212 protein-coding genes, 3 tRNA genes, 8 pseudogenes and 1 riboswitch (2 of these 224 running past the window's edge) are annotated in these 228031 nt (G+C 60.7%); of the genes and pseudogenes, 113 read left to right on the plus strand and 110 right to left on the minus strand.

Features of this window, described 5'->3' with window-relative positions; genetic code table 11:
- The 7 genes from RAE19_RS05205 to RAE19_RS05235 form a co-directional block, all read left to right on the plus strand.
- Positions 1–28 carry the 3' end of a hypothetical protein gene (locus RAE19_RS05205; RefSeq protein ID WP_313873916.1) on the plus strand. It extends 1298 nt beyond the left edge of the window, so 28 of the gene's 1326 nt are visible here — the last part of the coding sequence; its start codon lies beyond the left edge, outside the window; the stop codon is at positions 26–28.
- A gap of 3 nt (positions 29–31) precedes the next feature.
- Entirely contained in the window at positions 32–367 is a 336-nt protein-coding gene (locus RAE19_RS05210) for a hypothetical protein (RefSeq protein WP_313873917.1), read from the plus strand.
- Positions 368–1588 (plus strand): zonular occludens toxin domain-containing protein, encoded by a 1221-nt coding sequence (locus RAE19_RS05215; RefSeq protein WP_313873918.1) that lies wholly within the window; start codon positions 368–370, stop codon positions 1586–1588.
- 70 nt (positions 1589–1658) lie between these two features.
- Positions 1659–1955: a hypothetical protein gene (locus tag RAE19_RS05220; RefSeq protein WP_313873919.1), complete on the plus strand. Its 297-nt coding sequence runs from the start codon at positions 1659–1661 to the stop codon at positions 1953–1955.
- Positions 1956–2089: 134 nt separating this feature from the next.
- Positions 2090–2713, plus strand: a complete 624-nt coding sequence (locus tag RAE19_RS05225) for a hypothetical protein (protein WP_313873920.1) — start codon at positions 2090–2092, stop codon at positions 2711–2713.
- Between the two features lie 367 nt (positions 2714–3080).
- The gene (locus tag RAE19_RS05230) at positions 3081–3587 is read left to right on the plus strand and encodes a hypothetical protein (protein ID WP_313873921.1); all 507 of its coding nucleotides are present in this window, start codon (positions 3081–3083) and stop codon (positions 3585–3587) included.
- A 279-nt stretch (positions 3588–3866) separates the two neighbouring features.
- A complete protein-coding gene (locus tag RAE19_RS05235) occupies positions 3867–4442 on the plus strand; it encodes a hypothetical protein (RefSeq protein ID WP_313873922.1) in 576 nt (191 codons plus the stop codon).
- Between the two features lie 131 nt (positions 4443–4573).
- On the opposite strand, the gene RAE19_RS05240 is transcribed toward RAE19_RS05235, so the two are convergent.
- Positions 4574–4942, minus strand: coding sequence for a hypothetical protein (locus RAE19_RS05240; protein WP_313873923.1), 369 nt, complete (start codon positions 4940–4942; stop codon positions 4574–4576).
- A gap of 454 nt (positions 4943–5396) precedes the next feature.
- On the opposite strand from RAE19_RS05240, the gene RAE19_RS05245 reads away from it, so the two are divergent.
- Together RAE19_RS05245 and RAE19_RS05250 are read left to right on the plus strand one after the other, a co-directional pair.
- Positions 5397–5972: a recombinase family protein gene (locus RAE19_RS05245; RefSeq protein ID WP_313873924.1), complete on the plus strand. Its 576-nt coding sequence runs from the start codon at positions 5397–5399 to the stop codon at positions 5970–5972.
- 88 nt (positions 5973–6060) lie between these two features.
- Positions 6061–7299, plus strand: coding sequence for an MFS transporter (locus RAE19_RS05250; RefSeq protein ID WP_313873925.1), 1239 nt, complete (start codon positions 6061–6063; stop codon positions 7297–7299).
- Between the two features lie 15 nt (positions 7300–7314).
- On the opposite strand, the gene RAE19_RS05255 is transcribed toward RAE19_RS05250, so the two are convergent.
- The 6 genes from RAE19_RS05255 to RAE19_RS05280 form a co-directional block, all read right to left on the minus strand.
- Positions 7315–8001 carry a CBS domain-containing protein gene (locus RAE19_RS05255; protein ID WP_313873926.1) on the minus strand — a complete coding sequence of 229 codons (687 nt, stop codon included), beginning with the start codon at positions 7999–8001 and terminating at the stop codon, positions 7315–7317.
- Positions 8002–8043: 42 nt separating this feature from the next.
- Positions 8044–9279 carry a radical SAM family heme chaperone HemW gene (hemW, locus tag RAE19_RS05260; protein WP_313873927.1) on the minus strand — a complete coding sequence of 412 codons (1236 nt, stop codon included), beginning with the start codon at positions 9277–9279 and terminating at the stop codon, positions 8044–8046.
- Between the two features lie 5 nt (positions 9280–9284).
- Positions 9285–9890, minus strand: coding sequence for an RdgB/HAM1 family non-canonical purine NTP pyrophosphatase (gene rdgB, locus RAE19_RS05265; RefSeq protein ID WP_313873928.1), 606 nt, complete (start codon positions 9888–9890; stop codon positions 9285–9287).
- Between the two features lie 44 nt (positions 9891–9934).
- Entirely contained in the window at positions 9935–10612 is a 678-nt protein-coding gene (gene rph, locus RAE19_RS05270) for a ribonuclease PH (protein WP_430962565.1), read from the minus strand.
- A gap of 88 nt (positions 10613–10700) precedes the next feature.
- A complete protein-coding gene (locus RAE19_RS05275; RefSeq protein ID WP_313873930.1) occupies positions 10701–11612 on the minus strand; it encodes a PP2C family protein-serine/threonine phosphatase in 912 nt (303 codons plus the stop codon).
- Positions 11609–12622: a serine/threonine protein kinase gene (locus RAE19_RS05280; RefSeq protein WP_313873931.1), complete on the minus strand. Its 1014-nt coding sequence runs from the start codon at positions 12620–12622 to the stop codon at positions 11609–11611. Before RAE19_RS05280 ends, RAE19_RS05275 begins: the two co-directional genes overlap by 4 nt.
- A gap of 79 nt (positions 12623–12701) precedes the next feature.
- On the opposite strand from RAE19_RS05280, the gene RAE19_RS05285 reads away from it, so the two are divergent.
- The 4 genes from RAE19_RS05285 to RAE19_RS05300 all read left to right on the plus strand — a co-directional run bounded on the left by RAE19_RS05285 (position 12702) and on the right by RAE19_RS05300 (position 16854).
- Positions 12702–13619 (plus strand): YicC/YloC family endoribonuclease, encoded by a 918-nt coding sequence (locus RAE19_RS05285; protein ID WP_313873932.1) that lies wholly within the window; start codon positions 12702–12704, stop codon positions 13617–13619.
- Positions 13620–13655: 36 nt separating this feature from the next.
- The gene (gmk, locus tag RAE19_RS05290) at positions 13656–14276 is read left to right on the plus strand and encodes a guanylate kinase (protein ID WP_313873933.1); all 621 of its coding nucleotides are present in this window, start codon (positions 13656–13658) and stop codon (positions 14274–14276) included.
- Positions 14277–14292: 16 nt separating this feature from the next.
- Entirely contained in the window at positions 14293–14496 is a 204-nt protein-coding gene (gene rpoZ, locus RAE19_RS05295) for a DNA-directed RNA polymerase subunit omega (protein ID WP_313873934.1), read from the plus strand.
- A gap of 87 nt (positions 14497–14583) precedes the next feature.
- Positions 14584–16854 carry a RelA/SpoT family protein gene (locus RAE19_RS05300; RefSeq protein ID WP_313873935.1) on the plus strand — a complete coding sequence of 757 codons (2271 nt, stop codon included), beginning with the start codon at positions 14584–14586 and terminating at the stop codon, positions 16852–16854.
- A gap of 32 nt (positions 16855–16886) precedes the next feature.
- On the opposite strand, the gene greB is transcribed toward RAE19_RS05300, so the two are convergent.
- The 7 genes from greB to RAE19_RS05335 all read right to left on the minus strand — a co-directional run bounded on the left by greB (position 16887) and on the right by RAE19_RS05335 (position 24418).
- On the minus strand, positions 16887–17447 hold the full coding sequence (greB, locus tag RAE19_RS05305; RefSeq protein ID WP_313873936.1) for a transcription elongation factor GreB: 561 nt from the start codon (positions 17445–17447) through the stop codon (positions 16887–16889).
- Positions 17448–17516: 69 nt separating this feature from the next.
- Positions 17517–17593, minus strand: a tRNA-Arg gene (locus RAE19_RS05310).
- A gap of 99 nt (positions 17594–17692) precedes the next feature.
- Positions 17693–18568, minus strand: coding sequence for a 3-keto-5-aminohexanoate cleavage protein (locus RAE19_RS05315; RefSeq protein ID WP_430962515.1), 876 nt, complete (start codon positions 18566–18568; stop codon positions 17693–17695).
- Positions 18569–18576: 8 nt separating this feature from the next.
- Positions 18577–20550, minus strand: a complete 1974-nt coding sequence (locus tag RAE19_RS05320) for an acetyl/propionyl/methylcrotonyl-CoA carboxylase subunit alpha (RefSeq protein ID WP_313873937.1) — start codon at positions 20548–20550, stop codon at positions 18577–18579.
- Between the two features lie 139 nt (positions 20551–20689).
- Positions 20690–21556, minus strand: coding sequence for an enoyl-CoA hydratase/isomerase family protein (locus tag RAE19_RS05325; RefSeq protein WP_313873938.1), 867 nt, complete (start codon positions 21554–21556; stop codon positions 20690–20692).
- Positions 21557–21595: 39 nt separating this feature from the next.
- Entirely contained in the window at positions 21596–22750 is a 1155-nt protein-coding gene (locus RAE19_RS05330; RefSeq protein WP_313873939.1) for an acyl-CoA dehydrogenase family protein, read from the minus strand.
- A 45-nt stretch (positions 22751–22795) separates the two neighbouring features.
- Positions 22796–24418, minus strand: a complete 1623-nt coding sequence (locus RAE19_RS05335; RefSeq protein ID WP_313873940.1) for an acyl-CoA carboxylase subunit beta — start codon at positions 24416–24418, stop codon at positions 22796–22798.
- Between the two features lie 157 nt (positions 24419–24575).
- On the opposite strand from RAE19_RS05335, the gene RAE19_RS05340 reads away from it, so the two are divergent.
- Both RAE19_RS05340 and RAE19_RS05345 read left to right on the plus strand, forming a co-directional pair.
- A complete protein-coding gene (locus RAE19_RS05340) occupies positions 24576–24872 on the plus strand; it encodes an SCP2 sterol-binding domain-containing protein (RefSeq protein WP_087494838.1) in 297 nt (98 codons plus the stop codon).
- An 8-nt stretch (positions 24873–24880) separates the two neighbouring features.
- Positions 24881–25357, plus strand: a complete 477-nt coding sequence (locus RAE19_RS05345; RefSeq protein ID WP_313873941.1) for a MerR family transcriptional regulator — start codon at positions 24881–24883, stop codon at positions 25355–25357.
- Between the two features lie 94 nt (positions 25358–25451).
- Here RAE19_RS05345 and RAE19_RS05350 read toward each other — a convergent pair whose 3' ends face one another.
- Positions 25452–25838, minus strand: coding sequence for a translational machinery protein (locus RAE19_RS05350; protein WP_313873942.1), 387 nt, complete (start codon positions 25836–25838; stop codon positions 25452–25454).
- Positions 25839–26037: 199 nt separating this feature from the next.
- On the opposite strand from RAE19_RS05350, the gene RAE19_RS05355 reads away from it, so the two are divergent.
- Entirely contained in the window at positions 26038–26682 is a 645-nt protein-coding gene (locus tag RAE19_RS05355) for an SPOR domain-containing protein (protein WP_313873943.1), read from the plus strand.
- A gap of 83 nt (positions 26683–26765) precedes the next feature.
- Here RAE19_RS05355 and RAE19_RS05360 read toward each other — a convergent pair.
- Together RAE19_RS05360 and RAE19_RS05365 are read right to left on the minus strand one after the other, a co-directional pair.
- Positions 26766–26842: transfer RNA gene (locus RAE19_RS05360), tRNA-Ile, on the minus strand.
- A 64-nt stretch (positions 26843–26906) separates the two neighbouring features.
- Entirely contained in the window at positions 26907–27854 is a 948-nt protein-coding gene (locus RAE19_RS05365; RefSeq protein ID WP_313873944.1) for a NaeI family type II restriction endonuclease, read from the minus strand.
- Positions 27855–28080: 226 nt separating this feature from the next.
- Here RAE19_RS05365 and RAE19_RS05370 point away from each other — a divergent pair, with 226 nt between their 5' ends.
- Positions 28081–29052, plus strand: coding sequence for a DNA cytosine methyltransferase (locus tag RAE19_RS05370; RefSeq protein WP_313873945.1), 972 nt, complete (start codon positions 28081–28083; stop codon positions 29050–29052).
- A gap of 60 nt (positions 29053–29112) precedes the next feature.
- Here the strand turns inward: RAE19_RS05370 and hrcA are convergent, their stop codons facing one another.
- Positions 29113–30117 (minus strand): heat-inducible transcriptional repressor HrcA, encoded by a 1005-nt coding sequence (gene hrcA, locus RAE19_RS05375; RefSeq protein WP_313873946.1) that lies wholly within the window; start codon positions 30115–30117, stop codon positions 29113–29115.
- Between the two features lie 40 nt (positions 30118–30157).
- Here hrcA and RAE19_RS05380 point away from each other — a divergent pair, with 40 nt between their 5' ends.
- The 3 genes and pseudogenes from RAE19_RS05380 to rapZ all read left to right on the plus strand — a co-directional run bounded on the left by RAE19_RS05380 (position 30158) and on the right by rapZ (position 33621).
- The gene (locus RAE19_RS05380; protein ID WP_313873947.1) at positions 30158–31054 is read left to right on the plus strand and encodes an NAD kinase; all 897 of its coding nucleotides are present in this window, start codon (positions 30158–30160) and stop codon (positions 31052–31054) included.
- Between the two features lie 20 nt (positions 31055–31074).
- A pseudogene (gene recN, locus RAE19_RS05385) lies at positions 31075–32725 on the plus strand (DNA repair protein RecN).
- 5 nt (positions 32726–32730) lie between these two features.
- A complete protein-coding gene (gene rapZ / locus RAE19_RS05390) occupies positions 32731–33621 on the plus strand; it encodes an RNase adapter RapZ (RefSeq protein WP_313873948.1) in 891 nt (296 codons plus the stop codon).
- A 10-nt stretch (positions 33622–33631) separates the two neighbouring features.
- Here the strand turns inward: rapZ and mutY are convergent, their stop codons facing one another.
- From mutY to mutM, 3 genes are read right to left on the minus strand one after another with little or no spacing between them, the layout of a single operon-like run.
- Positions 33632–34696, minus strand: coding sequence for an A/G-specific adenine glycosylase (gene mutY / locus RAE19_RS05395; RefSeq protein ID WP_313873949.1), 1065 nt, complete (start codon positions 34694–34696; stop codon positions 33632–33634).
- Positions 34697–34698: 2 nt separating this feature from the next.
- Positions 34699–36660, minus strand: a complete 1962-nt coding sequence (locus RAE19_RS05400) for a dynamin family protein (RefSeq protein WP_313873950.1) — start codon at positions 36658–36660, stop codon at positions 34699–34701.
- Positions 36661–36703: 43 nt separating this feature from the next.
- Positions 36704–37519, minus strand: a complete 816-nt coding sequence (mutM, locus tag RAE19_RS05405; protein ID WP_313873951.1) for a bifunctional DNA-formamidopyrimidine glycosylase/DNA-(apurinic or apyrimidinic site) lyase — start codon at positions 37517–37519, stop codon at positions 36704–36706.
- 39 nt (positions 37520–37558) lie between these two features.
- Between mutM and RAE19_RS05410 the strand changes: the two genes are divergently transcribed.
- The 8 genes from RAE19_RS05410 (at position 37559) to RAE19_RS05445 (ending at position 43766) form a co-directional block, all read left to right on the plus strand.
- On the plus strand, positions 37559–39295 hold the full coding sequence (locus RAE19_RS05410; RefSeq protein ID WP_313873952.1) for a tetratricopeptide repeat protein: 1737 nt from the start codon (positions 37559–37561) through the stop codon (positions 39293–39295).
- Positions 39292–39795, plus strand: a complete 504-nt coding sequence (locus tag RAE19_RS05415) for an outer membrane lipoprotein LolB (RefSeq protein ID WP_313873953.1) — start codon at positions 39292–39294, stop codon at positions 39793–39795. Before RAE19_RS05410 ends, RAE19_RS05415 begins: the two co-directional genes overlap by 4 nt.
- 33 nt (positions 39796–39828) lie before the next feature.
- On the plus strand, positions 39829–40704 hold the full coding sequence (ispE, locus tag RAE19_RS05420) for a 4-(cytidine 5'-diphospho)-2-C-methyl-D-erythritol kinase (protein ID WP_313873954.1): 876 nt from the start codon (positions 39829–39831) through the stop codon (positions 40702–40704).
- Between the two features lie 14 nt (positions 40705–40718).
- Positions 40719–40795, plus strand: a tRNA-Gln gene (locus RAE19_RS05425).
- A 79-nt stretch (positions 40796–40874) separates the two neighbouring features.
- A complete protein-coding gene (locus RAE19_RS05430) occupies positions 40875–41837 on the plus strand; it encodes a ribose-phosphate pyrophosphokinase (RefSeq protein ID WP_313873955.1) in 963 nt (320 codons plus the stop codon).
- A 102-nt stretch (positions 41838–41939) separates the two neighbouring features.
- Complete coding sequence (locus RAE19_RS05435) at positions 41940–42563, plus strand: 50S ribosomal protein L25/general stress protein Ctc (RefSeq protein WP_313873956.1); 624 nt, start codon at positions 41940–41942, stop codon at positions 42561–42563.
- A gap of 99 nt (positions 42564–42662) precedes the next feature.
- On the plus strand, positions 42663–43343 hold the full coding sequence (pth, locus tag RAE19_RS05440) for an aminoacyl-tRNA hydrolase (RefSeq protein ID WP_313873957.1): 681 nt from the start codon (positions 42663–42665) through the stop codon (positions 43341–43343).
- Between the two features lie 24 nt (positions 43344–43367).
- Positions 43368–43766 (plus strand): hypothetical protein, encoded by a 399-nt coding sequence (locus tag RAE19_RS05445; protein WP_313873958.1) that lies wholly within the window; start codon positions 43368–43370, stop codon positions 43764–43766.
- Between the two features lie 30 nt (positions 43767–43796).
- On the opposite strand, the gene RAE19_RS05450 is transcribed toward RAE19_RS05445, so the two are convergent.
- The 6 genes from RAE19_RS05450 to RAE19_RS05475 are packed head-to-tail and all read right to left on the minus strand — an operon-like array spanning position 43797 to position 48568.
- Positions 43797–44060 (minus strand): YfhL family 4Fe-4S dicluster ferredoxin, encoded by a 264-nt coding sequence (locus RAE19_RS05450; protein ID WP_313873959.1) that lies wholly within the window; start codon positions 44058–44060, stop codon positions 43797–43799.
- 32 nt (positions 44061–44092) lie between these two features.
- Complete coding sequence (locus RAE19_RS05455; RefSeq protein ID WP_313876183.1) at positions 44093–44560, minus strand: universal stress protein; 468 nt, start codon at positions 44558–44560, stop codon at positions 44093–44095.
- Positions 44557–45045, minus strand: coding sequence for a pantetheine-phosphate adenylyltransferase (gene coaD, locus RAE19_RS05460; RefSeq protein ID WP_313873960.1), 489 nt, complete (start codon positions 45043–45045; stop codon positions 44557–44559). Before coaD ends, RAE19_RS05455 begins: the two co-directional genes overlap by 4 nt.
- 22 nt (positions 45046–45067) lie before the next feature.
- Entirely contained in the window at positions 45068–45712 is a 645-nt protein-coding gene (gene rsmD / locus RAE19_RS05465; RefSeq protein ID WP_313873961.1) for a 16S rRNA (guanine(966)-N(2))-methyltransferase RsmD, read from the minus strand.
- A gap of 9 nt (positions 45713–45721) precedes the next feature.
- Complete coding sequence (locus tag RAE19_RS05470; protein WP_430962516.1) at positions 45722–47074, minus strand: M16 family metallopeptidase; 1353 nt, start codon at positions 47072–47074, stop codon at positions 45722–45724.
- A gap of 15 nt (positions 47075–47089) precedes the next feature.
- A complete protein-coding gene (locus RAE19_RS05475) occupies positions 47090–48568 on the minus strand; it encodes a M16 family metallopeptidase (RefSeq protein ID WP_313873962.1) in 1479 nt (492 codons plus the stop codon).
- 28 nt (positions 48569–48596) lie between these two features.
- Between RAE19_RS05475 and ftsY the strand changes: the two genes are divergently transcribed.
- From ftsY to RAE19_RS05505, 6 genes are all read left to right on the plus strand, one after another.
- Entirely contained in the window at positions 48597–49865 is a 1269-nt protein-coding gene (gene ftsY, locus RAE19_RS05480) for a signal recognition particle-docking protein FtsY (protein WP_313873963.1), read from the plus strand.
- Positions 49866–49936: 71 nt separating this feature from the next.
- On the plus strand, positions 49937–51136 hold the full coding sequence (locus RAE19_RS05485; RefSeq protein ID WP_313873964.1) for an ABC transporter substrate-binding protein: 1200 nt from the start codon (positions 49937–49939) through the stop codon (positions 51134–51136).
- A 122-nt stretch (positions 51137–51258) separates the two neighbouring features.
- On the plus strand, positions 51259–51879 hold the full coding sequence (locus RAE19_RS05490) for an OmpA family protein (RefSeq protein ID WP_313873965.1): 621 nt from the start codon (positions 51259–51261) through the stop codon (positions 51877–51879).
- A 14-nt stretch (positions 51880–51893) separates the two neighbouring features.
- A complete protein-coding gene (locus RAE19_RS05495) occupies positions 51894–52778 on the plus strand; it encodes a patatin-like phospholipase family protein (RefSeq protein WP_313873966.1) in 885 nt (294 codons plus the stop codon).
- Positions 52779–52904: 126 nt separating this feature from the next.
- Positions 52905–54194 (plus strand): cache domain-containing protein, encoded by a 1290-nt coding sequence (locus RAE19_RS05500; protein WP_313873967.1) that lies wholly within the window; start codon positions 52905–52907, stop codon positions 54192–54194.
- A gap of 41 nt (positions 54195–54235) precedes the next feature.
- Complete coding sequence (locus tag RAE19_RS05505; protein ID WP_313873968.1) at positions 54236–55351, plus strand: SMP-30/gluconolactonase/LRE family protein; 1116 nt, start codon at positions 54236–54238, stop codon at positions 55349–55351.
- 5 nt (positions 55352–55356) lie between these two features.
- Here the strand turns inward: RAE19_RS05505 and RAE19_RS05510 are convergent, their stop codons facing one another.
- The gene (locus RAE19_RS05510; protein ID WP_313873969.1) at positions 55357–56241 is read right to left on the minus strand and encodes a DMT family transporter; all 885 of its coding nucleotides are present in this window, start codon (positions 56239–56241) and stop codon (positions 55357–55359) included.
- 68 nt (positions 56242–56309) lie between these two features.
- Between RAE19_RS05510 and RAE19_RS05515 the strand changes: the two genes are divergently transcribed.
- The 4 genes from RAE19_RS05515 to RAE19_RS05530 all read left to right on the plus strand — a co-directional run bounded on the left by RAE19_RS05515 (position 56310) and on the right by RAE19_RS05530 (position 61631).
- A complete protein-coding gene (locus RAE19_RS05515; RefSeq protein ID WP_313873970.1) occupies positions 56310–56981 on the plus strand; it encodes an alpha/beta hydrolase in 672 nt (223 codons plus the stop codon).
- Positions 56981–58243 carry an Hsp70 family protein gene (locus RAE19_RS05520; RefSeq protein WP_313873971.1) on the plus strand — a complete coding sequence of 421 codons (1263 nt, stop codon included), beginning with the start codon at positions 56981–56983 and terminating at the stop codon, positions 58241–58243. Before RAE19_RS05515 ends, RAE19_RS05520 begins: the two co-directional genes overlap by 1 nt.
- Before the next feature lie 481 nt (positions 58244–58724).
- The gene (locus RAE19_RS05525) at positions 58725–60545 is read left to right on the plus strand and encodes an AAA family ATPase (protein ID WP_313873972.1); all 1821 of its coding nucleotides are present in this window, start codon (positions 58725–58727) and stop codon (positions 60543–60545) included.
- A gap of 12 nt (positions 60546–60557) precedes the next feature.
- A complete protein-coding gene (locus tag RAE19_RS05530) occupies positions 60558–61631 on the plus strand; it encodes a 5-methylcytosine restriction system specificity protein McrC (protein ID WP_313873973.1) in 1074 nt (357 codons plus the stop codon).
- 170 nt (positions 61632–61801) lie between these two features.
- On the opposite strand, the gene RAE19_RS05535 is transcribed toward RAE19_RS05530, so the two are convergent.
- A complete protein-coding gene (locus RAE19_RS05535) occupies positions 61802–62746 on the minus strand; it encodes a LysR family transcriptional regulator (protein WP_313873974.1) in 945 nt (314 codons plus the stop codon).
- 79 nt (positions 62747–62825) lie between these two features.
- Here RAE19_RS05535 and RAE19_RS05540 point away from each other — a divergent pair, with 79 nt between their 5' ends.
- The 3 genes from RAE19_RS05540 (at position 62826) to RAE19_RS05550 (ending at position 65353) form a co-directional block, all read left to right on the plus strand.
- Positions 62826–63248, plus strand: coding sequence for a DoxX family protein (locus RAE19_RS05540; protein ID WP_313873975.1), 423 nt, complete (start codon positions 62826–62828; stop codon positions 63246–63248).
- 96 nt (positions 63249–63344) lie between these two features.
- On the plus strand, positions 63345–64208 hold the full coding sequence (locus RAE19_RS05545; protein ID WP_313873976.1) for a pirin family protein: 864 nt from the start codon (positions 63345–63347) through the stop codon (positions 64206–64208).
- A 26-nt stretch (positions 64209–64234) separates the two neighbouring features.
- On the plus strand, positions 64235–65353 hold the full coding sequence (locus tag RAE19_RS05550; RefSeq protein ID WP_313873977.1) for a patatin-like phospholipase family protein: 1119 nt from the start codon (positions 64235–64237) through the stop codon (positions 65351–65353).
- Between the two features lie 92 nt (positions 65354–65445).
- Here RAE19_RS05550 and katG read toward each other — a convergent pair whose 3' ends face one another.
- Positions 65446–67656: a catalase/peroxidase HPI gene (gene katG / locus RAE19_RS05555; protein WP_313873978.1), complete on the minus strand. Its 2211-nt coding sequence runs from the start codon at positions 67654–67656 to the stop codon at positions 65446–65448.
- Between the two features lie 155 nt (positions 67657–67811).
- Between katG and RAE19_RS05560 the strand changes: the two genes are divergently transcribed.
- Complete coding sequence (locus RAE19_RS05560; RefSeq protein WP_313873979.1) at positions 67812–68744, plus strand: class I SAM-dependent methyltransferase; 933 nt, start codon at positions 67812–67814, stop codon at positions 68742–68744.
- A 22-nt stretch (positions 68745–68766) separates the two neighbouring features.
- Here the strand turns inward: RAE19_RS05560 and RAE19_RS05565 are convergent, their stop codons facing one another.
- Positions 68767–69045 (minus strand): zf-TFIIB domain-containing protein, encoded by a 279-nt coding sequence (locus RAE19_RS05565; protein WP_313873980.1) that lies wholly within the window; start codon positions 69043–69045, stop codon positions 68767–68769.
- 86 nt (positions 69046–69131) lie between these two features.
- Positions 69132–69476, minus strand: a complete 345-nt coding sequence (locus tag RAE19_RS05570) for an HPF/RaiA family ribosome-associated protein (protein ID WP_313873981.1) — start codon at positions 69474–69476, stop codon at positions 69132–69134.
- A gap of 97 nt (positions 69477–69573) precedes the next feature.
- Here RAE19_RS05570 and RAE19_RS05575 point away from each other — a divergent pair, with 97 nt between their 5' ends.
- The 12 genes from RAE19_RS05575 to RAE19_RS05630 all read left to right on the plus strand — a co-directional run bounded on the left by RAE19_RS05575 (position 69574) and on the right by RAE19_RS05630 (position 85213).
- Positions 69574–70458 (plus strand): LysR family transcriptional regulator, encoded by an 885-nt coding sequence (locus tag RAE19_RS05575; protein WP_313873982.1) that lies wholly within the window; start codon positions 69574–69576, stop codon positions 70456–70458.
- 102 nt (positions 70459–70560) lie between these two features.
- Positions 70561–71493 (plus strand): Tim44 domain-containing protein, encoded by a 933-nt coding sequence (locus RAE19_RS05580; protein WP_313873983.1) that lies wholly within the window; start codon positions 70561–70563, stop codon positions 71491–71493.
- Positions 71494–71614: 121 nt separating this feature from the next.
- Positions 71615–73285 carry an ABC transporter permease gene (locus tag RAE19_RS05585; RefSeq protein WP_313873984.1) on the plus strand — a complete coding sequence of 557 codons (1671 nt, stop codon included), beginning with the start codon at positions 71615–71617 and terminating at the stop codon, positions 73283–73285.
- A 4-nt stretch (positions 73286–73289) separates the two neighbouring features.
- Positions 73290–73928 carry an ATP-binding cassette domain-containing protein gene (locus RAE19_RS05590; protein WP_313873985.1) on the plus strand — a complete coding sequence of 213 codons (639 nt, stop codon included), beginning with the start codon at positions 73290–73292 and terminating at the stop codon, positions 73926–73928.
- Between the two features lie 55 nt (positions 73929–73983).
- On the plus strand, positions 73984–74535 hold the full coding sequence (locus tag RAE19_RS05595; RefSeq protein ID WP_313873986.1) for a TlpA family protein disulfide reductase: 552 nt from the start codon (positions 73984–73986) through the stop codon (positions 74533–74535).
- A gap of 6 nt (positions 74536–74541) precedes the next feature.
- On the plus strand, positions 74542–75147 hold the full coding sequence (locus RAE19_RS05600) for a CDP-alcohol phosphatidyltransferase family protein (protein ID WP_313873987.1): 606 nt from the start codon (positions 74542–74544) through the stop codon (positions 75145–75147).
- Positions 75148–75157: 10 nt separating this feature from the next.
- Positions 75158–77341 carry an FAD-dependent oxidoreductase gene (locus RAE19_RS05605; protein WP_313873988.1) on the plus strand — a complete coding sequence of 728 codons (2184 nt, stop codon included), beginning with the start codon at positions 75158–75160 and terminating at the stop codon, positions 77339–77341.
- A 10-nt stretch (positions 77342–77351) separates the two neighbouring features.
- Positions 77352–79679, plus strand: a complete 2328-nt coding sequence (gene selD, locus RAE19_RS05610; protein ID WP_313873989.1) for a selenide, water dikinase SelD — start codon at positions 77352–77354, stop codon at positions 79677–79679.
- Between the two features lie 19 nt (positions 79680–79698).
- Positions 79699–80454, plus strand: a complete 756-nt coding sequence (locus tag RAE19_RS05615; protein WP_313873990.1) for a DUF3047 domain-containing protein — start codon at positions 79699–79701, stop codon at positions 80452–80454.
- A 4-nt stretch (positions 80455–80458) separates the two neighbouring features.
- On the plus strand, positions 80459–81580 hold the full coding sequence (locus tag RAE19_RS05620; protein WP_313873991.1) for an FAD-dependent oxidoreductase: 1122 nt from the start codon (positions 80459–80461) through the stop codon (positions 81578–81580).
- Positions 81581–81650: 70 nt separating this feature from the next.
- On the plus strand, positions 81651–83282 hold the full coding sequence (locus RAE19_RS05625) for a mechanosensitive ion channel family protein (protein ID WP_313873992.1): 1632 nt from the start codon (positions 81651–81653) through the stop codon (positions 83280–83282).
- Positions 83279–85213, plus strand: coding sequence for a YhgE/Pip domain-containing protein (locus RAE19_RS05630; protein ID WP_313873993.1), 1935 nt, complete (start codon positions 83279–83281; stop codon positions 85211–85213). The genes RAE19_RS05625 and RAE19_RS05630 overlap by 4 nt, the downstream gene beginning before the upstream one ends.
- Before the next feature lie 45 nt (positions 85214–85258).
- On the opposite strand, the gene RAE19_RS05635 is transcribed toward RAE19_RS05630, so the two are convergent.
- On the minus strand, positions 85259–85927 hold the full coding sequence (locus RAE19_RS05635; protein WP_313873994.1) for a ProQ/FINO family protein: 669 nt from the start codon (positions 85925–85927) through the stop codon (positions 85259–85261).
- A gap of 251 nt (positions 85928–86178) precedes the next feature.
- Between RAE19_RS05635 and RAE19_RS05640 the strand changes: the two genes are divergently transcribed.
- The 3 genes from RAE19_RS05640 to RAE19_RS05650 all read left to right on the plus strand — a co-directional run bounded on the left by RAE19_RS05640 (position 86179) and on the right by RAE19_RS05650 (position 89474).
- Positions 86179–88017, plus strand: a complete 1839-nt coding sequence (locus tag RAE19_RS05640; protein ID WP_313873995.1) for an alpha/beta hydrolase family protein — start codon at positions 86179–86181, stop codon at positions 88015–88017.
- A gap of 99 nt (positions 88018–88116) precedes the next feature.
- Positions 88117–88530: a hypothetical protein gene (locus RAE19_RS05645; RefSeq protein ID WP_313873996.1), complete on the plus strand. Its 414-nt coding sequence runs from the start codon at positions 88117–88119 to the stop codon at positions 88528–88530.
- Between the two features lie 20 nt (positions 88531–88550).
- The gene (locus RAE19_RS05650) at positions 88551–89474 is read left to right on the plus strand and encodes an alpha/beta fold hydrolase (RefSeq protein WP_313873997.1); all 924 of its coding nucleotides are present in this window, start codon (positions 88551–88553) and stop codon (positions 89472–89474) included.
- On the opposite strand, the gene RAE19_RS05655 is transcribed toward RAE19_RS05650, so the two are convergent.
- Positions 89471–90928, minus strand: coding sequence for a flavin-containing monooxygenase (locus RAE19_RS05655; protein ID WP_313873998.1), 1458 nt, complete (start codon positions 90926–90928; stop codon positions 89471–89473). The genes RAE19_RS05650 and RAE19_RS05655 overlap by 4 nt on opposite strands.
- Before the next feature lie 292 nt (positions 90929–91220).
- On the opposite strand from RAE19_RS05655, the gene groES reads away from it, so the two are divergent.
- Complete coding sequence (gene groES, locus RAE19_RS05660; RefSeq protein WP_296509483.1) at positions 91221–91511, plus strand: co-chaperone GroES; 291 nt, start codon at positions 91221–91223, stop codon at positions 91509–91511.
- An 84-nt stretch (positions 91512–91595) separates the two neighbouring features.
- Positions 91596–93242: a chaperonin GroEL gene (groL, locus tag RAE19_RS05665; protein WP_313873999.1), complete on the plus strand. Its 1647-nt coding sequence runs from the start codon at positions 91596–91598 to the stop codon at positions 93240–93242.
- A 233-nt stretch (positions 93243–93475) separates the two neighbouring features.
- Here groL and RAE19_RS05670 read toward each other — a convergent pair whose 3' ends face one another.
- From RAE19_RS05670 to tal, 5 genes and pseudogenes are all read right to left on the minus strand, one after another.
- On the minus strand, positions 93476–94126 hold the full coding sequence (locus tag RAE19_RS05670; RefSeq protein WP_313874000.1) for an HAD family hydrolase: 651 nt from the start codon (positions 94124–94126) through the stop codon (positions 93476–93478).
- A gap of 104 nt (positions 94127–94230) precedes the next feature.
- Entirely contained in the window at positions 94231–95202 is a 972-nt protein-coding gene (locus tag RAE19_RS05675) for an MBL fold metallo-hydrolase (protein ID WP_313874001.1), read from the minus strand.
- A 133-nt stretch (positions 95203–95335) separates the two neighbouring features.
- Positions 95336–96562, minus strand: coding sequence for a winged helix-turn-helix domain-containing protein (locus RAE19_RS05680; protein WP_313874002.1), 1227 nt, complete (start codon positions 96560–96562; stop codon positions 95336–95338).
- Positions 96563–98132: pseudogene (gene pgi / locus RAE19_RS05685) on the minus strand (glucose-6-phosphate isomerase).
- Positions 98133–98153: 21 nt separating this feature from the next.
- On the minus strand, positions 98154–99101 hold the full coding sequence (gene tal / locus RAE19_RS05690; protein ID WP_313874003.1) for a transaldolase: 948 nt from the start codon (positions 99099–99101) through the stop codon (positions 98154–98156).
- 144 nt (positions 99102–99245) lie between these two features.
- Here tal and zwf point away from each other — a divergent pair, with 144 nt between their 5' ends.
- Positions 99246–100712 carry a glucose-6-phosphate dehydrogenase gene (gene zwf, locus RAE19_RS05695; protein ID WP_313874004.1) on the plus strand — a complete coding sequence of 489 codons (1467 nt, stop codon included), beginning with the start codon at positions 99246–99248 and terminating at the stop codon, positions 100710–100712.
- A 6-nt stretch (positions 100713–100718) separates the two neighbouring features.
- Positions 100719–101567 (plus strand): MurR/RpiR family transcriptional regulator, encoded by an 849-nt coding sequence (locus RAE19_RS05700; protein WP_313874005.1) that lies wholly within the window; start codon positions 100719–100721, stop codon positions 101565–101567.
- Between the two features lie 150 nt (positions 101568–101717).
- Here RAE19_RS05700 and RAE19_RS05705 read toward each other — a convergent pair whose 3' ends face one another.
- Both RAE19_RS05705 and RAE19_RS05710 read right to left on the minus strand, forming a co-directional pair.
- On the minus strand, positions 101718–102713 hold the full coding sequence (locus RAE19_RS05705; RefSeq protein WP_313874006.1) for a porin: 996 nt from the start codon (positions 102711–102713) through the stop codon (positions 101718–101720).
- Between the two features lie 151 nt (positions 102714–102864).
- The gene (locus RAE19_RS05710; protein ID WP_313874007.1) at positions 102865–103839 is read right to left on the minus strand and encodes a porin; all 975 of its coding nucleotides are present in this window, start codon (positions 103837–103839) and stop codon (positions 102865–102867) included.
- A 253-nt stretch (positions 103840–104092) separates the two neighbouring features.
- Between RAE19_RS05710 and coq7 the strand changes: the two genes are divergently transcribed.
- On the plus strand, positions 104093–104710 hold the full coding sequence (gene coq7 / locus RAE19_RS05715) for a 2-polyprenyl-3-methyl-6-methoxy-1,4-benzoquinone monooxygenase (RefSeq protein WP_313874008.1): 618 nt from the start codon (positions 104093–104095) through the stop codon (positions 104708–104710).
- A 9-nt stretch (positions 104711–104719) separates the two neighbouring features.
- On the opposite strand, the pseudogene RAE19_RS05720 reads toward coq7, so the two are convergent.
- The 3 genes and pseudogenes from RAE19_RS05720 to RAE19_RS05730 all read right to left on the minus strand — a co-directional run.
- A pseudogene (locus RAE19_RS05720) lies at positions 104720–105181 on the minus strand (pectate lyase); the annotation flags it as partial.
- A gap of 47 nt (positions 105182–105228) precedes the next feature.
- Entirely contained in the window at positions 105229–106281 is a 1053-nt protein-coding gene (locus RAE19_RS05725) for a pectate lyase (RefSeq protein WP_313874009.1), read from the minus strand.
- Positions 106282–106356: 75 nt separating this feature from the next.
- The gene (locus RAE19_RS05730) at positions 106357–106806 is read right to left on the minus strand and encodes an OsmC family protein (RefSeq protein ID WP_313874010.1); all 450 of its coding nucleotides are present in this window, start codon (positions 106804–106806) and stop codon (positions 106357–106359) included.
- 115 nt (positions 106807–106921) lie between these two features.
- Here RAE19_RS05730 and ilvA point away from each other — a divergent pair, with 115 nt between their 5' ends.
- Positions 106922–108556, plus strand: coding sequence for a threonine ammonia-lyase, biosynthetic (gene ilvA, locus RAE19_RS05735; protein ID WP_313874011.1), 1635 nt, complete (start codon positions 106922–106924; stop codon positions 108554–108556).
- 27 nt (positions 108557–108583) lie between these two features.
- Here ilvA and RAE19_RS05740 read toward each other — a convergent pair whose 3' ends face one another.
- Complete coding sequence (locus RAE19_RS05740) at positions 108584–109051, minus strand: type II secretion system protein N (RefSeq protein ID WP_313874012.1); 468 nt, start codon at positions 109049–109051, stop codon at positions 108584–108586.
- 66 nt (positions 109052–109117) lie between these two features.
- Here RAE19_RS05740 and gspG point away from each other — a divergent pair, with 66 nt between their 5' ends.
- The 10 genes from gspG (at position 109118) to RAE19_RS05790 (ending at position 118080) form a co-directional block, all read left to right on the plus strand.
- Entirely contained in the window at positions 109118–109549 is a 432-nt protein-coding gene (gene gspG, locus RAE19_RS05745) for a type II secretion system major pseudopilin GspG (RefSeq protein ID WP_313874013.1), read from the plus strand.
- Positions 109530–110021, plus strand: a complete 492-nt coding sequence (locus RAE19_RS05750; RefSeq protein ID WP_313874014.1) for a pilus assembly FimT family protein — start codon at positions 109530–109532, stop codon at positions 110019–110021. Before gspG ends, RAE19_RS05750 begins: the two co-directional genes overlap by 20 nt.
- The gene (gene gspI, locus RAE19_RS05755; RefSeq protein WP_313874015.1) at positions 110018–110392 is read left to right on the plus strand and encodes a type II secretion system minor pseudopilin GspI; all 375 of its coding nucleotides are present in this window, start codon (positions 110018–110020) and stop codon (positions 110390–110392) included. The genes RAE19_RS05750 and gspI overlap by 4 nt, the downstream gene beginning before the upstream one ends.
- Entirely contained in the window at positions 110392–111084 is a 693-nt protein-coding gene (locus tag RAE19_RS05760; protein WP_313874016.1) for a PulJ/GspJ family protein, read from the plus strand. The genes gspI and RAE19_RS05760 overlap by 1 nt, the downstream gene beginning before the upstream one ends.
- The gene (gene gspK / locus RAE19_RS05765) at positions 111081–112049 is read left to right on the plus strand and encodes a type II secretion system minor pseudopilin GspK (protein ID WP_313874017.1); all 969 of its coding nucleotides are present in this window, start codon (positions 111081–111083) and stop codon (positions 112047–112049) included. The genes RAE19_RS05760 and gspK overlap by 4 nt, the downstream gene beginning before the upstream one ends.
- Positions 112033–113259 carry a type II secretion system protein GspL gene (gspL, locus tag RAE19_RS05770; RefSeq protein WP_313874018.1) on the plus strand — a complete coding sequence of 409 codons (1227 nt, stop codon included), beginning with the start codon at positions 112033–112035 and terminating at the stop codon, positions 113257–113259. Before gspK ends, gspL begins: the two co-directional genes overlap by 17 nt.
- Positions 113256–113729: a type II secretion system protein GspM gene (gene gspM, locus RAE19_RS05775; RefSeq protein ID WP_313874019.1), complete on the plus strand. Its 474-nt coding sequence runs from the start codon at positions 113256–113258 to the stop codon at positions 113727–113729. The genes gspL and gspM overlap by 4 nt, the downstream gene beginning before the upstream one ends.
- Positions 113730–113733: 4 nt before the next feature.
- Complete coding sequence (gene gspN / locus RAE19_RS05780; RefSeq protein WP_313874020.1) at positions 113734–114573, plus strand: type II secretion system protein N; 840 nt, start codon at positions 113734–113736, stop codon at positions 114571–114573.
- A 78-nt stretch (positions 114574–114651) separates the two neighbouring features.
- Entirely contained in the window at positions 114652–116682 is a 2031-nt protein-coding gene (gene gspD, locus RAE19_RS05785) for a type II secretion system secretin GspD (RefSeq protein WP_430962517.1), read from the plus strand.
- A gap of 9 nt (positions 116683–116691) precedes the next feature.
- The gene (locus RAE19_RS05790) at positions 116692–118080 is read left to right on the plus strand and encodes a GspE/PulE family protein (protein WP_313874021.1); all 1389 of its coding nucleotides are present in this window, start codon (positions 116692–116694) and stop codon (positions 118078–118080) included.
- A 12-nt stretch (positions 118081–118092) separates the two neighbouring features.
- Here RAE19_RS05790 and RAE19_RS05795 read toward each other — a convergent pair.
- Both RAE19_RS05795 and RAE19_RS05800 read right to left on the minus strand, forming a co-directional pair.
- Positions 118093–119081, minus strand: a pseudogene (locus tag RAE19_RS05795) (lipase secretion chaperone).
- Positions 119081–120013, minus strand: coding sequence for a lipase family alpha/beta hydrolase (locus RAE19_RS05800; RefSeq protein WP_313876186.1), 933 nt, complete (start codon positions 120011–120013; stop codon positions 119081–119083). Before RAE19_RS05800 ends, RAE19_RS05795 begins: the two are co-directional and overlap by 1 nt.
- 243 nt (positions 120014–120256) lie before the next feature.
- On the opposite strand from RAE19_RS05800, the gene gspF reads away from it, so the two are divergent.
- From gspF to RAE19_RS05825, 5 genes are all read left to right on the plus strand, one after another.
- Positions 120257–121477 (plus strand): type II secretion system inner membrane protein GspF, encoded by a 1221-nt coding sequence (gspF, locus tag RAE19_RS05805; protein ID WP_313874023.1) that lies wholly within the window; start codon positions 120257–120259, stop codon positions 121475–121477.
- Between the two features lie 30 nt (positions 121478–121507).
- Positions 121508–122314 (plus strand): SPFH domain-containing protein, encoded by an 807-nt coding sequence (locus RAE19_RS05810; protein ID WP_313874024.1) that lies wholly within the window; start codon positions 121508–121510, stop codon positions 122312–122314.
- 9 nt (positions 122315–122323) lie between these two features.
- Complete coding sequence (locus tag RAE19_RS05815; RefSeq protein ID WP_313874025.1) at positions 122324–123217, plus strand: 5'-nucleotidase; 894 nt, start codon at positions 122324–122326, stop codon at positions 123215–123217.
- A 92-nt stretch (positions 123218–123309) separates the two neighbouring features.
- Positions 123310–123558 (plus strand): hypothetical protein, encoded by a 249-nt coding sequence (locus tag RAE19_RS05820; protein ID WP_313874026.1) that lies wholly within the window; start codon positions 123310–123312, stop codon positions 123556–123558.
- A gap of 96 nt (positions 123559–123654) precedes the next feature.
- Positions 123655–125472: an ABC transporter ATP-binding protein/permease gene (locus RAE19_RS05825; protein WP_313874027.1), complete on the plus strand. Its 1818-nt coding sequence runs from the start codon at positions 123655–123657 to the stop codon at positions 125470–125472.
- Here the strand turns inward: RAE19_RS05825 and queC are convergent.
- The 3 genes from queC to RAE19_RS05840 form a co-directional block, all read right to left on the minus strand.
- On the minus strand, positions 125430–126167 hold the full coding sequence (gene queC / locus RAE19_RS05830) for a 7-cyano-7-deazaguanine synthase QueC (protein ID WP_313874028.1): 738 nt from the start codon (positions 126165–126167) through the stop codon (positions 125430–125432). The genes RAE19_RS05825 and queC overlap by 43 nt on opposite strands.
- A gap of 59 nt (positions 126168–126226) precedes the next feature.
- Positions 126227–126724 carry a hypothetical protein gene (locus tag RAE19_RS05835; protein ID WP_313874029.1) on the minus strand — a complete coding sequence of 166 codons (498 nt, stop codon included), beginning with the start codon at positions 126722–126724 and terminating at the stop codon, positions 126227–126229.
- Between the two features lie 357 nt (positions 126725–127081).
- The gene (locus RAE19_RS05840) at positions 127082–128527 is read right to left on the minus strand and encodes a DUF4139 domain-containing protein (RefSeq protein ID WP_313874030.1); all 1446 of its coding nucleotides are present in this window, start codon (positions 128525–128527) and stop codon (positions 127082–127084) included.
- Positions 128528–128646: 119 nt separating this feature from the next.
- Here RAE19_RS05840 and RAE19_RS05845 point away from each other — a divergent pair, with 119 nt between their 5' ends.
- Both RAE19_RS05845 and RAE19_RS05850 read left to right on the plus strand, forming a co-directional pair.
- Complete coding sequence (locus RAE19_RS05845; protein WP_313874031.1) at positions 128647–130344, plus strand: SulP family inorganic anion transporter; 1698 nt, start codon at positions 128647–128649, stop codon at positions 130342–130344.
- A 149-nt stretch (positions 130345–130493) separates the two neighbouring features.
- Positions 130494–130988: a Dps family protein gene (locus tag RAE19_RS05850; RefSeq protein ID WP_313874032.1), complete on the plus strand. Its 495-nt coding sequence runs from the start codon at positions 130494–130496 to the stop codon at positions 130986–130988.
- A gap of 54 nt (positions 130989–131042) precedes the next feature.
- Here the strand turns inward: RAE19_RS05850 and mobB are convergent, their stop codons facing one another.
- Together mobB and glmS are read right to left on the minus strand one after the other, a co-directional pair.
- Positions 131043–131543, minus strand: coding sequence for a molybdopterin-guanine dinucleotide biosynthesis protein B (gene mobB, locus RAE19_RS05855; protein WP_313874033.1), 501 nt, complete (start codon positions 131541–131543; stop codon positions 131043–131045).
- Positions 131544–131549: 6 nt separating this feature from the next.
- The gene (glmS, locus tag RAE19_RS05860; protein ID WP_313874034.1) at positions 131550–133445 is read right to left on the minus strand and encodes a glutamine--fructose-6-phosphate transaminase (isomerizing); all 1896 of its coding nucleotides are present in this window, start codon (positions 133443–133445) and stop codon (positions 131550–131552) included.
- 136 nt (positions 133446–133581) lie between these two features.
- Between glmS and RAE19_RS05865 the strand changes: the two genes are divergently transcribed.
- Entirely contained in the window at positions 133582–134073 is a 492-nt protein-coding gene (locus RAE19_RS05865) for an Lrp/AsnC family transcriptional regulator (protein ID WP_313874035.1), read from the plus strand.
- 86 nt (positions 134074–134159) lie between these two features.
- On the opposite strand, the gene RAE19_RS05870 is transcribed toward RAE19_RS05865, so the two are convergent.
- Positions 134160–134927, minus strand: a complete 768-nt coding sequence (locus RAE19_RS05870) for a sensor histidine kinase (RefSeq protein ID WP_313874036.1) — start codon at positions 134925–134927, stop codon at positions 134160–134162.
- 3 nt (positions 134928–134930) lie between these two features.
- Positions 134931–136382, minus strand: a complete 1452-nt coding sequence (gene glmU / locus RAE19_RS05875) for a bifunctional UDP-N-acetylglucosamine diphosphorylase/glucosamine-1-phosphate N-acetyltransferase GlmU (RefSeq protein WP_313874037.1) — start codon at positions 136380–136382, stop codon at positions 134931–134933.
- Between glmU and RAE19_RS05880 the strand changes: the two genes are divergently transcribed.
- Complete coding sequence (locus tag RAE19_RS05880; RefSeq protein ID WP_313874038.1) at positions 136381–137286, plus strand: DUF6279 family lipoprotein; 906 nt, start codon at positions 136381–136383, stop codon at positions 137284–137286. The two genes, glmU and RAE19_RS05880, sit on opposite strands and share 2 nt — an antisense overlap.
- A gap of 33 nt (positions 137287–137319) precedes the next feature.
- On the opposite strand, the gene RAE19_RS05885 is transcribed toward RAE19_RS05880, so the two are convergent.
- A complete protein-coding gene (locus RAE19_RS05885) occupies positions 137320–137919 on the minus strand; it encodes a 5-formyltetrahydrofolate cyclo-ligase (RefSeq protein WP_313874039.1) in 600 nt (199 codons plus the stop codon).
- Between the two features lie 9 nt (positions 137920–137928).
- Here RAE19_RS05885 and RAE19_RS05890 point away from each other — a divergent pair.
- A pseudogene (locus RAE19_RS05890) lies at positions 137929–139926 on the plus strand (transglycosylase SLT domain-containing protein); the annotation flags it as partial.
- Here RAE19_RS05890 and RAE19_RS05895 read toward each other — a convergent pair.
- Positions 139901–141634 (minus strand): diguanylate cyclase domain-containing protein, encoded by a 1734-nt coding sequence (locus tag RAE19_RS05895; RefSeq protein WP_430962566.1) that lies wholly within the window; start codon positions 141632–141634, stop codon positions 139901–139903. The pseudogene RAE19_RS05890 and the gene RAE19_RS05895 overlap by 26 nt on opposite strands.
- 145 nt (positions 141635–141779) lie before the next feature.
- On the minus strand, positions 141780–142682 hold the full coding sequence (locus tag RAE19_RS05900; protein ID WP_313874041.1) for a transporter substrate-binding domain-containing protein: 903 nt from the start codon (positions 142680–142682) through the stop codon (positions 141780–141782).
- Between the two features lie 128 nt (positions 142683–142810).
- Between RAE19_RS05900 and RAE19_RS05905 the strand changes: the two genes are divergently transcribed.
- The 5 genes from RAE19_RS05905 to RAE19_RS05925 all read left to right on the plus strand — a co-directional run bounded on the left by RAE19_RS05905 (position 142811) and on the right by RAE19_RS05925 (position 147662).
- Entirely contained in the window at positions 142811–143494 is a 684-nt protein-coding gene (locus RAE19_RS05905) for a glutathione S-transferase family protein (RefSeq protein WP_313874042.1), read from the plus strand.
- A 25-nt stretch (positions 143495–143519) separates the two neighbouring features.
- Positions 143520–144821, plus strand: a complete 1302-nt coding sequence (locus RAE19_RS05910) for a multifunctional CCA addition/repair protein (protein ID WP_313874043.1) — start codon at positions 143520–143522, stop codon at positions 144819–144821.
- A 48-nt stretch (positions 144822–144869) separates the two neighbouring features.
- A complete protein-coding gene (locus RAE19_RS05915) occupies positions 144870–145571 on the plus strand; it encodes a response regulator (protein ID WP_313874044.1) in 702 nt (233 codons plus the stop codon).
- Positions 145568–146944, plus strand: a complete 1377-nt coding sequence (locus RAE19_RS05920; RefSeq protein ID WP_313874045.1) for a sensor histidine kinase — start codon at positions 145568–145570, stop codon at positions 146942–146944. Before RAE19_RS05915 ends, RAE19_RS05920 begins: the two co-directional genes overlap by 4 nt.
- Before the next feature lie 160 nt (positions 146945–147104).
- A complete protein-coding gene (locus tag RAE19_RS05925) occupies positions 147105–147662 on the plus strand; it encodes a hypothetical protein (RefSeq protein ID WP_313874046.1) in 558 nt (185 codons plus the stop codon).
- Between the two features lie 278 nt (positions 147663–147940).
- On the opposite strand, the gene RAE19_RS05930 is transcribed toward RAE19_RS05925, so the two are convergent.
- The 11 genes from RAE19_RS05930 to RAE19_RS05980 form a co-directional block, all read right to left on the minus strand.
- Positions 147941–149017 carry an ABC transporter ATP-binding protein gene (locus tag RAE19_RS05930; RefSeq protein WP_313874047.1) on the minus strand — a complete coding sequence of 359 codons (1077 nt, stop codon included), beginning with the start codon at positions 149015–149017 and terminating at the stop codon, positions 147941–147943.
- Positions 149018–149020: 3 nt separating this feature from the next.
- Complete coding sequence (locus RAE19_RS05935; protein WP_313874048.1) at positions 149021–149875, minus strand: carbohydrate ABC transporter permease; 855 nt, start codon at positions 149873–149875, stop codon at positions 149021–149023.
- Between the two features lie 42 nt (positions 149876–149917).
- Positions 149918–150796 carry a carbohydrate ABC transporter permease gene (locus RAE19_RS05940; RefSeq protein WP_296509428.1) on the minus strand — a complete coding sequence of 293 codons (879 nt, stop codon included), beginning with the start codon at positions 150794–150796 and terminating at the stop codon, positions 149918–149920.
- Between the two features lie 5 nt (positions 150797–150801).
- Positions 150802–152064 carry an ABC transporter substrate-binding protein gene (locus RAE19_RS05945; protein ID WP_313874049.1) on the minus strand — a complete coding sequence of 421 codons (1263 nt, stop codon included), beginning with the start codon at positions 152062–152064 and terminating at the stop codon, positions 150802–150804.
- A gap of 100 nt (positions 152065–152164) precedes the next feature.
- The gene (locus RAE19_RS05950) at positions 152165–153415 is read right to left on the minus strand and encodes an ABC transporter substrate-binding protein (protein ID WP_313874050.1); all 1251 of its coding nucleotides are present in this window, start codon (positions 153413–153415) and stop codon (positions 152165–152167) included.
- Between the two features lie 172 nt (positions 153416–153587).
- A complete protein-coding gene (locus tag RAE19_RS05955) occupies positions 153588–154568 on the minus strand; it encodes an ROK family protein (RefSeq protein ID WP_313874051.1) in 981 nt (326 codons plus the stop codon).
- Positions 154569–154612: 44 nt separating this feature from the next.
- Positions 154613–154981: a phosphomannose isomerase type II C-terminal cupin domain gene (locus RAE19_RS05960; protein WP_313874052.1), complete on the minus strand. Its 369-nt coding sequence runs from the start codon at positions 154979–154981 to the stop codon at positions 154613–154615.
- Between the two features lie 80 nt (positions 154982–155061).
- Positions 155062–156129, minus strand: a complete 1068-nt coding sequence (locus tag RAE19_RS05965; protein ID WP_313874053.1) for an ABC transporter ATP-binding protein — start codon at positions 156127–156129, stop codon at positions 155062–155064.
- Entirely contained in the window at positions 156126–157694 is a 1569-nt protein-coding gene (locus RAE19_RS05970; RefSeq protein WP_313874054.1) for an ABC transporter permease, read from the minus strand. The genes RAE19_RS05965 and RAE19_RS05970 overlap by 4 nt, the downstream gene beginning before the upstream one ends.
- Before the next feature lie 8 nt (positions 157695–157702).
- On the minus strand, positions 157703–158731 hold the full coding sequence (locus RAE19_RS05975; protein ID WP_313874055.1) for an iron ABC transporter substrate-binding protein: 1029 nt from the start codon (positions 158729–158731) through the stop codon (positions 157703–157705).
- Between the two features lie 152 nt (positions 158732–158883).
- Positions 158884–160005, minus strand: a complete 1122-nt coding sequence (locus RAE19_RS05980; RefSeq protein ID WP_313874056.1) for a class I SAM-dependent methyltransferase — start codon at positions 160003–160005, stop codon at positions 158884–158886.
- A 75-nt stretch (positions 160006–160080) separates the two neighbouring features.
- Between RAE19_RS05980 and RAE19_RS05985 the strand changes: the two genes are divergently transcribed.
- The 8 genes from RAE19_RS05985 (at position 160081) to RAE19_RS06020 (ending at position 166213) form a co-directional block, all read left to right on the plus strand.
- Positions 160081–160869, plus strand: coding sequence for an SDR family oxidoreductase (locus tag RAE19_RS05985; RefSeq protein ID WP_313874057.1), 789 nt, complete (start codon positions 160081–160083; stop codon positions 160867–160869).
- Positions 160866–161267, plus strand: a complete 402-nt coding sequence (locus RAE19_RS05990; protein WP_313874058.1) for a dihydroneopterin aldolase — start codon at positions 160866–160868, stop codon at positions 161265–161267. Before RAE19_RS05985 ends, RAE19_RS05990 begins: the two co-directional genes overlap by 4 nt.
- A gap of 7 nt (positions 161268–161274) precedes the next feature.
- Positions 161275–161646, plus strand: a complete 372-nt coding sequence (locus RAE19_RS05995) for a dihydroneopterin aldolase (RefSeq protein ID WP_313876187.1) — start codon at positions 161275–161277, stop codon at positions 161644–161646.
- Positions 161647–161689: 43 nt separating this feature from the next.
- Positions 161690–162655: a tRNA 2-thiocytidine(32) synthetase TtcA gene (gene ttcA, locus RAE19_RS06000; protein ID WP_313874059.1), complete on the plus strand. Its 966-nt coding sequence runs from the start codon at positions 161690–161692 to the stop codon at positions 162653–162655.
- Between the two features lie 33 nt (positions 162656–162688).
- Positions 162689–163288: a DUF4136 domain-containing protein gene (locus RAE19_RS06005; RefSeq protein WP_313874060.1), complete on the plus strand. Its 600-nt coding sequence runs from the start codon at positions 162689–162691 to the stop codon at positions 163286–163288.
- Positions 163288–163938: a histidine phosphatase family protein gene (locus RAE19_RS06010; RefSeq protein WP_313874061.1), complete on the plus strand. Its 651-nt coding sequence runs from the start codon at positions 163288–163290 to the stop codon at positions 163936–163938. The genes RAE19_RS06005 and RAE19_RS06010 overlap by 1 nt, the downstream gene beginning before the upstream one ends.
- 19 nt (positions 163939–163957) lie before the next feature.
- Positions 163958–164419 carry a hypothetical protein gene (locus RAE19_RS06015; RefSeq protein WP_313874062.1) on the plus strand — a complete coding sequence of 154 codons (462 nt, stop codon included), beginning with the start codon at positions 163958–163960 and terminating at the stop codon, positions 164417–164419.
- 69 nt (positions 164420–164488) lie between these two features.
- Positions 164489–166213: a lysoplasmalogenase family protein gene (locus RAE19_RS06020; RefSeq protein ID WP_313874063.1), complete on the plus strand. Its 1725-nt coding sequence runs from the start codon at positions 164489–164491 to the stop codon at positions 166211–166213.
- A gap of 9 nt (positions 166214–166222) precedes the next feature.
- Here the strand turns inward: RAE19_RS06020 and RAE19_RS06025 are convergent, their stop codons facing one another.
- A complete protein-coding gene (locus RAE19_RS06025; RefSeq protein ID WP_313874064.1) occupies positions 166223–166948 on the minus strand; it encodes a hypothetical protein in 726 nt (241 codons plus the stop codon).
- Positions 166949–167123: 175 nt separating this feature from the next.
- Positions 167124–168191: a Holliday junction branch migration DNA helicase RuvB gene (gene ruvB, locus RAE19_RS06030; protein WP_138517040.1), complete on the minus strand. Its 1068-nt coding sequence runs from the start codon at positions 168189–168191 to the stop codon at positions 167124–167126.
- Positions 168192–168367: 176 nt separating this feature from the next.
- On the opposite strand from ruvB, the gene RAE19_RS06035 reads away from it, so the two are divergent.
- Entirely contained in the window at positions 168368–169486 is a 1119-nt protein-coding gene (locus RAE19_RS06035) for a carbonic anhydrase (protein WP_313874065.1), read from the plus strand.
- A 66-nt stretch (positions 169487–169552) separates the two neighbouring features.
- On the opposite strand, the gene ruvA is transcribed toward RAE19_RS06035, so the two are convergent.
- Entirely contained in the window at positions 169553–170125 is a 573-nt protein-coding gene (gene ruvA, locus RAE19_RS06040; RefSeq protein ID WP_313874066.1) for a Holliday junction branch migration protein RuvA, read from the minus strand.
- A gap of 130 nt (positions 170126–170255) precedes the next feature.
- Between ruvA and RAE19_RS06045 the strand changes: the two genes are divergently transcribed.
- Both RAE19_RS06045 and ybeY read left to right on the plus strand, forming a co-directional pair.
- Complete coding sequence (locus tag RAE19_RS06045) at positions 170256–171266, plus strand: PhoH family protein (RefSeq protein WP_313874067.1); 1011 nt, start codon at positions 170256–170258, stop codon at positions 171264–171266.
- Between the two features lie 23 nt (positions 171267–171289).
- Complete coding sequence (ybeY, locus tag RAE19_RS06050; protein WP_313874068.1) at positions 171290–171733, plus strand: rRNA maturation RNase YbeY; 444 nt, start codon at positions 171290–171292, stop codon at positions 171731–171733.
- A 149-nt stretch (positions 171734–171882) separates the two neighbouring features.
- Here ybeY and RAE19_RS06055 read toward each other — a convergent pair whose 3' ends face one another.
- The 4 genes from RAE19_RS06055 to tyrS all read right to left on the minus strand — a co-directional run bounded on the left by RAE19_RS06055 (position 171883) and on the right by tyrS (position 175567).
- Complete coding sequence (locus RAE19_RS06055) at positions 171883–172281, minus strand: hypothetical protein (protein WP_313874069.1); 399 nt, start codon at positions 172279–172281, stop codon at positions 171883–171885.
- 266 nt (positions 172282–172547) lie between these two features.
- Entirely contained in the window at positions 172548–173729 is a 1182-nt protein-coding gene (locus RAE19_RS06060) for a hypothetical protein (protein WP_313874070.1), read from the minus strand.
- A 68-nt stretch (positions 173730–173797) separates the two neighbouring features.
- Positions 173798–174262, minus strand: coding sequence for a D-aminoacyl-tRNA deacylase (gene dtd / locus RAE19_RS06065; RefSeq protein WP_313874071.1), 465 nt, complete (start codon positions 174260–174262; stop codon positions 173798–173800).
- Between the two features lie 60 nt (positions 174263–174322).
- Complete coding sequence (tyrS, locus tag RAE19_RS06070; protein ID WP_313874072.1) at positions 174323–175567, minus strand: tyrosine--tRNA ligase; 1245 nt, start codon at positions 175565–175567, stop codon at positions 174323–174325.
- 122 nt (positions 175568–175689) lie between these two features.
- On the opposite strand from tyrS, the gene RAE19_RS06075 reads away from it, so the two are divergent.
- The gene (locus RAE19_RS06075; RefSeq protein WP_313874073.1) at positions 175690–177048 is read left to right on the plus strand and encodes a M23 family metallopeptidase; all 1359 of its coding nucleotides are present in this window, start codon (positions 175690–175692) and stop codon (positions 177046–177048) included.
- A 12-nt stretch (positions 177049–177060) separates the two neighbouring features.
- Complete coding sequence (locus RAE19_RS06080; protein ID WP_313874074.1) at positions 177061–178188, plus strand: anhydro-N-acetylmuramic acid kinase; 1128 nt, start codon at positions 177061–177063, stop codon at positions 178186–178188.
- Positions 178189–178191: 3 nt separating this feature from the next.
- Here RAE19_RS06080 and erpA read toward each other — a convergent pair whose 3' ends face one another.
- The 6 genes from erpA to RAE19_RS06110 all read right to left on the minus strand — a co-directional run bounded on the left by erpA (position 178192) and on the right by RAE19_RS06110 (position 182555).
- On the minus strand, positions 178192–178557 hold the full coding sequence (erpA, locus tag RAE19_RS06085; protein ID WP_313874075.1) for an iron-sulfur cluster insertion protein ErpA: 366 nt from the start codon (positions 178555–178557) through the stop codon (positions 178192–178194).
- 61 nt (positions 178558–178618) lie between these two features.
- Positions 178619–179014 (minus strand): bactofilin family protein, encoded by a 396-nt coding sequence (locus RAE19_RS06090; RefSeq protein ID WP_313874076.1) that lies wholly within the window; start codon positions 179012–179014, stop codon positions 178619–178621.
- Positions 179015–179072: 58 nt separating this feature from the next.
- Entirely contained in the window at positions 179073–179669 is a 597-nt protein-coding gene (locus tag RAE19_RS06095; RefSeq protein ID WP_313874077.1) for a DUF6776 family protein, read from the minus strand.
- A gap of 180 nt (positions 179670–179849) precedes the next feature.
- Positions 179850–180242 carry a 30S ribosomal protein S9 gene (gene rpsI / locus RAE19_RS06100; RefSeq protein ID WP_313874078.1) on the minus strand — a complete coding sequence of 131 codons (393 nt, stop codon included), beginning with the start codon at positions 180240–180242 and terminating at the stop codon, positions 179850–179852.
- 9 nt (positions 180243–180251) lie between these two features.
- On the minus strand, positions 180252–180680 hold the full coding sequence (rplM, locus tag RAE19_RS06105; RefSeq protein ID WP_087495115.1) for a 50S ribosomal protein L13: 429 nt from the start codon (positions 180678–180680) through the stop codon (positions 180252–180254).
- Between the two features lie 204 nt (positions 180681–180884).
- Positions 180885–182555 carry a serine/threonine protein kinase gene (locus RAE19_RS06110; protein WP_313874079.1) on the minus strand — a complete coding sequence of 557 codons (1671 nt, stop codon included), beginning with the start codon at positions 182553–182555 and terminating at the stop codon, positions 180885–180887.
- Positions 182556–182713: 158 nt separating this feature from the next.
- Between RAE19_RS06110 and RAE19_RS06115 the strand changes: the two are divergent.
- Positions 182714–183605, plus strand: a pseudogene (locus tag RAE19_RS06115) (23S rRNA (adenine(2030)-N(6))-methyltransferase RlmJ).
- Between the two features lie 13 nt (positions 183606–183618).
- Here RAE19_RS06115 and metF read toward each other — a convergent pair.
- From metF to RAE19_RS06135, 4 genes are all read right to left on the minus strand, one after another.
- Positions 183619–184464, minus strand: a complete 846-nt coding sequence (metF, locus tag RAE19_RS06120) for a methylenetetrahydrofolate reductase [NAD(P)H] (RefSeq protein ID WP_313874080.1) — start codon at positions 184462–184464, stop codon at positions 183619–183621.
- Between the two features lie 42 nt (positions 184465–184506).
- The gene (locus RAE19_RS06125) at positions 184507–185418 is read right to left on the minus strand and encodes a TlyA family RNA methyltransferase (RefSeq protein ID WP_313874081.1); all 912 of its coding nucleotides are present in this window, start codon (positions 185416–185418) and stop codon (positions 184507–184509) included.
- A gap of 113 nt (positions 185419–185531) precedes the next feature.
- Positions 185532–187049: an adenosylhomocysteinase gene (ahcY, locus tag RAE19_RS06130; RefSeq protein ID WP_313874082.1), complete on the minus strand. Its 1518-nt coding sequence runs from the start codon at positions 187047–187049 to the stop codon at positions 185532–185534.
- 82 nt (positions 187050–187131) lie between these two features.
- A riboswitch (S-adenosyl-L-homocysteine riboswitch) is annotated at positions 187132–187240 on the minus strand.
- A 69-nt stretch (positions 187241–187309) separates the two neighbouring features.
- The gene (locus tag RAE19_RS06135) at positions 187310–188323 is read right to left on the minus strand and encodes a substrate-binding domain-containing protein (RefSeq protein ID WP_313874083.1); all 1014 of its coding nucleotides are present in this window, start codon (positions 188321–188323) and stop codon (positions 187310–187312) included.
- 144 nt (positions 188324–188467) lie between these two features.
- On the opposite strand from RAE19_RS06135, the gene RAE19_RS06140 reads away from it, so the two are divergent.
- Positions 188468–190099: a peptide chain release factor 3 gene (locus tag RAE19_RS06140; RefSeq protein ID WP_313874084.1), complete on the plus strand. Its 1632-nt coding sequence runs from the start codon at positions 188468–188470 to the stop codon at positions 190097–190099.
- Between the two features lie 54 nt (positions 190100–190153).
- Here the strand turns inward: RAE19_RS06140 and RAE19_RS06145 are convergent, their stop codons facing one another.
- The gene (locus RAE19_RS06145; RefSeq protein ID WP_313874085.1) at positions 190154–190909 is read right to left on the minus strand and encodes a hypothetical protein; all 756 of its coding nucleotides are present in this window, start codon (positions 190907–190909) and stop codon (positions 190154–190156) included.
- 222 nt (positions 190910–191131) lie between these two features.
- On the opposite strand from RAE19_RS06145, the gene RAE19_RS06150 reads away from it, so the two are divergent.
- Genes RAE19_RS06150 through RAE19_RS06160 form a run of 3 tightly spaced genes read left to right on the plus strand, consistent with a single transcriptional unit; the run spans position 191132 to position 194350 of the window.
- Entirely contained in the window at positions 191132–192256 is a 1125-nt protein-coding gene (locus RAE19_RS06150) for a helix-turn-helix transcriptional regulator (RefSeq protein WP_313874086.1), read from the plus strand.
- Positions 192257–192300: 44 nt separating this feature from the next.
- Positions 192301–193161, plus strand: a complete 861-nt coding sequence (locus RAE19_RS06155) for an HAD family hydrolase (RefSeq protein ID WP_313874087.1) — start codon at positions 192301–192303, stop codon at positions 193159–193161.
- Positions 193154–194350, plus strand: coding sequence for an MFS transporter (locus tag RAE19_RS06160; RefSeq protein WP_313874088.1), 1197 nt, complete (start codon positions 193154–193156; stop codon positions 194348–194350). Before RAE19_RS06155 ends, RAE19_RS06160 begins: the two co-directional genes overlap by 8 nt.
- A 46-nt stretch (positions 194351–194396) precedes the next feature.
- Here the strand turns inward: RAE19_RS06160 and RAE19_RS06165 are convergent, their stop codons facing one another.
- The 14 genes and pseudogenes from RAE19_RS06165 to RAE19_RS06230 all read right to left on the minus strand — a co-directional run bounded on the left by RAE19_RS06165 (position 194397) and on the right by RAE19_RS06230 (position 211062).
- On the minus strand, positions 194397–195119 hold the full coding sequence (locus tag RAE19_RS06165) for a hypothetical protein (protein ID WP_313874089.1): 723 nt from the start codon (positions 195117–195119) through the stop codon (positions 194397–194399).
- Between the two features lie 47 nt (positions 195120–195166).
- Positions 195167–196206, minus strand: a pseudogene (locus RAE19_RS06170) (histone deacetylase family protein).
- Between the two features lie 72 nt (positions 196207–196278).
- A complete protein-coding gene (locus RAE19_RS06175) occupies positions 196279–196689 on the minus strand; it encodes a PPC domain-containing DNA-binding protein (RefSeq protein WP_313874090.1) in 411 nt (136 codons plus the stop codon).
- Positions 196690–196778: 89 nt separating this feature from the next.
- On the minus strand, positions 196779–198059 hold the full coding sequence (murA, locus tag RAE19_RS06180) for a UDP-N-acetylglucosamine 1-carboxyvinyltransferase (protein WP_313874091.1): 1281 nt from the start codon (positions 198057–198059) through the stop codon (positions 196779–196781).
- Between the two features lie 124 nt (positions 198060–198183).
- The gene (locus RAE19_RS06185) at positions 198184–198537 is read right to left on the minus strand and encodes an alpha/beta fold hydrolase (protein WP_430962567.1); all 354 of its coding nucleotides are present in this window, start codon (positions 198535–198537) and stop codon (positions 198184–198186) included.
- Positions 198420–198863 (minus strand): annotated as a pseudogene (locus RAE19_RS19415) (alpha/beta fold hydrolase); the annotation flags it as partial. The pseudogene RAE19_RS19415 and the gene RAE19_RS06185, both read right to left, overlap by 118 nt.
- A 137-nt stretch (positions 198864–199000) precedes the next feature.
- Entirely contained in the window at positions 199001–200401 is a 1401-nt protein-coding gene (locus tag RAE19_RS06195) for a sensor histidine kinase (protein WP_313874094.1), read from the minus strand.
- Positions 200398–201099 carry a response regulator transcription factor gene (locus RAE19_RS06200; RefSeq protein ID WP_313874095.1) on the minus strand — a complete coding sequence of 234 codons (702 nt, stop codon included), beginning with the start codon at positions 201097–201099 and terminating at the stop codon, positions 200398–200400. Before RAE19_RS06200 ends, RAE19_RS06195 begins: the two co-directional genes overlap by 4 nt.
- Before the next feature lie 5 nt (positions 201100–201104).
- Positions 201105–201413 (minus strand): hypothetical protein, encoded by a 309-nt coding sequence (locus tag RAE19_RS06205; protein ID WP_313874096.1) that lies wholly within the window; start codon positions 201411–201413, stop codon positions 201105–201107.
- A 5-nt stretch (positions 201414–201418) separates the two neighbouring features.
- On the minus strand, positions 201419–201904 hold the full coding sequence (locus tag RAE19_RS06210; protein ID WP_313874097.1) for a Spy/CpxP family protein refolding chaperone: 486 nt from the start codon (positions 201902–201904) through the stop codon (positions 201419–201421).
- Positions 201905–202023: 119 nt separating this feature from the next.
- The gene (gene uvrA, locus RAE19_RS06215) at positions 202024–208383 is read right to left on the minus strand and encodes an excinuclease ABC subunit UvrA (protein ID WP_313874098.1); all 6360 of its coding nucleotides are present in this window, start codon (positions 208381–208383) and stop codon (positions 202024–202026) included.
- Positions 208384–208452: 69 nt separating this feature from the next.
- Complete coding sequence (locus RAE19_RS06220) at positions 208453–208947, minus strand: hypothetical protein (RefSeq protein ID WP_313874099.1); 495 nt, start codon at positions 208945–208947, stop codon at positions 208453–208455.
- A gap of 85 nt (positions 208948–209032) precedes the next feature.
- Complete coding sequence (locus tag RAE19_RS06225) at positions 209033–209206, minus strand: hypothetical protein (protein ID WP_313874100.1); 174 nt, start codon at positions 209204–209206, stop codon at positions 209033–209035.
- Between the two features lie 95 nt (positions 209207–209301).
- Positions 209302–211062: an MFS transporter gene (locus tag RAE19_RS06230; RefSeq protein WP_313874101.1), complete on the minus strand. Its 1761-nt coding sequence runs from the start codon at positions 211060–211062 to the stop codon at positions 209302–209304.
- 329 nt (positions 211063–211391) lie between these two features.
- Between RAE19_RS06230 and RAE19_RS06235 the strand changes: the two genes are divergently transcribed.
- Positions 211392–212654 carry a putative Na+/H+ antiporter gene (locus RAE19_RS06235; RefSeq protein ID WP_313874102.1) on the plus strand — a complete coding sequence of 421 codons (1263 nt, stop codon included), beginning with the start codon at positions 211392–211394 and terminating at the stop codon, positions 212652–212654.
- Positions 212655–212670: 16 nt separating this feature from the next.
- On the opposite strand, the gene RAE19_RS06240 is transcribed toward RAE19_RS06235, so the two are convergent.
- Genes RAE19_RS06240 through RAE19_RS06250 form a run of 3 tightly spaced genes read right to left on the minus strand, consistent with a single transcriptional unit; the run spans position 212671 to position 215005 of the window.
- Entirely contained in the window at positions 212671–213312 is a 642-nt protein-coding gene (locus RAE19_RS06240) for a 2-hydroxychromene-2-carboxylate isomerase (RefSeq protein WP_313874103.1), read from the minus strand.
- A gap of 8 nt (positions 213313–213320) precedes the next feature.
- A complete protein-coding gene (locus tag RAE19_RS06245) occupies positions 213321–214073 on the minus strand; it encodes a YbaK/EbsC family protein (protein WP_313874104.1) in 753 nt (250 codons plus the stop codon).
- Between the two features lie 23 nt (positions 214074–214096).
- The gene (locus tag RAE19_RS06250) at positions 214097–215005 is read right to left on the minus strand and encodes a hydroxymethylglutaryl-CoA lyase (RefSeq protein WP_313874105.1); all 909 of its coding nucleotides are present in this window, start codon (positions 215003–215005) and stop codon (positions 214097–214099) included.
- A 24-nt stretch (positions 215006–215029) separates the two neighbouring features.
- Between RAE19_RS06250 and RAE19_RS06255 the strand changes: the two genes are divergently transcribed.
- The 5 genes from RAE19_RS06255 to RAE19_RS06275 are packed head-to-tail and all read left to right on the plus strand — an operon-like array spanning position 215030 to position 219583.
- Complete coding sequence (locus tag RAE19_RS06255) at positions 215030–215812, plus strand: energy-coupling factor ABC transporter ATP-binding protein (protein ID WP_430962518.1); 783 nt, start codon at positions 215030–215032, stop codon at positions 215810–215812.
- Between the two features lie 3 nt (positions 215813–215815).
- Positions 215816–216409 carry an energy-coupling factor transporter transmembrane protein EcfT gene (locus RAE19_RS06260; RefSeq protein ID WP_313874107.1) on the plus strand — a complete coding sequence of 198 codons (594 nt, stop codon included), beginning with the start codon at positions 215816–215818 and terminating at the stop codon, positions 216407–216409.
- Positions 216410–216438: 29 nt separating this feature from the next.
- A complete protein-coding gene (locus RAE19_RS06265) occupies positions 216439–217005 on the plus strand; it encodes a biotin transporter BioY (RefSeq protein WP_313874108.1) in 567 nt (188 codons plus the stop codon).
- Positions 217005–218438: an AMP-binding protein gene (locus RAE19_RS06270; protein ID WP_313874109.1), complete on the plus strand. Its 1434-nt coding sequence runs from the start codon at positions 217005–217007 to the stop codon at positions 218436–218438. The genes RAE19_RS06265 and RAE19_RS06270 overlap by 1 nt, the downstream gene beginning before the upstream one ends.
- Complete coding sequence (locus RAE19_RS06275) at positions 218417–219583, plus strand: thiolase family protein (RefSeq protein ID WP_313874110.1); 1167 nt, start codon at positions 218417–218419, stop codon at positions 219581–219583. The genes RAE19_RS06270 and RAE19_RS06275 overlap by 22 nt, the downstream gene beginning before the upstream one ends.
- A 37-nt stretch (positions 219584–219620) precedes the next feature.
- Here the strand turns inward: RAE19_RS06275 and RAE19_RS06280 are convergent, their stop codons facing one another.
- From RAE19_RS06280 to RAE19_RS06295, 4 genes are all read right to left on the minus strand, one after another.
- A complete protein-coding gene (locus RAE19_RS06280) occupies positions 219621–220307 on the minus strand; it encodes a nitroreductase (protein WP_313874111.1) in 687 nt (228 codons plus the stop codon).
- 375 nt (positions 220308–220682) lie between these two features.
- Positions 220683–221615, minus strand: a complete 933-nt coding sequence (locus RAE19_RS06285; RefSeq protein WP_313874112.1) for a 2-hydroxyacid dehydrogenase — start codon at positions 221613–221615, stop codon at positions 220683–220685.
- A gap of 35 nt (positions 221616–221650) precedes the next feature.
- Complete coding sequence (locus tag RAE19_RS06290; RefSeq protein WP_313874113.1) at positions 221651–223687, minus strand: acetyl/propionyl/methylcrotonyl-CoA carboxylase subunit alpha; 2037 nt, start codon at positions 223685–223687, stop codon at positions 221651–221653.
- 14 nt (positions 223688–223701) lie between these two features.
- Entirely contained in the window at positions 223702–225324 is a 1623-nt protein-coding gene (locus RAE19_RS06295) for a carboxyl transferase domain-containing protein (protein WP_313874114.1), read from the minus strand.
- Between the two features lie 121 nt (positions 225325–225445).
- Here RAE19_RS06295 and RAE19_RS06300 point away from each other — a divergent pair, with 121 nt between their 5' ends.
- Positions 225446–226564, plus strand: a complete 1119-nt coding sequence (locus RAE19_RS06300) for an AraC family transcriptional regulator (protein ID WP_313874115.1) — start codon at positions 225446–225448, stop codon at positions 226562–226564.
- A gap of 4 nt (positions 226565–226568) precedes the next feature.
- On the opposite strand, the gene RAE19_RS06305 is transcribed toward RAE19_RS06300, so the two are convergent.
- The 3 genes in view from RAE19_RS06305 to RAE19_RS06315 are tightly spaced (at most 19 nt apart) and all read right to left on the minus strand, a layout consistent with a single transcriptional unit that may run on beyond the window.
- The gene (locus RAE19_RS06305) at positions 226569–227222 is read right to left on the minus strand and encodes an HAD family hydrolase (protein ID WP_313874116.1); all 654 of its coding nucleotides are present in this window, start codon (positions 227220–227222) and stop codon (positions 226569–226571) included.
- Positions 227219–227638, minus strand: coding sequence for a YchJ family protein (locus RAE19_RS06310; protein WP_313874117.1), 420 nt, complete (start codon positions 227636–227638; stop codon positions 227219–227221). The genes RAE19_RS06305 and RAE19_RS06310 overlap by 4 nt, the downstream gene beginning before the upstream one ends.
- A gap of 19 nt (positions 227639–227657) precedes the next feature.
- Positions 227658–228031, minus strand: partial view of a rhodanese-like domain-containing protein gene (locus RAE19_RS06315; RefSeq protein WP_313874118.1) — the 3' portion only. 49 nt of this gene lie beyond the right edge of the window; 374 of the gene's 423 nt are visible here — the last part of the coding sequence; its start codon lies off the right edge, out of view; the stop codon is at positions 227658–227660.

Genomic DNA, 228031 nt, shown 5'->3' on the forward strand with positions numbered 1-228031 from the left:
CGCCCGAGCTCTTGTCTTTGGAGGTTAAAAAATGGCAGGTCTAATCGCCGCGATTTATGGCAAAGTCGCCGCCCTCATTGCATGGTTTGGAAACCTCTTTGTCGCCGTGTTTGTGGCCCTCTGGGACATATCCCGCGACCTCTTTGCATGGGTGTTTGAACAGGTGCTAACCGTTGCCGTTTCTGGTGTTAGTGCCGTCGATGTTTCGGGCCTCACAAACAACCTGCAAGGGGCCTTCGTCATCCCTCAAAAAATCCTTGAGGTCGCCTCTGCCATTGGCCTCGGTCAAGCCCTCGCAATCATTGCAACAGCCATAACAATCCGCCTTGGTTTGCAGTTGATTCCGTTCACCCGTCTGGGGTCCTAAATGCTGAATGGACTCCAAGGCATACCGGGCTCTGGCAAGAGCTACGAAGCCACCGTTTATCACGTCCTGGCAGCGCTTAAGCGTGGGCGCAAGGTCATTACAAACCTACCTCTAAACATAGAGCAGTTCTCTGCCATCGACCCTGCTTATGCCGACCTGATAGAAGTTCGTCGCCGCCCTGCAAAGGTCTTGGGCACATGGGACGCAAACAGGGTGGACGACAAGGGCAACGGCCTAGCGTTTGAGGTAATAGAGGGCTACGAAGACAAGCGCCATTCCATAGAGGCCGTAGAGACCACGCACGGCTTCAGAGGTAACCTCTCTGCCCCTGTCGCGGTCTTTGGCAACGTCTGGGACTACTACACCGAATGGAAGCACCCAGAGACCGGCCAAGGCCCCTTATTTGTTGTCGATGAATGCCACGTTCCTATGCCTCGCACGGGTACAAGCGTTTGGGTTATCGAGTGGTACAAGCTGCACCGACATTTCAACGTTGACGTGTTGTTGATGACCCAGAATTTCAGGCACATGAATGGAGACATTGCCGACCTGTTGGCCATGCTCATCAAGGTTCGTAAGGCCGACATTCTGGGCAAGAAAAACGAATACATCAGGCGGGTGCATGGCGGCTTTCGCGGTGCTGTCATCAGCGAAGAGGTCCGACCCTACAAGCCCGAATTTTTCCAGCTCTACAAGAGCCACACGCAAGGCAACAGCGTTAGCGAAAGCAGCGCCGACGATGTGACCCCCGCTATCGTCAAATTCAAGCGTTACACCCGCATTCTTTGGGTGTGCATCCTGCTCGGGGCTGTTTTCGTCGGATATCGCATCTTTGCCCCCAAGTCCAAAACAGTCACAACCGTTACGGTGGAAAAAATTGATACTCCAACTGCTGCCGCTGCTCCAGCTGGTGCCGCTTCTGGTTTGCCGGTTGTTGTCCAGGGCGAAACCTCCACAATCCCCGAACCCTACGAAAACCAGTCAATCCACATGACAGGCCGAATCAAGATGGGCGACAAGGAAACCTACACATTCACCCTCGCCCAAAATGGTCTAGTCGTGAATCACATCACAGATACAGAGCTGCGCAAGGCTGGCTATAAATTCACCGGCACAAGCGATTGCACGGGCTTCATAGAGTGGGACAAGAAGGCTCGCGCCGTCTCCTGCAACTTCCCGTCCCAACAAATGGCTGCTGAAGGTATCCAGAAAAAAGGCTGAGATCTGAGTGCATACAACGTCCTGAATACCAACTCACGGCCGATACAATTCAGAAAAATTGGGAGCGGCCATGCACAAAACGGTTTTAGCCTTTGCATTTCTGTCGATTTTTCAGACAGCATCGGCATCAGACATATTCACTCAAAAGCCCACCATATCTGCCGGTGGCGTTAGCACCGTGCCTCAGACCCAGAGACAAGCGGCGGCGGCTGGTCAAGAAAACTGCGCTGCCTTGGTCCAAGAACGCCGAGCTATCGAACACATAGACCAAAAGCAAATTTGGGTGCCGATTGAGCAGCAGAATGCCAACTATCACCGCATGCGAGCTATCAAGACCGAGATGGGTGCTCGTGGCTGTGGCTACTGATCCGACCTCACGTCCAGCCATCGCGTTCATTTCCAATTACGCTTTTCGCGAGTTTGTTTGCATTCGTCTGAATATCCATCAGATTCTGCATCGCAAATTACTTACATCCCTCAATCACTACCCTGGAAACACTCATGCAGCAGGCAACAATTGATATTTCAAAAGCCGATAGCGGCTCACCATCGTTTTCCCGTCTGGTTGTATCTCTATTGAATTTGGTTGCATACCAACGGTGCAACACCTCTATTGGTTATCCAGGGCTACCGAATGTAAAGGTCGAAATGGAACTCGGCGATACGATGCTTTATGAAACGACTCAGGACGGGATACTAGAAGTTCGACTCACTGCGATTTACGGCTCTGCTGCTAAGTTTACAGTTAGCCAAGTTGCACCTGGGTTTGGTCTGGGAGCTGCTATGACGGCAAGTGATCCCAACAACCTTCCTTTCAGTGAGCACGAACGCACCCAGATTGCGGAGAGTATCGAAGCTACTAAGAGGGAGTTGGTAAATTCGGGACATCACACGACAGAACAGCTTTCACTAATTTTTCAAAGACTGGATGAAACTTATAACGCTTCATCCAAATTGGGAAAAAAGGATTGGCAGAATTATGTCAATAACACACTTACTGCTTTGTGCATCTCAGCAGCCTTTTCTACTGAAGTCAGAGAAGCATTTTTTGTGACTGTCAACTCAGCTTTTTCTTGGTTGTTTACAAATACGGCCGTTCTGCTTCAATACTCGACCTCTCCCTAACGCTCTCGGGCAAAGGTGTCTGCATTCGTGCTTTATCTGCTGGAGAAATTAACGTGTCCTTTACAGCGAATTGATAGACGGTCCTCCGTCTATCGCTTCTTGGGGCTAGAAGCGTCGCTAGCTCTTTGAGCACTTCCCAAAAAAGCGGATTTTCACATGTCGACACGGACGCAATCATCAATAGCACTATCCCTTAAAGCAAAATCTTGCGGATCATTACAGTACTTACATATGCGCAAACGCACATAAATATATTAATAAAAATACTTCTTGTGCCTTCTGCAATTATTTAATTGTAATTTATCTCGAATCAGAGAAAATTTTTTCACATACCTCTCGGCACCCTTAAACTTGCTCAAATATCATTATGGACATAATAAAAACCATTACAGACTGGCCCGTAATTGTTCAGGGCGCGCTTGGCTCAGCTTTGTTTTGGGTCATTCTAGAGACGGGTCAGCGTCTACTGAAGCAAGCAACATCTAGATTTTCAAGTGACCAAATGGCTGCAAATTATTTTGCATTGGCAGCGCATGAGGCTGAAGGAAAATTTGGAGAAAAAGCACGTTTCATGTGTCTGTATGCTGCTCTTCACTACTGCTCGAAAGCCGCAATCGTAATTGTTCTTTCTCTCGTATTGGGGCAGGTATTTGGGATATTCGCGACTGTCGGTTATCTCTTGGCTGTATTTTTCCTTTTTCGAGCTTTAGCGTTTGTTCCCCACACAGCTAGCTGGGGCACAACTGTGCAAAGAGAAAGCAAGTTCAAAGACGTTGTGACAGCCATACGATCAGACAAGAGCACTCCTCCGCGAGATACTAACAAGGTATCTGAGTCAAATCCGCCTGTGCCATCAATTAAGCGGGAAACCTAATTTTGCTCGCTAAATTAAATGAAATAATTGCAATGCAATGTTGTATTTTGAATTTCAGTTTTTTTAATTTCGGGTTTCACGCAGATTAAAATTACTCCAGCTCTACCCTCAATAACTATTTTTATCTTTTTTAATTTGCCTCGGCATTCGCAAATTTGCTTTAGATCCGAGCAATCAGACAGATAGATCCGTTATCTTTTAATGGTGATTTAATTTTAAAATACTTAACACCAACCTACACAGGGAGCATCTGCACCTTATTTATATTATTAATTTTCCATGGAAAATAAGTATATAAAATCGTTAAAATTGGCAGTTAATAACTCTCGGGATTTGGAGCTTTTGCAATCTGACAGAGATCCAGATTTCACCTTAGCTACAATTTCCAAAGAAGTCATATTGGCTATCCTCAATGACTTCGTGCCACACCTCTACAGGCTAGGTCTATCCAGTTCAAGCTTGCTGAACGGAAACTGCATACAAGTCCATGATCAATTGCAGAGCTTTCTCTTACTTCGCGGAATCAGCTCTTATATGACCATTGGAAGTATGCATGGAGGCGATTGGTCCTACTGCCAAACTTCGATAGAAAAGCTCAAAAATGATTTGGTGAGGGCTAGTAGAGATGAAGCGATAAGAGTCCACACGTGGCTGACGCTTGGCGATGCATCAATCATCGACTGGACAGGCGGGGCTTGGCATGACGTTCAGTCTCAGTTGGATCAGCCAGCTGAAAAGTGCCTGACTTATTTCCCCCAAGGGGCACAAGACGCGGACTACTACCACCTTCCGTATCTTTTAGGTCGTGATTTTTTGATCAAAACAAATTGTATATGTCATGTGAGGCGGACTTAGATGCCTTCCATCCGAATGTCATTTCACACATCACAATAGTTTGGAAGTGGGAATCTGTCCATTTAACTTGGATTCATGTGCTTTACAAATTGAGCCCTCCGCATCCACCGTTATGGTCACAGATTCATTTTTTAAAAGTCTCTGAAATATGCATCGTCTTGAACGATGCTTTCCCAGCTCCTCCCACTATCAACAAGCCCTTGAAAAAATGGGGTGAGTTTGTATCCTTCCCAAACATATCCCCTGATCGACAAACGGTTGGTCTTTTCAGCCACCGCCCGCCCTAAAAAGTTCACGCTGATTTGGGCGCTCTTCCATGCCTGGACAAGTTGGCGCGCTTTCCGCGCTAAGTCCTTTGCCCACTGCGGTGTAGTCGGAGCAAAGTTAAAAACACACTCCATCAAACGCATGATGCGCGGGGAATTCTTGAAGCCGTTATGAAACAACTCGCGTTGAAAACGCAGTGCTTCTGGGTGCTTCAAGTAGTTCTTTGCAATCATGGTCTTGGCCTTTCAAGTTACCGGATTCCCTAGATTCCGAGCTGGTCCCCTTTAGGTTTCCAAGCTGCCATCGTTTGGGCTTGTCCGTTACCGTCTTTCCCTGAGTTCGTCGCTGTAACGAAATGGCGCATAGGGTGGGCTTGGATGTGCGGGGAAGCTTTGTAAAGCGAAGCTTTATGAATACCCCGCGCAGCCACGACCAAGCGCAGCGGCCCTATGCAGAGTGGAGTGAAGGCGACTAACTCAGAGAATGCCAGGACAAAGCAAAGACGGTGGCGCGGAATGCGATAGGGATCGTCACCCGAATGGGCCATGACCTTAGGCATGGTTGCGAAGCAATAGAGCCCGGGCCTTTAGGCATCGCCCTGCCTTAAATACTTACGCAAATGATAATCAATACGTTAAAATTTATGCTATTAAAACAATAGCAAAGCGGCCAGAATTCGGGCGATAAATGATTTTTGGATATGCGCGGGTTTCAACCACTGAGCAAGATACAGCCCTACAAATTACCGCCCTGAAGCTTGCTGGGGCAAAAACCATTTATCAGGAAAAAACGTCATCCGTTGGTGCTCGTCCTGAACTTCGGAAAATGCTCGGGTGCCTTACAAAAGACGATTGCGTCATTGTTTACAAGCTCGATCGACTGGCACGAAGCCTAAAGGATTTGCTACAAATTTTGGAACAAGTAGAAACAACCGGTGCGAAGTTTCGAAGCCTTACAGAGCCAATCGACACAGTTACTCCAGCTGGAAAACTCATGCTCAACATCTTGGGGAGCTTTGCTGAATTTGAACGTTCACTCATTCGTGAACGGGCAATGGCAGGGCAAAAAGAAGCAATGAAAGCGGGCAAACATTGCGGACGACCTCGAACCCTTACCGACGAACAAGAAAACGATATAAATCGTTTATACAACCAAGGCTTTTACAGCTTGGCCAACCTCGCTCAGATTTTTAGCTGCTCTCCAAGCGTCATAAAACGCACTGTGTATCGCGTTCAAAAACCTTCGTCCTCTTCTCTCCGTTAAACTTTGGCCTCTGCGGTTGTTGTCCGAAAGCGACAGCTTCCGCCAAACACTTCTTTGGCGCAGTGCTCAGGCGTCACAACGCCGCCACATGACCACCGACGCATCCCTTCCCCCACTCTCGACGCTGTTCAAGCACCAGGCTTTCGTCCGCTATTGGTTTGCCCGGATTGCCGGCATCATGGGCAACCAGATGCTCATGGTGGCGGTGGCTTGGCATATGTATGACCTGACCTCCAGCGCCTGGGACCTCGGGCTCGTGGGGCTGTTTCAGTTTGTGCCAGCACTAGTGATGACGCTGCCCGCCGGGCATGTGGCCGACCGCCTGCACCGTGGCCGTATCTTTGCCGCCTGCATGGCCCTACAGGCTGGCGTGGCGCTCACGCTGCTGAGTGCCACTATGGGGAACTATGCATCCCGCGAACTCATCCTGCTCATCTCCGTCGTGTTGGGCCTAGCCCGCGCCTTCCAGATGCCGGCCCAACAAGCTCTGGTGGCACTGCTGGTGCCCACTAACTTGCTCGGGCGCGCCGTGGCGCTCAGCTCCACCGGCATGGAGATCGCGGTCATCAGTGGGCCGGCGCTGGGTGGGCTGCTCTACGCGCTCGGGCCTACCAATGTGTACATCTGCTGCACCGTGCTGATGCTGCTCGCAACCGGCCTGATTCTGGCCGTGCATTACCGGCACAAACCTTCCAACCTGGCCGCCAGTTGGTCCACCCTGTTTGCCGGCGTGCGCTTTGTGTGGGAACGCAAACTGCTGCTGGGTGCCAGCTCACTAGACTTGTTTGCAGTGTTGCTGGGGGGCGCCACTGCCTTGCTGCCGATTTATGCGCGCGACATCCTGCACACCGGGCCTACGGGCCTGGGCTTTTTGCGGGCGGCTCCTGCGGTAGGCGCGCTCGCCATGTCGCTGGTAATCACCCGCTGGCCCTTGCGCCGGCATGTGGGCAAGCGGCTGCTGAGCGCCGTGGCGGTGTTCGGGCTGGCCACCGTGCTGTTCGGCCTATCCGAATCCTTCTGGTTGTCCCTGTTCGCGCTCACCGTGACCGGTGCGGCGGACTGCATCAGCGTGGTCACCCGCAATACCCTGGTTCAGCTGGAAACACCAGACGAGATGCGCGGGCGCGTGGCCGCAGTCAACTCCATCTTCATCGGCGCCTCCAACCAGTTGGGCGAATTCGAGTCCGGCGCCACGGCTGCCATGTGGGGCCCGGTGGGCTCAGTGGTGGTGGGCGGCATCGGCACCATGCTGGTGGCAGGCTTGTGGTTCAAGCTGTTCCCGGCTTTGGCTCACCGCGATCACATGGAACCCCAAGGCAAGCGGTAAACGGCTACCGAGCGCTCAAGTCCACAAGTCCAGCGGCGGGTCGGCCACCACGGCCCGCAAGATGTCGGAACGGGACACAAAGCCCCGCACCGCGCCCTCCTCATCCACCACCGGCAAACCGGGCAAGCCGGTATCCAGCAGCACGCGCGCAAGCCGGCGGATGTCGGTATCGGCGGCCACGCTGGGCACCGGCGTCCACATCACCTCCTGCACGCTTTGGGCCAGAAAAGCGCGCCATACCAGCGCATGGGCATCGGCCTGGGGCAGATGCTCTGCGCGGGTCAACTCCGCACGGGTGAGCAGCCCCACCAAAACACCCTCTGCAGACACCACGGGGGCCTGCGCGATGCCATGCTGGTTGAGCAGCGCCCAAGCGTCTTCGATGGTGTAGGTGTCCGATACCGTCACCACCTCCAAGCTCATGATGTCGGCCACCCGGGTCAATGGCTGGCGAGTCTGCGCAGGTTTGCGAACCTCGCCATAGGCTGCCAGTGCCGTCCGGTGCGCGATGTCGGTCGCGGGCGCCTCATAGGCAGGAGTGTTCAGCGCATCAGCAAAGCGTCGGGTGTTGTGATCTTGGGCGTCCACGCCCAGCGCTTCGATGCGGCGGGTGCGTGCGGCGCGGCGTATGCCGCTTACTTTGCCCAGTTCTTCGAGCGAGCCCCGGAATATCTGCCCGGCTGTACCGTACACCGAAAACATGGCGTCCCCCTCCATGGCCGGATGGGCCGCGGCGCAGCCTCTTCAGTCCGGATTGGACAGGAAAATTTCCTGCAAGTCACTCAAAAAGTCGAAACCTTTGACCGTGGGGCGCACCCGAGCAAAGTCCCGCTCGATCAGGCCTTTGCGCTCAGCCTCCTCCAGCCCCTTTTGGATGGCGGTAATGGCCAGACCGGTGCGCTCGGTAAAGTCGCGCAGCCCGAAACCATTGCGCAGGCGCAAGGCGTTGAGCATGTATTCAAACGGCAAATCGGCCCGAGCCACTTCTTCGTCTTGCGCCACTGCATGGCCGGCCAGCGCCTGCTCCATGTAGCGGGCCGGGTCCCGAAAGCGCACCTGCCGCACCACCCGGTGGGCAAAGCTGAGCTTGCTGTGCGCGCCGGCACCTATGCCCAGATAGTCGCCAAACTGCCAGTAGTTGACGTTGTGAAAGCAGCGGTGTCCTTGGCGTGCATAGGCAGACACCTCGTACCGGTCCATCCCGGCCGCAGCGGTGGCCTCGGTGATGCGGTCCAACATCGCGTAGGCCGTATCGTCTTCCGGAATCTGCGGCGGGAACTTGGCGAAGTAGGTGTTGGGCTCGATGGTCAGGTGGTAGATCGAGATGTGCGGCGGCTGGAACTGCAGCGCGGTGGCCAGGTCTTGATCGAGCTGCGCCTGCGTCTGCCCCGGCAGGGCGTACATGATGTCAAGGTTGAAGGTGTCGAACGAGGCAGCCGCCTCTTCGACTGCCGCCAGCGCCTGCGCACGGTCATGCACCCGGCCCAGGGCTTTCAGGTGGGTATCGTTAAAGCTTTGCACCCCGATGGACAGCCGCGTCACGCCAGCGCCCCGGAAAGCCTTGAAACGGTCTTTCTCAAAGGTGCCAGGGTTGGCCTCCATGGTGATTTCGCAGTCCGCCTCCAGCCGTAGCCGGGCACGGATGTCGCCCAACAGCCGGTCAATAGACTCGGGCGAAAACAGGCTGGGCGTGCCGCCGCCGATGAAGATGCTGTGGATGTTGCGCCCCCAGATCAGAGGCAGCGCGGCCTCGAGGTCAGCGATTACTGCGTCGATATAGCGCTGCTCTTGCACGCCATCTTTGGCCTGCTCGTGGGAATTGAAGTCGCAATAAGGGCACTTCTTGATGCACCAGGGCAGATGGACATACAAAGACAAAGGCGGCAGCGCACTGAACTGCAAGCTGCCAGGGCGCATGTAGTGCTGGATGTCGCGCTGCACCGCGGCAGCGCCCTCGGCAATGGGCGTGATCGGAATCATGCTGCTCAGGCTCCGAGCCAGTTCGTGCGGATCAATCCAGCCATCGCAGCTGCTGCACGGCCACGGTGGCTGTGGGCGTTTTTGACTTCCACTGGCAGCTGGGCAAAGGTCTGGCCGAACTCGGGGATCCACATCACCGGGTCGAAGCCAAAGCCGTTGCTGCCCACCGGCTCAGGCGCAATCTGCCCGACTACACGGCCCACGGCAATCAGCGGCTCGGGGTCGTCCACACTGCGCACTGCCACCAAGGTGCTCACCAGCGCAGCGCGGCGGTTGGTCACGCCCTTCATTTGCTCCAGCAAGGCGGTGACGTTGTTGTCATCCCCTTTGGCGTAGCCGAACTGGGTGGCGTAGTAGGCCGTATCCACGCCCGGCAATCCGCCAAAGGCGTCCACACACAAACCGGCGTCATCGGCCAGCGCGGGCAAGCCAGTGTGCTGGGCCGCGTTGCGCGCTTTGGCCAGCGCATTTTCAATAAAGGTACGAAACGGCTCGGGCGACTCGGGCACGCCCAGGTCGCCCTGGCGCACCAGCTCACAGCCCAACGGGGCGAACATGGCATTGAGCTCGGCGAGCTTGCCCTGGTTATTGGATGCAAGAACAATCTTCATAAGAAATAGGCCTCTGGCGCCCGCAGAATATGCGCGAGCAGCTATTATTTTGATAGTGCCTGCTGCTGCAACAGCATGAGTTCGCCCACACCTTTTTCAGCCAGCGTCAGCAGTTGGTCCATCTCGGCTCTGGTAAAGGCCACGCCTTCGGCCGTGCCCTGCACTTCTACAAAGTGCCCGGCGCCGGTCATCACCACATTCATGTCGGTGTCGCAGGCCGAATCTTCGGTGTATTCCAGGTCCAACAAGGGCCTACCGTCCACAATGCCGACGCTGATGGCCGCCACGGCCGCAGTGATGGGCGTCTCGGTGATCTTGCCGGCCGCCAGCAAACCATTGACCGCGTCTTGCGCCGCCACAAACGCGCCGGTGATGGCTGCGGTGCGGGTGCCGCCGTCGGCCTGGATCACATCGCAATCGAGCTGGATGGTGCGCTCACCTAGTTTCTTGAGGTCAAACACTGCGCGCAGCGAGCGGCCAATCAGCCGCTGAATCTCTTGGGTGCGGCCGGTTTGCTTGCCGCGGGCGGCCTCGCGGTCGCTGCGGCTGTGGGTGGCGCGGGGCAGCATGCCGTATTCGGCAGTGACCCAACCTTCACCACTGCCCCGCTTGTGCGGTGGCACTTTTTCTTCAACAGACGCAGTGCACAGCACCTTGGTGTTGCCAAACTCAATCAACACCGAGCCCTCAGCGTGCATGGTGTAGTGGCGGGTGATGCGCACCGGGCGCAATGCATCGGCGGCGCGGCTAGCGCTGCGAACCATGGTGTTCATGGAATGATCCTCAAAAATCCGGCAGAGCCGGAACTACTCAAAGCTTGCGGGCTGCGGAGCGGCGAATCGCTTCATTGATCTCGGAAATCGAGCGCTCAATGGCCTCGTCGTCCAGGTCGTCCACCTCGGAGTCCGCCCACGCTGCCTGCACCGTCGAGGCGAATACGCCGTCATGGATGCTGTCGGTCGAAATCGTCCCGCGGGTGGACTCGAAGCTGTCTGGGGTTTCCCACTCCATGGCGATCAGTGTGACGTTGTCACAGTGCGGACCGCCTTGCAGCATGGCCTGCTCCACCAGATCAGGGGCCGACTCCGCCACCGGCTTTTGCGACATGTGGAACACGATATCGTCGTCTTGCAATGGCCCCCAGAGCCCGTCAGAGCACAGCATCATGCGGTCGCCTTGGTGCAAGGGCACCGGTCCGGTCACATCAAACACCGGGCGGGTAGGAGACCCCAAGCAGGTATAGAGCACATTGCGGTTGAAGTTGACCGGCGCCCCGCTGGGCCGCTCCATGTCCCGCTGCTCTGAATACGAGTGGTCACGCGTGCGGGTCAGCAGCTCACCATGGCGCACAAAATACAAACGCGAGTCACCACAGTGCACCCAGTGCGCCGCTCCACCTTGCACCACGGCCGCTACCAGGGTGGTGCGTGGGGTATCGGGCAAATTGCGTTCGGCTGCGTATCGCAGAATTTGGCGGTGCGCCGCAAGAATGGCTTTGTTGAAAAAGTCGCGCACATCCATCAATTCAGGCTGTGCTTCCTTCTGGTACATCGCAGAAATGACCTGCAATGCCATTTGGGATGCGACCTCCCCCTCAGGGTGCCCTCCCATGCCATCGGCCAACAAAAAAATGCCGGAAGACTTGGTGTAGCAGTACCCCATCCGGTCTTCGTTTTTTTCGCGGCCACCTTTACGGCTGATCTGAAACACAGAAAACTTCATTTCGGCCGAGCCCCTTGCGCATCCGAGGCAGCACCCATTACGGTTTTCTTGGTGTCGGCGACGATGGAGTCAAACTGCATGCGCACTTTTTCGGTGACCGTCAGCTTGGTGTAGCGGCGCTCTCCCTCCCGCGACAGCTCTTTTTGCAAAGCAAAAACGGACTGCGGCCGGGACAACGGATCCAGCGCCATACACCACTCGACAACCTCAATCAGGTTGTCGGAGTAGACGCCCCGCAGGCGCGCCAAGGCGGTGGCGATGCGGTCTTTTTCAATACGCTGGGGCGCTTCATTGGGCGGGTAACCCTGCATACAGGCGTAGATACAAGCCCCGATCGCATAAATGTCGGTCCAGGGCCCCATGGAGGCGTCGCGCCGGTACATTTCGGGCGCAGCAAAACCGGGGGTGTACATCGGGCGGATGAAGTTGCCCTCTTTGCTCAGCACTTCACGGGCCGCACCAAAGTCGATCAGCACCGAGCGGTTGTCGTCGGTGATGAAAATATTGGCGGGCTTGATGTCCAGGTGCAGCATCTTGTGCTGGTGCACGATGCGTAAACCGCGCAGGATCTCATCAAACAAAGAGCGGATGGTGGACTCGCGGAATACCTTGCTTTTTTTCTGGTCGCGCGCGGTCACGATGAAATCCTGCAAGGCCGCGCCTTCCAGGTAATTCATGACCATGTAAACGGTCTCGTTTTCGCGGAAGAAGTTCAACACGCTCACCACCGACGGGTGCGAGATCTGCGCCAGTGAGCGCCCTTCTTCAAAAAAACTCTTCAAGCCTAAGCGGTACAGAGACAGCTTTTCCGCTTGCACCTGCGGTAGCAACTCGCCGGGCGCCCGGGAGGCCAGTGACGAGGGCAGATATTCCTTTACCGCGACTTGCTGGCCCTCAGCATCGAGCGCCAGGTACACCAAGCCGAAACCTCCGGCTGCGACTTTGCGGATGATGCGATATCCGCCGATGATGGTGTCCGGGGGAAGAGGCGCTGGCTTGACCTTTGACATAGGTGCAGTGGGATCACTCGTGATGTGGTGTTGAAACGGGTTATTCTCGGGGCCGTTTCCATCGCCGCGAAAGCCCTTGATGCCAGTTTACAGCATGACCGGCTATGCCAGTGCACAGCACAGCACAGCCCATTCCGCCCCTGAGGGTGAAGCCCGCAACCAACCGGTGACCCAGCTGGGCTTGGAGGTGCGCTCCGTCAACAGCCGCTTTCTTGACCTGACTTTCCGACTCCCTGAGGACCTGCGCCAGTTCGAGCCCGCCCTCCGGGAATTACTGGGCAGCAAGCTCAAGCGCGGCAAGGTCGAAGTGCGGGCCTCTGTGGAGACATCCAGCACCAGCAGCATTCCTGAGGCTACGCCCAAGCTGCTGCAAAAGCTCAATGCTGCCCAAGACAACATCCGCGCGTGGCTGCCCAGTGCCAGCCCCTTAAGCGTGGCCGACGTGATCCGCTTGGCAGCGGCAGAGCAAGGCACGAGCCGCGACTGGAGTGCCGACGTGATGCCCCTGGCCGAGAAAGTGCTGAAGGAATTGCTGAGCGCCCGCCAGCGTGAAGGCGCCCGGCTCGCCACCATGCTGTTGGGCCATATTGCCCAATTGCGCAGCCTTGCCGAGCAGGCGGGTCCACTTGTACCCAAGCTGGTAGAGCAACAACGCACCCGCTTCATGGAGCGCTGGAAAGAGGCAATGGCCCTCACCGAAGGCTCCACACTGCCGGAGACTGCCCAAGACCGCGCTTTGACCGAAGCCACAGCCTTTGCGATCCGCATTGACGTGGCCGAAGAGATCACACGCTTGAACTCGCACCTGGACGAGCTGGAGCGGCTGATTAAAAAGGGCGGCGAGATCGGCAAGCGCCTGGATTTCTTGATCCAGGAACTGCATCGCGAGGCCAACACCATGGGTTCCAAATCTGCGGCCCTGGAGCTGACCCATATCTCGGTGGACATGAAGGTTTTGGTCGAGCAAATGCGGGAGCAAGTCCAGAACATAGAATAAGGCGACTTTAGACACCGCATCACGGAGCCTCAGTCGATGGACTACCCCGGAAATCTTTTTGTTGTTGCAGCCCCCAGCGGCGCCGGCAAGTCAAGCCTGTGCAAGGCGTTGCTGGAGCTGGATTCGCGCCTGCAACCCTCTGTTTCCCACACCACCCGCCCACCGCGTGGTCAAGAAAAACACGGCCGCGAGTACTTTTTTGTGTCGCAGCCAGAGTTTGATGCGATGGTGGAAGCCGATGCGTTTGTCGAGTGGGCGCATGTCCACTCCAACCGCTACGGAACGTCCAAAAAAGCGATCGAAGATCGCATGGCCATGGGCGCTGACGTGATTCTTGAGATCGACTTCCAAGGCGCGATCCAGATCAAAAACGTGTTTGCCAATGCGGTTTGCATCTTCATCCTGCCTCCTAGCTGGGAAGAGTTGCGCTCCCGCTTGGAGCGACGCGGCGAAGACTCGGCAGACATCATCGACATGCGCATGAAAAACGCGCAGTTGGAGGTGGCTCAGGTCGCGAAATTCGACTTCGTTATAATCAATGAACTGTTCGACCGTGCGCTTTTCGATCTGAAAACCATTGTCCACTCCCAGCGACTCAAAATATCAGCCCAGCGCCGCGCTCGGGCCGAGACATTTCAAGCGCTGAACATCCTCTAGCTTTCCGGAGAACTCCATGGCCCGCATCACTGTTGAAGACTGCCTCGCGCAGATTCCTAACCGCTTCCAATTGGTTTTGGCTGCGACTTACCGCGCCCGCATGCTGAGCCAAGGCCATACCGCCAAGATCGAAAGCAAGAACAAGCCCGGCGTGACTGCGCTGCGCGAAATTGCTGCTGGCAAAGTCGGCTTGGAAATGCTCAAAAAAGTCCCGCTCTAAGGACTCGCGCACCCCACTAAAAGCACCGCTTGCGGTGCTTTTTTCGTTTGAGCCACACAAGCTGCGCCGCCGCGCTACATTTACAACATGGGCATCACTCTCCAAACACCTCCAAGTACCGCAGCGGGTGGCAAACCGGCCAAGCCCGGCGCCACCATCGCGGCAGTGAATGCCGCTGCTGCCAGCTTTGCCAGCCTGACTGCCAAGCTCGACTACTTGAGCAGCAGCGATGTGGAGCAAGTGCGCTTGGCCTATCGTTTTGCGGATGAAGCCCACCTGGGCCAACTCCGCAACAACGGCGAGCCTTATATTACCCATCCGATCGCCGTGGCGGCTCAGTGTGCGGAGTGGAAGTTGGACGCGCAGGCCTTGATGGCTGCCCTGCTGCACGATGCACTGGAAGATTGTGGGATCACCAAAATCGAGCTGATCGAGAAGTTTGGCTCACCGGTGGCGGAGCTGGTCGACGGCTTAACCAAGCTCGACAAGCTTCAGTTCAACACCCGGGAAGAAAACCAGGCCGAGTCCTTTCGCAAAATGCTGCTGGCCATGGCCCGCGACGTTCGGGTGATTTTGATCAAACTTGCGGACCGGTCGCACAACATGCGCACACTGTCGGACACGCCGCGCAGCAAGTGGATCCGCATTTCGTCTGAAACACTGGACATCTATGCCCCGATTGCCCACCGCCTGGGCTTGAATCAAACCTACCGCGAGTTACAAGACCTCTCTTTTCAGCACATCTGGCCTTGGCGGTACACCGTACTAGCCAAGGCAGTGTCCAAGGCGCGTAGCCGTCGGCGTGACCTGATCCAGAAAGTGCAAAAAGAAGTGGAAGCAGTCTTCGGCGAAGCCAAGATGCCGATCCGTATCGCCGGACGCGAAAAGACACTTTTCTCCATCTACCAGAAGATGGACAAGAAGCACCTGAGTTTCGCCCAAGTGACCGATATTTATGGTTTCAGGGTATTAGTTCCCAACGTAACCGACTGCTACACCGCACTGGGCCTATTGCACCAACTCTACAAACCGGTACCGGGTAAGTTCAAAGACCATATTGCGATCGCCAAGGTCAACGGCTACCAGTCTCTGCACACCACCCTCGTTGGGCCTGCCGGTATCAATATCGAATTTCAGATGCGCACCGAAGCCATGCATGTGGTGGCAGAGTCCGGCGTCGCTGCTCACTGGCTTTACAAGGTCAACAACCCTGAAGACGGCACCGCCGACCGGCTGGGCACCAAGTGGTTGCAGTCGCTGCTCGATATTCAGGATGAAACACGGGACGCTGCGGAGTTCTGGGACCATGTGAAGGTTGATCTGTTCCCGGACGCGGTATATGTATTCACCCCCAAGAGCCAGATCATGGCCCTGCCGCGCGGCGCCACGGTCGTGGACTTTGCTTACGCGATTCACAGCAACATCGGTGACCGCACCGTCGCAGCGCGCATCAATGGCGAACAGGTGCCTTTGCGCACCGAACTCAAGAATGGCGATGTAGTCGAAGTGGTAACCGCCACTGTATCTACACCTAACCCCGCTTGGCTGGGGTTTGTACGCACCGGTCGGGCACGCTCCAAGATTCGCCACCACCTCAAAACCATGGAGCAAACCGAGTCCGAAAGCTTGGGGGCACGCTTGTTGGCGCAGGCTTTGCGCGCCGAAGGGATCGAGAGCTTTCCAGAAGAAACGGGAGCCAACCAGGCACTGTGGGAAAAGCTGCTGCGCTTTACTGGCAACAAAAACAAACACGAGCTGTTGACCGACATCGGGCTGGGCAAACGTATTGCCAATATTGTGGCCAAACGCATGGTCAACTTGCTCAGCGACGCCGGTGAACGGCCTGATGCGCTACTCCTCACCAGGGAGCGGTTCACAGCCCATGAAACCAACACACTCAGCTCCATCACGCTAGATGGAAGCGAAAACGCATCTGTGCAATTTGCGCCATGTTGCCGCCCGGTGCCGGGCGACTCCATCGTGGGCTATCTAGGCCGCGGCGAAGGCCTCGTAGTTCACATGGGTGATTGCGGTGTTGCCCGCAAATTGCTGGCCAAAGACAGCGAACGATTTATTGGCGTCGACTGGTCCGATGAGCCAGTACGCGCCTTCGAAACCGGCCTGCTGGTCACCGTCAATAACGGCAAAGGGGTGCTCGCGAAAGTGGCTGCCGCTCTGGCATCCGCAGAAGCGGACATCATCCACATCGACATGGGCCAGGATGGCGTGCGCGATGTCGCCGACATGCGCTTTCTGGTGGGTGTGCGCGATACCGCGCACCTCGATGTCGTGCTGCGTAACCTGCGGCGCACCCCGTTTGTGTTGCGTGCCCAACGGGCTACCAACGGGACGGGCTGAGCCTCTAGCCTGCAGCGCTTTTCGTCAAGGCCTCAGGTTGGAAGCGGCGCCGGGTATTGCACCCGCAGCACCTCGATGTCGCACACCCGGTCGGGCATAACCAACTTGAGCTCGTCGCCCTCGCGGGCCTTGAGCAGGGTCCGCGCGATGGGCGAAATCCAGCTCACCTCACCGGCTGCACTGTTGGACTCGTCAATCCCTTTGATCGTGATAGTGCGCTCCACATCTTGATCGTCCACATAGGTCACCGTGGCGCCGAAAAAAATCTGCTCGTTGCCGTGGTGCAGTGAGGGGTCTGTGACCTCCGCAATCTCCAGACGCTTGGTCAGAAAACGGATGCGTCGGTCGATTTCGCGCAGGCGCTTTTTGCCATAGAGGTAATCGCCGTTTTCCGAGCGATCGCCATTGCTGGCAGCCCAGTGCACGATTTCCACAATCTTGGGGCGCTCGTTGTCGATCAGGTCGAGCAACTCGTCGCGCAGTGTGGCGAAGCCTTGGGGGGTGATGTAGTTTTTGCCGCCGACCGGCAGCGCAGGCAGTTGCAGCTCATCGTCGTCTGCACCATCGGACTCTTTGGTAAAAGCCTTGCTCATGGATCCGCCTATTTGGGAATCAGAATAAGAAAAAGGTCTGCAACCTTGCGATTGCAGACCTTTACTTTTTGGTGCGGCTGGCAGGAATCGAACCCACGACCCCTTGGTTCGTAGCCAAGTACTCTATCCAGCTGAGCTACAGCCGCTAAGCTTCGTATTCTAGCATGCTTTTTTTCATGCTATCCGGAAATTCCGGAGAAACTTTTTCAAACGTTCTTTTCAGAAGCATTCGGGATGTACGTATTCTAACCTGTTCGCAGACCCAAAATGGCTCTCGCCTCAGAAGGATTTGCAATTGTTCGTCCTGCACGCTGGGCACACGCTGCCAGCGCCTCGATGAGTACACCATTACCGGCAGCGCGTGCACCATCGGGCAAATAGAAAGTGTCTTCCAGACCGGTGCGCAACATGCCTCCCAAATCCGCAGTCTTCTGGTGTACCGGCCATATCTCGCTGCGACCGATCAGCGTCGTTTGCCACACACTATCGGACGCCATGTACCTCGGCAATAGCGACAACAGTTCTGCGTCACACGGCATGCCCGAAGCCACGCCCATCACCAGGTTGTACTCTGCGCGCCCCATATCGGGCTTGAGCATGCCGTTTTTCAAATACATGGTTACCGACCGGACGATGCCCACATCGAAGCACTCGAACTCGGGGTGGGTGCCGCACTCCTGCATCACATCCAAAAACTGCTGCACCTTGGCCACCGGGTTATCGAACACCATGGGCGGCCAGGCCCAGCTGCCGTCTTCCTTGAGCTTGAGGTAATTCAGGCTACCCGCGTTACAGGCGGCAATCTCGGGCTTGACGCGGCGTATGCAGTTGAGCGGTCCGCTGATGTCTTTGCCCACCACGCCGGTGGTCAGGTTGATGATCACGCCGGGGCAGGCCTCGCGGATGGCGTTCACAATGCTTTCGGCTACATCCGGGTCCCAACTGGGCATGTGCCCCAGGCCGTCTTCCTGCATGCGCATGTGGATGTGCATGATGCTGGCGCCGGCATTGAACGCATCGCGAGCCTCCGCCGCCATCTGGGCGGGCGTTACGGGTACGGGGTGCTGCTTGGGGTTGGTCAACACGCCAGTCAAGGCGCAGGTCAATATGGCTTTGTCCATGGGATTCCTCAGTGTGTTTCAGTGGGGGTCACATCCGACCCAGGGCTCAGCTCCACCAGCACCGCGCCAGCTTCCACCTGATCGCCCGTACGGGTGTGTACCGCCTGCACTTGGCCCGCTTGTTCGGCGCAGAGCCACATCTCCATCTTCATGGCCTCCACGCAGACGAGTTGCTGGCCCTCTCTGACCGCGTCGCCCGGCGCCACCAGCACTTGCGTGACCTTGCCGGCCACAGGCGATAGTGCACGGCTGGCATCTTTCAAAGCATTGGCATCGGGGAAGGCCGACACCTCGCTGAACACATGACTGTAGCCTGCGTGCGCCACATGCCATGCACCCGCAGCGAACACGGCGATGGCGGTCTGAGCCACACCGTCCAGCTCCAGACGCAGAACGGCGTCTTGCCAAGCGATGACGCGGGCCTGTGTTGTCACCCCATCCATCGTGAGGATGGTCCGTCCCTGACCATCGCTGCAGATTCGCACAGAGCGCACCTCTTCACCGCACTGCAACTGCACGCTGTAAGCCGCCACACTGTTGGCCCGCCAGCTGCTGCCTTGCTGCTGCGCCAACGCCAAGGTAGCAACTTGCCAGGCCGCCAAAGAAGGCACCGGCGCTTGCAGCAAAGGCTCACCCTCCTCCAGCCACTGGTCGATCAGCGTGGTGGTCATACGCGCTTCGCGGAAGGCGGGGTGATCCACCAAGTCGCTCAGGAAACGACCGTTGTTCTTCAAACCCAGCAAGGGCGCGTTCGCCAAAGCTGCACGCAGGCGGCGAATGGCATCGCTACGGTCACGCCCGTGCACGATGACTTTGGCCACCATCGGGTCATAGAACGGCGAAACCACACTCCCTTGCTGGATGCCATCGTCAATACGTACGCCGGGCTGCAACGCGCGCTCGGGCTGCCAATAGGCCACGGTGCCGGTCTGCGGCGCAAAGCCGGTGTACGGGTCTTCGACATAGAGGCGTGCCTCAATGGCGTGGCCGCTCAGGTGGATGTCTTCCTGCCGCGCAGGTAAGGGCTCGCCTGCAGCTACTTGCAGCTGCCACTCGACCAGGTCGAAACCGGTGATGCATTCGGTGACCGGATGCTCCACCTGCAGGCGCGTATTCATTTCCAGAAAGTAGTGTTTGAGGTGCTCATCGACGATGAACTCAACCGTGCCCGCTCCGCGGTAGCCCACCGCCAGCGCTGCGGCCACTGCATCGCGCCCCATGGCCTCGCGCATGGCGGGGCTGACCACTGGGGACGGCGCTTCTTCAATCACCTTTTGCCGGCGTCGCTGGGCCGTGCAGTCGCGCTCACCCAAGTAGACCGCATTGCCGTGTGCATCCGCAAACACCTGTATCTCGATGTGACGGCCGTTGTCTATCAAGCGTTCCAACATCAGCGTGCCATCGCCGAATGCGCTGATGGCTTCCCGGCGGGCGCCCTCCAGACCGGGCTGCAGTTCGGTGTCGCTGCGCACCAGCCGCATGCCGCGTCCACCGCCACCGGCCACGGCTTTCACCAGTAATGGGTAACCCAACTTGTAAGCTTCTTGCGTGAGTACTGCGTCGCTCTGGTCCGCTCCCAAATAGCCCGGTGCGCAGGGCACGCCCGCTTGCAACATGCGCTGCTTGGCCAAGGCCTTGTCGCCCATGGCGGTGATGGCGTCCGGCGGCGGGCCGATGAACACCACGCCCGCATCGGCACAGGCCTTAGCGAACGCAGCGTTTTCGCTCAAGAAGCCGTAGCCGGGGTGCAAAGCATCCGCGCCGGTTTTGCGCACGGCTTCCAGAATGGCGTCTACCTTGAGGTAGGACTCGGCGGCCGATGAAGGGCCGATGTGCACGGCCTCATCGGCCAAGGCTACGTGGGGTGCGTCGCGGTCGGCATCGCTGTAGACGGCCACGGTTTGGTAGCCTAGTTTGCGGGCTGTGCGGATGACGCGGCATGCAATTTCGCCGCGGTTGGCGATTAGGATTTTGCTAAACATCATGCGTCCTCCTGCTGTGGCGCCTGCGGGGCAATGCGCTTCGCTCCGTGTCCCCCGCCCGCTTTGCGGGCTCCTCCTTGACCTACGCAAAGCGCATTGCCCCACAGGCTTGGAGTCGCGTTGTTGGTTGACCAAAATTTCATGTCATGGCCCATTTGGGTTTGCGCTTTTGTAGGAATGCGGTCATGCCTTCTAGTCCCTCTGCGCTTTGCGCTGAGTGGGCGAAGACGGCTGCGGCTTGCTCCACCAGATCAGCAGCCGGGTTAAAGCGCGCTTGCTGCATCAAGGCTTTGGTGGCGGCCAAGGCGCCGGGGGCGCAGGCCAATATGTCGGAGAGCACGCGGTTCAGTTTCTGTGGCAAGTCGTCAGCACTGCACAGCTCATGGACCAAGCCCAAGCGATGCGCCGCAGCGGCGTCCAAGCGCCCGCCAGTCACGGCCAAGCGTTTGGCTTGCGAATAGCCCAAGCGCTCGACCAGAAACGGCGCGATCTGTGCAGGCACCACGCCCAGCGACGTCTCGGGCAGGCGGAACGAAGCACTGTCGTCCGCCAGCGCCACGTCGGCCACACAGGCTAGGCCGAAGCCGCCGCCCATGACCGTGCCTTCCAGCACTGCCACCACGGCCAGCGGGGTCTGGGCGTAGGCCACGCACAGGCGGCCGAAGGCGGCGTTCACCTCCGCAATCGGGTCGGGCGCGCCAGCCTCGCGCTGCATGGAGCGCATGCGTGCGCCAGCCATGTCTTTGAGGTCCGCACCCGCGCAGAAGTGCCCGCCTGCGCCGCGCAACACCACCACGCGCACCGCGCCTTCGCTACCTGCAGTGGCCTCTGCCGCCTGCAAAGCTTGCTGCAGCTCGGCCACCATTTGCAGGGACATGGCATTGCGCGCCTCGGGGCGGTTCAAGGTGATGTGCAACACCGCGCCCACCTGCTCTGCACGGATATGCCCGTAGCCTGGCGCAGGCGTATTTGCTCCTTTTTCAGGAGCTGCTTTCGCACTATCCATGGGCGCTAGCGGGCTATTTGACTCAGAAACTTGCATAGCTCAGGCGGCTTTGCCGGGCAAGGTGCCTTCGAGCTTGCAGATGATGCCCAGCATGATTTCGTCGGCCCCGCCGCCAATCGAGATGAGGCGGCTATCACGGTAGGCCTGCGAGATCGGGTTATCGGCGGTGAAGCCCATGCCGCCCCAGTACTGCAGGCAGCTGTCGGTCACCTCGCGGCTCAAGCGGCCCGCCTTGAGCTTGGCCATGGATGCCAGCTTGGTCACATCCTTGCCGCCCACGTATTGCTCCACCGCACGGTAGGTGAGCGCGCGCAGGCACTCCACCTCGGTGCGCAGCTCGGCCAGGCGAAAGTGCACCACCTGGTTGTTGAGGATGGGCTGCCCGAAGGTCTGGCGCTGGCGGGTGTAGGCTATGGTGAGGTTGATCAGGTTGTCCAGCGAGCGCAAGCTGCTGGCCGCACCGTAGAGCCGTTCCTCCTGGAACTGCAGCATCTGCAGCATGAAGCCCATGCCCTCTTGGCCAATCAGGTTGCGCTGCGGCACCCGCACATTGTCAAAAAACAGCTGCGCCGTGTCGCTGCTGTGCATGCCGATCTTTTCGATCTTCTGGCGGGTAATGCCCGGCGCGTCCATGGGCACGATGATGAGCGACTTGTTCTTGTGCACTGCACCCTCGCTGGTGTTGGCCAACAGGCAGCACCAGTCGGCCTGCATGCCGTTGGTGATCCACATCTTGGAGCCGTTGATCACGTAGTCGCCGCCGTCTTTGCGGGCTGTGGTCTTGAGGGCTGCCACATCCGAGCCGCCCGTGACCTCGCTCACGCCGATGCAGCCCACCATGTCGCCCGCAATCGCCGGGGCCAGGTACTGGGTGCGCAACTCATCACTGCCAAAGCGGGCCAACGCTGGAGTGCACATGTCGGTCTGCACGCCGATGGCCATGGGCACACCGCCCACATTGCAGTCGCCCAGCGCCTCGGCCATCACCATGGAGTAGCTGAAGTCCAGCCCCATGCCGCCGAACTCGGTGGGGTACTTGATGCCCAGCAGCCCGAGGTCGCCCATTTTCTTGAACAAGGCACGCGCCGGGAACATGCCCGCCTTCTCCCACTCCGCAGTGAAGGGGTTGATTTCGTTGGCCACAAATTTGCGCACCGTATCGGCAATCTGGGTGTGCTCGGAGGTGAATTTCATGGGGTGTCCTCGGGTCGTTGTAATGAGTGAGTCGGGCAACCGCGCTCAGAGGCGGGCCACACCAAAAGTGTTGGCGTTCAGCTTGCGGTCAGCGGCCTCGGCAGCCAGCGCTAGGCACAGGCCCAGAATGCGGCGGGTGTCGCGCGGGTCGATAATTCCGTCGTCCCACAAGCGGGCGGTACCAAAGAGGGCCGCGCTTTCTTTGTCCAGCCGCAGGCACAGCCCATCAGACATGGCTTTGAGCGCCTCGTCATTCGCCTCCATGCCCATACGCTCCACCTTGGCGCGGTTCACGATGTCCATCACCTTGGCGGCCTGCGCGCCACCCATAACTGCCGTGCGCGCCGTGGGCCAGCTGAAGATGAAGTTCGGGTCAAACCCACGCCCGCACATGCCGTAGTTGCCCGCGCCATACGAGCCGCCCAACACCACGGTGAATTTGGGCACGCGCGCATTGGCTACCGCCTGAATCATCTTGCTGCCGTGCTTGATGGCGCCATTGCGCTCGGCCACCGAGCCCACCATGTAGCCAGTGGTGTTCTGCAAAAACAGCAGCGGTGTGCCGCTCTGGTCACACAGCTGGATGAACTGCGCCGCCTTGGTAGAGCCGGCGGGTTGAATCGGCCCGTTATTGCCCAGAATGCCCACCAGCCGCCCCTCGATGCGGGCGTGGCCGCACATCATCTCGGGGGCATAGCCGGCCTTGAATTCCAGAAAGTCCGAGCTATCCACCAGCCGTGCAATCACCTCGCGCACGTCATAGGGCTCGCGCTCGTCGGCAGGGACGATGCCCATCAGCTCCTGCTCGTCAAACAATGGTGCGGCAAAGCCGGCGCCCTGGGCTGGAGCGTTTGGCGCAGTGTCCCAGTTGATCTTGTCCATCAGCTCGCGGGTCAGGGCGATGGCGTGGGCGTCGTCCTCGGTGAGGTACTCACCCAAGCCGGTCACTTGCGCGTGCGTCTCGGCGCCGCCCAGTTCGTCGTCGGTGCAGTCCTCGCCGATGGCGGCTTTCACCAAGGGGGGGCCGGCCAGGTAGATGCTGCTGCGCCCGCGCACCAGCACCACGTAGTCCGACAGGCCGGGCAGATACGCACCGCCCGCCGTGCTGGAGCCATGCACCACCGAGATTTGCGGAATGCCTGCTGCCGACATGCGCGCCTGGTTGGCAAAGCTGCGCCCGCCCTCCACAAAGATTTCCGACTGGTACATCAGGTTGGCGCCGCCACTCTCCACCAGGTAAATCACCGGCAGCTTGTTTTGCAGGGCCACCTCTTGAGCGCGCAGTGCCTTCTTGAGGCCCATGGGTGCGACCGTGCCGCCTTTGACCGCGCTGTCGTTCACCGAGATCAGGCAGCGCTTGCCCGCCACGGTACCGATGCCGATGATGGAGCCACCGCCTAGCACCGCCTTTTTGCCGTCGTCGTCGTGCATGTTGAGGCCGGCCAAGCGGCTCAGCTCCAAGAACGGCGAGTTGCGGTCCAGCAGGCGGGCCACGCGCTCACGCGGCAGCAGCTGGCCACGCTTCTCAAACTTTTCGCGCTTGCTTTCCGACTCGGCAATCACCATGTCCTGCAAGCGCTGCACCTCGGCCAGCAGGCCCTGCATGCGCTGGGCATTGGCGGCAAAGGCATCGGAGCGCGGGTTGATCTTGGAACGCAGGGCAGGCATAGGTCTGGGCTTTCTGAGTTGCTTGACGCATTAGAGGCCAGGGTGACGTTAACGTCAACCAGTTGCCGTATAGGTGTTTTCACTATGCCTTACGTTATGCTCGGCCACTACCATCCGCCACGGTCCATTCGATTTACCCGACACCGGAGAACACAACATGTCCCTCGAATCCGCAACCCAAGCCATCCGCGCCAAAGTGGGCGACGACAGCGGCCTCAACGCCACCCTGAAGTTCGACATGGGCGCTGACGGCGTCATCGTCATCGACGGTGCCAGCACCCCCAACACCGTGAGCAACACCAACACCGATACCGACTGCACCGTCGGCATCACCCTGGACAACCTGCAAGCCATGCTGGACGGCGACCTGGAGCCCGCCACCGGCTTCATGGCCGGCAAGCTCAAGGTCAGCGGCGACATGGGTGTGGCCATGCGCCTGCAACGCGTGATCTGACCCTGCGCATGGCCAAAAACGCCCCTGTGCCCGACGCCCTGACCGACGCGCAAGCGTTTGTCGACTCCCACCGCGACGAGGGCACCACCGAACTCTTCGGCATCACCGAGCTGTGTCGTGAGTTCGGCATCACCCTGCGGGCGCTGCGCTTTTATGAAGACAAGGGCCTGCTCGCCCCCCGCCGGGTGAACGGCGCCCGCGTCTACACCCGGCGCGACCGGGCACGGCTGGCCCTGATCCTGCGGGCCAAGGCCATCGGCTCGCCGCTCTCAGAAATCAAAACCTATCTCGATTTGTATGGCGACCACGGCGAAGGCCGCGCGCAGCAGCTGCAATACGTGATCACCCGCACCGACAACGAGATCACCGAGCTGGAGAAAAAGCGCGCCCAGATTGACGCGACCCTGGCCGAGCTGCGCGTCATCAACGGCAGCTGCCGTGGCCTGCTGGCCGAGCGGCAGCGCAAACCCAAAAGCAAGACTTAGGGCCCTGCCAGGGCAAAATATGTATCAAATCAGGCGCCAGCCCACGTAGGAAATTCGCCTATTGCTCCTAAAACAGGAGCAAATCACCTGCGCTTCAAGTGAGCATTTGGTCTTTGGCCACAAAGTATTTGCGGGCGTAGGCCACTAGCTGGCTGTCGGTGGGGTGGTCAATCGTCTCTACACCCACCACCTTGTTGCCCACCTGCGGGTCGTGGCTGTGCAGGTGCTTGATGAGTTGCAGCTTGGCCTGTGCCGGGCCCACCACCAAGATTTCTTCAGCGCCTTTGAGCGCCTCAGCAATCGCGTGAAAGTATTGCTTGTCCTCAGATGCCTTGCCCGAGCCCACTACGCCGCTCTTGGCGTGCACCTGCGAATGCGGGTGCTTGGGGCGCACGATGGACGCCTCCACATCGTACGGCGCAATGTGCATGACATGCGCCTCCGAATGATCCAACCAGACAACTGCGTGGTAATGCGACATGGTGTTTCTTTCTAAGTGTTGAACAACACCTCCAGCGTAGGCCGCTGGCAGCCGCAGGTATTGCGCTGGGTCAAGCTGCGCACAGACGGTAGAACCATGCTTTACATACAGTACATTTTGAGGATTGCGCCCGCGAGCCTCGTGCATGCAGCGCAGCAGTCACCCGATGACCCCGTTTTAACGAGAAAGCAGCAGCCCCATGTCTTCTGTGCCCCACTTGCCCTTGGCTCCCCACCCTTTGCGCACCGGCCGCACCCTGTTGGCCGCCGGCCTGATGGCCAGCGCGCTCTCCGGCTGCGCCATCTGGCCCAAGGCATTGACTTGGGGCGGTGCAGATACATCCACTCCCACCGCGGCTGCAGAGCCGCTGACACCGCCGCCTGCACCGCCCATGGTGGCCGAAGAAGCCCCCAAAGCGAACGCCAACCCAGTACCCGCTAGTGCGGCTGAAACAGCCACCATCGAACCGCGCCCTGTTTTGGCGTCCACACCCGTCATGGCACCGCCCGAAGCGGAAGCCCCCAAAGCCACCGGGCGCGCCGCAACCAATGGCAAAGCCAACGCCAAAGACACCGCCAAGTCGGCGCCCGCTAAAGCCGGCAGCAGTGAGTTGGTGCCTGGCTTTTATATCAACGTCGGTTTGTTTGCGGTGCCCAGCAACGGCACCAACGCCTTCCGCACCTTGGAGAAGGCCGAGCTGCCCGTGTTCACCGATGTGGTGAAGAGCAAGAAAGGCGCCCTCACCCGCGTGCGCGTCGGCCCTTATATGAACAAGGCACTGGCCGATGCTGCGGCTGAAAAGATCAAAGGGATGAAGCTGGAAGCGATGGTGTTTCAGCGCTGAGGTGCTGGTGCGCTGATTGCATCAGCGCGGAATGAAAAAAGCCTGTGGGTCGTGAGACGCACAGGCTTTTTGCTTTGTTTGAATGGTAGGGCGTGAGTGACTTGAACACTCGACCAAAGGATTATGAGTCCTCTGCTCTAACCAACTGAGCTAACGCCCCAACCGAACCGCAGATTGTAGCCGCGGCGTTTGAGGGCATTAGGCTACAGACCCTCTTTCGATTTCTAGAGAAGCTCCGGCGCAGTTTGCACTGCATCCTCTGCGACAGCTCTGCGCCAATACGCCCCGTCTATCAGGACGCTTCCAACTTCACCGCTTTTTGCTTTCGAAACTCGAACAGACACAAAATGCCCAATCTGTACCAGAGGAAGTCCCAGTCCGTGTGCAATCTGGCGATGGGGTGCCAAGTGCCCCAAAATAATGATTCCCTCTGATCGCAAATGCTGCCTCGCCCCCCCATTACCCCTCACCCTTTTCAGAAAGTCATCCTGTTGTGCGACGGTTGCAACTGTGTTTCGATCCACGATCTTCCCTTGCGCCAATCGAAATAGTTGGTTTACCCGTTTGGTCCCATTTGGTTGGGCAAAAATACTCTTTACTTCATCTAGTGGCATTTGCAGAAGCAGATTTGGAGCTAGTGGTAGGTGTTGAAGCTTTGTAAGTGGGCCTGTCTGTAATAGTCCAGGGTCAGAAAAGAGCCACGTTATCGCCGACTTACCCTCCTTGTTTAAGGTAGCTTTTTTATCTCTGTTGGCGCCAGCGTTCAAAAACCTCGGTTCCGCTCTAATCAGACCCATATTCCAAAGCGCCTTGGCATCATCTGCCCATACGAGCAGACATAACTTCCCTGCCGCTTCAGGGGGGATCATCCACCCACCAAGGTCCTGAGAATACTTGCAATCAACGTCGATGCCTGCTATCTCATAGTCCAAATCCGCACCATCTTTGAATTGAAATTCGCGGTGAAGATTTATTTCAATCAGTGTTCCACAGTGCGTTTTCTCCGTTTTATGAAGCTGATCTAGCCTGTAACGGCCGGTTCTTTGACCGTCGTAAAGTTGGTTAAAGGTTTCTCTTATGACCTTCGCAACTCTTTCACCCTTTGGATCAAGCTCTTTTAGTTGGGCTATGACCGCCGAGAGTTCCTTGTCTGACAATATTGAGTACGCCATGGGATCTCCAATAGGTTTCATTTGGCACACCGCCAAACCAAAACTCATTGTTGCCGACGTCTAATCAGCCAAATCGAAATAGCCCATCGTTGTGCACCTACCCAGCCGCTTTCGATTGCAAAACGCTATGCAGAAAACCCATGTACTGTTAAAATATACAGTCATTCAATCAATAACCTCGAGCATTAGCCAATCGCCGACAAGACAAGCAAACTAAGGTGAACAAATGAACTCAATCGAAATATGCGCAGGTGGCGGTGGACAGGCATTGGGCTTGGAACAGGCTGGTTTTGATCATCTGGACTTGGTGGAGTTTGAGGCGCCTGCATGCGCGACATTGCGACTGAACCGACCCGCTTGGCGAGTTATTGAAGGCGATGTCCGTGACTACAGTGCCAAGAACTTAAAAGGCGTCGAGTTATTAGCGGGTGGCGTCCCATGCCCGCCGTTTTCTCACGCCGGGAAACAACTTGGGGCAGACGATGAACGAGACATGTTCCCAGAGGCCCTTCGCCTCGTGGAGGAAGCCTCTCCACTCGCCGTTATGCTGGAAAACGTACGTGGGTTGCTGGACCCACGTTTTGATGCCTATCGAGCAAATGTTATGTCTACCCTTGAAAAGCTAGGCTACAAGGCTGAATGGAAGCTTCTGCATGCCAGTCACTTTGGGGTACCACAATTGCGTCCACGCTCCATTTTGGTAGCGCTCAAGAATGATTTATTTCCCTTTTATCAATGGCCCTGCGAAATGCAAACGCCTCCAGTAACCGTAGGAGACTCGCTAGTAGATTTGATGGCGAGCAACGGCTGGCAAGGGGCAGAATCTTGGAGAGTGAAAGCGCAAGGCATAGGTCCGACTCTCGTCGGTGGATCCAAAAAGCACGGCGGGCCGGATTTAGGACCTACGAGAGCAAGAAAGGCTTGGGAAGCGCTCGGCGTAGATGGGCGAGGCCTCGCAAATGAGGCACCTCCGGTGGATTTCGACGGACTCCCAAAGTTGACGGTACGCATGGCAGCACGAATCCAGGGTTTCCCTGATTCTTGGCAATTGGCTGGCAAGAAAACCGCCTCGTATAGGCAAATTGGGAATGCCTTTCCACCGCCAGTGGCAAAAGCAGTCGGTGAAAAGATTAAAGAAGCGATCGAAAAAGCGTCCCGCAAGAGAACGCTCAAAAAACGATTAGTAGCGATCGCTTAAAGGCGAGCCTTCTGTAACGCAACAACCTTTGCATCTAAAAGCCCCGAATCTCACAGGGGCCTATTTGTGATGGCTCAGGGCGTTGCTCACCAGCTTGGAGGTGATGTCCACGATCTGGATCATGCGGTCATACGCCATGCGGGTGGGGCCGATCACGCCCAGCGTGCCGACCACTTTGCCGTCCACCTCGTAGGGGCTGCTGACGATGGACAGGTCTTCAAACGGCACCACCTGGCTCTCGCCGCCTATGAAGATGCGCACGCCTTCGGCTTGGCCGGTCACGTCCAGCAGGCGCATGAGCTGGGCTTTTTGCTCAAACAGCTCAAACGCGCGGCGCAGGTGGCCCATGTCGCTCGAAAAGTCTGACACTGACAGCAGGTTGCGCTCGCCGGAGATCACCACTTCGTCTTGCGTCTCTGAAATCACTTCCGAGCTGGCGTTCACCGCCGCCTGCATGAGAGTGGCAATCTCGCCGCGCAGGCTTTCTACCTCGCCTTGCAGGCGCTGGCGCACTTGCTCGATCTCCAGCCCCATATAGCTGCTGTTCAAAAAGTTGGCCGCCTCGGCGAGCTGGCTTTGGGTGTAGTCCACCTCGGTGAAGATGACGCGGTTTTGCACATCGCCATCGGGCGCCACGATGATGACCAGCAGCCGCCGCTCCGAGAGGCGCAAAAACTCAATATGCCGGAAGGCGGATGTGCGGCGCGGCGCAATCACCACCCCCACAAACTGCGACAAGTTGGAGAGCAGATTCGCCGCGTTGCTGATGACTTTTTGCGGCTGGTCGGGCGCCAAGCTGTGCGTAGCCATGTGGCCCTGCTGCACGGTGAGCATGGTGTCCACAAACAGGCGGTAGCCGCGGGCGGTGGGAATGCGCCCTGCCGAGGTGTGGGGGCTGACGATGAGGCCCAGGTCCTCCAGGTCCGACATGACGTTGCGGATGGTGGCGGGCGAGAGGTCGAGGCCGGACTCTTTGGAGAGCGTGCGGCTGCCGACGGGCTGTCCATCGGCGATATAGCGCTCTACGAGCGCCTTCATCAACATCTTGGAACGTTCATCGAGCATGCCGGTCATTTTAGTAACCTATTTAGTGTCTAATTTGCGCATGTTGTCTCTATTTAGGCATGTCGCTCTGATCGGCAAGTACCAAACCACCGGCACCAGCGCTGCGGGGGCCTCGTCCCGCAAATCGCTGGACGAGATTGCCCATTATTTGATGGACCAGGGCTGCGAGGTGGTGATCGAAGCCGACACCGCCGCCAACACGGGCTTAAGCAACTACACCACCATGGATGTGGACGGCATTGGCACCCACTGCGACCTGGCCCTGGTGGTGGGTGGCGACGGCACCATGCTGGGCATAGGCCGCCAGCTGGCGCGCTACCAGGTGCCGCTGATCGGCATCAACTCCGGGCGGCTGGGGTTTATCACCGATATCCGCTTCGAACAGTACAAAACCACACTGGCCCCCATGCTGGCCGGCCACTACGAGGTGGACGACCGCGCCCTGATGCGCGCCCGCGTCATGCGCGACGGCCACTGTGTGTTTGAGGCCGAGGCCATGAACGACGTGGTGGTGAACCGCGGCGCCACCTCGGGCATGGTGGAGCTGCGGGTGGAGGTGGACGGGCACTTTGTGGCCAACCAGCGGGCGGATGGGCTGATCATCGCCTCGCCCACGGGCTCTACCGCCTACGCCATGTCGGCCGGCGGGCCGCTGCTGCACCCCTCGATCGCCGCTTGGGTGATGGTGCCGATTGCGCCGCATACATTGTCAAATAGGCCGATAGCGCTCGCCGACAGTGCGCGGATAGCTATAGAAATAGTAGCAGGGCGCGATGCCAGCGCCAACTTTGACATGCAGAGCCTGGCCAGCCTGATGCACGGCGACCGCATTGAGGTGACCCGCTCGCAGCACAAGGTGCGCTTTTTGCACCCCAAGGGCTGGACTTACTTTGACACCCTGCGCCAGAAAATGCATTGGAATGAAGGGGTGGCGTAAGCACCACCCCTATTGAAAACATGGCACTCAAGCGAATTGTTCTCAAAGACTTTGTGATCGTCAGCGAGCTGGAGCTGGACCTCGAATCCGGCTTTTCGGTGCTGACAGGCGAAACCGGCGCGGGCAAATCCATCCTGATTGACGCGCTGCAACTGGTCACCGGCGCGCGCGCCGACACCGGCGTGATCCGCGAAGGCGCGGCCCGCACCGATGTGAGCGCCGAGTTTGACAACGCACCGGGCCTGCAAGCCGTGCTGGACGACGCCGGTTTCGAAGCTGGCGACACCCTGCTGCTGCGCCGTACGGTAGACACGCAAGGCAAAAGCCGCGCTTGGGTGAATGGCAGCCCCGCCACCGCCCAGCAGCTGCGCACCATCGGCGAGCAGCTGCTGGACATTCATGGCCAGCACGCCTGGCAAAGCCTGACCCGGCCCGAGGCCGTGCGCGGCCTGCTGGATGCGTATGCCAAGGTGGACACCAGCGCCTTGAGCAGCCTCTGGGCCACCTGGCGCCAGACCCAACAAGCCCTCACCCAAGCCCAAGCCGCGCAAGACAGCCTGCAGCGCGAGCGCGAGCGCCTGGCCTGGCAGATTGGCGAGGTGGACAAGCTCAACCCCGGCACCGACGAGTGGCCCGAGCTCAACGCCAGCCACAGCCGCCTGGCCAATGGGCAGGCGCTGATTGACGCGGCCCAAGGCGCCGTCAACCTGCTGGAAGACGACGAAACTAATGCGCTGGCCCCGTTGCACGCCGCGCTGCAACTGCTGCAAGCCCAGTCGCACCTGGAAGCCGAGTTCAAAGATGCCATTGAAGCCCTCAACTCCAGCGTCGCGCAGATAGAAGACACGGTGCACAGCCTGCGCTCTTACGCCCGCCGCGCCGAGCTGGACCCCGAGCGCCTGGCCGAGCTGGACGAACGCATGTCCCTCTGGGTGAGCCTGGCGCGCCGCTACAAGCGTCCGCCCGAAGAGCTGGCTGAGGTGTGGGCGAGCTGGAAAACCGAGCTGGCCCAGCTGGATGCCGCTGCCGACCTGGATGGCCTGCAAGCCAAAGAGCGCAAAGCCCAGGCCGCCTTCATGGCGGAAGCCAAAGCCCTGTCCAAACAACGCGCGAAAGCCGCGCCCCTGCTGGCCCAAAGCATCACCCAAGCCATGCAAGGGCTGGGCATGCAAGGTGGCCGGTTTGAGGTAGCGCTGGAGCCACTGGCCCAACCCCAAGCCAGCGGCCTGGAAGACGTGCAGTTTCTGGCCGCCGGCCATGCCTGGCAGCACACCGCGCCCGGTGGGCAAGGTAGCTTCGGGCGGAGAGTTGTCGCGCATGGCGCTGGCCATTGCGGTGACCACCAGCCGCTTGGGCACGGCCCAGACATTGATTTTTGACGAGGTGGATTCCGGGGTGGGCGGCGCAGTGGCCGAGACCGTCGGCCGCCTCATGCAGCAGCTGGGCAGCGACCGCCAGGTGCTGGCCGTGACCCACCTGCCCCAGGTAGCCGCCTGCGCGCACCACCATTTGGTGGTGTCCAAGCAGCTGCAAGGCAAAGCCACCCTGAGCACCGTGGCCCCCGTGGGCGGCGAGCAGCGCGTGGCCGAAATTGCCCGCATGTTGGGTGGGGAGAAGCTTTCGGGCACTACGCTGGCACACGCGAAAGAAATGTTGCAGTCAGGCCTATAAAAAAAATGAGCTCTCTACATACGTCGATGGAAATTGTGCTGATCACCGGCATGTCGGGTTCCGGCAAATCGGTGGCGCTTCACGCCTTGGAAGACGCAGGCTTTTACTGCGTCGACAACCTGCCGCCCGAGCTGCTGCTGCCCTTTGTGGAGCTGGAACGCCAGCACGACGCACAGCGCATCGCCATTGCGATGGATGTGCGCAGCGCGGTCTCACTGCCTTTGGTGCCCCAGCAGCTGGCTGCGGTGCGGGCGCTGGGCGTGGTGGTTAAGCCTTTGTTTTTGGACTCGACCACCGACACGCTGGTGCGCCGCTACTCTGAGACCCGGCGCAAGCACCCTTTGTCACAGGGCAGCTCCGACCATGGCGAGCGCGATGAACGCCGCGCGCTGGTCGATGCGATTGAGCTGGAGCGCGAGCTGCTGGCCGACCTGCGCGAGCAGGCCCATGTGATTGACTCCAGCATCATTCGCCCCTCGCAGCTGCAGAGCTACGTCAAAGCGCTGATCGCTTCGCCCGGCGGGCAACTCACGCTGGTGTTTGAATCGTTTGCCTTCAAACGGGGCGTGCCCACCGATGCGGACTACGTGTTCGATGTGCGCATGCTGCCCAACCCGCACTACAACCCCGAGCTCAAGCACCTGACCGGGCGGGACCAGCCGGTGATGGATTTCCTGATGGCCGAAGATGCCGTGGCGCTCATGCAGCACCACATTGCCCACTTTCTGGAAAGCTGGCTCGATGCTTTGGCGAGCGACCACCGCAGCTATGTCACCGTGGCCATCGGTTGCACGGGCGGCCAACACCGCTCGGTGTTTTTGGTGGAGCAACTCGCCAAGCGCTTCAGTGGAGAGTGGATCACGCTCAAACGCCACCGCGAGATGGACGCGAGGTAGGCGGTAGGCTCTAGCCTTCCAACAGCTTTCGCACCGGGGCAGGCAGGCCAGCCGCAGCCCATTCGGCAGGCGTGAACCAAGCGCCTTCGCCCAAGTCACTTGCTATTAAATCCATAGCGACATGCGCACACTCCACCTGAGCTGGATGCATAAATAGGTCTTTATGCGTGAGCACATGGGTCACTGCAGGCATAAACCGCAAGTCGCCCGCAAACACGGGCGGTAACGCGGCGCGCAACGCGTCTTCACTCTCAAACAGCGGAAAGCACTGCAAGCCCGCCCACACCCCAGGTGTGGGGCGCTTGCTCAGCCACACCGCGCCATCAGCACGCCGTAACCACAAGAGCCACAGGCTCTGGCTGCTACGCTTGAGCTTGCGGGTGCGCACCGGGTAGCGCTCGGCGTCACCCGCCTTGGCAGCGGCGCATTGGCTATTCACCGGGCAGAGCAAACAGCTGGGCCGCTTGGGGCTGCAAAGCGAGGCGCCCAAATCCATCATGCCCTGTGTATAGCGTGGCATCACACGCGGGCCCTCAGTGGCCACCTCGGCCGCGCTGGGCAGCAAGGCTGTGGCCTGGTCCCACAGAGCGCGCTCATTCTTGGTGGAGGCCAGATCGGCGTCAAACCCCAGCACACGGGTGAGCACCCGCTTCACGTTGGCATCCATGATGGCCACCCGCTCATCAAAACACAGCGAGGCAATTGCCGCAGCGGTGGAGCGGCCTATGCCGGGCAAGGTGACCAGCGTCGCCGCATCGCGCGGGAAGGCACCACCGTGCAGCTCCATGACCAGCTGGGCACAGCGGTGCAAGTTGCGGGCGCGGCTGTAGTAGCCCAGGCCGCTCCAGAGGCCCATGACCTCGTCACTGCTGGCGGCGGCCAGTTCTGCCACCGTGGGGCAGCGGGCCAAAAAGCGGTCGAAATAGCCGATGACGGTGGCCACCTGCGTTTGCTGCAGCATGATTTCTGACAGCCACACCCGGTAGGGGTCTTGGGTGTTTTGCCAAGGCAGGCTGTTGCGGCCATGCTGCGCCTGCCAGCGCACCACGGCGGTGGCAAAACTCGGTGTCGCCATAGTCAGACCAGTTCGACGTCGACTTCGGTCAGCGCGGTGCTGCTCTGGTGCGCCGCTACCAGGTAGGAGGTGAGCTCCATCAGCTTGTCGTCCAGCACGTTCAGGGCGTTGCTCTGCAGGTTGATTTCACCAATACGGTCCTCCAGGCCACCCGCGGCCTGAGAGATGCGGTCAATCGCTTCTATGCGGCGCACAAAATTGCGGCGGCGCTCGCGCAGTTGGGCATCGAGCTGCGCTGCTGACGCTTTGCTCCAGAGCTCGACATCCGCCAAGGCGGTTTCGTGGACCGTGCGCAGCCGCGTGGACAAGGCGCGCACCAAGCGGTCTGCAAACTCCGGCTGGGCGAGGCGGAATGCATTGCCCAAGCCCAAATATTGCAGGTGATTGCGTTCGATCGTGTCCAGATCCACCGTGAATCGGGCCATGTCCGGCTGCGCCGGTGGCTGCAGCGAGAAGCCGTATTCGGCGTTCAGCGCGGTAAAGCTGGCCTCCAGCATCGTCTGGATTTCGGCGCACAAGGCTTGCACCCGCTGCAGGTTGGCACGCAGACGGTCAAAGGTTTCGCTGTAAGCCCGCTTGACGCCCAGCTTGAGGCCCTTTTGCAGCAGCGTGTCACCCAGCCCGGCCATTTCTTTCTTGAGCATGGCCGCGCCCAAGATGTTGAACACCTCGCGCAGCAGGCGCAGGTGCACTGAGCGCACCGCATGAATCTTGGCGCCGCCCTGGTCGAACTCGGCCTGCTCTTGCGAGATGCGGTTGCGCATGTGCTTGATAACGTTGGCGTTTTTGCCCTGCAGGCTCTGCAACTCCATCATCTGCTCTGTCAGGTCGCGCTTGCGGATGTTGATGACGCGGCCGGTTTCAGCCCGCAAATCCGTAATTCCGCCCTTCATGGCGGAAGCCAGAATCTGCTGGCGCTTGCCCATCATGCCGTGGCCGAGCACGTCTTCGAGCACCGGCAGGCAGCTCTGGCGCAACAGCGCATCGTCTTCGGTGACTTTGGCGACCAAGCCCTTCTGGGCCGACACCGCAATCACCCGCTCTTTGGGAATACCCAAAATATCAGCGGTGCTGGTGCGCTGGCGGTCGATCTGGGTCTGTATCTGGGCCGGGGTACTGAGGGCGTCCCACAAAGTGTCAATCTTGTTGAGCACCACCAAGCGCGCTTCGGGGTCGGTGGACTCGGTGATCAGGTGCTCGCGCCAGATAGCCAAGTCCGACTTGGTCACCCCAGTGTCCGCGCCCAACATGAACACGACGGCGTGTGCCTGGGGAATCAGGCTGACGGTCAGCTCCGGCTCAGCGCCGATGGCGTTCAGGCCCGGGGTATCCAAAATCACCAACCCCTGCTTGAGCAGCGGGTGGGCAATATTGATGAGCGCGTGGCGCCAGCGCGGCACTTCGACCATGCCTTGCGCATCCACCACGGGGTTGTCTTCAGGGGCTTGGGCATTCCAGAAGCCGAGGGCGCGGGCCTCTTCTTGTGTCGCCCGAATGGTTTCGGCGACTTTCTCCAAGGCCTTGGCCAGTTGCTGGGGGTTGTTCACATCGAGGTCGATGCGGGTCCACTTCTCGGGCGCCATGCGCCATTCCATCAGCGCCTGGGGTTGCAGGCGGGTCTCGATGGGAAGCAGGCGCAGGCAGGGGGGCACCTCAGCGTCATAGCCCATCTCGGTGGGGCACATGGTGGTGCGGCCTGCGCTAGCCGGCATGATGCGCCGGCCGTAGCCCGCAAAAAACAAGGCGTTGATCATCTCGGATTTGCCGCGCGAGAACTCGGCCACAAAGGCCACCATCACCTTGTCAGAGCGCAGCTGGGTCTCTAGGCGCAACAGGCGCTCTTCGACGCCGGCATCCAGCAACTCGTGGTCTTTCAGCCATTCGGCCAGCAGCTTCAGGCGCAGCGCAAACTCACGCCGCCATGTGCCGTGTTGGTCAAATTGATCGTTGAATGAAGTAGCCACGTAGTCCCCCGAGGAATCGGCCAATATAGCACCCCATCCAGCCCTAGCGCTTCTGGCAAATCATGCAGAAATAGGTAGACCGCTGCCCTTGCCGGATCGCTCGCACCGGTGTCGCACACACACGACAAGGTGCGCCTTCACGGCCGTAGACATTGGCCTCCAGCTGGAAGTAGCCACTCTCGCCATTGGCGTTGGAAAAGTCGCGCAGCGTGCTGCCGCCCTTCTCGACCGCGCGGCTCAGCACATCCTTCACCGCCGCATGGAGCTTGGCAACACGGGGCTTGCTGATGCTGTTGGCCGGGCTCGTGGGGCGGATGCCCGCCAAGAACAAGGCCTCGGAGGCATAAATATTGCCCACCCCCACCACCACCTCGCCTGCCAAGAGCACTTGTTTGATGGGGGCTTTGCGCTGCCGCAGCCCCGCTAGAAAGGAGGCCACATCAAAACCATCACCCAACGGCTCTACGCCCAAGTGGCCCAGCAGCTTTTGCGCAACCGGGTCTGACTCACCCGCCGCAAACACCACCGCGCCGAAGCGGCGGGGGTCGTGCAGGCGCAGGGTGCCGAGATCGGTGACCATGTCAAAGTGGTCGTGCACGCCCGCGGGCGGCAAGTGCCGGTCAAAGACCACCGAACCCGACATGCCCAAGTGCACCAGCAGCAAGCCCTCGCTGAGGTCAATCAACAGATATTTACCCCGACGCCGGACGCAACGCACCCGCATGCCTGCTAGCTGTGCTGGCTCACATTGCAGGGGCCAGCGCAAAGGTTTGCCCATGTGCACTGCCTGAATCGTGGCGCCGGTGATGCGGTCAGCAAAACTCCGGCGGGTGACTTCAACTTCGGGCAATTCAGGCATGGGCGCTCTCAGATACGGGGGTTGGATTATTATGGTCTGATGCACCGCACCCAACGCCTCATCGCTATCGCTTCCATCGTGGCCGGACTCATTCCATTCGGGTCCGCGCAGGCTGTGGCGCCAGCGCCCGTCACAAACTCGGACCTCAACGCCGGGCTGATGTACCAGATCCTGGTGGCAGAAATGAGTGCCTTCAATGGCGATGAGACCAACGCGTTCTCCTTGACCCTAGATGCAGCCCGGCGCGCCAATTCACCGCGACTGTACGAGCGGGCGGTGGAGCTGGCCTTGCGCGCCCGAAGCGCGGACTTTGCGCTGGAGGCCGCGCGCGCTTGGCAGCGGGGGTTCCCCAGCTCAAAAGATGCCAATCGCTACATCTTGCAAATATTGATAGGTACGAACCGCCTGTCTGAACTGACCGAGCCACTCAAACGCGAACTCCAAGGCCTCTCGGGCAAGGACCGGGTAGGCACTATTAATGTGTTGCCACGCTATTTCCAGCGGGTAACCGATAAAACACTGGCCGCAGCGGTGCTCGAACAAGCGCTGGCAGCGGACCTGCCCACCACGCTCTACGGACCCGCGGCATGGAGTGCTGTGGGCGTGATGCGAATCGGCGCCGGCAACCTGCCCGGCGCGCTGGAGGCAGCCCAACGCGGCGCCGCGCTGGACGCCAACGCAGAAGAGCCCGCAGTGCTCGCCCTGAATTTGATGGATGCCAAAGCGCCGGCGGCCGAGGCGATCGTGCGCAAATACCTGGCAGGCAATGCGCTGCCCGAAATCCGCATGGGCTACGGGCGGGCCTTGATAGGTGCGCAGCGGTTTGCCGAGGCACTCACCCAAATGCAGCTGATCAACTCGCAAAAGCCTGATTTTGCAGATGCTTGGCTGGTACGTGGGTCTCTGGAAATCCAGGACAAAGGCCCGGTCGCTGCAGAGAAATCACTTAAGCAGTACCTGAGCCTGCTCCCCGCCGAGCAAGACCCCAATGACGAGACCGAAACCGGACGGGGTGCGGTACAAGCCTATTTATTGCTCGCCCAGATTGCAGAACTGAACGGCAAGCCCGACGAAGCCAATGCACTCCTGCAACGGATCAAAAGCCCCCAAGACGCTCTGCGGGTAACTGTGCGCCGCGCCACGTTGATGGCCCGCCAAGGCAAGCTGGACGAAGCCCGTGCCGCGATCCGCAACGCCCCGGAACGACAAGCCGATGACGCCCGCACCAAGCTGGCCACCGAAATCCAGCTGCTCCGCGACTACAAGCAAATGAGCGAGGCCTACACCCTGCTCACAACCGCGGTGCAGACCTACCCGGATGACAACACCTTCGCCTACGACTTGGCCATGGTCGCAGAAAAACTCGGTCGACCCGAGGAGATGGAAACCCTGCTGCGCAAGCTGATTGCCAAAGCGCCGGACTACCACCACGCGTACAACGCATTGGGCTATTCTTTGGCGGACCGTGGCATACGCCTGCCAGAGGCGCGGCAACTGATTCAAAAGGCGCTGGAGTTCGCACCCGCCGACCCCTTTATCGTCGACAGCCTAGCGTGGGTGGAGTTCCGCAGCGGCAATCTCCCCGAAGCACAGCGCCTCTTGCAGCAGGCCTATGCCAGCCGGCAGGACGCAGAAATAGCGGCCCATTTGGGCGAAGTGCTGTGGGTCTCAGGGCAGCGCGAAGCGGCGACCAAAATCTGGCAGCAGGGCTTGGAACTGCAGAAAGACAACGAAACCCTGCGCGAGACTATCCAGAGGCTGAACCCGTCCTTATGAGCTTGGGAATCCGGACCCGAACGCTACTCACGCTCTGGATTGCTATTTTTTCGATAGCGGGTTGCGCACATAAAACGGGCGCAAACAGCACTTTTCCTGCTGAATCGCAGTGGAGCGGCAGGCTGGCCCTCAAAGTGCAGAGCACGCCACCCCAGGCCTTCAGCGCCGACTTTGAATTGGGTGGCTCGGCCGAAGCAGGCCAACTGGCTTTCTACACCCCCCTCGGCACCACTGCGGCAAAGCTGCAATGGGCGCCCGGCACCGCAACCCTCGCGGCAGAAGGGCAAATCCGCCAATTTGACTCGGTAGAGGCCCTGGTGCAGCAAGCCACAGGCGCCGAACTCCCGGTGCAAGCGCTGTTTGATTGGCTCCGGGGTACGGCTACGCCCGTGCCGGGCTGGTCCGTGGACCTGAGTGCCCTGGAGCAAGGTCGGTTGATGGCCCAGCGTGATGACCCTTCGCTGCCGCGTATTGAGTTGCGAATCATTCTGCAGCCCTGAACGACACGCCCAGCAGCGCAGATAATCGCCGCCATGCAGTCGCTCTACGACATTCCCGCCCCCGCCAAGCTCAACTTGTTCCTTCATATCGTGGGTCGCCGCGAGGATGGATATCACCTGTTGCAGTCCCCCTTTATGTTGATTGATTGGAGTGACACCCTCCACTTCGACCTGCGCAGTGATGGCGGCATCAGCCGCGAGGATCTGAGCTGGGCCTTGCCCGAAGACGATCTCGTACTCCGCGCTGCCCGCGCCCTGCAGCAAGCCACCGGTTGCGCCCTAGGCGCCCACATTGGCATCCACAAATCCATCCCGGCGCAAGCGGGCATGGGCGGAGGGTCTTCGGATGCAGCTTCTACGTTGCTCGCCTTGAATCGCCTGTGGAACTTGAATCTGCCGCTGCCCGCGCTGCTGGCGATCGGCCTGAAACTGGGGGCAGATGTGCCCTTTTTCCTCGGCGGAAAGAACGCATGGGTAGAAGGAATCGGAGAAAAACTGACACCCATCGACATCCCGGTTTCGCCTTGGTTGGTCGTGAAACCCGGGGCCGGTTTAGAAACAAAACGAATTTTTTCTGATCCAAGCTTGAAACGTGATTCAGAGTGCGCTACAATCTATGGCTTCGCTGCACACACTTTCGAAAATGTCTTAAAGACAACAAGAAATGATTTGCAGGCCATAGCCCAGATGCTGTGCCCGGAAATGAACCAAGCCCTTCAGTGGCTGAATTCAAAAGGTCTCAGTGGTCGAATGACTGGTTCAGGAAGCGCAGTTTTTGCGCACTGCACTCAGAGCATCGAAATGGGTGATGCGCCTACTGACTGTCAAGTCAGGTTGTGCAGCAGTTTGGATGTTCACCCACTTCAGGGATGGGCACCCAGCGATGGTTTATCGGTGGGTAGCGTTTAGCTACCAACCCGTGTAGGGGAGTCGCCAAGTTGGTTAAGGCACTGGATTTTGATTCCAGCATGCGAAGGTTCGAATCCTTCTTCCCCTGCCAAATTGCTGTTCGGGCCGGTCCCGATGCAGCATGCGATCTGTGAAAAAATAAACCCACTCTCTTCGCTGGACCTCCCCACATGCAGGCATTCACACCCCCTGATTTCATGGTTTTCACTGGCAATGCCAATCCTGGCATGGCGGAAGACATTTCCAAGCACCTCGGCATTTCCCTCGGTGCAGCCACCGTCGGTCGCTTCTCGGATGGCGAGGTCACGGTAGAGATCAACCAAAACGTTCGCGCCCGCGACGTGTTTGTGGTTCAGAGCACTTGCGCTCCTACCAACGAAAATCTGATGGAACTGCTGATCATGGTCGATGCACTCAAGCGTGCGTCTGCTGAGCGCATCAGTGCCGTGATTCCCTACTTCGGTTATGCACGTCAAGACCGTCGCCCCCGCTCTGCCCGTGTGCCTATCACTGCCAAAGTGGTCGCCAACATGCTGCAGGCTGTGGGCGTAGACCGCGTGCTGACCATGGATTTGCACGCTGACCAAATCCAGGGATTCTTTGATATTCCGGTGGACAACATTTATGCGTCCCCCGTGCTGCTGGGCGATTTGCGCCAGAAAAACTACAGCGATCTGATCGTGGTGTCACCTGACGTGGGTGGCGTGGTGCGTGCCCGTGCGCTGGCCAAGCAGTTGAACTGCGACATGGCCATCATCGACAAGCGTCGCCCCAAGGCAAACGTGTCTGAAGTGATGCACGTGATCGGCGAGATCGAAGGCCGCAACTGCGTGATCATGGACGACATGATCGACACCGCAGGCACTTTGGTCAAAGCCGCTGAAGTATTGAAAGCCCGCGGCGCGAAGAAGGTGTATGCCTATTGCACACACCCCATCTTTTCCGGCCCAGCCATTGAGCGTATCGCTGGTGGCGACGCCCTGGATGAAGTCGTGGTGACCAACACCATTCCTTTGAGCGCTGCCGCCGCGCAGTGCACCAAAATTCGCCAACTCTCCGTGGCTCCGCTGATCGCCGACACGATCCAGCGTATCGCCAAGGGAGATTCGGTCATGAGTTTGTTCACCGAGTAACACTACCCGGTGCAAAAAGCAGATATTGCCGGCGATGTGCCGGCGATGTCTTTTTAAAGTCGGAGTCACACTGGTCGCGGTGGACTCTTTTAGGAGTTGATTATGAAATTTGTCGCTTTTGAGCGCGCTAAGCAGGGCACGGGTGCGAGCCGCCGTCTCCGCGTTACCGGTCGTACACCTGGCATCGTTTACGGTGGCACCGGCGAACCCCTCTTGATCGAGCTGGACCACAACGCTTTGTGGCACGCCATCAAGAAAGAAGCTTTCCACTCCACCATCCTGGACATGGAGTTCAACGGCAAGGAAAGCAAGGTCCTGCTGCGTGACGTGCAAATGCACCCCTACAAGCAATTGGTTCTGCACATCGATTTCCAACGCGTGGAAGCCAACACCAAGCTGAGCATGCGCGTTCCTTTGCACTTCAGCGGCCAGGAAAACTCGCCCGCAGTGAAGACTGACTCTTGCCTGATCAACCACGTGATCACCGAGCTGGAAGTGGCTTGCTTGCCTGCTGACCTGCCTGAGTTCATCGCTGTGGACCTGAGCGGTCTGGTGAAGGGCAAGTCCCTGCACGTGAACGATCTGGCTATGCCCAAGGGAACTGTTGCTGTGACTCACGGCAAGCCAAACCCCGTGGTCGTGTCCGTGGTCGCACCTGTGGAAGAAGTGATTGCACCCGTTGCAGCTCCCGCTGCTGACGCCAAGGGTAAAAAAGGCAAGAAGTAATTAACGCTTTGCGTTGAGGACTTAAGAACGGCCCACCTCGGTGGGCCGTTTGCATTGGGGCGTGCTCTACAGCCCCGGTTGTGGGCCATAATTTTTAGCATGATCAAACTATTTGTCGGACTGGGCAACCCAGGCCCGGAGTACGAAGGCACTCGCCATAACGCCGGCTTCTGGTGGGTTGATGCCCTCGCGCGTGAACTCAAGCTGAATCTCTCGATGGACAAGGGCTACCACGGTCTGGTGGCCCGCACTACCCTGCAAGGCAAGACGGTCTGGTTGCTAGAGCCGCAAACGTTCATGAACCTCTCCGGCAAATCGGTGGGCGCGCTGGCCCGCTTTTTCAAAATAGCGCCCCAAGAAATTCTGGTGGTTCACGACGAGCTGGACGTGGTGCCGGGAGAGGCCAAGCTCAAGTTCGGTGGTAGCCACGCCGGACACAACGGTTTGCGAGACATCCATGCCCAGCTAGGCACCGGTGATTACTGGCGCTTGCGCTTGGGCGTGGGACATCCCGGCGTGAAGTCAGAAGTCGTGCACTGGGTCCTCAAGAAGCCTTCGCTCGACCATCGTATTGCCATCGACCAGAGCATTGACCGTTCGCTCAAAGCACTGCCGCACTTGTTGGCCGGAGACATGGACAAGGCCACGATGCTTATCCACACCAGCAAGCCCCCGCGCCCTAAGCCGCCACGCCCCGCTACCCCACCGGTACCGGCTGCAGATGCGGCGGGCTCACTATCCGCAGTACCAAACACATCCACGGTACAAAGCACCCCCTGAGCCCCTGCCCCACCGGAGACCTGTATGCGCCACGCCATAACCTTTGCTATTGTTTTTGCAGCATTAATCGCAACAGGGACAGCGGCTCAAGCCCAAAAAGTCTACAAGTGTGGCAACACCTACAGTCAGACTCCCTGTGGTGATGGCAAAACGCTGGACACAACGGCGCCGGATGCGAGCACAGACATTGCACGCAAACAAACGGTAGACAAAGAAAACAAGCGCCAATTGGCGGCAGCCAAAGCGCTGGAAAAAGAGCGCCTCGCCACCGAAGCCGAGGTTAGAAAGCGCCACGCTCTGGAGGCCAAAGCCTTGGAGCGAGAGAAAGCCCGTACCGCAAAAGGCTCAGGCAAAGACAGCGCAAAGAAGAAAGAGGGACCGCAGTTCTTCACCGCCAAGCAGGTCCCACCTGCAAAGCCTTAACAGCCGGGGTGACCGCTAGCCTGCTAGCCCTCAGGCAGGCTTGATCGCCGCATCCTGCAAGCGCAGGTACTTTTGCATCAAAGTTTCTTTGCTTTCGGTGAAATCGGGGTTCACCGGAATGCAAGACACGGGGCACACCTGTACGCACTGGGGCTCGTCGAAATGCCCAACGCACTCGGTGCATTTATGCGGATCGATTTCGTAAATCTGCTCACCCAAGTAGATGGCCTCATTCGGGCATTCGGGCTCGCATACATCGCAGTTGATGCATTCGTCGGTAATTAACAGTGCCACAGCAGTTCGCGCTCCATGGCAGGATTATCGCCTCAGGGGCTCAAGCCCTCGTCGTCAGCGGGGAGTTTGACGATCACCACCGCCACGGTGCTGGTCCGCAGCACTTCGTTGGCGACTGATCCGACCAAACCGGACCCGAGTGCCCCGGCACTCTCAGCCCCCATCACCACCAGATCTACGCCGTGCCGCTCACCGACCTCAATAGCCATGTGCGCCGGGTCGCCGATCGCGACTTCGGAAACACACTCCACCCCGGCAGCGCTCAGTAGAGCGCGCGCCAGCTCCAGGCAATGCATGCCGGCATCAGTGCTGACCTGGCTCAACACATCGGCGTCGTGTGCCACCACCAACTCATAAAGATTGGCAGGCTCCTGGACATTGACCAACACCACCTCGACCGGCAGGCCTTGGTCCCGGGCGGCTAGCACCCAGTGAACGGCCTCCATCGACAACTCCGAACCGTCAACAGGACTTTCATGGCAGGCTCCTTGAAGGGTCAGGGTGTCAGGCGGTCCATCAAACGGGCATGAACCACCGGGGCCACGAAGGCGGCAACGTCGCCCTTGAGCGTGGCAATCTCCCGGACCAGCGTACTCGAGATGAATTGAAAACGCGAGTCCGGCGTGAGGAAAACCGTTTCTACATCAGGGGCTAAAGACTTGTTCATGCCGGCGAGTTGCGCCTCGTAATCAAAGTCGGTCACCGAACGCACGCCACGCACCATGGCGCGGGCACCATGGGCGACTGCGAAGTCGCGCACCAGCCCACTGAAGCTCTCTACCTGCACGTTGTCGAGCGGCTGGAAGACTTCGCGCGCCATCTCCAAACGCTCGTCGAGACTGAAAAGCGTCTTCTTGTGGTGGGCAACCGCCACTGCCACGATGACCGTCCCGAAGAGACGCGACGAACGACGGATCAGGTCCTGGTGGCCCAAAGTAATAGGGTCAAAGGTTCCGGGGAAAACAGCAATTGTGGCTTGGGGCATGGCAGGGCCTTCTCAAAGGGGCTTAGGGCGCAACCAGCGCTTGCAACAGGTGGGCATGGACCGCGCCCGCCTTCAGATGCCGGTAGACCCGCAGTCCATACGCGCTCAAGGCCTCATCGGTGTAGGCGGCAGGGGACTCCAGATACACCCAGCCACCGGTGGCCAATGCATGGGCACAGGCACCCAGCGCGGGCTCAAACAAGGGTGCATCAAACGGCGGATCGATAAAAATCACATCCAGACTTGCGGGTGCCGCCTGCCGGATCGCCGCAATGCCGTCACCGCGTTGCACCAGCACCATGCCGGCGTTAAGCTGGGATTGGGTCTTTTTGAGCTGGTCGATCAGGGCGGTGTCCTGCTCGATCAATGTCACTTGCTTGGCGCCGCGCGAAGCGGCTTCAAAACCCAGGGCGCCGGTACCGGCAAAGGCATCCAGACAGCGCAAGCCGGTCATGTCCTGGCCCAGCCAATTGAACACGGTTTCACGGACCCGGTCGGGCGTGGGGCGCAGGCCCGGCTTGTCTGCGACCTTGAGTTTGGTGCGCTTCCAGAGTCCGCCAATGATGCGGATTTCGTGGCTCTGAGCCGCCCGGGGGCGTGGGGGGCGCTTGGCGGCGCCTGCAGCACCGCGGGGAGATGTGGTTTTAGAGGAAGCTTTGGCGTTCATGGAGTGAGCTTACCGCACCGGATCCGGCGCACCCAGCACCACGGTGGACATCCGGTCGGGCTGCAGCACACGGGCCATGGCTGCGCGCACATCTGCTGCTGTGAGCTTGTCGATCTGCTGGGTCCAGGTGTCGAGGTAATCGAGCGGCAGGCGGTTCCAGGCGATGTTGGCCACGTTGTCCAGCAACTTCTTGTTGCTGTCGATCCGCAGCGCAAAGCCGCCCATCAAATTGTCTTTGGCGGCTTGCAGCTCCTTGTCAGACGGGCCCTGCGCAACAAACCGGCTCAGCACTTCCCGCACCAAGGCCAGCGCCTGCTCTGCTTGGTCGGGCCGCGTCTGAAGGCCGACGGTAAAGGCACCAGCGTGCAGACCCGGCGCAAAGAAGCTGTACACGCTGTAGGTCAGGCCTCTTTTTTCGCGCACCTCTTCGGTCAAGCGTGCGGTGAATCCGCCGCCCCCCAGAATGTGGTTGCCCACCGTCAGCGCAAAGAAATCAGGATCGTTGCGCTTGAAGCCTGGTTGCCCCACCAGCACATGGGCCTGGGCAGAGGCAAACGCAATCCGCTGGTCACTGGCGGCCGCCAAGGGCTGCACCTCTGGCACCGGTGGTGGTTTCACACAGCCGGCTTGGGGCAAGCGGGCCAGCAACTTGGTCACCAGTGCGTCGGCCTGTGTCCGGTTGAGTGCACCCACGATGCTGACCTGGACCGCACACGCCCGCAGAACACGGGCATGCAAGTCGCGCATGTGCTGCACGTGGGTGCGGAGCAAGCTCGCCTCGGTCGGTTCATAACCATAGGGGTGGTTGCCATACACCGCGCGGTTCAAAGCGCGGGCTGCCAGTGTGGCGGGCCGGGTGTTGGCCTCCTTGAGGCTGGCGATCAGCTTGGGTCGGTCGCGCAACCACGGCGCCTCCGGAAACGCCGGCTCGCCAATCTGACGCGCAGCCAGCGCAACCGCTTGGTCCAGGATATCGGGATAGGTCAAGGACCGCAGCGCGAAGCTCATGCGGTCGGCGCTCGCGCTGCCACCGAAAGAAGCTCCCAAATCCGCCCACGCCTCGCTGAGTTGGTTTTCATCCAGCGCCGGGCCGGCATGGCTGGCGCGCACACCGTTGGAGGTGCTGGTGGCCATCAGATTCGCCAGACCAGGCTGGTCGGCCGGGTCGCGCCGGCTGCCGGCATCCAGATCAATTTGCACATCCACCATCGGGATGGCCGGGCTCTCGACCAGATACACCCGGGCGCCTTGGGGCTGCGTCCAGTGCTGAATGGGAATGCCCGCCCAAGCAAAGTTTATATAAAAAAGGCCTATAGCGCCCGCAATCATTGCGCGAGCAGCTATCAATTTAGGAGTGTTCATGGTGTCGTGTAGTGCTCAGTGCCGCATGCCAGCCGCCGGCGATCGGGGCTTGCGCGCCATCTCCAAAGGCTGGGGAATCAGGGTGGCAACCGTCAGCGCATCGTCCCCGAAGTAACGTGCAGCAGCGGATTGCACCTGCACCGCACTCACCCCGCGAAGCCGCTCCAGCAGCACCGTGTCGCTGCCCAAGGCAAATCCGTTGATCCAACTCACCCCCAACAAGCGGGCCTGGTTAAACACACTGTCTTGCTTGTAGACCTCACCGGCCACCCAACGGTTTTTCACCCGCAACAGCTCGGCCTCGGTCACCCCCTCCTTGGCCACCAGGGCGATCTGGGCGCGCAAGGCGGCCTCCACCTCTGCCGCGGTCTTGCCCGCCGCAGGCACCCCGTAGAGCGTGAAGAGCTGTGGCCCCCGGGCGGTCAACCCGTAATAGGCGCCGGCGCTGTCGGCCACCGAAGGCTCGGTCAATGTCAAGGCACGCGGGAGCCGCGCACCGTCGTAGCCCGACAACACGGCAGAAAGCACTGTCAAGGCCAAAGCGTCTTCGCTGGGCGCATCCATGGGCACGGTCGCTTGGGCAGGGAGCCCCTCGGGCCGCAGACCCGGCACCTTGAAGGACAGCGCCACATAAGCCTGCTCTGCCGGGGCCTTGAGAGCCAAGCGCCGCAAGCCGGCCTGCTCCGGCTCGGTGCGGGGCTTGCGCAGGGGCACCGCACGCGCAGGCAGGCTGCCGTAGTACTTTTCGGCCAAGGCCCGCACGGCATTCACCTCCACATCCCCGGCCACCACCACGGCGGCGTTGGTGGGGGTGTACCAGCGGCGGTAAAAGTCGCGCGCGTCCTCCGGTTGCAGGCTCTCCAGATCGCTCATCCAGCCCACAATCGGGCGGCGATAGGGGTCTGCCTGGTAGGTCACACCGTCCATCGCCTCGTGCAGGCGCGCATGGGGTTTGTCTTCGGTGCGCAGGCGGCGCTCTTCTTTGACCACCTCCAGCTCCTTGCGGAAGTCTTCATCGGTCCAGGTGCTGTTGGCAAAGCGGTCGGCCTCGAGGCGCATCACATCCTCCAGCCGCTGAGAGGGGATCTGCTGGAAGTATCCGGTGTAGTCTTTGCTGGTAAACGCGTTTTCACGCCCGCCCAATGCCGCTACCTGGCGGGAAAAATCGCCGGCTTTGACCGTAGGTGTGCCTTTGAACATCATGTGCTCCAAGACATGGGCCACCCCACTGCTGCCATCGACCTCGTCCATCGAACCCACCCGCACCCACAGCATGTGGACCGCAGTGGGCGCCCGCCGGTCGGGCTTGACGATCAGGGTCATGCCGTTTTTCAAGGTGAACTGCTGCGCCAGCGGTGCGGTCACAGAAACCGGGGGTTTCGCTTGGCCCAATGCCAGAGGGCTCGCACTGATCAGCGCCAGCGCACATGCCCCTGCAGACCACGAAATGCAGGCGCGCCGCAGAGCGCCCGTCAGGTGAAATGGGTGTTTCATAGAATGCTGTGATTCTAGAAACGCACTCATGTTCAGTTTTTTCAAAAAGAAATTCTTTTCCTCGACGACTCCGGCCCCTGAAGCGGTAGCGCCCGACGCGCCTCTGCCCGCCGAATCCCCATCGCCCGCCGCCCCGGCACTGCCCACGGCCTCTGCCCCGGCCACGCCAGCTGCATCGCCCGCCGCGCTGCCTGACGCAGCCCCGGCAGCGCCTGTACCCGCTGCGGTAACCACTGCAGCAGCCAGCCCCGCGGCGCCCGCCGTTGTTGTTGCAGTGCCCGCGCAGGCTGTGCAAACAGCGCCTGCTTCGCCGCCGCCTTCCTGGGGCACTGGCTCGCTGATTGGCAGCGCCTTGGTGGCGCCGATTGAGATTCCCGAGCCACCGGCTACACCGCCTGAGCGCCAGAAGTGGCTCGACAAGCTCAAAGCCGGTCTGGGCAAAACCGCGAGCAGCATCTCCGGTGTTTTCGTCGGGACCCAGATTGACGAGGCGCTGTACGAAGACCTCGAAGGCGCCCTGCTGATGGCCGATGCGGGCGTCTCCGCCACCGAGCACCTGACGGCGGCCCTGCGCCGCAAAGTCAAAGCGACCGGCGTGACCCACCCGACGGCGCTGAAAAATATTTTGATCGCCGAGCTCACCGAGCTACTGCAACCACTGCAAAAGTCCCTGGTAATCGGCGAGCACACGCCCACCGTGGTGATGGTGGCAGGCGTCAACGGTGCGGGCAAAACCACCAGCATCGGCAAGCTGACCAAGCATTTGGCCGACAGCAACGCCAGCGTTTTGCTGGCAGCTGCAGACACCTTCCGCGCAGCAGCGCGAGAACAGCTCACCGTCTGGGCTGACCGCAATACGGTCGAAATCGTCAGCCAAGAAGGTGGCGACCCCGCTGCCGTGAGCTACGACGCGGTCACCGCCGGCAAAGCGCGCGGCAAAGACGTGGTGCTGGTCGACACCGCGGGCCGATTGCCCACCCAGCTGCACCTGATGGAAGAGCTGAAGAAGATCAAACGCGTGATCGCCAAAGCCGACGGCACTGCCCCGCACGAAGTGCTGCTGGTGATCGATGGCAACACCGGCCAGAACGCGGTGCAGCAGGTCAAAGCGTTCGACGACGCGCTCGGCCTCACCGGCCTGATCGTTACCAAGCTAGACGGCACCGCCAAGGGCGGCGTGCTGGCGGCCATCGCCCGCGAGCGGCCGATTCCGGTGTACTTCATCGGGGTGGGCGAGAAGCTTGATGAACTGGAAACTTTCAACGCCCGGGAATTCGCGCAGGCCTTGCTGGCTTAACCCCTGATACCTGCAGTGTAAGAAAACGGGGTTATTTTTCGACTCATGTTTTTTTAAGGACGCTTCGCACCATGACTCTTCGCATCGCACGTCGCCAACTGATCGCCGGCACTGCTGCCGCACTCGCGGCTCCCGCATTCGCCCAATCCACCGCCGCCTGGTCTGCCATTGAGGCCAAAGCCAAAGGGCAAACGGTGTACTTCAATGCCTGGGGCGGGTCGGAGACCATCAACGCCTATATCCAGTGGGCCGCGGGCGAGGCGCAAAAGCGCTTTGGTGTGACGGTGCAGCACGTCAAAATTGCCGACGCGCCGGACATGATCAAGCGGGTGCGCAACGAAAAAGCCGCTGGCAAAACCAACGGCAGCGTGGACATGGTGTGGATCAACGGTGAAAACTTTTTGACCATGAAGCGCGAGGGCCTGCTCTTCGGGCCTTTTGCTGAGAGCTTGCCCTCGTATGCCAAAGTGGACGTGCAAGGCAAACCCACCACCCGCCTCGACTTTGCCGAGCCCACCGATGGCCTGGAAGCCCCCTGGGGCATGGCTCAGCTGACCTTCATGGTCGACAGCAAGCGCACCCCCAAGCCGCCACAAAACCTGGCCGAGCTGCAAGCTTTTGCCAAAGCCAACCCCGGCCGCGTAACCTACCCGCGCCCGCCCAACTTCCACGGCACCACCTTCTTGAAGCAAGTGCTGATGGACGTGAACACCAATCGCGACACACTCTACAAACCAGTCACCACCGACGCGTTTACCAAAGCCACCGCTCCCCTGTGGGCAGCGCTGGACCAGATGCACCCGCACCTGTGGCGCAGCGGCAAGCAGTTCCCCAACAACGCTGAGGCGATCCGCCAGATGCTGGCCGATGGCGAAGTAGCAATTGCACTCACCTTCAACCCCAACGACGCTGCAAATGAAATCGCGGCCAAGCGCCTTCCTGCGAGCATCACCAGCTATCAATTCAGTAGCGGCACGATCGGCAATACGCACTTCGTTGCGATTCCGGTCAACGCGACTGCCAAAGAAGGCGCGCAGGTATTCGCCAACTTCTTGCTCAGCGCAGAGGCGCAAGCCCGCAAGGCTGATATCGCTGTCTGGGGCGACCCGACGGTGCTCGCGCTCGACAAGCTCAGCGCCAGCGAGCGCGCTGCATTCGCGGCTAAGCCTTTGCCCGGCCAAGTAGAAAAGCCGGCACCTGCTATTCCAGAGCCCCACGGCAGCTGGGTCGATGCGCTGGAAAAGGAATGGACCAAGCGCTACGGGGCATGAGAAATAGTTCGCAGATCGGCGAACTATTTCCAATGTTTGTAAGCAATTGCTAGACAGACCCACGGCTTAGGCGTTTCAATGCGTCTGGGCCAGTTGGCGGCCTTTTATTTGGATCTGTCTGTATGTCTTACCTCTCCCGTTCTACCCACGCCGCGCGTCTGTGCACCACAGTTGCCGCCCTCGCCTTCACCGGCGCATTGCTGAGCGCTTGCCAGCAGGCGCCAGTGGTGCCAGCCACCCCGGTCTACACCGGGCCGACCTTGCCGATTGCCCAGTCGGAGCGTGGTGTTCAGATTTTTCTGCCGAGCTCGGCCTTGTTTGAGTCGGGCAAGTCCAGCCTGAACGTCACAGAGTCCTCCGCCTATTTGCAGCGTGTTGCGGTGTTGATCAACACCAAGACCGACAAAAATGTGATCCTCGAAGGCCACACCGACAACCTTGGCAACGAAGCCCTGAACCAAGAACTCTCGGAAGCCCGTGCCCGTAGCGTGCGCCAAGCCTTGATCGCCCAAGGCATTGATGCCAAGCGCCTGAGCACCGCAGGCTACTCGTTCAACCGCCCTGTGGCCTCCAACGCCAACGACGAAGGCCGCAAACTCAACCGCCGTGTCGAGGTGGTGATTCTGGAAGAAAAAGTGGAAAACATCACCCGTGGAGAAGCGCCCAACGCCTTCGAGAACGCCTGGGACCGCCTCAAAGCCATGATGGACAAGGGCTTGATTCAACCCGTGATGGGCAAGTGATGGGAGCGCCCGGCATGCTGCGTCGCACTTTCGCCCGTCAACTGGCCACCGGTGTGGCGGCAGCCTCCGCCCTCGCCCTCTCAGGCCCCGCCGCCGCGCAGGCCACACCCCGGCGCACCGGCAAGCTCGGGCTTGTGCTGGGTGGCGGGTCCGCGCGCGGGTTTGCGCACATCGGTGTGCTCAAGGCGCTGGAAGAAAGCGGCTACAAGCCCGATGTGGTGGTTGGCACCAGCGCCGGCTCTCTGGTGGGCGCTTTCTATGCGGCGGGCTTCAGCCCCTGGCAAATGGAAGAAGTCGCCCTCAAGGTGCGTGATATCGATGTGGCCGACTTCAACTCGGCCAACAAACGCGGCATGTTCGCAGGCGAGGCGCTGCAAAAGCTGATCAACGAATACGTGCGCAACCAACCAATTGAAAAGCTCAAGCTCACGTTCGGCGCTGTGGCCACCAACTTGAACAACGGTGACGCGGTGCTCTTGCGCTCCGGCGATACCGGCCAGGCGGTGCGGGCGTCGAGCGCGATTCCGGGCGTTTTTGTGCCGGCCGTTGTGGGCGGTGTGGAGCTGGTCGATGGCGGCTTGGTGAGCCCCCTGCCGGTGCGATTTGCGCGCACTTTGGGCGCCAGCCAAGTCATTGCAGTGGACGTGGGCACCAAACCCCAGAACAACGTGGGCCATGGCCTCTACGAAGTGATCTTGCAGTCGTTTGAAATCATGGGCCGCGCACTGACCAATCTGGAGGCCAAAGAAGCCGACGTATTGATCCGGCCAGACACCGCCCGCTTCAGCAGCACCGACTTCGGTGCACGCAAAGACCTGATCCAGGCAGGCTATGTGGCCGGGCGAGCAGCCGTGGCAGAGATGAAAAGCAAGATTCCCCCCAACGCCCGGGGCAACTGAACCGGCTGGCGTGCCACCGTGGCCGCTTAGCACGGCGGTGGCACCCGGCCCTGGCCACGGGGCCACAATAGCGCTATGCCGCCTACTGCCCCACCTTCCTCTGCGCCGGTCGTCAGCGCATCGCACATGCTCCGCACACACCACATCAGTCTTGCGCTGGTGATAGGGGGCGTGACCCTGGCCTTGTTACTCGGGAGTTGGGCGGAATACAACCGCCAGAAAAGGGCCCTCAGCTGGGCACTCAGTGCCCAAGGGGAGCAGCTACAAACCGCCCTCAACGGGCCGCTGGATGCCGCACGCCAGCATGTGGCCGGCATGCGCCAGAGCGCCGAGCGCAACCTGCGTCAAGCCGGTTTTGTGGATGCCAGCCTGGCCGAGCGCCTGGAGCGCCGCAACCTCGCGCCCCTGCGGGATGCGCCTTGGGACCGGATGCCGCAAGACCTGGTCAAAGACATGGGTTCCATCCATGTGAACCCCAGCGCAGGCGGAGATTACCGGCGCGAGCTCAATGCCCCTTTGGGGGCGCTCGGACAGGTTGTTGCCGCCCACAACACCCAATCCCGCTTGGTGTGGAGCTATTTTTACGACGCGCCGCAGCGCTGGCGCTGGGTGTACCCCGCGCAATCGCGCGATGAGGTGTTTGCCGCCACCGGCAAATCCGACATGGGCACCGCGCTCGCCGTGTTCTGGGAGGCACAAGGCGCCCGCCCCGTGGAGGCAGCGGGCCCTACCCGCAACCCGCAAAAGGAACCGGTCTGGACCCTGCCACATACAGACACGCTCAAGGGCATTCCAGTGGTTTCCGTGTTGGCGCCGGTGTACGCCGGCAACGCCTATGTAGGCGTCATGGGAACCGACTTGGCAGTCGACGCGCTCAACGCCGTCATGCAACAACACCCGCTGACGCTGGGCCAAGCCTGGGTGATCGACACCGAAGGCCGCACCTTGGCCGCCAGCGACAGCAAAGCGGCGCTGCCTGCGGGCCCCTACACCACCGAAGCCGGCTGGCTCCGGTTCGCCTTGCGGGGCTCGCCCTTCAGCCTGGTGATTTACCAGCCGGCAGAGGCCATGGCATCGCAAGCACTCAGTAAAACCTGGCCCATGTTGTTGACCGGCCTCCTCGGGCTGCTGGCCACTGCAGGCACTGCGCTGTGGCTGAGCCGGCGCTTTACGCAGCCGGCCTTGCAGTTGGCCGACTATGTCCAGAACGCCGAGGGGCCCAACATCAAGCGCCCACCCAAGGTACCGGCCCTGTGGAAGCCCTGGTTTGTGCGGGCAGGACGCGCCGCCATCGACCGGCGAGACCAGCTGATGCACCACCACCAGCGCAGCAGCCAGCTGGAAAAACGCGTCGCACAGGTCGAGGCTCAGGCCCGCACCAGCGACAGCGCTCACGACAACCACAGCAAAATCTAAATGCATTCGCCCGAGTATTCGGGCTCTCAGGGAAACACGCTTTGAAGAAACTTTTGAACCTCGTTTTGGGGGTCGTGGGCTGCGCCACGCTGTATCTGCTCTTGTGGCCAGTCCCGGTGAGCCCCGTGGCGTGGGATGCGCCCACCGCACCCGGCTATCAAGGCCCCCACGCCGTCAACGACCGGCTGAGCGGTTTAAAAATGATCAACCTGCACGGCGAAGTGGGGCCGGAACACATCCAGTTCGGCCGCGACAGCAAGCTCTACACGACGGTGGCTAGCGGCAACATCTTGCGCATGGAGGCCGACGGCAGCGCGCAGCAGGTGTTTGCCAACACCGGTGGTCGGGTGCTCGGTTTTGACTTTGATGCAGAGGGCAACCTGATTGCGGCGGATGCGTTCAAAGGGCTGCTGTCCATCGCGCCGGACGCCAAAGTGACCGTGCTCACCGACACGGTGAACGGCGACCCGATCCGCTATGCAGATGCGGTGGTAGTCGCTCAAAACGGCAAGATGTATTTCAGCGATGCATCCACCCGCTTTGCACCCAAAGATTGGGGCGGCACCTTCGAGGCAAGCCTGCTCGACATCGTGGAGCAGTCCAGCACCGGTCGCATTCTGGAATACGACCCTGCCACCAAAGCCACCCGCCTGGTCGCGACCGGCTTGAGCTTTGCCAACGGCGTGGCACTGAGCCAGGACGAGCAGTCACTGTTTGTGAACGAAACCGGCAAATACCGGGTCTGGAAGATTGCGGTCAGCGCCCACCAGCTCGACGTGCGCACACTTGACACCCACACCCAAGGCACCACACAAGCCCGGGTGCTGCTGGACAACCTGCCCGGCTACCCTGACAACCTGATGCGCGGCCTAGACGGAAAGATCTGGCTGGGCTTTGCCAAGCCCCGCAACGCCACCATCGACAACTTGTCGGCCATGCCATGGCTGCGCAGCCTCACTCTGCGCTTGCCGCGCGTGCTGTGGCCCATCCCCAAGGCCTACGGCCATGTGATCGCCTTCACCGAAGACGGCAAAGTAGTGGCCGACCTGCAAGACCCGAGCGGCAGTTACCCCGAAACCACGGCGATTACCGAAACCAAAGACCGCCTGTATGTGCAGAGCCTGCACGCCCACGGGCTGGGCTGGCTGCCCAAGTAAAGCGCTTACTGCACCAGCCCGGCCGCCACCGCTGGCGGCTCGCGCTTGGCAGTGACCGCGCTGCCGGCTGCAGCACCCATGATGAACACAATCGCCCACCACTGCTGGGCGCTGAGTTGCTCATGGAGCAACATCAGGCCTAACAAGGCCGCCACCGCCGGCTCCATGCTGGTCATGATGCCGAAGGCCTCTTGCGGCAGGCGCTTGAGGGCCACCATCTCCAGCGAGATAGGTAGGGCGCTTGAGATCGCGGCCACCACCAGCCCGATCCATAAAACGTGTGGATCCAGCAGAGCCGCACCCGCGTGCCAGATGCCAAAGGGCACTACGGTAATGGCGGCCACCGTGAGCCCCAGTGCCACCGAGTGGCCTGCGTGCAAATGGCCCACCCGCTTGCCGAACACGATGTAAGCGCCCCAAAACGCGGCGGCCGCCAAGGCATAGAGCACGCCGGTCACATCCAGCGACTGCACGTTGCCGCCGAACGGCAGCAATAGGCCCAGACCCGCAATCGCCAGCGCCAGCCACACAAAGTCCACCGGCTTGCGCGACGAATAGAGGGCCACCGCCAAAGGCCCCGAAAACTCAATCGCCACCGCAATGCCGAATGGAATGGTGCGCAGCGACATGTAAAACAGCAAGTTCATCAGCCCCAGCGCCACGCCGTAACGCAGCAGTGACATGCGGTCGGCCGGCGCCAGTGCCCAGCGCCAGGGCCGCCAGATCAGCAAGAGCAACAGGGCCGAAAACCCCACGCGCAAGGCGGTGGTGCCCAGGGACCCGACCACGGGAAAGAGCTGTTTGGCGATCGACGTGCCCAGCCCCAAGGCGGTGACAGAACCCAAAACCGCCAACAAAGGCAGCACATGATGAAAGCGGTGTGAAGACATGCCTTGACGATAACCGCTGCAACTCGGGTATAAACCCGTCTCCCAAATTCAATACCAAGGCCCGCGCCATGACTGCCCTGCTCGACTGCATCGAACTCGAATCCGCCCCCAACCCCACGGCCGCCGTCATCTGGATGCACGGGCTGGGCGCTACCAGCGATGACTTTGCAGGCCTGGTGCCCGAGCTGGACTTGGAAGGCTGCCAGCCTATCCGCTTTGTGTTTCCGCAGGCGCCCAGCATCCCGATCACCATCAACGGTGGCTATGTGATGCCCGGCTGGTACGACCTGTATGGCATGGACCTGGTGAGCAAGCAGGATGCGGCGGGCATCCAGCGCTCTGAGGCGGCGATTGCGGCCCTGGTGGATCGCGAAGTGGCCCGTGGCATCGCGGCCGATCACATCGTGTTGGCGGGTTTTAGCCAAGGCTGCGCCATGGCACTGCACACCGCCTTGCGCCTGCCACACAAAATTGCGGGCGTCATGGCCCTGTCCGGCTACCTGCCGCTGGCAGACCGCTTTGCCACCGAGCGCAACGCCGCCAACGCATCTACCCCCATCTTCATGGCCCACGGCACCCAAGACCCGGTGGTGATCTTGAAGCGCGGCGAAGACTCGCGCGATGCACTGGCCGCCCTCGGCCACAAGGTGCAGTGGCACACCTACCCCATGCCGCACAGCGTGCACCCGCGTGAGATTGCTGACATTGCCGCCTTTTTGAAGCAGGTGCTGCCCGCGTGATGGAGACTGTTCGCCCCCTGGTGCTGGGCATTGACTTCGGCACCTCGAATTCCGCCTGTGCACTGATCGACGCGCAAGGCGCCTTGCAGGTCATCCCGCTGGACGGCGCTAAGGCTGAAATGCCCACCGCCCTGTTTTTTGCCAGCGAAACCCACAGCGTGCTCTTTGGAGCCGAGGCCATGCAGGCCTACCTGAATGGCACTGAGGGTCGCTTGCTGCGCTCGCTCAAAAGCCTGATGGGCAGCCGCCTGATGGACGAGTACACCGCCGTGGGCGATAAGAGCATCCGCTTCTTTGACATCGTGGTGCTGTTCTTCAAAGAGCTCAAGCGCCGGTGCGAAGCCCATGTGGGCCAGCCCCTGACCCACGCCATGCTGGGCCGCCCGGTGCACTTTGTAGACGACGATGCCGAGCGCGACCAGTTGGCACAAGAGACGCTGGGCCGCGCCGCGACAGAGGCCGGCTTCACCCACATTGCCTACCAGCTCGAACCCATTGCCGCCGCGCTGGACTACGAGCAGCGCGTAGCCAAAGAGACTACGGCACTGGTAGTGGACATTGGCGGCGGCACCTCCGACTTCACGGTGATCCGCCTCAACCCCGAGCGCAGCGCGCAGGGCGACCGCACCGCAGACATTTTGGCCACCACAGGCGTGCACATCGGCGGCACCGACTTTGACCGCTTGCTGGACCTGACCACCGTCATGCCCCACTTGGGCTACAAGCACGTAGGCACCGGCGGGCGCATTGTGCCCAGCAGCGTATTTTTTGACCTGAGCACTTGGCACCTGATTCACCAGGCCTACACCCGCAAGTCCATGCACTTTGCGAAGGAGCTGTGGACCGACTACACCGACCAGGCCCTGCACCGCCGCCTGATGGATGCGCTGGAAGAGCAGCACGGCCACCGCATGCTGGCTAGCGTGGAAGCCGCCAAGATTGCCTGCTCCATCAGCGGTGATGGCGCGGTGGTCAACCTCGACTTTCTGGACCGCAGCCTGGCCCCCACGGTGGACGCGGCGAACATGGAATCCGCCCTGCACGCCTCGCTGGCGCAAGTGGTGCAGTGCGCCCAGGACTGCGTGGCCGCTGCCGGCCTGCAGGCCGTGGACGCGGTGTACCTGACCGGTGGTTCTTCCGCACTGCGCACCCTGATCGCAGCGCTTCGCGCTGCCATGCCCGAAGCAACGCTGGTGGAAGGCAACCGCTTTGGTGGCGTAGCCGCCGGGCTGGCGTGGGCGGGTGCGGTTCACCCGTATTGAGGCACAGCCACCTCAGTGCGAATTTGCTATATTTTTAATAGCTACTCGCGGCTTATTTATCTGGGCTAGAGGTACTTTTCACTCTAAATTGAGTGGTAAGCCTAGCGCTCTTATCAGCCCCGTCTTGTGGGCGGCGTCCGCCTCGGCCCGACGAAAGACGACGATCAGGTCAACGTGGTCAGTGGATGGGTACCAAGTAGAGGGCTTTCAGTGGGTGGCGTATGGCCGGGTTAGACGATGTGCAGCCTTTTACGAGCATCCGCTGTTTCGCAACCTTTTGGCAACAGCGCCATTGGTGCACATCGGCACATTCAGGGCGCCTCTTATTCCTGTTGCAGATTTACCAATAACTGTCGAGGTCCCTTGCACATCGGCTGCGCCACGGCCGACGTCCGAAATAGAAGCGATCTGGGTTTCGCCCTAGCGAGCTTTGAAAAATATACTCTTGAACCATAGTAATAACTCCAAGGGAGGGCCCTCTATGTCCTTATTCCACGACAAGATTGATGGTGTGCCGCAGTTTGTGAGCTACTTCCCAGCTGTACACCGAGCAATGCAGCACTTTGGGGGGCAAGCAGTGCCCAAGCAGGTATATGCCTTTATTGCAGAGCACGAAGGGCTTACTGCGGAGGACATAGCCCACAAGAACAAAAACGGTGGTCCCACTTTTGAGAACCGTGCAGCATGGGCGCGGTTTTACATGACCAAAGCGGGCTGGATGTATGCCCCGAAGCATGGTATCTGGGCGCTATCAGAGGACGGCGTTAAAGCTAAAGAGCTATCGCTTGAACATGCTGTTGCCATGTTTAAAAGCGTAGCTACAAAGCTCAAAGGTCATGAGGAAGACGTCAGCGTACCTGAGGACGTTGAGCCTGAAACCGCGCAGTACTGGTTTGTCGGCGCAGCATGGGATAACAACGATCAGATGTCCCGTTTCCTAAGCGAAGGGATTTGGCAAAACGGCCATGAGCACAAGTTTTCCGACCTCGTACGCGGCATGAAGCCAGGTGACCGCATCGCGATCAAATCCAGTTTTGTGCGCAAGCACAACCTCCCATTTGATAACAAAGGTGTGCGAATCAGTGGCATGAAAATTAAGGCTACGGGCGTTATCACGCGCAATCACGGCGATGGCAGGACTGTGGATGTGGCCTGGCAAGTACCCGTGGAACAACCCCGAGAGTGGTATTTTTACACCTACCGGACGACGGTAAGCCGCGCCCGCGTAGAGGATGAAGGGCTAGCCTGTAAATTGGTGGCGTTTGTTTTTGACGGAGCAGCGCAAGACTACGACTTTTTCATGTCGTACCCCTATTGGCGCGATCGATTTGTAAGTCCCGATGCGGATGCACTGTCACAAGAAAACTCTGAAAGCAGCGAAGACTTGTTAGATGAAGAAGAGCAAACCTCCGTGGCTGCTGTGTATGACATAGGTGACATCGTGACGGAAGGGTGCTTCATGCAAGAAGCCGCACTGCACAGCATTTTGGGGCTATGGCGCGCCAAGAAAAACCTGATTTTGCAAGGCCCGCCAGGTACAGGCAAAACCTGGCTGGCAAAGCGGCTGGCCAAAGCTTTGATTGGCCTTAAGACGGTGCCTGATGAGCAGTTACGCGTCGTGCAATTTCACCCTGCGCTCTCGTATGAAGACTTTGTCCGTGGCTACCGCCCCGGCGGGGATGGACGATTGACTCTCACAGATGGTGTGTTCCTGCAGGTGGTACAGGCAGCCATTGCCCAGCCCGACATGGAGCATGTTTTAGTGATTGAAGAAATCAACCGTGGGAACCCCGCGCAGGTGCTCGGTGAGATGTTGACTCTGCTAGAGAGCAGCAAGCGTTCCCGCGCCGATGCAATTGAACTGGCGTATTCCAAGGCACGTGGCGAGAAGGTGTATGTGCCCGAGAACCTGTATGTAATTGGGACTATGAATGTGGCTGACCGCTCGCTAGCACTGGTTGATTTGGCTCTACGTCGGCGTTTTGCGTTTGTGAACTTGGTGCCGAATTTAAATGAAGCTTGGCAGCAGTGGTGTGGGAGCAAGGGGTTGAATGCAACAGCAATTGACCACATTCAGTCCCGCATGCAAAGTTTGAATGAAGAAATCGCAGCTGACCGCGCGTTAGGGCCACAGTTCCAAATCGGCCATTCTTATGTAACCCCGCATGAACACGTGCACGATTCGCAAAAATGGTTTTCAGACATAGTGAGATCAGAAATTAGCTCCTTACTGCACGAATACTGGTTTGATACGCCACAGCGTGCGGATGAAGCCATCGCTCAATTACTCAAGCTTGGATAGAGGCACGTGGGAATGGCCACACCCATACCTCTGCGCAATATTTGGCTGCTTTTTCTGTATGCGGCCGATTTGGTGCAATTTAAAGACAGCACTCAGGTAGAAGCTGAATCGGCCAGAAATCTGCCAGAACTGCTAGCGCGACTCCTTACTCAGGTAGTGCGGCAGCGATTGCGCAGCAACCTAAGCAGAGGTTATCAACCGAGGCATGCCGTGCTGTCGCGTGTGCGTGGTCGCATAGATGTATTGGCAACTGCATCCGGACAGTTGCTGGAACAAGGGCGTGTAGCTTGCAAATTTGAAGAACATACGCTGGACACCCCGCGTAACCAGTTGGTCCGTGCTGCACTAGAAAATCTAGCGATCAGGCTTGAACTGCCTGAGTTGGTACATGAATGCAAAGCGCTATCTCACCTAATGGCAAGCATGGGGGTTGGTAGCCAAAGGCCTTCTCGCTCCCAGTTAGCAACAGACCAAGTCAACCGCAATGAGACTACCGACTTGTTGATGTTGAGCCTAGCCAAGATGGTGTTTGAGGCTTTTATCCCCACTGAGGAAAATGGCCAAACAAATGCGGTTTTGGCGGATGCTGATGTGCATTTGGTACGCCGTTTGTTTGAAAAAGCAGTCGCCAATGCATTACGTATCCAGCTCCAGCCCGTTGGTTGGCAGGTCTTGCGCGGCCGCAAGCTTAGGTGGCCTGTGCAAGCGATATCAGAAGGACTTGATGCTCACTTGCCGGGTATGCAGACGGATATAGAACTACTGCACCATGCCCGGAAGCACAAGTTGGTGATTGACACCAAGTTCACCAACATCTTTACCTCAACGCAGTTCAAAGAACAGGTACTGCGCAGTGGGTACCTTTATCAGCTCTACGCGTACTTGCGCACACAGGAAGATGCAACCTTAATGCGGGGTTGGCGCAGCGAAGGGATTTTGTTACATCCCCAGTGCGGCGAAACCCTTAATGCTTATATGAGCGTGCAAGGCCATTGCATGAGATTTATGACGATTGACTTGATGAGTTCCGCTGAGGTGTTCGAGCAGCAACTTTTGAGTTTGGGTGAATCGATCGAGCATACGTAAAGGTTCTTCCGCTACAAGCAAAAGCCATCACGCCTAAAGTGATTGACTGTTGCTTAGTAAGAATTTGCCGCGCAAACCGAAGCGCCGGCTCAAACTGCTACGATTTTCATAGCTACCCGCACAGCCTACACCTGAGCTTTCTGCCGATTTCATTCAAAAACCGCCCCACCTCACGCATCCCCCAGTGCCGCCTGCAGCATCTCAATAAACACCCGCGTCTTGGGTGGCATGAGCTTGCGACCGGGGAAGACGGCTGAGACAGGCATTTGCGGAAAACACCACTCGGGCAACACCCGCACCAGCGCGTGGCGGCGCAGATCGGCTTGGGTGAATACATCGGGCACTGCGCCTATGCCGGTGCCGGCCAGCACCAGGCGCAACAGCAGGTCCGGCGCGTTGGCCGCAAAGCGGCCGGGGGGTAGCGCAGTCCATGCCTGCTCGCCATTCACCAAGCGCCAGGGCAGGGGCTCCCCGTTGCCGCCCAGCAAGCGCACCGCCTGGTGCTGCAGCAGGTCTTGCGGTGTCTGCGGTGTGCCGTGTTCGGCCAGGTATTGGGGCGAGGCATACAACCCGGTGGACATGAGGCTCAGGCGCCGCGCAGCCAGCAGGCTGTCGTCCGGCAAGGCGCCGATGCGCACCGCCACGTCAAAACCTTCACCCAGCAGGTCTACCCGGCGGGCCGATAGGTCCAGCTCCAGCGAGATGCCGGGGTACATGGCCACAAACGCACCCAGCATGTCGGCCAAGAGCAAGTGGGCAATGTCTGCCGGCATGGACACCCGCAGCCGCCCGGTGGGCGTGGCCTGGCGGCGCTCGCTCAGGGCGGCTACAGCCTCTACCTCCAGCACCACCTGCTTAGCGTGCTCGAGCAGTTGCTGGCCGAACTCGGTCAGTGTTTGGCGGCGGGTGGTGCGCAGCAGCAGGCGCTCGCCCAAGCGCTGCTCGAGGGCTGCGAGCCGGCGCGACACGCTGGACTTGGGCAGCCCCACCTTGTCGGCCGCACGGCTGAAACTGCCCAGCTCCGCCACGCGGGCAAAGATGAGCAGGTCGTTAGGGTCGATGGCGGCAGTCTGGAGTGCGCTTGATTGTTCCATGGTGACAACAATCATATCCATTTCAAGGGATTTTCAGGCTGATTGATGAGGAATACAGTTCACCCATCGCAAACAACTTCCCCCTTGAAAGGAAATCACCATGTCCTCTAGCAACACCACCACTACCGCCCAAAACGCACTCAACCTCGCAGGCCGCGTGCTGTTGGCTGCCCTGTTTTTGCCAGCTGGCATCAGCAAGCTCACCGGCTTTGAAGGCACCGTGGGTTACATCGCTTCCGTCGGTTTGCCACTGCCCGCCGTCGGCGCTGTGCTGGCACTGTTGGTTGAAATCGTCGGCAGCGTGGCGCTGATCGCCGGCTTCGGCACCCGCATCGCTGCACTGGTGTTGGCCCTGTTCACGCTGGTGGCCAGCTTCTTCTTCCACGCTTTCTGGGCTGTGCCGGCTGACCAGGCCTTCATGGTGCAACTGCTGTTCTTCAAGAATGTGGCAGTGGTCGGTGGCTTGTTGGCCTTGGCTGCTAACGGCGCCGGTGGCTGGAGCCTCGACGCTCGCCGCGAATAAGACCCGGTACAGCTCGGCGCGGCACGCCGCACACAGCCCTTCAACCACGGGCCGCCTTTGCGGCCTGTCTGTCTGTTCAACCTCAAGGAGATCACCATGACAGTTCAACAATCACGCACCATTGAGCGCCTGGTGGCAGGGCAAGCCACCTCGGACGGCGCAGGCGTCAAGCTCACCCGGGTACTGACCCAGAACCTGCAACACCGCTTGGACCCCTTTTTGATGCTGGATGCCTTCGGCAGCGACAACCCGGATGACTATATTGCCGGCTTCCCCGAGCATCCGCACCGCGGGTTTGAGACTGTGTCGTACATGCTGAACGGCCGCATGCGCCACCGCGACAGCGCGGGCCACGAAGGCCTCGTCACAGACGGTGGCGTGCAGTGGATGACTGCGGCGCGCGGCGTGATCCACTCCGAAATCCCGCAGCAAACCGAAGGCCGCATGGAGGGCTTTCAGCTCTGGCTGAACCTGCACAGCAGCGAAAAGATGGGCGCCCCCTGGTACCGTGACATCCAGGCGACCGACTTGCCCAAAGTCACTACCGACCAAGGCGTGCAACTGACCGTGATTGCAGGCGAAAGCCATGGCACCGAAGGTGCTGTGCAGCGCGAGAAAACCCAACCGCTGTACCTGGATGTGCACATGCCTGCCGGCAGCACCTTCAGCCAACCGCTACCCGCCACACACAACGCGTTCATTTATGTGTACCGCGGTGACGTGCAGGTGGGCGACAAGGCGGTGCCCGCCCAGCGCATGGCCATTTTCCGCAACGATGTGGCTAGCGATGGAGTAACCATCACCGCCAGCGCAGACACCAAGTTCCTGTTGATTGCCGGCAAGCCGTTGAAGGAGCCCATCGTGCAATACGGGCCCTTCGTGATGAACTCTCAACAAGAGATTTATCAGGCACTAAGCGATTTCAGGGATGGGGTCTTGGGCGAGCCGTCAGCTGCCTGAATGCCGCCTTGCCCTAAGCTCGGGGCATGACCGACCCCAAAACCCTCACCGCCACGCGCCCCATGGTCAACCTCGCCCTGCAGGGCGGGGGCTCGCACGGGGCATTCACTTGGGGGGTGCTGGACGCCCTGCTCGAAGACGGCCGGCTGGACTTTGAGGGCATCAGCGGCACCAGTGCCGGCGCCATGAATGCGGTGGCGCTGGCCCACGGCTTTGCGCAGGCCGAGGGTAAATCGCGCAAGGTGGCCAGAGACAGCGCCCAACAGTCGTTGGCAGATTTTTGGGAAGGTGTGGTCAGCATGGGCGCGCTCAGCAGCTCGCTGGCAGGCGCCCACAAGGTGCCGTTTGACTTGCTGTTCGGCGGGCTCTCGGCCCTCACCGGCTCGGCATCTCCCAGCCAGATCCTTTCTGACGCGGTCACCAGCTTCTGGACGCAAGCGGTATCGCCCTACCAAAGCAACCCGCTGGACATCAACCCGCTGCGCGACTTTTTGGAACGCCAAATGGACTTTGAGCGCCTGGCTGCCTACCAAGCACTCAAAGTGTTTGTAGTTGCGACCAAGGTGCGCACCGGCAAGGCCGAGATTTTTTCGGGCAAGCGGCTAACGGCCGATGCAGTGATGGCCTCCGCCTGCCTGCCCACGGTGTTCCAAGCAGTGGAGATTGAAGGCGAGCACTACTGGGATGGTGGCTACGCCGGCAACCCCGCCATTCACCCGCTGATTTACGAATGCACAAGCCCGGACGTGATGCTGGTGCAGATCAACCCCATCGAACGCCACAAGCTGCCCACCACGGCGGCCGGCATTCTGGACCGACTCAACGAAATTACCTTCAACTCAGCGCTGATTGCCGAGATGCGCGCCATCGACTTTGTGAAGCGCCTGCTGGCCGAGGGCAAGCTGGACCCTGCGCGCTACAAGAATGTGCTGATGCACCGCATCGATGGCGGCAGCATTCTGGAGGGCTACCCGGCCTCCACCAAGTCCGACACCGACGCCAAGCTCATTCACACCCTGCGGGACTTGGGCCGCGCCTCTGCCAAAGAGTGGCTTAAAAAACATGTGGCCTCCATCGGGGTGGAATGCAGCATCAACATCGCCGCCGACTACCTGGACGACCTGCGGGTGCCTACCGCGGACTGAAGCAAAAAACCCCGCTGCATCACCGGTACACCGGCAGCACAGCGGGGCTGTAAGCCGCCACCCGGGGGCAGCGGCAATCACCAACCGTTAGCTCACACGAGGTCGAAGCGGTCCAGGTTCATCACCTTGGTCCATGCGGCCACAAAGTCACGCACAAACATGGCTTGCGCGTCATTGGTGGCATACACCTCGGCCAACGCACGCAGTTGCGAGTTGGAGCCGAACACCAGGTCCACCACAGTGCCGGTCCACTTCAGGGCACCGGTGCTGCGGTCACGACCTTCGAGCACGCCCGCCTCTGCTGCCTTGCTCCACTTGGTGCGCATGTCGAGCAGGTTCACAAAGAAGTCATTGCTCAAGGTTTCAGGACGGGTGGTGAACACACCGTGCTGCGCTCGGCCCACGTTGGCATTCAGGGCACGCAGGCCACCGACCAGCACTGTCATTTCGGGTGCGCTCAGGGTCAGCAACTGCGCCTTGTCGAGCAGCAACTCGGCGGCCACGCCTTCGAGGCCTTGGTGTGCGTAGTTGCGGAAGCCATCAGCCACCGGCTCCAACACCTGGTAGGACTCCACATCGGTTTGCTCTTGCGAGGCATCCATGCGGCCGGGGGCAAAAGGCACGGTGACAGCTTGGCCCGCCTTTTGAGCGGCAGCTTCCACTGCAGCGCCACCGGCCAACACGATCAAATCCGCCAGAGAGATCTTCTTGCCATCGGTTTGCGCGGCGTTGAAGGCTTGCTGAATCGCCTCTAACTTGGCCAGCACCTTGGCCAGCTGCGCAGGCTGGTTGGCCGCCCAGTCTTTGGCCGGGGCCAAGCGGATGCGTGCACCATTGGCACCGCCGCGCTTGTCGCTGCCGCGGAAGGTGGAGGCAGACGCCCATGCAGTGCTCACCAGCTCAGAAATGCTCAGGCCAGAAGCCAGCACTTGGGCTTTGAGGGCAGCCACATCGGCAGCATCCACCAAGGCATGGTCCACGCCGGGGATAAGGTCCTGCCAGCTCAGCACCTCGGAGGGCACCAACTTGCCCAAGTAGCGAACACGGGGGCCCATGTCGCGGTGGGTGAGCTTGAACCAGGCGCGGGCAAACGCGTCGGCAAACTCGGCGGGGTTCTGGTGGAAGCGGCGCGAGATTTTCTCGTACGCCGGGTCCATGCGCAGCGACATGTCGGCCGTGGTCATCATGGGCGGGTGCTTCTTGGATGCATCGTGCGCATCCGGAATCATGTGTTCCGGCTTCACGTTCTGGGCGACCCACTGGTGCGCGCCTGCGGGGCTCTTGGTCAGAGCCCACTCGTAGCCGAACAGCATGTCAAAGTAGCCGTTGTCCCAAGTCGTGGGGTTGGGCTTCCAGGCGCCTTCAATGCCGCTGGTGGTGGTATCCACACCTTTGCCGCTGCCCAACTTGTTGATCCAGCCGAAGCCCTGCTCTTCAATGCCAGCCGCTTCCGGCTCGGGGCCCACCAGGGTGGGGTCGCCAGCGCCGTGCGCTTTGCCGAAGGTGTGGCCGCCGGCTACCAGGGCTACGGTTTCTTCGTCGTTCATGGCCATGCGGGCAAAGGTTTCGCGCACATCGCGGCCGCTGGCCACGGGGTCGGGCTTGCCGTCCGGACCTTCGGGGTTCACGTAAATCAGGCCCATTTGCACAGCGGCCAGCGGGCTCTCGAGCTTGCGGTCACCGCTGTAGCGGCTGTTTTCTTTGTCGCTGGTGGCGAGCCACGCTTTTTCGGCACCCCAGTAAATGTCTTGCTCGGGTTCCCAAATGTCTTCACGGCCACCGGCGAAACCAAAGGTCTTGAAGCCCATGGATTCGAGTGCCACGTTGCCGGCAAGAATCATCAAATCCGCCCAAGAGAGCTTGCGGCCGTATTTTTGCTTAATGGGCCACAGCAGGCGGCGGGCTTTGTCGAGGTTGCCGTTGTCGGGCCAGCTGTTGAGCGGGGCGAAGCGTTGGCTGCCGGAGCCGGCGCCGCCACGGCCGTCCGCCGTGCGGTAGGTGCCGGCCGAGTGCCAGGCCATGCGCACCATCAGGCCACCGTAGTGGCCCCAATCGGCGGGCCACCAGTCTTGCGAGTCGGTCATCAGCGCGGTCAGGTCTTGCACCACGGCGTCGAGATCGAGCGTTTTGAATTCTTCGGCGTAGTTGAAATCTTCGCCCATCGGATTGGAGGCCGGGGCATGCTGGTGCAGGATGCCCAACTTGAGCTGGTTGGGCCACCAATCAGCATTCGACGGCGCGGCTGCGCGGGCATTGGTGCTGCGCGCTGCGTGGGGGAAAGGGCATTTGGCTTCTGTAGTCATGCAAGTCTCCTGTGAGGGTGGTGAAATCGATCTGGTTTGCAGTTTAGTTTTTACCTATCAACCTTGCCAATTGGATTGCCCAATAGCACCGATAGTGATTTTTATAAGCCACACACTGCATACACTCCCCGCATCCTCTACTGAATAAACGCCCCTTGCAAGCTCTGCTCTCTACCATCGCCACGATGGAACTCCCCTCCGATGCCTGCCGCCTGTTTCATGGCCGGGGCGGCCTGTTCCCCGGCAGCGAATCCTGGTCGCTGGACTGGTACCCACCGGTGCTAGTCGCCACCAGCTTTGCGGTTGCGAGTGAGGCTGAGCTCGCGGCGCTGGGCGATGCATTGACAGCGCGCTGGGCCCAGATCGGCGACGGGCAGCCTCTGAATTGGGTATTTCAATGCCGTGCTGACGGCCACGCCGACACCCGCTTAATGGCCGGCGCAGTGCCTGAGCCCCATGTGGTCACCGAAGCGGGCAGCCGCTACAAAGTGCAGTTGTTAAAGGGCCAGAACCACGGCCTGTTTCTGGACATGGCAGAGGGCCGGCGCTGGGTGCGCGACTATGTGGCCCGCCACCCGAAAACTTTTGCCTTCCGGGTGCTCAACCTGTTTGCCTATACCTGCTCGTTTTCGGTGGTGGCCTTGCAGGCCGGTGCCCGGCATGTGGTGAATGTGGACATGAGCCAGGGCGCACTCGCAACCGGCCAACACAACCACAGGCTCAATGGCATAGAGAGTGGGGTCAGCTTTTTGGGGCATGACATCTTCAAAACCTGGGGCAAGATCACTCGCAGCGGCCCTTATGACCTCGTCGTGCTGGACCCGCCCAGCTACCAGAAAGGCAGCTTTGTGGCCACCAAAGACTATGGGCGGCTTGTGCGCCGCCTGCCCGAGTTGTTGGCGCCCGGCGGTCATGCCTTGGTGTGCCTGAACGCACCGGAGCTGGACACCGACTTCCTGAAAAACCATGTGCGGGAGCAAGCCCCCACCTTGGAATTTGTGCAACGCCTGGCCAACCCGGCTGCATTTGCCGATATTGCGCCAGAGCGGGCCCTCAAGGTATTGGTCTACCGCATGCCGGAGGGCTGAAACCGCTCAGGGGGCCAAGGCGCTAGTCAAAGATCTCGTGCAACCACGATTTCTTGCGGCTCTGCGGGTAGCGCTTGTGCTCGTGAAAGTCAGAGTCTTCAAAATCGCGATGCCGCGGCGCCGACGGAGGGCGTTCCGCCGGCATGGTCTGCACTGGGGCGGAGCCGGAGGCTTTGTCCAGCAGCTTGTCGAGTTCGCCGCGATCCAGCCAGATGCCACGACAGGTCGGGCAATAGTCAATCTCGACGCCTTGCCGCTCGGTCATCACCAGGGTGCTGCTGGGGCAATGGGGGCATTTCATAGGGAACTCTTTGCTTCAAAAATTCGAGGTTTCGGGCTGCGACAGGACCCAGCCGATCCATACCCGTGTTAAAAAATCTTCGCCCATCAATTCGCTTCGCGGATTGGTTTGGCCAGTCGTGTGCGGGCAGGCTTTCTCTGGCGGTCCATAGTTCGCGTCAGGGCGCGCACCAGGCGCTCCAAACCGTCATCCAGTGCGGTGCGCCAATCGCTCGCCAGCGAAGAAATCACCAGCACCCCCGACTTCTCGGTTTTCACCTCCAACAAGCAATGCTTGTCTACGCCGCCCTTAGGGCCATTGATGTCGGTGAACATGACTTTGGTCCGCGGCACCGTGGCACCTAGCCTGCGCAAGACAAACCGCACCCGCTCCAGGGCCTCTTGGCGCAAAGTGCTGCCAGTTGCATGTCGCGATTCAAAAATGACTTGCACAAAAAACTCCTTGCTGTGAATGAGCCTCCACCTTAAGCACGAGAACATTCTGCAAAAAGCAGATAATTTCTGATCTACATTCCTGTAAATACAGAATATGAGCACGAGCTTTAACTACAAGCACCTGTACTACTTTTGGGTGGTGGCCAAGGAGGGCGGCATGTCACGGGCGGCCGACAAGCTCGACATGGCAGTACAAACCGTGAGCGCGCAGGTCCGCGAACTGGAGCGCTCGCTGGGTTATGCCCTGCTCAAACCCGCCGGCCGCGGCTTGGTGCTCACAGATGCGGGACAGACCGCTTTGCAACTGGCCGACCAGATATTCCAGATCGGTGAGAACCTGCCCGAGCGGGTGCGCGAATCAGCCAGCGCCCCGTCTATGCGGCTGGCTGTGGGCATATCAGACGGCTTGCCCAAGCTGGTAGCGCGCCGCCTGTTGCAACCGGTCATCAGCGAGCCGACCCTGCGCTTGATTTGCCACGAAGGCGAGCTTGACGAGTTGTTGGGGGACTTGGCCTTGCACCGGCTCGATGTGGTGTTCTCAGACCGCCCAGCTCCGGCCAACCCCAACATCAAGCTTTATAGCCACGCCATGGGGCAGTCGCCCATGGCGTGGTACGGCACCCCCGCATTGGTGGACGGTGCAGCGAGCCACTTCCCCCAGTGCCTTGCCAGCACCCCGGTGCTGCTACCCACAGCCCACACCGCCGTGCGGGCCCGCCTGGACCACTGGTTTGAGCAACAGGGCGTTCGCCCGCGCATCGTGGGCGAGTTTGAGGACAGTGCGCTGCTCAATACCTTCGGGGCCAGCGGCATGGGCATTTTTCCGGCAGCCGAATGGGCTGAGCAAGACTTGCTTGCCAACTATGGCGTCGAACGATTGGCTCCCTGCGAAGGCGTGACCGAACATTTCTTTGCGGTGGGCACCGAAAAGAAAGTCCAGCACCCCTTGGTGCAGCGGGTGCTGGATGGCATCGCCTGAACCTTCAGTTTTTTACGGAACGTTATTCTTAAATACACTGGTTTTTAATTGGTCTTTTCGCACGTAATCTCCGCCTGTCATTCATTTTTTCAGGAGATCGACATGAAAAGACTTCTTTCCGTTCTCGCGGTAGTGTTCACGATGGGCATTGCCAGCGTTTCCATGGACGCCGAAGCGGCCAAGCGATTGGGCGGCGGCAAGTCCATGGGCACCCAGCGTCAAGCCACCCAGGACAAAGCGCCATCAGCCCCTACCGCCCAAAACGCGGCACCGGCCGCAGGCGCAGGTGCTGCCGCAGCTTCCAAGCCCTCTTGGATGGGGCCAGTCGCAGGTATCGCAGCGGGCTTGGGTATCGCCGCGCTGGCATCGCACTTCGGTTTCGGTGATGAGCTCGCCTCCATGATGACCATGGCCTTGATCGCATTCGCCATCATGGCAGTGGTGGGCTTCTTCCTGCGTAAGCGGGCCATGGCTCGCCAAGGTGGCGCGGCAGGTGCAGGCGGCTTGATGCCGGCTGGCGCCTCTGCAGGCCAAGGCGGTGCAGTAATGCCCCAACAGGCCTACAAAATGGCGACACCAGCAGCATCCGGCATGGGCGGTTCGTCCTCCGGCTCGCTGATCGGTGCTGACATTGGCGGCCAGCCCGCTGCAACGTCTGCCATCCCCGCTGACTTTGACCGTGCCGGCTTTGAGCGCAACGCGAAAGTGAACTTCATCCGTTTGCAAGCGGCTTATGACGCAGGCAACCTGGACGACATCCGTGAGTTCACCACGCCAGAGATGTTTGCAGAAATCAAGCTCGACTTTGCCGAACGCGAAGCATCTGCCCAGCCCGGTGAAGTGGTTCGCATCGACACCACCGTGCTCGAAGTGGCAGAAGAAGCGCAGCGCTATGTGGTGAGCGTCAAGTTCACCGGCTTTATCCGCTACGGCGCAGGTTCCGACGACGAAACATTCGACGAAATTTGGCACCTCACCAAGTCCCGCCAAGGCAATGGCGGATGGGTGTTGGCTGGTATTCAACAAGCCAGCTAAACCCTGCAAGGCGGGCCACACCGGCCTGCCTTGCCCCCCGAGCCCGGTTTGCACCAGCAAGCCGGGCTTTTTTTCGCGTGCGGCCTCCGCCAGCCACCAAGGCTTTGATTAGGATGCAGCCATGCCCGTCGCACGCCTTTTGCGCCTCTTTGTTCCTCTTGCACTGCTGTTACTCGTGGCCGGCCCCTTGCTGTGGGCGGTAGGCAGCACCGTGCCTTTTGGCATGCAAGCGCCGGCGTGGGCCGCCCTGTTGCAGCACCCACAAACCTGGCCCGCCTTGGGCATGACGATATGGACCGGCTTGAGTGCCACCCTGCTGGCAACCGGCATCACTGCGTGCATTCTGGCGCGCTGGTTGGCAGCCAACAGCACCGCACAGGGACTGGATAAATGGACGCGGTGGATGTCGCCCTTACTCTCGGTACCCCATGCGGCGTTTGCGATTGGCATGGTGGCCCTGCTCGCACCGGGCGGGTGGTTGTTGCGGCTCATATCGCCCTGGCCCAGCGGGCTGGAGTCTCCGCCCGCCTGGGCCACGACCCAAGACCCCTGGGGCCTGGGCCTGATCGCGGTGCTGGTGTTGAAAGAAGTGCCTTTTTTACTCTGGGCCGCGTTGGCCTATGTGCAGCAGCCGGGTGTGCAAGCGCAGTTGCGCCAGTCCTTGCGCTTGGCGGCTACTTGGGGTTACAGCGATGCGCAGGCCTGGTGGCGCATCGGCTGGCCGCAGCTGGTGCGCCACCTCACAGCCCCCCTGCTGGCAGTGCTGGCTTACAGCCTGACGGTGGTCGATATGGCGCTGGTGATCGGGCCGACAGCGCCCCCCACCCTCTCGGTGCTCGCCTGGCAATGGCTGCAAGATGCGGACCCTGATATCAATGCCCAGGGCGCAAGCGCCGCCTGGCTGCTGGCGGCAGTGCTGCTGGGGTGCGCCGGCGCGCTGGTGGCTTGGAGAGCCTGGCCCCTGTGGCGCCAGCGTCAGGTGCGCGGCGTCACGCTTGCGCAGCACGCCATCACATTACGTAAGCCCGATGCCGTAAGCGCCCCTTTGGTAGCGCTCTTGGGCGTTTATGCAGCGGTGCTGGCCGCCCTCGCAGCGGGCAGCGTCTCGGGGCCCTGGCCTTTTCCGGCCCTTTTGCCGGAGGTCTGGACCCTCCATGCCTGGGAGGGCGTACTGCGCAGCAGCCGCACGGTATGGATCACCCTGGGTTTGGGACTGCTAAGTGCGGCCACCGCACTGGCCTTGGTGGTGGCTTGGTTGGAGTGGGCTCCACTTGACTGGCAGCGGCGGATGCGCCCGGTCTGGATGCTGCCTTTGGTGCTGCCCGCAGTGCTCTGGGTGGTGGGTCTGCACCGCCTCAGCCTGGCCTGGGGGCTTGATGGGCAAGCTGCCGGCCTCTGGCTGGCGCACACCTTGAGTACCTTGCCGTATGTGCTGATTGCGCTGCAAGGCCCTTACGGAGGTGTAGATCCACGCTTCCAGCAGGTGAGTACAGCCCTCGGGCGCAGCCGGGCAGCATTCTTGTGGCAGGTGAAATGGCCGCTTTTGCGCAGCGCGCTGGCAGCGGCGCTGGCGGTCGGCTTTGCGGTGAGCGTGGCGCAGTACCTGCCGACCTTGTATGTCGGGGCCGGGCGGTTTCAGACGGTCACTACCGAGGCGGTCACCTTGGCCTCCGGCGGGCAGCGCGCGTTGACCGCTGCGTTCGCCTGGCTGCAATGGCTGTTGCCGATGTTGATGTTCGGCCTGGCCGCCTGGTGGGGACGGCCCCGCCGCTGGCCTGCGGCGGCACAATAAACCCATGAGTCTGGATATCCATATCACCCAACTGGCCAGCCCTGCTGGCGACTTGCTGCGGAGTCTGCACATTCATGTGCCTGACGGCAAGGTGCACACCCTCATGGGGCCCAGCGGCTGCGGCAAAAGCAGCGTGCTGGCTGCCGTGTGCGGCACGCTGGATCACGGCATGCTGTGGGACGGCCGCGTGACGCTCCATGACCAGCGCATCGAGTCTCTGCCGGTGCAGGCGCGCCGGGTGGGGCTCTTGTTTCAGGACGACCTGCTGTTTGCCCACATGACCGTGCGCGAAAACCTGTTGTTCGCCGTACCCGCTGGCGAGCGCCAAGCGCGCGAGCGGGCGGTGGAAGCAGCATTGGACGATGTGGAAATGCGAGAGTTTTTGCACGCCAACCCCGCCCGACTCTCCGGCGGGCAACGGGCGCGCGTGGCCTTGGCCCGGGCATTGCTGGCCCAGCCCCGCTGTCTACTGCTAGACGAGCCCTTCTCCAAACTCGATGCCGCCCTGCGCGAACGCATGCGCGCCCTGGTGTTCGGGCTGGTGGCGCAGCGGGCCATTCCGGCGCTGCTGGTAACCCACGATCTGGCCGATGTCGCCGACCCCCAACACCTCACCCGCTTGGACACAGCCGGCGCGGTGTAAGGAAATGCGCGCACCGGCGACTAACCACCTGCCCGCTTCACCGTAGACTCGCCACATGCCCCACACCTTCACCGCCCCTTGGCTCCGCCTTGCCCTGACAGGCCTTCTGGCATTCGCCTGCAGCCTGGGCATGGCCTTCAACGCGGCAGCGCAATCCACAACACCCGCCGCCGCGGGATCGACGGCCATAGCGAATGGCAACCGGCTGCAGTTGCCGGCGGTCTATGCCAATGGGCAGCGCTTCAGCACCCAAGCGCTGGACGGCACTGTCACAGTGGCCTTTTTCTGGAACACCGACTGCGCCGTTTGCCGCGACAGCCTGCCCGAACTGCGCGCCAACCTGAATGGCTGGAAAAACAAGCCCTTCAGCCTTCTGCTGGTCAATCTGGACCGCAAAGCCAGCGATTGGCAAACCTACGAAAAGCTGGTGGGCCAGACCCAGATGAACGCCAAAGGTCTGCTGTCGGTGCGCATGGAAGAAGAGCTCCCCGCCGGCACCCGTTTGCCGCTGACCTTGCTGATCGATAGCAAGGGCCGGGTATTGCAACGGTTTGAAGGTCGCCTGGCCCCTGAGGTGTGGGACGGCGTCGCCGACCTGCTGCCCTGAGCCGCCATGCTGGACCGTTTTGCCACGCCCTTGCTGCGCACGCCCCTGCAGGCCATGGCACGCCTGCTGGTGCGCGCCGGCGTGGGTGCGAATGCCGTCACGCTGGCAGGATTTGGCGTCGGCCTTGTTGCTGCAATTTTGATAGCTAATGGCGCATATGCAGCGGGCGCTATCGCCCTTTTAACCTCCAGACTGCTGGACGGACTGGATGGTGCGGTGGCCCGCGAAACCCAGCCGACGGATGCGGGCGGTTTTCTCGATATCTCGCTGGACTTTTTGTTTTACGCCAGCATTCCGCTGGCCTTTGCGGTGGCCGAGCCCACCACCAACGCCCTGCCCGCAGCCGCCTTGCTGGCCGCCTTCATTGGCACCGGCAGCAGCTTCCTGGCGTTTGCAACACTGGCCGCCAAGCGCGGCATGGACAACCTCGCCTACCCCGACAAATCGTTTTACTTTTTGGGTGGCCTGACCGAAGCCACCGAAACACTGGCCTTTTTTGTGGCCATGTGCCTGTGGCCTGCGCACTTTGCGACCTTGGCCTACCTGTTCGCCGCGCTGTGTGCGGTGACCACAGCCACCCGCATCTGGTGGGGTTGGCGCACTTTTTCTTGAAAGAAGCCCTATGAAGGCATCCAAACTCCTGGTGCTGGCCCTGATCGGGCTGGCGATTGCCAGCTTCGTCGTGTTGGACTTGGGTCGCTACCTGAGTCTGGACGCTCTGCGCCAGAGCCAGGCCTCGCTGGCAAGCGCTTACGCAGAGAACCCTTGGTCTCTGCGTGCCGGTTTTTTTGCGGTCTATGTAGCGGTGGCCTCGTTGTCGCTGCCGGGGGCGGCCATTCTCACGCTGGCAGGAGGCGGGGTGTTCGGCTTGGGATGGGGCTTGTTGCTTGTGTCGTTTGCCTCAAGCGTTGGGGCTACGGTGTCTTTTCTGGCTGCGCGCTTCGTGCTGCGCGACGCGGTACAAGCCCGCTTCGGAAGCCGGCTGACCGAGATCAACCAGGGCATTGCCCGGGACGGTGCGCTCTACCTGTTCAGCCTGCGGTTGATTCCGGTTGTGCCCTTTTTTGTGATCAACCTGCTGATGGGCTTGACCACCCTGCGCACACTCACCTTTTACTGGGTGAGCCAACTCGGCATGCTGGCAGGCACTGCTGTTTATGTGAATGCCGGCACCCGGCTGGCAGAACTGCAGTCGCTCAAGGATGTCGCAAGCCCCGAGGTGCTGGGCGCGTTTGTACTGCTCGGCCTATTTCCACTGATCGCCAAGGCCCTCATGAACCTGGTGCAAAAACGCAAGGTTTACGCCCGCTGGAAAGCGGTGCGTCCCCAAACTTTTGACCGCAACCTCATCGTCATCGGCGGGGGCGCGGGTGGGCTGGTGTCGGCCTACATTGCGGCGGCGGTCAAAGCTAAGGTCACTCTGGTGGAGGCCCACAAAATGGGCGGCGACTGCCTGAACTACGGCTGCGTGCCAAGCAAAGCACTGATCAAAAGCGCCAAACTGGCCCATCAGATGCAGCACGCAGACCGCTATGGTTTACATAGCACCCCGCGCACATCTGACGAGCGCAAGAGCCTCTTTTCGTTCAAAAAAGTGATGGAGCGCATCCACGAGGTGATTGCCGCCATTGAGCCGCACGACAGCGTGGAGCGCTACACCGGCCTGGGTGTGGAAGTGCTGCAGGGCTACGCCAAGATCATCAACCCGTGGACGGTAGAGATCGCGCTTAACGACGGCGGCACACAGACCCTGACCACCCGCAATATCGTGATTGCGGCAGGCGCCCGCCCCTTCGTCCCGCCCCTGCCAGGTCTGGACGATGTGGGCTATGTGACCAGCGACACGCTGTGGGACGAGTTCGCCAAGCTGGACGAGGTACCCAAGCGCCTGGTGGTGTTGGGCGGCGGGCCGATTGGCTGTGAGCTGGCACAAAGCTTTGCACGCCTCGGCTCTGCCGTGACCCAAGTGGAAATGGCGCCGCGCATCATGGCGCGGGAAGATGCGGAAGTGTCGGAACTTGCCGCGAACTCCCTGCGCGCAGATGGTGTGGACCTGCTGACCAGCCACAAGGCCCTGCGCTGCGAGATGGTGGATGGCGAAAAGGTGTTGGTGGTGGAACACGCTGGCGTCGAAAAGCGGATTGCTTTTGACCAACTGCTGTGCGCCGTGGGCCGTACTGCGCGCCTCAGCGGCTACGGTTTGGAAGAGCTGGGCATCCCGACCCACAAGACGGTGCAAACCAACGAGTACCTGCAAACCATCTACCCCAACATCTTTGCGGCGGGTGATGTGGCCGGCCCCTACCAGTTCACCCACGTAGCCGCGCACCAAGCTTGGTATGCGGCGGTGAATGCGCTGTTCGGCGACTTCAAGAAGTTCAAAGCCGACTACTCGGTCATCCCCTGGGCCACCTTCATTGACCCTGAGGTAGCGCGCGTAGGCTTGAACGAGCAGGACGCCAAGGAGCAAGGCATTGCCTACGAAGTAACAAAATACGGCATCGACGACCTGGACCGCGCGATTGCGGACAGCGAGGCGCACGGCTTTGTGAAAGTGCTGACCGTGCCGGGCAAAGACAAGATTCTGGGCGTGACCATTGTCGGCACCCATGCAGGCGACCTGCTGGCAGAGTACGTGCTGGCCATGAAACACGGGCTGGGCCTCAACAAGATTCTGGGCACCATCCACACCTACCCCACACTGGCCGAGGCCAACAAATACGCCGCAGGAGAGTGGAAGCGCGCGCACCAGCCCCACAAGCTGCTGGAGTGGGTGCGCAAATTCCACGACTGGAAGCGAAGCTGAATTGAGGTCTATGCAAGTACCCGCCACACCCATCGTTAGAGACATCGTGTTGGTGGGTGGCGGCCACAGCCATGTGGTGGCGCTGCGCTATTTCGCCATGCACCCGCTGCCTGGCGTGCGCATCACCCTGATTTGCACCGATGCGCACACGCCCTACTCCGGCATGTTGCCCGGCTATGTGGCGGGGCACTACAGCTATGACGATGTGCATATCGACCTGTGCCGCCTGTGCGCCGCTACCGGCGCCCGTTTCATCCAGGCCGAAGTGATGGGTCTGGACCGTGAGGCGCGCACCGTCCAGCTGCGCGGCCGGCCCGACATCGATTACGACGTGGTCTCCATCAACACCGGCTCGACGCCGCAGATGCGCGCACTGGGCGCCACTGAATACGCAGTGCCCGTCAAACCCATTACCGGCTTCAACCAGCGCTGGTTGCAATTGCTCGACAAAGTGGCGCAGACCACACGGCCGCTGTCGATTGCCATCGTGGGCGGGGGTGCGGGTGGTGTGGAACTGTGCCTCGCCATGCAGTACCGGCTGCGGGCTGAAGCCGACGCAGCCGGGCGCGCGGCGATGGCGCCGCAGTTCAGCCTGTTCACGTCTGGCGGCCTGCTGCCCACCCACAACGCGGGAGTGCAAGCCCGCTTTGCCAAAGTGCTTGCCGAGCGCGGCGTGCAGGTGCATTTGCAAACGCCAGTGGCGGAAGTGCAAGCGGGCCGTTTGCGCAGTGCGCAAGGCGAGTGGTTTGACGCCGATGAAGTGCTCTGGGTCACCCAAGCCGGCGGCGGCGCTTGGCTGCAAAGCACCGGCTTGGCCCTGACAGACAACCGCTGCATTCGATTGCACGACACCTTGCAAAGCATCACCGACCCGCGCGTGTTTGCCGCGGGTGATGTAGCCGCTATGGAAAATTTTTCGCTGGAGAAAGCCGGTGTGTTCGCGGTGCGCATGGGCATGCCGCTGGCCATCAACCTGCAGCGTGCGGTCCAGGGCTTGCCCCTGCACCCCTACCGCCCGCAGCGCCACTGGCTGGCGCTGATCAGCACCGGTGACAAATTTGCCGTGGCGTCGCGCGGCGCACTTGGCTTTGGCGGTGCCTGGGTCTGGCGCTGGAAGGACTGGATAGACCGCCGCTTTATGCAGCGCTTCAGCGTGCAAGGCGTGGAGGGGCTCGCGGGCATGACTTCAGCCGCGACATCCGCCAACGCATCCGTTCAGCTAAGCGCTGATGAAGCCCAGCAAGCGCAAGCCGCAGTCGCCATGCGCTGCGGCGGCTGCGGCGCCAAAGTGGGGGCCAGCGTGCTCTCCCGCGCGCTGCAAAACCTGTGGGTGCAACCCAACCCCGATATATTGCTGGGCCTGGACAGCCCGGATGATGCCGCCGTGGTGCGCGTGCCGCCCAGCAAAGCGCTGGTACACAGCGTGGACTTTTTCCGCGCGTTTGTAGACGACCCCTATGTGTTCGGCCGCATTGCCGCCAACCACGCGCTGGGCGACTTGTTTGCCATGGGCGCGCAGCCGCACACTGCGACCGCTATTGCCACCGTCCCCCCCGGCGTGGACCGGCAGGTGGAAGCTACCCTGCGCCAGATGATGCAAGGTGCCGTTGACGTGCTCAATCCGGTAGGATGCACCCTGATCGGCGGGCACAGCGGTGAAGGCGCCGAGCTCGCACTGGGCTTTGCAGTCAACGGTCTGGTAGATGTGAACGACCAAGGGCAGATGACGGGCGTGCTGCGCAAAAGTGGCATGCAGCCCGGCGATGTGCTGCTGCTCACCAAACCATTAGGCACCGGCGCCTTGTTTGCCGCCCACGGGCGCGCGGCCGCGAAAGGCCGCTGGGTGCAAGCCGCGCTGCAGAGCATGGCGCAGAGCAACCAAGCCGCCGCGCAAACTCTGCGCACCTTTGGCGCCACCGCCTGCACCGACCTGACCGGCTTCGGGCTCATAGGCCACACGGTAGAGATGGCCCGCCCCAGCGGCGTGCAGGTGGTGCTAAATGCTGATGCCCTGCCCCTGCTGGACGGCGCGCTGGAGTGTGTGCAACAGGGCCTGCTGAGCTCCCTTCACAGCGCCAATGCACGCCAACAGCATGTGGTGCAAAACGCCGCACAGGCCATGGGCCACCCGCTGTGGCCGCTGCTGGTGGACCCGCAAACCGCTGGCGGCCTGCTGGCCAGCGTGCCCGCCAACCAGGCAACAGCGTGCCTTGCCGCCCTGCGTGCGCAAGGCTACGCTGCGGCCTGTGCTGTCGGCCATGTGCGTACGCTGGCTGCTGGCGCAGCCCCGGTTCATATCCATATCCGCCCGGAGGAAGTCGATGCGAAACACTCCTAAAAAGATAGCAGCATGCGCAATGAAAACGTGGGCTTCTGCCGCATTTTGCCTATACACAGCCTGTGCGAGCTTGACAGGAGCCAACGCACAAACCCAGCCCACCGACACAGGTGGTCTGCTGCAAAGTTGGGCGGATTCGGCAGATGGCACGCCCCCCAGCCCCTGGCGGGTCGTAGGCCTGCCTGGTGGCAAGGTTCCCCTGCTGGCACCGGACATCACCACCTTGGACGGCCAAAAAGTGCTACGCCTGCGCAGCGACAAAAGCTATGGCGCGCTGAGCCATGCGGTTCCCGCGGGTAGCGAAGGCCGTTTTTTGCAATGGCAGTGGCGGCTGGACCAACCCCTAGCCCAGGCCGACCTGCGCAGCAAAACCGGAGACGATGCCGCACTCAAGGTGTGTGCGCTGTTTGATTTGCCGCTGGAGAAAATCCCTTTTGTCGAGCGCAACCTGCTGCGCCTAGCCCGCCGGGTCAGCGCAGAAGCCTTGCCCGGAGCCACCCTGTGCTACGTGTGGGACAACCAGTTACCCGCAGGCACCACCCTCAACAACGCGTACACCGCCAGGGTACGGCTGCGGGTGTTGAATGGCAACAGCGATGCGCTCGGCCGTTGGGTCTCTCACAAGCGGGATCTGCAGGCTGATTTTCTGGCCGCCTTCGGCAACGAGACAGACACCGTCCCGCCCTTGCTTGCCATCGTGACCGGCGCGGATGCCGACAACACCGGCGGCACCAGCCTCGGTTTTGTGAACCGCCTGCAGCTCATGAAACAATAGCCGCATGAACGCACCCGCAGTGCAGCGCCCAGACCCAGCAGACACTCCCCTATCGCCCGAAGCGCATAGCAATCAACCACGGCAGTTGGTGCTGCTGGGTGCTGGTATGGCGCACCTGCAACTCTTGCACACGCTGGCTCGCAAGCCCTTGCCCGAGGTACAGGTAACGCTAGTGGCCGCCGAGACCCACGTAGTTCACCCCGCCATGGGGCCGGGCCTGGTTGCCGGCGACTACCAGCAAGAAGACTGCACCATCCCGTTAGAGCCTTTGGTGAAGCGTGCGGGCATCCGCTGGCTGCAACAGCAACCCGTGTCACTGGATGCCGGACAGCAAACGCTGACACTCTGCGACGGCAGCGCTCAACACTACGAGTGGCTTTCGATCAATGCTGCCCCTGCGCACCACAACGAGCAGTTGGAACAAACCATACCCGGGGCGGGAAAATTCGGCCTTTGCGTCTACCCGCTGGAAACCTGGGCCCAACGCTGGCAAGGGGTGTCCGAATTGGCGGCGAAAAAAGCCTTGCGCGTAGCGGTCATCGGCGATCACCCGGTTGCGCTGGAATGGGCGCTGGCGGTGCAACAGCGCCTACCGTCCTGCGTCGTCACCGTATTGATGCTGCCGGCTCCAGCCGGTCCCCCGCTCGCCACCGCGGGCACCACCCGGTTGCTGCAACAACTCAAGGTACAGCGCATCACGGTATTGCACGATACGGCGCTCCAGATCGATGCCAGCGCGGTGCACCTTGGATGCGGCGCGCAGCTAACGTGCGATGTACCGCTGCTGGCCTTGCAGCAACTGCCACACGCTTGGCTGGCCAGTAGTGGACTTGCGCTGAATGCTGATGGCCAAGCGGCCGCCGATGGCTACTTGCGCAGCAGCAGCCATCCGCAGGTGTGGGTCGCCAACGGCGATTCGGCGTACCTGCTGCGCCATCTACAAGCCGTGGCGCGCGGCGCGCGCTTACCCGCCACCGCCCGGCAGCCGGAGGCAGGCTTTCAGCTGTTGTTTGGGGGTTCACAACAGGCTGTTATGGCTTGGGGACGGTACAGCTCGAAAGGGCGTGCCTGGCACTGGCTCAAGGATGGGTGGGACCGGCGGCAATTGCGCCGCTACACCATGTAAAGGAAAGCCGGCCCCACCAAAGGAAGGGCTGGTATGGGTATAGTGGGTCTGACTTAGATCGCTGCTACCCATGAAAATTTTGTTGTTACTGTGGCTCTCGCTGTCCCTGTTGTCGGGCAATGCCCTGGCACAAGTTGCCGGGCCTTCAGGGCCTGCGGTACAGCAGCCCACCAGCCCCGATGCCGCGCTGACGTTTTACAACCGCAACCTGATCACGTTTCGCGGGGAGATGGCGGGCATCTCGGCCGAAGACAGAGCCCAGCGCGCGCACACCCGCTTGCAAGCCCAACTGGCACAAGCCGGCCCCCACTTGGTGAGCCAGAAGCCGGACACCATGGGCATCCTGATCCAGATAGATGGCGCCACCACCTTTGTGGTGACGCCGGCTGAAGTCGACATCAGTGCGCGCGACACTCTAGAAGCCACCGCCCTCAGAGCCCAGCGCGCCTTGGAGGCAGCCATTGCCCAGAGCCGCGAAAGCAGAGACCTCGATGCTTTAGCACGCGCATTCGCCTGGGTAGCCGGCGCTACTGCAGTGGCCATTGCGCTATGGGCCGCGCTCAAGCGCCTGCACATTGCCGCCGGAAAACGGCTGCTGCAGCTGTCCGCCGAGCACGCCGCCCGCTTGCAGCTGGGCGGCATCAGCCTGCTCAACCGGAATCGCGCCGTGGGCACCGTGCGCACTGGCATGACCGTGCTGCTGCGCCTGTTGCAAGCGCTGATTGCGTATGAGTGGCTAAGCTTTGTGCTGCAACGTTTTCCTTTCACCCGAGCGTGGGGCGAGGCCCTGAACGGCTACTTGCTGGGGTTTGCCGGCAAAGCAGGAAATGCGGTGATTCAAGCCATACCGGGCTTGTTCACGGCGGGGGTTATTTTTTATTTGGCGCGCCTGCTCACCCGCGGACTGGATCGTTTTTTTGACCGGGTCCTGGAAGACGAGCACACCCTGCCTTGGCTGGACGCCGATGTGGCGGTGCCGACCCGCCGCATCAGCAAGGTGCTGGTCTGGCTGTTTGCCTTGGCCATGGCCTACCCTTATCTGCCGGGTGCGGGCACTGAAGCCTTCAAAGGCCTCTCCGTGCTGGTCGGGCTGATGATTTCACTGGGCGCGTCTAACCTGGTCGGGCAAGCGGCCAGTGGCTTGATATTGACCTATGGCCGCGTCTACCGAAAAGGCGAGTACGTGCGGATCGCGGACCAAGAAGGCACCGTGACCGATATCGGCATGTTTGCAACCCGTATCCGGACCGGGCTGGGTGAAGAGCTCACGATTTCCAACAGCAGCGTGCTCGCCAGCACCACCAAAAACTACTCGCGGACCGTGAATGGCCCGGGCTACGTGGTGGACACCACCGTCACCATCGGCTACGACACGCCGTGGCGCCAGGTGCACGCCATGCTGATTGACGCGGCGCTGCGCACAGAAGGAATTCAAGCGCACCCGGCGCCCCAGGTGTTCCAGACCGAGCTGTCCGATTGGTACCCGGTGTACCGCTTGGTATGCCAGGCCATCCCCGAGGAGCCCCGCCCGCGGGCGGAGGTGTTGAGTGCGTTGCACGCCAACATCCAGGATGTATTCAATACTTTCGGGGTACAGATCATGTCGCCTCAGTACATTGCCGACCCTGCGGTAGCCAAAACCGTACCACCGGCCCAATGGGCGCCTGCTCCGGCCCGCCCTTACACACCCGAGCAGCCATGAGAAATTTTGCAAGCCAAGTGCGCTACGTGGCGCGACATGAAATGCTGTTGCTGCTGCGTTACCCCAAAATGCTGCTCGCCGTGGTGGTGGTGGCAGTGCTGCCATCGGTGTATGCCGCGATCTACCTCACCAGTGTGTGGGACCCCGGGTCCCACAGCCAGGCACTGAAGGTTGCGGTGGTGAACCTGGACGAGGGTGTGCACTATCAGGACCGTGTGTTCAACGTGGGTGCGCAAGTGGTCTACAAGCTCGGGCGGAGTGCGCGCTTCGGCTATGTGAATTACGACGACTCCGAACAAGCGCGGCAGGATGTCCGCATGGGCCGGGCGGCATTCGCGCTCATCATCCCGAAAGATTTCAGCTCCAACGCGGTACCCGGTGCACAACTGGGGGGCGGCAAGCTGGTGGTGTATGCCTCCGAGGGCAATAACTTCCAAACGGCCGCCATCGCCAAACAGTTTGCCAACGAACTGGGCCATGAGGTCAACGAAAGCCTGAACGAGCGCCGGTGGTCCATGGTGCTCACCAACGCCGCAGGCTCACAGCGCAGTGTGGAAGAGTTGCGCGCGGGGGTAGATGCGCTGCGCACCGGTGCGGCAGATCTCCAGGCCGGGGCCAATCAGGCGGCCACCGCCGGGCGTGCACTGTCTAACGGCTCGGTCAAGCTCAATGCCGGCGTCAATCAGGCCACCGATGGTTTCAAGCAACTCGGCAACGGACTGCGAACCCTGGACTCCAAACGCCCACCCAACTCCGAGCTGAACCGGCTTAAAGCCGGAGCCGAGGCGCTGGCCAGTGGCCACACCGACCTTAGCAAGGGCATGGACGAATTGCAGGGCGGCAGCCACAAGCTGCTGGAAGGTGCCATGGGCTTCAAGACAGAAGCCGATGACAGCCTGTTGCTACCGACGCGTGTCAAGGACGGCGTGGGCCAACTGGCAGGCGGGCTCAATCAATTGGACGATGGCATCCGCACAGCCGCTGATGCGCAGAAAAAACTGGCAGATGGCGCCACACGTTTGAGTGCCGGTGTGGGCACGCTGACAACCGGCATGCGCACCATGACCGGCGCCATCCGCCAAGCGGTGACCAAGCTCCCGGAAGACAGCCAGCTCGACGAACTGGCGAACGGCAGCGCACAGCTCAGCCATGGAGCGGGAGACTTGTCGGAGGGCCTGCAAAAACTGAAGGCTGGAAGCCAAGCCCTGTCCTCGGGCTTGGTGCTGCTGGCTAACTCGTTACCCGCCTCGATCGATACCCCCGAAGGCAGCCCGGAAGGACTGGCCAACTCGGTCAAGCCGATCATGGAGATCGATGCCGTGGTGGGCAACAGTGGCAGTGGTTTTGCGCCCAACGTGATCCCCGCCGCCCTGTGGCTGGGTGCAGGAGTAGCGGCGTTTTTGATTCATATCCGGGTGTTGCCTCGGCATGCGAAAAAATTCTCGCCGCCAGCGAAATTCATAGGCAAGGTCAGCGTGCCCATCCTCGTGGTGGCGCTGCAGGCGGCGCTGTTGGGTGCAACCGTGACTTGGGGTCTGCATGTACCGGTGCACAACATCGCGGCTTTTGCAACCTGCCTCGGGGTCGCGAGCATGTCGTTTTTGATGATCGTGCTGTTTTTGTCGCGCACCATGGGCGACGCCGGCAAGGTGTTTGCCATGGTGTTTCTGGCGGTCCAGTTATCCGCCTCGGGCGGCGTGCTACCCGTGGAGCTGAGTGGCGGGCTGTATGAAATCATCAGCCCCTGGATGCCCATGACCTGGACGGTTCAGGCCATCAAAGCGGCCATGTTCGGCGCCTATGGCGGCGCGTGGACCACCCCGATGACATGGGTAGGTTTGGCGGGCATTGCCACCTTGCTGCTCGCTTGCTGGATAGGGCGCTGGCGCTACCTGCACCCTGCGCAAATGCGGCCCACGGTGGGGCTCTGAGCCGGGCCCCGCTGCGGGGCCCTGGTGAATGATCAGGGCGGTGACTCAGGCCGTCACTTTGGCACCAGGGCGCCGCAACAAACGGGCGACTGCGCGCGGATCCAGACCGTACATATCGGCAAACGCTTCGACGCTTGCCCCACTTGCATTGAATGCAGCCAACAAGGCCTCCGCCTTGGCAGCACGCACTTCGGCTTCAACGAGCGCTTCGTCGAGTACCGCATTGGACGCTTCGTCACGCCCGCTGAGTAACTCGCGATAGGCTTGGGGCGTAAGGCCTGAGGCCTCCCACGCGGAGACCACCCGCTGTACCAGCTTAGGACGCAAGTCTTCCTGGGTGCGGGACTGGCGACGGCGGAACACCTCCAGCAAGGCGTGGTACACGTGCTCAGGCGCCATCGGCTCTACCGGCTGGCCTTGCAGGTCGTGACGCTGCTCGCCGGACGCGACTGCAGTCAAGTAGCGCAGCGACCGCGCATGCATGGACAGCGCTGCCTTGAGGCTGACAGGTTCAAATTCGGCGGGGTGCTTGTCGAGCAACTCCTGAAAAATACCCCGCTTCATGGGCCTGAAGACGGCACCGAACAAGTGGGGATACAGGGCAGCCATCTTGTCGAGCACCGGCAATACATCAGATTTGGCGGGGCGCTGCTTGGAGGCTGCTGGTGTTTCGGCAGCGGGCGCTTCCGTTGGCTGGGGCAAGGATTCGGTCATGGCAATAGTCGGAAAATCGTGCAAAAAAGTCCTCGATCATGCCGTATCGGGCAAAGCCTATAACAACTCACGCGAAATTGAGGAGTCTGCAGCCCTCACACAGCTTCGGGGAGCAGCATTGCAAGGTCTCGGCGCATCCCTTGAATGGCGTCAAATTCACCCATTCGGGGGATGCGGCAGAAAGGCGTTGGCACTAGACTGCGCCAGTTTTTCTTGCCCGGCTTTAAGGCCTGCCCTTTCCCTCACCCGATATGCCCACTCACATCCTCAAGCTGCACACCTTTGCTCTGTCTACTATTGCCGTCGCAATGCTCACCGCCTGTGGAGGCGGCGGCGGCGGGAGCGGCGGAGGAAGTGCTAAGACAGGCTTTCTATCAGGCACGGTCATTGATGGATATATCGAAGGCGCAAAGGTCTGCTTGGATGTCAATTCGAACGGAGCTTGCGATACGGGTGAGCCCACTGCGACCACTGACAGTGGTGGCAAATACAAGCTGGACACCGGAAGCATCAGTACCAGCGGCCTGACGGTCATTGCAGAAATTCCCGATACCGCCAAAGACTCTGATGACAACGGCTTGACCCTGCTTGCAGCCGGTAAGTCTGCCTACACCATGGCAGCACCGGCGACAGAGTCTTCCGTCGTCACGCCCATCACCACATTGATTGTTGGCAAAGTCAAAACAGACAACCTGTCAGCCGCCACCGCCAAGGGCCGTGTGCTGGAAGAGCTGGGCTTGGCCTCCGACACCAACCCGTATGAAGACCATGTGGCGGCCGGGAACTCCATCGTTCAGGGCACAGCACGCCAATTGGCTGCGCAGTTACAACAGGCACAGAAAAACCTGCCGGCAGGCACCACGCCGCAAGAGCGGTTGGCGAAGCTTCAAGAGGCAGTCAAAGCGATGCAAGACGCTGCGGGATCCGTTGCCCTCAAGTCTCAAGATGCCGATCCCCTGAACTTGCCGCTAACGCTATCCACCGTTGCGACGGGGAGTTTGTTTGCCTACAAGATGCCTAGCGCTATGGGAAAACAGATCAACGCAACCGCCATGCTGTTCACCCCCAAATCAGTGCCGCCGCCAGGTGGCTGGCCCTTGGTCGTGTTTGGTCACGGGACCGTAGGGGTTGCACAGAGCTGTGCCCCCAGCGTGACCATGAAGGCCACTGGAAATTGGGAATATGCAAGTGTGGTGGCTTCGCTGCTGTCGCAGGGCATGGTGGTAGTCGCTCCTGACTACGAAGGCATGGGCAGCTCTGCAATGGGCGTTGAGGCTGGGCATCCATACCTCGACTTGGGCAGTGCCGGGCGATCCATGGCATTGGCTGCAGTTGGCGCCAAGAAATTGATGACGACACAACTCTCCGGAGCGTGGGCGACTATGGGCCACTCACAGGGCGGGCATGCGGCCTTGGCCGGCGCCCAGTTTGCCGGACTCGCCAAAAAACAGGAGCCCAGCCTGAATTACAAAGGCGCAATTGCGATTGCACCGGCATCCAATCTGCAGATGTCTCTCAACACCATGTGGTCGGGTATTCAAGCCAGCTCGTTAAACCCTGCGAGCTACGCGACGGGATACAACGCAGTGGAGATTAGCAACTTCTATGCAGCGTATGTAGTCAAAGGAACCCAAAGTACGCCCGCTCCACTGACACCTAGCGATGTATTCGGAGCCCGGATGCTGGCTGTCTACAACGCGAAAGTCGGCACTGAGTGTTTCAGTAGCTTCAGCTCATCTGTTTCAACGAGTGTGGGTCAATACGCGGTCACCAATGGCGCGACTCCTGCCGGGTACACAGGTTTCATCAACGCTGCGATCAACGCGACGAATGTCACCCGAGTGCTCAATAGCAATGAGCCCGGCCAAATGAAGCTGCCAGGGAACACCTTGATCGTGCAAGGGTCTGCAGACACCACCGTCTTGCCTTCCAGCACCCGTGCCTTGCTAGCCACTATGCAGTCGAAGGGCTCGCAAGTCACGTTGAGCTACCACGATAGCGTTGCAGCGACCCACGGCGGCGTGCTCGCGGTTCCTGCCGCCCAAGCAGCGGTTACCAATCATCTGAACAGCATGTTTACCGCCCACTAGTGGGCCTTAGTGCTCCCGGCCAGCCCACCCCTTGGCATGGGTCGTGGGCCTGCCTTTGGCAGGCATTCAGTTAAAGTGCGGGCCCACAAGGAACACAACATGCTGCTCACAGATATCAGCGCCGAACACATCTTCACGACCACCAAAGGTGGCCCTCGTGTGACGATTTTGGTGCATCCCTTTACGAACACACAAAGAGACTCTCTCGGCAAGTTTGAGATCGTTCGCAACATCCGCGAGCCCGGGGCCAAAGAAGTGAAACGCTCCACTTTCGTGTCGTTCCAGCAATTGGCGGAGCTGTACGCAAAAGGAGTGCTCGATGAATTCGGCTTTTCCGTGCGCATGTGTGCCGCTGATGGCAAACACCCCAATACGACACCGACCAAGAAGCTGCTCCCGAGCTGCATCAAACCAGGCTCACCATTTGACGTGGCGGTGCAAGGCGTGGATGTCTCCCTACCCGCGAACCGCGAATTGAGAACTGCCTTGCTGCGGACCAGTGTCAAGGTTTGATGCCGTTTGAGGGTCTGCACATGACACTTCTCTTTACGCTGCTGCTGATCGCCACATGTCTGTGGGTGTTTGCTGAATGGAAGCCTGACATTGCGTCTCGCTGGGGATTGGGGTTGGAGCGCAAGCGCAGCGGACTGGTGCTGAAGTCGCAAGCGATTGCGGGCTTTGAAATCCCCTACCTGGAAGGTGGGCAGGGCGAGGTGCTTGTGCTCGTGCACGGTTTCGGGGGCGACAAAGACAATTTCACGCGCATGGCGCGGTTTTTAACACCGCACTTTCGGGTGATACAGCCCGACCTACCCGGCTTTGGCGATGCAACACGCGACCCCGCAGCGCGGTACCGCATGTCCGATCAAGTGGAGCGCTTGCATGCGTTCCTCCAAGCCTTGGGCGTGCAACAAGTAATTCTCGGTGGCAACTCCATGGGCGGCTTCATCGCGTGCGAATATGCGGCTCGCTTTCCCGAGCAGGTCAAAGCGCTCTGGTTGCTGGATGCTGCTGGCACGGCCGCTGCCCACGACTCACCTATGCTGCGGCACTACCTCGCCACTGGCGACTCTCCCCTCCTGCTGCGCAGCCAAGCCGACGTGGCCAAGTTGATCCGCGCCACCATGGCGCGTCCTCCCTACTTCCCCGGCTTCTTGAAGCGCACTTTGGGTGCGCGCGCGATAGTGGACTACCCCTTGCATTGCGCGATCTTCAAAGACCTCAGCCAACATTCGCCCATGCTCGAAACCCAACACACGACCTGGCCAACCCCGGCGCTGATCGTGTGGGGGACGGAAGATGCCATCTTGAACCCGGCAGCTGCCCGGACCCAGGAGCAGCTGTTTCCGCGCCACAAGACTATCGTGATGCAGGGCATCGGGCACTTGCCCATGCTGGAAGCGCCCGCCCAGACCGCCCAAGACTTCCTGGAGTTTGCGCGCACGCTATCGGTTTAACCCCGCCGCACGAACTCCAACGCGCCATCGTCAATCGACTCGTTCAGCAGCAAGGTTTTGTCGACTTCGTAGGCATGGGTCACGCGCCATGGACCGCTGCGGCCTTGGCGTGGCAGTTCGCTCACATCCCGCAGGATATAGCCCGAGGTCAGTGAACTCATCACATTGCCCTCGCCCAGTTGTCCGGCGGGAGCGCGGGGCGTTGCACGTGCAATGCCCTTGCTATCCATGTAATTGAGCAGCCGGCACACGTAGCGCGAAGCGATGTCTGCCTTGAGCGTCCACGAGGCATTGGTGTAACCAAAAATGAAGGCCATGTTGGGCAGGTCTTGCATCAGCACCGCGCGGTAGCTCAGCAGCTGGTGGGTCGCCACCGGTGCGCCGTCCAGGGTGATGTCCATGCCACCGAAGGTCTTGAGGCGTATGCCGGTTGCAGTCACCACAATGTCCGCGTCCAGCGTCTCACCTGACTTGAGCAAAATGCCATGCTCGGTAAACGTGGCTATTTCGTCGGTGACGATAGTCGCCTTGCCCGACTTGATGGCCTTGAACAGGTCGCCATCGGGCACCACACACATGCGCTGGTCCCACGGGTTATAGCTGGGTGTGAAGTGGCGCATGTCCACGGTGTCCCCCAGCATTTTCTGAATAGGGCGCAACATGAACTTTCGCATGGCTTGGGGCCAGCGCTTGGCACCCTTGTAGAGCGCACGCTGCAAAGCGATATAGGCACTACGCAAGGTCCCATAAATCCAGCGCGCAGGCAGGAAACGCCCCAGCAGTGCAATCGCCTTTTCAAGTGTGGGTGCGATGAAGTAGTAGGTGGGTGTGCGCTGCAACATGGTGACATGCGCAGCTTGAGCCACCATGGCCGGAACAATCGTGACCGCCGTGGCGCCACTGCCGATCACCACGACCCGCTTGCCCCGGTAGTCCAGGTTTTCGGGCCAGAACTGCGGATGAATCGTCTGCCCTTCAAAGCGATCGAGGCCGGGGAACACCGGGAGGTGCCCTTGGTCGTAGTCGTAATAGCCGGTGCAACTCACAAAGAAATTGCAGGTGTAGGCGCTGGTTTCACCGGTGGCCTCCTGCAGGGCCGTGATCGTCCAGAGGTTCTGATCGCTGGACCAATCCGCCTTGAGGATTTTCAGGCCGAAGCGGATGTGGCGGTCCACGCCATATTCCTCAGCAGTCTCCTTGACGTACTCGCGCACCAGTCGACCTTCGGACAGCACCTTGGGCGACATCCAGGGCCGAAAGCCATAGGCGAAAGAAAACATGTCGGAATCGGAGCGCACCCCGGGGTAGCGAAACAAATCCCAGGTGCCACCAATAGCGCTCCGCCGCTCGAGAATGGCGTATCGCTTGCCCGGCGATTCTTTCTGCAAATGACACGCCATGCCGATGCCTGAAATACCTGCGCCAACGATCAGCACATCAAAATGTTCGCTCATAGAACTCCCTGCTGAAAACCAGACTCCATGCGTCCCCCGCTGGGCCATCCGCCCCCAAAACTAGTGTAAGTCGTGGCCTTTAAAGCGGTTGCCGTTTGCTGTGACCTGCGGAAAGTGCCATACCGACGTAACCCCCTCGCAAGCGGGGGGACTCTTGAAATCAGGTCAAAAGCCCTTATGATTAGCACTCGTCGGACTTGAGTGCTAACAGCACCAGCCGCGTTAGTTCTCGGGAGCTGGCCTAAGTGGGCGGCCCCTGGTGTTTCTTGTTTCCATATCTAGGAGATTTCTCATGAACCTGCGTCCTTTGGCAGATCGCGTGATTGTTAAGCGCGTCGAAACCGAAACCAAGACTGCTTCCGGCATCTACATCCCTGACAACGCAGCTGAGAAGCCTGACCAAGGTGAAGTGTTGGCTGTCGGTCCCGGCAAGACCAACGACAAGGGCGAAACCAAGGCCCTGACCGTGAAGGTCGGCGACCGCGTGTTGTTCGGCAAGTACTCCGGCCAGACCGTCAAGGTCAATGGCGATGAGCTGCTGGTCATGAAAGAAGACGACCTGTTCGCAGTCGTCGAGAAGTAATTCACCGCGCTATCAAATAAATAGCTAGTTGCGCATGTTTCATGTGGGCTAGCGGCATATTTCACTTAAATTTGGAGTCATAACATGGCAGCAAAAGACGTAATTTTCGGCGGCGAAGCCCGCGCTCGCATGGTTGAAGGCGTGAACATTTTGGCTAACGCGGTCAAAGTGACTTTGGGCCCTAAGGGTCGCAACGTGGTTCTGGAGCGCTCTTTCGGCGCCCCCACCGTGACCAAGGACGGTGTGTCCGTGGCCAAGGAAATCGAACTCAAAGACAAGCTGCAAAACATGGGCGCGCAGATGGTCAAGGAAGTCGCTTCCAAGACTTCTGACAACGCAGGCGACGGTACTACTACCGCTACCGTGTTGGCTCAAGCCATCGTTCGCGAAGGCATGAAGTACGTGGCCGCCGGCATGAACCCGATGGACCTGAAGCGCGGTATCGACAAGGCAGTGACTGCTCTGATCGAAGAGCTGAAGAAGGCTTCCAAGCCCACCACCACTTCCAAGGAAATCGCCCAAGTGGGTTCCATTTCCGCCAACTCTGACGCATCCATTGGCGACATCATCGCCAACGCGATGGACAAAGTGGGCAAAGAAGGCGTGATCACTGTGGAAGACGGCAAGTCCCTGCAGAACGAACTCGACGTCGTCGAAGGCATGCAGTTCGACCGCGGCTACCTGTCCCCTTACTTCATCAACAACCCAGAAAAGCAAGCTGCTTTGCTGGACAACCCGTTTGTTCTGTTGTTCGACAAGAAGATCAGCAACATCCGTGACTTGTTGCCTACTCTGGAACAAGTCGCCAAGGCTGGCCGTCCTTTGTTGATCATTGCTGAAGATGTCGATGGCGAAGCCCTGGCAACTTTGGTGGTGAACACCATCCGCGGCATCCTGAAGGTTGTGGCTGTGAAGGCTCCTGGTTTCGGTGACCGTCGCAAGGCTATGTTGGAAGACATCGCCATCCTGACCGGCGGCAAGGTGATCGCTGAAGAAGTGGGCCTGACCCTGGAAAAAGTGACTTTGGCCGACCTCGGTTCCGCCAAGCGCGTCGAAGTGGGCAAGGAAAACACCATCATCATCGACGGTGCTGGCGCTGCTGCTGACATCGAAGCCCGCGTGAAGCAAGTCCGCGTGCAGATCGAAGAAGCCACTTCCGACTACGACCGTGAAAAGCTGCAAGAGCGCGTGGCCAAGTTGGCTGGCGGTGTTGCCGTGATCAAGGTGGGTGCTGCTACCGAAGTCGAAATGAAGGAAAAGAAGGCCCGCGTCGAAGACGCCCTGCACGCTACCCGCGCTGCTGTGGAAGAAGGCATTGTGGCTGGTGGTGGCGTGGCTCTGCTGCGTGCCAAGCAAGCTGCTGGCGAAATCAAGGGTGACAACGCTGACCAAGACGCCGGTATCAAGCTGGTGTTGAAGGCTATCGAAGCACCTTTGCGCGAGATCGTGTTCAATGCCGGTGGCGAAGCCTCTGTGGTGGTGAACGCTGTGTTGGGTGGCAAGGGCAACTACGGCTTCAACGCTGCCAACGACACCTACGGCGACATGATCGAAATGGGTATTCTGGACCCCACCAAGGTGACACGTACTGCTCTGCAGAACGCAGCTTCCGTGGCCTCCTTGATGTTGACGACCGAGTGCATGGTGTCTGAAGCTCCGAAGGAAGAAGCTGCTGGCGGCGGTATGCCTGATATGGGTGGTATGGGCGGCATGGGCGGCATGGGCATGTAATTGCTCCTGCTCTCCTTGCCTGAGGGCTGATCGCCGCGTTGCTTGGGCTTGCCGTACCGCAGGTACTGTCAGCGCCCAAGCGCCTTGCGCTAAGCCCTCATGCTTCGTCGATGTGGCGTTATTGCTCTCGACTGCGAACCCAATAAAAAGCCCCGCTCGGTTTTGCCTTGCGGGGCTTTTTTACGTCTCTCTTGCTATGCTTTTGATAGCTACTTGCGCACTTTCTATGAGCGCTATAGGCTAATTTCGCTTAAACCCAGGGCTTGCAACTCTTGCACTGCCTGTTGCGCGGTGTGGAAGTGGATGCCGTGCCAGCCTTCGGCCTGCGCGGCCTGGATGTTGGGGAGCAGGTCGTCCAGAAAGACCGTCTTGGCGGGCTCGAGGGCGTAGCGCTTTTGCAGGCATTGGTAGATGGCGGGCTCGGGTTTGATGAGCAGTTCGTCGCCCGAGAAAATGCCGCCGTCAAAGTCTTGCAGAAATGCGTTCACGCGCTCCAGCGTACGGGCATACGGCACGGGCATGTTGGAGAGGTAGTAGAGCTTCAAGGGCTCGCCTCCACGGGCTGCACGTTGCGCGCTCAAGGCCACCAAACTCTTGAACAAGGCTACCGACTCCGGCATGGGGGTCAGCCGCTCGCCAATGCTCTCGACCAGCGTGCCGAGCACCGTAGCATCCAAACCCGCGCGATTAGCCACTTGGGCCACCACGTCCGCCATGGCGATCGTGCCCCGGTCAAAGGCTTGCCACTCGTGATGGCCGAATACCTCATGCGCCAGGTGCCCAGCCTCGGCACGGGTCGCGGCGCGCTGGGGAAAGCACTCCATCATCAAATCCACCGGGCGCCAGGTAAACAGCACAGCGCCAAAGTCAAACACCACATTCATAGCTTGAAGGTTCCAAATAAAGAAGCCCCGCCAGCATAGCGCTGACGGGGCCGGATACGACTCTGAAGAGCCGCTATTGCAGCAATCTACGGTCGATCAGACTATCAAGCGACTGGCTTGAATTCAAAACCATTGCCCAGCTTCTCGACGCGGCCAAACGCCGGGAACGGGAAGTGGAAGCCACCCGCCATGACCTTGTCGTTCACGATCATGTCAAACACCTTGCGGCGGGCCACGCGGGCCTCTTCGGCATTCATGTCGAACTGCACCGCCCAATCAGGGTTGCGCGCAAACAGCTGGGGCACGTTGGTGATGTCGGCCACGTAGGCGAACTTTTCACCCTTGCTCTCCACCATAAACAGTGTGTGACCGGGGGTATGACCATAGGCCGCCACGCTCTTGATGCCGGGCACAATTTCGGTGCCGGCTTCAAACTTCACCATCTGGCTGTCGTTCAGGCCACCCAACATGCGGCGCACGGTCTGGAAGGCGCCCTTCATGGCGTCAGGTGCTGCGGCCATGCGGGCGTCGTCCATCCAGAACGCATGCTCGACGGACGGGACCATGATCTTGGCATTGGGGTACACCAATTGGCCCGCCTTGTTGCGCACACCCAAAATGTGGTCGCCGTGAAAGTGGCTCAGGATCACGGTGTCAATGTCTTCCACCTTGTAGCCCGCAGCATTCAAATTGGCCACCAAGCGGCCGGTGGTGGGGCCGCCGTTGTCCGAGAAACCGGTGTCAAGCAGCACTTTGCGGTTGCCAGCAATGACCAGGAAGGCGGTGTACGGCACATCCAGGTATTCGGTGGGCAGGTTTTGCGATTTCAGCAGCTCTTGCACTTCGCCCAAGGGGGCATTGCGCACAAACTCAGCGGCCAAGGGGCGGCGGGTGACACCGTCGTTCAGGGCGATGACTTCAAAGTCACCCAGCTTTTGCTTGCGAAAGCCCACCTGCACCACACTGGGTGCGCCGAAGTTGGGGGCCGATTGGGCGCCCAAGGGCAAAAAGGATCCGGCTGCATAAGCCGCCACTGCCGCACCGCCACCGACAAAGAAATCGCGCCGAGTCACCATAAAAGCCTCCTGGGTATGAATAAAGACCAGATAGTCTCAATTCCCACTCATCAGTGCACGCGCGCAACGCTATGCCCGCCCCGATGCAAGGGTTATCGCCGGCAGGCCGCGCCCCACTGGCTGAAAACCGGCGTCAAGCGCGCTTGAGTGCTCGCCGCAAAGCGGCAGCCAACTTGGCAGGTTGTGTCTTGCCTATGCGCACCTGCGGGGTACCGTGCCATGCGGCACAGCGGTGGATGGCAGCAGCAACTTCTTGCACCTGCTGTTCAGTCCACACACAACCCGGCTGGGCGTGGAGTGACTTCACTTCAAACACGCCCCCTGCCCGGTGCGCTTTGGCATCCAGCCGGCCTATGAGCTCGCCGCGGCACAAAATCGGCAATACAAAGTAGCCGTGCACGCGCTGCGCCTCGGGGGTGTAGCACTCCAGCTTGTAGTCAAAATCAAAAAAGGTGGAGGCCCGCTCGCGGTCCCACACCACAGGGTCAAACGGCGACAAGAGTGCGGTGTGGCAGGCCACCAAGTCGCCTGCCAGCGCCTGTTGCAGCAGGCCGGTATGGTCGGTGTGCACATAGCCGGCCGCAGCCCACCCCTCAACAGCCACTCGCTGGATGCGCCCTGCACGCACCAGCGCCTCCAAGTGCGCATCCTGCAGGCGCGGCTTGGTCCGGAAGTAATCGTTGATCCACCGCGCTTGGGTCACCCCCAGTGCAGTCACAGCCTTCTCTACCCATACGGCTGCGAGCGCGTCTGGCGGCAATGCGGGTGCAGGCTGGCGCAATACAGGTGCCACCCGCTCGCTCAGGTCGTAGACGCGGTGAAAGTGGTCACGGCGCGCGATCATCAGCTCGCCGAGAGCAAACAAGGCCTCCAGCCAACGCTTTTCGTCTTTCCAGCCCCACCAAGCGCCGCCCTTGCCTTCAAGCCGCACAAAGTCAGACGACTTCACCGGCCCCTGCGTGCGGATCTGCTCCAGCAAGGCATCCAGCTGCGGGCGCTGGGCCGCAGCGAGTTTCTGGGCATGGGCGATGCCCCAATGCGTGCGCCCCTCGCGGTTGTAGGCGCGGTGCAAGTGCAAATCATCAGCGGGGGCAAAGCAGGCCTCGTGGGCCCAGGTTTCAAACAAGGCGCCGTTGGCCAACGCGTCTTCCAGCCATGCCGGCGGGTAGTCGCCCAAGCGGGCATGCAACACCAGATACGGGCTGCGCGCCACCACATGGATGGTGTCAATCTGCAGCAAGCCCATGCGCTGCACACAGGCCGCTACATCGCCTTCTTGTGCGGGGCGTGCAAGCGGCTGCAACAGGCCCTGCGCTGCCAAGTGCAGCGCGCGGGCTTGAGGCAGGCTGAGCGTCTGCAATCAGCTGCGCAGACGCGCCAGCAAACCAGCGGTGGAACCATCAAGGCCCGTGGCGTCACCGGTATGAAGACGGGGCTCAATGTCTTTGGCCAGCACTTTGCCGAGCTCGACGCCCCACTGGTCAAAGCTGTTGATCCCCCAGAGGCTGCCACTGACAAACACGCGGTGCTCTTGCAGCGCGATCAGCGCCCCCAGCGAGGCGGGCGTCAAGTCGTCCAGTAGCAAGAAGGTGCTGGGGCGGTTGCCGGTGAAATGCTTGTGACCACCGGCATCGTCTTTGCCTTGCATCAGGGCTTGGGCCTGCGCCAGCACATTGGCCAGCAACATCGGGTGGTGGCCTTTCAGGTGGTGGCGCGCCTTTTTGACGGCCACAAACTCCACCGGCACGACCTCGGTGCCTTGGTGCAGCATCTGAAAGTAGGCGTGTTGACCATTGGTGCCGGGTTCGCCCCACAGCACCGGGCAGGTATCGAACGGCAAGGCTTCGCCACTGGCGTCCACCCGTTTGCCATTGCTCTCCATCTCCAACTGCTGCAAATAGGCCGGCAGGCGGCGCAAGGCGCTGTGGTACGGCGCAATGCTGCGGCTGCTAAAGCCGTGGAAGTTGCGGTACCAGACGTCCAGCAACCCCAACCGCACCGGCAGGTTTTGCTCCAAGGGCGCGGTGCGGAAGTGCTCGTCCATGGCATGGGCACCTGCCAGCAGCTCGCGAAAGCCTTGCGCGCCGATGGCGATGGCAATCGGCAGGCCGATGGCCGACCACATGGAGTACCGCCCACCCACCCAGTCCCAAAAACCGAAGGTAGTGGTGATGCCAAAGGCATTTGCCGCCGCCACGTTGGTGGTGAGTGCCGCGAAATGGCGGGCAATATTAGTGCCGCCCTGCTCGAGAAACCAGGCCTTCGCGGAGGCCGCGTTGGTCATGGTCTCGATCGTGGTGAACGTCTTGCTGGCGATCAGGAAGACGGTGTTTTCGGGCTTCAAGTGGGGCAGCTTGGCGGCCAACTCGTGACCATCCACATTGCTCACAAAATGCAGGCGTTTGCCGCTGGTGGCAAAAGCATCCAGCGCCAACACCGCCATTTGCGGGCCGAGGTCAGATCCGCCGATGCCGATGTTCACCACATCGGTGATGGCCGTATCTGCGCGCACCTGCTCGGCGTAGGCCAGCATCGCGTCCAGCGTAGCGTGCACCTTAGCTTGCTCACCCGCTATGAATTCAGGAGCGGCTCCCGCATACCCCACCTGCGCTGAGGGCGGATTTCGCAACAAAACGTGCCACACCTCGCGCTGCTCGGTGTTGTTGATTTTCTGGCCGGCTGAACATGGCATCGCGGTGCTCGGGCAGACCGCTTTGGCGGGCCAGATCCATGAGCAGTGCTTCGGTACTGGCGTCGATACGGTTTTTGGACAGGTCCGCAAACACATAAGGCGCCTCTTGGCTTAAACGGGTGAAGCGCTGGGCGTCGGCCTCAAAGGCTTGGCGCACATCCAGCGCCTGGCCGGTCGCTGCATACGCAGCCTGCAATTGGGCCCAAGCGGGCGTGCGGTCACAACGGGTACGTGCCATGTTCGCGAATCCTTGGTGCGCTTAAGCGGCCAGCAACAGCTGTTCGAGCTTGACGGCGTCCACGCAGAACGCACGGATGCCCTCTGCCAACTTTTCGGTGGCCATGGCGTCATTGTTCAGGGCGAGGCGGAAGTTGGCTTCGTCGTAGCTGACGTGCTCGATATCGGCGGTCTTGGCGGCATCGGCATTCAGGTGCTGGGTCACAGGCGCCTCGGACGCTGCCATCTGGGCCAACAAATCGGGGCTGATGGTGAGCAAATCGCAACCGGCCAAGGCGGTGATCTGACCCACGTTGCGGAAACTGGCGCCCATGACTTCGGTGGCGATACCGAACTTTTTGTAGTAAGCGTAGATTTGGGCCACGGACTTGACGCCGGGGTCATTCAACTCCGCGTTGTCAGCCTCAACCCAGGCTGCGCCGGCGTTCTTTTTGTACCAGTCGTAGATACGGCCGACAAACGGGGAAATCAGCTGCACCTTGGCCTCGCCGCAAGCCACGGCTTGGCAGAACGCGAACAACAGGGTCAAGTTGGTGTGGATGCCTTTGCGCTCCAACTGCTCGGCGGCCTTGATGCCTTCCCAGGTCGACGCAACCTTGATCAGAATGCGGTCAGAGTGAATGCCCTGCGCTTGGTACAGCTCGATCAGGCGCTCGCCACGGGCCACCGTTGCCGCAGTGTCAAAGCTCAGGCGCGCGTCAACTTCGGTAGACACACGGCCGGGAATGATGGAGAGAATTTCACAACCAAAACGCACCAGCAAACGGTCCACGATCTCGTCCATGGCACGGCCGCGGAACTGGCTGACGGTGTCTTTCACCAAGGGGGCGTAGTCCGCCTTTTGCACGGCTTTCAAAATCAGCGACGGGTTGGTGGTCGCGTCCTGGGGCTTGAACGCGTCCAGTTGTTTGAAATCGCCAGTGTCGGCTACGACGGTGGTGAATTGTTTGAGGGCGTCGAGTTGGTTCATGGGATGCAGACGGCAGAGCCGCAGGTTAAAAAAACTTAGGGTAAACGCGCAGAAAGTTGCAGTTTCTCGCCTTGAATTATCAATGAAACAAAGTTACATTACAACGTCAGCTTTTATGTAACTACTAAACGTACCACTTGTCTTATGAGCTTTGATTTAGTCATGTTCGGCGGCACCGGCGATTTGGCCTGGCGCAAACTCATGCCCGCATTGTTTCAGGCGTTCCGCCACGGCACCTTGCCGGAGGGTGGACGCATTATCGGTGTTGGCCGTGATGACCTGAGCCATGACCAATACCGGGCGCTCATTCAATCGCGCTTCGAAAAGGTAGAACTGGCCAAGCGCCCGAGCGCCGAGGAATTTGCGCGGTTTGCTGCAATCCTCGAATTCGTTCGCATGGACCTGTCCAAATCCGAAGACTATGCGCGCCTTGCCGAAACCCTGAACAACCGCAACGCCGACAGCGTGGTGATGTATGTCGCCACCGCCCCCAGCTTGTTCACCAATGTGTGTGAACAGTTGGCCGCCAGCGGATTGAACACACCCAAAACCCGCGTGGTGCTGGAGAAGCCGCTGGGGCATGACCTGGCATCCAACCGCGCGATCAACGCCACGGTGCGCCGCTTCTTTGCCGAAGAACAGGTCTACCGCATCGACCACTACTTGGGCAAGCCCTCGGTGCAAAACCTATTTGCGATGCGCTTTGGCAATGCACTGTTCGAGCCACTTTGGCGCCGCGAGCATATTGCCAACATCCAGATCACCATCGCCGAAGATTTGGGCGTCGAGAGCCGTGGCGCGTTTTACGAGACCACAGGCGCACTGCGCGACATGGTGCAAAACCACGCGCTGCAACTGCTGTGTGCCATTGCCATGGAGCCGCCCATCAACGCGGGCGCCGACGCCATTCGCGACGAGAAACTTAAGGTCTTGCGCTCCCTCAAGCCCTGGACTGCTGAAACCCTCAAACAAGACGTAGTGCGCGGGCAGTACTCCGCTGGCACTAGCGGCGGCGTGAAGGTGCCGGGCTACCGCGAAGAGACCGGCGTAAGCCCACAAAGCAACACCGAAACGTTTGTAGCCCTGCGCACCGAAATCGCCAATTGGCGTTGGGCGGGTGTGCCCTTCTACATCCGTACCGGCAAGCGCTTGTCGGGGCGCGACGCCCGCATTGTGATCAACTTCCGTCCCACTCCGCACGCCATCTTCAACTCCAACGAGGGCGTGGGCAACCGCTTGGTGATCAACCTGCAACCCAAAGACGGTTTGGAATTGCACTTGCTGGCCCAGGGTCAGGAAAATCGGCAATCACGTAGCAGTGCGTCACAAACACTGGCACCGGTGCAGCTTGACTTGGATTTCGACAAGCGCTTTGGCTCGGAGCGCGTGGGGGCCTACGAACGCCTGCTGCTTGACGTGATCGACGGTCGCCTGAACCTCTTTGTGCGCAGCGATGAGCAAGAAGAGGCTTGGCGCTGGGTTGAGCCCATGCTGGAGCACTGGACCGCAGACACCACAGGCCCACGTTTGTATGCGGCCGGCACTTGGGGGCCCAGTGCATCCAGCGCCATGATTGCTCGTGACGGCTTCTGCTGGAGCGAAGAAAGCTAAAAGACTATGTTGGACCGCATCAAAGCCTCACTGCCCTCGTTGGCACCTGCCGAACAGCGGGTGGGCAAGCTCTGCCTCGCTGACCCCCGCGCTTTTGCCAAGCTGCCTGTCAGCGAACTGGCGGACCGTGCCCACGTCAGCAAACCCACGGTAGTGCGTTTTTGCCGCAGTGTGGGCTACGACGGGCTGTCCGACTTCAAACTCAAGCTCGCAGGCACCGTGAACGAGGGCGTGCCCTTCATTCACCGCAGCGTGGATGCCGACGACAAGACCAGCGACGTCATGGTGAAGGTCATTGACAACACCGTGGCCGCCTTTTTGCGCTACCGCAACGACGCTTCGACCATGGCGATCGAAAAAGCCGTGTTAGCGCTGGTCGACGCCTATAACGCCGGCCGGCAGATTCAGTTCTTCGGGGTCGGTAATTCGGGGATCGTCGCCCAGGATGCCCAACACAAGTTCTTTCGTTTGGGCATCAATACCACCGCCTACAGCGATGGACACATGCAAGTCATGAGCGCGTCGATCTTGGGCGCCGGTGATTGTGTGGTGGTCATCAGCAACTCGGGCCGAACCCGTGACCTGATGGATGCCTGCGACATTGCCCGCAAGAACGGAGCCACTACGATCGTCATCACCGCCAGCGGTTCTCCATTAGCGAGTGCCGGCCACATCCACCTGAGTGCAGACCACCCCGAAGGCTTCGATCGCTACAGCCCCATGGTCTCGCGGCTTTTACACCTGATGATTATTGATATCTTGGCCACTTGCGTCGCCCTGCGCATCGGCGGTGGAAAGCTCCAACCTTTGCTCAGCGAGATGAAGCACAACTTGCGGAACAAGCGCTACGCTTGAACACCGGCCGACTAGGCAACGAGCTCGACTATTTCATCCAGCGAAGATCATAAAAAAAGGGGGATGTGCTTCGCACATCCCCCTTTTTTAGGTGCCCAAGAAGCCGTCAGGGCCGTAACCCTGACTGACTTATAAGACGACAGCGTCTGGTTAGAACGCCTTCATCAAACGGATACGGTACTCGTTACCGTTAACAGCGGTGTTGTTGTAGGTGCCGTAGCTTGCGTTCAATGTTGTCAACTTGCTCAGCTTGTAGTCAACGCCAACTGCAGTAGCAGTCAAAGCGTCAACAGAAGCGTTGAAGTATGTTGCGTCAGCAGTCACTGCGGAACGGTTGGAGTGGATCAAACCAACGGTAGCGGCAGAGCTCACAGGAGCAGCCAAGCTTACGGTGAACTTGTTAGGCGCGTTGTGGTTAGATGTTTCCACACCAGCACCAACCTTGACAGCACCAAAGTCGTAGCTACCAGTCAGACGTGTTGTTGTCAGACCGTCGTGGAATTTAGCTGCAGTAAATGCTGCGCCAGTGACAGCTACTTGAGCTTGACGAACTTCCAAACCGAGGGCCAAGGGGCCTGCAGCGTAGTCAGCGGCCAATGTGTAGAAGGTGGCATTGTTAGATGCAGCTGCACCGGATCCAGCACCAGCACCAACTTCGTTGTAGCTGGCAGACACAGTCACAGGACCGAGAGGCACAGCAACACCAGCGGTGTCAACGTTCACGCAGCTGTCGTCCAAGCTGAACTTGCCAGCGGCCAAAGGAGTGGAAGTGCCATCATGGCCGGTGGCCAAGGACACGGGAGCGCCAGCGACGTTGTCAATACGGCTGCACTTTTCAATGCTGCCAAATGTGTAAGCAGCAGCGCGTGTGCTCAGAACCAAGGATGCGTCACGTGCTGTGATGCCAGTGTCGCGGCCGCGGGAAACAAAAGCAGAGCTCGCAGTGATTTTGGAACCGCCACCCAGATCTTCGGTAGCTGCGAAGTTCAGATCACCGTCGGTCATTTGCATGCCGTGGTTAGCAGCGCCGCCTGCAGCGGTTGCGTTCTTTTGGTAGCTGAAACCCAGTTTACCAGTCAAAGAAACTTGAGCAGAGACTGCACCGGATGCAGCCAAAACGGCGATAGCGATCAGAGTTTTATTCATATCAAACCTTTAAAAGTGAATAGTTAATTAAAGCCTAATTTGCTTGCTTTGTATAACAAAGTTAAACCAATTAGCTCAAAAACAACATAGTCCAGAACAAATGTTCTGGACCATTTTTTAATCTAAAAAGCGAGATAACTCGCCAAAAAGATTAGAAGGACTTCATCAAACGAATGCGGAATTCGTTGTCTTGGTTAGTGCTAGAGCTGTAAGTGCTGTAGCTTGCGTTCACGTTCGCTGTTTTGCTCAACATGTAGGTTGCGCCAACAGCAGTACCGGACATACTGTCACGCACAGCCAGAGCCGCACCGCCAGTTGTTGTGAATGCTGTAGTCTTCTGTGCTTCCTTCATGCTGTGCACCAGACCAACAGAGAAAGAACCAGACAAAGGAACGTTCAAGCTGAAGTTTGCTTCAGTGGGCTTGTCATGGTTGTGAACTTGCACGCCAGCGCCGATCACAGCAACGCCCAAGTCGTACGAACCAAACACGCGGGTACGTGTCAAGCCGTCCAACTGCGTACCAGCAATAGAAGCCGCGGCGTAAGATGTGAAGTCGATAGCAGCCTTCAAAGGACCAGCAGCATAAGCCGCACGGACTGCGTTAGCTTGGACGTTGCCCGCGCCACCACCAGCTGTACCAATGGAGTCAGAGTACGCCACAGACAACAGCACAGGGCCAACTGGCAGAGCATAAGAAACGAAATCAACGTTTGCAGGGGCTTGGATCAAACCAGAACCGTCAGACTTGCCGTTATCGTGGCCAGTTGCCAAAGACACAGGAGCGCCGGCTGTATTCAAAATAGTGTTGGGAGATTCAATGGAGCCCATGGAGATGGCACCCACAGAAGTCACCAATGTCAAAGATGCGTCACGTGCATCGATGCCTGTGTCGCGACCGCGAGATTTGAACGCAGAAGCTGCAGTAATTTTGCTACCGCCACCCAGATCTTCGACAGCTGTGAAGTTCAGATCACCATCAGCCATTTGCATGCCGTGGTTAGCCGCACCACCGCCAACAACCGCATTTTTTTGGTAGCTGAAACCCAGCTTACCGGACACGGTAACTTGAGCAAAAGAAGCGCCGGAAGCGGCCAGTACGGCCAAAGCGATCAAAGTCTTTTTCATTCGAAATACTCCAAGGTTAAACATAGAGCTCCGGACCGATTGTTCGGAGCTCCGGGCCAACCTCCTTGTTCAGGAAGTTGAAGCTATTGCACCAGACCGATTCGGCTTTGGCAAAGAAAAGCGATAAAAAGGACGGATTCCACCGAATCACCGTTGTGGGCTCGCAACAAGGGCTTTTACCCTTGTCAAGGGCTTTTTTCTATATTCCCGATAGACTGGAACCTCGCTTTGACGCGAAAACTCGAGCATTTGTATGGATTCCCTTTTAAACGCCGCCGATACCGCCCTGCGCACTCTGTTCGCTACCCCACACGCGTCCCAAGCGTCTCCTGCCGCGCCTGACCCTAAAGCAGAGTTGAGCGATGCCGACAGAAAGAAGTCTGCGGGTCTGATGCGGGTGAATCATGTGGGGGAAGTCTGCGCGCAGGCTCTTTACACCGCACAAGCGCTGACAACCCCTAACAAAGGCTTGCGTGAGCATTTCACCAAGGCCTGCATTGAAGAGACTGATCATTTAGCGTGGACCGCGCAGCGCTTGGATGCCTTGGGTTCACGTCCGTCCTTGTTAAATCCCCTCTGGTACGCAGGCGCCTTCGGTTTGGGGCTTCTGGCGGGGCGTATGGGCGACAAATGGAGTCTGGGCTTTGTCGTTGAAACGGAGCGACAAGTCGGCGCCCACCTTGAGGGCCATCTGTCGACGCTACCGGAGGGCGACCATGAATCCAGAGCCATCGTGGCGCAAATGCAGCGGGATGAGTTGCGCCATGCGGATGACGCAACCGCTGCCGGGGCTGCGGAGCTGCCCCGCCCAGTGAAAGAACTCATGCGCGCCGCCGCCAAAGTCATGACCACGGTGGCAGAACGCATTTGATCAGTGGCTCTAGCGGGCAGCCACCTTGTTACGGGCCAACCATGCCGGGTACTCTTTGGTGAGTAGTTCGGTTGCAGCGCTGGTGCACCAGTTGTACTTCACCCGACGCTCGTAACTCACATCGGCATACGCCGCTTTCTTGACACCGTCTCGAGATGTGAACAGTGAACGCCCTGAATCGGGGTCATAAAACCGCGCCCAGAGGGGCGGTGCGCTAGCGTCTGCCACCACTCGGCGGTCAAAACCGAACTCCAGCGTCTTGTCATTCACCTGGACTAGCTTAATGCCTGAGACTTTGGCCGCATCAAACCATGCCATGCCACTTTGGATAGCGTCCACCGCCTCAGAAGACGGCTGCGGCAATGACATCAAAAAGCGAAACACATTGACGCTCTCATCCCCACTGATAGAGGGCAACTCAAAGGCGCGCGCCATGGCGGGCTTCAGGGACACCTCGTCGTACTGGGCAGCCCACCCCGTTTTTTGCCATCAATCCGGATTTGGCTGGCCAGAATCAACTATAGACCTTTGTTATAGGCCTCACGGGCTTTCGCTACGCGTGCGGCATCCACAAACGCCATCTCCGACTTTCTCTCGGCCACATCCCGCAAAATTTCCAACACGTTGGCGATCGCGTCATCATTGAACGTGATGCGCGCCTTGTAGCCTTGTGGTTGTGGCCAGAATTGTTGCCAGCCGCCACTCGGGTGCTGCGCCACTAATAGATAGTCCAAGCCCCGTAAAAATGACTCTTTGTGGCTGGACTTGCCGACGGCCGCATGCACTTTAGCCAAAGCAACCAGCTGTTTGGTCGTGGAATCGTTGTCGATCGTGGATTTGCTGCGAAACCCGGTCAGAGCCTCTTTGTTCAATGGCGTCAAAAGACTGACCGTCTTTTCCAGCTTGGGCCACCCACCATCCGGATTTTGGTAGCCCACAATGACATCGGCCATGCGGACGCCATCTTCAGATCTGTAGAACCCCGCCTTTTGGGACAGCAGGGTCTCTTCCGTCACCGGACCACCCCGCGCAAAGTCAGCCAGTTTGACGCCCGCGGGCAGGACAAAGGCACCGGTAAGCCGCTGGCGGGTTTTGTCCCACTTCACGAAGGCGCCCATGGCTTCCCACACGGAGCTCACGGGCACCCAGGCACTTCCATTGCGCTCTTCCACTGCAGCCTCGAGGACTACAGGCGCCCCATTGACGGTGGCATTACGTTGCCCGACGGACGCCAGCAAAGTCTTGTCTCCAAGGGTCAGCTGGACCCGCCCCTCAGTCACCGAGTAGCGGTATTGCCCACCCAGATACGGGACGATGTCGCCCAAGGGCGCCATCACCAGCGTGCCATTGCGCAACTCCGGCCGGGTATACAAGCCCTCTTCCAGCTCTTGATAAGCGCCATCCACAGAAAAGTTAGGTTCGCCCATGATCAGGGCGACTGTCTTAAGTAGCTGCGGGGACCGCGCCGGAACAGCAGATGCCCCTGTGGGCATGACCGAGCTGCATGCCGTCAGGCTCGCTACGCCGATGAGCGCAGACGCTGTAGAAACTACGCAAAAACTTCCGGACATATCTCGGATCTCGCGACAAGTCGTCAGACGACTATTGAGAAAATCCGATTACCTAGCGCTTTTACGCAAAAGTCATCAGGCCTCTATAAGGTCAAACCCTGTAGTGATCTCTGCTGTTTTGGCCAGCATGATGCTGGCTGAGCAGTACTTGTCGTGGCTCATGGCAATGGCGCGCTCCACCGCGCTGGCAGGGATTCCCTTGCCGGTCACGGTGAATTGCATGTGGATTTTGGTGAACACCTTAGGGTCTGTTTCGGCGCGCTCGGCGGTCAGCTTCACGGTGCAGCCCTGCACATCGTGGCGGCCGCGCTTAAGAATGAGCACCACGTCATAGGCGGTGCAACCACCGGTACCTGCCAGCACGGTTTCCAAGGGGCGTGGCGCCAAGTTCTGGCCGCCGTTTTCGGGCTTGGCCGCATCGGGGGCACCATCCATCATCAATGTGTGACCGCTACCGGTCTCGGCCACAAAGCCCATGCCTGAGCGGGTATTGAGGCCGCCGGTCCAACTTACGGTGCATTCCATGGTGTGTTTCCTGTCTAAGCCCCGCGCGGAGCTGTTCTCTACATCGTTACAATGCCATGAATCGCTCCGCGCGGAGCGCCATGACTGCCTATCTCACCCACCGGAGTGTAGCCCTGTGAGCACCAAGACCCCGTCCTCAGCCCTGAAAACCCCTGCCCTGCTCACCCCAGCCGACTACCTGAAGAAGATACTCACTGCCCGTGTGTACGACGTGGCGGTAGAGACGGCACTGGAGCCTGCCCGCGCGCTAAGCCGACGGCTGCACAACACGGTGCTATTCAAGCGCGAAGACCAGCAGCCCGTGCGCAGCTTCAAGCTGCGTGGCGCCTACAACAAGATGGCCCAAATGCCTGCCGAGCAGATTGCAAAGGGGGTGATTTGCGCCTCCGCCGGTAACCACGCTCAGGGCGTGGCCTTGTCGGCCAGCCGCATGGGTGTGCGCGCGATCATCGTGATGCCGACCACCACGCCCCAGCTCAAGGTTGATGCCGTGCGCGGCTTCGGCGGTGAAGTGGTGCTGTTTGGCGAAAGCTATTCCGATGCCTACGACCATGCACGGGCCCTGCAAAAGAAAGAGGGGCTGACCTTTGTGCACCCCTTTGACGACCCGGATGTGATTGCCGGCCAGGGCACGGTGGCCATGGAAATCATGCGCCAAGTCCAGACCCTGGGTGCCGACAAAGCCGCCAAGTCGGGCCACAAAACCGGCAGCAAAACCGGCCCGGGTATTGATGCGGTGTTTGTCGCCATCGGCGGCGGCGGCCTGATCTCGGGGGTGGCGAACTACATCAAGGCGGTGGCACCCGGCGTCAAAGTTATCGGGGTGCAGATGAACGACTCCAACGCCATGATCCAGTCGGTGGATGCGCACGAGCGCGTGACGCTCCCCGACGTGGGCCTGTTCTCCGATGGCACCGCGGTAAAGCTGGTCGGCGAAGAAACCTTCCGCATCGCCCACGACTTGGTGGATGGCTATGTGACCGTGGACACCGACGCCGTGTGCGCTGCCATCAAAGACATCTTTGTGGACACCCGCAGCATCGTCGAGCCGGCAGGCGCACTGGCAGTCGCGGCTATCAAACAATATGTAGCCACCCACAAAACCAAGGGTGAGACATATGCCGCCATCTTGTGCGGCGCCAACATGAATTTCGACCGCCTGCGCTTTGTGGCCGAGCGGGCCGAAGTGGGTGAAGAGCGGGAAGCCCTGTTCGCCGTCACTATCCCTGAAGAGCGCGGCAGCTTCAAGCGCTTTTGCGAGCTGATTGGCGAGCTACCCGGCGGCACACGCAATGTGACCGAATTCAACTACCGCATCAGCGACGCGGCCAAGGCCCATGTGTTTGTGGGCCTCACTACCCAGAGCAAGGGCGAATCCACCAAGGTGGCCAAGAACTTTGAGAAAAACGGATTCAAGACCCTGGACTTGACGCACGACGAACTGGCCAAAGAGCACATCCGTCACATGGTGGGCGGCATCTCTAGTTTGGCGCAAGACGAGCGCTTGCTGCGTTTTGTATTCCCCGAGCGGCCGGGCGCGCTGATGAAGTTCCTGAGCCTGATGCGCCCGGGCTGGAACATCAGCCTCTTTCACTACCGCAACCAAGGCGCCGACTACGGCCGTATCCTGGTTGGGCTACAGGTGCCAAAGGCCGACGACAAGGCGTTTGAAAAATTCTTACAAACCCTGAACTACCCGTACGTGGAAGAAACCCACAACCCGGTGTACCGGATGTTTCTTCAAAAATGATAGCTACCCGCACATACGGGATGCGGGCTAGGGCGCTTTTTTGGCAGTAGCGGGCAGCGCCAGCGGGGGCAAGCTCAACTCCAGCTCAGCCCCTTGACGCCCGATCGTCACTGTGCGGCCGGACACACGGGTCAGTTGCCAGCCGCTGGCCAATTCAGCCCCGAGTGCAAATGGCTTGGCAGGTTTGTTGTCAATCGCGATCAAGGCCGCGCCCGCACGATCGCCACCCAGCACCCCTTGCAGCACAAACCGCGATGCCTCTGCCGCAGGGGCCGCCACCACTGCAGGCTGGGCCGCACCCTCGGGTGCAGCGCCCAAACCACGCGCAACAGCACTCACGTCCAAAGCCTGCTCTGCGGGCTCCGCTACCCCGGCCATTGCCTGTTGTGCGGGCAAGCGCCAATGCAAGCCCCAATAGACAGCGCTCAATGCTGCCAAAGTGGACAACAACAAAGCCGCCATACGAGGAGGCCACACAGAAGCGGGATAAGGCATAGGCGCATTATGATTGACCGAGACGCCTACCGACACCCCCTCCACCTTGCTGACCAGAAGTTCCTTATGAGCCTACACATCCGTTTGTACCGCGCAGCACAACGCGGCTTTACCTTGATCGAGCTGATGGTCGTGCTGGTCATCATTGGCGTGCTTGCAGCCTTGATTGTTCCGAACGTGCTGGACCGCGCCGATGACGCCCGGGTCACCGCCGCCAAAACCGACATTGCCAACCTCACCCAGGCGCTCAAGCTCTACAAACTCGACAACCAGCGCTTTCCTTCTGCCGAGCAGGGCCTGCAGGCACTGGTTACTAAGCCCACTGTCGGTGTCATTCCGGCCAACTGGCGCCCGTACATTGACAAACTGCCGATGGATCCCTGGAACCGGGCCTACCTCTATATCAACCCCGGCCTGAAGGGCGAGGTCGATGTGATGTCCTTCGGCGCGGATGGCCAAGCCGGCGGCGATGGCAAAGATGCCGACATCAACAACTAGTCTCGCATCCAGTCCTGCAAGACCACGCACCCGGTCGCGTGGCTTTACGTTGTTGGAGTTGATGATTGTGGTGGCCATCACCGGAATGGCCTCCGCTGCAGTCGCATTCGCCCTGCGGGACAGCACCCAGACCCAGCTCGACCGTGAGGCTCAGCGCCTGGTCGCACTTCTCGAAGCGGCACGGGCCGAATCCCGCGCCACCGGAGTCAGCTTGCAGTGGCGGGCCACGCCCGGCGGTTTCGAGTTCACCGATGGCATCAAACCCCGGCCCCAGCGCTGGGACCCCACCACCCTGCAGGCCCGCAGTGAAACACCGGTTGTCCTGGGCCCCGAGCCTGTCATAGGCCCGCAAACCATTCGCCTGAGCAACAGCGACGCTGCAGGGCCCAGCCGGTGGGTGACCACCGATGGCCTTCGGGCCTTTGAGGTGCGCAACGCGGCGCCCGCAGGACCAACGGGGGCCGCACCATGATGTGGCACCGCCGGCGGCATGGCACACAAGGTTTTACCCTGATAGAGGTGTTGGTTGCGCTGGCCATTGTGGCTGTCACGCTCATCGCAGGGCTGCGCGCCAGCGCCACCATGACCCGGAGTACCGAGCGCCAGAGCAGCCGGGTGCTGGCCCAGCTCTGTGCTGAAAATGCGCTGGTGCAATACCGCCTGAGCGGTCAGCTCCCGGATGTGAGCGACAGCACCCAAGAGTGCGCGCAAGCGGGCCAATCTTTCGAATTGCGGCTCCTGGTGCAGTCCACACCCAACCCGAACTTTCGCCGGGTCGAAGCGCGGGTAGCCAAAGACGGCGCCCCCCTGCTCCAGCTCAGCACCGTGTTGGGGCGCTACTGATGCAACACCAATACCGCAGCACCGGAAGCGCTGGCTTCACCCTGATCGAACTCCTGGTAGCGCTCGCCGTCATGGCGCTCATGACCACCATGGGGTGGCAAGCCCTCGCGGGCATGCAAAGTGCCATGGAGGGCAACCGCAGCCACAACGATGCGGTACTCACCACCGAGGCGGGCCTGAACCAGTGGACCGCCGATCTCGACGCCATGCAAGAGATCCCCCAAACCCGCAGCCTTGACTGGGACGGCCGGGCCCTGCGCCTGACCCGCCGCAGCGCCCAACAAGGCGATGGCGCTTATGTGGTGGCCTGGACACGGGCAGAACGCGCAGAGCGGGCCGTTTGGCTGCGTTGGCAGTCAGGCCCTGTCAGCACCCGCGAAAGCTGGCAGGCTGCCTGGGGCGCAGCGGCTGCATGGGCCCAAGGCGCACAAGCGAGCACCGTCAATGCACTTGCGGGCAACGCCAGCAGCATCCGCCCGGCAGAGGTCAGCATCACCGCCCTGTCTGCATGGCAACTGTTTTACTACCGCGGAGGCGCCTGGAGCAACCCCCTCTCCAGCGCCGGTGCACAGAACGCTGCAGCCCTGCCCGACGGGATACGCCTTGTCTTGACGCTGGACGCTCCCCACCCCTTGGCCGGCACGATCGTGCGGGATTGGGCCCGCCCAACCCTTTTAGGAGCCACTCCGTGAAAGTCCAGCGCGGCGCGGCCATCCTGACGGCCTTGTTACTCATGGCGCTGGTTGCCACGCTCAGCACCGCAGCGCTCTGGCAACAAGCGCGCGCCTATGACCTCGAAGCGGCAGAGCGGGCCCGTGTGCAAGCAAATTGGGTGCTGCAGGGCACCACCGATTGGGCGCGCCTGATTCTGCGGGAAGACGCCCGCTCCGGCACGGTTGACCATCTGGGCGAACCCTGGGCCATCACCCTGCAAGAGGCCCGGCTCAACACGTTCTTGGCCAACGGTTCCGCTAACGCAGAAGACTTACCCACCGACGTTCTGCAAAACGCCTACCTCTCCGGCAATATCAACGACTTGCAGGCACGCCTGAACGTCACCAACCTGATGCTGGACCAGCAGGTCCACGAGCCGACACGCAACGCGTTTATCCGGCTGTTTGACCTGCTCAAGCTCCCGCCGGCCGAATTGCAGCTGTTGATCAACAATTTGCAAGCCGGCCTGGAGCCCCCAAAAGCCGGCCAGGAAAGGGCCTCGAGCCCCGGCAACACCCCCTTGCTGCCGCGCAACCTCGACCAACTGGCATGGCTGGGCGTCTCGCAGCGCAGTCTGGCCCAATTGCGGCCTTATGTCGTGGTCCTCCCGGACCGCAGCACGGTCAATATCAACACGGCGACGGCGCTGGTGCTCCAAGCCATCATTCCCGGAATGGACGGGGCCAGCGCCCAACGCTTCATCGACAGCCGGGCAAAAAGCCCGCTGCGGAGCATGGGCGATGCGCCTGCCGCATCGGGCTTGCCGCAATCGGCCTTCCAAGACAACTTGGTCAGTGTGAATTCACGATTCTTTGAGGTCCGCGCCCGCCTGCGGATCGGCACGCTCACGACCCAGGAGCGCACCGCCGTGCTGCGCGAAGGTTTGCAGGTGAAATCTCTTTGGAAAGAACGCGAGGCACCGCAAGATGCCTCCGTACAATGAAGCCGATATGCGTCAGCACCTCGTCATGCCTCCCCCACCTCATGCAACGCAGGCTGCATGGGACTGGGTCCGCAGCGACAGCCCGCACAGCAACCAGCGTTTGCCTACCGTGCCCGCTGTCGGCTCTGGTGCTGACACCACGGTTTTGGTCGTGCCCGCAGCGGCCCTGTCCTGGCACCGCATCACGCTGCCGCCGGGGCTGCTAGGCCGCGAGGGTCAGGCCCGCCAACCGGCCAAACTCAAATCGGTACTCGAAGGCCTGCTGGAAGACCAGCTCTTGGATGATCCGGCGCAGTTGCATTTTGCGCTGCAGGCCACCAGTGCCGAGACCGGCCCCTGGTGGGTGGCGGTATGCCAGCGTCACTGGCTCAACGAACAAATTCAACAGCTGCGCCAAGCCGGGCACACCTTGCACAGCATCGTCCCCGAGTGGGGGCCGGGCTCCTCCGATACCCCGCCGGCACTCTGGCTCACAGGAGAAGTCGAGACGGCAGAGTGGACATGGGCCGATAGCGCAGGCGTACACCGCCGCAGCGCAGCACAAGCCCCGGCCGCATTTCTCGCGCCTGCCCAGCTAGCCAGCGCGGCTTTGTTTGCCGAGCCGGCGTGCGCTGAACTTGCAGAATCACAAACCCACCGGGAGGTCACGGTGCAACACCGTGCAGACCGCTTGCGCGCCGCCGCCAACGGCCCCTGGAGTCTTGCGCAAGGCGAATTTGCCAACCGCCATGCCTTGTTGCAGCGAGTGGCTGAAACGGCAGCCGCGCTGTGGCAAGCACCGGCCTGGCGGCCAGCCCGTTGGGCTCTGGGTGTACTCGCTGCGGTGCAGCTGGTAGGCCTGAACCTACAGGCGTGGCAAGCCCGCCAAGCGCTGACCGAGCAGCGCAGTGCGATCCAGAGTGTGCTGATCAGTACCTTTCCGGCCACTACGGTAGTTGTCGATGCACCTTTACAAATGCAGCGCGCGGTAGAAGCACTGGGCCAGGCCGGCGGGCAGACACGGGCGCGCGACATGGAGCGACTTTTAGAGGCTTTTGGCACGATAGCCCAAGCAGATGCTTCGCCATCTGCTATCGAATACGTAGCAGGCGAGTTACGGATAACGCCTCCTGCCGGAAATACCGAGCCTCCGGCATCGTTGCGTGACGGCCTGCAAAACAAAGGCTTGCGCCTTCGGACTGAGGGCACCACCTGGGTGCTGAGCCCATGAACACCCAAACCCTGCGCACCTGGTGGAACCAGCGTCCCCCCCGCGAGCAAACAATGCTCTCGGCAGCCGTGGTTTTGATACTGGCCGCCCTGACGTGGACCATCGCCATTGCCCCGGCGTGGCGCACTGTCAAGGCCTACCCAGCACAACGGGCTACGCTGGATGCCCAACTCCAACAAATGCAAACGCTGCAGGCGCAAGCCACCGCGCTGCAAAGTCGCCCGGCCCTGGCGCCTCAAGCGGCTCAAGCCGGGCTACAAGCCGCAGTGACAGGCCTAGGGCCCCGCGCCAGCCTGCTGATACTCAACCAACAAGCCACCGTCACCTTCAAAGGCGTGGAGGCGGAAACCCTGGCCCGCTGGCTGGCAGTGGTGCGGGTGGAGGCCCGCATGCTGCCGACCCAGGCGCAATGGCGTCGTGACGGTCGCTTGTGGAGTGGCACGGTGACCTTCACCCTGCCGGGCGGCTGATGTGATGGCTGCCCGACCCGACATCCTGCGACGCTCCCAAGGGCAGCTGGACACAGGCGCCAAGCGCGGCCCGTGGAGCTGGGCCGTGATAGGGGTTTTGCTGGGCGTGTTGGCAGGTGCCTTGGCATTTGCGCCGGCGCGCTGGCTGGCTGCCGGCTTGGTCTGGACAGACGCACCCCTGCGCTTGCACAACCCGACCGGCACCGTATGGAATGGCAGTGCCCAAGTGCTCCTGCGCAGTGGTGCCGAGGGCAGCAAGGCTTTGCCCGGTGACCTGCGCTGGACCCTGCGCCCTGCCTGGAACGACGGCGGCCCGGGTGTACGCGCCGAGTGGCGGGCAGACTGTTGCCTCAGCGCGCCCTGGATTTGGCATGTGAATGGCAGCCTCCAGTCTGTGCAGCTGCGCGCGGATGATTTGCTACCGGCACAAGGCTTGCGCATCCCTGCAGGTCTGCTGACGGGGCTCGGCACCCCTTGGAACACGCTGCAACCCCAAGGGCAATTGACGTTGGCAACCAATGGCCTAACGGTCCGGTTGAACGCCAGAGGCACCCAACTCGGCGGCGAGCTCGCGCTGGACGCCCTGAACATGAGCACCAGCCTGTCGACCTTGCGCCCGGTGGGCAGCTACCGGGTAACTTTGCGTGGCGGCGAGCAAACCGCCATGACACTCTCGACCCTCGAGGGAGCACTGCAGCTCAGCGGGACCGGAAAAATAGGGCCCCAAGGGCTGGTATTTACCGGAGAAGCCCGCGCCGCGGAGGGCCGTGAGGACACACTCTCCAATTTGCTGAATATCATTGGACAGCGCCAAGGCGCGCGGTCTCTGATTCAACTGGGTTAAGGAATGTCCACTCCTCTTTATCGACGCTTGTGCAGCACACACATTGCTATTCAATTAATAGCAACCGGGACAATCGGCATGGGCGCTATGGCCCCATTTGGCTCTCAGGCTTGGGCACAGACCAGCAATGCCGCGCCCACCGTCAAGCGGGGCGAGCCGATCACGCTGAACTTCAGCAACGCAGAAATTGAGGCGGTCGCCCGCACCATGGCCATCATGACCGGGCGCAACGTGGTGGTGGACCCGCGAGTCAAAGGCACGATGACCTTGGTCTCTGACAGCCCCATGTCGCCCGCCCGCGCCTACAACCACTTTCTGGCGGTGCTTCGAAGCATGGGCTATGCAGTGGTGCAGTCAGATGGCTTGGACAAAGTGGTCCCCGAGGCCGATGCCAAGCTGATCGGCGGCGGCGTTTCCGTTAACGAGAACGGCGCCCCCAACACGCCGGGCAACCAGTTGGTGACCCAGATCATCAAACTCCAGTTTGAAAACGCCAACAACCTGGTGGCAGTGCTGCGCCCGCTGATTAATCCCAACAACCCGATCAACGTGAACCCGGCGACGAATTCGCTGGTCATCACTGACTACGCCGACAACCTGCGCCGCCTGGCGCGGATTGTGGCGGCACTGGATGTGCCGAACGCCACCGACGTAGAAATCATCCCGCTGAAGAATGCCAGCGCCACCGACCTCGCTCCGCTGGTGCTGCGGCTGATGGAAAGCACCGCAGCCAGCCCGGCAGGGGGAACTGAGGCGGGCTTCAAGACCACGGTGGTGGCCGAACCGCGCAGCAACGCGCTGATTGTGCGGGCCGCCAACCAGGCACGCCTGGCACTGGCGATCAACCTGATCGACAAGCTCGATCAACCGGTGGCCAGCGTCAATGGTGCTGCAGGCAACATTTACGTGGTGTACCTGAAAAATGCCAATGCCACGCAGCTAGCAACCACCCTGCGCGCCGCGATGGGCGCTGGCTCGGGCGGCAGTGCGCCGGCGGCCACCGGCGCAGCGCCCACCGCAGGCGCGGGCGCCTCCACTTTGGGCGCAGCGCAAGCGCCCAGCACGGGCGGCCAAATCCAGGCGGACCCGACGACCAACTCGCTCATCATCACCGCCAGCGAGCCGCAGTACCGGCAGTTGCGCGCGGTGATCGACAAGCTGGATGCGCGCCGCGCCCAGGTGTTCGTGGAAAGCCTGATTGCCGAGGTGAGCGCGGACAAGGCCGCAGAGTTCGGCATCCAGTGGCAAGGCGCGCTGGGCAATGCCGGCGATAGTTCTATCGGTCTGCTGGGTACCAATTTCGGGGCTGCAGGTAACAACATCATCAGCTTAGCGACACAAGGGACTTCGGGCACCGTCGCTCCTGGCAAGGGCCTGAACGTGGGCGTAGCCAGTAAAACCAATGGCATCTATGTGCTGGGTTTTCTAGCCCGCTTCCTGGAGGCAACCGGCAGTGGCAATGTGCTTTCCACGCCGAACCTGCTCACCCTGGACAATGAAGAAGCCAAAATCGTGATCGGCCAGAACGTGCCGTTTGTGACCGGGCAGTTCACCAACACCGGCGCCAGCACCGGCAGCGTCAATCCGTTTCAAACCATTGAGCGTAAAGACGTTGGTCTGACCCTGAAGGTCAAGCCGCAGATCAGTGAAAACGGCACCGTCAAGCTGACCATCTTTCAGGAGGTGTCTAGCGTGTTGGCCTCCACCGTCAACGCGGCCAATGGCCCGACCACCAACAAGCGGACGATTGAATCCAATGTCTTGGTCGAAGACGGCGCGGTCGTGGTGCTCGGCGGTTTGCTGCAGGACGAATACGCAGGCAGCCAGGAACGGGTGCCCGGCTTGGCCGATGTGCCCTTCTTTGGCAACCTGTTCAAAAGCGAGGCACGCAGCCGCAAAAAAACCAACCTGATGGTGTTTTTGCGGCCGATGGTGGTGCGCGACGCCACAGCAACACAAGCCCTGTCCAACGAGCGCTACGAGCAAATGCGCGGAACCCAGCAATCCGGCCAGCCGGAGCCTAGCTCCACCCTGCCGATCAATGAAGCGCCGGTGCTCCCGAATCTGCAGCTCAAGCCCGGCAACCTTCTATTGGCCCCAACGCAATAGGGCTTGTACATGCGCTACCCGCTCCCCTATGCCTTTGCGCGCAGCCAGCAGTTGCTGCTGGAGGACGATAACGACCGCCTGTACCTTTGGGTTCACACGGACACAGCTGCCTCTGCCATTTCTGAGGTGATGCGCAAGCACCGCATCGACCACCTACAAACCCAAGACGCGGCGGAATTGGCCCAGCGCATCAGCATGGCGTATGCACAAGGCGAGTCGAGCGCCGCCACGGTAATGAACGAGGTGCAGGGTGAGGCTGATTTGACGCGGATGATGCAAGAGCTGCCCGCAGTCGAGGATCTTTTGGAAACAGCGGACGACGCCCCCATCATCCGCATGCTCAATGCATTGCTCACCCAAGCCGCACGCGATGGGGCCAGTGACATCCATATCGAGCCGTTTGAGCGCAACTCATCAGTCCGCTTCCGGGTCGATGGGTCCCTGCGCGAGGTGGTGCAAGCTCACCGCGCCTTGCATGCGGCGCTGATTTCGCGGCTCAAGATCATGGCCGATCTGGACATCTCTGAAAAGCGCTTGCCGCAAGACGGGCGCATTTCGCTGCGCATCGGCACCCGCGCCGTCGATGTGCGGGTCAGCACCTTGCCCAGCGCCCACGGCGAACGGGCTGTACTGCGCTTGCTCGACAAGAGCCAGGACCAGCGCAGCCTGGAGGCGGTGGGCATGCAGGGCGATGTGTTGCGGCGCTTTGAAGGCCTGATTGCCCAGCCCCACGGCATCATTCTGGTGACAGGCCCCACCGGTTCGGGCAAATCGACCACCTTGTACGCCTCGCTCGGGCGGCTGGATGCTGCCCGCCAAAACATCATGACGGTGGAAGACCCGATCGAGTACGAGCTGCCGGGCGTCGGCCAGACGCAGGTCAACCCCAAGATCGACCTCACGTTTGCCAAGGCCCTGCGGGCGATATTGCGACAAGACCCGGATGTGATCATGATCGGCGAAATCCGGGATTTCGAGACCGCCCAAATCGCTATCCAGGCCTCCCTGACCGGTCACTTGGTGCTGGCCACGCTGCACACCAACGATTCGGCCAGTGCGGTCACCCGCTTGATCGACATGGGAGTGGAGCCCTTTTTGCTCAGCTCTTCGCTGCGCGGCGTACTGGCCCAGCGTTTGGTGCGCAAAACCTGCAAGACCTGCGCGGGCAAAGGCTGCGAAGCCTGCGGCCATACCGGCTACCTCGGGCGCACCGGTGTTTTCGAATTGCTGGTGGCCGATGACACCATTGCCGAGTTGATCCACCACAACGCCTCAGAAGCTGACATCCGCACCTCAGCCACCCGACAAGGCATGGTGCCGCTGCGCGAAGACGGTGAGCGACTGGTCAGCAGTGGCCTGACCAGCCGCGAAGAACTATTGCGCGTAGTCCGGGACTGACAAAAACCACGCTCAGGGCTCGTAGGCCGCCAGCCGTTTGCGCTCAGTCTCGGTGAATCGGGCTTGTTGCAGCGCGGTCACGGCTGCTGCTTGCTCAGTGTCCGCAAGCGCACTTGCACCCTGCAAGAGCCGGCTTCGCTCAGCCAGGTAGCTGGCAATTCGCTGCTGCCAGGCCCGCTCTTCTTGGTCCAGTTCGGCAAAGCGGCCCGCTGCTGCACTGTCAAAGGCTTTGGCACGGGCGCGGTAGACCTCATCCTCCCCTGCACCGGCCGCGCGCAAAGCGGCCACCTGCGCTTCCAGCTTGATGACTGCGCGTGGCGCCTCCCGGTCTTCGCGCAGGCTGGGGGAAGCTGCTTGTCCAGCGCGGCCAAGCGAGCCTGCTTGTCTTGCGGGGAAAGCTGTGCATCGTTCACGATATCGAGCCGGGCGAGTGCATCGAGGTCATGCAGATCCTCGGCGCCGAACATCGCTTGAGCCTCCTCCGCGCTGAAGAAACGGGCGCGCACCACGCGCATGGCTTCAAACCGCTCGCGGAGCACCGCGTTGCCCGGGGGCGTTTTGGCGAATTGCTGCTCTACCACCACCAGCGCCTTTTTGAACGACAGGTACCGCTCCAACAAGCGCTCGGCTTGGGGCAGTTGCACAGGCTTCAGGTTTTGGGCCAGCACGGTGCGGATTTGCGCCCCGATCTCTTCCACACTGAGTTCGCCCACGGTGCTCAGGTAGTAATCAAACAGACGCTTGAGTTCTGCGTAAGGCAAAACGGTGCAGCCCGCTTCCCGGCACTGCGTGGGCAAAGCGTGGAGCCCCATGGTTTGCACCGCGTGCAAGCCATCGGGTGCGGTACCCTGCAGCGAGCGGGCAGGGCCGGTGGCTATCGCACCGGAACTCGCGTTGTGGTCGCCGGTTGGCGAGTCGCCCCAGAGCCACATATCGGCACCCCACCCACCCAGCAGGGCCAAGCCTGCCAAGCCAGCGAGGGCCTTGCTGCGCAGTCGCATTACAAACCGGCGTTGCGCAGGCGGTTAGCCTGTTGCCGGAACAAGGTGACCGGGTTGGTTTCAAAAATATTGGTCAAGCCTACCGTCTGATTGACCTCATCGAGGTGGTTGAAGGCGTAATCATCACGAATCACACGACCCAGACGCGACGAGCAGCTGCTCACCAAGCCATCGTTTTTCGCGCCTGCAAACGCCAGCGAGGTCAATGCCAAAGCGGGGTCCACCACATCGAGCACGTTGCTATACGGTTTGGCGCCACTCCAAGAGTAATAGGCAACCCCGTTGACGCTGTAAGCGCCCTCGCCGCAAGCGGTGGTCGGCACACCTTGGGGGTGCTTGGCATTGAACTTCAGGGTACCGGCGGTGCTGAGGGACTGCGCTGCTGCCAGCGAGTTTTGGGTGTTGCCGCTGCCACCGGACAAGAAGTTGATGATGCTGGCCAAGCCATTCGTCACCGACACCAACGCCGTATTCTGAAGACTGCCTGCAGGCGCCACGCCCAACAACACGTCTGCCACGGCAGAGCCCTTGTTAACGCCACCGATGCTCGTGACCGATGCCACCAGATCCGGCCTCACCGATGCAACGTAACGTGCAGTGGGGCCGCCATGGCTGTGGCCCATCAGGTTGACCTTGCCTGCGCCGGTAGCGGCCAGAATTTGCCGCACTTGCGTGAGCAATTGCTCGCCCCGCACTTCGGTGCTATTGGCGGCAGAGACCTGCACCACAAACACCCGGGCACCGTCTGCGCGCAAGGCGGACGGAATGCCATAAAAGTACTCCACAGGGCCAATGTTGTCAAAGCCGAACAGGCCGTGAATCAACACGATGGGGTACTTGGTTTGGGTGTACCCGGCCGCTTGCGCAGACGCCGGCAGCAGGCCGATAGCCAGCGTACACGCGGCCAGCCAGCCCATTACGATTCGCTTCATCTTCATAGTTGTCTCCTCGGGACCTCTGAGGGTCGATGGGGTTGAAGGGATGCCAGTTGGGAACGTAAACCGTTGCGACCTCTCGGGTAGGGGCGCTGTCGCGGGTGATGGCCGGCCTGCTGTTTGTGTCGTCAGGCAATCATCAAAATAGCACGGTCGTGCTTTTATTGGAGTATGCGGTGGACGCACGTTTTTGTCATGGTGGAAAACCCGTGCAACCCGGCGCCCCGCTACTATTGCGCCATGCCTGCCTATTCCTACCAAGCCCTTGATGCCGACGGAAAATCCCGTTCGGGCGTGTTGGAGGCCGACACGGCCAAATCCGCACGCAGCCTATTGCGCTCGCAACAGTTAGTTCCCCTTCAGGTTCAGGCGCTCAGCGTGGACAGCAGCGCGCAGGGCACCTCGCGCCGCGCCTGGGGTTCACGCGCGTTCAATAACGCGCAGCGCACCGTCTGGACACGGCAGCTGGCCGGGCTGGTGGCAGCGGGCCTGCCCTTAGAGCGTGCCTTGAGTTCTCTGGCCGAAGAAGCCGAAACGCCAGCCCAGCGCGATGTGGTGGCCACCATCCGCTCAGAGGTCAATGGCGGCAAACCGCTGGGCACCGCACTGGCGCAGCACCCGCGGGAGTTTTCAGACATTTATGTGGCGGTCGTGAGCGCCGGCGAGCAAAGCGGCCAGCTCGGGCTGGTGCTAGAGCGGCTGGCAGATGACCAGGAAGAGCAACAAAACCTGTCTTCCAAATTATTGGGTGCAGCACTGTACCCTGCCATCGTGAGCCTGGTAGCTCTGGCCATTGTGCTGTTTCTGTTGGCCTATGTGGTCCCACAGATCGCCAACGTGTTCGCAGGCTCCAAGCAGGCGCTCCCGCTGCTCACCCGAATCATGCTGGCGATCAGCGATGCCATACGGTCGTATGGCCTGCTCGTGCTTTTTGCTATTGTTTTAGGAGCTATTGGCGCACGTATTGCTTGGGCTGGTGCCGCTTTTCGCTCTAAAGCGGATGCTGCATGGCTGCGCCTGCCGGTACTGGGCCGCATGTCCCGCAGTTACAACGCCGCGCGCTTTGCCAGCACCCTGGCCATGCTGGCCGCCGCGGGCGTGCCCATTCTCAAAGCCTTGCAGGCCGCCGCCGAAACGCTGAGCAACCACGCGATGCGCGACGATGCTCTGGAGGCCCTGACCCTGGTGCGCGAGGGCGCCCCGCTCGCCAGCGCCTTGGCGCGCAACCAGCGCTTTCCGGCACTGCTCAGCATGTTCGCCCGGCTCGGGGAACAAACCGGCCGCCTGCCCCATATGCTGGACCGCGCAGCCCTGCAGTTGCGCACCGAGGTGCAACGCCGCGCCCTGCAACTCGCCACGCTGCTGGAGCCCTTGCTGATCGTGGCCATGGGCCTGGTGGTGATGCTGATCGTGCTGGCGGTGCTCATGCCTATCATCCAGCTCAACCAACTCGTCAAATAAAACACAGAAAACCCAGGAGGCTTAGTTCACATGCGACCCCTTTCCCTGCCACTGCTGCTCGTTGTCAGCACGCTCACCCTGAGCCTCAGCGCCTGCACCCGGATCGAAACCGGCGAAGTGGGCCTGCGCGTTAATTTCGATAAAACCGTGGACCCGACTGAACGCCTGCCCGGCTCGTTCAACCAGACCGTGGTCGGCGAAATACTCACCTTCAAAATCCAGGATGTGGCGGTGGGCGTCGACAACATGACGCCGCTGGCCTCTGACAACTCCACCGTCAAAGACTTCGATATGACAGTGGTTTACAACGTCAACCCCTCGGCGGTGTCCGAGCTGTGGACCACCAAGAACCGCACCTTCCACGGCATCTCGGAAAAGGGGGGCGACATCCTGCTGATGCAGAACTACGTGGCCTTGAGTGCGCGTAACGCCGCCTATAAGGTCGCACGCGGCTACGAGTCGCTCAAGATGGCGGACAACCGGCCGCTGATGGAGCAGCAGATCCGCGAAAGCATCATCAAAACCCTGACCGAAGAAAAGCTGGGCGACAAGATTGCCGTCTCCCAAGTGCAGGTGCGCGCCATCACCCCGGCTGACGTAATTGTGCAAAGCGCCAACGAACTGGTGCGCGCTCAAAACGAGCTCAAAACCAAAGAGGTGGAAGTGCAAACCGCCAAGAAAGAAGCGGAGCGCATCGCCGCCCTGAATGCCAATGCCGGCGCCATCGGCTACATGAATGCCATGGCCAACCTCAAGATCGCCGAAGGCGTGGCGAACGGCAAAGTACAAACCATTGTGGTGCCCTACGACTTCAAGGGCATCGTGAATGCGAAATAAGGATTTCTCATGGGATTGACCCTCGACGGCAAGCTGGTGGTGGCCATTTCCAGCCGGGCCTTGTTTGACTTTGAAGAAGAAAACCAAGTTTTCGAACAAAACGACGACCACGCCTACATGCAGCTACAGCGCCAGCGGCTGGACGTGCCGGCCAAGCCCGGTGTAGCGTTCTCATTGGTCAAGAAGCTGCTGGCGTTCAATGAGCCGGACTCGCAGCGGGTGGAAGTGGTCATCTTGTCGCGCAACGACCCGGTCTCGGGCATGCGGGTGTTTCGCTCTGCCCAGCACTACGGGCTTGCAATCCAGCGTGGCAATTTCACACGCGGTGAGGCGCCTTGGCGATACCTCAAGCCCTTGCACGCCAACCTGTTTTTGAGCACCCACTTGAGCGATGTGCGCGCTGCCCTTGCAGCAGGCGTGCCGGCCGCGCAGGTCTACCCGCACAGCGCACACGCCAGCGCCGACCACCCCAGTGAAGTGCGCATTGCCTTCGACGGCGACGCCGTACTCTTCAGTGACGAGGCCGAACAGGTTTACCAAAGCGGCGGCCTGACCGCCTTTCAAAAACACGAGATGGACAAGGTGGCCCAGCCGCTGCCGGACGGCCCCTTCAAGCCCCTGCTGGTCGCATTGCACCGCCTGCAGCAAGCGCGTATTCCGCACATCCGTATCCGTACGGCACTGGTTACCGCCCGCAGCGCACCGGCCCATGAGCGCGCGATTCTGACCCTGATGAACTGGAACATCGATGTCGACCAAGCCATGTTCCTCGGCGGGCTGGACAAAGGCGAGTTCCTGCGCGAGTTTGAGCCGGACTTTTTCTTTGACGACCAAACCGGCCACATCGAATCCGCCGCCCGCCATGTCCCTAGCGGACATGTCGCCAGCGGCGTGCGCAACTAGCCGTATTCGACAGATGTAAACGCGAGAACCGGTTTGGTAAAGCAATGTAAAACCGGCTGACAGCCACGGCAGGCCGGTCTATCCTGAGGGCCATGTCGTACTCATCCACCGGCCTGACCTCCCGCACGCGCAAGCCGCTTACCGGCGAAGGTTCGGACAAACCGGGCGAAGCCCATTTGTCTGCCAATGCGCAAGCGTGGCGCAGGTGGGCGCTTGTGGGCTACCGACGAAATCGGGAGTCAGTGCACACAGGCCGCGCTGAAACGGCCGACACCGAGCGCCAGGACGACGAGTCCGGCCGCTCTGACGACGGACACCACAGCGGCTTTCAAGGGCTTTAGCCGCGGCACACGGGACTTCGCGGCTAATATGCCCCGTGGTCTCACGGCAACGCCCCGCGCGGTGCCGGCCTTGTTCCCTCAACCGAGATTTTTTGCATGGCACTTGTGGCATCTGTGTCCGCCAAATGGGCGGCGTTCCGGGCATTTATCCAGCGCGCCGTGGCTCTGTCCACGCCCTACTTTTCGTCTGAGGACAAATGGAAGGCCCGCGGCATGTTGGCAGCCATCGTGGCCCTCAACCTGGCCTTGGTCTACATGGCAGTGGTGTTTAACGACTGGAACCGCTTGTTTTACGACTCGCTCCAAGAGAAGAATGCGGCCGTGTTCTGGAAGCAACTCGGGCGATTCACCTACCTGGCTTTCGGCTTTATCGTGATCGCGGTCTACAAGTTCTACCTGACCCAATTGCTCGAAATGCGCTGGCGCGCCTGGATGACCGACCACTACCTGCACAAGTGGATGTCGCATCAGGCCTTTTACCAAATGGAACTGGCCCGCTTTGCACCCGCCGCACACGGCGCCCACACCGACAACCCGGACCAACGGATTCAGGAAGACATCAACCAATTCACCAGCTACACCATCTCGCTCAGCATGGGGCTATTGAACTCTGTCGTCACCCTGGCCAGCTTTGTGGGCATTTTGTGGTCGCTTTCCGGTGCGTTTGCCTTCACGCTGGGGGGGCAGGATTACTCGATTCCCGGCTTCATGGTGTGGATGGCGGTGCTGTACTGCGCGGTGGGCAGCGTGATCACCCACTACATCGGGCGCAAGCAGATCCCGCTCAATTTCGAGCAACAGCGGGTGGAGGCAGATTTCCGCCACCACATGGTCCGGGCGCGCGAGTACAGCGAATCGATTGCGCTGGACCGTGGGGAGCGCGTCGTGCGGGAGCAAATGGCAGAGCGTTTCAGCCGGGTGCTCAGCAACAACCTGGCGCTGATCAAGGCCCAAAAAGGGCTGATCTGGTTCACCAGCTTTTTCGGCCAGGCCGCGGTGGTGTTCCCGTTTGTGGTGGCGGCCCCGCGCTTCTTCAGTGGCGCCATTCAGCTGGGCCAGCTGACACAGATTTCAGGAGCCTTCGGTCAGGTGCAGGGCGCCTTGAGCTGGTTTGTCGACACCTACAGCAGCCTCGCCAGCTGGCGCGCCACCACCGATCGCCTCACAAGCTTTGAAGAGTCTTTTAAGGCAATAGCCCGCACAGAGCGTGCGCAAGCCGCTATCAATAAAGTAGCAAATGCTCCTCAACTGGACACCAGCCCCTTGCGTATTTCTTTGCCGGGCGGCACCACGCTGCTGGAGCACACGCGCCTGCACGCGCAGCCGGGCGACCGCATTCTGCTCCAAGGCCCGTCGGGCAGCGGCAAGTCCACCCTGTTCCGCACCCTGGCAGGCATCTGGCCTTACTCGGAAGGGGCGGTGGCACTGCCGGCGGACAGCATGTTTCTGCCGCAACGCGCCTATTTCCCCAACGGCACGCTGCGGGACGCCCTCGCCTATCCGGCCTTGGCGCCGCAATACCCCGACGCAGCACTGCAACAGGCACTGCGCGATGCCTTGCTACCCCATCTGGCGGATTCATTAGATGTCGTAGACGCCTGGAGCCAGAAGCTATCCGGCGGCGAGCAACAGCGCTTGGCCATCGCCCGTGTTTTGCTCAAAAAACCCCAATGGCTATTTGCAGACGAAGCCACCAGCGCCCTCGACGAAGCAGCCGAGGCGGTCCTCTACCAACGCATGTGTGATCTGGTGGCCGAAAAAGGCGGCGCTCTGGTATCCATTGCCCACCGCCCGGGTGTTGCCGCCTTCCATAATCAACGCTGGATATTGGAGCCCAACCCGCAAGCCACAGAAGCGGCCAGCCCCGGCACTCAGGCGGCTGCGCGCTTCACTTTGTCTGTGAAGCCGGCATAGCCTTTGGCCCGCAACTCACACGCCGGGCAGGTACCGCAGCCATAGCCCCACGCTTGGCGGTGGGTGCGGTCACCCAGATAGCAGGTGTGGGTGTGCTCGACCACCAAGTCCACCAAGGCGTTGCCGCCTCCGGGCTCGCCCGAGCGCTCGCCCAGCGCATGGGCCAGCTCCCAGGTTTGGGCCTTGTCGATCCACATCAGCGGGGTCTCAATCAGAAAGCGCTGGTCCATGCCCAGCGACAAGGCCAGCTGGAGCGCCTTCATGGTGTCGTCCCGACAGTCGGGGTAGCCCGAAAAATCAGTCTCGCAAACGCCGGTCACGATCACTTGCAGTCCACGGCGGTAGGCCAGTGCGGCAGCGAGGGTCATGAAAAGCAGGTTGCGCCCGGGCACAAAGGTGTTGGGCAGCCCGTTGGCCTCCATCTTGAATGCGGTGTCGCGGGTCAGCGAGGTCTCGCTCACCTCACCCAGCACCGCCAGATCCAGCAAATGGTCTTCGCCCAGTTTGGTGGCCCACTGCGGAAAGCGCGCTTTTATCTCACGCAACACATTCAAGCGCGCAGTCAATTCCACGTTGTGGCGTTGGCGATAGTCGAAAGCGATGGTTTCCACGCGCTCGTAGCGCTCAAGGGCATAAGCCAGGCAAGTAGTGGAGTCCTGACCGCCGGAAAAAAGGACAAGTGCGGATGTATGCATGTCCGAGATGTTAGACCACCCCAAGGTGGCCGGGCCAACTCCACCGGAGTGGAGTCAGCTCACATGCTTTCTGTTTTCTTGATTTTGCTGGGGGTGTAGACCAGCGCCTGTTTGGCCAGTTGTCCAGGCGCATCGGCTGGCGACACCGGCTGTGGCGTGGTGAGCTGATTCTTGACCTGCTCGATCTGCACCGCGCTTGCGCTTGCAGTCCACATGGTTTTGAGATGGTCCATCAGCACCTGTGAAATCGGCTTGGGAGGAGGATCCTCCACCTTTTCCTTCGCGGGCCGTTGAATCGTCCAGTCTTTCTCCACCACCGCGTCACTGCCCTTCTTCATCGGGTCGGCCACACTCTCGTAGGGCGCATCTCCGCTGTTTTGGGGCTTCAGTGCGGGGTTCACCTTGTCGATCACATCCGGACTGGACTCGATCGACTTGGTAACACCGGCAGGCGGGTTGACCGGAGCAACTGGGAGAACCCTATTTGCCCCAGACGACACCGCATCTACGCCGGCGGGGCGCATATTCGGGGTTCGCTCAATGGTTGGCAGTTGCATTTTGGGTAGACCTTGCGGCCCCTCCGGTGGCTTTTAGGAGTTGACGTACTGTTCTTAACGGCAGATTTAGGGGGTTATTTAGGCCTTTTTCTAAAATTTTTAGAAAAACTTCCGACCATGCCTATTCACACTCCATTTGCACCACATTGGTGCAAAGGCGCCCGGCGTTGCACCAGGCAAAGAGCAATCCACAAGTCTGGCGGGACGACCCATGGACCTTGTGGTTGGTACTGACCACTTGCGCAACCCAACGCCCATTTAGTCTTGGCGCCCGGTGGAGGTACGGCCACTCGGATGGTTCTGCAACCGTCACAGCTTGCGAGCGGAGGGGCCTTAACCCGGAGCCCCCCGCGACACTCAATACCGGACCAAGGTGCGGTAGGTCAAAACTGTTTTGCCTTCCGCTGGAACTGTCACCTTCCAGACAGCCATATTCGCCGAAACCTTGGTGTGGGGCTGACTGGCCGCCAGCATTTGCCAATCCCCGGGGATCGGCTCTTGCACCGTCACTGTTACCGGTTCTTTTTTTGCGTTACGCAGAACGATTTCATAGGCACTCTCGGCAACGAATCCAAATTTGGAGGTGTTGGAAAGCCGCTTGAAATCTGTTTGCTTCTTGTCCGCCGACACGTCGAAAGCGTTGCCAAGCTTCAGCCGGACCTTCTCATTTTTTGCGGTGTGATCCAGCCGGTCTTCGCCAATGAATTGGGCATTGCCGCTTTTGTCTTTTTTATAGACCCGCGCCACGCCTTTGGGCAGAGGCACACCCAAGCGGGAAGCCTCCTTGTTGTCGAACTCCAAAAACGCCGCCACCTTCAGCTTGGTGCCCAGGTCCCCCGAGAGCCCTTGGTAGTAATAGTCCGCCCCCTGCAACACCAGCTCGCGGCGTGCCGGAACGCCGGCTGCAGACAACAAGGCAACTTGCTTGGTTTGACTCTCCGCAATCGTGGTGGGGCGCTCGAGGGTGTAGAGGTGGTATTCGAAGAGCGACTCTTCAACCACATCGCTCTCAGCTTTGGCCATGGCGGTAGCCGCCATCAGCTGCGGGCGTCCGCGTGTAGCCATTTCGGGGGCCACTTGGTTTACGTCGCCTGCGACCAATTGCAAGCGGGCGTTGCGATAGGTCGCCCCGCTGGTGTTGGTCAGGGTGACCCAGCCGGATACATCCAGCGCATCTTCTGCAGCATTGAGCTCTACCACGTAATCGGCTTTCCACGACAAGCCGCCTGTGAGATAGCTCAGCTCCACATCCTGCTGGGCCGGTCCAGTGTTCTGTAGGTTCATGACCAGCGTGGGGCGATCCCGCAAATTAGGTGGCACGTCATCAAACACCAAGCGACCGGGCACGCCGGTTTCGATGCGTTGACCGATCTGCAGCACGACGCCGGTGTTGGCCGACAGAACGGTCGCGGTCTCTACCGTTTCAGCACCTGTGGTCGGATGGGTGCGCACCACTTTGACCTGCTTGCCCACATACTTTTCGAGCATTTTTTGGGGCGTGAGGAGGTCGAAGTCAAAGTTTTGCTCCTGAACGCGCAGGGCGCCCGGGGAAGACAAGCTGCGCATCAGCGCAGTCTCAGCGCGCATACGGGCACTGACATCGCGGAACGCCAGCGCCGATGCGCCCGCCTTGAGCGGCACCTTGCGCACATCTTTGACCAAGGCGAGGTTGTCGTTGTAGATCGTTACCGCCACTTCTTGCTGGTCGGCGAGAGTGCTTCGTTGCTCCTGCGCTTGAGCAAGCCCAGCAGAAAGAGTGACCACAAGCAAGGCGGCAGCCGCCAGGGGAAAAGGAGCACGCATAAAAACCCTCAAATAAATGTGAAGCACTCAACGCACAACGCCACACATCCAGTGCAGGCTGACGCATTTGCATTGTGTTACCAAAAGAGACAGCACCGCCCCACCGGTTAGCATCCGGCATGCCTTTGACACCACACTGGATTCGCCACTACCCGAGGCAGCACCTGCGAGACGATTTGATAGCGGGTGTGTTGCTCACCGTTCTGGTCATTCCCCAGAGCTTGGCCTATGCCCTGCTGGCTGGCCTGCCACCACAGGCCGGGCTGTATGCGAGCATATTGCCGGCCATCGCTTACGCCTGGTTCGGCAGTAGCATGGTGCAGGCGGTAGGGCCGGTAGCCATTACTGCCATCATGACGGCCAGTGTGCTGGGCCCCTTGGCCCCCGTTGGGAGCGCGCTCTACCTTCAGCTGGCCGTGTGGCTGAGCCTGGGCTCTGGCGTACTGATCACGTTGTGCGGGCTGGCTCGCTTGGGTTTTTTATCCCAACTGTTGAGCAAGCCTGTGGTTAGTGGGTTTATCACGGGCTCTGCACTGCTCATCATTTTGAGCCAGCTGCGATTCATCGGCGGAATAGATGCCCGGGGAAATACAAGCTGGCAGCTCTTGCATAGCCTTTGGGCTTGGCTGCCCGACATCCATGCTCCAACCCTCCTGCTGGGAGCAGGTGCCGTTGTTGCATTGGCCTTGGCGCGCACAGGTCTGAAGCGCTGGCCTATGTGGCAACGCTTGTTTCCATTGTTGTTGATACTGGTCTGCCCTTGGGTAGTGCAAGGGCTGGCCCTGGACCCGGGCGAGCGTATTGCGGTCGTGGGGCCTGTGTCTCTGGAGTGGGCATCTTTCGACTTTTCGATGCCCCACCCGTCCGTATTCAGCGCTTTGGTTGGCCCGACGTTTCTGATCGCCTTTATCGGCATGGTACAAGGCATCACCATGGCACAAGCATTGGCCACGCAACGGCGGGAGCGCATCGATGCCAACCAGGAACTGCTCGGGCTGGGGGCTGCGAATATCGCGGCAACCTTCAGTGGCGGTATGCCGGTCGGGGGCGGCCTGAGCCGCTCGGCGATCAACGTGGCGTCGGGGGCACAGACGCCCTTGGCGGGCATTGTCTCCGGCATCAGCATGCTGGCTGTTTTACTGCTGGGCACAGACTGGTTGAACCACGTTCCATTGGCGATTCTGGCGGCCAACATCATCATTGCGGCCTGGGGAATGATCGACCTCTCCGCTTTGCGCCAGGCATGGGCTTATGACCGAGCGGATGCTATTGCATGGCTGGGGACCGCATCGGGAGTGCTGGCTCTGGGGCTTGAAACCGGGATTGCCGTGGGTATTGGCTTGTCGCTGGCGACCCTTTTGTGGCGCACTAGCTCTCCCCATATCGCAGTCATCGGCCGCTTGCCCGGCACACAATCGTTCCGGAATGTGAACCGATACGCCACCGAAACACTGCCCCGGACACTGATGTTGCGGATCGACGAGAGTCTGTTTTTCGGCAATTTGCAAGCGGTGGAAGAACGCCTCGGACTGGAACTCGCCCAGGCGCCAGACACCCAAGATGTGGTGTGGGTCATGACCGCGGTGAACCGGGTAGACACCTCTGCCATGGCGGCACTGCTCAACTTGAACCGGGACCTCAAGGATCGCGGCATCCGCATGCATTTTGCAGAGGTGAAAGGCCCGGTACAAGACCGTTTGGTGCACACGCCCCTTTGGACGGAGCTCTCCGGTGAACTCTTTCACTCGGTGCCCGATGCGTTCGCAGCCCTCCAAGCCTCGCGGCAAGAGCCACACGACGCCGCATTGTCGATCTAACCGCAGCCTTTGAGTGGCACCACGGGTTTTGGTGCAGTCTTGCACCGTCCTGCTGTGAGCGCGCTAGACTGAGACACTGCCCCCGGGGCGGATCACCCTTGTTCACCGCGCACTGTCGTGCGAGGACCTGTTTTTTAGGAGCGCTAGTTATGGCTAAAAATGTGGCACCCAAGATGTCGATCGACATCGGTATCAGCGAACGCGAGCGAAAGAAAATTGCCGAAGGCTTGTCAGGTCTTTTGGCAGACAGCTACACCTTGTACCTGATGACGCACAACTTTCACTGGAACGTGACAGGCCCCCAGTTCAACAGCTTGCACACCATGTTCATGGCGCAGTACACCGAGCAGTGGACCGCACTGGATCTGATTGCCGAGCGCATCCGCGCATTGGGTTTTCCAGCGCCGGGCACCTACAAAGAGTTCACCAAGCTTGCCAGTATCAAAGAGGTCGAGGGCGTGCCCAAAGCCAACGAAATGATTCACCACCTGCTGGCCGCGCAAGAAGCCACTGCGCGCACTGCCCGCAAGCTGTTTCCCGTGGTGGACGCCGCCAATGACCAGCCCACCGCAGATGTCTTGACCCAGCGTATTGACGTCCACGAAAAAACAGCCTGGATGCTGCGCAGCCTCATCACCGAGTAAGCCCCCTCACGCCCGCCGGGCGCCGCAAGCGACCTGCTGCGGCAGTGGGTGCTATCAGCGCAACGCTATCGCTTGCTTCAACACAAAGTCGGCGATAGCGCTTGCGTTTTTCAGGTCAAGTACAGGCACTGTGCACTCTGGGACCGGGCCGTCGCTCGCAATGCCCACGATGCCCGGCCAGTGTGGCCACAACGTGCTTTTCCCCTCACTGGCCCGCCAGACTTCCAGCTTGGGAAAGTCTCCTTCCTTGAAGCCTTCCACCAGCACCAGGTCACAGTCCTGCAATCGCGTCAGCAAATAGTCCAGCGATGGCTCCGGCTCACCGCGCAGCTCATGCATCAGCGCCCAGCGGGTGCGGCCGAGCAGCAGCACTTCGGTACAACCCGCCTCCCTCAGGCGGAAAGAGTCCTTGCCGGGTCGGTCAATTTCGATGTCTTTGTGGCTGTGCTTGATCAACGACACCCGCAACCCACGCTGTTTGATTTCCGGAATCAGGAGCTCGAGTAGCGTGGTCTTTCCCATGCCGGAGTAGCCGGCGATTCCGAAAATGCGCATGGAGGGTTACTCGACGGTCACGCTCTTGGCGAGGTTGCGCGGCTTGTCGACGTCCGTGCCCTTGGCCAAGGCGGTGTGATACGACAACAATTGCAAGGGAACCACGTGCAGCAACGGTGAAAGCTCGCCGTAATGCTCCGGCATGCGGATGACGTGCAAGCCTTCGCCGCTCTCAATTTTGGTATCGGCATCGGCCAGCACGTAAAGCACACCACCGCGGGCACGTACCTCATGCATATTGCTCTTGAGCTTTTCAAGCAAGGCGTCATTCGGCGCCACAGTTACGACAGGCATGTCACTGGTCACCAAGGCCAAAGGCCCGTGCTTGAGTTCGCCCGCCGCATAGGCTTCTGCGTGGATGTAGGTGATTTCTTTGAGCTTGAGCGCACCTTCGAGGGCAATCGGGTAATGCAGACCACGACCCAAAAAGAGGGCGTTTTCTTTTTTGGCAAAGTCATCGGCCCACGCAATGATCTGGGGCTCCAGAGCCAACACCGCCTGGAGCGCTGCCGGCAGATGGCGCATGGCTTTCAAATGGCGGGCCTCATCCGCATCGCTCAAACGGCCTTTGGCCTGGGCCAGGCACAAGGTCAGCAAAAACAGACCTGCCAACTGGGTGGTAAAGGCCTTGGTCGATGCCACGCCGATTTCCACACCCGCCCGCGTGACATACGCCAGGCTGCATTCGCGCACCATGGCGCTAGTGGCCACATTGCAAATGGTGAGCGTGTGCTGCATGCCCAGGCTTTGTGCATGGCGCAAGGCTGCCAGCGTGTCTGCGGTTTCGCCACTCTGGGTGATGGTGACTACCAGGGTCTTGGGGTTGGGAACCGAGTCCCGGTAACGGTATTCACTGGCAACTTCCACATTGCATGGGATTTTGGCAATGCTCTCGATCCAATATTTGGCGGCGCAGCCGCTGTAATAGCTGGTGCCGCACGCCAATATCAACACATTGTCGATCTGCTGGAACACCCGGGCCGCATTGGCACCGGGTTGGTGGTTGCCCTGTTGGTCAAACAACTCCGGCACGATGCCTTCCACGCCTTCCAGCGTATCGGCAATGGCGCGTGGCTGCTCGAAAATTTCTTTTTGCATGTAATGACGGTAAGGGCCCAGTTCGGCCGCGCCGCTGTGGGCCACCACGGTTTTGACCGGGCGCTGTGCAGGTGCAACCGCCTTGTGCGCTTTGTCGAACAACCAGTACTTGCCAAGCTGCAAGTCGACCACATCCCCCTCTTCTAGGTAGACGATCTGATCAGTCACACCGGCCAAGGCCATTGCGTCACTCGCCAGAAAGTGCTCTTGTCCGTCTTTGCCCACGCCCAAAATCAGGGGCGAGCCCGCCCGGGCACCAATCAAACGCTGCGGCTCATCTTTGCAAAACACGGCAATCGCATACGCACCGTGCAACTGCAAAACAGCGGCCTTGACAGCCTCAAACAAATCACCGTCGTAGAGGCTATCGACCAGGTGGGCAATCACCTCGGTATCGGTCTGGCTATGAAACACATAACCCTTGGCCTTGAGCGCGGCACGGAGTTCATCGTGGTTTTCAATGATGCCGTTGTGCACCAGCGCGATACGGCCGGGCTTGCTCTCGGCATCTGCACCGGTTCCGTGGCTGAAGTGGGGGTGGGCGTTGTGCACCACAGGGGCACCGTGGGTGGCCCAGCGGGTGTGTGCAATGCCCAAATGTCCCTGTACATCACCTGCAGCCACCTGCTCCATCAGCTCAGACACCCGTGCCGTGCTGCGCGCGCGGCGCAGGCCACTCTGCGCCCCCAGCCCGTACACCGCAACACCGCAGGAGTCGTAACCCCGGTACTCCAGGCGCTCCAGGCCCTGAACCAAAACAGGAACAATATTCCGGGTAGAAACCGCGCCGACGATGCCGCACATAGAAAACCTCCAAAACAAACAATGGAGCGAATGGTAGAGTTTTGATAAGAAATTGCCGATTGAAATTCAAAGTTTTTTTGACTTTAAATTTCACCAATACGAGACAATATATTTTTATTTCAAAAAATGTCGCTCAATGAAAGAAATAGAACTTGATGCCATCGATCTGCAGTTGCTGGATCAACTGCAAAAAGACGCATCCCTGAGCAATCAGGCTTTGGCCGACCGGGTTCACACCTCGGCGCCGACCTGCTTGCGCCGAGTCAAACGCCTGCGTGACAGCGGCTTGATTGAAAAGCAAGTGGCCGTGCTGAACCCGCAAACCCTGGCTGCCCACACGGGCTACGGGCTCACGGCAATCGTGGAAGTCTCGTTAGACCGGCAAGATACCGGCGCACTCGAAGCGTTTGAGAAGAGAGTGGCGCTAGAGGTCGCGGTGCAGCAGTGCTACCGGGTGTCCCCGGGCCCTGACTTCTGCCTTGTGGTCCACACCTGGGACATGCCGACTTACCAGGCCCTCACCCAACGCTTGTTCACCACCGATGCCAATGTGCGCAACGTGAAAGCCTTCTTCAGCGTACACCGCAGCAAATTTGGTGCGGAGCTGCCTATGCATGCGCCCCGCTAAGCCGTGAGTTGACCTCACGGGCTCTGACCGCCGTAGACCCTTACGCCGGACTGGACAAAGTGAAGACTTGGTAAGCCAAGCCCGGCTCAGACCGGGCTTTCTTTTGCGCCTTGAAACCGGATCTCGGCGACCGCTCCGCACGGTGCTATTGCGGTCAAACTCACCCTTGCACCCACCTTGTGCAACAGCCTTTGTGCAGTCAGCAGCCCTACCCCCAAACCGGGAAACTGCTTGGCGGTGTGCAGGCGCCCGAACACCTTGAAAAGCTTGTCGTGCATGGCAGGGTTGAAACCCGCACCGTTATCCGCCACCCGGCACACCAGGTCGCCGCTCGGCTCCAGATCCACCGTGACCTGAACCTGTGGTTGTGGCGTACGCGCTGCAAATTTGAAAGCATTGCCCAGCACCTGCAACACAGCTTGGCGCAACAGCTGGGGATCAGTGGACAGCACTACACCCGCCGGAACGCTACAGGTCACCGATACTTGCCGTGCCGGGTCCGTCGCCTGCACCTCTGCCCACGCATCTCTCAGGACCGGCTCCAACGCGACATCCGACCATTGCACCGGTAACCCATCGATACGCGACAAGCCTGTCAGCGCATCCAGCAGCTCGCCCATGTGCCGGGCCGATGCAGAGATCGTGCGCAAAAAATCAGCGCTCTCGCCTTGCAGTTGCGAACCGGCCTCTTCTTCCAGCAACTGCGCAAACGACACCAAGTGCCGCAGAGGCGCGCGCAAATCGTGAGATACCGCGTAGGTAAATTCTTGCAAGCTCGCACGGCTGGCGGCCAGCTCCGCTTGGAGAGCGTCAACCCGCTGCTGCAGATCTTGGTGGGAAAGCGGCTCCGCCATGCGTCACGCTTTCGGCTTTTTGACCGGGCGGCTCCAGTTGGCAATACTGACCTGCTTGCCACGGGCCACGCTCAATGCGCCGGCTTCGGTGCTCTTGGTGATGGTGGAGCCACCACCCACGGTGCCACCGGCCCCGATAGTGACCGGGGCGACCAACACACAGTTGCTGCCGATGTGCACATCGGCCTCAATCACCGTGCGGTGTTTGTTCGCACCGTCGTAGTTGGCGGTGATGCTGCCGGCACCGTAGTTCACCCGCTCACCCACCGTAGCATCGCCCAAATAGGCGAGGTGATTGGCTTTGGCTCCGGCCGCCATGGTGGAGTTTTTCACCTCCACAAAGTTGCCAATGTGCACCTCTGGCCCCAGCTGGGCGCCGGGGCGCAAGCGAGCAAACGGCCCGATGAGTGCACCCGCACCCACACTCACGCCCTGTTTCTCGCCATCGATATGGGTGAAAGGGTGAATCACGGCACCCGCTTCGATCACGGCATTCGCGATCACGCAATTCGCGCCGATCGAGACCCCCTCCCCCAAACTCACCTGCCCCGAAAACACGCAATTCACATCGATGCTGACATCGTGGGCGCAGAGTAAATCGCCCCGCACATCAATGCGGGCGGGGTCCGCCAGGCGCACGCCTTCTTCCATTAACCGGTGCGCTTGCTGCAGTTGGTAGGCCCGCTCCAGCTCTGCCAGTTGTACCGGGCTGTTGACGCCGGCGACCTGCACCGCATCGGTGATTTTGTGCCCGACCACTCCGACACCATCCGCCACCGCAAACTTCACGACATCGGTCAGGTAATACTCTTGCTGGGCGTTGCGGTTATCAAGGCGCGCCAGCCAGGCCTTCAGCCGCGCAGCAGGCACCGCCATGATTCCGCTGTAAATCTCGGTAATGGCGCGCTGCGCTTCGCTGGCGTCTTTGTGCTCCACGATGGCCTGCACCGCGCCACCGGCGTCGCGCACGATACGCCCATAACCGGCCGGGTTGCTTTGCTCCAGCGTCAACAAGGCCAGCTTGTCGCCGCCACTGGCCTGGATCAGGTGAAATAGCGTGTCGGACTGAGTCAAGGGCACATCACCGGACAAGACCACCACCACACCGTCATCCGGCAGCACCGGCGCAGCCTGCTGGACCGCATGCCCTGTGCCGAGTTGAGGCTCCTGCCGCACAAAATTCAAAGAAAAACCGGCGCTAGCCCCCGAAAAACCTGCGCACGCTGCTTCAACTTCGATAGCACCATGCCCGGTGATCACCACCACATGGCGCGCCTGCAAATCGGCAGCCGTGTCGACCACATGTTGCAACAGCGGCCGACCGGCCAAGCGCTGCAAGACTTTGGGAATTTTGCTACGCATGCGCGTGCCTTTGCCCGCCGCCATAATGACCACATCCACCGGTGCAGTAGACGATTCGACGTTTGCAAGAGGGGAACTAGAAGTTAAAGCCATGCCTTTATTGAAACTTGGAAAGTTAGCGCGCCTCTGGCGCAATGCCCGGCGCTGGTTCGCCATTATCGGGCTGCTGAGTGTCGCGGCGACTTTGACTGGCTGTGGAGCAGTCCGTTTGGCCTATAACAATGCGCCGGATTTGTCCTACTGGTGGCTAGATGGCTACCTAGACCTGGACAGCCCGCAAAGCCTCAAGCTACGTAGCGATCTGCAAGCGCTGCAAACTTGGCATCGAAAAGAAGAGCTCCCGCAGATCGCGGACATGCTCAAGAACCTGCAGGCGGCGGCCCCCAGCAACGTGACGGGTGAGCAGGTGTGCCAGCTCTCTCGCTATCTGGAAACACGATTCCAAACCGTGTTGGACCGCACCACGCCCACCGCACTGGCGATTGCACCGACGCTGACCCTTGCGCAACTCGATCACCTTGCCCGTGCGTGGGACAAACGCAACCAAGAATGGCGGGAAGAGTGGATGGACGGCACCCCGCAAGACCGCCTGAACCGCCGGATGAAATCTGCACTCGATCGCACCGAGAGTTTTTACGGCCGCCTGAGCGACACCCAGAAACAAGCGCTACGCGCCCAGTTGGATGCGTCCGCCTTCGACGCTGCCACGCAATACAAAGAAACCATGCGCCGCCAAAAGGACATTTTGCAGACCTTGCGTGCACTGAAGGCCACACCCTCGACCGAACTGCAACAGCAAGCCGAGGTTCGGGCGCTGCTGCTGCGCAGCACCCAATCACCTGACCCGGCGTTTCAGCAATACACCGAGCGGATCCGGAGCAACTTTTGTGAATCTGCCGCCGAGCTCCACAACGGCACCAGCCCGGCACAACGCCAAAAACTCCAGCAAACGCTGCAAGCCTACGAGGCGGATGTGCGCGTGCTCATGCAACGCTGATCCGCACGCCGCCGGGCCTCCCGGCCCACGGCATCAAACTGGCCAGACGACGCCGTGGTCGTTCAGGATGGCATCCAGGGGCATGTCATGGGGCTCTGGCTCGAAGTCATCGACAAAACCTGTGCCAAACCCCAAGCCAACGGTAAAGGGGCGCGGGCTCAAGCTCGCCAGCATGCGGTCATAAAAGCCACCGCCATAGCCCAAACGGTAGCCACCAGGCCCGTAGCCGACACAAGGCACAAACAGCAGGGTGGGCACAATCAACTCGGTGTCTTTGGGCTTGGGAATGCCATAAGCATCCTCTTCCATCGGGCAGCCGGGGTACCACGCATGAAAGGTCATGGTTTTGTGCTCCCGGTTCACCACCGGCAAGCCGATGCGGCGCGGCTGGGGTTGGTCAATCAGCTCACCATCCTCTTTCCAGCGGTGCAAAGCGGGCAAGGGGTCGAACTCGCCCTTGATGGGCCAGTAAGCGCCAATGACCGCATCCGGCCGGCCCACCAGCCAAATGCGCATCACGCGCTGCAATAAATCAGCGCGCTGTAGGCGATCCGGCATGGCCAGACGTTGATCCAATAGCGCCTTGCGAAGGGCTTTCTTTTGTGCAGCTTTGCTGTCGTCCGAGTTGTCCATAATCCCCACATGCAGTTTTCAGCCATTCTGACATCACTCGCCCTTTGCGGCGCCCTGATGTCCACCACTACCCCCTCAGCATACGCCCAAGGGCGCGACCTTAGCCGCCTCGACGAGACTATTCTGGACCTGTCACAAGCCTATAAAAACCGCGACCGCAAACGCCTTGCCGCAGCGCTCCCGGGAATGCGCGGCCACATCCTCGAGCCTTGGACAGCCTATTGGGACATGTCCGCCCGGCTGGACGATGCCAGCAAGTCAGAAATCCAGGATTTCCTGAACCGCTACAACGGCACCTACCAGGAAGACCGCTTGCGCGCGGAGTGGCTGCTGCAGCTAGGCCGTGCCCGCGATTGGGACACCTTCAGCCGCGAATACCCGCTCTACCGCATGAACGACGACCGGTCCGTGCGCTGCTATGCCCTCTGGGCGGACTACAGCACCCGGGGAGCCGACGTGACTGCCGCCCTGGAGTCGGTGTGGTGGGGCCTGAAAGAGGCTGACGACGCCTGCGGCAGCCTAGCGACCCAGCTGGTCAAAGACAAAAAAATCAGCTCTCACAGCGTCTGGGTCCGGGCGCGCCTCGGTATGGAAAACGACCGCCTGCGCGTCGCAACCCAAGCCGCCGGAGCGTTGGATACGGACTATGTCAAAACCATCAACACCATCTACAACACCCCGGCCAAATACCTGAATGACAAGGTCACTGCGCTGCGGCCGCAAACCCGGGAATTTGTGTCATTGGCCATCATCCGCTTGGCCTATCAAGACCCACAAGAAGCGGCAGAGGAAGTCGACAAGCTCCGCTGGAAGGCGCAGCTCACCCAAGAAGAGCGCAGCTGGATCTGGGGTGTGATCGGCAAACGGGCGGCGCAAAAGCTCTCGGACAACGCCGCGAACTACTTCGCCAAAGGCCAACTCAGCCAGATGCATGAAGACCACCTCGCGTGGGCTGCCCGTGCCGCTCTGCGCGCCGGGCGCTGGAACCAGGTGGCAGACGCCATCACCGCCATGCCCGAGTCCTTGCGCAACGACTCGACCTGGGTCTATTGGCGCGCCCGTGCGCTGGCCCGCCGCAGCAATGTGGAATCCGCAAAGATGGAAAGCCAAGCGCTGTTGGAGTCGATTGCCGGCACCAAGGGCTTTTACGAAATGCTGGCCCTGGAAGAACTAGGCCAGAAAATCGTGACGCCGCCCAAGCCAGCCCCGCTCACCGCGGAAGAAAAAGACCAGGCCAAAAAGAACCCCGGCTTGGCGCGTGCGCTGCACGCCATCAACATCGGCTTGCGAAGCGATGGGGTGCGGGAGTGGAACTACACCACCAACCTGCACAACCGCGGCGGGCTGGATGACCGCTCCTTGCTTGCGGCTGCAGACCTGGCCTGCAAGGCCGAAGTCTGGGACCGCTGCATCAACACCAGCGAACGCACTAAAGGCATGGTCGACGTGGACCAGCGCTACCCCATGCCCCACAAGTCGGCGGTAGTGGCGCGCACACAGCTGATCGGGCTCGATCCGGCCTATGTGTATGGGCTGATCCGCCAAGAAAGCCGCTTTATCATCGATGCCAAGTCGGTGGTAGGCGCGGCTGGCCTGATGCAAGTCATGCCTGCAACTGCCAAATGGACGGCCAAAAAAATCGGGCTCAACGACTTCCAAGCCCACCAGATCACCGAGCGGGACACCAACATCGCCATCGGCACCGGCTACCTCAAGCTGGTGCTGGACAGCTTTAACGGCTCCATGCCCATGGCAGCCGCCGCCTACAACGCGGGCCCCGGACGGCCGCGTATTTGGCGCGGTCAAACCGGTGGTCCCACTTGGGAAGCCGCTATCTGGGCCGAAAACGTGCCGTTTACAGAGACCCGCGACTATGTGAAAAAAGTATTGGCCAACACCACGCTCTATTCCGCGCTGATCACCGGGCAACCACAGTCGCTGAAAGCGCGGCTGGGTGTGGTGGGCCCGCGCGATGCGAGCACTACAGAGGGTGGCCTCGACCTGCCTTCACCGGCCGGCGGTAAAACGCGCAGCGGTTGCGGCCGCTGCGCTTGGCCTCGTACATCGCCTGATCGGCATGGAGCAACAAGGTTTGCGGGTCTGTGCCATCCCCCGGGTAAACGGCCACGCCAAGACTCGCAGCTACCTGAACCACAGGCCCATCGGGCCCCGGGCCCAAATGGCAGGGCTCTGCAAACGTCGCCATGATTTTGGCCACTAAGGTCGAGAGCTCGCCGCTGTGAGACAGGCCACCGAGCAGCATCACGAATTCGTCGCCCCCGAGGCGGGACACGGTATCTTCCGCCCGCAACACGCCCTGTAACCTGCGGGCCACGGCTTGGAGCAGGGCGTCGCCGGCGTCGTGGCCATACACGTCGTTGACATCTTTGAAATGGTCGAGGTCCAGAAAGCCGACCGCAAACAGGCCGTTGTGGCGGTCGTGGTGGGCACACAGCATTTTCAAGCGATCGTGCAACAACACACGGTTGGGCAGGCCGGTCAGGGCATCGTGCTCGGCGAAGTGGCTGCGGGCCTGCAAGCGCTTTTTCTCGGTCACATCCTGCAGCACTGCAAGGCTGCGCTCGGGCCTGCCATCTGCATCGAACTCCCACACTGCCGACAGCAAGACATCACGCACCGCGCCGTCCCGGGTAAGAAACTGGTATTCCACGTTGTTACAGCGGCCGTCGTGCAATGCCTGCGGAATCACCACATCGCGCGCATAGCGGGCAGACCCGGATGTCATGAAATCCGCAATGTGCCGCCCCAGCACCTCTGCCTCTTGGTAGCCCAGCGTGTCGAGCCACAGCTGGTTGACCTGCACAATGCACCCGCTGCCATCGATCGAATGCAACATGGCCGGCGTCGCGCGGTAAAGGCTCAGTGCGCGGGCCTCGCGGTCCGCCAAGGCCTGGGTCATGCGGCGCTGCCCTTCGGACATCACTGCCAAAAACAAACCCGGCAACAGGGTAGCCAATACCGAGATGTAGTACACCGCATCGCCCCACCAGATGGACGATGGGGGTGGCAGCAAAACGCCCACCCGTATCAAGGCGGCCATGGCCAGCGCGATCAGGCCATTCACCACCAGGCTGTTGAGCAACGTGCTGCGCACCGCTACCCACACCATAGGCGCCAACATCACCACAAAGGGTTTGGGCAAACTGGTGGCCGACCACAACACCACAGACAGGCTGATCAGCGCCATCCCCACATGAACCGGCTGAAACCAACCGCGGGCCGCACTGCGCACACCCCGGGTCGCCAGCAGCAACACCAGCGGCAGCATCGCCACCGAGCCAATGGTGCCGCCCACCAACCAGTTCAGGGCCATATTCGACCAATCGCCCCGCAAGGCCAACACACCCGCCAGCCCGCCCAGCGGTGCAGACGCCATGGCGGGCAACAGCGCTCCGCGCAGCAAGACTTGCGCTTGAACCGTAGGGCTCTCGCCGGCCTGCTCCAGCGCAGGCAAGCGCTCCAGCCACAGGGCGGCGAGCGCCATGCCCAACAAGTAGCCCGGTACATCTGCAAAAGCCACCCAAGCCGTATGCAAGCCACCGGCCTGACTGACGGCCACATTTGGCGACACCAGCGTAAAGCCGCCATGCGCCGCCCACAGGACCAGCGCCACCAGCACCAGAAAGGCCGGCCACTGCCGTTTGGGCAAGCGCATCAGGGCGACAGCACCAAAAGCATTGGCAAACCACACCATCACCTGGCCCGGCCGCGGGTCTGAGATCGCCAGCGACACACACGCCACCGCGCCCACGAGCAAAGCCCACTCCCACAGCCACCCGGGGGTGCGGTCACGCGGGGCCAACAGGCTGGATGAAACGGCGTTGTCCGCCCGAAGCGCGTCAGTCTGCACGGGGGTGCCTGTCTTTCAAAAGGGGTTTGCGTGCGCGCCAAACCAGCATGAGCAGCACCCCAAGGAACGTCAACCCCAACGCCGCGCGACGCAACCAGAGATGGAGCGGGTCTTCGTAGGTGAGGGTGTCCACATCGATCCAGCGGCGCAGCAGCGCCTGGCGGGTGGCGGGCGAAATGTCCTGGAGGGCGGTGTTAAGGGCACTGCCCAAAGCCGTCAGCTCTTTGCGGTAGGCAAAGCTCAGTGCATATTCGAAGGGCAATGTCTCGCCGACTTGCACCCCGCGCACGCCGCTGTGGCGCTTGGCATCGCTGATGCTGGCTACATCCGCCACCACGCCATCGACCTCGCCGCGCATCAAGAGCTGAAAGCCACTCATGTCATCGCTGACAGCCACCCAGCGGATTTGCGGGTAGTGGGTGCGCACAAAGGTCTCCACCGCATAGCCCTTACCCACCGCCACCGAACGGCCTGCAAGATCCGCCAAAACGGGAGCCGCCGGCCCCTGTTTCACCACCAAAACGGCAGGCACTTTGACGTAGGGCTCGGTAAACGCCAAGAACTCGGCCCGCTCGGGGGTGGGGCGCAGTGAAGAGATCAAGTCCACCTCCCCGCGGCGGGCCGCATCGAGAATGTTGGCTAGGTTATCCGGGGGCAACATCTGCAACTCGCCGCCCAGGCGCGGCCGCAAGATCTCGAGCACATCCACCGACAAGCCTTGCACATGCCCCGCAGGGCCGGCACTCACAAATGGGGGGTAGTCTTTCTCCGGCGCAAAGCGGATCGTATGGGCGGCCACAGCACTCGAGAACAAGCCTGCACACACAGCCACACACCACCACAGGCCGTTACGCCAATGACGCCGGTCAGGGCGAACTGCTTGGTACGACATGGGTATTTCCCTCCCGGTGTTGGCAAAACTTGGAAGTCTGCGCTTGTGCATTCAGTATAGGGCGGCCCCCTCTGAGTCGCCAACCCCTTTAGGCCCGACTATCATGCGAATTTGACCAAGGATTGCGCATGATCAAGCTCTACATCGGCAACAAAAACTACTCCTCGTGGTCCATGCGCCCTTGGGTACTCTTGAAGCAGGCGGGTATCGATTTTGAAGAGGTCATGGTGCGGTTTGACTCGTTCGAGAGCCAATCCCAATTCAAAACCACGCTCGCTCCGCTCTCCCCCACCGGCAAAGTGCCGCTGCTGGTCGATGGCGACTTGGCGGTGTGGGACACCCTGGCAATTGCCGAATACGTAGCAGAGAGCTTTCCCAACCTGCAGCTCTGGCCTGCTGACAAGTCCGCCCGTGCTCGGGCCCGCAGTGTGTGCGCTGAAATGCACTCCGGCTTTACCGGCCTGCGCAGCAACTGCCCCATGAACATCGAAGCCACCCTGCTCGAAACCGGCGCCCTCATCTGGCGCGACAAGCCCGCAGTGCGCGCCGACGTAGCCCGCATCAGCGCCATGTGGACCGAGCTGCTGGCCCAGTACGGCGGCCCCATGTTGTTTGGCCAGTTCTCGGTGACAGATGCGTATTTCGCCCCGGTGTGCGCCCGCCTCAAAACCTATGGCCTGCCGGTCAGCCCGGTGGTGGGTGCCTATGTGTCCCGCGTGCTGGCCCTGCCCGGTGTGCAGGACTGGATCACCGGCGCGCTGGCAGAGAAAGACTTTCTGGACTTTGAAGAACCCTACCGCCTGCAACGCTGAACCACGTCTAAAGCCCCTGCCTTTTATGACAGCCCCCTCACCCGACTCCACCCGCAATACTGGCACCTTTTTGGTGGGCGGCGCTGTGCGCGACGCGCTGTTGGGTCTGGAGGTCAAAGACCGCGACTGGGTGGTGGTGGGCAGCAGCCCGCAGCAGATGCTAGACGCAGGCTTTATTGCAGTGGGCAAAGACTTCCCGGTGTTTTTGCACCCCCGCACCCAAGAGGAATATGCGCTGGCCCGCACCGAGCGCAAAACCGGGCCCGGCTACCGCGGGTTTGCGGTGCACGCCGCGCCCGATGTGACCCTGGACGAAGACCTGGCAAGGCGCGACCTTACTATCAATTCCATAGCAGCTCGCGCAGACAATACGTGCGCCAATGGCACTTTTGATGCCAAAGACCTGATAGACCCCTTCGGCGGCCAGGCCGACCTGCAAATGCGTGTGCTGCGCCATGTGACCCCCGCCTTCCGCGAAGACCCGGTTCGCATCCTGCGCGTAGCCCGCTTTGCGGCGCGGTTCACCGAGTTCACCGTGGCGCCCGAAACCACCGCCTTGATGCAAACCATGGTGGAAGACGGCGAGGTGGACCACCTGGTGCCCGAGCGCGTGTGGCAAGAGATTGCCAAGGGCCTGATGGAGGCCCGCCCTTCGCGCATGTTTGAGGTGCTGCGCAGTTGCGGCGCCCTGAAGCGCCTGCTGCCTGAGCTGGACCGGCTCTGGGGCGTGCCCCAAAGCCCCGAGCACCACCCCGAGGTGGACACCGGCATCCACGTCATGCTGGTGCTGGACCGCGCTGCCCAACTGGATGCGCCGCTGCCGGTGCGCTTTGCCTGCCTGGGCCACGACCTCGGCAAAGGCACCACGCCCGCCGACGTGCTGCCCCGCCACATTGGCCATGAAGAGCGCAGCGCCCGCCTGCTCAGAACGGTGTGCCAGCGCCTGCGGGTGCCCAACGACTGCGCCGAGCTGGCCGACGTGGTGGCCCGCGAGCACGGCAACATCCACCGCAGCGGCTCGCTCAACGCTGCTGCCCTGCTGCGCCTCTTGGAGCGCTGCGACGCCATCCGCAAACCCGTGCGCTTTCGCGCCGCCTTGCTGGCCTGCCAGTGCGATGCCCAAGGCCGCCTCGGCCTGCAAGATGCGCCCTACCCCCAAGCCCAACGGCTGGGGCAGGCACTGGACCTGGCTCTGGCAGTTGCTACAGATTCCATAGCTGCTCGCGCAATAGCGGCGGGCGCTACCGGCCCAAAGATTGGTCAATTCATCCAAACCGCCCGCGCCGAGGCGATTGCCGTAGGGCTAGAGGCTGCCACGGCCACCTGAGGGTTGCACCGCAGCAAAGCGTGCCACCTGCCTTGGTATGCTTGGGGAATGGCCCATTTACTGATTGTTGAAGACGACGAATTGCTGCGCGACGGCCTGTGCGCGCAACTGGTGCACGCCGGCCACAGCGTGAGCAGCGCCAGCGACGGCGCCCAAGCCCAAAGCCTGCTGGAGTCCACCCGTTTTGACGGCGTGGTGCTCGACCTGGGCTTGCCAGTGGTAGACGGCATTACCGTGCTGATCTGGATACGCCAGCGCCTGGCTGCGCTGCCGGTGCTGATCCTCACCGCGCGCGATGGTGTGGAAGACCGGGTGCAAGGCCTGAACGCTGGCGCTGACGACTACCTCACCAAACCCTTTGAAATGGCAGAGCTGCTCGCCCGCCTGCAAGCCATGCTGCGCCGCTCGCGGCTGCCCGCCTTTGGCGGTTCGCTCGAAGTGCAGAGCAGCACCAGTAAAAACCTGCGCCTCGACCCGGTGCTGCCTTTGGGCTGGCTGGGCGAAGAAGCCATGGAGCTCACCCACCGCGAATGGTCTTTGCTCTCGCTGCTGGTGAACAACATGGGCCAGGTGGTCGGCCGGGAAGACGTGCTGGCCGTGTGGCAAACCGCGCCGCAAGAAGGCGGCGCTGCCGGCTCCAATGCGCTGGAGGTTTATGTGCACCGCCTGCGCCGCAAGCTCAACGACAGCGGCCTGAGCATCCGCAACGTGCGCGGCTTGGGCTACATGCTGGAATCGGACACTCCGTGAGCCGCCCGGCTCGCTTCTCGCTCAAGCGGCAGCTGCTGATCTGGCTGCTGCTGCCGCAGCTGGTGCTGTGGCTCATGGGCGGCGCGCTGGCATTCCGGGTGGCGCTGGCCTATGCCGAAAAGACGATTGACCAGTCGCTCACCCAATCGGTGCGCTCGCTGGCGCGGCAGGTCAAGCCCATGGGCTCGGGTTTGTTGATCGACTTTCCGCGCGCAGCGCGCGACATCATTGAGCAGGACCCGGACGACCGCGTGGCCTATATGGTGTCATCGCCACCCGGCAGTTTTCTGCTGGGCAACACCAAAATCCCCGGCCAAACACCCGACCTGTACTCCCCCGCCAACGAACCCGTTTTGTACGAGGTGGTGATGGACGGCAAACCCATGCGGGTGGCCTCGATAGACCTGAGCTTTGGCGACGGCTTTACCGACCAGCGCATGCGGGTGCAGGTGGCCAAGAGCCTGGTGGCGCAGCAACGCATTGCCCGCGAGCTGGTGCGCGATGTGCTCTTTCCGCTATTGATTTTGGGCGCCGTGCTGAGCGTGCTGGTGTACGAAGGCATACGCCGCGGCCTGGCTCCGCTGGAGCGGCTGGAGGCGCAACTGGCCAACCGCAACATGGCGTCGCTCTCGCCCATCGAGATGACACAAGCGCCGGAGGAAGTGCACTCACTAGCCAACACCCTGAACCAACTGCTCACCACCCTGCGCCGCAGCCTAAGCCAGGAAAAGCGCTTTTTGAACGACGCCGCCCACCAACTGCGCACCCCGCTTGCGGGCCTGATCAGCCAGACCGAACTGGCCATGCAAGAAAAAGACCCCGAGGCCTTGCAACAACGCCTGACCAAAGTGCACACCGGCGCCCAGCGCAGCGCCCACCTGGTGCACCAGCTGCTGTCATTGGCCCGCACTGAGGCCGAGGTGAGCCTGGTGCCGGTGGATGCTGCGTCACTCGCGCGCGAGGTGGCCCGTGAATGGACCCGCCGCGCCTTGGCCGCTGGCGTGGACCTAGGCTTTGAAGGCGAAGACAGCGTCATGGTGCCCGCCGACAAGCTGCTGCTACGCGAAGTGCTGAGCAATCTGATCGACAACGCCCTGCGCTACGCAGGCAAAGGCGCAGTAGTCACCCTGCGCACCACAGTGCACAACGGCTACTGCTGGCTGGACGTGGAAGACACCGGCCCCGGCCTCTCGACCGAGCACCTGGAGCGCGTGTTTGAACGCTTCTGGCGCGCCAGCGAACTGCCCGGCGGCTGCGGCTTGGGCCTTTCCATCGTGGCGGAAATTGCGCGGCGGCATAACGGCACGGCGACAGCGCAGACGACGTTGCCGCATGGATTGACGATTCGGTTGGAGTTGCCGTTGCAAGGGTGATGGTGGTCAGCTTTGCTGCGATAGGAGTCGTTCAACGAATTCCCCTATATGGTGGATGTGCAAGATTTGAACCAAGAGTCAAAATCGGTTTAACCCGCAAAAGCCGACGTTGTCCAGTGCACAGTTAGCTTGGTGCCTCACACGACGGAACCTTCAATGCGTGACGTTTTACAAAGGAGTTAGCCAAGTGATTGGTCTGTTGTTCTTCGGTGCCATCGCCTTATGGGGTTTGATTGCTCTCACACTTGGCACCAAGGTGCCCAAGTGGCTGGGAATCCAGCGCTTTCGCACGCTGTGGGCTGTGGTGATAGTACCGATAGTGTTCTTTGCGCCAGTGGCGGATGAAATCATTGCTTGGCCGGAGATGCAGGCGTTGTGCAAAAGTATTGAGACGGTTGAATATGACCGTCAAACCGCCACAGGCGCGACCGTGAGCAAATATCCCCGAATCCTTGCCAAGGAAACGAAAACTCTATTCCCCAATATTCAAGTTCTCGTTCAACAAGGCGCGTATGTTGCCCCGGTTACTGAAACGCCGGTTATTAGGTGGACTTGGATTGAACCGCATGCTGGCTTTTTGAATTTTCCGGCAGGTTCTTCGGGAGGTTCCATGCCGTTACTTTTAAGTGACTGCGGCTTTACTCCGCGTAATCGTGCGCTCAGTAAAATCGTAGAACCGCTAGGGCTAGTAAAAGTCGACGACCAGCCTATCAAGTAAAGGTGACCGCCCTCGGTGTCAGCTGTACCCTAGGACAAACTCGGCATTTGGGTGTCCGCTTTGGAGTGTCAGAAAAATCGGCTTCCAGCCCTTTCCTGCAATCACTTTGAACGACCGCTTTCGAGCGCAGGTAATGTCTCTTAACAGTCTTTTCCGGCCTTTCCGCTTTACGTCTGTTTCCCTACCTGGGCAATGTCTTCTAACAGCCTTTTACTGACATAAAAAAAACCGGGCTGCCCCATCAGGGCAGTCCGGTTTTTTGTTACTGGCTTGAAGACTTACACGTCCAAACGCACACCCGTCGCAGTGCTAAACCAGTTGGTGTTCGCAGGGTTCACGCGCAGGCCGACTTGGTCGCCGGCTTTCCACGAAGCGCTCGGTGCAGTGCGCACAGTCACTTCGCCGGCAGCGGTTTTCACCACCACATAAGTGTCAGCGCCTGTGGGCTCCACCACGGCCACTTCGCCGCGCCAAGCGGCATCGCCAGTGATCAGCTCAATGTGCTCGGGGCGCACGCCCAAGGTGGCGTCGCCAGTGGCGGGGGTTGCCAGCTCCAAGGTGCTGCCGTTGAAAGTAAAGCGGCCTTGCGCACCGGGCACTTCTACATGGCCCTTGATCAGGTTCATGGTGGGCGAGCCAATGAAGGTGGCCACGTAGGTGTTGGACGGGCGGTTGTAGATGTCGTCGGGTGTGCCGATTTGTTGCAGGATGCCGTCCTTCATGACCGCGATGCGGCTGCCCAGGGTCATGGCTTCGATCTGGTCGTGTGTCACGTACACGCTGGTGATGCCGGACACCTGGTGCAGGCGCTTGATTTCGGCGCGCATTTCCACGCGGAGCTTGGCGTCCAGGTTGGAGAGCGGCTCGTCAAACAAGAAGAGCTGGGGGTCACGTGCCAAGGCGCGGCCCATGGCCACACGCTGGCGCTGGCCACCAGACAGCTGGGCGGGGCGGCGGTCCAGCAAGTGTTCGATTTGCAGCATGGCGGCCACTTCGGCAATGCGCTTTTTACGCTGCTCTACGGGCACCTTGCGCATTTCCAGCGCGAAGCCGATGTTGTCAGCCACGCTCATGGTGGGGTACAGCGCGTAGCTCTGGAACACCATGGCGATATCGCGCTGTGCAGGGGCTACGCCCACTACGTTTTTGCCAGCAATGCGCAGTTCGCCTTCAGATGGCTCTTCGAGGCCCGCAATGATGTTGAGCAAGGTGGACTTGCCGCAACCGGAAGGGCCGACCAGGATCAGGAACTCGCCGGGGGCGACGTCGATTTCGATCTTTTTCAGGACTTCAACGGCTTTGTCGCCCTTGCCGAAAACTTTGCGGATGCCTGCGATTTGGAGAGAAGCTGCCATTTTTTATCCTTTCACCGCGCCAGCGGTGAGACCTTTCACGAAGTATTGACCTGCCAGTACATAGACCAACATGGTGGGGAGACCTGCAATCACGGCCGCAGCCATGTCGACGTTGTAGCTTTTGACACTGCTGGAGGTGTTGGCCATGTTGTTCAGGCCGACGGTGATGGGCTTGCTGTCTGCGCCGCTGAAGGCCACGCCGAACAGGAAGTCGTTCCAGATGTTGGTGAATTGCCAGATGAGCGTCACCATCAGAATCGGGGTGGACATGGGCACCACGATGCGGAAGAAGATGCGCCAGAAACCAGCACCGTCAATGCGCGCAGCGTTCACCAGCTCTTTAGGGATAGCGGTGTAGTAGTTGCGGAAGAACAGCGTAGTACCAGCCAAACCGGCAATGCAGTGCACCAGGATCAAGCCACCCAGCGAGCTGGACAGGCCCAGAAAACCGAGCACCTGGCTCATAGGCAACAGCACCACCTGGAAGGGCATGAACACGCCAAACAACATGAAGCCGAACAGCACTTCGCTGCCTTTGAACTTCCACATGCTCAGCACGTAGCCGTTGATAGCGCCCCACGCGGTGGAGATCAGCACCGCAGGCACGGCCATGATGATGGAGTTGGTGAAGAAGGGTTGCAAACCGCGGCAGTCCACACCGGTACAGGCGGTGGACCAAGCGGCAGACCAGGCGTCAAAGTTGAGCGAGGTGGGCAGGCTCAGCAAGTTGCCGGAGCGGATTTGCTCGGCGTCCTTGAACGAGGTGGCCAACATCACGTACAGCGGCGCCAAAAAGAAGAAGGCGGCCAGCAGCAGCGTGGCGTAGATCAGGATGCGGGGTAGGTTTTTGGTCAGCATAAGGTGCGATCGTGGAGGACGGTCGTAAGTAACGGTCGTGGATTAACGGTCGTGGGGTTTGGTGCGCAATTCGCTGTACAGGTAGGGCACCACAAGGGCGGCCACAAACACCAGCATCATGGTGGCGCTGGCGGCGCCCAGGCCGATCTGGCCGCGGGTGAAGCTCATCACGTACATGAAGGTCGCAGGCACGTCAGACGCGTAGCCGGGTCCGCCGGAGGTAAGCGCCATGACCAAGTCAAAGCTCTTGATAGACAAGTGCGACAACACCAATACGGTGGAGAACACCACGGGGCGCAGGATGGGCAGAATGATGCGCCAGTAGATGCGGGGCAGCGAGGCGCCGTCGATCTGGGCCGCTTTGATGATGCTGTCGTCAATGCCGCGCAGGCCAGCCAACGACAAAGCCATGGCAAAACCGGCGGACTGCCAGATACCGGCAATCACCACGCAGTAAATAGCGGTGTCAGACTGCACCAGCCAGTCGAAGCTGAAGCTGGTCCAGCCAAAGTCGTGCATCAGTTTTTCAAGGCCGAGGCTGGGGTTCAAAATCCATTTCCAGGCGGTGCCGGTCACGATGAACGACAAGGCCATGGGGTACAGGTAAATGGTGCGCAACACGCCTTCGGCGCGGATTTTCTGGTCCAGGAAAATCGCCAGGCCCATGCCGAGGGCCATGGAGCCGCCCACGTACAACACGCTGAAGATGCCCAGGTTTTTCAAGGCCACATACCAGCGGTCCATTTCCCAGAGGCGCACGTACTGCTCCAAGCCCACGAACTCGTCGTAGTTGGGCAGCATGCGCGAGCCGGTGACCGACAGGATGCCGTTCCAGATCATGAATCCGTAAATGAAGGCGAAGCCGAGCACAAAGCCCGGGGCAATCACCAGCTTGGGGAGGATGTTTTCGATGGTTTTCATAAGTCTTACTTTTGCTTTGGCGCGCTGACTGCGACCATTTTGGCGACGGCCTCGCTCACGCTCAGCTTGTCGTTATTCCAGAACTCGCTCACTGCAGCGCGCATGGACGCTTGCTGAGAGGACGGCAATGCCATGCCATGCGCCACGGACGGCACCAGTGAGCCCGAAGCGGACGTGGCTACAAAGTCTTTGCTGGAGGTCTTGGCGCAGTCGTCAAACTTTTCCATGTTCATGCCCATGCGCACCGGGATTGAGCCCTTGCGAAGGTTGAACTTTTCCTGGAACTCTTTGCCCATCAACAAATAGGCCAGGTAGCCCTGTGCCTTTTGGGCCTCCCAGCCTTTGAGCTGGAACATGGCAAAAGAGTCGACGTTGAAGGTGTAGGCATTGGCCGTGCCGGGCGCGGCCGAGCAAGTGAACTCTTTGCCCGGTGTCTGGCCTGCGGCCAGGAACTCGCCTTTGGCCCAGTCGCCCATGAATTGGAAACCGGCTTTGCCGTTGATCACCAGCTCGGTGGTGACGTTCCAATCGCGGCCGCCGGAGGCGGTATCGGTGTACGCCTTGAGGCGGCGGAAGGTTTCCAGCGCCTTTTTCATGTCATCGCTGTTGATCGCAGCGCGGTCGAGTTTGACCAGTGCCTTGTCGTAAAGGCTTGCACCGCCCACACCCAGCACCACGGACTCGAACACCGTGAAGTCTTGCCAGTCTTGGCCACCGTGGGCCAGAGGGATCAGGCCTGCGGCCTTAATTTTGTCAGCGGCAGCAAAAAACTCATCATAGGTTTTGGGCAACGCGGCAACGCCTGCTTTTTTGAGCACGGCGGAGTTGGCCCACAACCAATTCACCCGGTGCACATTGACCGGGACGGCCACATAGCGGCCTTTGTATTTCATTTGGTCAGCAACGACCTTGGGGAGGGTTTCGTCCCACTTCTCAAAAGACGCCATCGCGTCCAGGTTGCTCAAGACGCCGAGCTCAGCCCATTCCTGAATGGCAGGGCCCTTGATATTGGCAGCTGCAGGCGCATTGCCCGCCAGCACACGCTGCTTGAGCACGGCCATGGCATTCTGGCCACCACCACCGGTCACGGTGAAGTCGCGCCAGGTGTGGCCACGTTTTCCCATCATGTCTTTGAGCTCAACCACCGACTTGGCTTCACCACCAGAGGTCCAGTAGTGCAGCACCTCGACTTCGCCCGCGAACACGCTTGCGCCTGCGCACAAAGCACATGCAGCAGCAAACCGGCGCGCGAATGCAGAAAGAGCCATGGGAATAGACCTGAAGAACACGAGATTTGAAATAGCCCCACCCCTGCGGGAGGGATAGGGCTATAGAAGGTGAACGGCGCCTGCTGGCGCCGGCCAGGGCTTACTTGGTAGCAGCGGCCTTGGCGATGTTCTTCACGCCGTCAGCAACGGAGATCTTGTCGTCGTTCCAGAACTGGGACACGGCGTCCTTGATCGCGCCTTCAGCAGCTGGCTTGATAGCCATGCCGTGGGCCACGGAAGGAACCAAACCACCGGATTTGGCGGTGTCCACGAAATCCTTGGCGGATGTCTTGGCGCAATCGTCAAACTTGTCCATCTTCATGTTCAAACGGACAGGGATAGAACCCTTGTTCAAGTTGAACACTTCTTGGAACTCGGTGCCCATGATGGAAGCAGCCAGATCAGCCTGTGCCTTTTGAGCGCCAGCGTCTTTGAGCTTGTACATGGCGAACGAGTCCACGTTGAAGGTGTATGCGTTAGCGGTGCCTGGAGCAGCAGCGCAGACGTAGTCCTTGCCGGGAACCTTGCCAGCAGCGGAGAACTCGCCCTTGGCCCAGTCACCCATGAACTGGAATGCGGCCTTCTCTTGGATCACCATGGCAGTAGCCAGGTTCCAGTCGCGGCCAGGAGCGGCTGCGTCGGTGTAACCCTTGACCTTGCGGAATGTTTCCAGGACCTTGGTCATGGTGGCGCTGGTCAAAGCTTTTTCGTCGAGCTTGATCAAAGCGTCGTTGTAGAACTTGACACCGCCCACGCCCAGAGCCACAGACTCAAAGGTGGTGAAGTCTTGCCAGTTCTGGCCACCGTGTGCCACGGGGATCAGGCCAGCCTTCTTGACTTTTTCAGCAGCAGCAAAGAACTCGTCCCATGTCTTGGGAGTGGAGGTCACGCCGGCTTTTTTCAGCACAGCGGAGTTAGCCCACATCCAGTTCACGCGGTGCACGTTCACGGGAGCAGCAACGTAGTTGCCTTTGTACTTCATGACGTCAGCCACCACCTTGGGCAGCAGGTCGTCCCACTTTTCGGCCTTGGCAGTTGCGTCGAGATTAGCCAACACGCCTTCAGATGCCCACTCCTGGATGGCTGGACCCTTGATCTGGGCAGCTGCAGGTGGGTTACCGCTCACGACACGGCTCTTGAGCACGGTCGCTGCGTTGTCACCACCACCGCCGGCCACTGCGAAGTCTTTCCATGTGTGGCCCTTGCCTTGCATGATCTTCTTCAGTTCAGCCACAGACTTGGCTTCGCCGCCGGATGTCCAGTAGTGCAGGACTTCCACTTCGCCAGCCACAGCGGCCGAACCAGCAACCACGAGTGCCACTGCGGTGGCGAGTTTAGAAAGCTTCAACATCTTGTCTCCAAATAAAGTTTGTCTGTCCGGCCCTATGTGCTCTGGGCCGAAAGCAACGTTGAATTCAATTGGACACCATGCCCACTTGAATTAATTAATTTTTAATTAATTTTTAACGCCAAACTACTAGGAGTTTCCCTAACCCGCTCAAAATCGGCGGGCAGAAGCGGTTTTAGCCAAGCACAAGGGCCAGTGCGGCATAGTCGCCCACTTTTTCGCCCAGGCCCGCCGGCACGATTTCGACGCCATCGGTGAGCGCCGGCAACTTGCCCTTGAGGGCCGCTTGCAGCTTGGGCAACAAGAACTCGCGGTTGTGCCAGAAGACGCTGCCGCCGATGCTGATGCGCTGCAGATCGAGTGTGGCCACCATGTTGTAGAGGGTGCGGCCCATCACATCGCATAAGTCGTCCACAATAGCCAGAGCGCCCGCCTCACCTGCGCGAGCCGCTACAAAAAGCGTAGCAGCATCGGTGTAGCCCTGCGCACCGAAACGACGCGGAATCGCGTTACCGGCAACCAGCCCTTCTACATCGCCCACGTTGCCGCAGCCGCAGAGCGCGTCTTGGTTGGTGCTGACAAAGGTGTGGCCTGCGTGGCCCGCATTGCCGTTTTTGCCGCGCAGGATGTGGCCATCCACACACAAGCCCATGCCGATGCCGGTGCTCCAGGTCACGTAGGCGCAGTTGGCCACGCCCTGCAATGCGCCCCAGCGGCGCTCGGCCTCGAGTGCACCCACGCCATCGTTTTCGACGCGGACATTGGGGAAAGCGGCTTTGAGTGGCGCCTCCAGCAGCGCGGTAACCCAGTCATTGGGAAGGCCGCGGGCCTTGCCGGCCAAGCCGCCACAGATGTTGGGGCCTGCCAGCTCGACCATGCCGCCATTGATCACAAAAGGGCCGCAGGTAGCAACGCCCACGGCGGTAATGTCTGCCACCGCCACACCCGCCAGGGCGCAGCTTTCACCCACCATGCGAATGATCTGGCGTGCCAGTGCGTCGTTAGAGCCTTCTTTGGCGGTGGGCTCAGAGACTTTGCCACGCACACCTGCCGCGTCGGCAATATTGACTGCCACTTTGGTGCCGCCGATGTCTACACAGGCAACCGGCTTGCTGCCGGGGGCAATGTTCAATTCAATGTCGTGGGTCAAAGCCATGCTGCACTCGCTCTCAAATCTTGAAAAAACAGGGGGTCGGAAGGTCAATCGCGGCCGTAGTCGTCCTGCAGGCGAACGATATCGTCTTCGCCCAGGTAACTGCCGAACTGTACTTCCACAATTTCTACCGGGCCGTTGGTCAGGTTCGCCAAGCGGTGCACCTGCCCGATCGCGATGTCGCAATACTCCCCCGGCTGCAGGTCAAACTGGCGGTCATCCAGTGTCACCCGTGCGGTGCCTGTGGTCACCACCCAGTGCTCCGCGCGCTGGTGGTGCTTTTGCAAACTGAGCTGCTGGCCGGGGTGTACCCCGATGCGCTTGATCTTGTTGCCCGGCACCTCCGAGATGGTTTCATACCAGCCCCAGGGGCGCTCGGTGCGCTCAATCGTCTCAGTTCGCAAGGTAGTCTGCATGATTAAACAATCCTTAAAACGGCGCGCAGATACTACCCCGCATCCCCCCTGTGGGGTTACTGGCTTGTTACTGCGCGTTTTCAGGATGCGGGAAATACATGGGCAGTGCCGCGTGCGGACACCGCTACCCGGGCACCGACCAACGGGGCATCGAGGCCCGCGCTGTGCACATGCACCAGGGTGCCGCCGGCATCTTCGTCCAGCTGCACCGACAGCTCACACACCGCGCCACAAAAATCCGACTCGACCACAGTGCCCGCACACACGGCGCCGGATCCGGCAGATGGCGGTGTGCTAATTAAGGGGGTGACGTTGAGCTGCTCGGGGCGCAACAATATTTGCCCCTGTCCGTGGCGCAAGGTGTCGCCGGTGGGAAGGCGGCCCAGCGCACACTCGGCCCACCCTTGTGACAAGCGCGCATTCAGCACCACAGCCTCGCCCAAAAAGCTGGCGGTGACCGGGTCTTTCGGCCGGAGGTACACCTCCAGCGGAGCGCCCACTTGTGCGAGCTGGCCAGCCCGCATCACGGCCACTTGGTCAGCAAATGACAGCGCCTCGGCCTGGTCGTGGGTCACCAGAATGGTGGTGATGCCTGCCGCTTGCAGCAGCTGCGCCACTGCCTTTCGGGTGGACGCGCGCAAGCCGGTGTCCAAGGCTGAAAAGGGCTCGTCCAGTAGCATCAGCTTAGGCCGCTGCGCCAGCGCTCTGGCGAGTGCAACGCGTTGCTGCTGACCGCCCGATAGCTCATGCGGGCGGCGCTGCAGCATCGCGCGGTCCAGCGACACCATATCCATCAGCTCGTCAATGCGCGCTTGGCGATCCGGCGCTGATTTGTCGAGCCCGAAGCCCACGTTGTCCGCCACGCTCAGGTGCGGAAACAGCGCCCCGTCTTGTGGCACATAGCCAATACCACGGCGGTGCGCAGGCACGATGGCTGAGCCATCGGCCAGCACCTCGCCTTGCAACACGACCCGGCCAGCGTCTGGCGCCTCGAAGCCGGCAATGATGCGCAACAAACTGGTTTTCCCGGAGCCAGAGGGCCCCACGATGGCAGTGCGGCTGCCCCGGGGCACGCTCAGTTGTATGCCTTTGAGCGCGGCGACCGCGCCATACGATTTGTGCACGCCGTGCAGTTCAAGAGTAGTCATCGTCCAGCAACAAGTCGGGATTGGATATACAGCAACCAGGTAAGGGGCAGCGACAAGAGCACCATCAGGAGGGCATAAGGTGCCGCGCCCGCGTAGTCGATCTCGGAGCTATGGGCCCAAAAGGCGGTTGCCAATGTTTGTGTGCCATTGGGCGCGAGCAGCAGTGTCGCGGTCAGTTCGGTCGTGATGGCCAAAAACACCATGGCATAGCCGGAAGCCGCACCCGGAGCTGCCAGCCGCATGGTGATTTGCCACATGGCCTGCAGCGGTGAGCGGCCCAGGCTGCGAGCCGCCTGCTCCAGCTCCTTGGGCGCCTGGGCAATGCCGGCACGCAGGCTGACCAGCGCACGGGGCAGAAACATCAGGGCATAGGCCAGCATGACCGTGAACACCGTTTGGTACAAAGGCCGCGCCACCCGCACAGTGATGGTGACCAGCGCCAGCGCCACCACAATGCCCGGCAGAGCACCGGCCAAGTAGTTGGCGCCCTCCACCCAGCGTTGTAATTTGCCGGGCGCGCGGATCGACAGCCACGCCATGGGAACAGCCGCCACGGTGGTCAGGGCCGCGCCCAGTCCTGCCAGCAACAAGGTTTGCCACACGGCGGGGAGTAGTTCGGGCAGATTCCACACCGCAGCGCCACCGGCCCACAGCCAACGGCTCAAAGTCACCATGGGCACCCCCAGGGACAGCAGCGCCGTCACTACGGGCAAGAGCAGGCATAGCAGCGACCAGCGCCCGAGCGCTTGCACCGGTACCTGACGGGCGGAACCCGAGCCGACCCGCGCATAGCGCTCGCGGCCACGGGTGCCGGCCTCCAGGCCCAACAGCCCGAAGCAGCAAATCACCAGCACGCCGGCCAGCATGTTGGCGGCGGGGCCGTTGTAGGTGCTTTGAAACTGGTCCACGATGGCGGTGGTGAAGGTGTCAAACCGGATGGTGACAAACAAGCCATATTCGGCCAGCAAGTGCAGACCGACCAGCAAAGCCCCGCCCCAGATCGCCAGGCGCATCTGTGGCAACACCACACGCACAAACACCGCCCACGGGCTCAGGCCCAAAGACGCGGCAGCATCCTCCATGGCCGGGTCCAAGCGGCGCAAGGCGGCCGCAATCGGCAAATACACAAACGGAAAATACGCCGCCACTGAAATCAAAACCGCCGCCCACAGGCCATGCATGCCGGGGGCTACGCTGATCCATGCATAGCTGTGCACAAAGGCTGGCACAGCCAAAGGTGCGGCAGCAACCCAGGACCACCAGCGTGCGCCGGGCAGGTCGGATCGCTCGGTCAACCAGGCCAAGGCCAGCGATAGCACGATGCACACAGGCACCGTCAACACCACCAGCGCCGTGGTGTTGAGCAACAGCTCACCGACACGGGGCCGGAAGACCAGCGCTGCCACCACGTCCCAGCCACTTTGAACGCCGACCCAGACGACAAAAGCCAAAGGCAGCAACGCCAATGCCGACACCAGCAAAGCCGCGCCTGCTACCCACGACAAACGCCCCCGGCGCACCATGCGAGCCGGGGGCGCATTCACATGCACCGCAAGAGTGGTCACAACAAGGCTTACAGCAGACCAGCTTGTGTCATCAGGTCGGACACCTTCCGGCTATTGAGCTTGGCCGGCTCCACTTTGGGGGCTTGCAAGTCAGCCAGCGGCACGAGGCTGCGATGCGAAGCCGCACCTTGGCCCACCGCGTATTCATACGAAGAGCCGGTCCGCAAAATCTCTTGGCCGCCTTTGCCGGTGATCCACTTCACGAAAGCCTGGGCCTCGGCTTTGTGCTTGCTGGAGGCCAACACGCCGCCACCGGAAATGCTGACAAAAGCGCCCGGATCTTCGTTGCGGAAGTAGTGCAAGCCCACTTTTTCGCTGTTCTCGCCGGTCTTGGCCATGTCGCCGTAGTAGTAATAGTGGTAGATCACCGCACCATCCACCTGACCCGCATTCACCGCCTTCATGGCAATGCTGTTGCCCTTGAACGGAACCACGTTCTCTTTCATGCTCTTGAGCCAGGCCAAGGTGGCAGCCTCTCCCTTGAGCTCCAACATGGCACTCACAATGGCCTGAAAGTCCGCACCGGCCTGAGCGGCAGCCCAACGACCTTTCCACTCGGGCTTGGCGAGATCCATGATGGATTTGGGCAACTGGTCTTTGCTGAATTTGGTTTTGCGGTACGCAAACACGGTGCTGCGTGCGGCAATACCAACCCAGCGGCCATGAGCTGTGCGGAAGTTGGGTGCCACCTGGTTGATGGTCGCGGGGTCGAGCGGCGCAAACAAACCTGCGCCATCTACCAACGTCATGGCGGGGGAGTTTTCTGTCAAAAACACATCGGCAGGGGACGAGCCTCCCTCTTGCACCAACTGGTTGCCCAGCTCGGTGTCACCGCCTTGGCGCAAGGTCACCTTGATACCGGTTTCTTTGGTAAAGGCCTCGACCCATGCCTGTGTCAGGCTGGCGTGCTGGGCGTTGTACACCACGATGCCCTCGGCAGAAGGCGTAACGGATTGCGCTTGCACCCATGCAGCGCTGCCCATGGCTGCGCCCAAGACGGCGAGCCGGAAAAAGGAGGTCAAAAATGTGCGTTTCATGAAGCGGGCTTTTGAATCTGTGGCGACCGCAATAAACAGACGCCGTCACGAATAAAAATAATTCGCATTTAGATTGTAGCCTCAGCGATCCGGGTTTGTACTGACGCAGGTCAAACCCATGCACTGCTATCGCCGTGGCCCGGCGAGTCAGATCAAAGCCGGTGGGTACGGTCGCCACGGGCGAAGCCTAGCAAGGGCGTGTCCACCCCCCGCCCGATGGCAATCACCTTGAAAAGCTCGCCCATTTCGTGCTCCATGAGCAACTTGCTGGCCGCCACACGGGCCGCCAAATCCTGAGACTGCATGGCCTCAACCATGCCGCAGTTGATCAAGAAGTGCGCTTGGTTGGTGTAGCCCAACACGTCCATGCCGGCGTCTTGCGCGGCCACTGCGGTACCGGTGAAGTTGACATGCGCAGTAATGTCTTTCAGGCCTACACGGTCCAGCGGATTGGCGTCGGCCTGGTGGGCCTGGTGGCACATCACGGTGCCGCCGGACCGCTGTACATGGTAGTACTCACTCTCCGGAAAACCATAGTCCAGCAACAAAGCAGCGCCCAGCTGCAAGCGGTCTGCCAGGGTGCGCACAAACGCGTCGCCCTGGGCGTGGATCTCGGTCAGGTAGTCGTGCTCGCCATCCACCTCCAGTGGGGGGCGCAAATCGGTCAAGCGATCTGCCCAGACGAGGTCGCCACCAGAAAGCGTCACACCGCGCTCGTGCCACACACCGGCCACCCGCACCAGAAGCTGAACCGGCATCGCATCCAGCACCTCGTTGCCCACCACCACTCCTCGCATGGTGGCCGGCAGTTCGCTCACCCATTGCACCTTGTCGGCGTGCCGGGCTAAGCGCTCACGTTGGCGGGCTTTGAGGGAGTCTGAGAGATCCACAATCGTGTACCGGCGCACCCGGTCGCCCAGTGCATCAAGCAACTGCCCTGCCAGCGCACCGGTGCCGGCGCCAAACTCCCACACCTCGTCCGTCCCGGTGGCCTCCAGCACTTGGGCGACTTGGCGGGCCAGTGCCTGACCGAACAGCGGGCTGATTTCAGGGGCCGTGACAAAGTCACTACCCGCGCCCTGCACGCCCTCTGCGGTGCTCACACCTTGGGGCATTTGGCCGAACTTGGTCGAGCCATTGGTGTAGTAGCCCAGCCCCGGCGCATACAAAGCCATGGCCATGAATGTGTCAAATCCCAGCCATCCACCGGCTTTCTCGATGGCATCCGCGATAATTCGGGTCAGGTTGGCCGGAATGTTTTCCGTCGTGGACATAGATGTTCGTTTTATGTTGCGTAAAGCCACGGATTATCTTTCCCCCTCGCCCCACTCCCATTTCAGGAATCATTTGTGTTGAAGCGCGTACTCGTTACCGGCGGAGCCCACCGTTTGGGCGCCTTGATTTGCACCCGCTTTGCGGCTGCGGGTTGGGAGGTCTGGTGCCATTACCAACGCAGTGCGCATGCCGCACTCGCGCTGTGCGCACAGCTGCGGGCACAAGGGCATGAGGCACATGCGATCCACGCCAACCTGGCCGACGAGACCAGTCGCCGCGATTTGATTGCCGAGATTGCCGTCAAATCAGGCCCCCTGCACTGTCTGGTCAACAACGCCAGCAGTTTCGAGCCCGATGCTGGCGACGCCATCGACACCGAGGGCGCACGCCAACAACTCGAAGTGAACCTGATGGCGCCCCTGTCGCTCTCACGCTGGATGGCCAACAGCCTCGACCCTGACGCATTGGCGGGCGGACACAGTGTGATTCACGTGTTGGACCAAAAAGTGTTCAACCTGAACCCGGATTATTTTTCATACACCGTCAGCAAACTCGCACTCGAACGGGCGGTTGCCCTGCAGGCACAGGCGCTCGCACCTGCGGTACGGGTGTGCGGTGTGGCCCCGGGTCTGATGTTTTTGAGCGGCCCGCAAACACAAGAAAACTTCGACAAAGCCGCCCGGGTGAATTTGCTGCGCGAGCCGATTGACCCCGGCCAAGTGGCCGCCACCTGCTTGTTTCTGGCGGAAAACCCTTGTATCACCGGCACCACCTTGTGCGTGGACAACGGCCAGCACTTGGTGCCGCTGGCCCGCGACGTGATGTTTGCGGTGGATGCCCAACCCGAGAAAACATGCCCATGAGCCACGATCCGTTCGTCACCCTGGCGCTGGAATGCCGCCGCCTTTTTTTAAAGGACCATGTAGTGCAGGTGCGCATCGGCGCGCACGACTTTGAAAAAGGGGTCACCCAGCGGCTGATTTTCAATGTGGAGCTGTTTGTGCCATTTGAGGGCAGCACCCCCACCTCCGACAGCCTCTCCGAGGTGGTGGACTACGACTTTGTGCGCCAGCTGATTGCCAGCCGTGTGGCGCGCGGCCATGTCGAGCTGCAAGAAACCTTGTGCGATGAGCTGGTGCAGCAGATGCTGGCGCACCCGCAAGTGCGCGCCGTGCGCCTATCGACCCAAAAACCTGACGTATACCCCGACTGTGCGGGGGTAGGCGTTGAAGTATTCCGAATGAAAGGCGCCAATGCGTGATGAGAGCATGAAGGCCGGCACCGGTCACCAAACCCTGACCCTCACGGGCCTGCGCTTTGACGCCAACTTGGGCATTCTGGAATCAGAAAAGCTCGCGCCCCAACCCATTCAGGTAGACGCTGAGTTAAGCCTGGGCACCCAGCCGCTATTGCCGCATGACGATGACATCAACCATGTGCTGGACTACCGCAAGGTGAGGCAGATCATCATCACGGAGTGCACTGCCGAGCATGTGAACCTGCTGGAAACGCTGATCGGCAAACTGGCCCACCGGCTGATGCAATTGCCCGGCGTGCTGGGCGTGCGGGTCAAGATCGCGAAACTGGAAATTTTTGAAGACTGTGAAGTTGCCATCCGCATGGAAACCGGGCAGTGGTAAGCCACCCCGCCACGCGAACACTGCAACAAGGAAAGAGAACACTATGAACGCCACATGGGTTGAAGAAGACACCATCGCCGACGCGGAAGCCGCAGAAGCCACCGCCAACCGCAACAAAGAACTCAAGATCGAGCGCGAAACCCACAAGCTCGAGAAGCGCCTGTGCCGCCAGGTGGGCCAAGCCATCATCGACTTCAACATGATCGAAGAAGGCGACCGCGTCATGGTCTGCATGTCCGGCGGCAAAGACAGCTACGGCATGCTCGATATCCTGCTCAAGATGCAGCAGCGCGCACCGATCAACTTCGAGATCGTGGCGGTCAACCTCGACCAGAAGCAGCCCGGCTTTCCTGAACACATCCTGCCCGAGTACCTGGCTAAGCTGGGAGTGGAATTCCACATCGAGACGCAGGACACCTACTCCATCGTCAAACGCAACATCCCCGAAGGCAAGACCATGTGCAGCCTGTGCAGCCGTCTGCGCCGGGGCATTTTGTACAACGTGGCACGCAAGCTCAAGTGCAACAAACTCGCGCTGGGCCACCACCGCGACGACATGTTGCAGACCTTTTTCCTGAACATGTTCTTCGGTGGCAAGCTCAAGGGTATGCCGCCCAAGCTCACCAGCGACAACGGCGAATTCGTAGTGATCCGCCCGCTGGCTTATGTGGCCGAGAAAGACCTGATCCGCTGGGCGGCGCACCGCGAGTTCCCGATCATCCCTTGCTCGCTGTGCGGCAGCCAGACCAACCTGCAACGGGTGCAGATCGGCAACATGCTGCGCGACTGGGAAAAGCAATACCCCGGCCGTGCCGAGACCATGTTCACCGCGCTGCAAAACGTGGTTCCTTCGCACCTGATGGACCACACCAAGCACGACTTCAAAAATATCCGCCCCACCGGCATTGCGGACGAGAATGGCGACAAGGCCTTTGACGCTGAAGACCTGCCCGCTCCAACCCTGCCCGGCTTGTCGGGCTTGCCCGGAATGCAAGTGGTCAGCCTGTAAGACACGGCCACAAGCCCCATTGGGAGACTGCTGATGCTTTCGAACCTCCGAACCTGGCGCCTACTGGCCCTCGTGGTCTTGGCAACTGCACTCACAGGCTGCTCTTTGCCGCGCATGATCGACAGCGATGTGCAGAGCTTTGCCGGCGCCAGCGCACCCGTCAGCCCGGCTGACTTCCGGTTTGAGCGCCTGCCCTCCCAACAAAACAGCAGCGCCCAAGACACCGTAGAAAACCTGACCCAGGAAGCCCTGGAGCGGGTGGGCGTGATGCGCAATGACGCCTCGGGCCGCTACTTGGTGATGGTCGGGCTGGGGGTGGACAACATCCGCAACCCGCACTACCGGCCGCCACGTTCGCGGTTCATCCGGGGCGCAGATGGACGGCTCTACGAAGACCGGCCCCTCACGCCTGACATCGAGGTGCCTTGGTATCGCCATCGGGTGCACTTGACCCTGCGCGACAGCACGACCAGCCAGGTAGCCTATGAGACCACGGCCGTTTTTGACGGCCCGTGGCGCGATACCCTGAACCTGCTGCCCCCCATGCTGGAAGCCGCGCTCAAAGACTACCCCATGCCGGTGCAGCGCAAAGTCGTGGTGGAGTTACCGGCCGCGAACAAAGAGAACCCTTAATGCCGGTCACCCGCATCATCGCCGTGCGCCACGGTGAAACCGCCTGGAATGTGGACACCCGCATCCAAGGCCAGCTCGACATAGGCCTGAACGACCGTGGCCTGTGGCAAGCCGAGCGCGTGGGCAAGGCATTGGCTGAGGAATCCATCGACCGGATCTACAGCAGCGACCTGCAGCGCGCCCACACCACGGCCCAAGCCATTGCCCGACACGCAGCCAACCCGACAGCGCACGAGGTGCAACTGCACACCGGCTTGCGCGAGCGGAGCTTTGGCACCTTCGAGGGCGAGACTTGGGCGGACATTGCTGAAAAATGGCCCGATGAGTCCCGCCGCTGGAAGCAACGAGACCCCCACTTTGCCCCGCCCGGCGGCGAAACTCCGACCCAGTTGCTGGCCCGCGTGCAGGCCACCGTGGATGACATCGCGGCGCGCCACCCAGGCGAACACATCGTGCTGGTCGCCCATGGCGGCGTGATGGATATGCTCTACCGCCTTGCCACCCGGCAAGAGCTGCATGCCCCGCGCACCTGGCACTTGGGCAACGCGGCCATCAACCGGCTGCTGTGGACACCCGACGGACTGAACCTGGTCGGCTGGGGCGATGCACGCCACCTGGAAGACGACGTGCTGGACGAAACCACCGCCTGACGCTCCAGTAAAACCCGCCATGCTCCATTACGCGCTGCACGCAGGCTCCGTCCCGTGGCAAGACCAGTTGCTATACGCCGGCATCATCATCGCGGTCATCGCCGCGGTGTTTTTCGGCCTGTGGTGGCGCAAGCGCGCAGCACGCCCCCGCCAAGGCGACTTTGCAGCGCTGGTCCAGCAAGGCAATGTGGCCGAAGCCATAGCCGCGCAAGCCCAGAGCCCCTTAGCCGATGCAGCCGATGCCTGGCAGGAAACGCGCCACACCATGGACAACGTCAAGTCCGGCGTGGAGCGCTTTCTCGCGCTGATGTTTGCGCTGCTCTCCGGACTGCTGTGCGTGATCAGCGTGACAGCGGTGATCGGCTATGTGTGGGATTTTCCGGCGGTGGATTGGGCCCTTTTGGCCTTTTATGCGGCGCTGGGCGGTGTCACCGCTTGGTTCACCCGGGTGCAGTGGCGCGACTTCCGCGGACAAAAATAGACGTCCGCCCCCAGCGCGGCCTAGGGTTCCCCCGATCAGCACCAAGCGCTTGCTCGGCAAAAATGCCGCATGAGCAAAATCATCGTTTTCGCCACCCCGGTTTTTTTCCTCCTCATCGCTCTGGAGTTCGCGTGGAGCCGGCGTGCCAACGCCCGCGTTCCGGGCAGCCGGGCCTATCGCCTCAATGACGCGATCAACAGCATCAGCCTCGGCATCCTGAGCCAGGTGGCAGGGGTGCTGAGCAAGGTGCTCACGGTGGGCATCTATGCCGCGGTGTTCAATGCGGTTGCCTTGTACCCCGACCTCGCTTTCTGGAGCACCTGGTACGGCGTGGTGCTAGCGTTGGTGTTTTACGATTTTTGCTACTACTGGCTGCACCGCGCCGGCCATGTGGTGGCGCTGTTTTGGGCGGCCCATGTGGTGCACCACCAGAGCCAGCACTACAACCTCTCGACCGCACTGCGCCAGACCAGCAGCGGGGCATTGTTCGGCTGGGTGTTTTACCTGCCCATGGCCATAGCCGGGGTGCCACCGCTGATTTTCGGCATCGTGGCGCTCATCGACCTGCTTTATCAGTTCTGGGTGCACACCGAGCAGGTGGGAAAGCTGGGCTGGTTTGACCGGGTGTTCTGCTCGCCCAGCAACCACCGGGTGCACCACGCGGTGAACGACCCGTACATCGACAAAAACTACGGCGGCATCCTGATGGTGTGGGACCGTATGTTTGGCACCTTCCGGGAGGAAGATGAACCTTGCGTTTACGGCACCCGCGGTGCGCTCAATAGCTGGGACCCGGTGTGGGCCAATGCCGAGGTGTACTGGGGTCTGGCCAAAGATAGCTGGACCACCCGCCGCTGGGTCGACAAGCTGCGCATCTGGTTCATGCCACCGGGCTGGCAACCGGCAGACCTGGCCGCGGCCCACCCAAAACCCGCATTCCGCTTGGAACAGGTGCAGACGTTTAACCCGCCCTTAAGCACCCGCCAGCAGTGGTTCGCCAGTCTGCAGTTTTTGGGCTTACTGGGTGCTGTGGCGGCATTTTTGTGGGTGGCGGACAGCCTGAGCTTTATCGATGCTGCGCTCTATGCGGCGGGCCTGTTTGCCTCGGTTTGGGCGGTAGGCCGATTCATGCAACATGGCCTGAACACGCTGGAAGTGTTAGCCGTAGAAGCTGCGGCTTGGGCCAGCCTGAGTGCAATAGACCTGCTACCCGGCCACCTGCTGGCCAAACCACTGGTCATGACAATTGCTATTATTTTTGTAGCTACTCGTGCTTATTCTATGAGCGCTAGTGATCAAAAACACTTCAAATCGACTGTCTTGCTGCTTGCGGCGTTGGTATTTTCGCTGGCGGGTGATGTATTCCTGATGCTGCCCGGCGACTATTTCATCCCCGGGCTGGCGGCGTTTCTGGTGGCGCACGCCTTCTACATCGCCCTGTTCCGGCAGGATGCGCCGTGGTTTGCCAACCGCAGGGCGTTGCAAGGAGTGCTGGCAGTTGGCGCCGGGGTGTATGCCGTGCTGTGGAGCCACTTGCCTGATGCAGGCTTGCAGGTGGCCGTGGCAGCCTATATCGCCGTGATCTGTTTGATGACCTCACAGGCCTTGGGCCGGGCAAGCACATTGGGCGATGCAGCCGCTGATCGCGTGGCGCTGGGCGCCTGCATTTTCATGGCGAGCGACGCGCTAATCGCGATCAACAAATTCCTGATGCCGGTACCCTTGGCCTCGTTCTGGATTTTGGTGACTTACTTTGCAGCCCAGCTGCTCATCACCCGCAACAGCAAAGCCTGACGCAGTCGCTCAGCAGTGCGGCCGGCCGTAGTTTTGCATGCAAAGGTTGCGAATACGCTGTTGGTCAATCGCCAAGTTTCTTTGGGCATCCTGCTGCGCTTGGTACTTGGCATTTCTCTCGGCCGACTCTTTACGCTGGGCCTCTGATCGCTCGAGATAGGCCCGTTGATTCTGCTGCGACATGGCCAGAGAGTTTTGGTACTCAGCGTTCCTGGAGGAAACCAGGCTTTCACGGCGAAGTTTTTCTTCGCTGGCTTTGGCATCGGCATTCATTTTGGCCACCATCGCTTCGCGTTTGGCGACCTCAGCCAGTTTTGGCTGGGCTTCTTGTTCTTCGAGCTTGCGCCGTTCGAGCTCCATCATCGCGAGCTCACGCTTGCGCTCTTGGTTCTTGTTTTGCAGGTAAAAACCCGCTGAAAACAACACCGCGACCAACAAAGCACCGATCATGATCGGGCGCTGGTACCACGGGGTCTCTGGGACCTCCGCCACGTAGCGCATCGATAGGCTGGGTGTGGTCGAACTTGCCTGCAACTTCCGGTCATGGGCGGCCCGCATCTCCGGGTTCAAAAGGATCTTGGCAGCATCGCGAATCGACTGGAGCCGCTCCATGTCTTCGGGGTGATCGACCAGATGTTCTTTGGTGAACCTGGCTTGAGCCACTGTCAGCGCTTGCCGGATTTCCTCTGGATTCGCATCGCCGGGCAGGCCCAGCGTCAAATAGGCAGACTTCATTCTCTTCACTCCCTGTGGTCACCACGAACACCTAGGCTGCAGGTGAGCGATTGGCGCGGTTCTTTTCGTTCTCTGCCAAATATTTTACAAATCTTTACCGAGCGATCTGCCCTCGCGGAGCGCCTGACGAAAGAGAAGTCTGAATCACCCAGCGCCTTTGCAAAGCACCGGTGGATTAGTCGCCCAACAAGTCCACCACCGGCCCCGCAGGCGCGGTGACTCCGAGGTGGCGGTAGGCGGCCAGCGTGGCAATGCGGCCGCGCGGGGTGCGCTGCAAGTAACCCTGCTGGATCAGGTAGGGCTCGATGACGTCTTCAATGGTTTCGCGCTCTTCGCCAATGCTGGCGGCAATGTTGTCCAGCCCCACAGGGCCGCCGTCGAAGCGGTGAATCACCGCCTCCAGCAGCTTGCGGTCCATCAAGTCAAAACCTTGCGGGTCTACATCCAGCATGGCCAGCGCACGGTTGGCAATATCCAGGGTGATCTTACCGTCGCCCTTGACCTCGGCAAAGTCGCGCACGCGGCGCAGCAAGCGGTTGGCGATACGCGGCGTGCCGCGGGAGCGGCGGGCGATCTCGAAACCACCATCTTCGTCCATCGGCACACCCAAGAGGCCCGCACTGCGCTTGACGATGCGGGCCAGCTCTTCATTCGTATAAAACTCCAGCCGCGCCACGATGCCGAAGCGGTCGCGCAGCGGGTTGGTCAGCATGCCGGCACGGGTGGTAGCGCCCACCAGCGTGAAGGGCTGCAAATCGAGCTTGATGGAGCGGGCCGCCGGGCCTTCGCCGATCATGATGTCAATCTTGTAGTCCTCCAGCGCGGGGTACAAGATTTCTTCCACCACCGCAGAGAGGCGGTGAATTTCGTCGATGAAAAGAACGTCGTTCTTTTCCAGGTTGGTCAGCAGCGCGGCCAGGTCCTTGGGCTTTTCGAGCACCGGGCCGGAGGTCTGGCGTAGGTTCACGCCCAGCTCGTGGGCAATGATGTGGCTCAGAGTGGTTTTGCCCAAACCGGGCGGGCCGAACAGCAGCACGTGGTCCAGCGCCTCGTCGCGTTTTTTGGCAGCGCCGATAAAAATTTCCAGCTGCTCGCGCACCTTGGCCTGGCCCACATACTCGTCGAGCAGCTTGGGGCGCAGGGCGCGTTCGATGGCCTCTTCGCTGTTAGACACAGGCGCGGCCGACACTACGCGGGGCGCAGGCGGCGGGGGAACAGCAAAATCGTCGGTCTGAATGCTCACAGCAGCGGCCTATCCAAGCAAAAAAAACAAGATACCCAAACGGGGTGCCCACTATAGCGCGCGGCATGCCGGACTTAAGAGAACCGGACCGACTGCCGATACCCATCACAACACCACTGTGTCAGATGAGGCAAGGCGCAACCGCCAGCTCCTGTCAGTGTTTGAAAGGCCCACCCTTGATACCCCGCCCCCCCGAACGCTACCGACCACGCTTGCGACCAATGCGCTTGGTCGCACTCCTGGCAGCTGGCCTGTGCCTGGCGCCGGTGTGGGCCAACGATGCGAAGCCTGCCAAAAAGCCCGTGGTGGGTGAGATATCGGCCACTAGCGCCTCCAACCCCAAAGAGGTCGGCGACCAGCTGCGTGAAGCCTTGGGCAAAGACGTGATGGGCAAAAAGAAACTGCTGATCAACGTCTCCAAAGTGCCCGGAGCCGGCGGCTCGCCCTCCGGCCCGCCGCGCAACAAAGCGCCCAGCAAAAGCAGCGACGCCAGCGGCTCAGGCGGCCAAAACAGCCGCCAGTACATCGAGGCGCGCGCCGCGGCAATGGCGGGTACCAGCATTGGGCCAGCCTTGCCGGTGCTCGCTGCGCCTGCTGGCATGCCGGCTGCGCCGCCCATTTGGTCTTACGAGGGGGATAGCGGCCCGCAAGCTTGGGGGCAACTCCGCCCCGACTACCAGCTGTGTGCCAACGGCCAGCGCCAATCGCCCATCAACATTGAAGAGGGCAGCACTTTGCAGGGGCCGGCAGAACCCATCGAGTTCAGCGACCTTCCCAGCCAAGGCGTCGTCATCAACACCGGGCGCACCATCCGGGTCGATGTCGACGGGGTGAACTCGATGTTTGTGCGCGGCTCGCGCTATCGCTTGGTCCATGTGGACTTCCACAGCCCGTCCGAGATGGCGATCAACTACCGGCGCTTCTCGATGGTGGCCCACTTGCACCACCAGAATGAGCAGGGCCAGCTTGCCATCGTCGCGGTCTCTTTGGACCCCGGCGAACCCAACCCCTTGATTGAAAAAGTGTGGACCTACATGCCACTCGATGTAGGCGACCGTGTGGAAATGCCCAGGTCGACCTTGAATCTGAGCGAGCTGCTCCCGTCGGACACCCGGTATTTTCAGTACATGGGCTCACTGACGACACCGCCTTGCACTGAAGGGGTGCTGTGGCTCGTTTTAAAGCAGCCGGCAGCCCTCAGCGCGCAGCAACTGCGCCTATTCACCCAGCTCTATCCGCAAAATGCACGCCCCGTGCAGCGAACAAATGGCCGGCCTGTGCGTGAAGCGCAATAAGGTTGCGCGAAGCGCTTTGCTATTAAAAATATAGCTGCAAGCGCAATCAAAACCTGCGCTAGAAGCCTATTTGGCCAAAGACTTCAGCGCCAGCTTGATACCGTCGCTGACACCCACATCCTTGGGCAGGGCCTTGAGTGCGGCTGCCGCTTCTTTGTCGCTGTAACCCAAGGCCAGCAACGCCTGCAGGATGTCAGACTGCGCATCGCCCACGGCGCCCAAGGGCGCTCCAAGGTCTGCACCCAACTTGCCCTTGAGCTCCAACAGCAAGCGCTCGGCTGTCTTTTTGCCGATGCCCGGTACCTTGATCAGGCGACCGGCCTCTTGCAAGGTTACCGCCTGTGCCAAGTCGCCCACGTCCATGCCCGACAGCACCGACAAGGCCGTACGCGGCCCCACGCCGGAGATCTTGATCAATTCGCGGAAGGCCTCGCGCTCGGTGTTGGTGGCAAAACCGTAGAGGATTTGCGCATCTTCGCGCACCACAAAGTGGGTGAGCAGCGTGACCTTGTGGCCGTCGGCCGGCAGGTTGTAGAAGGTGCTCATGGGCACCTGCACCTCGTAGCCCACGCCGCCGCAGTCGATGATGACTTGCGGTGGATTTTTGTCGCTGACGATGCCTGTGAGTTTGCCGATCATGGTGCGGAGTCCGGGGTTCTGGGGTGGTGGATGGCCAGCGAGGCCACGGTTCGGATCAAATTGGGGACAATGCAGGGGTAGCGCTCGTGTGGCGCCCCTTCGCAGTCCCCTGCTTTGCCGGATTATCAGCTTGATTCTCAAACACATCTTCACCCCGCTGAACAACACGCGTCTCTCGCACCTGTGCGGCCCGACCGACGAACACCTGCGCACCATCGAGCGCGAGCTGGAGGTCAAAATTGCCCACCGGCATGAGCAGTTCAAGGTGGAAGGCGCCAAGGTCAAAGCCCAGCGCGCCATGGAGATGCTGCAGGCCTTGTACGAGATTCCGGCCAGGCCGATTGCCGCCTCCACCGTGCAGCTCATGCTCAGCGGCGATGGCGAGTTGGGTGCTGAAGGACCGACTTTATCCACCCGCCGTGCGGACCTCAAACCCCGCAGCCAGAACCAGGCGCTGTACCTGGACAACATTGCCGAGTTCGACATCACATTCGGCATCGGCCCTGCTGGTACCGGCAAGACCTATCTCGCCGTGGCTGCTGCGGTGGATGCGCTGCAGCGCAGCTCGGTGCAGCGCATTGTGCTGACCCGCCCCGCGGTGGAAGCCGGAGAGCGCCTGGGCTTTCTGCCCGGCGACCTGAACCAGAAGGTGGACCCCTATCTGCGCCCCCTGTACGACGCGCTCTACGACCTGATGGGCTACGACCAGGTGCACAAGGCCTTTGAGCGCCAGCAGCTGGAAATTGCACCTCTCGCTTTCATGCGCGGGCGTACGCTGAACAACGCGTTTGTCATCCTTGACGAGGCACAAAACACCACGCCCGAACAGATGAAGATGTTTTTGACACGCGTGGGCTTCGGCACCAAGACGGTGATCACCGGCGACCTGACCCAAATCGATTTGCCCAAGGCACAGATGAGTGGGCTGGTGGAAGCCGAGCGCGTGTTGCGCCGCACGCCGGGCATTGCCATCACCCGCCTTACCAGCTCCGACATCGTGCGCCACCCGCTGGTCGCCCGCATCGTGGATGCCTACGAGGCCGCACGGCTGGAAGACCTGCCACCGATAGCTATTCCAGACCCAGAGCCCGAACTCCCCCGCGTGGGCCTGCCCAAGACCCGCAGCCCACGTCGCGGCTAAACTTTTTTTCGATGACGAAACCCATGCTCCCAGAACTCAGCCTCTCCCTGCAATTCGGCAAGATCCAAGACGCAGAGAAACATCGCGACGCACTCAAGCGCCACAAAGTCATCCGCTGGATCCGCAACACCCTGGAGGTGGACGGCGAGATCACCGTGCGTATCGTGGACGCCGAAGAAGGCCAAACGCTGAACCGCGAATACCGCCAGAAGGACTACGCCACCAACGTACTGACCTTCGACTACACCCAGGAGCCCGTCACGGCCGACCTTGTGTTGTGCGCGCCGGTGATTGCCAAAGAAGCCAAAGAGCAAAAGAAAACGCTGGAAGCCCACTACGCCCACATGATCGTCCACGGCACCCTGCACGCGCAGGGCTGGGACCACGAACTGGACGAGGACGCGGAAGTGATGGAGCTGCGCGAGAGTGAAATCATGGCGCGGTTGGGGTTTAAGAACCCCTACTGAGCCCTGTTGGTGGTGCGCTCCGGAGCGGCTGCCTCGGGCGCTTTGCTCCGTGTCCCCCGCGCTTCGCGCTCCTCCTTGACCTGCGCAAAACGCCCAAGGCAGCTACTCCTGCGGGTTATTCCTTGCGAGCGATAACCTGCGCTCCTCAATTAATCGGCGTAACGCGCACCTGTGAACTGAGCGCGCTTGCGCATGCGGCTGATCAGCAGCAAGCCCACAGCAGCCAGCACCACCAGCCCCACCATGCCGAAAGCCCAGATCACCCACAAGATCGGGGCTACCCAATCCAGCATGGGCGTGATCCACGGCATGACAGCGGCGAGCATTTCAACGGACCACACGATGGTTGCGCGCACCGCCTCGGCCGTGCCTGCGTCTGTCCAGAGTGCAATCCATGGGGGCAGCGGCCATTGGGCGATGGTCTGAAGCCCACCCTGCAAGTCCACACCTTGGCCAGCCACCCAATGGGCCAAGGCCGCCGAGAGGCCGATAAAGCCGGTCCACAACAGGGCGAGGAAGACTGTTCCGATAGCGAGTGCGATTTTCATGCGCAAATTATCAGGACCGCGCGTGAATTCGCCGCGACATGCCGCAGCATGAGCCCTCGCTTGCAGGGGCCTTCAATAGGAGGCGACGGTCCTGACTCTTGAATCTTTTCAGTCTCTAGCGCCCATGGAATATGCGCGAGCAGCTATCAAATCAGTAGCACCTAGACAGTAGGTGCCACCCGCATGGGAATCGTCACTGGCCCGTCGTTGAGCAGCTCCACCTGACGCGCAGGTATCTTTGTTGTCAACCGACGCACCGGTGCAATTCATCGACCATCGCATTTCGGTGTGTATAGCTGCGTGTCGGCCCAATTAAGGTTATCCACCGCCTTCGAAATATGGGTAACCAAAGTCTCCGCCGACCACTTCGGTTGTAGCGCATCCAAGTACAAGCAATGAATCAGATTTCGCGCCTCACGGAACTCTCTTCCGCCCCACTGTGGGGTCATCGGCTTTTTGCCCCACCAAGGAAAGTACGCGCGCTCAAAACTGTCGTACTCAATCCAAAACTCTGATCTGGCCTTGGGCGACAGCCGAGCCACTTTCTTTTGGTAGGTTGATATCCCTTCCACAGTCCTCCAACGATGGTCAGCCATCCTCTTGAAAAAAGCATCGTCGTACTCGCCATCCTTTTTCCCACTGGTCATGATCAGCCGCGCTGCGACTGCAAATGCATTGTGCTTTTCTTGCTTGCTGCCAATGCGAATTGACGACCAGTGGAGCGCCTGCTCATCAAATTGTTCGCTGTAAAAGGCAATCGCTTTTCTATCGAAGTTTCGATCAAAGAAATGAATAGCCTTGTCATTGACGACCCAGACTCCTTGGAGATGCGGGTCCGCAGCCATGTGGCCAGATGATTGCCCTACCAAGTTTTTGCTAATCCTCGCTACCCGTCTTTGAGAGGCCACATCAAAAATCAAAATCCCCACACCAGGTCCCTCCGCGTATTCACCCGGGTTACTCGTTCCGAACCAAAGTTTGCCGTCGAGATAGGTAGGTTCACTGAGCGCCATGCAATTCGGAATGCCGGTATCCACCGCCTTGCGATTGATCCGAAGTGCATGGGATTCTTGAAGCCCCTCTGCGCAATAGCCGGGCCGAACTGCTACCCGGCTATTGCCAATTTGCCAAACACGGAATTCAAAGCCACTACGTGCCCCACCCGTATCCTCGGCTAGCTCTTCAAGCTCACTTTTAAACGGGACAGCGTCCCACTCTTTCGACGAGATCGCTTCACTTTGAGGAGAACCAGCAAACAGCGACTCCTTGTTTACCCGTATGAGTTCATAGGTGTCAGACTTCAAATACAGATGCTGACCATCGACCCGAAGCTCCGAGACCATACCCCCGGCTGGGGAAGCACGTGGGGTGTGGATGGAAGAAATCTCAATGGACTCCGCGAGAAAGGCGACTCCCCAAAGCACTAGCCCGACAAAAATTTTGTTCATGCACAGTCCTTATGCTTAGTGCAAGTTGGGGCGTCCCACGAAACCACTGAATAGATGATCAGTGGCACTTACACAGCAGGCGCCACCCGCATCGGAATCGTCACCGGCCCGTCATTGACCAGTTCCACCTGCATGTCCGCCGCGAATATGCCGGTCTGCACGATCGGGTGCACTGTGCGGGCCTGGGCCACAAAGTAGTCGTACAAACGCCGCCCCTCATCGGGCGCAGCAGCCGCTTTGAAGCTAGGCCGGTTGCCGCCCGAGGTGTCTGCGGCCAGGGTGAATTGGCTCACGATGAGCAGGCCGCCGTGCTGGCCTGCGCCGTCCAAGTCTTGCACGCTGCGGTTCATCTTGCCGTCTGCATCACTGAAGATGCGCAGCTTGAGCAGCTTGGCCAGCAGCTTGTCGCCCTGGGCCTCGGTATCACCCTGCTCTGCGCACACCAGCACCAGCAAACCCTGGCCAATCTCGCCCACCGTTTGACCTGCCACACGAACACGGGCGCGGCTGACGCGCTGAATGACTGAAATCATAGTTTTTTGGGTTTCCAGCCGCCGTGGTGCCTACGCGAGCAGCTACAAAAAATATAGCAATCAGGCCAGGGTCACGCGGGCAAACTTGCGCTTGCCCACTTGCAGCACGTAGGTGCCCGCGCCGAGCTTCAAGCCCTTGTCGCTCACCACATTGCTGTCCACCCGCACACCGCCACCGTCAATCAGGCGGTTGCCTTCACCGCTGGAGGCGGCCAGGTTCGCAGACTTCAGCAGTGCGGCAATGCCCACCGCTGCGCCACCTTCGCCCAAGGGCAAGGTGATTTCGTCGATCTGGTCGGGGATGCCGCCCTTGCTGCGGTTCATAAAGTCCTGCTCTGCCGCGTCGGCCGCAGCAGCACTATGGAAGCGCGCCGTGATTTCTTTGGCCAGCGCCACCTTGGCATCTTTGGGGTTGCGGCCGGCTTCGACTTCGGCCTTGAGCGCGGCAATCTCTGCCTCGCTCTTGAAGCTCAGCAGCGTGTACCACTTCCACATCAGCACGTCGGAGATGGACAACACCTTGGCGAACATGGTGTTGGGCTCTTCGGAAATGCCGATGTAGTTGTTCTTGCTCTTGGACATCTTCTCCACGCCGTCCAGCCCTTCGAGCAGCGGCATGGTCAAGATGCACTGGGGCTCTTGGCCGTATTCGGCCTGCAGGGTGCGGCCCATGAGCAGGTTGAACTTCTGGTCGGTGCCACCCAGCTCCAAGTCGCTCACCAGCGCCACGGAGTCGTAGCCCTGCATCAGCGGGTAGAGGAATTCGTGCACCGCAATCGGGGTGCCTGCATGGAAGCGGTCGTGGAAGTCGTTGCGCTCCATCATGCGGGCCACGGTGTAGCGGCTGGCCAACTGGATCATGCCGCGCGCGCCCAGCGGGTCGCTCCATTCACTGTTGTAGCGAATCTCTGTTTTGGCGGGGTCCAGCACCAGGCTGGCCTGACGGTAGTAGGTCTCGGCGTTCACCTTGATCTGCTCGGCCGTCAGCGGCGGACGCGTGCTGTTGCGGCCGGACGGGTCGCCAATCATGCTGGTGAAGTCACCGATCAAAAAGATGACCGTGTGGCCCAGATCTTGCAGCTGGCGCATCTTGTTGAGCACCACGGTGTGGCCGATGTGGATGTCAGGCGCTGTAGGGTCCAGCCCCAGCTTGATGCGCAGCGGTTTGCCGGTGGCTTCCGACTTGGCGAGCTTTTTCACCCATTCGTCTTGCGGGAGCAGTTCTTCCACACCGCGCAGGGTGACCGCAAGGGCCTCGCGCACACGATCGCTTACAACTAATTGGGGGCTTAAGGCTTGATTCATAAGGGTTTTTCTTGTGGCCGAAACAGGCGCGGCGGCTATACTGCCGGCTCCTTTGCGCAACGCTTTCGTTGCCAGCGGCTGGATTTTAGTCGGGCCGCATCCCCCACACCGGAGTCTTTGATTTGAAGCATGGACTGAACCAGGCTGTTGAGTTGTGCGTGGCGCGTGCCACGGCCTTCATCCAGCTGTATCCCAAACAAATTACAGCCGCCATTGCTGCCCTGTTGATCGGCGGCACGGGCGCCACCTTCGCGGTCGCCACATTGGCACCTGATGCCTCCGATTTGCCGGTGCGCACCGTGGTCGAAGTGGTGCAAAGTGAATCGCTTGCAGCTTTTGGTAACGACATCAGCGATCAGGCTATGCGCTTGTATCGTTCTGAGACCACCCGCTCAAGTGACACTGCAGACACCCTGCTCAAGCGCTTGGGTGTGGTCGATCCGCAAGCCGCTGCATTTTTGCGCGCTGACAGCCAAAGCCAGTCTGCACTACTGGGCCGCGGTGGCCGCAACGTCACTGCCGAAGTCAACGCGCAACAAGGCCTGGAAAAGCTCAGCGCACGCTGGAGCCCGAACGACGACGGCACCTTCAAGCGCCTAACCATTGAAAAGACCGCTGGCGGCTTCCGAGCCCGTACAGAAACACTGCCCCTGGTGGCCAACACACGGCTCGCCAGCGGCGTCATTAACAGCTCCTTGTTTGCGGCGACCGACGACGCCCGCTTGCCTGACTCGGTGGCCACGCAAGTCGCTGAAATTTTTGCCGGTGACATCGACTTTCACCGGGCCCTGCGCAAGGGCGACCGCTTTTCCGTGATTTACGAAACCCTGGAAGGCGATGGCGAACCGCTGCGCGCAGGCCGGGTGCTGAGTGCCGAGTTTGTGAACGCAGGTAAGCCTTTCCAAGCCATGTGGTTCAAGGACCCCGTGGCAGCAGGCAAAGGCGCGTATTACACCTTGGGCGGCGAGAGCTTGCGCCGCGCTTTCTTGGCATCGCCCTTGGAGTTCTCGCGGGTCACCAGCGGCTTCAAAATGCGTTTCCACCCCATTTTGCAAACTTGGCGCGCGCACTTGGGTGTGGACTACGCCGCTGCAACGGGCACCCCGGTGCGGACTGTGGGCGATGGCGTGGTTGATTTTGCAGGTGTGCAAGGTGGCTTTGGCAATGTGGTGATGGTCAAACACCGCAACAACCAAACTACGGTGTATGCGCACCTGAGCCGTATCAACGTCAAGAAGGGCCAAACAGTGAGCCAAGGCCAGAACATCGGCGCGGTGGGTGCTACAGGCTGGGCTACAGGCCCGCACTTGCACTTTGAGTTCCGCGTCAATGGCGCCCACCAAGACCCACTGTCGATTGCACGCCAGAGCGAGTCCATCCCGGTATCGCCTGCTGCGAAGCCGGTCTTTGAGCAAGCCGCAGCGCAGGTGCGCAGCCAGCTCGCCAGCGCAGCGCAGATGCTGCCCGGCTCGGCTGAGTAAGCGCCTGCCCCTGTGTCGGAGTTATTCATCGGCCTGATGTCCGGCACGTCTTTGGACGGAGTGGATGGCGTTTTGGTGGATTTCGGGGGCGATGCCCCCAAGGTGCTGGCGCATGAGACTCTTGGCTTCCCCGACACATTGCGCGCAGATTTTCTGGCGCTGAACACCAGCGGTCCGGATGAAATTCACCGTGGTGCGCTCGCGGCCAATGGCCTCGCCCACCTCTATGCCAAGGTAGTTGACAGCCTGCTACACAGCACCGGACTGACGGCCAATGCAGTGCACGCCATCGGAGCGCACGGGCAGACGGTAAGACACCGCCCCGGCGAGTTTGACGGCGTGGGCTATACCACCCAGCTCAATCAGCCCGCACTTTTGGCAGAACTCTGTGGCATCAACGTAGTGGCGGATTTCCGTAGCCGTGACGTCGCCGCGGGCGGGCAAGGGGCCCCGCTGGTGCCACCGTTTCACCAGGCCTTTTTCAGCCCACGCGGCGAGCGATTGGCAGTGCTGAACATCGGCGGCATCTCCAATTTCACCCTGTTAAATGCCACTCCAGAGGCACCAGTGCTGGGCTTTGACTGTGGCCCAGGCAACGCGCTGATGGACGCGTGGTGCCATCGCCATACAGGGCAGCACTTTGACGCGGATGGCGCGTGGGCCGCATCGGGCACCGTGCTGCCAGAACTATTGAATCGGCTGTTGCAGGAGCCCTTCCTGCAAAAGAAGCCCCCCAAGAGTACCGGGCGCGATCTTTTCAACATCGCTTGGCTGGAGGGCCATTTGATTGCGTGGCGCGCCACGGGCGAGGACTCCACCCCCGCCGATATTCAAGCAACCCTGACGGAGTTCACAGCGCGCACCTGTGTTGATGCGTTAGAGCGCAATATGGCGGCGTGCCCTGTGGTCGCTGTGTGTGGCGGCGGGGCCTATAACGGCTCTCTCATGCGACGTTTGCAAGCGCTGTTGCCGGGATGCAAGGTGCAGAGCTCCGCGTCTCTCGGCCTGCCGCCACTGCAAGTGGAAGCGACAGCTTTCGCCTGGCTGGCGCGGCAAACCTCACTTCACCGACCATCCAGTTTGCCAAAAGTAACGGGCGCCCAAGGCGCCCGCATACTCGGTGCAATCTATCCGGCCTGAAGGTCAGGTCGAGAAAGACGAACCGCAGCCACAGGTGGTCGTGGCATTGGGGTTCTTGATGACGAACTGCGCGCCCTGCAAATCTTCTTTGTAGTCGATTTCTGCTCCTACCAAGTACTGGTAGCTCATGGCATCGATCAACAAGGACACGCCGTTTTTGGTCATGGTGGTGTCGTCTTCGTTCGTGATTTCGTCGAACGTGAATCCGTACTGGAAGCCGGAGCAACCGCCACCTTGCACAAACACGCGCAATTTCAAGTCAGGATTGCCTTCTTCGGCGATCAGGTCAGCCACTTTTGCCGCGGCGCTGTCGGTGAACAGGATCGGGGAAGGCATGTCAGTTTGGATGTTTTCAGCAACGGCGCTCATGGCGACTCCATTCAGATACGAGAATAAGACAAATAGTACAGGAATCCGCTCGGGAATTCTCTCACTGGTTATTTGCCGCTAGTTTCAATGTGGGTTTTTCTTCGCCAAGCAACATCGGACGCAGCTGGCCAGCGATCAAGGCGCCCTGGTGCATTTCCAAGGCTGCATATTCAATGTCACCCTCGATCCGGGCCTTGGGTTGCAGTTCCAACATGCGACGCGCATGGATGGGGCCTTTCACCGCGCCGTTGATGATGATGTGATCGGCCGTGATCGAACCGGTAATGCTCGCAGAGTCCGAGATCACGAGGATGCTCATGGCCGCCTCAGCAGCATGCACATTGCCAACGACAGTGCCATCAACCCGCAGGCCATCCGAAAAAGTCAGATTCCCTTGGATCTCAGTTCCGTCCGCGATCAGACTCTTGATGGGTGGCTGCTTATTTTTATTGAACATGGCATAGCTTTCGAAGACTTAAAGCTTGAGCGTCTGCGTTGCTCGAACCACAGACCCATCAAGAACACGCGCTGACACGCTTTTCACCACAGCCTGGGGGGAGCGGAAACTCTCCTTCCAGGCGCCCGTATTGCTTGACCTTGAGGGCGATAGCCCCTTCGGGTAGCGAAGCCGTCCAGGGCTTGCCGTTTGCCGTCCCCACCAGCGTTATTTCCAAACGACCTACAAACTCTTGGCTGTTCCGGCCGGCCTGCATGACCAACGCTTGCCATTTTAAGGTGCCCGGAGCGGTGAGCTCCGCTTGAAGACCCCGTATCGCAATGCCCTCAACCCCGCCCGCAGGAATCAGTTTCTCGAAAAACCCCAGATCGTCGCGCAAGGCCCGGTTGTCGGCCTCGAGTTGTTTCACTTGCGAGATGAGCTTTTCTTGAGACGCCTTTTCAGCGGTTACCAAGGTGTCCGCCGTATTGGCGACTGATTGCGCCTGATCTCGCTCCGCTTTCAGGGTCAACATTTCGGCTTGTAACGCAGCGGCTGTTGCGCGAAGCTGCACCAATTCATCTTTGGACCCCTTTTCGAGACCGGCAATATCCTTGCCAAACTCAAATGCCCATAGCCCGATGGCCGCGCAAAAACCCAACACAATCGCGAGCAAAGCCCAGCGGAAAGGCCACGGCATGGCGCTGCGCACGGCCATCCGGGGAGCGCTGATGGTGAGGCGGCGTCGAAGGAGTCGAAATCTCATGAGGGGCGAAGTCTAGCAGTCCACAGAAAAACAGCCGCCAGAGCTTGCACTCGGGCGGCTGTCGATGTGCAACCAGGGGTTGCAGCGTGATTAACGCTTGGAGAACTGCTTACGACGACGAGCGCCGTGGAAGCCGACCTTCTTACGTTCCACTTCACGCGCGTCACGAGTTACGAAGCCGGCTTGGCTCAGTGCGGGCTTGAGGCTCGCGTCGTAATCGATCAATGCACGTGTGATGCCGTGACGGGTAGCACCCGCTTGGCCGGACTCACCGCCGCCAGCGACGTTGACCATGATGTCAAACGTTTCAGCGTGGTTAGTCAGCATCAGGGGTTGCTTGCAAATCATGATGGAGGTTTGACGACCGAAGAAGTTTTCGATGTCTTTACCGTTCACAGTGATCTTGCCAGTGCCTTTTTTCAGGAAAACGCGGGCGACGCTGGATTTGCGACGGCCTGTTCCATTGTTCCATTCACCAATCATGAGAGCTCCTTACAGTTCCAACACTTTGGGTTGCTGGGCAGTGTGGGGATGCTCAGCACCACCGTACACCTTGAGCTTCTTGATCATGGCGTAGCCCAGGGGACCCTTGGGCAGCATGCCCTTGACGGCTTTTTCCAAAGCGCGACCGGGATGCTTGGACTGCATGTCACGGAAGTTAGTGGCTGTGATACCGCCGGGGTAACCGGAGTGGCGGTAGTACACCTTGTCCAGGGACTTGGTGCCAGTCACTTTGAGTTGGGCTGCGTTGATAACGACGATGAAATCACCGGTATCGACGTGAGGCGTGTAAATGGCCTTGTGTTTGCCGCGCAAACGGAGAGCAACTTCGCTGGCTACTCGTCCGAGGACCTTATCGGTCGCGTCAACCACAAACCACTCGTGCACGACCTCAGCGGGTTTTGCGCTGAATGTAGACATGAGTTTTCTCTTTAAAAAGAAGGTTTGGGAGGGCTCTTTTCCACGGTCGGCGTTCCTCTGTTGGGAATCTCTTAGGTGGGGAGTACGCTGTGCACTGCCGTGAGACGGTACCCAGAGTTGCTTCGCCGCGGAGCCGCAAAAAGCGCTGCGAAGCCCTCGATTATACAAAGCCCCCGCAAAAATCGCAAATCCATCCTCACGGGATCAGTTGCGGGACTTGTTCTGCTCTTCCCAATGCTTGCGATCTGCCACGCAAACGGCCAAGTTGTAAAACTCGGGCTTCTGGCATTCCCGGTAGACACACATGGTTCGCGAAAAGATCGATGCAGTCGCGCAGATGGCGGTGGGATCTTTCGCAGGAGAATCGCCCGCGGACAATGTTTCGGCACCACCCTGCCCAGTGGCGGCACCAGTTGGCGGTGGGCTCGACGGCTTCTCGGCCACTGCAGGTGACGTCGCAGCCCCCCCAGACTGTTTGGGAGCAGCGTTCGGCTTGGTGCGACCATTGGCAACCGTTCCACTCGCGGGTTTCGCAGGCGCAAGCGGCACAGCGGCAGGGTTTTGCGATGGCTGAACTTGTGATGGAGGTACAACCGGCGCAGCCTCTGTCACCAGAGGGCTTGGGGGCACGATGCTTTCCACCGGCGGTGTTGCCGCTGTGATTGGAGGTGTCGGCCGCATGGACCACACGAGGGCGCCAACAAGTACCACGCCCCCTGCAATCCAGAGCCAGGGCGACTTTGCGCGCGCCTTTCCTTGGGGGGCCTCAGCGCGGCGCTTTTTAGCCGGCGACTCTCCCTTGGGAGGCACCTTCACTGTTTTGGATTGATCGAACGTAGCAGGCTGAAACACCGTATCCGGAAAATGCGGGGCCGGCTGCGTCGTGAGCAACTCCGTGGTGACCGGCTGCGGATCATTACCGGTCTCGACCAAAGTCACCGAATCGCCCAGAAATTTTCGCCAGTCGAATCGCGCGAGATCGGGAGGCGACTTCATGCCGATTTCTTGAGTAAAGGCCTCCACACTTGCAGTTCGGTCACCAGGCTCAATCGCCAGCGCGTGCGAGATGGCGCGGACAAAGCCGTCAGAGTATTTCTGGTTGAAATGTGTCTCGGCCGTCTGGGCCACCTGCGAAAAAGCCGGCAAGCGGTCGCGCACTGCGCGGAACGTGGCCGGTAGAGGCGGCTCATTGCAGATGCAGCCGTGCATCACGGCCGCTACCGCATAGAGATCGGTCCACGGCCCCTCTTGCATGTCCCGGGCGTCGGCGTATTGCTCGATCGGCGCGTAATTCACCTTGAGGATGGCCGTGTGCTTTTGGCTGGTATCGAGAATGGCGCGTCGAGCAGCTCCCAAATCCAGCAGGACCGGAGGGCCGATGTTCTGCAGAAAAATGTTGTCGGGCGACACATCCCGGTGCAGCGTGCTGTTGTCGTGCAATACCTTGAGGCCAGCCAATACCGACCACAACACCGACTGCAGCCACTCCTGGGGCGGGGGGCCGCTCATCCTGCGACGGGCCTCCTTGAGGGTAATGCCCTCGTACAAGGGCATCGCCATATAGGCGGTATTGTTGGCTTCCCAGAAGCGATACACCTTCACCAAAGACGGGTGGTCAAAGCGGGCCAACAAGCGCGCCTCGGCAATAAAAGAACGCAAACCCGACTCAAAAGCCGCCGCGTCTGCCACCGACTTCACCGTGAGAGAGGACAGGTTGTCACGCCCTACCAGGCTGGTGGGCATGTACTCTTTGATCGCGACCGCACGGTGCAATGAATGGTCATAACCCCGGTAGACCATGCCAAAACCACCCACGCCCAGCAAGCCCTTGATCTCAAACTCGGCGAGACGGGTACCGTTTGCAAGGGCGTCCATATGCCCGGCCCCAGTGACCCGGACTGAAGCAGGCGGAGTGTGAATGTCAACCATGGCGTGAGATGAACTCTGTATTTTTTATGCCCGCAAAGGCCCTGTCAGGGCCCCTTTCCAAACTCGATGCACATGGCAACGCGGGTCGGTGGGTATCATAGGGGATGTTTAGTTATCGACACGCCTTCCACGCCGGCAACCACGCCGACGTGTTGAAACACACCACTTTGCTGGCAGTTTTGCGCCACATGACGCAAAAAGAGACCGCGCTCAACGTCTTTGACACCCATGCGGGAGCCGGGCTGTACAAACTCGATGGCGACTTTGCCAAGACCAGCGAAGAAGCCGCCGAGGGCTTCCTGAAACTGGTGGCCAGCAAGCCCGAGACGCCGTTTGCACCCGCATTGCAGGACTACATCGACATGGTGGCGAGCTTTAATTCCGGTAACACCTGGTCGGTTTACCCCGGCTCGCCGTTCATTATCCAAAGCCTGCTCAGCGGCCGCGACAAGCTCAAGATGTTTGAGTTGCACCCGACGGATACCAAAACGCTGATTGCCAACGTCGCCCAGCTCGAAGCCGGCCAGGCAAGTCACGGTGTTGCGCGAAGACGGGTTTGAGGGTCTCAAGAAATTTTTGCCCCCACCCTCGCGTCGTGCTTTGGTGCTGTGCGATCCGAGCTATGAGGTCAAAAACGACTACATGCGGGTGACGAGCATGGTGGCAGATTCCATGCTGCGTTTTGCGACCGGAACCTATGCGGTGTGGTACCCCATCATTCCGCGGCCAGAGGCCCATGACCTGCCGAAGAAACTCAAAACCATGGCCAACAAGGCCGGCAAATCATGGCTGCACGCGACGCTCACCGTCAAGTCGAGCAAGCTGACGACCGACGAGCAAGGCGAAGTAGTCCGCCCCGGATTGCCCGCAAGCGGCATGTTTTTGATCAACCCACCGCACACACTCAAGGCAGCTCTCAAGGACGCGCTGCCCCAAATGGTGAAGTTGCTCGGGCAGGACGCCAATGCGACGTCCACCCTCGACTCCGGCGGCTAAGTCGACAGTTACCTTAGGCGCTTAGGCCGAGGTTTTGACACAAAGCCAGAGTCGGGGCACTCTGGTTCATGGTGTAGAAATGGATGGAGGGTGCACCGCCTGCGCGGAGTTGCTCGCACAAATCGGTCACCACCTCCAAGCCAAACGCCTTGATGGATGCCACGTCATCCCCGTAGCTCTGCAGGCGCAAGCGAATCCAACGCGGAATTTCGGCGCCACAGGCATCCGAGAAACGCATCAGCTGGGTCGAGCTGGTAATCGGCATGATGCCCGGCACCACGGGCACCGTGACGCCCAAAGCATCCACCTCTTCCAGAAACCGGAAATAGGCATCAGAGTTGTAAAAATACTGGGTGATCGCGGAATTGGCACCTGCTTTGACCTTGGCAGCAAATGCCTGAAGGTCGCTGGCCGGTGATTTGGCCTGCGGATGCACTTCGGGGTAGGCCGCCACTTCAATGTGGAAATCGTCGCCGGTTTCGGCTCGGATAAAGGCCACCAAATCACTGGCGTATTGAAACTCACCGCCTGCGCCATAGCCGCTCGGCAAGTCGCCGCGCAAAGCGACCAGGCGCTTAACACCCATGGCCTTCAAGGTTGCCAATTGCACCCTCACAGTGGCTTTGGTCGCACCCACGCACGAAAAGTGGGAAGCCGCGCTCACCCCTTCCGACAAGATGTCGCGCACGGTGTTGAACGTTCCCTCTTGGGTCGAACCGCCCGCACCAAAAGTCACTGAGCAAAAATCGGGGGCCAAGCTGTACAGCTGTTGGCGCACCACGCGCAGCTTTTCGGCACCCTCAGGGGTTTTGGGCGGAAAGAATTCCAGACTCAGTGGAATCCGATGGCTTGTAAACATAGTGTTCTCCGTCTCAGCCCCCGCCTATTGCAGAGGCCGGATTCAACCCGCCTTGCGGGCGCAAATAAAGAATTCGCGGTTTCCGTCTCCGCCTTCGATGGCGGAGTCAAACCAATGGGTCACGGTGAGCCCGAGGTTGGCACAGGTCTCGCGCAAGCGCTGCTCCACGATCGGGTACATCTCGGGATCTTTGACGATCCCACCCTTGCCCACTTGACCGGGCTGCAGCTCGAACTGGGGTTTGACCAGCGTAAGCAACATGCCACCCTCTTTGAGCAACTCCACCGCAGCAGGCAACACCAGGGTCTGCGAAATAAAGGACAGATCAGCCACGAGCAAATCAAAGGGTGGAGCAAAATCAGGTGGCAGCTCTACCGGTTCTGGCTCGGCAGCCTCTGGCGCTGGAGCCGCGTCTTCGTCGTCGAAGTCGTCTTCATCGCCCCAGTCATCCACGCCGTTTGATTCTTCATCAAATTGGCCGCCTGCGCCGGTGCTATCTGCGTAAGCAGCTACCAAATCCATAGCAGACAGCGTGCGCGCGTTGACAGACTCGACACATAAAACGCGCGGGTCGCTGCGCAGCGAGGGATGCAACTGGGCGCTGCCCACATCCACACCCACGACCGATTGCGCACCGGCTTGCAGCAAGCAATCGGTGAAGCCACCGGTGCTTTGCCCCACATCCAAACAACGCAGTCCGGTAACAGACAGGCCGACTTGCTTCAGGGCCGCCTCGAGCTTGAGGCCACCGCGGGACACATAACGCGCTTCGGAATCATCGAGCAAACGGATCTTGGCGCCCTCGGGCACTTCATCGCCATTTTTGGCCACACGTTTCCAGACTTCACCCGAAAGCTCCATCTTCAGCCACTCCACGCCATCCGCAATCAGGCGCTGGGCCTGCGAGCGGGTGCTGGCCAGCCCACGCTGCACCAAAAGTTGATCAATTCGCATCGTTATCCAAAGTTATCAGCCCCTCAAAGCAAGAGACACCGCGGGACCGGCTTCGCCGGACCGCAGGTGTCGCCCCTCGAGGGGGAGGCGCCAAAGGCGCCTCGGGGGTGCTATTAGTAGCGGTAGGTGTCTTTCTTGTACGGACCGGCTTTGCTCACGCCGATGTACGACGCTTGCTCTTCTGTCAGTTCGGTCAACATGGCGCCGACTTTCTTCAGGTGCAAGCGTGCCACTTTTTCGTCCAGGTGCTTGGGCAAGACATAGACCTTGCCGGCCTTGTATTCCTTCGGCTTGGTGAACAGCTCGATCTGGGCGATCGTCTGGTTCGCAAAGCTGGAGGACATCACAAAGCTGGGGTGGCCAGTGCCGCAGCCCAGGTTCACCAAGCGGCCCTTGGCCAACAAGATGATGCGCTTGGAAGCCTTCTTGCCCTTGGCAGGGAAGATCACGTGGTCCACCTGGGGTTTGATCTCTTCCCACTTGCACTTGGACAGGGACGCCACGTCGATTTCGTTGTCAAAGTGACCGATGTTGCAGACGATGGCCTGATCCTTCATCGCATCCATGTGAGCGTACGTGATCACGTTCTTGTTGCCGGTGGTGGTCACGAAAATGTCGGCCTTGTCGGCAGCGTATTCCATGGTCACGACCTTGTAGCCTTCCATGGCGGCTTGCAGGGCATTGATCGGGTCGATTTCTGTCACCCACACTTGGGCGGACAAAGCACGCAGCGCCTGGGCAGAGCCCTTGCCCACGTCACCGTAGCCAGCGACCACAGCCACCTTGCCGGCGATCATTACGTCAGTCGCGCGTTTGATGCCGTCGACCAGGGATTCGCGGCAACCGTACAGGTTGTCGAACTTGCTCTTGGTCACCGAATCGTTCACGTTGATGGCCCGCAGGGCCAGAGTGCCCTTGGCGGACATTTCTTCCAGACGCATCACACCGGTGGTGGTTTCTTCGGTCACGCCGATGATGTTCTTCAGGCGGCGGCTGTACCAGGTGGGGTCCACCTTCAGCTTGGCCTTGATGGCGTTGAACAGACAGACTTCTTCTTCGCTACCGGGCTTGGCCAAAACCTTGATGTCTTTCTCGGCGCGGGCGCCCAGGTGCATCAACAAGGTGGCATCGCCGCCGTCGTCCAGAATCATGTTGGGGCCTTCAGCCGCAGTGCCCTTCTTGCCACCGAATTCAAAAATGCGGTGGGTGAAGTCCCAGTACTCGTCCAAAGTCTCGCCCTTGTGCGCGAACACGGGGGTGCCCTTGGCCACCAACGCTGCGGCTGCGTGGTCTTGGGTAGAGAAGATGTTGCACGAGGCCCAACGCACATCTGCGCCCAAGGCTTGCAGGGTTTCGACCAGCACGCCGGTTTGGATGGTCATGTGCAGGGATCCGGTGATACGCGCGCCCTTCAGAGGCTGGGCCTTGGCGAACTCTTCACGGATGGCCATCAGGCCGGGCATTTCGGTCTCGGCGATGGTCAGCTCTTTGCGGCCCCAATCGGCCAGGCTCAGGTCGGCGATCTTGAAGTCTTCTGCCTTCACGGGGGCAGCGACGGCTTTGGCGGGTTTAACCGTCTTTACCGCTTTGGGGGTCTTGGCGTTCTTAACCAGTTTCAATACAGCGCTCATGGTGTGCTCCAAACGTTGATTTGCATAGCCACTGGCGCACTCGGGAAGGGGATTTGACAAGCAACTCACCGCACGCGTTTCCAGTGGGTGAGCGCCGTTGTGAAGGCACGGTGCTGATTGCACCGTGTGTTCCGAGCCTCACTCGCGGTACCTACATGGGTACATGGCGGGCTGCAACGCTCCTCGGAATGTGCGCATTTTAACCATGCGCCGATGCCGCACCGCGCCGCTGGGGCAATGCCCCGACAAGTCAAGTGCACTCAATCGGCCGGGCCGCTACTGCTCCCCACTTGCAAAGCGGGTTGGCGGAGCAGCTGGTAAGGGCCGCTTTCGGGGTCGCGCAGCACTTGCATCACCATCTCGGCCAAAGCGATGCCGGTAGTTTGCGGTGTGGGCTGCGTCACGGTAGTCACGTTCAGCCCGGTCAGCAAGGTGTCTTGTGGAATGTCGCCATGCACCACCACCGAGATGTCTTGCCCGACGCGCAGCCCCGCATCCATCAGCCCCCGGATCAGGCCGACGCCGCCCAGGTTGTTGTCCACCAGCACGGCCGTGGGCCGGGGCGACAAGGCCAAGACCTGCGCTACCGCATTCAACCCGCTACGCCGGTCGTTCACACCCCCGATGCAATAGCCGGGCGGGCACTCCACACCGGCTGCCTGCAGGGTGCTGACATAGCCCCGGTGCCGCTGAAAAGCAAAGTTCAGCTCCAGCGGCGCATGCACATACGCAATGCGGGTGTGGCCCAAGGCCAGCAAATGCTCCACGGCCAGTTTGCTGCCCAGGTCATTGTCGAAGTCCAGCCACGAGTAGTGCGCGCACTCTGCGGTGCGGCCGTAGCCGACAAAGGGGTAGTTGTTCTCCAGCAAAAAGTCTACGCGCGGGTCGTGCACACGGGTGTTGGGAACAATGACCGCATCCACCCGCCCGCCTTTGAACAAGCGCTCGTAAATTTCCAGCTCGGTTTCGTTTTTGGCCACCGCCAGCAACAAGTCCTGGTGCTCGCGCTCCAGGCGCTCGCCCAAGCCGTCGGCCATGTCCAGAAACTGCGGATTACCCAGGTTTTCGACCGCTGCGGAATACACAATGCCAATCGCATCGGTGTTACCGCGTACCAGCCGGCGCGCACCCGCGTCGGGGCGGTAGCCCATGGCGTCTGCCATCTCTTTCACACGGGTGCGGGTGAGTGCATTGACGTCGGTGTACCCGTTCAAGGCCCTGCTAACCGTAGAGGTGGACAGCCCTAGTGCCTGGGCCAACTGCTTGATGCTCACGCTTGTCTCCGCGAATGCTGTGTTTGTTGTGGGGCGAGTTTAAAGCCGACCCCGCGCGCGGCTGGCGGGGCACCTCTGTAAAATACGCCCTCTTTCCCCGCGGCCCGCCTGTGATGCGCGGCCCACCCGACCCTGGATCCCCCTGTGACCTACGCACCCGAGACCAAGCGCCGCCGCACTTTTGCGATCATTTCCCACCCGGACGCCGGTAAAACCACGCTCACCGAAAAGCTCTTGCTGTTCTCGGGCGCGATCCAGATCGCCGGCTCGGTGAAAGCCCGCAAAGCCAGCCGACACGCCACCTCCGACTGGATGGAAATTGAAAAGCAACGTGGCATCTCGGTGGCCTCGTCGGTCATGCAGATGTCGTACCGCGACCACGTGGTCAACCTGCTCGACACCCCCGGCCACAAAGACTTCTCGGAAGACACCTACCGCGTGCTCACTGCTGTGGATTCGGCGCTGATGGTGATTGACGCAGCCAACGGTGTGGAAGCCCAGACCCGCCGCCTGATCGAAGTGTGCCGCCAGCGCGATACGCCCATCATCACCTTTGTGAACAAGATGGACCGTGAAGTGCGCGAGCCCTTGGACATCCTGGACGAAATCGAGCGCGAACTGGGCATGCCCTGCGTGCCCATGACCTGGCCTGTGGGCCAAGGCAAGCTGTTCGGCGGCATCATCAACCTGCGCACCCAGGCCATGACCGTGTTTGAGTCTGGCAGCGAGCGCCGCCCGCAAGACTTCGACACCATGCCCCTGAGCGACCCTGCCGCGCTGCAAGCCCGCTTCGGCCACGAGTGGGACACGGCGGTGGAGAGCATGGAGCTTGCCACCGGCGCATCCCCCGAGTGGGACCACGAAGCCTTTTTGGCCGGCAAGCAAACGCCGGTGTTCTTCGGCTCCGGGGTGAACAACTTCGGTGTGATGGAAGTGCTGGACGCGCTGGTCGACCTGGCACCCGCACCACAGAAACGCATCAGCACCACGCTAGTGAACCGCCAGCCGGTAGTCAAAGAAATCCAGCCTGAAGACAGCGCTTTCAGCGGCGTGGTCTTCAAGGTGCAGGCCAATATGGATGCCAACCACCGCGACCGCATCGCCTTCGTGCGCATGGCCAGCGGCAAGTACACGCCGGGCATGAAGCTGAAAGTCATGCGCACCGCCAAAGAGCTGCGCCCCACTAGCGTGGTGACCTTCATGAGCCAGCGCCGTGAAGCGGTGGAAGAAGCGTATGCCGGCGATATCGTGGGCTTTACCACCCACGGCGGCGTGCAACTGGGCGACACCATCACCGATGGCAGCGTCAACCTCATGTACACCGGCCTGCCTTTCTTTGCGCCCGAAATGTTCATGACCGTGGTGCTCAAAAACCCCTTGCGCACCAAGCAGCTGCAGCAGGGCCTGGCCCAGCTGGGCGAGGAAGGCGCCATCCAGGTGTTCAAGCCCGAAATGGGCGGCAACATGCTGCTGGGCGCGGTGGGCCAACTGCAGTTTGAAGTGGTGCAGCACCGCCTCAAGGGCGAGTACGACGCCGACATCCGCCTGGAAAGCAGCCAGTACACCGGTGCGCGTTGGATCACTGCCGACACGCCCAAAGAACTGCAGGAGTTTGTGAACGCCTACCCCATGCGCATGGCCAAGGACGCAGCAGACACGCTTGCCTACCTGTGCACCAGCCCCTACGACGTGCGCTTGGCGCAGGAGCGATTTCCGAAGATCCACTTCCACCCGCTGCGCGAGCATGCAGGCTTGGCGCTGCAGACGGCAGGTTGATCGAACAGAAAAAAGCCCGCAATAGCGGGCTTTTTTTCTGGCTAATTGGTTAAGTTAAGGGGTTTGCAAGCCCAGGATCACGTAATTTGCCGTGGGGTTGACCTGCTGCACTTTGGTCACCGTGAAGTAGCGGCTGTTTTGGCCGATGGTGTATTTGTAAGCGCGGGTTTTGTAGTTACCTCCACCAGGTCCGGTAAATCCGTCAGCAGAGAAAAATTGTGCGATTTCAGCAGCGGTAAGCGTACGCGTACCAGCTGGGTCTACGCGCGTGTAGGTCCCGTCTGTATTGGCCTGCATCGTGGTGGTTGAACCTGCGCAATCAAAGTCGGTAAACGACAGACCACGCATCACCGCAGCATCAGAAACTGCAGTCAAGTTTGCAGAGATAAAGATGCGAGTCCCTTGTTGAAAAGGCACCTTCCCGGTGTCTGAAGTACTTTGTGGCGTTTCGCCTGCAGAGCAGTACACGATCACATTGCCGTTTGCCTTTTCGCGCCCGCTTTGTGCTGAAAAGGTGGGCGAATTTGTGCCTGCACCGGTCACCGTAAATGCCGGCGAACTGAAAGTCATCACGTTGTTGGGTGACGTGCCGGTGATGACCACATTTTGAACAGTGCTCGTGCCTGCATTCGTGAAAGCCAAAGTAGGCAAAGTACCAATAACGTCGCCGCCAGTGGGAGTACTAGCAGTGGCTGCAGGTGTTGCTTCAGTGACAGCAGGAACCGTTGCCGTCACTGTGGACGTATTTGTAGAGTCATTTCCGCTGCTGCTACCGCCACCGCCGCATGCAGCTAGTGAGGTGATCAGCAAGGCAGTCGCGCTGAGGCGGAGGGGAGACGCAAGGTTTTTCATATAGCGGGGCATTGAAAAGGTGTGACAGATTTCGCATAGAGCACGGGTTGCGCTATGTCAATTTATTTTCAAAACACGCTGGGGTTTACGCATCATCCAAATGGATGATTTATTGCAAAAAGCCTAAAACCGCTCAAATCGAAATAGACTAAATAAAAAATCACAAATTAAGGGGCGGAAGTGGGAGACCTGAATTGCGTAGACACCTTCAATCACATCGTCGGGACCTTGTATGACGCGGTCCTGTACAAGGAACCGAACCATTTTTCGAATGCGCTCAAAGATTTTGAGCGAACGATTGAATCTGACAGCTGCCACCTTTTCGCGCTCGACAGAATCGGCCGGGACATCTTCACGGTGAACACCCATAGCGAGGATGTGGATCAACAAATTCAGGGGTATTACGAACATTTCCGCCATATGGACCCTAGGCTGGAAAAAACGTTGAACCACGTTGGCGAGGCCTACCGTTGCACTGACTTTTTCAGCGCCTCTTTCATGAACCGCAATGAGTTTTTCCAGGACTACCTGGTACCGATGGGGCGTGTATTCACCGCTGGCGGCATGATCTCTAAAACAGAGGACTGCAGCAACGTCATCGTTTTCAACAGGTACAAGGGCCGTAAAGATTTCAATCTCGGCGAATTGAGCGCCATCCGACGATTGTTTCCTCACCTGCGACGCGCACTGCACCTGGCTATGCAGCAGGAGGTGACCTCTCTGGCACACAACACCCAGGCAGAGCTACTGCAACAACAATCTGTCGGAGTCATAGGACTGGGAAAGCACCAGCAAGTGCTGTTTGCAAACCCCTTCGCCAGAGCACTACTGGGGTCGCTGCGCAACTTGGGATGGCGCGGCCAAGCCCTGCGGGACCACAGCCCCCTTGCGCTGATGGGTCGCCGAGCCCACCAAGAGCGCAAACCACAAGTAATTCGAGTGCCATCAGACAAAGGTGTTTTGGTGATAACGGCATGGGCTAGTCCCCGGCAAGAAACTTCCCACTGGTTACCGTCTGTCAGTGCTGCGTCTGATCAACATTTGCATACCTGCTTGATGGTCCAACTCCTGCGTCCCGGGCACCGGCTTACCCCTGCATTGCTGCAGCAGTTGTACGGCTACACCTCTGCCGAAGCTCGGCTTGCCAAAGAGCTGGCGCAAGGAACAACGGTTGAAGACTACGCCAACAGCTTTCATGTGAGCGTAGCTACTGTTCGCACCCAGTTGCGTCAAGTTTTAGCAAAATCAGGACATGCTCGACAGCAAGACCTGATTGCCCACCTTGCAGCGCTGCACACCCCCTAAGACGGGACCACACAGTCCGCAGCGGGCGTTTACGATGGCGGGCTATGCATCTTTTGAGTCAATGGCCTTTAGAGGCCCGCCGCCGCATCACCGGCATCTTTACCGACATCGACGACACCCTCACCCACGACGGCCTTATCGCCCCCGAGGCGCTTCAGGCGCTGGGGGATCTGAAAGCGACCGGGCTCACGGTGATCCCGATCACCGGGCGGCCCATCGGCTGGTGCGAGCCCTTCATGGCAGGCACCAACGGCCCGGCCTGGCCAGTAGATGCCATGGTGGCGGAGAACGGGGCCGTCGCGTTTGTGCCCGGCGCTGCCAACGCGGTTACAAGCCAAATCAACCTCCAGCCCACGTCATATATGCGTGAGGCGCTATCAAAACGATATCAACAAAGTATTGAAGTGCGCACCGCTAACCGGCTGCGTATGGACGCGATTGCCGCCCAAGTCTGCGCCGAAGTGCCGGGCGTGGAGCTCAGCCGCGACAGCGCGGGCCGCGAAACCGACCTCGCGTTCGACTACGCTGAATTCGCCCATCACTCCCCCGAAACCGTGCAACGCGTGCTGGCCCTGCTGCAAAGCCACGGCATGCAAACCACGGTGAGCAGCATCCACATCCACGGCTGCTTCGGGGACTTCAACAAATGGACCGGCGCCTGCTGGATCATCCGCGAGCTGTTGGGCCGCGACCTGAGCGCCGAGCTGGACCAGTGGGTGTTTGTGGGCGACTCGGGCAACGACCAGGCCATGTTTGAGCACTTCACGCACAGCGCGGGCGTGGCCAACATTGCGCGCTTTGTGCCGCAGCTCAGCCACCTGCCCACCTATGTGACCCCTTCCGCCCGCGGCGCAGGCTTTGCCGAAGTTGCGCAGGCCATCTTGGCGGCGAAACGCCATGACTAAGGCGCTCGACCCACGCCACCACGCGCCCAAGGGCTCGGGCACCGGGCTGCTGGCGGTATTCGGCTCCACGCTGTTTCAGCTCTCGGGCGTTTTCATGCTGTCGCCGCTGATGCTGGTGATGCTCAAAGAGCGCGAGGTATCCACCACCCTGGCGGGCTTATTTGCCGCCACGACCTGGCTGGGCATCTTCATCGTCACCCCGTTTGCATCGGCCATCACCCAGCGCTGGGGGCGGCGGCGCGCGATGTGGTTTGCCTCGGGGGTACCGCTGGCAGCGGCCATCGGGTTCATGGCGACCGACCACCTGGGCCTGTGGTTTGCCTTGGAGCTGTTGGCCGGTATCGCCGGGGGCATGCGCTGGGTGCTGGCAGAAGCTTTTATTGCTGAGTTCTCGCCGCCCGAGCGGCTGGGCCGCACCATGGGCATGTACGCCACCATGGTCGGGCTGACATTTGTGATCGGCCCCACCTTGCTCGCCTGGACCGGTAGCAGCGGTCACGCGGCGCTGGGCCTGGTGATTACGCTGCTCACCATCGGCCTGCTATGGACGGCCCTGATTCCCCCGATTGCACCCCCTGCCGAGCCCGACACCGCCCATGCTGGCCCGCGCGGCCTGTGGCTGGCGGTGCAGCAGCACCCGATCTTGATGCTGGCAGGCTTTATCGGCGGCTTTTTTGAGTTGGGCTTGGCCTCCATCCTGCCGCTCTACGGCCTCACGCTGGGCATGGGTGCCAGCGCCGCGGCGCTGATGATTTCAGTGAGCGGAGCCGGCAGCACGCTGGTTGCCATCCCGGTGGGCATGGTGGCTGACCGCTTTGCCAACCCGGTGCAAGGCCGCCGCACACTCATGGTGGCCGTGGCGGCCATGGCGCTCGTGTGCGCGGCTGCCCTGCTGGCGGTGGTGCGCCTTCCGTGGATCGTGTGGCCGGTTGTGTTTTTGCTCGGCGCAGCTGGCAGCGCGCTCTACACCTTGTGCATGACCGATATCGGCGCCCGTGAAAAAGGCAACCAGCTGGTCAACAGCACTGCCGTGCTGGTGCTCAACTACACCTTGGGTGGTTTGGTGGCGTCGGGCATCAGCGGTGCGCTCATTGAGCGCTCCGCCACCGTCACCTTCCCTCTCGTGTTGATGCTGGTGGCAGGCCTCGGGCTAGGCACGCTGCTCAAAGAGCACCGCCGCCAAACCTGAACGGGCGCCACCCACGCGCTGGTTTCTTGACCCGGCTTTTAGCCGCCTAGTTTTTGGCGGCTTTCTTTTTGGTCGGAGCCGATTTGGCTTTGGATGCGGGCTTGGCCGATTTCTTCACGACTTTTTTGCCGGTCGCCTTGGCCTTGCCTTTGGCTGACGGTTTGGCCTTGGCGCCCGATTTGGCTTTGGTCTTGGCGTTCGCCTTGGCTTTGGCTGATGGTTCCGCAGCCCGCTTGACCACGACCGCCTTGCCCGCCGGGGGCAGCAGGTCTTCGGTAGTAAGGCCATAACGTCCGGCCATGGTGGCCCACGCGGTGCCTTGGGCCTTTTGGGGCAACACACCATCCATCATCTGCTCACCTTGTGGGGTGAGCAGCGCGCCGCCGTGCAAGGCCGCTTGCAATTGCGATGCGTTGGGGGCGGTTACGCCTTGCTGGGCCAGTGCCCCTTGCGCCAGCTTAAGGGCCAGGCGCACCTCGCCATAGCCCAAGGGTCCGGTCGCAGGCTCGAGGCTGGCAGCGCCTGCGGTAGCCGTGGGGCGGCCGCTACGCAGGGTGGTGACCACCTGGTCTGCATCGTGGGGGTTGCCGATCCAGCTGCCGAACTCGGCAATCAGGCGTTCGGTGGAGGCCGCGTTATCGAGGGTGGCAGTCACCCCTTGGGCCTGCACCCATGCGGGTGCCGCGACGGCACAGGCCATAGCCATCACCGTGGCGCGCAGGCCGCGCTGCAGCCACACGGGGCTGCACAGTTGAAAAATGTTGCTCATAAATGCAAGCTTAGCCGCTCGAAGGCGGGGTTTTCGGGGGGCAAATGTTACGGGCTGGTAAAGCCTTGAAGCACATTCACCGCATTCACGCCGACCGCGTCCACCGCATAGCCGCCCTCGAACACAAACACCGTCGGCAAACCTGCCCGCGCCAAGCGCTCGCCCAAGCGTAGATAGTCTTGGGTGGTGAGCTTGAAGCCCGAAATCGGGTCGCCTTCAAACGTATCCATACCCAGCGACACCACCAGCGCGTCCGCGCCGAACTTGGCGATGCCTGCCAACGCTGTCTCCAGTGCCTGGGCCCAAGTGGCGTAGTCGGTGCCGCGCGGCAGCGGCAGGTTCAGGTTGGCGCCCAAGCCTGCGCCGGTGCCGGTTTCATCCGCATGGCCCAGATAGAACGGGTACTCGGTGCGCGGGTCGCCGTGGATGCTTGCGAAGTACACATCGGGCCGGTCGTAAAAAATGGCTTGGGTGCCGTTGCCGTGGTGATAGTCCACATCGAGCACCGCCACCTTTTGCATACCCGCATTGCGCAAATGCTGTGCAGCCAGCGCTGCGTTGTTCAGGAAACAGTAGCCACCAAAAAAGTCGGCCCCTGCGTGGTGGCCGGGCGGGCGGCTCAAGGCAAAGGCAGCGCGGTCGCCAGCCAACACCGATTGTGCCGCGCTCAGGGCGCAGTGTGCACCCTCTTTGGCGGCCACCCAAGTGCCGCTGGTAAACGGCGTGCCTGCGTCGTACGAATACAAGCCCACTTTGGCCGCGAAGTTGTCCGGCTCAATATCAGTGCGGAAGGTGCGCGCGGGCCAGGTGGACGGAAGAATGTCTTTGTCCGCATTCGCCGCGTCCAGCGCCACCCACTGGTCCCAAGCGGTGGCTAGAAAGCGCAGGTAGCGCGGGCTGTGGATGGCGGTAAGCGCTGCCTCGTCAAAGGCCTGCGGCTCCAGCACCGCGCCCAGCTGGCGGCGCTGCAGCTCTGCCAGCACATGGTCGGCACGGGCCGGACCTCAAAGCACGGCACCAGCGCGCCACGGAACATTTCGACCTTCCCTTGGTGTTGGGCGTGGAGGTGGTTGTAAAAGGTTTTCATGGTGGTTTATGAACAAAATTGATCACTAGTGCACGTGGAATATGCGCAAGCAGCTATCAAATAAATAGCGAATTAGCTCTGGGGGCGAATCACCAGCTCATCGTATCCGGTGAGCGAGTCCGGCTCCCGGGTGAACTGCCAGTCGGGCAGCAGGGCCAGCAGCACCTCTGCGGTGGTGAGTACGATGCAGCCCGGTGCCACATGCCCGCCGAGAACCTGCCCCGTGGCGGTGGAAATGGCCATGTGCATGTGCGAGCCCGTCTTGTTGCCATCAGCGGCGACGGTGCCCGAGAGGGTGAGGATCTCCATGCTCTCCGTCAACCGCGTGGGCTGCGCCGCGCCCGCCAAGCGGATGCCCGCCGTAGACAGGCTGCCGATGCCGGACAACACAAACGCTGCGCGGCAGTTTTGGGCTTGGACCTCGGCTTCCAGTGCGGCGCGCAGGTCTTGGCCGGGGGTGAGGCGAACAGGAAATGGCTTCATCAAATCCCTCTCAAATCAGCCGCTAGCTCTTATGGAACATGCGCGAGCAGCTCTTTATTTGATAGCAAGCACGCTTTCGCGTGCTGTCGTCAGTACGGCTTGGGGGTGATGCGTGCGCCCAGGGCGAGCAGCTTTTCGTCCAGCTTTTCGTAGCCGCGCTGGATCATGTTGGCGTTCTGCACCGTGGACTTGCCGCTGGCGCACAGGGCGGCGCCCAAGAGGGCCATGCCGGCGCGGATGTCGGGGCTTGGCAAGGTGGTGCCACGCAGGCGGCTCTTGCCGCTGATGACCACGCGGTGCGGGTCGCACACCACGGCGGCGGCGCCCATGCCGATGAGCTTGTCCACAAAGTACAAGCGCGACTCAAACATCTTCTCGAAGAACAGCACATTGCCTTCCACCTGCGTGGCGAGCGTGATCATGCAGCTCATCTGGTCGGTGGCGAACTGGGGCCAGGGGCCGTCGCCGATGACGGGCATGGCGCCGTCAAAGTCGCGGGTGACCTGCATGCGCTGGTTGCCTGACAGGAAGATGTGTTTGTCGTGCAAGTCGATCTTGACGCCCAGGGTCTCAAACACGCGGTGGCACATGCCGTAGGCGTGCTTGTCGGTGCCCTCGACCGTGATTTCGCCACCGGTGGCAGCGGCCAGCGCCAGGTAGGACGCGGCCTCGATGTGGTCGTGGCACACGGTGTAGGTGGTGCCGTGCAGCGACTCCACGCCTTCCACGCTGAGCTGGTTGGTGCCGATGCCGCTGATCTTGGCGCCCATGGCGTTGAGCAGGTGGGCCAGGTCTTGCACGTGCGGCTCGCAGGCCGCGTTGCGGATAAGGGTGTGGCCGCGGCTCACTGCGGCGGCCATGAGGATGTGCTCGGTGCCGGTGACGGATGGCTCGTCAAAAAACAGCTCAGCGCCAGTCAGCGGGCCGGGCATGGTGAAGTCGTAGACGCCATTGATGCTGACCTTGGCACCCAGCTTTTGCAGGCCGTAGAAGTGCGTGTCCAAGCGGCGGCGGCCGATGACGTCGCCCCCCGGGGGGAACAGGCGCGCAGAGCCGGTGCGGTGCAAGAGGCCGGCCACACACAAGATGGAGGTGCGCACCTTGTTGCACAGGGCCTGGCCGATTTCGCTGGTGCGCACGCTGGCCACATGGATGCTGACACGCTCGCCGCTGCGTTCGACCTTGCCGCCGATTTCGACGATCACGTCCAGCATATGGCGCACGTCGATGATATCGGGCACGTTGTCGAGGATGACTTCCTGGTCCGTAAGGATGCAGGCCGCAATCATGGGCAGGATGGCGTTTTTGTTGCCGGAAGCGCGAATGGTGCCTCGCAGGGGCACGCCGCCTTCAATTTCAAATGTCGACATGGTGAGATTCAGTGTTGGGAGACCGGGGTTTTCCGGCCAAGGGGGAGATTGTTACCGCTCCGGGCCCGATTCTTGTAACTTTGTGCTGTAACGGTTACAGGAACCGCGACGAAGTTGGCACTTTTCAGGCGGCCAGCCAGCGGGCGAAGGCGGCGTTGACGGCGTCCGGCTGCTCCATCGTGCTCATGTGGCCGCAGTCTTCCAGCACCACCAACTCGGCGTGCACGTCGTGCATGGCGTCCACCATGGCCTGGTGCTGCTCGGGCGGGCTCCAGGCGTCTTGCCGGCCAGTGAGCACCAGCGTCGGGCAGGTGATGCCGGCCAGCACCGGCGCGGCGTCGGGCCGGGTGAGCAGCGCGTTGATTTGCGCTGCAAACTGGGCCGGGCTGCTGCGCTCCAGCATGGCCAGTACTTGCTCGAACACCGGGCCGCCCACCACGGAGGGGTGCACCATGGGGCGCGCCCACATGGCGCCCATGGCCCGCATGCCGGCGCGTTGCGCGTGCGACAGCAGGGCCATGCGGCCGGCTTTTCTTTGGCGCCAGCTTCGCCTTCAGCCAGGGGGTGCACGCCGGTGTCCAGCAAGGCCAGGCGTTCTACCCGCTCGGAGGCCAGGCGCATCACCTCCAGGGCCACACGCCCGCCCATGCTGTGGCCAGCCAGAGCAAAGGTGGCGGGGGCGGCAGCCAGCACCTGCTGCGCCATGGCGGTGAGCGAGTCGGTCAGGCCCCAGTCAATCACCACGCAATGGTGGGTGGCCGACAAGGCCTGCACCTGAGGTGCCCAGACAGCGGCGTCGCACATCAAGCCGGGGAGCAATACGAGGGTTTTGGTAGTCAAATCAGGCTCCAGCGCCCGCAGAATCTGCGCGAGCAGCTATCAAAAACATAGTGGATTTTTTAAGACACCGGGATGAAGCGTTGCCCGCCCGGCGCTGAGACTCACACTGTAGCGGCTGGCAGGGCGATTTCAATCGCCAGCCCCGGCTGGGCATTGCGCACCGCAAAGCTGCCCCCATGCGCCTGCGCCACCAGGCGACACAGGTACAGGCCCAGCCCCACGCCACCGCCTTCGCGGGTGCGGGCCGCATCGGGCCGGAAGAAGGGTTGGCCCAGGTTGGGGAGCTGGCTTTCTTCCACACCGGTGCCGAAGTCGCGCACGGCGATCGACAACTGCCCTTCCGTCCATTGCACGGTGATTTGCGGCGCTGCGGATGCGCCCGCGCTATGGCGCAAGGCGTTGTCCAGCAGGTTGCGCACCAGCAGGCGGATGCGGGTTGGGTCAAACTGCAAGGGGGGCAGGGCCGGGGGTACATGCATGTCAATGACGGGGCCGGCTTGCTCGTCTGCGGTGGCGTGGGCGGTTTGCAGCTCACAGACTACGTCTTCCACCAATGTGCACACATCTACCGCCTCGCGGTGCAGGGCAACGTGCGGGCTGGCCAGGCGCTCGCTTTCCAGCAAGTCGGTCACCAGGTCGCGCATGAGGGCCAGATCGCGCAAGAGCGCATCGCGGCCGGGCTGCACATCGGCCGTTTCGGGCAGCAGCTCGGTGTTCAGCCGGGCGCGGGTGAGGGGGCTGCGCAGCTCGTGGCTGATGGCCAGCAGCAAGGTGCGCTTGGCCTCCAACATTTGGTGGATGTCGGCGCCCATGGTGTTGATGGTGGCGGCGAGTTCACCCAGCTCGTCGGGGTGGTGGGCGCGGCGCACCGGAATGGTTTGGGCAAAGTCTCCGGCCCCGAAGCGCTGTGCCCCGGCACGGATATCGTCCAGCGGGCGCAGCATGCGGCGCACCCGCCGGTAGGCCAGCGCAGTTAGGAGCAACAGCACCGCCAAGGTAGCCCAACCGATGTAGCGTGGCCGGTCGTGCCAAGCCTGCACGCTCAGGCCGAAGCGAATGCGGTGGCCATCGGCGGTGGTGCGCTCAAAGAAGCGCATTTCTTCAGGCGGTTGGCCATTGCGGGCCTCGGTGCGGGAATACAAGTCCTCAACGTGGCTGCGCCAATTCACTTGCGGCCCGCTGATGCGCAGGGTGAGCGGCAGGCGCTCCGTCAGGGCTTGGGCCCGCTCAACGCTGGGCGGACTCCCCAGCCCGGCGGACAGGGTGTCGATGTAATCGGCCACCAGGGGCTTGGCGGCATCGCGCCAGCCCATGCTGAGGGCTGCTTGCATGCCGAACATAAACGTGAAGGCCATGGCCAGCGCCAGCATCACAAACAGGGCCATCAGCCGGAAACGCAGCGAATGCGCCAGCAAATGTTTGGCGCTGCGCTGCACACGGATGCAATCCCGGATGCCGGGCCAGCCTTTGCAGGCGCGCAACAGCGCTTGCCCTGCGCTCATGCAGCCGCGCTCCGGGGTGCCAAAGCCAATGTGTAGCCGGCGTTGCGCAGGGTTTTGATGCAGTCCAGCGGCTCCAGCTTTTTGCGCAGGCGGCTGACCACAATGTCCACCGCGCGGGTGTAGAGCTCGGCCTCATGGCCGCGCAGCTGGTTCAGGATGTCGTCACGGCTGAACACCTTGCCCGGCGCACGGGCCAGCAAGAGCAGCAAATCGAACTCGGTGCCGGTGAGGTCAATGGCCTCGCCTTGGCGCTGCACGGTGCGGGTGTCCACATCAATGCGCAGCTCCTGAAAGCACAGCTGGTTGGGGTCGGCCGCAGCGGCTTTGGGCGCTGCAGGTGCGCGGCGGCGCAACACGGTTTGCACCCGGGCTACCAGCTCACGAGGCTCAAACGGTTTGGGCACATAGTCGTCTGCGCCCAGCTCCAGGCCCACCACCCGGTCCATCACCTCGCCGCGCGCGGTGAGCATGATGATGGGCACGTCGTTGTCTTTGCGGATAGCACGGCACAGCGCAAAACCATCCATCTCGGGCAGCATCACATCCAGAATGGCCGCATCGATCCCGCCCTGCGCCAAACGTGCCAGCCCATCGCTGGGGCGCAGGCAGTGCTCCAGCGCCATGTCGAAGCGCGCAAAGTAGGCGGCTAGGGGGCCGCCGAGCTGGGTGTCGTCATCGATGAGCAGAATGCGGTGCATAGGCGTCAGTGGGTTGCGGGCCTATTGTCACCGCCGGACAGCAAGCTGCGGTGGCGCAGGATCAGGCTGCGCAGACGGTCGCGCTCGGCATCGGCCAAGCGGTCAAACAGGTCGGCCGCCCTTTGCACATCGTGCAGCACCTGGGGCACGTACCCCGGGCGGCGCTCCAGCAGACGCAGGGCGTGCTCCCGGTCGAAGCGCGGGCCCCACACCAGGGCCATGACTTCGGCGTAGGGCTCAGCGTAGCCCTCCAGCACCACAGCCCCGTAGGCGCGCAACGGTGCGGCAATTGCGTTCAGGGTGACCGGCGCCATGACACTCAACCCCGGCTGAACCAGTGGCCGCGACCATCCATGTACTCACGCACCTTTTGTTGCTGGGCGGAGTTCAGACTGTTGTAGAAGTTGGCCATTGCGGCGATGACTTCGGGGCTCTTGGTCTGGATGGCTGCGGTCTTTTCGTTGATCAGGGTCTGGGCGCGGACAGCGTCAAACTTGTCGCCGGCCACCAGAGCCTTCATCTCCGCACGCGGGTCTTTGGTCTGGCCGATCAGGGCGGCACGCTGCTCGAACATCTTGTCGCCTACTACCGCCAACAGCTTTTTCTGCTCAGCGTTAAGGTCGAGTTTGCTGGCAACCTTATCAACCATCTTGTCGCGCTTGGCAGCATATTGCTCAGCGCTCATGCTGGTGCTGTAGTCATGTGAACGGTGGCCGCACGCGGCAAGCCCACTGACTAGCACCAGGGCGGTCACGGCACCTATGAGCGTGCGCTTGGCATGGTGGTGTAAAAAGAAATTGGTCATCACGGTCTTTCTGAACCCTGGCGGGTAGTTGGAATATGACCGTGATGGTGCCGTCGAAGCCCTGACACAGGGTGTCAAGGGGGTTGCGGTTTGTTTCGGTTTATTTCAGCGGTGAGTCTTCACCTCGCCAGCACCGCCTCCAGTGCTTTGCCGGTGTGCGTGCCCAGCTTGACCACGTCTTCCGGCGTGGTGGCGGCCACCACGCGGCCTCCGCCATTGCCGCCTTCAGGGCCGAGGTCCAGCACCCAGTCGGCTTCGGCGATCACATCGAGGTCGTGCTCAATCACCACCACGCTGTGGCCGCCATTGACCAGGCGGTGCAATACATGGATAAGCTTTTCCACGTCGGCCATGTGCAGGCCTACGGTGGGCTCGTCCAGCACGTAGAGCGTGTGCGGAACTTTGTTGCCGCGCTTGCCTACGTCGTCACGCACCTTGGCCAGTTCGGTCACCAGCTTGATGCGCTGTGCCTCGCCACCACTCAGGGTCGGTGAGGGCTGACCCAGCGTGAGGTAACCCAAGCCCACGTCTTTGAGCAGCTGTAGCGGGTGAGCGATGACGGGCATGGCCGCGAAGAAATCGACCGCTTCATCGACTTCCATTTGCAGCACATCGCCGATGTTTTTGCCGCGCCAAGTGACGGCCAGCGTCTCGGGGTTGAAGCGCGCGCCCTTGCAGGTTTCGCACACCACTTTCACATTCGGCAAGAAGCTCATGCCGATGGTGCGCATGCCCTGCCCTTCGCAGCTCGGGCAACGGCCTTCGCCGGTGTTAAAGCTGAAACGGTTGGACGCATAGCCACGCGCCTTGGCCTCCAGCGTGTCGGCGAAGAGTTTACGGATGGTGTCCCAAAAGCCGATATAGGTGGCGGGGCAGGAGCGCGGTGTTTTGCCGATGGGCGTTTGGTCCACTTCGAGCACGCGGTCTATGGATTCATAGCCGGTCACGCCTTCGCAGCCGAGCCAGTCGATTTTTTCACCGGCCTCCAAGGCATCGCGACCGGCTTTGGTGCTGCGCTTTTGCACGGCGGTTTGCACGTTGGCCAGCAACACGTCCCGCGCCAGGGTGGATTTGCCAGAGCCGCTGACGCCGGTGATGGCAACCAAGCGTTTGAGCGGCACATGGGCGGTAACGCTCTGCAGGTTGTGCATGGTGGCGTTGGTTACCGTGAGCCAGTCGATTTTTGGCTTGTACGCTGGGGTGTCTGCTGAGCTCGCCACGGGCAGCCCGGCAACGGGCTCCTCATGCATTTGCTGCGCAACTGCCAAATCGTCACCCGCTGCCGGGCTACCCGCGGCTGCGACAGACATTTTTGCGGTTCTGCGGTCGGCTAATGCGGCGTATTCGGCGGCTACCTTGGTGCGTTCAGCGAGTTCGGTGTTCGCGGCAGCGCTGTCGAGGATGCGCGCCGCTTCGACCGCTGCTTTCTGCGCTTTGGCACTGAGCTTCTTCGCAGGTTTACCAGCGGCGGAGACGCTTGCGCCGGAAGCCGATTTCGAGCTCGCAGCGCGAGCGTATGAGGCGCCCGGCGTAAGCGCCTCGGCCGCGTCGAGCACCAATGTCTCCGCATGGCTAACCATTCCCCGACGCAAAGCCAAGGGATGCTTCATGGCGTGGAGTAGATAACGCCCCGTCTGCGACTCAGGTGCGTTCTGCACATCGGCAATCGAGCCCTGCGCCACCAGCCGCCCTCCGCGTTTGCCTGCGCTCGGCCCAATGTCGATGATGTGGTCCGCATGGCGGATGGTGTCTTCGTCATGTTCCACCACCACCAGCGTGTTGCCCTTGTCGCTTAACGACTGCAAGGCGCCCAGCAGAATTTTGTTGTCGCGGGCATGCAAACCAATGGTCGGCTCGTCCAGCACGTAACAAACCCCTTGCAGGTTGCTGCCCAGCTGGGCCGCCAGGCGGATACGCTGCGCTTCGCCGCCACTGAGCGTAGGCGCGCCGCGGTCGAGCGTGAGGTAACCCAAACCCACCTCCTCCAAAAACTCGAGGCGGCTGCGGATCTCGGGCACCAGGTCACGGGCGATGTCCCCCTCGCGGGTCGTCATGCCGCCGGCCACCTGCAGGGTCTGCACCCACGCGCGCACGTCGGTCACCGAGAGGCGTGCAATGTCGGTGATGCCCACACCCGCAAACTTGACGTTGCGCGCCGTGGCATTCAGGCGCGTGCCGTTGCAAGTGGAGCAGGCTTTGTCGTGCAAGTCTTCAATGTCGGCTTCGGCAAAGGTCTGCTCACGGCCTTTGTTGTCGTCGTCTTTCACCGAATCATCAAACACCTTGCGCTGCTCTTTGGTGAGTGCCACGCCCGTGCCCACGCAGTCGGGGCACCAGCCGTGTTTGCTGTTGTACGAGAACAGACGCGGGTCCAGCTCGGCATACGATGTCGCGCACACCGGGCAAGCGCGCTTGGTCGAGAACACCTGCACCTTGCCCACACCAGCCGCAGACTCGCCAGCTGCCATCACCTCGCGCAGGCTGCCAATATCGCTCAACACGTAGACCAAGCCCTTGCCGTGGGTGAGTGCGTCGGCCAGCGCAGTGCGTAGCGCGGACTCGTTAGCAGGCGTCACATCCAGGCTGGCTACTGGCAACTCGATGTTGTGCTCCTTGAAACGGTCAATCCGCGGGAAGCCACTGGTAGGCAGGAAATTGCCGTCCACCCGCAGGTGCGTGAAGCCCTTGGGCCGCGCCCAATCAGCTAGCTCGGTGTACACGCCCTTGCGCCCTTGCACCAGTGGTGCCAACAGGCCGATGTGCTGACCGCGGTAGTTCTTGAGCAACTGGGCCGCAATGCTGTCTGCGGACTGTGGCTCCACCGCTGCGCCGTCTTTGAAGCAATGCTGGGTGCCCAGCTTCACGTACAACAAGCGCAAGAAGTGCCACACCTCCGTAGTGGTACCCACCGTGGACTTGCGCCCGCCGCGCGAGAGGCGCTGCTCGATGGCCACTGTGGGCGGAATGCCATACACCGCATCCACCTCGGGGCGACCTGCGGGTTGCACGATGGAGCGTGCATAGGCATTCAAAGATTCGAGGTAACGCCGCTGCCCCTCGTTGAACAGAATGTCGAACGCCAGCGTCGATTTGCCGGAACCGGACACGCCGGTGACCACACTGAACTTGCCGCGCGGAATATCTACTGACAGCGACTTGAGGTTGTGTTCCTTGGCGTTGACGATACGGATGGAGTTCGACGTGTCAGCGAGCAGCGCCTCGGAGGTGGATGGGCTTGCGCCCGGGGCCGATTTGCTAATCGCAAAGCGAGTAGATGAGGCCTTGGGCGCAAGCCCATCGACCGAAGCAACAGAGGTAAACGTAGCCGACGACTCCGCCACCTCATGAATCACACCCATAGCCGCCGCATACTCCCTAAGCGCCTTGCCGGTGTGCGAAGTGGCATGCAACAACAAGTCTTCGGGCGTACCGTATGCCACGACCTGCCCGCCCGCATCGCCCCCCTCGGGCCCCAGATCGATCAGCCAGTCGGACGCGCGAATCACATCCAGGTTGTGCTCAATCACCACCAGCGAATGGCCGGCGTCCAGCAGCTTGCGCAAGGCGCGCATCAGCTTGGCGATGTCTTCAAAGTGCAGACCGGTGGTCGGCTCGTCCAGCATGAAGAGCGAGCCCTTGCGCGCGAGGAACTGCCTGCTGGAGCTAGCGCTCTTGGCCGCCTCAGCCAAAAAACCCGCAAGCTTGAGGCGCTGCGCCTCTCCACCCGACAGCGTAGGCACCGGTTGGCCCAGCTTCACATATTCCAACCCCACATCCACAATGGGTTGCAGCACGCGAATGACTTCGCGGTCCGCGCTAAACAAGTCCGCCGCTTCGCTCACGGTGAGCCCAAGCACATCGGCCACATTGACGTTGCGGCCCTTGCGCTCAATCGTCACTTCCAGAATTTCGGGGCGGTAGCGCTTGCCGTCGCAGTCCGGGCAACGCAAATACACGTCGCTCAGGAACTGCATTTCCACGTGCTCAAAGCCCGAGCCGCCGCAGGTGGGGCAGCGGCCATCGCCGCTGTTGAAGCTGAACTTGGCGGCGGTATAGCTGCGCTCCTTGGACAAGGCGGCGCCCGCAAACAACTCTCGAATCGCGTCCCACGCCCCCACATAGCTCACCGGGTTGGAACGCGCCGTTTTACCAATGGGCGACTGGTCCACAAACACCATGTCGCTGAGCTGCTCAGCACCCAGCAGGCTGGTGTGGGCGCCCGGTGTTTCGGTGGCTTTGCCAAAGTGGCGCAACAAGGCGGGAGCCAGCACATCCTGAATCAGCGTGGACTTGCCGGAACCGGAGACCCCGGTGACGCACACGAGGCGCTGCAGCGGAATCTCCACCGACACATTTTTGAGGTTGTGCTCGGTGACACCTTCCAGGATCAGGCGCGGGTGGTTGGGCGCGACCATGCGCTTGAAGCCCATGCCCACCTGCTTGCGGCCGCCCAGGTAAGCGCCGGTCATGGTGTCTGCGCCCTTCAGCGCTTCGGTTGTGCCGTCAAACACGATCTGGCCGCCCCTCTCGCCGGGGCCGGGGCCCATGTCGATCATGCGGTCGGCCGCCAGCATCACCGCCGGGTCATGCTCCACCACCACCAGCGTGTTGCCCGCATCGCGCAAGCGCTGCATGGCCACGATGATGCGGTTCATATCGCGCGGGTGCAGGCCGATGCTGGGCTCGTCCAACACGAACAGGGTGTTGACCAACGAGGTGCCCAGCGCGGTGGTGAGGTTGATGCGCTGCACCTCGCCACCACTCAGTGTGCGGCTCTGGCGGTCCAGCGTGAGGTAGCCAATGCCCACGTCGCACAGGTATTTGAGGCGGGTGCCGACCTCTTCGAACAGGAGCTTGAGGGTTTTGTGCTCGGCCTCAGACGCGGTTGGGACAGTTTTCTCCGGCAACGCCGCAGGCAGGGAAGCGCCAGGCTCCTCATGCATTTGCTGCGCAACTGCCAAATCGTCACCCGGCACTTCCCTGCCTTCGTCTTGGCGAGTGGGGACAATCCCCCCGAAGATGCCTAAATCGGATTGCAACGCATCAAAAAACCGCTTGAGCCGGTCCAGCGGCATAAGCATGAAATCGTGCAATGACAAGCCGGGCAAAGCCTCGAGCTGCTCGCGGGACCATTTCACACCCTTGGGCATGAAGCGCTTGGCCGGGTCCAGCGCCATATCGGCCTGCTCTTTGGTGCCAATGCGCCAGAGTAGGCTCTCCGTCTTTAGGCGCGAGCCATTGCAGGTCGGGCAGGTGGTGTAGCTGCGGTATTTGGACAAGAGCACGCGGATGTGCATCTTGTAGGCCTTGGTCTCCAGGTATTCAAAGAACCGGTCCACACCGAACCAATGCTGGTTCCACTTGCCGTTCCAGTTGGGCGAGCCCTTGAGCACCCAGTTTTTTTGCTCTTGCGTCAACTTGTACCAAGGCGTGTCGCGCGGGATGCCGCTGGCCTCGGCGTGGCGCATCAGGTCGTCCTGGCACTCTTGCCATGCGGGCGTTTGCATCGGTTTGACCGCACCAGCACGCAGGGTGAGTTTGTCGTTAGGGATGACCAAGCCATAGTCCACCCCGACCACGCGCCCGAAGCCGCGGCAGGCATCGCAGGCGCCCACCGCCGAGTTGAAGCTGAACATCGACGCAATCGGGTCGGTGTAGCGAATATCGCTCTGCGGGCAGTGCAGACCGGTAGAGAAGCGCCAGATTTCAGGCGCTGCATTTGCTATGGTTTCAGGAGCTGCTTGCGCAATATCTGCCTGGGCTACAGCCTCTTTCAATACATAAGCATTCAAGCGCCCGCTGCCGCGCTTCAAAGAAGTCTCAATGGCTTCCAGCACCCGCGCTTTTTCCACCCCATCGATGCGGAAGCGGTCAGCCACCACATCCAGCACTTTGCGCACGCCGTTGACGGTCGACACCTCGCGCTCCGCCTGCACCCGCGTGAAGCCGCTGGCACTCAGCCACTGGGTTACTTCGTCAGGGGTGGCGTTGCCCGGTAGCTCTACAGGAAAGGTCAATACCAGGCGCGGGTTGCCCTCGGCAGCAGCGCGCTGCAGTAGCGTGGTGTAAATCGTCTCGGGGGTGTCGTGCTGGACCGGCAGCGCAGTGTCTTTGTCAAACAGGCTGCCCGCACGGGAAAACAAGAGCTTGAGGTGGTCGTTGAGCTCCGTCATCGTGCCCACAGTCGACCGGCTCGAGCGCACCGGGTTGGTCTGGTCAATCGCAATTGCAGGGGGCACGCCCTCCACCTTGTCGACCGCCGGCTTGTCCATGCGGTCCAAAAACTGGCGCGCATACGCGCTGAAAGTTTCCACGTAGCGGCGCTGGCCCTCGGCGTACAGCGTGTCGAACACCAGGCTGGATTTCCCCGACCCACTGGGCCCGGTGACCACGGTCAGTTCACCCGTGCGGATGTCCAGATCGAGGTTCTTGAGATTGTGCTGTCGCGCTCCGCGAATGCGGATGGTGCCCTGGGTCATGATGAATGCTCTCTAGGTGGGGAGAGACATTCTAGGGAGCTTTCCCCGCCCGACGGGGGGCCTGTGGCTTTACCCTTTCAGGGCACGCTCCAGCTCGCGGCAGGCCTTTACACCCGCGGCGTTCTGAATCTTGGGCAGCAGGGCCAACAAGTCATCAAAACCGGCCGCTGATTCGACCGACAGGTTGAGCATGAACCCCCGCAGGCCCAGACTGGCAGTGATCTGCGTGGCGATGGGTTTGGCATCGCTGTAGCGCTCTTGCGGGGTCCGGTTACTCACGGGCACGACCGCCAGGGCCGCGTCTTCTGCCTGCTCTATCAACGGGGCAGAAGCAACCACCGGCAAAGCCGTTGCTGGCGCCGCCTGAGTAGGCGCCAAAAAGCCTTGCGCCACCATGTAATCAATATCACCAGCCACCAGGCCCATGCCTGCAGTGGCCTGCAAGACTTGATCAGCCGTTTTTTGACCATCAAACAGAATGAAAGCAGATCGCTGCCGCGCAGAAAAAAGCGGCGACCTTTCTTTAAAAGCGGCTTGTCCAACGTCTGTTTTTGTGAATTTCATAGATTGGAATTCTAGGACTCCGCCTTTGAATTCCCATAGAAAAAGGGGCCCGCAGGCCCCCTCGTTTTCCCTAGCCAGGCGAAATTTACTTCGCTTCGCTTGCGGCAGGTGCTGCCGCAGAGGCCGCAGGTGCGGGAGCCTCGGAGTGCATCGCGTCTGCACCGTGCTTCTCGCCACCCATGTCGATGTCACCGCCGGTGCTGATCATGTACAGCCCTAGACCGGCAAACAATGCAAAACCTACCGCTAATTTCCACATACCATTTCTTTCAAAAAAAAAGCCCTCCGGAGCGGAGAGCTTGGAAATTGCCCCGGCTTCTCCCGCCGGGGCGCTCACTCACTACTTGAAGCCGATCAGTCGTCTGCGTAAATATCGACGTCTTTGGTTTCTTTCACAAACAACAAGCCAATGACGAAGGTCGCAGAGGCGATGATGATTGGATACCACAAACCGTTGTACATGTTACCGGTCTGGGCCACGATCGCAAAGGCGGTCGTAGGCATCAGGCCACCGAACCAGCCGTTACCGATGTGGTAGGGCAAGCTCATGGAGGTGTAACGGATACGGGTCGGGAACATTTCCACCAACATCGCGGCAATGGGGCCGTACACCATGGTGACCAAAATCACCAGGTAGGTAAGGATCATCACGACCTTGACCTTGTCGAACTTGGCCATGTCAGCCTTGGCGGGGTAGCCAGCGGCCTTCAAAGCAGCAGCCAGGTTGGTGCTCAACAGAGTAGCACCAGCTGTCTTTTCGTTGCTCAGGTCAGCGACCGACTTCTTGGCAGCAGCCACCGCTTTTTCATCCGCTGGGCTAGCAGCAGACAACTCAGCCAGTTTGGCTTCGGCTTTGGCCTTGGCGGCAGCGATGTCTTCAGCGCTGTACTTGACGTTCACCACAGTCTCACCCACCTTGATGATGGCAGGTGTACCGGCGGGAGCCACTACGTTTTCATACGACACAGAGGCGCTGGCCAAACGTTGCTTGGCGATGTCGCAAGTCGTTGTGAACTTCTTGGTACCAGTGGGGTTGAACTGGAAAGAACATTCCGCAGGGTCAGCAGTCACTGTCACTTGCGCATTGGCTTGTGCCTTGGCGAGGTCAGGGTTGGCCGCTTCGGTCAACATCTTGAACACGGGGAAGTACGACAGAGCACCCAACAAGCAACCGGCCAGGATGATCTTCTTACGGCCGATCTTGTCAGACAAGGAACCGAACACGATGAAGAACGGGGTCGCAATGATCAGAGAGATCGCCACCATGATGTTGGCAGTCGGGCCGTCCACCTTCAGCGCTTGTGTCAAGAAGAACAGCGCATAGAACTGGCCTGTGTACCAGACCACGGCCTGACCCATGACCAAGCCGATCAGGGCCAAGATCACGATCTTCAGGTTTTTCCACTGGCCGAACGATTCAGAGAGCGGGGCCTTGGAGGTCTTGCCTTCAGACTTCATTTTCTGGAAGGCAGGTGACTCGTTCATGCTCAAACGGATGTAAACCGAAATACCGAGCATGATCACGGACACCAGGAACGGAACGCGCCAGCCCCAGTCTGCAAAGGCTTCTTCGCCGATGGCAGTGCGGGTGCCCAAGATCACCATCAACGACAGGAACAAGCCCAGAGTCGCAGTGGTTTGGATCCAAGCGGTGTATTCACCACGCTTGCCGTGGGGTGCGTGCTCAGCAACGTAAGTTGCTGCGCCACCGTACTCACCACCCAAGGCCAAACCTTGCAGCAAGCGCAAGATGATCAGGATGACGGGAGCGGCTACACCGATGGCGGCGTAGTTAGGCAGCAAGCCCACGATGAAGGTGGACAAGCCCATGATCAGGATGGTCACCAGGAAGGTGTACTTGCGGCCGATCATGTCGCCCAAACGGCCGAATACCAGCGCGCCGAAAGGACGCACGATAAAGCCGGCGGCAAACGCCAACAGCGCAAAGATGAAAGCGGAGCCTTCGTCCAGTCCGCTGAAGAACTGTTTGGCAATGATGGCTGCCAAAGAACCGTACAGGTAAAAGTCGTACCACTCGAAAACGGTACCGAGCGACGAAGCGAAGATAACTTTCTTCTCTTCTGCCGACATCGGACGTGCGGCTGCGTTTGCCATGTTTGTCTCCAATCGTTATGTCCAGCCCCCGACATGAAGGCTTGGTCGTATTCTTGGAGTGCCCACTGACCCTGCTCTGACGCGAAACCAACGCAGGCTTGCGCCAAACTGACGCCCCTCTGACAGAATAGGGTTAAACCCTGCGGGGGCTTTTCACATCACGGCATATTGACCGGCTTCAAGGGTATACCCGCGAGGTGCTTGCTGACGAAATTACAGCCCGTGAAGTGTTCAGCGAGCCTTCAGGCTCCGCAAGCAGGCCCGTGCCTACAATTCCGACGCCCCGAACCATAAAGAGACCCACAAGGGCTCGACAGGAGACACAAACCATGAACCCGACAACCATGCAAGCCGTGGCCGCAGGCCTGTTTGCGCTGGCATTGATCCACACTTTTTCGACCAAGTTTTTTGAACACTTGGCCCACACACGCCCAGCCCATGCCGGGGTGTGGCATTTGTTGGCGGAGGTGGAAATTGTGTTTGGCGTGTGGGCGATGATTTTCATGACCCTGATGGGCATCATGGAAGGCTTTGCTGCGGCGATGCAGTACCTCGACAGCCGCAACTTCACCGAACCCCTTTTTGTATTTGCCATCATGGTGGTGGCCGCCAGCAAACCGGTGTTGCAAGTGTCCTCGGCCGCGGTGCAGGCCATTGTGCGGATTCTCCCGATGAACCGGACCATGGCGTTTTTCTTCACCGCACTGGGCATCGTGCCGTTGCTGGGCTCCTTCATCACAGAGCCTGCGGCCATGACCCTGGCAGCGCTCTTGATGAAAGACACCGTCTTTGCCAAAGCCTCTCGGCGCCTGCAGTACGCTGCACTCGGGGTGCTGTTTGTCAACATCTCCATCGGCGGCACCCTGACCCACTTTGCCGCCCCGCCGGTACTGATGGTCGCGGCCAAATGGAACCTGGACATCGTGTACATGCTCACCCACGTGGGTTGGAAAGCAGCCATCGCGGTGTTTATCAACGCGGGGGTCCTCACCTTCCTGTATGCCAAAGAGCTCAAGACCATGCCCTACTCCACCCAGTCCCCCTACACAGGGGTACCGGGATGGATGGTGAGCTTGCACCTGGCATTCCTGGTGGCGATTGTGATTTTTGCCCACCACCCTGCGGCCTTCATTGCCGTGTTTTTGCTGTTCATGGGCGTGGTGGCGGCGTACCCGGCATACCAGCAAGAGCGCCTGATTTTGCGTGAGGGCTTGCTGGTGGCCTTCTTCCTCGGGGGCCTGGTCGTCCTGGGTGGCATGCAGCAATGGTGGCTGCAACCCCTGCTACTGAGCATGAACGAGACAACGGTGTATTTCGGCGCGACGGCCCTGACAGCCATCACCGACAACGCGGCACTGACCTATCTCGGCTCACTCGTCGAGGGGCTGACCCCGGAATTCAAATACGCGTTGCTCACCGGCGCGGTCACCGGCGGTGGCTTGACCATCATTGCCAACGCGCCCAACCCTGCAGGGGCCTCGATATTGAAATCCACCTTCAACGAAGGTGCCATTTCGCCCCTGGGCTTGCTGATGGGGGCGCTGCCCCCGACGATCGTGGCGATTTTGTGCTTCCGCCTGTTCCCGTACTGAAACAGGCCGAGCCGCACTACCCCCGCAAGGGGATGGCAGACGGGATGGCATTTACGCCATCCCAGGCTGCCGATGTGAACCAGCTATCACCCTCGAGGTAAGCGCGCAGCATCGGCAGGGCGTCCAGCCCCCAGAACACCCGTCCGTCCACCTCAAAACTCGGCACACCAAAAACCCGCGCGGCAATCGCGTCGTCACTGTGCTGTTTGAGTTGGACTTTCACACTGTCGTCCGCAGGCGCGCGGGCGGGGGCCAAGGCCTCGGTCAGCGCCTGCAAGCGTGCAGGATCTGCCGCATCTGCACCGCCCTGCCAAACGTGTTTGAACAAGGTTTCGCACACATACCGGTTGGGCAAACCGTCATGCCCGGTGGCGATCGCCAAACGCAGCAGGCCCAAGGGGTTGAACGGGTGCAGAGCCGGAAAGTCGAGCGCCACACCCTGCTGCCGGGCCAGCCACTGCACATGCCGGTAAATCCACTCGCGCTTGGGCGGCACTTCGGCAGGTCCTAAAACGGCGTTGTGTTTCAGCAAGCCACCCAAAAACACCGGCTTGTAGTGCACGCTGTAGCTGAGCCCCATCAAGGCGCGCGGCAATTCCTCAAACGCCAAATAGGCGAAAGGCGAAATGAAGTCCAGGTAAAACGTGATTTGCTTCATGGGGAGCCTCAGGCAAAGGCGGTCGGGTGGGTTTGCTGCAGGCGCTCGGTGATCTGCACCCACATGGCTTTTTTGGCGGCATCGTCGCTGCGGCCCCATTCACGGATGTCTTCAATCGTCCGGAAACACCCTTCACACAAACCGCTGCCCGTGTCCATGCGACACACATTCACACAAGGGCTTGGAATGTTTTCGGCCATAGCGCTCACCGATAGTGCGCGAGCAGCTAGCATTTTGATAGCATTTTCACGCGCCAGGGTATCAAGCACATTTTCTTCTTCCGGCGCTTCCACCACATCGGCCACGGGCGCGCCGGTCAGCGCCACCAGATCTTGCGGCTGCAACTGAAACACCCCGTGCGGGTGCCCCGCTGCCGCCCACACCTGCTCGAAGCGGAACAGCTCACGGTCAATCAGGGTGACGCCCGGCATGGCGTGCGCCACAGGACTCACGCCGCCGATCGAAAAGCCTGTGCGCTCTTTGACGAAGGCCGCGTTGGCGCGCGCCAGCGGGCCCACCAAAGCGGCTACCTTGGCCTCATCGACCCGGCGATCGCCGGAAGTCACCACCAAAACAGCGGCATCGTCTTCCACCCGCTTGAAGATGATGCTCTTGGCAATTTGCCCCACGGCAACGCCCAAGGCATCGGCCGCCTGCTGCGCGGTGCGGGCCGCACCATCGAGCATGACCGGTCCATGGGGGTGGTTCTTGTCTTGCAATGCAGCCGCTACGCGCTGCACGCCTTCGGGTAATTCAGTCAATTCAGCTCCACACATATAGTTGTTCAGCCCAGGCGCTTGGCCAGCAGGGCGTTGGCGGCGCGCGAATGCGGTTTGCGCCCCAAAAAGTCGCTGATGAACTGGCCCGCGTCAATCAGCTTGTCCAGGTCGATACCGGTTTCAATGCCCATGCCATGCAGCATGTACACCACGTCTTCGGTGGCCACATTGCCGGTCGCACCCTTGGCATAAGGGCAGCCCCCCAGGCCGGCGACCGAGGTGTCAAAGTGCCAGATACCCATCTCCAAGGTCGCCAAGGTATTGGCCAATGCCATGCCATAGGTGTCGTGGAAATGGCCGGACACCTCGTCCACGCTGTAGTACTGCAAGGTGGCATCCAGGGCGCGCTGCACTTTGAGCGGGGTACCCACACCGATGGTGTCAGCCACGCCCACGTGCTCGACCCCAATGTCGCGCATCAGCCGGGCGACCAGGGCTACCCGCTCCGGAGCAATGTCGCCCTCATAAGGGCAGCCCACCGCACACGAAATCGCGCCGCGCACCGCAATGCCTGCCGCTTTAGCGGCCTGCGCCACGGGGCGGAAGCGCTCGATGCTCTCCTCGATCGAACAGTTGATGTTCTTTTGGCTGAACGCCTCGCTGGCAGCACCAAAAACCACGATCTCATCCGGGCGGCTAGCGACTGCAGCTTCATAGCCCTTCATATTGGGCGTGAGCACTGAATAGCGCACACCGGCCTGGCGCTGCACGCCCGCCATGACCTCCGCGTTGTCGCCCATTTGTGGCACCCACTTCGGGGACACAAAGCTGGTGACCTCAATCTCTTTCAGCCCGGCCGCCTGCAGGCGGTGCACCAATTCGACCTTGATGGCCGCCGGTACCGGTTGCTTTTCGTTTTGCAGGCCGTCACGCGGGCCTACATCAATGATCTTGACGCGGGAAGGTGTGTTCATAGCTCGTATTAAACCGCGAACCGCATGGCCCTCTGCGGGTGCATTGGTATATTCACGGGCTCCCCCGAACCACCCCACCAGACTCCCAAGGCGCTCCTTTTGCTAAGCATCACCCAAGCCGGCCTGAAACGGGGCAACACCCTGGTTTTTGACGACCTGACCCTGAACCTGCACGAACCACGCATCGGCCTTATCGGCGACAACGGTGCAGGTAAAAGCAGCTTGTTCCGCTTGGCCTGCGGCTTGGAAGCCCCGTACACCGGCAGCGTCTCGGTGCAAGGGCTGCCGGCCTACCGCATCAATGCGCAGCGCCCCAACCTGGTGGGCATGATGTTTCAGAACCCGGACGACCAGATTGTTTTCCCCACCGTCCAGGAAGAACTCGCGCTGGGCTTGACAGCCACCGGCTTGCCCCGGCGCGAAGCCATCGCCCAAGCCCGCGCTTTTTTAGCGACACGCGGCTTGCCGGACTGGCCCGAGCGCGCCATCAGCAGCCTCAGCCAGGGGCAGCGGCAGCATGTGTGCTGGCTGGCCATGCTGCTGACCCAGCCTGCGCTGATCTTGCTGGACGAGCCTTTTGCCAGCCTGGACCTGCCCAGCCAGGCCTTGCTGCACAGCGATCTGGCCCGGGTCGGGCAACAAGTCATCGTGTCCACCCATGTGCTGGAACACCTGCAAGACTTTGACCGGGTGATCTGGCTCGAGCAAGGCCGGGTCCGGGCAGACGGCCACCCGGTAACGGTGTGCGCCGACTACCGGGCCGATGTCGCCGCGCGCATTGCGGCCCGCACCGCCAAGGTCACCTAAGCCATGGGTAGCCTGTACAGCGAACACCGCACCTGGCTGCACGCGGTGCCCGCCGGCTGGAAACTGGGGCTGCTGGTACTGCTCAGTAGCGGGGTGTTCTGGCTGAGTACACCTGTCGCCCTCAGTGTGGCGTGTGCCGCATCGGTCGCCCTGTTTGTGTCGCTCGGCGCTGCCATGCGCCCCGCCGGACGGCTGCTCAAAGCCTTGGGGATTGCGGCTGTGCTGGTGCTGCTGTTTCACGCCGTTTTGCAACAGCCGCTGGTGGGCTTGGTAAGTGTGCTGCGCATGGTGGCCGCCTCTTTGCTCAGTATTGCGCTCACGCTCACCACCCGCAGCGGCGACTTGCAGGCCGTGCTGGAGCGCCTGCTCACGCCCCTGGCGCCTCTGGGCGTGCGGGCGGACCGCTTTGCCTTGCAGCTCGCGCTGATGCTGCGGTTTGTGGAACATTTCTTCGTGGTGTGGAAGCGACTGGACGACGCTTACCGCCTGCGCACCGGCAAGGGCGGGGGCATCAAGCTGCTGGCGCCACTGACCATCCAGATGCTGCAAACCGCGCGCCGCGTGGCCGATACACTCGACGTCCGGCTGGGTGAGTAGCCCGGCACTTTTTGTGAGACCCCTACAGAATGCAACGCAACCAATCATTCGCCCTCGTCGCCCTCTTTGCCGCCCTGATGGCGGTCCTGGGCCTGATCCCGAAAATTGATCTCCCGCTGGGCGTTCCCATTACTTTGCAAACCCTGGGCGTGATGTTGGCGGGCTGCTTGCTCGGCCCCCGTCGGGCCTTTCAGGCGCTCTTGTTGTTCATGGTGGCGGTGGCTATCGGCCTGCCCTTGTTGTCGGGTGGACGGGGTGGCTTCGGTGTCTTCATGACACCGGCGGCCGGCTACCTGGTGGCATGGCCCATCGGTGCCTTCGTGACCGGTTTGGTCATGCACACCCTGCCCTCGGGCTCGCCCCGCCAGATCGCACTGAGCGCCTTTGTGGCGTCGGCATTGGGCGGCTTGTTGGTGATCCACGCCAGTGGCGTGGTCGGGCTGATGGGCATTGCCGGCATGAGCCTGACCCAGGCCCTGATCGGCACCAGCGCCTTTGTGCCGGGTGATCTGATCAAGTGCGTCCTGACCGCCGTGGTGTGCCACACCGTGGCACGCGGCCTGCCCGACTGGCAATTCGGCAAACGCAATACCTGATGTCCACCACCGCCCCGGAGCTGGTGCACAGCCGGCTGGCCCGCTGGGCCACTGAGCGGGGTGAACACCCGGCCATCCGCAGCGAGGCGGGTGATATCAGTTTTGCGGAGTTCGCAGCCCGGGTCGATGCCCACGCGGCAGCCCTGCGCACTGCAGGCGCACCGGCCACGGTGCTGCAAGACGCCAGCCTTACCTTGTTAGAGCGCCTGGTGGCTTTCATGGGCACGGTCGCCAGTGGTCGCTGCGCCGCGGTGAGCGACCCCGCGTGGCCCCCCGCTGTGTTGCAGGCGGTGCGCGAGCGCTTGCCTGTCACACCGCACGACAACAGCGCACCCACCCCTTGGAGCCCTTTCTACACCGGCTTTACTTCCGGCAGCACCGGCCTACCCAAAGGATTCCGGCGCCACCACCAGTCATGGACCGAGAGTTTTGACGTCTGCCTGCGCACCTTCGGCCCGGCAGCGGGCGGCTGCATTCTGGCGCCGGGGCGCGACTCCCATTCGCTGTTTTTGTTCGGCATGCTGCTCGGGCTGTGGACCGGTGGCGGTGTGGTGGTGCAAGAGCAGTTTTCTGCCGCCGCCGCACTGGCAACCTTGCGCTCGGGGCAGACACCGTGCCTTGTGGCCGTGCCCAGCCAGTTGCTTCTGATGCTGGAGTGGGCACAGCACCGCCAGCTTTCGCCGGTGCCTGACGTTCAGCTGATTTTGATCAGTGGCGCGCGCTGGCCACGCGGGCACACACCGGCACTGCAAGCCCTGTTTCCGCAGGTCCGGATTATTGAGTTTTATGGGGCCTCGGAAACCAGTTTTATTGCCTGGACCGAATCCCACGCCGACCTACCCGACAACCTGGTGGGCCAGCCTTTTGACACGGTCGAACTAGAAGTGCGCGGTGCCACTCCAGACAGCCCAGACGGATTGATTTACGTGCGCAGCCCGATGCTGTTCATGGATTATGTGGCCACCGACGCCGATCACACCGCCGCTCTGCGCGATGGCGATTGGGTGTGTGTGCGCGACCTTGGCCACGTTGACCCCCAGGGCCGACTCCGGGTGGCAGGCCGCGAGAGCCGCATGCTGGTCACCATGGCCAAAAAGCTGTTCCCCGAAGAGCTGGAGACGGTGCTCGAATCGCACCCCGCCATCGCCCGCGCCTCGGTGCATGGCCTGCCGGACGCACAGCGGGGCGCCCAAGTGGTCGCCATCGTGCAATTTGCAGCACCTACAGCAGGCATGGCGCACCCCAGCCTGCAAGAAGTGCAGGCCTGGTGCCGGGCGCGGCTGGAAGCTTTCAAGGTCCCCCGCCGCTTGTGGGCGCACACCGAATGGGCCTTTACCGCGAGCGGCAAGACCGACCACCTCGCACTCGGGCGCTTGTTGGAAACGGCGCCTCACCACCCTGACGGCTCACCATGTCTGACCACCATCCTCTGATCGCTGGGTGGGCGCGCAGCGGCGTCGTGCCGCACGGCGGGGCGTTCCGGGCGCTCGCCGCCCATGACATCGGCGCCCCTGTGCTGCAAGCGCTGCTGCAGCGCGCAGGCTTGTCGGCAGCCGATGTGGATGCGGTCATCCTTGGCAACGCCTTGGGTGCAGGCGGTAACCCCGCTCGCATGGTGGCGCTGGCAGCCGGCCTGCCGGACCGTTGTGCGGCGCTCACTATCGACACCCAGTGCTGCGCTGGACTGGATGCGATCGCTCTTGCCGCCGGAATGCTGGCCAGCGGACAGGCTGAGGTCGTGGTGGCAGGTGGGGTCGAGGCATGGAGCCGCGCCCCGATCCGGCAACACCGCCCGCTTGATCCGGGCGAGACTCCGATAGCCTATGAACGCCCCGCGTTTGCCCCGGACCCGGCCCGTGACCCCGATCTGCTGCAGGCTGCTGCGGACTATGCCGAGGCCCACCGCATCGCCCGCAGCACCCAAGATAGCTACGCGGTGCAGAGCCACGCCCGCGCAGTGCACCACCAGGCGGCCTTGGCCGCAGAGATTGTTCCGGTCGCCGGCTTGACCCACGACGCCTACCCTCGCCTAGTCAGCGCCCGTGCGGCACAGCGCCTGCCGGTGCAAGCGCGTGGCACAGGCGGCCTTGCGGAACCCGACTGTGCGGTGAGCACCCTCGCAATTTCCACCCGTGCCGATGGCGCTGCCATGGTGCTCTTAATGACGGCGGCGGCAGCCGCCCGTTTGCGGGTGACACCACCCGCGGAGTGGAGCGCCTCTGCCTCCGTGGGCCTGGACCCAGCCATGCCTTTGCTGGCCGCAGAAGCGGCCACCCGAAAAGCGCTGCAGCGCGGTGGACTGGCGCAGGCACAGGACTGCGCGGTGGTGGAGCTGCATGATGCGTTTGCGGTGCAAGGCCTGGCCTATTGCAGCGCACTGGGCTTGGAGCCGGACGCCATCAACTGCTTGGGCGGTGGCATTGCAAGAGGGCACCCCATCGGCGCATCCGGCGCCATCGCCATGGTGCGGGTGCTGGCTGATTTGGAGCGCCTCGGGCAAGCAGGCGCCCACGGGCTGGCATCAGTGGCTGGCGCCGGCGGCATCGGGGCCGCCGCTCTGGTGCAGTGGCGGGGCTAAGCCCGGCTACCTGAACCAGCAGCATCCGCCAAACGCTCTAGCCGACTGCCTTGAAATAGCTGTCCAACTCCGCACGCGCGGTACGGGTGCTGTTGACTGCTTGGGCAGGGTCGGCATAGCCCAGGGCCACACCGCACACCACTTGGCTCTCCGCACCCAGCCCCAAGTGGCTGCGCACCAGGGTGGGATAGGAGGCCAGTGCCCCGATGGCGCAACTGGCAAGGCCGCGGGATTGGGCTGCCAGCAACAAGCCGTAGAGCGCCATGCCCAAGTCCATAAAGCAGCCACTGCCCATGCCCCGCTCGATGGTGACTACCAGCGCCACTGGCGCATCAAAGAAGCGGAAGTTGCGCTCAAACTGCTGGTCGCGCCCGGCCCGGTCCTCGCGGGCAATGCCCATGCTGTCGTACAGCGCACGGGCCGCGGCCACCTGCCGGCGGCGCAAATGGCCAGGCATAGGGTCAGGAAAGTAGCTGTAGTCCTCGGCCTCGGCTTGGCCTTCGCGATAGGCAGCCGACATGGCTTGCGACAAGGCCTCGCGCACCGCACCGCGCACCTGGACGAAGCTGCCCGGCTGCAAGTTGGCACCGCTAGGGGCCAAGCGCGCGCTCACTAGCAGCTCATGCAACAAGGCGTCTGGCACCGGCTGGTCGGTAAAGCCGCGCACGGAGGTGCGTGCCTGCGCCAGGGTGGAAAACGGATCAGCGCTCACGCGGCAGCTCATATCGACTTCCATTAATCTCATAAGAGATAGCGAGATCCTCACAGAACTCCACCTTGATCGACTGCCCCACACTATCTCGCATAGCGCGCAATCCAGGTTCTCTAGCCCAGCACTGATTGGCGGTCTTTCCATTGCAGCTGTGAGTAATTCGTCTCCAGCTCTTGTCGGACTGGACAAAAAAATCAGTCATCGAAGCTCGCAATGTGCCAATCAGAAATACACGCTGACCTCCACTTGAAAGACATGCTTCTCTCTCCCTCGGGTCGTTGTGTATGGTCATCATTGGAATGAGGAACACAAGAAATAATGGAACAGTTACCAGTATCGGACCTGCCCACTCATGCCAACGAGGCGCTGGCTTGGACTGAAACGACATCAATATCCCCGCCCAGCATCCACCAGCCCCGCCACCGTCTGCCCGCTCTGCAAGGCGGCAATCTTGCGGGCGATCTGGGCGATGCTCTCGGAGCGCAGGGTGCGCGCCGAGGTGTGCGGAGTCACGGTAATTTTGGGATGGTTCCAAAAGGCATGCCCCTGCGGCAAGGGCTCCACCCGGAACACATCGAGCGTGGCACCGGCAAGGTGGCCACTGTCGATGGCGGCGAGCAAATCAGCATCCACCACATGGGCGCCGCGTGCCACGTTGATCACATAACCGCCGGGGCGGATATGGCCCAGCGTGCGGGCATTGAGAATGCTGTCGGTCTCCGAGGTCAGGGGCAGCAGGCACACCACGATGCGGCTGGCTGCCAGAAAGTCCTGCAGCTGCGCCTCTCCATGAAAGCACTGCACGCCGTCCAGCGCCTTGGGTGAACGGCTCCAGCCATTCACCGGAAAATCGAACTGCGCCACGGCCTTGGCCACCCGCTCGCCCAACACCCCCAGCCCCAGGATGCCGACGGGATAGTCGATACGGCTTCGCGGCTTGCGGAACGACCATTTGCCGTTGGCCATATCGGCCTCGTAGCCTTCAAACTCACGGAAGTGGCGGATCACCGCGTGGCACACGTATTCCGCCATTTGCACCGACATGCCAGCGTCGTCCAAGCGGATCACCGGCACGCCGGCTGGCAGCTTGAGCTTCATCAGGGCATCGACACCGGCACCGGTGTTGAAGATGGCTTTCAAGCTCGGTTGCTCGTCCAGCATTTGCTGCGGGGGCTTCCAGACCACTGCATAGTCTGCCGCCGGCGCACCCGGCTGCCAGAGGGTGACCTCGGCGCTGGGCACGGCGGCTTGCAGCCCGGGAATCCAGCTGGCCTCGTCAAAGTCGGCCGAGTAATAGGTAATGCGCACAGGTGTTGTCATGCCCGCATTTTCACCGCAGTGCGGGCTACCTTCGCTCAGGCAGGTACCACCATGCGCAGCAATTCGCTGCCCTCGGTCACCTGGTCGCCCGGCGCAAACAAGAGCTCGCCTACCGTGCCATCGGCCGGCGCGGCAATCGTGTGCTCCATCTTCATGGCCTCCATGACGGCGAGGGCCTGCCCCTTTTTGACGACATCGCCCGCCTTCACCGCAAACGACACCACTTTGCCGGGCATGGGCGCGGTCAGGCGGCCGCCTTCAGACTGGGCGTCGCCAGCATGGGCCAGCGCATCAATCGCTATGATTTGTGTAGCACCTCGCGCAGTGAATACCTGGGCTACAACCCCATTTGCATACACACTCACCAGGCTTCGCTGCTCACCGACGCGCACATCCAGTGCACGGCCTTGTGCCGACCACTGCAGCGGATACGTCTGCCCGCCCACCGTCAACTCCAGCGTGCCACCGCGCACTGAGCGCAACAGGGCGGTGTGGGGCTCGCCGGCGTATTCAAGGGCAAAGCTGCGCACTTGGGCACCGTGCGATTTCCAGCCATCGCGCTGCGCCCAGGGATCCTGCCAGCCATGGGCATCGGGTTGCGCGGCTTGGCGTTCTCCCGTCTGCAACGTGTGGGCAATCAAGGCCGCCGCGGCCATGGGCAAGCCCACTTTGTCTTGGTGGAACAAGGCGCCTGCTTCGCGCGGAATCAGCGCCGTATCCAGTTGGGCCGCTGCAAACGAGGCACTGGTGGTCACATGCCGCAAGAACTGCACATTGGTCGCCAGCCCCACGATATGGGTCTGCGCCAAGGCTGCGTCCAGCCGGGCCAGCGCCTCCTCGCGGGTGGCGCCATGCACGATCAGCTTGGCGACCATGGAGTCGTAAAACGGGCTGATGGCATCGCCCTCGCGCACGCCGGAATCCACCCGCACGCCGCGCTCTGCGCGCACAAAGGTCACATGGGGCGGCAAGCCGTACACCTGCAAGCTGCCGGTGGCCGGCAAGAAGTTGTTGTCGGGGTTCTCGGCGCAAATTCGGGCTTCGATGGCATGGCCATGGATCTGCAACTCGTCCTGGCGCAAAGGCAGCGGCTCGCCACTGGCCACACGTAACTGCCACTCCACCAGGTCCAACCCGGTGATGGCTTCTGTCACCGGATGCTCCACCTGCAGGCGGGTGTTCATCTCCATGAAGTAGAACTTCATGGCCTCCGGGTGCTCGTAGCCGCCGGGCTGCTCCACGATGAACTCCACCGTACCGGCACCCACATAGTTCACGGCGCGGGCGGCCTCCACGGCGGCCTGGCCCATCTGGGCGCGTAATGCGGGCGTCATCCCGGGCGCAGGGGCCTCTTCCAGCACCTTCTGGTGGCGGCGCTGCACCGAGCAGTCGCGCTCGAACAGGTACACATAGTTGCCGTGGGTGTCGCCAAACACCTGAATCTCGATATGGCGCGGGCGCTGCACGTATTTTTCAATCAGCACTGCGTCATCGCCAAAGCTGTTGATGGCCTCGCGCTTGCACGATGCCAGCGCATCGGCAAAGTCTTCTGCCTTGTCGACCGCGCGCATGCCCTTGCCACCACCGCCTGCGCTGGCCTTGATGAGCACCGGGTAGCCAATGCGGTCTGCCTCGCGCTGCAAGAGCGCAGCGTCCTGGTCCTTGCCGTGATAGCCGGGCACCAGCGGCACACCGGCCTTTTCCATCAGCTGCTTGGATTCGGCTTTCAGGCCCATGGCCTGAATGGCGCTGGCCGGAGGCCCGATGAACACCAAGCCGGCGGCGGCACAGGCGTTGGCGAACTCTTCGTTTTCACTCAGGAAACCGTAGCCGGGGTGAATGGCTTGGGCGCCGGTGGCCTTGGCGGCCTCGATGATTTTTTCCCAGCGCAAATAGCTGTCTTTGGGCGCACTGCCCCCGATATACACCGCTTCGTCGCATGCCGCGACATGTTTGGCGTGTGCATCGGCATCAGAATAGACCGCTACTGTTTTGATAGCTAACCGCGCAGCAGTGGCGGCCACCCGGCAGGCAATTTCGCCACGATTGGCAATGAGGATTTTGGTGAACATAAACTTTCCTTGCCTTACATGCGGAACACGCCGAACTGGGTGTCGGGTATGGGTGCGTTCAACGACGCGCTAAGCCCCAGTGCCAGCACGCGGCGGGTATCGGCGGGGTCGATGATGCCGTCGTCCCACAAGCGGGCGGTGGCGAAATAGGGGTGGCCCTGCTCTTCATATTGCTGGCGGATCGGGGCTTTGAAGGCTTCTTCTTCGTCCGCGCTCCAGCTGCCGCCCTTGCCTTCAATACCGTCCCGCTTGACGGTGGCCAACACGCTGGCCGCCTGCTCGCCGCCCATGACCGAGATGCGCGCGTTGGGCCACATCCACAAAAAGCGGGGACTGTAGGCGCGACCGCACATGCCGTAATTGCCGGCGCCAAAGCTGCCACCGATAATGATGGTGAATTTGGGCACCGCTGCTGTGGCTACCGCTGTCACCATCTTGGCGCCGTTGCGGGCAATGCCCTCGTTCTCGTATTTGCGGCCCACCATGAAACCGGTGATGTTCTGCAAAAACACCAGGGGGATCTTGCGCTGGCAGCACAACTCAATGAAGTGCGCGCCCTTGAGCGCGGACTCGCTGAACAAAATGCCGTTGTTGGCAATGATGCCCACCGGCATGCCCTCCACATGGGCAAAGCCGCAGACCAGTGTGGTGCCATAGCGGGGCTTGAACTCGTGCAGCTCCGAACCATCGACGATGCGAGCGATGATTTCGCGCACATCAAAGGGTTTGCGGGTATCGGTGGGAATGACTCCGTACAACTCTTCCGCTACAAATTTAGGAGCTACCGGCGCACGCAATTCGGCGACTGGGGCCTTTTTCTTATTCAAATGCGCAATCGCCTCGCGCGCGAGTGACAGCGCGTGCAAATCGTTCTGCGCCAAGTGGTCAGCCACACCACTCAGGCGCGTATGCACATCGCCACCGCCCAGGTCTTCGGCAGTCACCACCTCACCCGTCGCAGCCTTCACCAGCGGGGGCCCACCCAGAAAAATGGTGCCCTGGTTTTTGACGATGATGGTCTCGTCGCTCATGGCGGGCACATAGGCGCCACCAGCGGTGCAGCTGCCCATCACCACCGCAATTTGCGCAATGCCCTGCGCGCTCATATTGGCTTGGTTAAAGAAAATGCGGCCGAAGTGGTCACGATCCGGGAAGACCTCGTCCTGGTTGGGCAGGTTGGCGCCGCCGGAGTCCACCAGGTAAATGCAGGGCAGGTTGTTTTGCGCGGCCACTTCCTGGGCGCGCAGGTGCTTCTTGACGGTGAGCGGGTAATAGGTGCCGCCCTTCACCGTGGCGTCGTTGCAGACGATCATGCAGTCCACACCCGATACGCGGCCGATGCCGGCGATCACGCCGGCGCAGGGCGCGCTGTCGGTGCCATCACGGTCGGGGTACATGGCCAGTGCGGCCAAGGGGGAGAGTTCCAAAAAGGGGGTGCCGGGGTCCAGCAACATGCCGACCCGGTCACGGGGCAGCAACTTACCGCGGGCGGTGTGCTTGGCGCGGGCGGCGTCGCCACCGCCAAGTGCGGCCTTGTCAATCTTGGCATTCAGGTCGGCCACCAGGGCGCGCATGGCGGCTGCGTTGGCCACAAAGTCGGCAGAACGGGGGTTGAGTTTGGATTCCAGCATCGTCATGGGGTGCATCCGGTCAGTGTTGTTCGGTCAAGTGGCATTGTGCGGCGGGAGCTCGGGCGAGCACCACTGCAAAGGTTGCAAATTGCGCCACAAGAGGCACATTTTTTGGCACACTCATCTGATGCCCGCACCTACCCCTGTTGCCGCAACCCCCATGGCTTTCGCCAGAGCCATGGTGCACGCCTATGCGCGCTATGGCAAGGACCCATCAAAGGCACTTGCACAGGCGCAGATTGCGCCAGACGCTCTGGAAGAGACAGATGCCCGCATCACCGCCTGGCAGATGGAGCGCCTGTCCGGGGCAGCCATGCGCGAGCTGGACGACGAAGCCCTGGGCTGGTTCAGCCGCAGGCTGCCCTGGGGCAGCTACGGCATGCTGGTGCGCGCCTCTATCAGCGCCCCCACCCTGCACATAGCTTTGAGCCGCTGGTGCCGCCACCACGGCCTGATAGCCCCGGACATCACACTCACGCTGAGCACCTCAGGCGATACCGCCAGCATCACACTCACCGAGAACGACCTGCGCAAGGACGGGGTGGCTGAAGTTTTTGCGCAGGTCAAGGAGGAGCCCGCAAAGCGGGCGGGGGACACGGAGCAAAAGTACCATGCCATTGGTTTGCCCCCACCTATGCGAGAGTTCTGCATGGTCTCCGTCTTACGCAACGTGTTGGGCGTGGCCTGTTGGCTGATCGACTCACGCATTGCCTTGAAAGGTGCGAGCTTTCCGTTCGCAGCCCCCGCCCACCAGGACGCTTATGCCGTGTTATTTGGCGGGCCCACCCGCTTCGGGGAAGCGCAAGCGGCCATCCATTTCGACGCGCGCTACCTCCGCCTGCCGCTGCGGCGGGACGAAAAAGCCTTGCAGCAGATGCTGCAAAACGCCTTGCCCCTGACCGTGCTGCAGTACCGGCGCGACCGCCTGCTGGGGCAGCAGGTGCGGCAACTGCTGAGCAACCATCCGCAAGACACCCACAGCGCAGAAGCGCTGGCCGGTTTGCTGAACGTATCGCCCCGCACCCTGCACCGCCAGCTCAAGGAAGAATGCACGACGCTGCAAACCCTCAAAGACGACGTGCGCCACCACAAGGCCACCGAGCTGCTCTTGCGCAGCCAACGGCCCATCAAACAGGTGGCAGAAGCGGCGGGTTTTCAGAACGAGAAAAGCTTTATCCGCGCCTTCAAGAGCTGGACCGGGCAGACGCCGGCCGAGTTCCGGCGCAGCGCCACACCCGGAACCTGAGCGCTCAAGCCCCTAGCAGGGTGGGCAAGTCCGCCATCGAAGCAAACACCTGCGACGCGCCCGCTGCTAACAGCGCCTGCCCCTCGCCTTGCGGCGCGTAGCCGAACACCATGGTACCCGCCGCCACACCGGCTGTAACGCCGGTGACCGTGTCTTCCACCACAGCGCAGCGCGTGGGGTCTGCGCCCAGCGCGGCGGCCGCAGCCAGGTACACGTCAGGGTGGGGCTTGGAGCGCGGCAAGTCGTGCCCGCTGAACACCCGCCCTTCAAAATACGGCAGCAAGCCGGTCTTGCCCATTTGCATCAGCACCTTGGGCAAGTCCGCGCCTGAGGCACAGGCTATTCTGCCGGCGTAAGCCGCGTGAATGCGGGCAATTGCTTCGGGCGCATGCGGAATCGGCCTGGCATGTTCCATGAGCGCGGCATTGCGACGCGCGCGGAAGGACGCCATCCACTCGGGCGTGAGCGGCTTGCCGGTTTCCGCTTCGATGCGGGCGCGCTCGTCCATCACGGCTTTGCCCACAAACACGGCCATGCACTCCTGCAGGGTCATGTGCCAACCCTGCTCGGCCAGCATGTCGCGCAGCACGCCATTGGTAATCAGCTCGCTGTCCACCAGCACACCGTCGCAATCGAACAGCACAGCGTCAAATTTCATAGTTGGTCTCCATCCACATACAGCCACGCACCCGCCTCCAGCACAAAGCGGCTGCGCTCATGCAGGCGCACCGCTGCGCCACTGGCCGGCTTTTGGCGAGCGACGAACTCTACCTGTGCATGAGTGACATCGTCTTGTGTGTGGGTTCGCACGTCGAGCCCCAGCCATTTGACGCCGGGGTCGAACTCAATACGCTCCAGCCGGTGGCTTGCGTGCCAGGTTTTAAGAAGGTACGCCTCGCGCTCCAGCACAAAGGCGCAATAGCGGCTGCGCATCAGGCTCTCGGCGTCAGGGGCGGGGGACTCGCTCTCCAGCCAACGGCCGCAGCATTGGCCATAGGGGAGCGTTTTTTTCTGGTGTTGCCGGCCACAGGGGCAGGCATCTGTCATCACAAAGGGCTTCATGCCCTCCATCATGCCTTGGCTTCAGGTGGCATCAGCCCTTGGCTTGGCGGCGCGCCTTTTGCGCTTCCAGGGTTTCTGTGGGCGCGCCGGCTTTCACCCATTCACCCCAACCGCCATCGATGTGGGCCACATTGCTCATGCCCATGTCCTGCAAGGCTTTGGCAGCCAGCGCACTGCGCCAGCCCGCACCGCAAAACAGGATGAACTCTTTGGACTCATCGGCAAACAAGGGCTTGTGGTACGGCGACTCGGGGTCTACCCAGAACTCCAGCATGCCGCGCGGCGCATGAAAGGCGCCCACTACGGTGCCGTCGTTCAGCTCACGGATATCGCGGATATCCACGATTTGCACAGCCGGGTCTTGCAGTCGGGCTTGCACCTCGGCCACGCTGTAGGTGGTGACCT

This window comes from Rhodoferax potami (genome assembly GCF_032193805.1).
Lineage (GTDB): Bacteria > Pseudomonadota > Gammaproteobacteria > Burkholderiales > Burkholderiaceae_C > Allorhodoferax > Allorhodoferax potami_A.

Coding starts and splice junctions, on each gene's coding strand:
- RAE19_RS05210 (WP_313873917.1), top strand. CDS start 32: ATGGCAGGTCTAATCGCCGCGATTTATGGCAAAGTCGCCGCCCTCATT.
- RAE19_RS05215 (WP_313873918.1), top strand. CDS start 368: ATGCTGAATGGACTCCAAGGCATACCGGGCTCTGGCAAGAGCTACGAA.
- RAE19_RS05220 (WP_313873919.1), top strand. CDS start 1,659: ATGCACAAAACGGTTTTAGCCTTTGCATTTCTGTCGATTTTTCAGACA.
- RAE19_RS05225 (WP_313873920.1), top strand. CDS start 2,090: ATGCAGCAGGCAACAATTGATATTTCAAAAGCCGATAGCGGCTCACCA.
- RAE19_RS05230 (WP_313873921.1), top strand. CDS start 3,081: ATGGACATAATAAAAACCATTACAGACTGGCCCGTAATTGTTCAGGGC.
- RAE19_RS05235 (WP_313873922.1), top strand. CDS start 3,867: ATGGAAAATAAGTATATAAAATCGTTAAAATTGGCAGTTAATAACTCT.
- RAE19_RS05240 (WP_313873923.1), bottom strand. CDS start 4,942: ATGATTGCAAAGAACTACTTGAAGCACCCAGAAGCACTGCGTTTTCAA.
- RAE19_RS05245 (WP_313873924.1), top strand. CDS start 5,397: ATGATTTTTGGATATGCGCGGGTTTCAACCACTGAGCAAGATACAGCC.
- RAE19_RS05250 (WP_313873925.1), top strand. CDS start 6,061: ATGACCACCGACGCATCCCTTCCCCCACTCTCGACGCTGTTCAAGCAC.
- RAE19_RS05255 (WP_313873926.1), bottom strand. CDS start 8,001: ATGTTTTCGGTGTACGGTACAGCCGGGCAGATATTCCGGGGCTCGCTC.
- hemW (WP_313873927.1), bottom strand. CDS start 9,279: ATGATTCCGATCACGCCCATTGCCGAGGGCGCTGCCGCGGTGCAGCGC.
- rdgB (WP_313873928.1), bottom strand. CDS start 9,890: ATGAAGATTGTTCTTGCATCCAATAACCAGGGCAAGCTCGCCGAGCTC.
- RAE19_RS05275 (WP_313873930.1), bottom strand. CDS start 11,612: ATGAAGTTTTCTGTGTTTCAGATCAGCCGTAAAGGTGGCCGCGAAAAA.
- RAE19_RS05280 (WP_313873931.1), bottom strand. CDS start 12,622: ATGTCAAAGGTCAAGCCAGCGCCTCTTCCCCCGGACACCATCATCGGC.
- RAE19_RS05285 (WP_313873932.1), top strand. CDS start 12,702: ATGCCAGTTTACAGCATGACCGGCTATGCCAGTGCACAGCACAGCACA.
- gmk (WP_313873933.1), top strand. CDS start 13,656: ATGGACTACCCCGGAAATCTTTTTGTTGTTGCAGCCCCCAGCGGCGCC.
- rpoZ (WP_313873934.1), top strand. CDS start 14,293: ATGGCCCGCATCACTGTTGAAGACTGCCTCGCGCAGATTCCTAACCGC.
- RAE19_RS05300 (WP_313873935.1), top strand. CDS start 14,584: ATGGGCATCACTCTCCAAACACCTCCAAGTACCGCAGCGGGTGGCAAA.
- greB (WP_313873936.1), bottom strand. CDS start 17,447: ATGAGCAAGGCTTTTACCAAAGAGTCCGATGGTGCAGACGACGATGAG.
- RAE19_RS05315 (WP_430962515.1), bottom strand. CDS start 18,568: ATGGACAAAGCCATATTGACCTGCGCCTTGACTGGCGTGTTGACCAAC.
- RAE19_RS05320 (WP_313873937.1), bottom strand. CDS start 20,550: ATGTTTAGCAAAATCCTAATCGCCAACCGCGGCGAAATTGCATGCCGC.
- RAE19_RS05325 (WP_313873938.1), bottom strand. CDS start 21,556: ATGGATAGTGCGAAAGCAGCTCCTGAAAAAGGAGCAAATACGCCTGCG.
- RAE19_RS05330 (WP_313873939.1), bottom strand. CDS start 22,750: ATGAAATTCACCTCCGAGCACACCCAGATTGCCGATACGGTGCGCAAA.
- RAE19_RS05335 (WP_313873940.1), bottom strand. CDS start 24,418: ATGCCTGCCCTGCGTTCCAAGATCAACCCGCGCTCCGATGCCTTTGCC.
- RAE19_RS05340 (WP_087494838.1), top strand. CDS start 24,576: ATGTCCCTCGAATCCGCAACCCAAGCCATCCGCGCCAAAGTGGGCGAC.
- RAE19_RS05345 (WP_313873941.1), top strand. CDS start 24,881: ATGGCCAAAAACGCCCCTGTGCCCGACGCCCTGACCGACGCGCAAGCG.
- RAE19_RS05350 (WP_313873942.1), bottom strand. CDS start 25,838: ATGTCGCATTACCACGCAGTTGTCTGGTTGGATCATTCGGAGGCGCAT.
- RAE19_RS05355 (WP_313873943.1), top strand. CDS start 26,038: ATGTCTTCTGTGCCCCACTTGCCCTTGGCTCCCCACCCTTTGCGCACC.
- RAE19_RS05365 (WP_313873944.1), bottom strand. CDS start 27,854: ATGGCGTACTCAATATTGTCAGACAAGGAACTCTCGGCGGTCATAGCC.
- RAE19_RS05370 (WP_313873945.1), top strand. CDS start 28,081: ATGAACTCAATCGAAATATGCGCAGGTGGCGGTGGACAGGCATTGGGC.
- hrcA (WP_313873946.1), bottom strand. CDS start 30,117: ATGCTCGATGAACGTTCCAAGATGTTGATGAAGGCGCTCGTAGAGCGC.
- RAE19_RS05380 (WP_313873947.1), top strand. CDS start 30,158: ATGTTGTCTCTATTTAGGCATGTCGCTCTGATCGGCAAGTACCAAACC.
- rapZ (WP_313873948.1), top strand. CDS start 32,731: ATGAGCTCTCTACATACGTCGATGGAAATTGTGCTGATCACCGGCATG.
- mutY (WP_313873949.1), bottom strand. CDS start 34,696: ATGGCGACACCGAGTTTTGCCACCGCCGTGGTGCGCTGGCAGGCGCAG.
- mutM (WP_313873951.1), bottom strand. CDS start 37,519: ATGCCTGAATTGCCCGAAGTTGAAGTCACCCGCCGGAGTTTTGCTGAC.
- RAE19_RS05410 (WP_313873952.1), top strand. CDS start 37,559: ATGCACCGCACCCAACGCCTCATCGCTATCGCTTCCATCGTGGCCGGA.
- RAE19_RS05415 (WP_313873953.1), top strand. CDS start 39,292: ATGAGCTTGGGAATCCGGACCCGAACGCTACTCACGCTCTGGATTGCT.
- ispE (WP_313873954.1), top strand. CDS start 39,829: ATGCAGTCGCTCTACGACATTCCCGCCCCCGCCAAGCTCAACTTGTTC.
- RAE19_RS05430 (WP_313873955.1), top strand. CDS start 40,875: ATGCAGGCATTCACACCCCCTGATTTCATGGTTTTCACTGGCAATGCC.
- RAE19_RS05435 (WP_313873956.1), top strand. CDS start 41,940: ATGAAATTTGTCGCTTTTGAGCGCGCTAAGCAGGGCACGGGTGCGAGC.
- pth (WP_313873957.1), top strand. CDS start 42,663: ATGATCAAACTATTTGTCGGACTGGGCAACCCAGGCCCGGAGTACGAA.
- RAE19_RS05445 (WP_313873958.1), top strand. CDS start 43,368: ATGCGCCACGCCATAACCTTTGCTATTGTTTTTGCAGCATTAATCGCA.
- coaD (WP_313873960.1), bottom strand. CDS start 45,045: ATGCCCCAAGCCACAATTGCTGTTTTCCCCGGAACCTTTGACCCTATT.
- rsmD (WP_313873961.1), bottom strand. CDS start 45,712: ATGAACGCCAAAGCTTCCTCTAAAACCACATCTCCCCGCGGTGCTGCA.
- RAE19_RS05470 (WP_430962516.1), bottom strand. CDS start 47,074: ATGAACACTCCTAAATTGATAGCTGCTCGCGCAATGATTGCGGGCGCT.
- RAE19_RS05475 (WP_313873962.1), bottom strand. CDS start 48,568: ATGAAACACCCATTTCACCTGACGGGCGCTCTGCGGCGCGCCTGCATT.
- ftsY (WP_313873963.1), top strand. CDS start 48,597: ATGTTCAGTTTTTTCAAAAAGAAATTCTTTTCCTCGACGACTCCGGCC.
- RAE19_RS05485 (WP_313873964.1), top strand. CDS start 49,937: ATGACTCTTCGCATCGCACGTCGCCAACTGATCGCCGGCACTGCTGCC.
- RAE19_RS05490 (WP_313873965.1), top strand. CDS start 51,259: ATGTCTTACCTCTCCCGTTCTACCCACGCCGCGCGTCTGTGCACCACA.
- RAE19_RS05495 (WP_313873966.1), top strand. CDS start 51,894: ATGCTGCGTCGCACTTTCGCCCGTCAACTGGCCACCGGTGTGGCGGCA.
- RAE19_RS05500 (WP_313873967.1), top strand. CDS start 52,905: ATGCTCCGCACACACCACATCAGTCTTGCGCTGGTGATAGGGGGCGTG.
- RAE19_RS05510 (WP_313873969.1), bottom strand. CDS start 56,241: ATGTCTTCACACCGCTTTCATCATGTGCTGCCTTTGTTGGCGGTTTTG.
- RAE19_RS05515 (WP_313873970.1), top strand. CDS start 56,310: ATGACTGCCCTGCTCGACTGCATCGAACTCGAATCCGCCCCCAACCCC.
- RAE19_RS05520 (WP_313873971.1), top strand. CDS start 56,981: ATGGAGACTGTTCGCCCCCTGGTGCTGGGCATTGACTTCGGCACCTCG.
- RAE19_RS05525 (WP_313873972.1), top strand. CDS start 58,725: ATGTCCTTATTCCACGACAAGATTGATGGTGTGCCGCAGTTTGTGAGC.
- RAE19_RS05530 (WP_313873973.1), top strand. CDS start 60,558: ATGGCCACACCCATACCTCTGCGCAATATTTGGCTGCTTTTTCTGTAT.
- RAE19_RS05535 (WP_313873974.1), bottom strand. CDS start 62,746: ATGGATATGATTGTTGTCACCATGGAACAATCAAGCGCACTCCAGACT.
- RAE19_RS05540 (WP_313873975.1), top strand. CDS start 62,826: ATGTCCTCTAGCAACACCACCACTACCGCCCAAAACGCACTCAACCTC.
- RAE19_RS05545 (WP_313873976.1), top strand. CDS start 63,345: ATGACAGTTCAACAATCACGCACCATTGAGCGCCTGGTGGCAGGGCAA.
- RAE19_RS05550 (WP_313873977.1), top strand. CDS start 64,235: ATGACCGACCCCAAAACCCTCACCGCCACGCGCCCCATGGTCAACCTC.
- katG (WP_313873978.1), bottom strand. CDS start 67,656: ATGACTACAGAAGCCAAATGCCCTTTCCCCCACGCAGCGCGCAGCACC.
- RAE19_RS05565 (WP_313873980.1), bottom strand. CDS start 69,045: ATGAAATGCCCCCATTGCCCCAGCAGCACCCTGGTGATGACCGAGCGG.
- RAE19_RS05575 (WP_313873982.1), top strand. CDS start 69,574: ATGAGCACGAGCTTTAACTACAAGCACCTGTACTACTTTTGGGTGGTG.
- RAE19_RS05580 (WP_313873983.1), top strand. CDS start 70,561: ATGAAAAGACTTCTTTCCGTTCTCGCGGTAGTGTTCACGATGGGCATT.
- RAE19_RS05585 (WP_313873984.1), top strand. CDS start 71,615: ATGCCCGTCGCACGCCTTTTGCGCCTCTTTGTTCCTCTTGCACTGCTG.
- RAE19_RS05590 (WP_313873985.1), top strand. CDS start 73,290: ATGAGTCTGGATATCCATATCACCCAACTGGCCAGCCCTGCTGGCGAC.
- RAE19_RS05595 (WP_313873986.1), top strand. CDS start 73,984: ATGCCCCACACCTTCACCGCCCCTTGGCTCCGCCTTGCCCTGACAGGC.
- RAE19_RS05600 (WP_313873987.1), top strand. CDS start 74,542: ATGCTGGACCGTTTTGCCACGCCCTTGCTGCGCACGCCCCTGCAGGCC.
- RAE19_RS05605 (WP_313873988.1), top strand. CDS start 75,158: ATGAAGGCATCCAAACTCCTGGTGCTGGCCCTGATCGGGCTGGCGATT.
- selD (WP_313873989.1), top strand. CDS start 77,352: ATGCAAGTACCCGCCACACCCATCGTTAGAGACATCGTGTTGGTGGGT.
- RAE19_RS05615 (WP_313873990.1), top strand. CDS start 79,699: ATGAAAACGTGGGCTTCTGCCGCATTTTGCCTATACACAGCCTGTGCG.
- RAE19_RS05620 (WP_313873991.1), top strand. CDS start 80,459: ATGAACGCACCCGCAGTGCAGCGCCCAGACCCAGCAGACACTCCCCTA.
- RAE19_RS05625 (WP_313873992.1), top strand. CDS start 81,651: ATGAAAATTTTGTTGTTACTGTGGCTCTCGCTGTCCCTGTTGTCGGGC.
- RAE19_RS05630 (WP_313873993.1), top strand. CDS start 83,279: ATGAGAAATTTTGCAAGCCAAGTGCGCTACGTGGCGCGACATGAAATG.
- RAE19_RS05635 (WP_313873994.1), bottom strand. CDS start 85,927: ATGACCGAATCCTTGCCCCAGCCAACGGAAGCGCCCGCTGCCGAAACA.
- RAE19_RS05640 (WP_313873995.1), top strand. CDS start 86,179: ATGCCCACTCACATCCTCAAGCTGCACACCTTTGCTCTGTCTACTATT.
- RAE19_RS05645 (WP_313873996.1), top strand. CDS start 88,117: ATGCTGCTCACAGATATCAGCGCCGAACACATCTTCACGACCACCAAA.
- RAE19_RS05650 (WP_313873997.1), top strand. CDS start 88,551: ATGACACTTCTCTTTACGCTGCTGCTGATCGCCACATGTCTGTGGGTG.
- RAE19_RS05655 (WP_313873998.1), bottom strand. CDS start 90,928: ATGAGCGAACATTTTGATGTGCTGATCGTTGGCGCAGGTATTTCAGGC.
- groES (WP_296509483.1), top strand. CDS start 91,221: ATGAACCTGCGTCCTTTGGCAGATCGCGTGATTGTTAAGCGCGTCGAA.
- groL (WP_313873999.1), top strand. CDS start 91,596: ATGGCAGCAAAAGACGTAATTTTCGGCGGCGAAGCCCGCGCTCGCATG.
- RAE19_RS05670 (WP_313874000.1), bottom strand. CDS start 94,126: ATGAATGTGGTGTTTGACTTTGGCGCTGTGCTGTTTACCTGGCGCCCG.
- RAE19_RS05675 (WP_313874001.1), bottom strand. CDS start 95,202: ATGGTGACTCGGCGCGATTTCTTTGTCGGTGGCGGTGCGGCAGTGGCG.
- tal (WP_313874003.1), bottom strand. CDS start 99,101: ATGAACCAACTCGACGCCCTCAAACAATTCACCACCGTCGTAGCCGAC.
- zwf (WP_313874004.1), top strand. CDS start 99,246: ATGAGCTTTGATTTAGTCATGTTCGGCGGCACCGGCGATTTGGCCTGG.
- RAE19_RS05700 (WP_313874005.1), top strand. CDS start 100,719: ATGTTGGACCGCATCAAAGCCTCACTGCCCTCGTTGGCACCTGCCGAA.
- RAE19_RS05705 (WP_313874006.1), bottom strand. CDS start 102,713: ATGAATAAAACTCTGATCGCTATCGCCGTTTTGGCTGCATCCGGTGCA.
- RAE19_RS05710 (WP_313874007.1), bottom strand. CDS start 103,839: ATGAAAAAGACTTTGATCGCTTTGGCCGTACTGGCCGCTTCCGGCGCT.
- coq7 (WP_313874008.1), top strand. CDS start 104,093: ATGGATTCCCTTTTAAACGCCGCCGATACCGCCCTGCGCACTCTGTTC.
- RAE19_RS05725 (WP_313874009.1), bottom strand. CDS start 106,281: ATGTCCGGAAGTTTTTGCGTAGTTTCTACAGCGTCTGCGCTCATCGGC.
- RAE19_RS05730 (WP_313874010.1), bottom strand. CDS start 106,806: ATGGAATGCACCGTAAGTTGGACCGGCGGCCTCAATACCCGCTCAGGC.
- RAE19_RS05740 (WP_313874012.1), bottom strand. CDS start 109,051: ATGCCTTATCCCGCTTCTGTGTGGCCTCCTCGTATGGCGGCTTTGTTG.
- gspG (WP_313874013.1), top strand. CDS start 109,118: ATGAGCCTACACATCCGTTTGTACCGCGCAGCACAACGCGGCTTTACC.
- RAE19_RS05750 (WP_313874014.1), top strand. CDS start 109,530: ATGCCGACATCAACAACTAGTCTCGCATCCAGTCCTGCAAGACCACGC.
- gspI (WP_313874015.1), top strand. CDS start 110,018: ATGATGTGGCACCGCCGGCGGCATGGCACACAAGGTTTTACCCTGATA.
- RAE19_RS05760 (WP_313874016.1), top strand. CDS start 110,392: ATGCAACACCAATACCGCAGCACCGGAAGCGCTGGCTTCACCCTGATC.
- gspL (WP_313874018.1), top strand. CDS start 112,033: ATGCCTCCGTACAATGAAGCCGATATGCGTCAGCACCTCGTCATGCCT.
- gspM (WP_313874019.1), top strand. CDS start 113,256: ATGAACACCCAAACCCTGCGCACCTGGTGGAACCAGCGTCCCCCCCGC.
- gspN (WP_313874020.1), top strand. CDS start 113,734: ATGGCTGCCCGACCCGACATCCTGCGACGCTCCCAAGGGCAGCTGGAC.
- gspD (WP_430962517.1), top strand. CDS start 114,652: ATGGGCGCTATGGCCCCATTTGGCTCTCAGGCTTGGGCACAGACCAGC.
- RAE19_RS05790 (WP_313874021.1), top strand. CDS start 116,692: ATGCGCTACCCGCTCCCCTATGCCTTTGCGCGCAGCCAGCAGTTGCTG.
- RAE19_RS05800 (WP_313876186.1), bottom strand. CDS start 120,013: ATGAAGCGAATCGTAATGGGCTGGCTGGCCGCGTGTACGCTGGCTATC.
- gspF (WP_313874023.1), top strand. CDS start 120,257: ATGCCTGCCTATTCCTACCAAGCCCTTGATGCCGACGGAAAATCCCGT.
- RAE19_RS05810 (WP_313874024.1), top strand. CDS start 121,508: ATGCGACCCCTTTCCCTGCCACTGCTGCTCGTTGTCAGCACGCTCACC.
- RAE19_RS05815 (WP_313874025.1), top strand. CDS start 122,324: ATGGGATTGACCCTCGACGGCAAGCTGGTGGTGGCCATTTCCAGCCGG.
- RAE19_RS05820 (WP_313874026.1), top strand. CDS start 123,310: ATGTCGTACTCATCCACCGGCCTGACCTCCCGCACGCGCAAGCCGCTT.
- RAE19_RS05825 (WP_313874027.1), top strand. CDS start 123,655: ATGGCACTTGTGGCATCTGTGTCCGCCAAATGGGCGGCGTTCCGGGCA.
- queC (WP_313874028.1), bottom strand. CDS start 126,167: ATGCATACATCCGCACTTGTCCTTTTTTCCGGCGGTCAGGACTCCACT.
- RAE19_RS05835 (WP_313874029.1), bottom strand. CDS start 126,724: ATGCAACTGCCAACCATTGAGCGAACCCCGAATATGCGCCCCGCCGGC.
- RAE19_RS05840 (WP_313874030.1), bottom strand. CDS start 128,527: ATGCGTGCTCCTTTTCCCCTGGCGGCTGCCGCCTTGCTTGTGGTCACT.
- RAE19_RS05845 (WP_313874031.1), top strand. CDS start 128,647: ATGCCTTTGACACCACACTGGATTCGCCACTACCCGAGGCAGCACCTG.
- RAE19_RS05850 (WP_313874032.1), top strand. CDS start 130,494: ATGGCTAAAAATGTGGCACCCAAGATGTCGATCGACATCGGTATCAGC.
- mobB (WP_313874033.1), bottom strand. CDS start 131,543: ATGCGCATTTTCGGAATCGCCGGCTACTCCGGCATGGGAAAGACCACG.
- glmS (WP_313874034.1), bottom strand. CDS start 133,445: ATGTGCGGCATCGTCGGCGCGGTTTCTACCCGGAATATTGTTCCTGTT.
- RAE19_RS05865 (WP_313874035.1), top strand. CDS start 133,582: ATGAAAGAAATAGAACTTGATGCCATCGATCTGCAGTTGCTGGATCAA.
- RAE19_RS05870 (WP_313874036.1), bottom strand. CDS start 134,927: ATGGCGGAGCCGCTTTCCCACCAAGATCTGCAGCAGCGGGTTGACGCT.
- RAE19_RS05880 (WP_313874038.1), top strand. CDS start 136,381: ATGCCTTTATTGAAACTTGGAAAGTTAGCGCGCCTCTGGCGCAATGCC.
- glmU (WP_313874037.1), bottom strand. CDS start 136,382: ATGGCTTTAACTTCTAGTTCCCCTCTTGCAAACGTCGAATCGTCTACT.
- RAE19_RS05885 (WP_313874039.1), bottom strand. CDS start 137,919: ATGGACAACTCGGACGACAGCAAAGCTGCACAAAAGAAAGCCCTTCGC.
- RAE19_RS05895 (WP_430962566.1), bottom strand. CDS start 141,634: ATGGTGTGGTTTGCCAATGCTTTTGGTGCTGTCGCCCTGATGCGCTTG.
- RAE19_RS05900 (WP_313874041.1), bottom strand. CDS start 142,682: ATGTCGTACCAAGCAGTTCGCCCTGACCGGCGTCATTGGCGTAACGGC.
- RAE19_RS05905 (WP_313874042.1), top strand. CDS start 142,811: ATGATCAAGCTCTACATCGGCAACAAAAACTACTCCTCGTGGTCCATG.
- RAE19_RS05910 (WP_313874043.1), top strand. CDS start 143,520: ATGACAGCCCCCTCACCCGACTCCACCCGCAATACTGGCACCTTTTTG.
- RAE19_RS05915 (WP_313874044.1), top strand. CDS start 144,870: ATGGCCCATTTACTGATTGTTGAAGACGACGAATTGCTGCGCGACGGC.
- RAE19_RS05930 (WP_313874047.1), bottom strand. CDS start 149,017: ATGGCAGCTTCTCTCCAAATCGCAGGCATCCGCAAAGTTTTCGGCAAG.
- RAE19_RS05935 (WP_313874048.1), bottom strand. CDS start 149,875: ATGCTGACCAAAAACCTACCCCGCATCCTGATCTACGCCACGCTGCTG.
- RAE19_RS05940 (WP_296509428.1), bottom strand. CDS start 150,796: ATGAAAACCATCGAAAACATCCTCCCCAAGCTGGTGATTGCCCCGGGC.
- RAE19_RS05945 (WP_313874049.1), bottom strand. CDS start 152,064: ATGGCTCTTTCTGCATTCGCGCGCCGGTTTGCTGCTGCATGTGCTTTG.
- RAE19_RS05950 (WP_313874050.1), bottom strand. CDS start 153,415: ATGTTGAAGCTTTCTAAACTCGCCACCGCAGTGGCACTCGTGGTTGCT.
- RAE19_RS05955 (WP_313874051.1), bottom strand. CDS start 154,568: ATGGCTTTGACCCACGACATTGAATTGAACATTGCCCCCGGCAGCAAG.
- RAE19_RS05960 (WP_313874052.1), bottom strand. CDS start 154,981: ATGCAGACTACCTTGCGAACTGAGACGATTGAGCGCACCGAGCGCCCC.
- RAE19_RS05965 (WP_313874053.1), bottom strand. CDS start 156,129: ATGACTACTCTTGAACTGCACGGCGTGCACAAATCGTATGGCGCGGTC.
- RAE19_RS05975 (WP_313874055.1), bottom strand. CDS start 158,731: ATGAAACGCACATTTTTGACCTCCTTTTTCCGGCTCGCCGTCTTGGGC.
- RAE19_RS05980 (WP_313874056.1), bottom strand. CDS start 160,005: ATGTCCACGACGGAAAACATTCCGGCCAACCTGACCCGAATTATCGCG.
- RAE19_RS05990 (WP_313874058.1), top strand. CDS start 160,866: ATGAGCCACGATCCGTTCGTCACCCTGGCGCTGGAATGCCGCCGCCTT.
- RAE19_RS05995 (WP_313876187.1), top strand. CDS start 161,275: ATGAAGGCCGGCACCGGTCACCAAACCCTGACCCTCACGGGCCTGCGC.
- ttcA (WP_313874059.1), top strand. CDS start 161,690: ATGAACGCCACATGGGTTGAAGAAGACACCATCGCCGACGCGGAAGCC.
- RAE19_RS06005 (WP_313874060.1), top strand. CDS start 162,689: ATGCTTTCGAACCTCCGAACCTGGCGCCTACTGGCCCTCGTGGTCTTG.
- RAE19_RS06010 (WP_313874061.1), top strand. CDS start 163,288: ATGCCGGTCACCCGCATCATCGCCGTGCGCCACGGTGAAACCGCCTGG.
- RAE19_RS06015 (WP_313874062.1), top strand. CDS start 163,958: ATGCTCCATTACGCGCTGCACGCAGGCTCCGTCCCGTGGCAAGACCAG.
- RAE19_RS06020 (WP_313874063.1), top strand. CDS start 164,489: ATGAGCAAAATCATCGTTTTCGCCACCCCGGTTTTTTTCCTCCTCATC.
- RAE19_RS06025 (WP_313874064.1), bottom strand. CDS start 166,948: ATGAAGTCTGCCTATTTGACGCTGGGCCTGCCCGGCGATGCGAATCCA.
- ruvA (WP_313874066.1), bottom strand. CDS start 170,125: ATGATCGGCAAACTCACAGGCATCGTCAGCGACAAAAATCCACCGCAA.
- ybeY (WP_313874068.1), top strand. CDS start 171,290: ATGCTCCCAGAACTCAGCCTCTCCCTGCAATTCGGCAAGATCCAAGAC.
- RAE19_RS06055 (WP_313874069.1), bottom strand. CDS start 172,281: ATGAAAATCGCACTCGCTATCGGAACAGTCTTCCTCGCCCTGTTGTGG.
- RAE19_RS06060 (WP_313874070.1), bottom strand. CDS start 173,729: ATGAACAAAATTTTTGTCGGGCTAGTGCTTTGGGGAGTCGCCTTTCTC.
- dtd (WP_313874071.1), bottom strand. CDS start 174,262: ATGATTTCAGTCATTCAGCGCGTCAGCCGCGCCCGTGTTCGTGTGGCA.
- tyrS (WP_313874072.1), bottom strand. CDS start 175,567: ATGAATCAAGCCTTAAGCCCCCAATTAGTTGTAAGCGATCGTGTGCGC.
- erpA (WP_313874075.1), bottom strand. CDS start 178,557: ATGAGCGCCGTTGCTGAAAACATCCAAACTGACATGCCTTCCCCGATC.
- RAE19_RS06090 (WP_313874076.1), bottom strand. CDS start 179,014: ATGTTCAATAAAAATAAGCAGCCACCCATCAAGAGTCTGATCGCGGAC.
- rpsI (WP_313874078.1), bottom strand. CDS start 180,242: ATGATTGGTGAATGGAACAATGGAACAGGCCGTCGCAAATCCAGCGTC.
- rplM (WP_087495115.1), bottom strand. CDS start 180,680: ATGTCTACATTCAGCGCAAAACCCGCTGAGGTCGTGCACGAGTGGTTT.
- RAE19_RS06110 (WP_313874079.1), bottom strand. CDS start 182,555: ATGGACGCCCTTGCAAACGGTACCCGTCTCGCCGAGTTTGAGATCAAG.
- metF (WP_313874080.1), bottom strand. CDS start 184,464: ATGTTTACAAGCCATCGGATTCCACTGAGTCTGGAATTCTTTCCGCCC.
- RAE19_RS06125 (WP_313874081.1), bottom strand. CDS start 185,418: ATGCGAATTGATCAACTTTTGGTGCAGCGTGGGCTGGCCAGCACCCGC.
- ahcY (WP_313874082.1), bottom strand. CDS start 187,049: ATGAGCGCTGTATTGAAACTGGTTAAGAACGCCAAGACCCCCAAAGCG.
- RAE19_RS06155 (WP_313874087.1), top strand. CDS start 192,301: ATGCATCTTTTGAGTCAATGGCCTTTAGAGGCCCGCCGCCGCATCACC.
- RAE19_RS06160 (WP_313874088.1), top strand. CDS start 193,154: ATGACTAAGGCGCTCGACCCACGCCACCACGCGCCCAAGGGCTCGGGC.
- RAE19_RS06165 (WP_313874089.1), bottom strand. CDS start 195,119: ATGAGCAACATTTTTCAACTGTGCAGCCCCGTGTGGCTGCAGCGCGGC.
- RAE19_RS06175 (WP_313874090.1), bottom strand. CDS start 196,689: ATGAAGCCATTTCCTGTTCGCCTCACCCCCGGCCAAGACCTGCGCGCC.
- murA (WP_313874091.1), bottom strand. CDS start 198,059: ATGTCGACATTTGAAATTGAAGGCGGCGTGCCCCTGCGAGGCACCATT.
- RAE19_RS06185 (WP_430962567.1), bottom strand. CDS start 198,537: ATGGGCGCCATGTGGGCGCGCCCCATGGTGCACCCCTCCGTGGTGGGC.
- RAE19_RS06195 (WP_313874094.1), bottom strand. CDS start 200,401: ATGAGCGCAGGGCAAGCGCTGTTGCGCGCCTGCAAAGGCTGGCCCGGC.
- RAE19_RS06200 (WP_313874095.1), bottom strand. CDS start 201,099: ATGCACCGCATTCTGCTCATCGATGACGACACCCAGCTCGGCGGCCCC.
- RAE19_RS06205 (WP_313874096.1), bottom strand. CDS start 201,413: ATGGCGCCGGTCACCCTGAACGCAATTGCCGCACCGTTGCGCGCCTAC.
- RAE19_RS06210 (WP_313874097.1), bottom strand. CDS start 201,904: ATGACCAATTTCTTTTTACACCACCATGCCAAGCGCACGCTCATAGGT.
- uvrA (WP_313874098.1), bottom strand. CDS start 208,383: ATGACCCAGGGCACCATCCGCATTCGCGGAGCGCGACAGCACAATCTC.
- RAE19_RS06220 (WP_313874099.1), bottom strand. CDS start 208,947: ATGAAATTCACAAAAACAGACGTTGGACAAGCCGCTTTTAAAGAAAGG.
- RAE19_RS06225 (WP_313874100.1), bottom strand. CDS start 209,206: ATGTGGAAATTAGCGGTAGGTTTTGCATTGTTTGCCGGTCTAGGGCTG.
- RAE19_RS06230 (WP_313874101.1), bottom strand. CDS start 211,062: ATGGCAAACGCAGCCGCACGTCCGATGTCGGCAGAAGAGAAGAAAGTT.
- RAE19_RS06235 (WP_313874102.1), top strand. CDS start 211,392: ATGAACCCGACAACCATGCAAGCCGTGGCCGCAGGCCTGTTTGCGCTG.
- RAE19_RS06240 (WP_313874103.1), bottom strand. CDS start 213,312: ATGAAGCAAATCACGTTTTACCTGGACTTCATTTCGCCTTTCGCCTAT.
- RAE19_RS06250 (WP_313874105.1), bottom strand. CDS start 215,005: ATGAACACACCTTCCCGCGTCAAGATCATTGATGTAGGCCCGCGTGAC.
- RAE19_RS06255 (WP_430962518.1), top strand. CDS start 215,030: ATGGCCCTCTGCGGGTGCATTGGTATATTCACGGGCTCCCCCGAACCA.
- RAE19_RS06260 (WP_313874107.1), top strand. CDS start 215,816: ATGGGTAGCCTGTACAGCGAACACCGCACCTGGCTGCACGCGGTGCCC.
- RAE19_RS06265 (WP_313874108.1), top strand. CDS start 216,439: ATGCAACGCAACCAATCATTCGCCCTCGTCGCCCTCTTTGCCGCCCTG.
- RAE19_RS06270 (WP_313874109.1), top strand. CDS start 217,005: ATGTCCACCACCGCCCCGGAGCTGGTGCACAGCCGGCTGGCCCGCTGG.
- RAE19_RS06275 (WP_313874110.1), top strand. CDS start 218,417: ATGTCTGACCACCATCCTCTGATCGCTGGGTGGGCGCGCAGCGGCGTC.
- RAE19_RS06280 (WP_313874111.1), bottom strand. CDS start 220,307: ATGAGCTGCCGCGTGAGCGCTGATCCGTTTTCCACCCTGGCGCAGGCA.
- RAE19_RS06285 (WP_313874112.1), bottom strand. CDS start 221,615: ATGACAACACCTGTGCGCATTACCTATTACTCGGCCGACTTTGACGAG.
- RAE19_RS06290 (WP_313874113.1), bottom strand. CDS start 223,687: ATGTTCACCAAAATCCTCATTGCCAATCGTGGCGAAATTGCCTGCCGG.
- RAE19_RS06295 (WP_313874114.1), bottom strand. CDS start 225,324: ATGACGATGCTGGAATCCAAACTCAACCCCCGTTCTGCCGACTTTGTG.
- RAE19_RS06300 (WP_313874115.1), top strand. CDS start 225,446: ATGCCCGCACCTACCCCTGTTGCCGCAACCCCCATGGCTTTCGCCAGA.
- RAE19_RS06305 (WP_313874116.1), bottom strand. CDS start 227,222: ATGAAATTTGACGCTGTGCTGTTCGATTGCGACGGTGTGCTGGTGGAC.
- RAE19_RS06310 (WP_313874117.1), bottom strand. CDS start 227,638: ATGATGGAGGGCATGAAGCCCTTTGTGATGACAGATGCCTGCCCCTGT.